The organism is Mesorhizobium sp. WSM3866 (assembly GCF_002294795.1).
Classification (GTDB): Bacteria; Pseudomonadota; Alphaproteobacteria; order Rhizobiales; family Rhizobiaceae; genus Mesorhizobium.
In genome coordinates this window covers 110,361-330,815 of sequence record NZ_NSGC01000002.1, presented here as the reverse complement: position 1 = coordinate 330,815, position 220,455 = coordinate 110,361, and the positions used below count along the sequence as shown (strand labels likewise).

The 220,455-nt window shown below is 64.7% G+C and carries 231 protein-coding genes, 2 tRNA genes and 5 pseudogenes (2 of these 238 running past the window's edge); 103 read left to right on the top strand and 135 right to left on the bottom strand.

Going from position 1 to position 220,455, the window contains the following annotated elements; translation table 11 throughout:
- Positions 1–1,812 carry the 5' portion of an NAD-glutamate dehydrogenase gene (locus CK222_RS05815; RefSeq protein ID WP_095799703.1) on the bottom strand. 2,985 nt of this gene lie to the left of the window's left edge, so 1,812 of the gene's 4,797 nt are visible here — the first part of the coding sequence; its start codon is at positions 1,810–1,812; its stop codon lies off the left edge, out of view.
- A 125-nt stretch (positions 1,813–1,937) separates the two neighbouring features.
- Here CK222_RS05815 and CK222_RS05810 point away from each other — a divergent pair, with 125 nt between their 5' ends.
- From CK222_RS05810 to CK222_RS05800, 3 genes are all read left to right on the top strand, one after another.
- The gene (locus CK222_RS05810; RefSeq protein ID WP_067001468.1) at positions 1,938–2,501 is read left to right on the top strand and encodes a peroxidase-related enzyme; all 564 of its coding nucleotides are present in this window, start codon (positions 1,938–1,940) and stop codon (positions 2,499–2,501) included.
- A gap of 219 nt (positions 2,502–2,720) precedes the next feature.
- A complete protein-coding gene (locus tag CK222_RS05805; protein ID WP_095799958.1) occupies positions 2,721–3,044 on the top strand; it encodes a YciI family protein in 324 nt (107 codons plus the stop codon).
- A gap of 359 nt (positions 3,045–3,403) precedes the next feature.
- Entirely contained in the window at positions 3,404–4,030 is a 627-nt protein-coding gene (locus CK222_RS05800) for a DUF1062 domain-containing protein (RefSeq protein ID WP_095799702.1), read from the top strand.
- A gap of 55 nt (positions 4,031–4,085) precedes the next feature.
- Here the strand turns inward: CK222_RS05800 and typA are convergent, their stop codons facing one another.
- Positions 4,086–5,915, bottom strand: a complete 1,830-nt coding sequence (gene typA, locus CK222_RS05795; protein ID WP_067001463.1) for a translational GTPase TypA — start codon at positions 5,913–5,915, stop codon at positions 4,086–4,088.
- Positions 5,916–6,109: 194 nt separating this feature from the next.
- Here typA and CK222_RS05790 point away from each other — a divergent pair, with 194 nt between their 5' ends.
- Positions 6,110–6,394 carry a hypothetical protein gene (locus tag CK222_RS05790; RefSeq protein WP_245430752.1) on the top strand — a complete coding sequence of 95 codons (285 nt, stop codon included), beginning with the start codon at positions 6,110–6,112 and terminating at the stop codon, positions 6,392–6,394.
- A gap of 98 nt (positions 6,395–6,492) precedes the next feature.
- Here the strand turns inward: CK222_RS05790 and CK222_RS05785 are convergent, their stop codons facing one another.
- The gene (locus tag CK222_RS05785; protein ID WP_095799701.1) at positions 6,493–8,067 is read right to left on the bottom strand and encodes an alkaline phosphatase; all 1,575 of its coding nucleotides are present in this window, start codon (positions 8,065–8,067) and stop codon (positions 6,493–6,495) included.
- 136 nt (positions 8,068–8,203) lie between these two features.
- Positions 8,204–9,487 carry an MFS transporter gene (locus CK222_RS05780; protein ID WP_095799700.1) on the bottom strand — a complete coding sequence of 428 codons (1,284 nt, stop codon included), beginning with the start codon at positions 9,485–9,487 and terminating at the stop codon, positions 8,204–8,206.
- Positions 9,488–9,565: 78 nt separating this feature from the next.
- On the opposite strand from CK222_RS05780, the gene CK222_RS05775 reads away from it, so the two are divergent.
- Together CK222_RS05775 and CK222_RS05770 are read left to right on the top strand one after the other, a co-directional pair.
- On the top strand, positions 9,566–10,183 hold the full coding sequence (locus tag CK222_RS05775; RefSeq protein ID WP_095799699.1) for a TetR/AcrR family transcriptional regulator: 618 nt from the start codon (positions 9,566–9,568) through the stop codon (positions 10,181–10,183).
- A 212-nt stretch (positions 10,184–10,395) separates the two neighbouring features.
- Positions 10,396–10,986 (top strand): hypothetical protein, encoded by a 591-nt coding sequence (locus CK222_RS05770; RefSeq protein ID WP_067324919.1) that lies wholly within the window; start codon positions 10,396–10,398, stop codon positions 10,984–10,986.
- A gap of 281 nt (positions 10,987–11,267) precedes the next feature.
- Here CK222_RS05770 and ppa read toward each other — a convergent pair whose 3' ends face one another.
- From ppa to CK222_RS05740, 5 genes are all read right to left on the bottom strand, one after another.
- A complete protein-coding gene (gene ppa / locus CK222_RS05765; RefSeq protein ID WP_095799698.1) occupies positions 11,268–11,801 on the bottom strand; it encodes an inorganic diphosphatase in 534 nt (177 codons plus the stop codon).
- Between the two features lie 215 nt (positions 11,802–12,016).
- Positions 12,017–12,523 carry a GNAT family N-acetyltransferase gene (locus CK222_RS05760; RefSeq protein WP_067324917.1) on the bottom strand — a complete coding sequence of 169 codons (507 nt, stop codon included), beginning with the start codon at positions 12,521–12,523 and terminating at the stop codon, positions 12,017–12,019.
- Between the two features lie 149 nt (positions 12,524–12,672).
- Positions 12,673–13,311, bottom strand: a complete 639-nt coding sequence (locus tag CK222_RS05755; RefSeq protein ID WP_095782645.1) for a TPM domain-containing protein — start codon at positions 13,309–13,311, stop codon at positions 12,673–12,675.
- A gap of 6 nt (positions 13,312–13,317) precedes the next feature.
- Complete coding sequence (locus CK222_RS05750) at positions 13,318–14,142, bottom strand: YgcG family protein (RefSeq protein ID WP_176477575.1); 825 nt, start codon at positions 14,140–14,142, stop codon at positions 13,318–13,320.
- 203 nt (positions 14,143–14,345) lie between these two features.
- The gene (locus CK222_RS05740) at positions 14,346–14,990 is read right to left on the bottom strand and encodes a LemA family protein (protein ID WP_095779831.1); all 645 of its coding nucleotides are present in this window, start codon (positions 14,988–14,990) and stop codon (positions 14,346–14,348) included.
- Between the two features lie 155 nt (positions 14,991–15,145).
- On the opposite strand from CK222_RS05740, the gene CK222_RS05735 reads away from it, so the two are divergent.
- The 6 genes from CK222_RS05735 to CK222_RS05710 all read left to right on the top strand — a co-directional run bounded on the left by CK222_RS05735 (position 15,146) and on the right by CK222_RS05710 (position 20,391).
- Positions 15,146–15,397 (top strand): hypothetical protein, encoded by a 252-nt coding sequence (locus CK222_RS05735; RefSeq protein ID WP_067001435.1) that lies wholly within the window; start codon positions 15,146–15,148, stop codon positions 15,395–15,397.
- A 12-nt stretch (positions 15,398–15,409) separates the two neighbouring features.
- Positions 15,410–16,294 carry a pyridoxal kinase PdxY gene (gene pdxY, locus CK222_RS05730; RefSeq protein WP_095799696.1) on the top strand — a complete coding sequence of 295 codons (885 nt, stop codon included), beginning with the start codon at positions 15,410–15,412 and terminating at the stop codon, positions 16,292–16,294.
- Complete coding sequence (locus CK222_RS05725) at positions 16,291–17,058, top strand: DUF429 domain-containing protein (protein ID WP_095799695.1); 768 nt, start codon at positions 16,291–16,293, stop codon at positions 17,056–17,058. The genes pdxY and CK222_RS05725 overlap by 4 nt, the downstream gene beginning before the upstream one ends.
- Positions 17,059–17,187: 129 nt before the next feature.
- Positions 17,188–17,829, top strand: a complete 642-nt coding sequence (locus CK222_RS05720) for a carbonic anhydrase (protein ID WP_067001427.1) — start codon at positions 17,188–17,190, stop codon at positions 17,827–17,829.
- Between the two features lie 10 nt (positions 17,830–17,839).
- A complete protein-coding gene (locus CK222_RS05715; RefSeq protein WP_095799694.1) occupies positions 17,840–18,256 on the top strand; it encodes a hypothetical protein in 417 nt (138 codons plus the stop codon).
- Between the two features lie 80 nt (positions 18,257–18,336).
- Complete coding sequence (locus CK222_RS05710) at positions 18,337–20,391, top strand: M3 family metallopeptidase (protein ID WP_095799957.1); 2,055 nt, start codon at positions 18,337–18,339, stop codon at positions 20,389–20,391.
- A gap of 109 nt (positions 20,392–20,500) precedes the next feature.
- Here the strand turns inward: CK222_RS05710 and CK222_RS05705 are convergent, their stop codons facing one another.
- From CK222_RS05705 to CK222_RS05690, 4 genes are all read right to left on the bottom strand, one after another.
- Positions 20,501–22,027: a M81 family metallopeptidase gene (locus CK222_RS05705; protein WP_095799693.1), complete on the bottom strand. Its 1,527-nt coding sequence runs from the start codon at positions 22,025–22,027 to the stop codon at positions 20,501–20,503.
- Between the two features lie 79 nt (positions 22,028–22,106).
- The gene (locus CK222_RS05700; RefSeq protein ID WP_095799692.1) at positions 22,107–22,934 is read right to left on the bottom strand and encodes a carbohydrate ABC transporter permease; all 828 of its coding nucleotides are present in this window, start codon (positions 22,932–22,934) and stop codon (positions 22,107–22,109) included.
- Complete coding sequence (locus tag CK222_RS05695) at positions 22,931–23,800, bottom strand: sugar ABC transporter permease (RefSeq protein ID WP_067002161.1); 870 nt, start codon at positions 23,798–23,800, stop codon at positions 22,931–22,933. Before CK222_RS05695 ends, CK222_RS05700 begins: the two co-directional genes overlap by 4 nt.
- Before the next feature lie 304 nt (positions 23,801–24,104).
- Positions 24,105–25,334, bottom strand: coding sequence for a sugar ABC transporter substrate-binding protein (locus CK222_RS05690; RefSeq protein WP_095799956.1), 1,230 nt, complete (start codon positions 25,332–25,334; stop codon positions 24,105–24,107).
- Positions 25,335–25,504: 170 nt separating this feature from the next.
- Here CK222_RS05690 and CK222_RS05685 point away from each other — a divergent pair, with 170 nt between their 5' ends.
- Genes CK222_RS05685 through CK222_RS05675 form a run of 3 tightly spaced genes read left to right on the top strand, consistent with a single transcriptional unit; the run spans position 25,505 to position 28,236 of the window.
- Positions 25,505–26,275: an SDR family oxidoreductase gene (locus CK222_RS05685; RefSeq protein ID WP_095799691.1), complete on the top strand. Its 771-nt coding sequence runs from the start codon at positions 25,505–25,507 to the stop codon at positions 26,273–26,275.
- Between the two features lie 2 nt (positions 26,276–26,277).
- The gene (gene ugpC / locus CK222_RS05680; protein WP_095799690.1) at positions 26,278–27,345 is read left to right on the top strand and encodes a sn-glycerol-3-phosphate ABC transporter ATP-binding protein UgpC; all 1,068 of its coding nucleotides are present in this window, start codon (positions 26,278–26,280) and stop codon (positions 27,343–27,345) included.
- A 9-nt stretch (positions 27,346–27,354) separates the two neighbouring features.
- The gene (locus tag CK222_RS05675; protein ID WP_067001412.1) at positions 27,355–28,236 is read left to right on the top strand and encodes a MurR/RpiR family transcriptional regulator; all 882 of its coding nucleotides are present in this window, start codon (positions 27,355–27,357) and stop codon (positions 28,234–28,236) included.
- Between the two features lie 106 nt (positions 28,237–28,342).
- Here CK222_RS05675 and CK222_RS05670 read toward each other — a convergent pair whose 3' ends face one another.
- On the bottom strand, positions 28,343–28,654 hold the full coding sequence (locus CK222_RS05670; RefSeq protein WP_095799689.1) for a DUF167 family protein: 312 nt from the start codon (positions 28,652–28,654) through the stop codon (positions 28,343–28,345).
- A gap of 9 nt (positions 28,655–28,663) precedes the next feature.
- Positions 28,664–28,954, bottom strand: coding sequence for a YggT family protein (locus CK222_RS05665; RefSeq protein WP_067002157.1), 291 nt, complete (start codon positions 28,952–28,954; stop codon positions 28,664–28,666).
- A 140-nt stretch (positions 28,955–29,094) separates the two neighbouring features.
- Between CK222_RS05665 and CK222_RS05660 the strand changes: the two genes are divergently transcribed.
- Positions 29,095–29,170: transfer RNA gene (locus CK222_RS05660), tRNA-Ala, on the top strand.
- 36 nt (positions 29,171–29,206) lie between these two features.
- Here CK222_RS05660 and CK222_RS05655 read toward each other — a convergent pair.
- Positions 29,207–29,542: a hypothetical protein gene (locus CK222_RS05655; RefSeq protein WP_127239488.1), complete on the bottom strand. Its 336-nt coding sequence runs from the start codon at positions 29,540–29,542 to the stop codon at positions 29,207–29,209.
- A gap of 276 nt (positions 29,543–29,818) precedes the next feature.
- Between CK222_RS05655 and CK222_RS05650 the strand changes: the two genes are divergently transcribed.
- Entirely contained in the window at positions 29,819–29,998 is a 180-nt protein-coding gene (locus CK222_RS05650; protein WP_095799687.1) for a hypothetical protein, read from the top strand.
- Positions 29,999–30,052: 54 nt separating this feature from the next.
- On the opposite strand, the gene CK222_RS05645 is transcribed toward CK222_RS05650, so the two are convergent.
- The 12 genes and pseudogenes from CK222_RS05645 to exbB form a co-directional block, all read right to left on the bottom strand.
- Positions 30,053–30,547: a hypothetical protein gene (locus CK222_RS05645; protein ID WP_095799686.1), complete on the bottom strand. Its 495-nt coding sequence runs from the start codon at positions 30,545–30,547 to the stop codon at positions 30,053–30,055.
- 125 nt (positions 30,548–30,672) lie between these two features.
- Positions 30,673–32,066, bottom strand: a pseudogene (locus tag CK222_RS05640) (multicopper oxidase family protein).
- Between the two features lie 129 nt (positions 32,067–32,195).
- Complete coding sequence (locus tag CK222_RS05635; protein ID WP_095799685.1) at positions 32,196–34,004, bottom strand: ABC transporter ATP-binding protein; 1,809 nt, start codon at positions 34,002–34,004, stop codon at positions 32,196–32,198.
- A 151-nt stretch (positions 34,005–34,155) separates the two neighbouring features.
- The gene (locus CK222_RS05630; RefSeq protein WP_095799684.1) at positions 34,156–35,100 is read right to left on the bottom strand and encodes an acetamidase/formamidase family protein; all 945 of its coding nucleotides are present in this window, start codon (positions 35,098–35,100) and stop codon (positions 34,156–34,158) included.
- Positions 35,090–36,733 carry an ABC transporter substrate-binding protein gene (locus CK222_RS05625; RefSeq protein WP_095799683.1) on the bottom strand — a complete coding sequence of 548 codons (1,644 nt, stop codon included), beginning with the start codon at positions 36,731–36,733 and terminating at the stop codon, positions 35,090–35,092. The genes CK222_RS05630 and CK222_RS05625 overlap by 11 nt, the downstream gene beginning before the upstream one ends.
- A gap of 33 nt (positions 36,734–36,766) precedes the next feature.
- On the bottom strand, positions 36,767–37,687 hold the full coding sequence (locus tag CK222_RS05620; protein WP_067323079.1) for an ABC transporter permease: 921 nt from the start codon (positions 37,685–37,687) through the stop codon (positions 36,767–36,769).
- A complete protein-coding gene (locus tag CK222_RS05615) occupies positions 37,684–38,550 on the bottom strand; it encodes an ABC transporter permease (RefSeq protein ID WP_176478976.1) in 867 nt (288 codons plus the stop codon). The genes CK222_RS05620 and CK222_RS05615 overlap by 4 nt, the downstream gene beginning before the upstream one ends.
- 19 nt (positions 38,551–38,569) lie before the next feature.
- Positions 38,570–39,172 carry an ANTAR domain-containing protein gene (locus tag CK222_RS05610; protein ID WP_066998217.1) on the bottom strand — a complete coding sequence of 201 codons (603 nt, stop codon included), beginning with the start codon at positions 39,170–39,172 and terminating at the stop codon, positions 38,570–38,572.
- Complete coding sequence (locus tag CK222_RS05605; RefSeq protein WP_095799682.1) at positions 39,169–40,263, bottom strand: transporter substrate-binding protein; 1,095 nt, start codon at positions 40,261–40,263, stop codon at positions 39,169–39,171. The genes CK222_RS05610 and CK222_RS05605 overlap by 4 nt, the downstream gene beginning before the upstream one ends.
- A gap of 159 nt (positions 40,264–40,422) precedes the next feature.
- A complete protein-coding gene (locus tag CK222_RS05600; protein WP_095799681.1) occupies positions 40,423–41,400 on the bottom strand; it encodes an energy transducer TonB in 978 nt (325 codons plus the stop codon).
- Positions 41,397–41,876: a TonB system transport protein ExbD gene (exbD, locus tag CK222_RS05595; RefSeq protein WP_095799680.1), complete on the bottom strand. Its 480-nt coding sequence runs from the start codon at positions 41,874–41,876 to the stop codon at positions 41,397–41,399. The genes CK222_RS05600 and exbD overlap by 4 nt, the downstream gene beginning before the upstream one ends.
- A gap of 7 nt (positions 41,877–41,883) precedes the next feature.
- Entirely contained in the window at positions 41,884–42,882 is a 999-nt protein-coding gene (exbB, locus tag CK222_RS05590; RefSeq protein WP_245432963.1) for a tonB-system energizer ExbB, read from the bottom strand.
- Positions 42,883–43,072: 190 nt separating this feature from the next.
- Between exbB and CK222_RS05585 the strand changes: the two genes are divergently transcribed.
- On the top strand, positions 43,073–43,747 hold the full coding sequence (locus CK222_RS05585) for an isochorismatase family cysteine hydrolase (protein WP_095799679.1): 675 nt from the start codon (positions 43,073–43,075) through the stop codon (positions 43,745–43,747).
- A gap of 307 nt (positions 43,748–44,054) precedes the next feature.
- Here the strand turns inward: CK222_RS05585 and CK222_RS05580 are convergent, their stop codons facing one another.
- Positions 44,055–44,258, bottom strand: a complete 204-nt coding sequence (locus CK222_RS05580) for a hypothetical protein (protein WP_095799678.1) — start codon at positions 44,256–44,258, stop codon at positions 44,055–44,057.
- A 42-nt stretch (positions 44,259–44,300) separates the two neighbouring features.
- Positions 44,301–44,450, bottom strand: coding sequence for a hypothetical protein (locus CK222_RS05575; RefSeq protein WP_082953811.1), 150 nt, complete (start codon positions 44,448–44,450; stop codon positions 44,301–44,303).
- Between the two features lie 281 nt (positions 44,451–44,731).
- On the opposite strand from CK222_RS05575, the gene CK222_RS05570 reads away from it, so the two are divergent.
- On the top strand, positions 44,732–45,499 hold the full coding sequence (locus tag CK222_RS05570) for an SDR family oxidoreductase (RefSeq protein ID WP_095799677.1): 768 nt from the start codon (positions 44,732–44,734) through the stop codon (positions 45,497–45,499).
- A 161-nt stretch (positions 45,500–45,660) separates the two neighbouring features.
- Here the strand turns inward: CK222_RS05570 and CK222_RS05565 are convergent, their stop codons facing one another.
- The 10 genes from CK222_RS05565 to CK222_RS05520 form a co-directional block, all read right to left on the bottom strand.
- Complete coding sequence (locus CK222_RS05565) at positions 45,661–46,605, bottom strand: ABC transporter permease (RefSeq protein WP_095799676.1); 945 nt, start codon at positions 46,603–46,605, stop codon at positions 45,661–45,663.
- Complete coding sequence (locus CK222_RS05560; protein WP_095799675.1) at positions 46,602–47,657, bottom strand: ABC transporter permease; 1,056 nt, start codon at positions 47,655–47,657, stop codon at positions 46,602–46,604. The genes CK222_RS05565 and CK222_RS05560 overlap by 4 nt, the downstream gene beginning before the upstream one ends.
- 30 nt (positions 47,658–47,687) lie before the next feature.
- Positions 47,688–49,199: an ABC transporter ATP-binding protein gene (locus tag CK222_RS05555; RefSeq protein WP_095799674.1), complete on the bottom strand. Its 1,512-nt coding sequence runs from the start codon at positions 49,197–49,199 to the stop codon at positions 47,688–47,690.
- A 164-nt stretch (positions 49,200–49,363) separates the two neighbouring features.
- A complete protein-coding gene (locus CK222_RS05550) occupies positions 49,364–50,389 on the bottom strand; it encodes a BMP family protein (RefSeq protein ID WP_095799673.1) in 1,026 nt (341 codons plus the stop codon).
- Positions 50,390–50,535: 146 nt separating this feature from the next.
- Positions 50,536–51,483: an ABC transporter permease gene (locus tag CK222_RS05545; RefSeq protein WP_095799672.1), complete on the bottom strand. Its 948-nt coding sequence runs from the start codon at positions 51,481–51,483 to the stop codon at positions 50,536–50,538.
- A 3-nt stretch (positions 51,484–51,486) separates the two neighbouring features.
- Positions 51,487–52,461 carry an ABC transporter permease gene (locus CK222_RS05540; RefSeq protein ID WP_095799671.1) on the bottom strand — a complete coding sequence of 325 codons (975 nt, stop codon included), beginning with the start codon at positions 52,459–52,461 and terminating at the stop codon, positions 51,487–51,489.
- A gap of 1 nt (position 52,462) precedes the next feature.
- The gene (locus CK222_RS05535) at positions 52,463–53,926 is read right to left on the bottom strand and encodes a sugar ABC transporter ATP-binding protein (RefSeq protein WP_095799670.1); all 1,464 of its coding nucleotides are present in this window, start codon (positions 53,924–53,926) and stop codon (positions 52,463–52,465) included.
- A gap of 45 nt (positions 53,927–53,971) precedes the next feature.
- The gene (locus CK222_RS05530; protein ID WP_066998252.1) at positions 53,972–54,988 is read right to left on the bottom strand and encodes an ABC transporter substrate-binding protein; all 1,017 of its coding nucleotides are present in this window, start codon (positions 54,986–54,988) and stop codon (positions 53,972–53,974) included.
- Positions 54,989–55,083: 95 nt separating this feature from the next.
- On the bottom strand, positions 55,084–55,974 hold the full coding sequence (locus CK222_RS05525; protein WP_095799669.1) for an SMP-30/gluconolactonase/LRE family protein: 891 nt from the start codon (positions 55,972–55,974) through the stop codon (positions 55,084–55,086).
- Positions 55,974–56,168, bottom strand: coding sequence for a 4-oxalocrotonate tautomerase family protein (locus CK222_RS05520; RefSeq protein ID WP_095799954.1), 195 nt, complete (start codon positions 56,166–56,168; stop codon positions 55,974–55,976). Before CK222_RS05520 ends, CK222_RS05525 begins: the two co-directional genes overlap by 1 nt.
- A 142-nt stretch (positions 56,169–56,310) precedes the next feature.
- On the opposite strand from CK222_RS05520, the gene CK222_RS05515 reads away from it, so the two are divergent.
- The gene (locus CK222_RS05515; protein WP_095799668.1) at positions 56,311–56,649 is read left to right on the top strand and encodes a putative quinol monooxygenase; all 339 of its coding nucleotides are present in this window, start codon (positions 56,311–56,313) and stop codon (positions 56,647–56,649) included.
- Positions 56,650–56,671: 22 nt separating this feature from the next.
- Here the strand turns inward: CK222_RS05515 and CK222_RS05510 are convergent, their stop codons facing one another.
- Positions 56,672–57,412 carry a response regulator transcription factor gene (locus CK222_RS05510; protein ID WP_095799667.1) on the bottom strand — a complete coding sequence of 247 codons (741 nt, stop codon included), beginning with the start codon at positions 57,410–57,412 and terminating at the stop codon, positions 56,672–56,674.
- The gene (locus CK222_RS05505) at positions 57,412–58,689 is read right to left on the bottom strand and encodes a GAF domain-containing protein (RefSeq protein WP_095799666.1); all 1,278 of its coding nucleotides are present in this window, start codon (positions 58,687–58,689) and stop codon (positions 57,412–57,414) included. The genes CK222_RS05510 and CK222_RS05505 overlap by 1 nt, the downstream gene beginning before the upstream one ends.
- Before the next feature lie 223 nt (positions 58,690–58,912).
- On the opposite strand from CK222_RS05505, the gene CK222_RS05500 reads away from it, so the two are divergent.
- From CK222_RS05500 to CK222_RS05470, 7 genes are all read left to right on the top strand, one after another.
- Positions 58,913–61,330 (top strand): glucan 1,4-alpha-glucosidase, encoded by a 2,418-nt coding sequence (locus CK222_RS05500; RefSeq protein ID WP_095799665.1) that lies wholly within the window; start codon positions 58,913–58,915, stop codon positions 61,328–61,330.
- Positions 61,331–61,361: 31 nt separating this feature from the next.
- Complete coding sequence (gene gnd / locus CK222_RS05495) at positions 61,362–62,369, top strand: phosphogluconate dehydrogenase (NAD(+)-dependent, decarboxylating) (protein ID WP_095779804.1); 1,008 nt, start codon at positions 61,362–61,364, stop codon at positions 62,367–62,369.
- A gap of 16 nt (positions 62,370–62,385) precedes the next feature.
- Positions 62,386–63,762: a glucose-6-phosphate dehydrogenase gene (gene zwf / locus CK222_RS05490; protein WP_095799664.1), complete on the top strand. Its 1,377-nt coding sequence runs from the start codon at positions 62,386–62,388 to the stop codon at positions 63,760–63,762.
- A 16-nt stretch (positions 63,763–63,778) separates the two neighbouring features.
- Complete coding sequence (locus CK222_RS05485; protein ID WP_095799663.1) at positions 63,779–64,483, top strand: ROK family protein; 705 nt, start codon at positions 63,779–63,781, stop codon at positions 64,481–64,483.
- Between the two features lie 190 nt (positions 64,484–64,673).
- Complete coding sequence (locus CK222_RS05480; protein ID WP_095782679.1) at positions 64,674–65,138, top strand: MucR family transcriptional regulator; 465 nt, start codon at positions 64,674–64,676, stop codon at positions 65,136–65,138.
- A gap of 110 nt (positions 65,139–65,248) precedes the next feature.
- Positions 65,249–66,349, top strand: a complete 1,101-nt coding sequence (locus CK222_RS05475) for a pyridoxal phosphate-dependent aminotransferase (protein ID WP_095799662.1) — start codon at positions 65,249–65,251, stop codon at positions 66,347–66,349.
- A 156-nt stretch (positions 66,350–66,505) separates the two neighbouring features.
- Positions 66,506–67,744 carry an MFS transporter gene (locus CK222_RS05470; RefSeq protein ID WP_066998282.1) on the top strand — a complete coding sequence of 413 codons (1,239 nt, stop codon included), beginning with the start codon at positions 66,506–66,508 and terminating at the stop codon, positions 67,742–67,744.
- A 70-nt stretch (positions 67,745–67,814) separates the two neighbouring features.
- Here CK222_RS05470 and CK222_RS05465 read toward each other — a convergent pair whose 3' ends face one another.
- The 6 genes from CK222_RS05465 to hemC form a co-directional block, all read right to left on the bottom strand.
- Positions 67,815–68,531 carry a glutamine amidotransferase gene (locus CK222_RS05465; RefSeq protein WP_095799661.1) on the bottom strand — a complete coding sequence of 239 codons (717 nt, stop codon included), beginning with the start codon at positions 68,529–68,531 and terminating at the stop codon, positions 67,815–67,817.
- An 18-nt stretch (positions 68,532–68,549) separates the two neighbouring features.
- Positions 68,550–69,029 (bottom strand): TerB family tellurite resistance protein, encoded by a 480-nt coding sequence (locus CK222_RS05460; RefSeq protein ID WP_066998287.1) that lies wholly within the window; start codon positions 69,027–69,029, stop codon positions 68,550–68,552.
- Positions 69,030–69,061: 32 nt separating this feature from the next.
- Complete coding sequence (locus CK222_RS05455) at positions 69,062–70,633, bottom strand: heme biosynthesis protein HemY (protein WP_095799660.1); 1,572 nt, start codon at positions 70,631–70,633, stop codon at positions 69,062–69,064.
- Positions 70,634–70,643: 10 nt separating this feature from the next.
- The gene (locus tag CK222_RS05450; protein ID WP_095799659.1) at positions 70,644–72,116 is read right to left on the bottom strand and encodes a mitofilin family membrane protein; all 1,473 of its coding nucleotides are present in this window, start codon (positions 72,114–72,116) and stop codon (positions 70,644–70,646) included.
- 105 nt (positions 72,117–72,221) lie between these two features.
- Entirely contained in the window at positions 72,222–72,935 is a 714-nt protein-coding gene (locus CK222_RS05445) for a uroporphyrinogen-III synthase (RefSeq protein WP_095799658.1), read from the bottom strand.
- Between the two features lies 1 nt (position 72,936).
- Complete coding sequence (gene hemC, locus CK222_RS05440; protein WP_095799657.1) at positions 72,937–73,863, bottom strand: hydroxymethylbilane synthase; 927 nt, start codon at positions 73,861–73,863, stop codon at positions 72,937–72,939.
- 229 nt (positions 73,864–74,092) lie between these two features.
- Between hemC and tsaD the strand changes: the two genes are divergently transcribed.
- The 6 genes from tsaD to CK222_RS05410 all read left to right on the top strand — a co-directional run bounded on the left by tsaD (position 74,093) and on the right by CK222_RS05410 (position 78,187).
- Positions 74,093–75,178: a tRNA (adenosine(37)-N6)-threonylcarbamoyltransferase complex transferase subunit TsaD gene (tsaD, locus tag CK222_RS05435; RefSeq protein WP_176477586.1), complete on the top strand. Its 1,086-nt coding sequence runs from the start codon at positions 74,093–74,095 to the stop codon at positions 75,176–75,178.
- A complete protein-coding gene (locus CK222_RS05430; protein WP_095799655.1) occupies positions 75,175–76,200 on the top strand; it encodes an NAD(P)H-dependent glycerol-3-phosphate dehydrogenase in 1,026 nt (341 codons plus the stop codon). The genes tsaD and CK222_RS05430 overlap by 4 nt, the downstream gene beginning before the upstream one ends.
- Before the next feature lie 17 nt (positions 76,201–76,217).
- Entirely contained in the window at positions 76,218–76,514 is a 297-nt protein-coding gene (locus tag CK222_RS05425) for a YciI-like protein (protein ID WP_066998315.1), read from the top strand.
- Positions 76,515–76,617: 103 nt separating this feature from the next.
- Complete coding sequence (locus CK222_RS05420; protein WP_095799654.1) at positions 76,618–77,043, top strand: EVE domain-containing protein; 426 nt, start codon at positions 76,618–76,620, stop codon at positions 77,041–77,043.
- Entirely contained in the window at positions 77,040–77,711 is a 672-nt protein-coding gene (locus CK222_RS05415; RefSeq protein WP_095799653.1) for a methyltransferase, read from the top strand. Before CK222_RS05420 ends, CK222_RS05415 begins: the two co-directional genes overlap by 4 nt.
- Positions 77,712–77,761: 50 nt before the next feature.
- Positions 77,762–78,187: a DUF1761 domain-containing protein gene (locus CK222_RS05410; protein ID WP_095779794.1), complete on the top strand. Its 426-nt coding sequence runs from the start codon at positions 77,762–77,764 to the stop codon at positions 78,185–78,187.
- A gap of 76 nt (positions 78,188–78,263) precedes the next feature.
- Here CK222_RS05410 and gcvA read toward each other — a convergent pair whose 3' ends face one another.
- Positions 78,264–79,190 (bottom strand): transcriptional regulator GcvA, encoded by a 927-nt coding sequence (gene gcvA, locus CK222_RS05405; protein ID WP_095799652.1) that lies wholly within the window; start codon positions 79,188–79,190, stop codon positions 78,264–78,266.
- A gap of 131 nt (positions 79,191–79,321) precedes the next feature.
- Here gcvA and CK222_RS05400 point away from each other — a divergent pair, with 131 nt between their 5' ends.
- Complete coding sequence (locus tag CK222_RS05400) at positions 79,322–79,576, top strand: DUF1127 domain-containing protein (RefSeq protein WP_095799651.1); 255 nt, start codon at positions 79,322–79,324, stop codon at positions 79,574–79,576.
- Positions 79,577–79,661: 85 nt separating this feature from the next.
- On the opposite strand, the gene CK222_RS05395 is transcribed toward CK222_RS05400, so the two are convergent.
- Positions 79,662–80,258 (bottom strand): L,D-transpeptidase, encoded by a 597-nt coding sequence (locus CK222_RS05395; RefSeq protein ID WP_067322973.1) that lies wholly within the window; start codon positions 80,256–80,258, stop codon positions 79,662–79,664.
- Between the two features lie 83 nt (positions 80,259–80,341).
- On the opposite strand from CK222_RS05395, the gene CK222_RS05390 reads away from it, so the two are divergent.
- Both CK222_RS05390 and CK222_RS05385 read left to right on the top strand, forming a co-directional pair.
- Positions 80,342–81,025 (top strand): response regulator transcription factor, encoded by a 684-nt coding sequence (locus CK222_RS05390; RefSeq protein WP_066998380.1) that lies wholly within the window; start codon positions 80,342–80,344, stop codon positions 81,023–81,025.
- A gap of 246 nt (positions 81,026–81,271) precedes the next feature.
- Complete coding sequence (locus CK222_RS05385; RefSeq protein ID WP_067322970.1) at positions 81,272–81,730, top strand: cyclic nucleotide-binding domain-containing protein; 459 nt, start codon at positions 81,272–81,274, stop codon at positions 81,728–81,730.
- 33 nt (positions 81,731–81,763) lie between these two features.
- Here CK222_RS05385 and CK222_RS05380 read toward each other — a convergent pair whose 3' ends face one another.
- The 7 genes from CK222_RS05380 to tesB all read right to left on the bottom strand — a co-directional run bounded on the left by CK222_RS05380 (position 81,764) and on the right by tesB (position 89,751).
- The gene (locus CK222_RS05380; RefSeq protein ID WP_095799650.1) at positions 81,764–82,564 is read right to left on the bottom strand and encodes an exodeoxyribonuclease III; all 801 of its coding nucleotides are present in this window, start codon (positions 82,562–82,564) and stop codon (positions 81,764–81,766) included.
- Positions 82,565–82,667: 103 nt separating this feature from the next.
- Positions 82,668–83,336 (bottom strand): outer membrane lipoprotein carrier protein LolA, encoded by a 669-nt coding sequence (locus tag CK222_RS05375; RefSeq protein WP_066998340.1) that lies wholly within the window; start codon positions 83,334–83,336, stop codon positions 82,668–82,670.
- Between the two features lie 143 nt (positions 83,337–83,479).
- A complete protein-coding gene (locus CK222_RS05370; protein WP_095799649.1) occupies positions 83,480–86,140 on the bottom strand; it encodes a DNA translocase FtsK in 2,661 nt (886 codons plus the stop codon).
- Between the two features lie 212 nt (positions 86,141–86,352).
- Entirely contained in the window at positions 86,353–86,628 is a 276-nt protein-coding gene (locus tag CK222_RS05365; RefSeq protein WP_095799648.1) for a hypothetical protein, read from the bottom strand.
- Between the two features lie 294 nt (positions 86,629–86,922).
- Positions 86,923–88,104, bottom strand: coding sequence for an ammonium transporter (locus tag CK222_RS05360; RefSeq protein WP_245322420.1), 1,182 nt, complete (start codon positions 88,102–88,104; stop codon positions 86,923–86,925).
- 196 nt (positions 88,105–88,300) lie between these two features.
- Positions 88,301–88,639, bottom strand: coding sequence for a P-II family nitrogen regulator (locus CK222_RS05355; protein WP_066998360.1), 339 nt, complete (start codon positions 88,637–88,639; stop codon positions 88,301–88,303).
- Between the two features lie 248 nt (positions 88,640–88,887).
- Entirely contained in the window at positions 88,888–89,751 is an 864-nt protein-coding gene (tesB, locus tag CK222_RS05350; RefSeq protein WP_066998363.1) for an acyl-CoA thioesterase II, read from the bottom strand.
- Between the two features lie 106 nt (positions 89,752–89,857).
- Here tesB and CK222_RS05345 point away from each other — a divergent pair, with 106 nt between their 5' ends.
- A complete protein-coding gene (locus CK222_RS05345; RefSeq protein ID WP_095799647.1) occupies positions 89,858–91,120 on the top strand; it encodes a ubiquinone biosynthesis hydroxylase in 1,263 nt (420 codons plus the stop codon).
- Positions 91,121–91,391: 271 nt separating this feature from the next.
- Here the strand turns inward: CK222_RS05345 and CK222_RS05340 are convergent, their stop codons facing one another.
- From CK222_RS05340 to CK222_RS05330, 3 genes are all read right to left on the bottom strand, one after another.
- Entirely contained in the window at positions 91,392–91,922 is a 531-nt protein-coding gene (locus CK222_RS05340; protein WP_095799646.1) for a hypothetical protein, read from the bottom strand.
- Between the two features lie 98 nt (positions 91,923–92,020).
- Positions 92,021–92,377: a YciI family protein gene (locus CK222_RS05335; protein WP_095799645.1), complete on the bottom strand. Its 357-nt coding sequence runs from the start codon at positions 92,375–92,377 to the stop codon at positions 92,021–92,023.
- Between the two features lie 2 nt (positions 92,378–92,379).
- Positions 92,380–92,598: a hypothetical protein gene (locus tag CK222_RS05330; RefSeq protein ID WP_095799644.1), complete on the bottom strand. Its 219-nt coding sequence runs from the start codon at positions 92,596–92,598 to the stop codon at positions 92,380–92,382.
- A gap of 205 nt (positions 92,599–92,803) precedes the next feature.
- On the opposite strand from CK222_RS05330, the gene CK222_RS05325 reads away from it, so the two are divergent.
- Positions 92,804–93,229 (top strand): OsmC family protein, encoded by a 426-nt coding sequence (locus tag CK222_RS05325; RefSeq protein WP_095799953.1) that lies wholly within the window; start codon positions 92,804–92,806, stop codon positions 93,227–93,229.
- A 203-nt stretch (positions 93,230–93,432) separates the two neighbouring features.
- On the opposite strand, the gene CK222_RS05315 is transcribed toward CK222_RS05325, so the two are convergent.
- The 7 genes from CK222_RS05315 to CK222_RS33510 form a co-directional block, all read right to left on the bottom strand.
- Positions 93,433–94,062 carry a DUF480 domain-containing protein gene (locus CK222_RS05315; RefSeq protein ID WP_095782700.1) on the bottom strand — a complete coding sequence of 210 codons (630 nt, stop codon included), beginning with the start codon at positions 94,060–94,062 and terminating at the stop codon, positions 93,433–93,435.
- A gap of 294 nt (positions 94,063–94,356) precedes the next feature.
- A complete protein-coding gene (locus CK222_RS05310) occupies positions 94,357–95,136 on the bottom strand; it encodes a succinate dehydrogenase iron-sulfur subunit (protein WP_066991866.1) in 780 nt (259 codons plus the stop codon).
- Positions 95,136–95,570, bottom strand: a complete 435-nt coding sequence (locus CK222_RS05305) for a DUF3052 family protein (RefSeq protein WP_095799643.1) — start codon at positions 95,568–95,570, stop codon at positions 95,136–95,138. Before CK222_RS05305 ends, CK222_RS05310 begins: the two co-directional genes overlap by 1 nt.
- A gap of 1 nt (position 95,571) precedes the next feature.
- Positions 95,572–97,407: a succinate dehydrogenase flavoprotein subunit gene (gene sdhA / locus CK222_RS05300; protein WP_095799642.1), complete on the bottom strand. Its 1,836-nt coding sequence runs from the start codon at positions 97,405–97,407 to the stop codon at positions 95,572–95,574.
- Between the two features lie 4 nt (positions 97,408–97,411).
- Positions 97,412–97,807, bottom strand: coding sequence for a succinate dehydrogenase, hydrophobic membrane anchor protein (gene sdhD / locus CK222_RS05295; RefSeq protein WP_095799641.1), 396 nt, complete (start codon positions 97,805–97,807; stop codon positions 97,412–97,414).
- Entirely contained in the window at positions 97,807–98,229 is a 423-nt protein-coding gene (gene sdhC / locus CK222_RS05290; RefSeq protein ID WP_067322933.1) for a succinate dehydrogenase, cytochrome b556 subunit, read from the bottom strand. Before sdhC ends, sdhD begins: the two co-directional genes overlap by 1 nt.
- Before the next feature lie 223 nt (positions 98,230–98,452).
- Positions 98,453–98,647, bottom strand: a complete 195-nt coding sequence (locus CK222_RS33510) for a hypothetical protein (protein WP_336619659.1) — start codon at positions 98,645–98,647, stop codon at positions 98,453–98,455.
- A 516-nt stretch (positions 98,648–99,163) separates the two neighbouring features.
- Between CK222_RS33510 and CK222_RS05280 the strand changes: the two genes are divergently transcribed.
- Positions 99,164–99,517, top strand: a complete 354-nt coding sequence (locus tag CK222_RS05280; protein WP_095799639.1) for a hypothetical protein — start codon at positions 99,164–99,166, stop codon at positions 99,515–99,517.
- Here the strand turns inward: CK222_RS05280 and CK222_RS05275 are convergent.
- A complete protein-coding gene (locus CK222_RS05275) occupies positions 99,501–100,700 on the bottom strand; it encodes a GGDEF domain-containing protein (protein ID WP_095799638.1) in 1,200 nt (399 codons plus the stop codon). The two genes, CK222_RS05280 and CK222_RS05275, sit on opposite strands and share 17 nt — an antisense overlap.
- Before the next feature lie 115 nt (positions 100,701–100,815).
- The gene (locus tag CK222_RS05270; protein WP_067322920.1) at positions 100,816–102,009 is read right to left on the bottom strand and encodes a GGDEF domain-containing protein; all 1,194 of its coding nucleotides are present in this window, start codon (positions 102,007–102,009) and stop codon (positions 100,816–100,818) included.
- A gap of 126 nt (positions 102,010–102,135) precedes the next feature.
- Between CK222_RS05270 and CK222_RS05265 the strand changes: the two genes are divergently transcribed.
- Positions 102,136–102,450 (top strand): hypothetical protein, encoded by a 315-nt coding sequence (locus CK222_RS05265; RefSeq protein ID WP_066991843.1) that lies wholly within the window; start codon positions 102,136–102,138, stop codon positions 102,448–102,450.
- A gap of 60 nt (positions 102,451–102,510) precedes the next feature.
- Here the strand turns inward: CK222_RS05265 and leuC are convergent, their stop codons facing one another.
- From leuC to rplS, 6 genes are all read right to left on the bottom strand, one after another.
- Positions 102,511–103,920, bottom strand: coding sequence for a 3-isopropylmalate dehydratase large subunit (leuC, locus tag CK222_RS05260; protein ID WP_066991840.1), 1,410 nt, complete (start codon positions 103,918–103,920; stop codon positions 102,511–102,513).
- Between the two features lie 280 nt (positions 103,921–104,200).
- Entirely contained in the window at positions 104,201–104,836 is a 636-nt protein-coding gene (locus CK222_RS05250; protein WP_095799637.1) for a class I SAM-dependent methyltransferase, read from the bottom strand.
- A 57-nt stretch (positions 104,837–104,893) separates the two neighbouring features.
- Positions 104,894–105,706, bottom strand: a complete 813-nt coding sequence (locus tag CK222_RS05245) for an amino acid ABC transporter permease (protein ID WP_095799636.1) — start codon at positions 105,704–105,706, stop codon at positions 104,894–104,896.
- Between the two features lie 266 nt (positions 105,707–105,972).
- Positions 105,973–106,770 (bottom strand): transporter substrate-binding domain-containing protein, encoded by a 798-nt coding sequence (locus CK222_RS05235; RefSeq protein ID WP_095782807.1) that lies wholly within the window; start codon positions 106,768–106,770, stop codon positions 105,973–105,975.
- A gap of 63 nt (positions 106,771–106,833) precedes the next feature.
- A complete protein-coding gene (locus CK222_RS32180; protein ID WP_176477574.1) occupies positions 106,834–107,100 on the bottom strand; it encodes a hypothetical protein in 267 nt (88 codons plus the stop codon).
- Between the two features lie 14 nt (positions 107,101–107,114).
- Positions 107,115–107,633: a 50S ribosomal protein L19 gene (gene rplS, locus CK222_RS05225; protein WP_095799634.1), complete on the bottom strand. Its 519-nt coding sequence runs from the start codon at positions 107,631–107,633 to the stop codon at positions 107,115–107,117.
- Between the two features lie 322 nt (positions 107,634–107,955).
- On the opposite strand from rplS, the gene CK222_RS05220 reads away from it, so the two are divergent.
- Complete coding sequence (locus CK222_RS05220) at positions 107,956–108,708, top strand: sulfite exporter TauE/SafE family protein (RefSeq protein ID WP_095799633.1); 753 nt, start codon at positions 107,956–107,958, stop codon at positions 108,706–108,708.
- On the opposite strand, the gene trmD is transcribed toward CK222_RS05220, so the two are convergent.
- Both trmD and rimM read right to left on the bottom strand, forming a co-directional pair.
- On the bottom strand, positions 108,690–109,391 hold the full coding sequence (gene trmD, locus CK222_RS05215) for a tRNA (guanosine(37)-N1)-methyltransferase TrmD (RefSeq protein WP_095799632.1): 702 nt from the start codon (positions 109,389–109,391) through the stop codon (positions 108,690–108,692). The two genes, CK222_RS05220 and trmD, sit on opposite strands and share 19 nt — an antisense overlap.
- Positions 109,388–109,984: a ribosome maturation factor RimM gene (rimM, locus tag CK222_RS05210; protein WP_066991935.1), complete on the bottom strand. Its 597-nt coding sequence runs from the start codon at positions 109,982–109,984 to the stop codon at positions 109,388–109,390. The genes trmD and rimM overlap by 4 nt, the downstream gene beginning before the upstream one ends.
- A 98-nt stretch (positions 109,985–110,082) precedes the next feature.
- Between rimM and CK222_RS05205 the strand changes: the two genes are divergently transcribed.
- Positions 110,083–111,021, top strand: a complete 939-nt coding sequence (locus tag CK222_RS05205; RefSeq protein ID WP_095799631.1) for a tyrosine recombinase XerC — start codon at positions 110,083–110,085, stop codon at positions 111,019–111,021.
- 181 nt (positions 111,022–111,202) lie between these two features.
- On the opposite strand, the gene CK222_RS05200 is transcribed toward CK222_RS05205, so the two are convergent.
- From CK222_RS05200 to CK222_RS32175, 3 genes are all read right to left on the bottom strand, one after another.
- Positions 111,203–111,808, bottom strand: coding sequence for a DUF1236 domain-containing protein (locus tag CK222_RS05200; RefSeq protein WP_066991818.1), 606 nt, complete (start codon positions 111,806–111,808; stop codon positions 111,203–111,205).
- Between the two features lie 64 nt (positions 111,809–111,872).
- A complete protein-coding gene (locus tag CK222_RS05195; protein ID WP_095799630.1) occupies positions 111,873–112,967 on the bottom strand; it encodes a putative zinc-binding metallopeptidase in 1,095 nt (364 codons plus the stop codon).
- A gap of 3 nt (positions 112,968–112,970) precedes the next feature.
- Positions 112,971–113,333 (bottom strand): hypothetical protein, encoded by a 363-nt coding sequence (locus tag CK222_RS32175; protein ID WP_176477573.1) that lies wholly within the window; start codon positions 113,331–113,333, stop codon positions 112,971–112,973.
- Positions 113,334–113,436: 103 nt separating this feature from the next.
- On the opposite strand from CK222_RS32175, the gene CK222_RS05185 reads away from it, so the two are divergent.
- On the top strand, positions 113,437–114,234 hold the full coding sequence (locus CK222_RS05185; RefSeq protein WP_066991813.1) for a lytic transglycosylase domain-containing protein: 798 nt from the start codon (positions 113,437–113,439) through the stop codon (positions 114,232–114,234).
- A 113-nt stretch (positions 114,235–114,347) separates the two neighbouring features.
- Here CK222_RS05185 and CK222_RS05180 read toward each other — a convergent pair whose 3' ends face one another.
- Both CK222_RS05180 and CK222_RS05175 read right to left on the bottom strand, forming a co-directional pair.
- The gene (locus CK222_RS05180; RefSeq protein WP_176477572.1) at positions 114,348–114,935 is read right to left on the bottom strand and encodes a hypothetical protein; all 588 of its coding nucleotides are present in this window, start codon (positions 114,933–114,935) and stop codon (positions 114,348–114,350) included.
- A 166-nt stretch (positions 114,936–115,101) separates the two neighbouring features.
- Positions 115,102–116,325: an argininosuccinate synthase gene (locus CK222_RS05175; protein WP_095799629.1), complete on the bottom strand. Its 1,224-nt coding sequence runs from the start codon at positions 116,323–116,325 to the stop codon at positions 115,102–115,104.
- Between the two features lie 180 nt (positions 116,326–116,505).
- Between CK222_RS05175 and CK222_RS05170 the strand changes: the two genes are divergently transcribed.
- Positions 116,506–117,147: a LysE family translocator gene (locus CK222_RS05170; RefSeq protein WP_095799628.1), complete on the top strand. Its 642-nt coding sequence runs from the start codon at positions 116,506–116,508 to the stop codon at positions 117,145–117,147.
- 14 nt (positions 117,148–117,161) lie between these two features.
- On the opposite strand, the gene CK222_RS05165 is transcribed toward CK222_RS05170, so the two are convergent.
- Together CK222_RS05165 and rlmN are read right to left on the bottom strand one after the other, a co-directional pair.
- Positions 117,162–117,629 (bottom strand): hypothetical protein, encoded by a 468-nt coding sequence (locus tag CK222_RS05165; RefSeq protein WP_095799627.1) that lies wholly within the window; start codon positions 117,627–117,629, stop codon positions 117,162–117,164.
- Positions 117,626–118,861, bottom strand: coding sequence for a 23S rRNA (adenine(2503)-C(2))-methyltransferase RlmN (rlmN, locus tag CK222_RS05160; RefSeq protein WP_095799626.1), 1,236 nt, complete (start codon positions 118,859–118,861; stop codon positions 117,626–117,628). The genes CK222_RS05165 and rlmN overlap by 4 nt, the downstream gene beginning before the upstream one ends.
- Before the next feature lie 225 nt (positions 118,862–119,086).
- Between rlmN and CK222_RS05155 the strand changes: the two genes are divergently transcribed.
- Positions 119,087–119,386 carry a hypothetical protein gene (locus tag CK222_RS05155; protein WP_067323700.1) on the top strand — a complete coding sequence of 100 codons (300 nt, stop codon included), beginning with the start codon at positions 119,087–119,089 and terminating at the stop codon, positions 119,384–119,386.
- A 181-nt stretch (positions 119,387–119,567) separates the two neighbouring features.
- Positions 119,568–120,914, top strand: a complete 1,347-nt coding sequence (locus tag CK222_RS05150) for a chloride channel protein (protein WP_067323698.1) — start codon at positions 119,568–119,570, stop codon at positions 120,912–120,914.
- A gap of 98 nt (positions 120,915–121,012) precedes the next feature.
- On the opposite strand, the gene CK222_RS05145 is transcribed toward CK222_RS05150, so the two are convergent.
- The 3 genes from CK222_RS05145 to CK222_RS05135 form a co-directional block, all read right to left on the bottom strand.
- The gene (locus CK222_RS05145; RefSeq protein ID WP_066991787.1) at positions 121,013–121,519 is read right to left on the bottom strand and encodes an invasion associated locus B family protein; all 507 of its coding nucleotides are present in this window, start codon (positions 121,517–121,519) and stop codon (positions 121,013–121,015) included.
- A 266-nt stretch (positions 121,520–121,785) separates the two neighbouring features.
- Positions 121,786–122,148: a YkvA family protein gene (locus CK222_RS05140; RefSeq protein WP_066991933.1), complete on the bottom strand. Its 363-nt coding sequence runs from the start codon at positions 122,146–122,148 to the stop codon at positions 121,786–121,788.
- Between the two features lie 129 nt (positions 122,149–122,277).
- A complete protein-coding gene (locus tag CK222_RS05135; protein WP_066991930.1) occupies positions 122,278–122,571 on the bottom strand; it encodes a 4a-hydroxytetrahydrobiopterin dehydratase in 294 nt (97 codons plus the stop codon).
- A 49-nt stretch (positions 122,572–122,620) separates the two neighbouring features.
- On the opposite strand from CK222_RS05135, the gene CK222_RS05130 reads away from it, so the two are divergent.
- A complete protein-coding gene (locus CK222_RS05130; protein WP_095799625.1) occupies positions 122,621–123,139 on the top strand; it encodes a low molecular weight protein-tyrosine-phosphatase in 519 nt (172 codons plus the stop codon).
- Here CK222_RS05130 and thpR read toward each other — a convergent pair.
- Positions 123,043–123,639: an RNA 2',3'-cyclic phosphodiesterase gene (gene thpR / locus CK222_RS05125; RefSeq protein ID WP_066991784.1), complete on the bottom strand. Its 597-nt coding sequence runs from the start codon at positions 123,637–123,639 to the stop codon at positions 123,043–123,045. The genes CK222_RS05130 and thpR overlap by 97 nt on opposite strands.
- Positions 123,640–123,760: 121 nt before the next feature.
- Positions 123,761–124,402: an arylesterase gene (locus tag CK222_RS05120; RefSeq protein WP_095799624.1), complete on the bottom strand. Its 642-nt coding sequence runs from the start codon at positions 124,400–124,402 to the stop codon at positions 123,761–123,763.
- Between the two features lie 84 nt (positions 124,403–124,486).
- Here CK222_RS05120 and CK222_RS05115 point away from each other — a divergent pair, with 84 nt between their 5' ends.
- The 4 genes from CK222_RS05115 (at position 124,487) to CK222_RS05100 (ending at position 129,433) form a co-directional block, all read left to right on the top strand.
- Entirely contained in the window at positions 124,487–125,185 is a 699-nt protein-coding gene (locus CK222_RS05115; RefSeq protein ID WP_095799623.1) for an ABC transporter ATP-binding protein, read from the top strand.
- Complete coding sequence (locus tag CK222_RS05110) at positions 125,185–127,728, top strand: ABC transporter permease (protein ID WP_095799622.1); 2,544 nt, start codon at positions 125,185–125,187, stop codon at positions 127,726–127,728. Before CK222_RS05115 ends, CK222_RS05110 begins: the two co-directional genes overlap by 1 nt.
- Before the next feature lie 275 nt (positions 127,729–128,003).
- Entirely contained in the window at positions 128,004–128,744 is a 741-nt protein-coding gene (locus tag CK222_RS05105) for a Bax inhibitor-1/YccA family protein (RefSeq protein ID WP_095799621.1), read from the top strand.
- Between the two features lie 113 nt (positions 128,745–128,857).
- Positions 128,858–129,433 (top strand): GNAT family N-acetyltransferase, encoded by a 576-nt coding sequence (locus CK222_RS05100; protein ID WP_095799620.1) that lies wholly within the window; start codon positions 128,858–128,860, stop codon positions 129,431–129,433.
- Here CK222_RS05100 and CK222_RS05095 read toward each other — a convergent pair.
- The 4 genes from CK222_RS05095 to acnA all read right to left on the bottom strand — a co-directional run bounded on the left by CK222_RS05095 (position 129,430) and on the right by acnA (position 134,734).
- Positions 129,430–129,816 carry a DUF2794 domain-containing protein gene (locus tag CK222_RS05095; RefSeq protein ID WP_095779977.1) on the bottom strand — a complete coding sequence of 129 codons (387 nt, stop codon included), beginning with the start codon at positions 129,814–129,816 and terminating at the stop codon, positions 129,430–129,432. The genes CK222_RS05100 and CK222_RS05095 overlap by 4 nt on opposite strands.
- A 440-nt stretch (positions 129,817–130,256) precedes the next feature.
- Entirely contained in the window at positions 130,257–130,838 is a 582-nt protein-coding gene (locus tag CK222_RS05090; protein WP_095799619.1) for a GNAT family protein, read from the bottom strand.
- A 64-nt stretch (positions 130,839–130,902) separates the two neighbouring features.
- Positions 130,903–131,691: a thioredoxin family protein gene (locus CK222_RS05085; protein WP_067323682.1), complete on the bottom strand. Its 789-nt coding sequence runs from the start codon at positions 131,689–131,691 to the stop codon at positions 130,903–130,905.
- Between the two features lie 352 nt (positions 131,692–132,043).
- Complete coding sequence (gene acnA, locus CK222_RS05080; RefSeq protein WP_067323680.1) at positions 132,044–134,734, bottom strand: aconitate hydratase AcnA; 2,691 nt, start codon at positions 134,732–134,734, stop codon at positions 132,044–132,046.
- Positions 134,735–135,017: 283 nt separating this feature from the next.
- Here acnA and ccmA point away from each other — a divergent pair, with 283 nt between their 5' ends.
- The 4 genes from ccmA (at position 135,018) to CK222_RS05060 (ending at position 137,206) form a co-directional block, all read left to right on the top strand.
- Entirely contained in the window at positions 135,018–135,620 is a 603-nt protein-coding gene (gene ccmA, locus CK222_RS05075) for a heme ABC exporter ATP-binding protein CcmA (RefSeq protein ID WP_095799952.1), read from the top strand.
- 40 nt (positions 135,621–135,660) lie between these two features.
- Complete coding sequence (gene ccmB, locus CK222_RS05070; protein WP_095799618.1) at positions 135,661–136,326, top strand: heme exporter protein CcmB; 666 nt, start codon at positions 135,661–135,663, stop codon at positions 136,324–136,326.
- Positions 136,327–136,454: 128 nt separating this feature from the next.
- Positions 136,455–136,628 carry a heme exporter protein CcmD gene (ccmD, locus tag CK222_RS05065; RefSeq protein ID WP_095799617.1) on the top strand — a complete coding sequence of 58 codons (174 nt, stop codon included), beginning with the start codon at positions 136,455–136,457 and terminating at the stop codon, positions 136,626–136,628.
- Positions 136,625–137,206, top strand: a complete 582-nt coding sequence (locus tag CK222_RS05060; protein WP_095799616.1) for a DsbE family thiol:disulfide interchange protein — start codon at positions 136,625–136,627, stop codon at positions 137,204–137,206. Before ccmD ends, CK222_RS05060 begins: the two co-directional genes overlap by 4 nt.
- 80 nt (positions 137,207–137,286) lie before the next feature.
- On the opposite strand, the gene CK222_RS05055 is transcribed toward CK222_RS05060, so the two are convergent.
- A complete protein-coding gene (locus CK222_RS05055) occupies positions 137,287–137,454 on the bottom strand; it encodes a hypothetical protein (protein WP_082953829.1) in 168 nt (55 codons plus the stop codon).
- A gap of 229 nt (positions 137,455–137,683) precedes the next feature.
- On the opposite strand from CK222_RS05055, the gene CK222_RS05045 reads away from it, so the two are divergent.
- Positions 137,684–138,601, top strand: coding sequence for an SMP-30/gluconolactonase/LRE family protein (locus CK222_RS05045; protein WP_095799614.1), 918 nt, complete (start codon positions 137,684–137,686; stop codon positions 138,599–138,601).
- Between the two features lie 12 nt (positions 138,602–138,613).
- On the opposite strand, the gene CK222_RS05040 is transcribed toward CK222_RS05045, so the two are convergent.
- From CK222_RS05040 to CK222_RS05005, 8 genes are all read right to left on the bottom strand, one after another.
- Positions 138,614–139,147 (bottom strand): NADPH-dependent FMN reductase, encoded by a 534-nt coding sequence (locus CK222_RS05040; RefSeq protein WP_095799613.1) that lies wholly within the window; start codon positions 139,145–139,147, stop codon positions 138,614–138,616.
- Between the two features lie 39 nt (positions 139,148–139,186).
- Positions 139,187–139,807, bottom strand: a complete 621-nt coding sequence (locus CK222_RS05035) for a pyridoxamine 5'-phosphate oxidase family protein (protein WP_066991742.1) — start codon at positions 139,805–139,807, stop codon at positions 139,187–139,189.
- A 24-nt stretch (positions 139,808–139,831) separates the two neighbouring features.
- Positions 139,832–140,497, bottom strand: coding sequence for a septation protein A (locus tag CK222_RS05030; protein ID WP_095779961.1), 666 nt, complete (start codon positions 140,495–140,497; stop codon positions 139,832–139,834).
- 42 nt (positions 140,498–140,539) lie between these two features.
- On the bottom strand, positions 140,540–142,450 hold the full coding sequence (ftsY, locus tag CK222_RS05025; protein WP_095799612.1) for a signal recognition particle-docking protein FtsY: 1,911 nt from the start codon (positions 142,448–142,450) through the stop codon (positions 140,540–140,542).
- A 13-nt stretch (positions 142,451–142,463) separates the two neighbouring features.
- Positions 142,464–143,792, bottom strand: coding sequence for a tRNA (N(6)-L-threonylcarbamoyladenosine(37)-C(2))-methylthiotransferase MtaB (mtaB, locus tag CK222_RS05020; RefSeq protein ID WP_095799951.1), 1,329 nt, complete (start codon positions 143,790–143,792; stop codon positions 142,464–142,466).
- Positions 143,792–144,676, bottom strand: coding sequence for a diaminopimelate epimerase (gene dapF, locus CK222_RS05015; RefSeq protein ID WP_095799611.1), 885 nt, complete (start codon positions 144,674–144,676; stop codon positions 143,792–143,794). The genes mtaB and dapF overlap by 1 nt, the downstream gene beginning before the upstream one ends.
- A gap of 116 nt (positions 144,677–144,792) precedes the next feature.
- On the bottom strand, positions 144,793–144,954 hold the full coding sequence (locus CK222_RS05010; RefSeq protein ID WP_066991727.1) for a DUF1328 family protein: 162 nt from the start codon (positions 144,952–144,954) through the stop codon (positions 144,793–144,795).
- Positions 144,955–145,013: 59 nt separating this feature from the next.
- Positions 145,014–146,027, bottom strand: coding sequence for an MBL fold metallo-hydrolase (locus CK222_RS05005; protein WP_095799610.1), 1,014 nt, complete (start codon positions 146,025–146,027; stop codon positions 145,014–145,016).
- Between the two features lie 134 nt (positions 146,028–146,161).
- Between CK222_RS05005 and CK222_RS05000 the strand changes: the two genes are divergently transcribed.
- The 13 genes from CK222_RS05000 to lpdA all read left to right on the top strand — a co-directional run bounded on the left by CK222_RS05000 (position 146,162) and on the right by lpdA (position 160,167).
- Complete coding sequence (locus CK222_RS05000) at positions 146,162–146,605, top strand: VOC family protein (protein WP_245307486.1); 444 nt, start codon at positions 146,162–146,164, stop codon at positions 146,603–146,605.
- Positions 146,606–146,796: 191 nt separating this feature from the next.
- Entirely contained in the window at positions 146,797–147,336 is a 540-nt protein-coding gene (locus tag CK222_RS04995; protein WP_067323653.1) for a protease inhibitor Inh/omp19 family protein, read from the top strand.
- A gap of 78 nt (positions 147,337–147,414) precedes the next feature.
- Positions 147,415–148,611 carry a cell division protein ZapE gene (gene zapE / locus CK222_RS04990; RefSeq protein WP_067323651.1) on the top strand — a complete coding sequence of 399 codons (1,197 nt, stop codon included), beginning with the start codon at positions 147,415–147,417 and terminating at the stop codon, positions 148,609–148,611.
- Positions 148,612–148,998: 387 nt separating this feature from the next.
- The gene (gene mdh, locus CK222_RS04985) at positions 148,999–149,967 is read left to right on the top strand and encodes a malate dehydrogenase (RefSeq protein ID WP_067323649.1); all 969 of its coding nucleotides are present in this window, start codon (positions 148,999–149,001) and stop codon (positions 149,965–149,967) included.
- A gap of 25 nt (positions 149,968–149,992) precedes the next feature.
- Complete coding sequence (gene sucC, locus CK222_RS04980; protein ID WP_095799609.1) at positions 149,993–151,186, top strand: ADP-forming succinate--CoA ligase subunit beta; 1,194 nt, start codon at positions 149,993–149,995, stop codon at positions 151,184–151,186.
- Positions 151,187–151,191: 5 nt separating this feature from the next.
- Positions 151,192–151,563: a cupin domain-containing protein gene (locus CK222_RS04975; protein WP_095799608.1), complete on the top strand. Its 372-nt coding sequence runs from the start codon at positions 151,192–151,194 to the stop codon at positions 151,561–151,563.
- Between the two features lie 3 nt (positions 151,564–151,566).
- Positions 151,567–152,064 (top strand): DUF1579 family protein, encoded by a 498-nt coding sequence (locus CK222_RS04970; RefSeq protein WP_067323643.1) that lies wholly within the window; start codon positions 151,567–151,569, stop codon positions 152,062–152,064.
- Positions 152,065–152,076: 12 nt separating this feature from the next.
- Entirely contained in the window at positions 152,077–152,979 is a 903-nt protein-coding gene (gene sucD / locus CK222_RS04965; RefSeq protein ID WP_067323640.1) for a succinate--CoA ligase subunit alpha, read from the top strand.
- Positions 152,980–153,105: 126 nt separating this feature from the next.
- Positions 153,106–156,093, top strand: a complete 2,988-nt coding sequence (locus CK222_RS04960; RefSeq protein ID WP_095799607.1) for a 2-oxoglutarate dehydrogenase E1 component — start codon at positions 153,106–153,108, stop codon at positions 156,091–156,093.
- 51 nt (positions 156,094–156,144) lie between these two features.
- Positions 156,145–157,437, top strand: a complete 1,293-nt coding sequence (gene odhB, locus CK222_RS04955) for a 2-oxoglutarate dehydrogenase complex dihydrolipoyllysine-residue succinyltransferase (RefSeq protein ID WP_095799606.1) — start codon at positions 156,145–156,147, stop codon at positions 157,435–157,437.
- 34 nt (positions 157,438–157,471) lie between these two features.
- Positions 157,472–157,984, top strand: a complete 513-nt coding sequence (locus tag CK222_RS04950; RefSeq protein WP_095799950.1) for a hypothetical protein — start codon at positions 157,472–157,474, stop codon at positions 157,982–157,984.
- On the top strand, positions 157,981–158,736 hold the full coding sequence (locus CK222_RS04945) for a glucose 1-dehydrogenase (RefSeq protein ID WP_095799605.1): 756 nt from the start codon (positions 157,981–157,983) through the stop codon (positions 158,734–158,736). Before CK222_RS04950 ends, CK222_RS04945 begins: the two co-directional genes overlap by 4 nt.
- Positions 158,737–158,760: 24 nt before the next feature.
- Positions 158,761–160,167, top strand: a complete 1,407-nt coding sequence (gene lpdA / locus CK222_RS04940) for a dihydrolipoyl dehydrogenase (protein WP_095799604.1) — start codon at positions 158,761–158,763, stop codon at positions 160,165–160,167.
- A gap of 545 nt (positions 160,168–160,712) precedes the next feature.
- On the opposite strand, the gene CK222_RS04930 is transcribed toward lpdA, so the two are convergent.
- Entirely contained in the window at positions 160,713–161,777 is a 1,065-nt protein-coding gene (locus CK222_RS04930) for a TraB/GumN family protein (protein ID WP_095799602.1), read from the bottom strand.
- A gap of 260 nt (positions 161,778–162,037) precedes the next feature.
- On the opposite strand from CK222_RS04930, the gene CK222_RS04925 reads away from it, so the two are divergent.
- The 5 genes from CK222_RS04925 (at position 162,038) to rpsP (ending at position 166,798) form a co-directional block, all read left to right on the top strand.
- Positions 162,038–162,979 (top strand): CPBP family intramembrane glutamic endopeptidase, encoded by a 942-nt coding sequence (locus CK222_RS04925; protein WP_095799601.1) that lies wholly within the window; start codon positions 162,038–162,040, stop codon positions 162,977–162,979.
- Between the two features lie 67 nt (positions 162,980–163,046).
- Positions 163,047–163,988, top strand: a complete 942-nt coding sequence (locus CK222_RS04920) for a glycosyltransferase (RefSeq protein WP_095799600.1) — start codon at positions 163,047–163,049, stop codon at positions 163,986–163,988.
- A gap of 385 nt (positions 163,989–164,373) precedes the next feature.
- Entirely contained in the window at positions 164,374–165,957 is a 1,584-nt protein-coding gene (gene ffh / locus CK222_RS04910; RefSeq protein WP_095799599.1) for a signal recognition particle protein, read from the top strand.
- A gap of 6 nt (positions 165,958–165,963) precedes the next feature.
- On the top strand, positions 165,964–166,290 hold the full coding sequence (locus CK222_RS04905; RefSeq protein ID WP_066991680.1) for a chorismate mutase: 327 nt from the start codon (positions 165,964–165,966) through the stop codon (positions 166,288–166,290).
- A gap of 106 nt (positions 166,291–166,396) precedes the next feature.
- Positions 166,397–166,798: a 30S ribosomal protein S16 gene (gene rpsP, locus CK222_RS04900; protein WP_066991677.1), complete on the top strand. Its 402-nt coding sequence runs from the start codon at positions 166,397–166,399 to the stop codon at positions 166,796–166,798.
- Between the two features lie 77 nt (positions 166,799–166,875).
- Here rpsP and CK222_RS04895 read toward each other — a convergent pair whose 3' ends face one another.
- Both CK222_RS04895 and CK222_RS04890 read right to left on the bottom strand, forming a co-directional pair.
- A complete protein-coding gene (locus CK222_RS04895) occupies positions 166,876–167,139 on the bottom strand; it encodes a YMGG-like glycine zipper-containing protein (RefSeq protein ID WP_066991674.1) in 264 nt (87 codons plus the stop codon).
- A gap of 235 nt (positions 167,140–167,374) precedes the next feature.
- Positions 167,375–167,785: a DoxX family protein gene (locus CK222_RS04890; RefSeq protein WP_095799598.1), complete on the bottom strand. Its 411-nt coding sequence runs from the start codon at positions 167,783–167,785 to the stop codon at positions 167,375–167,377.
- 141 nt (positions 167,786–167,926) lie between these two features.
- Here CK222_RS04890 and CK222_RS04885 point away from each other — a divergent pair, with 141 nt between their 5' ends.
- A complete protein-coding gene (locus CK222_RS04885; RefSeq protein ID WP_095799597.1) occupies positions 167,927–168,334 on the top strand; it encodes an ACT domain-containing protein in 408 nt (135 codons plus the stop codon).
- A 246-nt stretch (positions 168,335–168,580) separates the two neighbouring features.
- Here the strand turns inward: CK222_RS04885 and CK222_RS04880 are convergent, their stop codons facing one another.
- Both CK222_RS04880 and CK222_RS04875 read right to left on the bottom strand, forming a co-directional pair.
- Positions 168,581–169,615, bottom strand: coding sequence for an aspartate-semialdehyde dehydrogenase (locus tag CK222_RS04880; protein ID WP_067323616.1), 1,035 nt, complete (start codon positions 169,613–169,615; stop codon positions 168,581–168,583).
- Between the two features lie 285 nt (positions 169,616–169,900).
- The gene (locus CK222_RS04875) at positions 169,901–171,232 is read right to left on the bottom strand and encodes a glycosyltransferase (protein WP_245432962.1); all 1,332 of its coding nucleotides are present in this window, start codon (positions 171,230–171,232) and stop codon (positions 169,901–169,903) included.
- Between the two features lie 225 nt (positions 171,233–171,457).
- Here CK222_RS04875 and CK222_RS04870 point away from each other — a divergent pair, with 225 nt between their 5' ends.
- Positions 171,458–172,165 carry a DUF805 domain-containing protein gene (locus CK222_RS04870; RefSeq protein WP_095799595.1) on the top strand — a complete coding sequence of 236 codons (708 nt, stop codon included), beginning with the start codon at positions 171,458–171,460 and terminating at the stop codon, positions 172,163–172,165.
- Here the strand turns inward: CK222_RS04870 and CK222_RS04865 are convergent.
- From CK222_RS04865 to leuD, 6 genes are all read right to left on the bottom strand, one after another.
- Positions 172,155–172,652, bottom strand: a complete 498-nt coding sequence (locus CK222_RS04865; protein ID WP_095799594.1) for a GNAT family N-acetyltransferase — start codon at positions 172,650–172,652, stop codon at positions 172,155–172,157. The two genes, CK222_RS04870 and CK222_RS04865, sit on opposite strands and share 11 nt — an antisense overlap.
- A 5-nt stretch (positions 172,653–172,657) precedes the next feature.
- Entirely contained in the window at positions 172,658–173,761 is a 1,104-nt protein-coding gene (gene leuB, locus CK222_RS04860; RefSeq protein ID WP_095799593.1) for a 3-isopropylmalate dehydrogenase, read from the bottom strand.
- A gap of 139 nt (positions 173,762–173,900) precedes the next feature.
- A complete protein-coding gene (locus CK222_RS04855; RefSeq protein WP_066991913.1) occupies positions 173,901–174,254 on the bottom strand; it encodes a VOC family protein in 354 nt (117 codons plus the stop codon).
- Between the two features lie 62 nt (positions 174,255–174,316).
- Positions 174,317–174,700: a RidA family protein gene (locus tag CK222_RS04850; RefSeq protein ID WP_067323608.1), complete on the bottom strand. Its 384-nt coding sequence runs from the start codon at positions 174,698–174,700 to the stop codon at positions 174,317–174,319.
- A gap of 127 nt (positions 174,701–174,827) precedes the next feature.
- Complete coding sequence (locus CK222_RS04845) at positions 174,828–175,772, bottom strand: hypothetical protein (RefSeq protein WP_095799592.1); 945 nt, start codon at positions 175,770–175,772, stop codon at positions 174,828–174,830.
- A 73-nt stretch (positions 175,773–175,845) separates the two neighbouring features.
- Complete coding sequence (leuD, locus tag CK222_RS04840) at positions 175,846–176,451, bottom strand: 3-isopropylmalate dehydratase small subunit (RefSeq protein ID WP_066991643.1); 606 nt, start codon at positions 176,449–176,451, stop codon at positions 175,846–175,848.
- Positions 176,452–176,632: 181 nt separating this feature from the next.
- Here leuD and CK222_RS04835 point away from each other — a divergent pair, with 181 nt between their 5' ends.
- Complete coding sequence (locus CK222_RS04835) at positions 176,633–177,058, top strand: GNAT family N-acetyltransferase (protein WP_095799591.1); 426 nt, start codon at positions 176,633–176,635, stop codon at positions 177,056–177,058.
- A 142-nt stretch (positions 177,059–177,200) separates the two neighbouring features.
- Here CK222_RS04835 and CK222_RS04830 read toward each other — a convergent pair whose 3' ends face one another.
- Entirely contained in the window at positions 177,201–177,689 is a 489-nt protein-coding gene (locus tag CK222_RS04830) for a hypothetical protein (RefSeq protein ID WP_095799590.1), read from the bottom strand.
- 168 nt (positions 177,690–177,857) lie between these two features.
- Between CK222_RS04830 and CK222_RS04825 the strand changes: the two genes are divergently transcribed.
- The 4 genes from CK222_RS04825 to CK222_RS04810 all read left to right on the top strand — a co-directional run bounded on the left by CK222_RS04825 (position 177,858) and on the right by CK222_RS04810 (position 180,000).
- Complete coding sequence (locus tag CK222_RS04825; RefSeq protein ID WP_095799589.1) at positions 177,858–178,178, top strand: metalloregulator ArsR/SmtB family transcription factor; 321 nt, start codon at positions 177,858–177,860, stop codon at positions 178,176–178,178.
- Positions 178,175–178,624 (top strand): SRPBCC family protein, encoded by a 450-nt coding sequence (locus CK222_RS04820; protein ID WP_095776712.1) that lies wholly within the window; start codon positions 178,175–178,177, stop codon positions 178,622–178,624. Before CK222_RS04825 ends, CK222_RS04820 begins: the two co-directional genes overlap by 4 nt.
- Positions 178,625–178,932: 308 nt before the next feature.
- Entirely contained in the window at positions 178,933–179,148 is a 216-nt protein-coding gene (locus CK222_RS32840) for an SRPBCC domain-containing protein (RefSeq protein ID WP_245432961.1), read from the top strand.
- Positions 179,149–179,190: 42 nt separating this feature from the next.
- Complete coding sequence (locus CK222_RS04810; RefSeq protein ID WP_095799588.1) at positions 179,191–180,000, top strand: DUF72 domain-containing protein; 810 nt, start codon at positions 179,191–179,193, stop codon at positions 179,998–180,000.
- Here the strand turns inward: CK222_RS04810 and CK222_RS04805 are convergent.
- The 3 genes and pseudogenes from CK222_RS04805 to CK222_RS04795 all read right to left on the bottom strand — a co-directional run.
- Complete coding sequence (locus CK222_RS04805; protein ID WP_095799949.1) at positions 179,919–181,085, bottom strand: FAD-binding oxidoreductase; 1,167 nt, start codon at positions 181,083–181,085, stop codon at positions 179,919–179,921. The genes CK222_RS04810 and CK222_RS04805 overlap by 82 nt on opposite strands.
- A 24-nt stretch (positions 181,086–181,109) precedes the next feature.
- Positions 181,110–182,136 (bottom strand): annotated as a pseudogene (locus CK222_RS04800) (HAMP domain-containing sensor histidine kinase).
- Positions 182,124–182,336: pseudogene (locus CK222_RS04795) on the bottom strand (winged helix-turn-helix domain-containing protein); the annotation flags it as partial. The pseudogenes CK222_RS04795 and CK222_RS04800, both read right to left, overlap by 13 nt.
- Between CK222_RS04795 and CK222_RS04790 the strand changes: the two are divergent.
- Complete coding sequence (locus CK222_RS04790; RefSeq protein WP_348628806.1) at positions 182,272–182,847, top strand: hypothetical protein; 576 nt, start codon at positions 182,272–182,274, stop codon at positions 182,845–182,847. The pseudogene CK222_RS04795 and the gene CK222_RS04790 overlap by 65 nt on opposite strands.
- Here CK222_RS04790 and CK222_RS04785 read toward each other — a convergent pair.
- Positions 182,822–183,310: pseudogene (locus CK222_RS04785) on the bottom strand (response regulator); the annotation flags it as partial. The gene CK222_RS04790 and the pseudogene CK222_RS04785 sit on opposite strands and share 26 nt — an antisense overlap.
- A 634-nt stretch (positions 183,311–183,944) precedes the next feature.
- Here CK222_RS04785 and CK222_RS04775 point away from each other — a divergent pair.
- Positions 183,945–184,826, top strand: coding sequence for a CoA ester lyase (locus CK222_RS04775; RefSeq protein WP_176477570.1), 882 nt, complete (start codon positions 183,945–183,947; stop codon positions 184,824–184,826).
- Positions 184,827–184,882: 56 nt separating this feature from the next.
- A complete protein-coding gene (locus CK222_RS04770) occupies positions 184,883–185,089 on the top strand; it encodes a DUF1737 domain-containing protein (RefSeq protein WP_095799586.1) in 207 nt (68 codons plus the stop codon).
- A gap of 25 nt (positions 185,090–185,114) precedes the next feature.
- Here the strand turns inward: CK222_RS04770 and CK222_RS04765 are convergent, their stop codons facing one another.
- Positions 185,115–185,552 carry a metallopeptidase family protein gene (locus CK222_RS04765; protein ID WP_066991616.1) on the bottom strand — a complete coding sequence of 146 codons (438 nt, stop codon included), beginning with the start codon at positions 185,550–185,552 and terminating at the stop codon, positions 185,115–185,117.
- A gap of 182 nt (positions 185,553–185,734) precedes the next feature.
- Between CK222_RS04765 and CK222_RS32835 the strand changes: the two genes are divergently transcribed.
- From CK222_RS32835 to CK222_RS04750, 3 genes are read left to right on the top strand one after another with little or no spacing between them, the layout of a single operon-like run.
- Positions 185,735–186,832: a hypothetical protein gene (locus CK222_RS32835; RefSeq protein ID WP_095799947.1), complete on the top strand. Its 1,098-nt coding sequence runs from the start codon at positions 185,735–185,737 to the stop codon at positions 186,830–186,832.
- Positions 186,774–188,249, top strand: a complete 1,476-nt coding sequence (locus tag CK222_RS04755) for a DUF6504 family protein (RefSeq protein ID WP_095799585.1) — start codon at positions 186,774–186,776, stop codon at positions 188,247–188,249. Before CK222_RS32835 ends, CK222_RS04755 begins: the two co-directional genes overlap by 59 nt.
- Complete coding sequence (locus tag CK222_RS04750; protein ID WP_095799584.1) at positions 188,246–191,581, top strand: error-prone DNA polymerase; 3,336 nt, start codon at positions 188,246–188,248, stop codon at positions 191,579–191,581. The genes CK222_RS04755 and CK222_RS04750 overlap by 4 nt, the downstream gene beginning before the upstream one ends.
- A 24-nt stretch (positions 191,582–191,605) precedes the next feature.
- Here the strand turns inward: CK222_RS04750 and CK222_RS04745 are convergent, their stop codons facing one another.
- From CK222_RS04745 to CK222_RS04730, 4 genes are all read right to left on the bottom strand, one after another.
- A complete protein-coding gene (locus CK222_RS04745; RefSeq protein WP_066991609.1) occupies positions 191,606–191,851 on the bottom strand; it encodes a Trm112 family protein in 246 nt (81 codons plus the stop codon).
- A gap of 78 nt (positions 191,852–191,929) precedes the next feature.
- A complete protein-coding gene (locus tag CK222_RS04740) occupies positions 191,930–192,601 on the bottom strand; it encodes an LON peptidase substrate-binding domain-containing protein (protein ID WP_067323587.1) in 672 nt (223 codons plus the stop codon).
- Between the two features lie 195 nt (positions 192,602–192,796).
- Entirely contained in the window at positions 192,797–193,792 is a 996-nt protein-coding gene (gene trxA / locus CK222_RS04735; protein ID WP_095799583.1) for a thioredoxin, read from the bottom strand.
- Between the two features lie 85 nt (positions 193,793–193,877).
- Positions 193,878–194,375 carry a prolyl-tRNA synthetase associated domain-containing protein gene (locus CK222_RS04730; protein ID WP_095799582.1) on the bottom strand — a complete coding sequence of 166 codons (498 nt, stop codon included), beginning with the start codon at positions 194,373–194,375 and terminating at the stop codon, positions 193,878–193,880.
- A gap of 208 nt (positions 194,376–194,583) precedes the next feature.
- Here CK222_RS04730 and CK222_RS04725 point away from each other — a divergent pair.
- Positions 194,584–194,658, top strand: a tRNA-Gly gene (locus CK222_RS04725).
- A 67-nt stretch (positions 194,659–194,725) separates the two neighbouring features.
- Here CK222_RS04725 and CK222_RS04720 read toward each other — a convergent pair.
- Both CK222_RS04720 and CK222_RS04715 read right to left on the bottom strand, forming a co-directional pair.
- Positions 194,726–195,019 carry a hypothetical protein gene (locus CK222_RS04720; protein ID WP_095799581.1) on the bottom strand — a complete coding sequence of 98 codons (294 nt, stop codon included), beginning with the start codon at positions 195,017–195,019 and terminating at the stop codon, positions 194,726–194,728.
- Between the two features lie 228 nt (positions 195,020–195,247).
- Positions 195,248–195,688 carry an Lrp/AsnC family transcriptional regulator gene (locus tag CK222_RS04715; protein WP_095799946.1) on the bottom strand — a complete coding sequence of 147 codons (441 nt, stop codon included), beginning with the start codon at positions 195,686–195,688 and terminating at the stop codon, positions 195,248–195,250.
- Positions 195,689–195,820: 132 nt separating this feature from the next.
- Here CK222_RS04715 and rocF point away from each other — a divergent pair, with 132 nt between their 5' ends.
- Together rocF and CK222_RS04705 are read left to right on the top strand one after the other, a co-directional pair.
- The gene (gene rocF / locus CK222_RS04710; RefSeq protein ID WP_095799580.1) at positions 195,821–196,753 is read left to right on the top strand and encodes an arginase; all 933 of its coding nucleotides are present in this window, start codon (positions 195,821–195,823) and stop codon (positions 196,751–196,753) included.
- A gap of 2 nt (positions 196,754–196,755) precedes the next feature.
- Positions 196,756–197,814 (top strand): ornithine cyclodeaminase, encoded by a 1,059-nt coding sequence (locus CK222_RS04705; protein ID WP_095799579.1) that lies wholly within the window; start codon positions 196,756–196,758, stop codon positions 197,812–197,814.
- A gap of 167 nt (positions 197,815–197,981) precedes the next feature.
- Here the strand turns inward: CK222_RS04705 and CK222_RS04700 are convergent, their stop codons facing one another.
- From CK222_RS04700 to CK222_RS04680, 5 genes are all read right to left on the bottom strand, one after another.
- Positions 197,982–198,983, bottom strand: a complete 1,002-nt coding sequence (locus CK222_RS04700; RefSeq protein ID WP_095799578.1) for a substrate-binding domain-containing protein — start codon at positions 198,981–198,983, stop codon at positions 197,982–197,984.
- Between the two features lie 16 nt (positions 198,984–198,999).
- On the bottom strand, positions 199,000–200,016 hold the full coding sequence (locus CK222_RS04695; RefSeq protein WP_095799577.1) for an ABC transporter permease: 1,017 nt from the start codon (positions 200,014–200,016) through the stop codon (positions 199,000–199,002).
- Positions 200,013–201,515: a sugar ABC transporter ATP-binding protein gene (locus tag CK222_RS04690; RefSeq protein ID WP_095799576.1), complete on the bottom strand. Its 1,503-nt coding sequence runs from the start codon at positions 201,513–201,515 to the stop codon at positions 200,013–200,015. Before CK222_RS04690 ends, CK222_RS04695 begins: the two co-directional genes overlap by 4 nt.
- 105 nt (positions 201,516–201,620) lie before the next feature.
- Positions 201,621–202,592, bottom strand: a complete 972-nt coding sequence (locus tag CK222_RS04685; protein ID WP_095799575.1) for a sugar ABC transporter substrate-binding protein — start codon at positions 202,590–202,592, stop codon at positions 201,621–201,623.
- A gap of 144 nt (positions 202,593–202,736) precedes the next feature.
- Positions 202,737–203,828 (bottom strand): helix-turn-helix domain-containing protein, encoded by a 1,092-nt coding sequence (locus CK222_RS04680; RefSeq protein WP_066991583.1) that lies wholly within the window; start codon positions 203,826–203,828, stop codon positions 202,737–202,739.
- Between the two features lie 192 nt (positions 203,829–204,020).
- Here CK222_RS04680 and CK222_RS04675 point away from each other — a divergent pair.
- From CK222_RS04675 to CK222_RS04665, 3 genes and pseudogenes are all read left to right on the top strand, one after another.
- Positions 204,021–205,096 (top strand): annotated as a pseudogene (locus CK222_RS04675) (class I SAM-dependent methyltransferase).
- Positions 205,097–205,208: 112 nt separating this feature from the next.
- On the top strand, positions 205,209–205,652 hold the full coding sequence (locus CK222_RS04670; protein WP_095776734.1) for a carboxymuconolactone decarboxylase family protein: 444 nt from the start codon (positions 205,209–205,211) through the stop codon (positions 205,650–205,652).
- A gap of 70 nt (positions 205,653–205,722) precedes the next feature.
- The gene (locus CK222_RS04665) at positions 205,723–205,956 is read left to right on the top strand and encodes a hypothetical protein (RefSeq protein ID WP_127403647.1); all 234 of its coding nucleotides are present in this window, start codon (positions 205,723–205,725) and stop codon (positions 205,954–205,956) included.
- Between the two features lie 100 nt (positions 205,957–206,056).
- Here the strand turns inward: CK222_RS04665 and CK222_RS04660 are convergent, their stop codons facing one another.
- Both CK222_RS04660 and CK222_RS04655 read right to left on the bottom strand, forming a co-directional pair.
- On the bottom strand, positions 206,057–207,076 hold the full coding sequence (locus tag CK222_RS04660) for an LLM class flavin-dependent oxidoreductase (protein WP_095799573.1): 1,020 nt from the start codon (positions 207,074–207,076) through the stop codon (positions 206,057–206,059).
- A gap of 164 nt (positions 207,077–207,240) precedes the next feature.
- Entirely contained in the window at positions 207,241–208,734 is a 1,494-nt protein-coding gene (locus tag CK222_RS04655; protein WP_095799572.1) for an aldehyde dehydrogenase family protein, read from the bottom strand.
- Between the two features lie 204 nt (positions 208,735–208,938).
- On the opposite strand from CK222_RS04655, the gene CK222_RS04650 reads away from it, so the two are divergent.
- Positions 208,939–209,700, top strand: a complete 762-nt coding sequence (locus CK222_RS04650) for a COG4280 domain-containing protein (protein WP_095799571.1) — start codon at positions 208,939–208,941, stop codon at positions 209,698–209,700.
- 90 nt (positions 209,701–209,790) lie between these two features.
- On the top strand, positions 209,791–210,009 hold the full coding sequence (locus CK222_RS04645; RefSeq protein ID WP_066991559.1) for a hypothetical protein: 219 nt from the start codon (positions 209,791–209,793) through the stop codon (positions 210,007–210,009).
- Between the two features lie 43 nt (positions 210,010–210,052).
- Here the strand turns inward: CK222_RS04645 and CK222_RS04640 are convergent, their stop codons facing one another.
- Both CK222_RS04640 and CK222_RS04635 read right to left on the bottom strand, forming a co-directional pair.
- Complete coding sequence (locus tag CK222_RS04640; protein ID WP_095799570.1) at positions 210,053–210,238, bottom strand: hypothetical protein; 186 nt, start codon at positions 210,236–210,238, stop codon at positions 210,053–210,055.
- Positions 210,239–210,369: 131 nt separating this feature from the next.
- Positions 210,370–211,002, bottom strand: coding sequence for an isoprenylcysteine carboxylmethyltransferase family protein (locus CK222_RS04635; protein ID WP_095799569.1), 633 nt, complete (start codon positions 211,000–211,002; stop codon positions 210,370–210,372).
- A 196-nt stretch (positions 211,003–211,198) separates the two neighbouring features.
- On the opposite strand from CK222_RS04635, the gene CK222_RS04630 reads away from it, so the two are divergent.
- The 3 genes from CK222_RS04630 to CK222_RS04620 are packed head-to-tail and all read left to right on the top strand — an operon-like array spanning position 211,199 to position 213,697.
- Entirely contained in the window at positions 211,199–211,876 is a 678-nt protein-coding gene (locus CK222_RS04630) for a winged helix-turn-helix domain-containing protein (RefSeq protein WP_066991553.1), read from the top strand.
- 56 nt (positions 211,877–211,932) lie between these two features.
- Positions 211,933–212,313, top strand: coding sequence for a YkvA family protein (locus tag CK222_RS04625; RefSeq protein WP_095799568.1), 381 nt, complete (start codon positions 211,933–211,935; stop codon positions 212,311–212,313).
- A gap of 4 nt (positions 212,314–212,317) precedes the next feature.
- A complete protein-coding gene (locus CK222_RS04620; RefSeq protein ID WP_095799567.1) occupies positions 212,318–213,697 on the top strand; it encodes an ATP-binding protein in 1,380 nt (459 codons plus the stop codon).
- Positions 213,698–213,706: 9 nt separating this feature from the next.
- Here CK222_RS04620 and CK222_RS04615 read toward each other — a convergent pair whose 3' ends face one another.
- Positions 213,707–214,573 (bottom strand): helix-turn-helix domain-containing protein, encoded by an 867-nt coding sequence (locus CK222_RS04615; protein WP_095799566.1) that lies wholly within the window; start codon positions 214,571–214,573, stop codon positions 213,707–213,709.
- 106 nt (positions 214,574–214,679) lie between these two features.
- Here CK222_RS04615 and CK222_RS04610 point away from each other — a divergent pair, with 106 nt between their 5' ends.
- The 5 genes from CK222_RS04610 to CK222_RS04590 all read left to right on the top strand — a co-directional run.
- Positions 214,680–215,948, top strand: coding sequence for an extracellular solute-binding protein (locus CK222_RS04610; protein ID WP_095799565.1), 1,269 nt, complete (start codon positions 214,680–214,682; stop codon positions 215,946–215,948).
- Between the two features lie 267 nt (positions 215,949–216,215).
- Positions 216,216–217,076: a sugar ABC transporter permease gene (locus CK222_RS04605; protein WP_067323545.1), complete on the top strand. Its 861-nt coding sequence runs from the start codon at positions 216,216–216,218 to the stop codon at positions 217,074–217,076.
- Positions 217,073–217,909: a carbohydrate ABC transporter permease gene (locus CK222_RS04600; protein ID WP_095776742.1), complete on the top strand. Its 837-nt coding sequence runs from the start codon at positions 217,073–217,075 to the stop codon at positions 217,907–217,909. Before CK222_RS04605 ends, CK222_RS04600 begins: the two co-directional genes overlap by 4 nt.
- Positions 217,910–217,921: 12 nt before the next feature.
- Positions 217,922–219,007: a sn-glycerol-3-phosphate ABC transporter ATP-binding protein UgpC gene (gene ugpC, locus CK222_RS04595; RefSeq protein WP_095799564.1), complete on the top strand. Its 1,086-nt coding sequence runs from the start codon at positions 217,922–217,924 to the stop codon at positions 219,005–219,007.
- A gap of 55 nt (positions 219,008–219,062) precedes the next feature.
- On the top strand, positions 219,063–220,455 hold the 5' portion of the coding sequence (locus CK222_RS04590; protein ID WP_095799563.1) for an aldo/keto reductase. Its footprint extends 635 nt past the window's final position; the window shows 1,393 of its 2,028 coding nt (coding positions 1–1,393); the start codon lies at positions 219,063–219,065; its stop codon lies off the right edge, out of view.

The window sequence follows — 220,455 nt, the reverse complement described above, 5'->3', positions numbered from 1 at the left end:
CACCATGCCGGAGGCTTCGTCGCCAACCTCGAAGGTGCGCTCGCTGATGACGCGGAAGCCGATATTCTCCAGCACCGGCACGCGCCGCGACAGCGCCACCGGACTGCCGTGGTGATAGATCTTCAGCGCCGCCTGGTGCGGCTTCTGGTCGGCATGGCGGTAATAGTCGATGGCGATTGGATTGGCCGCATCGATCCTGGCGATGCGTCCTGCATCGGCCAGCGCCACGGCCGGCGAGAACGAATCGCGATAGCTTTCCGAAAAGCGCGAGGCAATTGCCGTAAGCGTTGCATCGGCGCCCGATTCCGACACTGCTTCGCGCAGCGCATCGTCCCAGGTGCGCACGATGTCGCGGATCGCTGCCTCTATCGTTGCCGGCTCGACCTTCGGCGTCTTGCCGCCGGAGCGGCCGATGATGAAATGCACACGCGCCAGCCCGCCTTCTGGGAAGGCCGGATAATATGCCGACAGCCGGCCCTGAAATACTGTCTTCAGGTAGGTGCCGATCTTCTCGCGCACGACGCTGTCGTAGCGGTCGCGCGGCACGAAGACGAGAATCGAGACGAACCGGTCGAACTGATCGACCCGCACCAGCGCCCTGACGCGCGGCCGTTCGATCAGTCCGAGGATGGCTTCGGCGTGCTTCCTGAGGATCGGCACCGGAACCTGAAACAGCTCGTCGCGCGGATAGCTCTCCAGCACGTTGATCAGCGCCTTGCCGGAATGGTCATGTGGATTGAAGCCGGACTTGGCGATGACCGTCTCGGCCTTCGAGCGCAGATAGGGGATCTTCATCACCGAACGCGTGTAGGCGGTCGAGGTGAACAGGCCTACGATGCGCAGCTCGCCTGAAAGCACGCCCTTGGCGGTGTAGGTTTTGACGCCGATATAGTCGAGATAGATGCGCCGGTGCACCAGGGACTTGGCATTGGCCTTGGTGACGATCAGCGGTTCCGGCCCATGCAGGAAGGCGCGGATCTCCGGCGTTGTCGACACCGCCTCGGTGCCGCGCCTGAGAACCAGGACGTCGGGATCCGCGAGGATGCCGAGGCCGGGTTTGTCGGCGCGCTCCAGCATGCCGCTCTTCTCGCCGCCGGTGTAGTTGAACTCGCGCATGCCGAGGAAGGTGAAATTGTCGTCTCGCAGCCATTCGAGGAAGGCGATCGCCTCGGTGACATGCGCCTTGTCGAGCGGCACCGGCGCGTAGCGGAATTCCGAGATGGCCTGATCGAGCCGGGCAAGCATCGGCTTCCAATCGGCGACGGCGGCGCGCACCTGGTCCAGCAGCTTCTTCAGGCGGCCGGCCAGGGCTTCGGCCTGATCCGCCGAAAGGCGGCCGATATGGACGTGGACGACGCTCAGCCGGTCATGGCTGGTTTCGCCCTTGACGGAGCCGCCGTCTCCGAGGATCTCCTCGATGCCGCTCTTGCCGTGCCGGACGACGATGACGGGATGGGTGACCAAAAGCGGCTCGCCGGCGCTCTCGGTGATCTCGCCGAGGATGGAATCGAACAGGAACGGCATGTTGTCGTTGACGACGGTGATGACCGTCATCGGCCGGCCCTGGCGCGTCACGCCGGAATCCACGTCTATGGCAATGATGCAATCGCCCTTTCTGTGCCTGGCGACCGCCCGGCCGGCGAGATCGGCGGCGCGTTCGAGGTCGGCGACGTCATAGGCGGCGATGTCTTCGGCCGGCGTGCGGGCGAGGAGATAGTCGGCGAGCCTGCCGGGCTTTTCGCCTGCCCTTGCCGCGCCTCCTTTTGCCGGACTGGTTTTTTTCGGCTGGCTTGCGGTTTTCAGGCTGGCCATGATGTGAAGTCCCTCCCGTCACATGCTTTTGGGTCTATGGTAGCAGATGAGCGCTATTTGGCGACAAAGGTTTGACGACGCTTTAAGAAAATCGAACCGACGCTCACCCTGCGAGGAGAACGGATATGACCGACAGGATTACGGCGCTCGACCTGGCCCGGGCGGAGCTGAGCGAAGCGACGAAGGCTTATTTCGCCAAATGCGAGGAAAAGCTCGGCCTCGTGCCCAACGTGCTTCTGGCCTACGCCTTCGACGAGAAGAAGCTGCGCGCCTTCACCGACATGTACAACGAGCTGATGCTGGGCGAGTCCGGCCTGTCGAAGCTGGAGCGCGAGATGATCGCGGTCGCCGTTTCCTCGATCAACCAGTGCTACTACTGCCTGACCGCGCATGGCGCGGCGGTGCGCCAGCTTTCCGGTGAGCCCGCTCTTGGCGAGATGATGGTGATGAATTTCCGCGCCGCCGGCTTGCCCGAAAGGGAGACGGCGATGCTGGAATTCGCGGTCAAGCTGACGGAGGAGCCAGCCAAGATCGTCGAGGGCGACCGCGCCGCGTTGCGACAGGTGGGCTTCAGCGATCGCGACATCTGGGACATCGCCTCGACTGCCGCCTTCTTCAACATGTCGAACCGGGTGGCCGCCGCGGTCGACATGCGACCGAACCCCGAATACCACGCCATGGCAAGGTGAGGCTCACCGGCCTCACATTAGCAACGTCGAATTTCTCGTTGCCCGCCCCGCCGTTTGGGTCGATGATCAACGATTGCGGTTAGCCCGCATATCGATGATTGCGGCTAGCTCGCATATCAACGATTGCGGCGTAGCCGCATATCGGATTGCGGCATAGCCGCATACCGCCAGGCGGCGCTGCCGCATCCCGGCTCGACGCTGCCGAAAAGGGAGGAGAACATGGCGAAATTTCTCTATGTCTATCACGGCTCCGGCAAGATGCCGACCGACGAGGCCGAGCGCAAAGCCGCGATGGATGCCTGGACCGGCTGGTACGACAAGCTGGGTTCGGCCGTGATCGACGGCGGCAATCCTGTCGGCATGTCGAGAACGGTGCTGCCCGGCGGCGCGGTCGAGAACAATGGCGGCAGCAATCCAACCGCCGGCTACACGATCGTCGAAGCGAAGGATATCGACGATGCCGTCGCCAAGGCCAGGGATTGTCCGATCCTGATGAACCCGGCCTTCAGCGTCGAGGTCGCGCCGATCATCGAGATGATGTAGCGCCAAAGCGCCCGAAGGTCGTCAGAGTGAAACACGGCGGGCGGCATACTCTTGCCCGCCCGCCGTCGCACGGCTAGAAGAGCCGATCCTTCCCGATTTCGAGTTTCACTTTGCCTCAGTAAACGCCGGTCTCGTCTACTCCCCGAAAGCACGCGCAGGCGCGCTTTGGCGGCGCCTGCATCATTTCATGTGTTCTTCAGGCGGCGGCTCGAGACCGGTTTGGCATTGCTGAGCCGCCGTCGCGCAATTGCGCGGGCGCCTGATTTTCAACCACTACAGCCTTTCGCCACACCGTGCCCGCATGGGCATCTCGGACATTGCCGCGCTGACGGACTTCCCGACGGGAAGGGCCTATCGGCATGTCTCGAACTTTGCGCATTCGCTGGGTGGTCGCGCCCGCAGTCGCGCCTCGACCTCTCATCAACTGCAATCGCTGCGGCGGCGTCAAACCTTACCAATGCAGCGGAAAGTTCCGCGTCAACGCCAACGGCAAGCGCATCGATGCCTGGCTGATCTATCGCTGCACCGACTGCGACAATTCCTGGAACCGCGCCATTTTTGAGCGATGCAACCGTCGCGACATCGCACCGGCGCTGCTGGCTGCACTGGAGCGCAACGATCCGACGCTGGTCCGACACTATGGCTTCGATGCCGTGGCGCTCAGAAATCGGGTCGGGCGGATCGAAGAATCTCCGGAAGTCACGGTGCGAAAGGAGGCGCTGGATGGCAGGCCGGAAGGCGCGACGGCGCTTTGGCTTGAGCTTCGGCTCGATGCCGCAACGCCCTTGCGGCTTGACCGCTTGCTCGCCGGCGAGCTCGGCATCTCCCGGTCGAGGCTGCAGGCCTGGGAAGCGCGGCGGTTGCTCGCCATCGAACCGTGCGGCGCCAAAGCCCTGCGCAGGCCGGTGCGCGACGGCATGGTGGTACGCGTCGACCTCTCCGGCGAGACCGGCCGTGACGCTGTCGTTTCGGCCGCATGTGCATGAAGTGACAAGGGAGGGAGCGCTGCTCCTCCCTTGAGTAACTGCCTGGGCTAAAACCCTACGCCGCGCCCATTACCTTGGCCGACTTCTCGAAGCGCTTGCGCTCGTTCGGATCGAGATAGAGCTTCCTGAGCCGGATGGTCTTCGGCGTCACCTCGACCAGCTCGTCGTCCTGGATCCAGGCCAGCGCGCGTTCCAGCGTCATGCGGACCGGCGGCGTCAGCTTCACCGCCTCGTCCTTGCCGGCGGCGCGGATGTTGGTGAGCTTCTTGCCCTTCAGCACGTTCACTTCCAGGTCGTTGTCGCGGGAATGGATGCCGATGATCATGCCCTGGTAAACCTTGACGCCCGGATCGATGATCATCGGGCCGCGATCCTCCAGGTTCCACATCGCATAGGCGACCGACTCACCCTGTTCGTTGGAGATCAGCACGCCATTGGTGCGGCCGGGCAGCTCGCCCTTGTAGGGCTCGTAGGCATGAAACAGCCGGTTCATCACGGCGGTGCCGCGCGTGTCGGTCAACAGTTCCGACTGATAGCCGATCAGGCCGCGGGTCGGCGCATGGAAGACAAGGCGCTGGCGGTTGCCGCCGGAGGGGCGCAGCTCGACCATCTCGGCCTTGCGTTCCGACATCTTCTGCACGACCACGCCGGCGTGCTCCTCGTCGACGTCGATGACGACTTCCTCGACCGGCTCCAGCAACTGGCCGTCATCGCCCTTCTGCATGACGACCCGCGGGCGCGACACGGCGATCTCGAAGCCTTCGCGGCGCATCGTCTCGATCAGCACGGCAAGCTGCAACTCGCCGCGACCGGAGACGAAGAAGGAATCCTTCTCCGGCGATTCCTCGATCTTGAGCGCCACATTGCCTTCGGCCTCGCGCAGCAACCGGTCGCGGATGACGCGGCTGGTCACCTTGTCGCCCTCGGTGCCGGCAAGCGGACTGTCGTTGACGAGGAAGGACATGGTCACCGTCGGCGGGTCGATAGGCTGCGCATGCAGCGGCTCGCTCACGCTCGGATCGCAGAAGGTGTCGGCGACGGTGCCCTTCGACAGGCCGGCGATGGCGACGATGTCGCCCGCCTGGGCTTCCTCGATCGGCTGGCGCTCGAGCCCGCGGAAGGCGAGGATTTTCGAGATTCGTCCGGTCTCGATCTGCGTGCCGTCATGGTGCAGCACCTTGACCGCCTGGTTGGGCTTCAGCGAACCGGACTCGATGCGGCCGGTGATGATGCGGCCGAGGAACGGATTGGCTTCGAGGATCGTACCGATCATGCGGAACGGACCGGGATGCACCGTCGGCGCGGGCACATGCTTGACGACGAGATCGAACAGCGGCGCAAGGCCCTGGTCTTTCGGGCCTTCAGGATTTTCCGAGACCCAGCCGTCGCGGCCCGAGCCGTAGAGGATCGGGAAGTCGAGCTGTTCGTCGGTCGCATCGAGCGCCGCGAACAGGTCGAACACCTCGTTGACCACCTCGATGTGACGGGCGTCCGGCCGGTCGATCTTGTTGATGACGACGATCGGCCGCAGACCTACCTTCAGCGCCTTGCCGACGACGAACTTGGTCTGCGGCATCGGCCCTTCGGCGGCGTCGACGAGCACGATCGCCGAATCCACCATCGACAGGATGCGCTCGACCTCGCCGCCGAAGTCGGCGTGTCCGGGCGTGTCGACGATATTGATGCGGGTGCCCTTCCAATCGACCGAGGTCGCCTTGGCCAGGATGGTGATGCCGCGTTCTTTTTCGAGGTCGTTGGAGTCCATGGCGCGCTCGGCGACGCGCTGGTTTTCGCGGAAGGCGCCGGACTGTTTCAGGAGTTGGTCGACGAGCGTGGTTTTTCCATGGTCGACATGCGCGATGATCGCGATATTGCGGAGGTTCATTGTCTGGTCTCGGGAGCGTTGCAGGCAGCAGGCCCGAAAGCGCCGCCTTTTTCGGTTGGGCGGCTCATACAAGGTTTTTCGCAATTGCGAAAGGGGAGGCCCCGCCCCAAATAAATGGTCACTGATTCTTAAACGTCTTGGTGTGAAATGATTCTGTTAACCAAGGCGGAACCTTTGAGGGGCCGGGCAATTTCATGTTCATGACCGATCAGATGTCCAGATTGCGTCCGGTTTTCGCGGGGGCAGCGCTTGGCGTGCTTGTTGCGGCTGGCGCCGCACAGTCGGCGGCTGCCCTGAGAGAAGCTGACCCCTCGCCCCCTGATGCCAAAACCGCGCAGCAGATGTTTGCCGACGCCCCGGACGGGGTCGACCCGATCGTCACCGGCCCGGTCAGCGCCGCATTCAAGCAGCGCCAGAAGGCAGCCAACTGCGACACCGCCGTCTGGCCGAACATTCCCGCGACCTGCTATCCGGATTAATATTGCGACGGCTACCTGACAAAGGTAGCACTCCGGCACACCCTCCTCTGCCGTGACGGACAGTCCGGCAGGACAGAGAGGGTTGCCTGGCGCCGACCCTAAGCCGACCGCACCGGATCGAGCGTGACCTTGTAGAGCTCGTTGTCGTCGCGATCCATCAGCCGCACCGTTAGTTGCTCGGTGGCGCCGGAAATGTCGACCAGGCCGAAGAACTGCAGGCCCGCTGATGGCGGCAGGTTCTGGCCCTGCTCGGCGCTCGGCGCCTTGATGAACTTCAGCTCGGGCCCGAAGGTCATGTCGAGATCGTTGGGACCGAAGGTGCCGGCGTGGATCGGGCCGGAGACGAATTCCCAGAACGGGTTGAAATCCTGGAACTGCGCCTTGTCCGGATTGTAGTAATGCGCCGCCGTATAGTGGACGTCGGCGGTCAGCCACACCGTGTTGGTGATGCCGGCGTTCTTGATGTAGCGCAGCAGGTCGGCGAACTCGAGCTCGCGGCCTTTTGGCGTGCCATTGTCGCCGTTGCTGACCGCCTCGGCTCCGGCCTTTTTGGCCGCGTCGTTCCAGACGACGAGGCCGAGCGGCATGTCGGCGGCGATGATCTTCCAGGTCGCCTTGGAATTCGCCAGCTCGCGCTTCAGCCACTGCGTCTGCTGCTCGCCGAGCATGCGCGACTTCGGCGTCAGCGTGTCCTCCATGTCGGGGCCGTTCGGGCCGCGATAGGAGCGCATGTCGAGGAAGAACACGTCGAGCAGCGGCCCGTGGGCGATCTTGCGATAGACGCGTCCCGGTTCCGAAGGTTCGTAGCGGATGGTCGTCATCTCATGGAAGGCGCGCGCCGCGCGGGCCGCCAGCACAGGGATGGATTTTTCCGTGTAGCGGTTGTCGGTCGTCAGGTCCTTCGAATCCGACCAGTTGTTCACCACCTCGTGGTCGTCCCACTGGTAGAAGGTCGGGCAGATGGCGCTGAGCGCGAGCACGTGCTTGTCCATCATGTTGTACTTCCACTGGTCGCGATACTCGTCCAGCGTTTCGGCAACCTTGCGCTTGCCGTCGATCATGACGACGTTCTTCCACTTGCCGCCGCCGGGCAGGTCGACCTCGTCCTTCATGGCGCCGTCGGCATAGATCGTGTCGCCGGAATGGAGGAAGAAGTCAGGCGTGTGCTTGGCGATGGTGGAGTACGTCTTCATGCCGGTCTCGTCGATGCCCCAGCCCTGGCCGGCGGTGTCGCCCGACCACGCGAAGCGCACGTCGCGCTTCGACGCCGGCGCGGTGCGGAAACGGCCGACGATCGGCTCGGAGACGGCGTTGATGTCGGAAAGATCGGCGGCCGTCATCCGGTAGAAAATGTCCTGGTCGGCGGCGAGGTCGGTGAGCAGCCGCTTCACCGTATAGTCGCTGGCGGGCGAGGTATCGAGCGGCGCCAGCCTGACGGCGTCGGCGAAGCTTTCGGTGGTCGACACTTCGTACATCACGCGCGCCGGCCGGTCGGTGCGGGTCCAGACCATGCCGGAGGTGGCGTCGACATCGCCGGACTGGACGCCGTGGGTGAAGGCCGGGCGCTGATTGGCGCGCGAATAGTAAGGCAACGCGAGTCCGGAGGCGCCGACTAGGCCAAAGGCGCTGGCCGAGGTGACGAAAGCGCGGCGGGTTAACGAGAGCTTGTTCATGGCTGTCTCCGGATGGCGTTGAACGGGACCGCCAACCTCCGGCCTCAATGTTTCAGGCGCATATCGGAACCATGAAATTTTGATAACAGGTCACAGCTCTCCCCTTCTCCCCTTGCGGGAGAAGGGGAAGTCGCGCTTACGCCGCCTGCGGTTCCGGCTCAAAAGCCGGCTTGCTCGTGTTGATCAAGAGCGAAATACAGGCCGCGGCTATGCCGGTCATGCCGGCGATCAGGAAGGCAAGCTCGTAATTGCCCTGCAATTCGCGCATCGTGCCGCCGAAGGCCGCCGCCGCCGCGGCGCCCACTTGGTGGCCGGCGACGATCCAGCCGAACACGATCGGGCCGCTGCGGTCGCCGAAAGCTTCGTTGGCGAGCCTGAGCGTCGGCGGCACGGTGGCGATCCAGTCGAGCCCATATAGCACGGCGAAGATGATCAGGCTGACGGCCGAGAAGCCGGAATAGGGCAGATAGATCAGCGACAGGCCGCGCACGGCATAATAGACGCCAAGCAGCTTGCGCGGATCGAAACGGTCGGTGAGCCAGCCGGACAGCGTCGTGCCGATCAGGTCGAAGATGCCCATCATCGACAACAGCCCGGCTGCCTGCACCTCGCCGATGCCCATGTCGCCGCAAAAGGCGATGAGGTGCGTGCCGACGAGGCCGTTTGTGGTGAAACCGCAGACGAAGAATGTGGCGAACAGGTACCAGAACACCCTGGTTCCCGCGGCACGGCGCAACGTGTTCAGCGTATGCGCCAGGAAATTGCCTTGCGCGGCCGGCGACACCGGCGGCACGTCGTCGGCATCGGCGCCATAACGCACCTGGCCGATGGAAGCCGGGCGCTCCGGCACCAGCAGAAAGACCAGCGGCACGAGAGCCGCCGTGGCAATGGCGATGGCAACGGCGACCGGCTTCCAACCTCCCGACTGAGCCAACGAGGCGAGCAGCGGCAGGAACACCAGCAGGCCGGTCGCGCTCGAGGCGGACATCAGCCCCATCACCAGGCCGCGATTGGTCTTGAACCAGCGATTGACGATGGTGGCGCCGAGCACGGTGGCGACCGCGCCCGAGCCGATGCCCGAAAATACCCCCCATGTGAGCAGCAGATGCCACGGCTTGGTCATCAGCAGGCTGAGCGCTGTGGAACCCGACATGATCAGCAGCGCGGCAAGCAGCGTGCGGCGTAGCCCGATCCGCTCCATCAACGCCGCGGCAAACGGCCCGGTGAGGCCATAGAGGAAGATGCCGACAGCGGCGGCAAGCGAGACGACATCGCGCCGCCAGCCGAAGCTCTCTTCCAGCGGCAGCATCATGACCGCCGGCGCGGAACGAAGCCCGGCGGCGATCAGCAGGCAGAAGAAGATGACTGCGACGACGACGAAGGCGTAGCGCTGGCCAAAGGGACGGGAATGAGCTATCATGTTACTGACCGGTACGTTGCAATGGAGCGGCGCCATTCATACGTACCGGTCAGTAACATTGTCAAGCGAGTTTGTTGAATGCCATCGGACAATAAAATTGAAGCGTCGATCAGCGGAGCCGGCACGGCACCGGCGCCGAAGGCTGCCGACAAGATCCTCGACGTGGCGCGCGATCTGTTCTATCGCGAAGGCATCCGGGCGATCGGCGTCGACGAGATCGTCAGGCGCGCCGGCGTCACCAAGCCCAGCCTGTACCGGACCTTCCCGTCCAAGGACGAACTCGCCGCTTCCTATCTGCGCAAGTACGACCTCGAATTCTGGCAGCGGTTCGACGACGCCGTGGACGCGCATCCTGGCAGCCCGCGCGCGCAGATCATCGCTTTCCTCACTCGCGTCGGCAAACGCACGCAGAGGCCGGACTATCGCGGCTGCGGCATGACCAATGCGGCGGTCGAATATCCCGAGCACGGCCATCCCGCGCGGGTGGTGAGCGAGAACAACAAGCAGGAATTGCGCCGGCGCCTGCGCGCCATGGCGGCAGCGATGGGTGCGAGTGATTCCGACACGCTGGGCGATGGGCTGCTGCTGCTGATCGAGGGCGCCTATATCAGCGGCCAATTGTTCGGCCTCGGCGGACCGGCGGCATCAGTCGCCCGTAACGCCGATCTGCTGATTGAAGCCAGCTTGAAGAACTAGTGTCCGCTGCTTCGGCGCTTTTCCTGCAACGTCGGCTGTTGGCGAAACCATCGAGGAGAGCGCCCCTCTCCCCGTCGCTATACAGGGAGAGGATGCCGGCAGGCAGGTGAGGAGCAGCACCGGCCTAGACAATTGACCCTTCGCGCCAACCCAGCTTCCTAGGCTCACGCGGGTTTTAACGCTACGCTGCTGCACCAAACGGAGGTCTTCGGATGCGCGCCTGGCTTGCTCTTACTGCCTTTGTCATCCTTGGTGGCTCGGCCCATGCCGGCGACATTTCCAGCGACTATACCGACCTCGACTGGAAGAAGGACTGCGTGACCTACGCGCAATCGGAAGAAGGCGACGGCGACTGGGCGAACCTCGCCTGCGCGGGCTATCGCGGCTATCCGGTGCTGATCGGCTATGACGACGCGCGCGAGTCCGTCTACTACGGTTTTCCCTCCGACGACATGACCGCCATCTGGGAGAGTTTCTCCGGGTTCAACACCGCTGGGGCGAAGGTCGAGTGGCGCATCGAAACCAATGGCGACAAGGCGGTGCCCTTCGCCGTCATTCATCGTCGCGAGATCAGCAATCCCGAAAACGAAAACAAGCCGACCGAGGTGCTGGTCGTCGCCAAGGTCGCGCAGCCGGAGGAGCATGAGGGCTGCACAATCGGCCTCGTGCTCGCTACCGGCAACCCTCAGGCCAACGATCAGGCCCGCAAGCTCGCCGACCAAAAGGCGAAGGGTTTTGCTTGCGGCAAGGACAAGCGCGAGGTGATCGGCAACGTGCCGGACTTCGGGCGAGTAGATAACTAGAAATCAGAGGGTGTTCGACGAATGCGAGACGGCGAAGGTTGCGCATCCGTCATCCTTGGGCGGAGCCAGGAGCGAAGCGACGCGGCGCAGACCCAAGGATCCATGCCGTTACATCAAGGCGTTGCCACGGTGCAGTAATTCTGTTCCGTAACGATCTTCGCGCGACCTCACGGCATGGATCCCAGGGTCTCCGCGACGGAGCTGCGCTCCTGCTTCGCCCTGGGATGACGACGTTGAGGGCTCGCCCAAGCCCCATCGCCCAGCCGTTGGCTGCCGCTTACCTACTTGACCGCCTTCGCCCGTTCGATCGCCTCGACGATTATCTTCTTGGCATAGTTGGAATCGTGCCAGCCCTCGATCTTGACCCATTTGCCGGGCTCGAGATCCTTGTAGTGCTCGAAGAAGTGCTGCACCTGCTGGCGGGTGATTTCCGGCAGGTGCGTGTATTCGGTGACATTCTCGTAGCGCAGCGTCAGCTTCGGCGAGGGAACCGCGATCACCTTCTCGTCCTGGCCGGCATTGTCTTCCATGATCAAGACGCCGATCGGCCGCACATTGATGACGCAGCCCGGCACCAGCGCGCGCGTGTTGCAGACGAGCACGTCGATTGGGTCGCCGTCCCCCGACAAAGTGTGCGGCACGAAGCCGTAATTGCCGGGATAGCGCATCGAGGTGTGCAGGAAGCGGTCGACGAACAGCGTGCCGGCCTCCTTGTCCATCTCGTACTTGATCGGCTCGCCGCCGATCGGCACCTCGATGATGACGTTGATGTCCTCGGGCGGATTCTTCCCCGTTGGTACGGCTTCGATGCGCATGCTCAAATCCCTCTCTCGATTTGTGAGATCGATAGCGGGCGGCGCTTCATGGTGCAATGCGGCGAATAGCACTGGACGCTAATGGAAGCGCACAGTTTGTGATGGATTGTAACCCAATGCATGTCGCCCAAGACTGCGCAGCGGTTTTGGGCGAACGATATGCATCAAACGAAGACTTGAAGCACGTCACCGCTACGCGCTTTAAGTGGCGGCCATCATTCCCAGACGAAGGCAACCTTCTTCAGCGCCTTCTGCTCGAAGACCTCGACGCCTTCGGCGACGTCGCGGCCGCCATTGCCGGCATAGAAGGCCAGCGCGTTGTAATTGTCCTCCAGCGCCCACACCACCAGGCCTCTGAGGCCGTGGTCGGCAAGGCGCGTCCGCGCCGCCTTGAACAGCCTGCTGCCGAGGCCGATGCCCTGATATTCCGGACGCAGGTAAAGCTCGTAGATCTCGCCTTGCTGCCTGAGCTCGCGGGCGCGGTTCCTGCCGATCGTGGCATAGCCGGCGATCGTGCCCCCGATCTCGACCACCAGCACGGTCGCTGCCTTGCGAATTGCGTTCGCCCACCAATCGGGGCCGCGGCGATTGATCATGGCCGTCAGCGTGCGATGCGGGATGATGCCGGAATAGGCGCCGCGCCATGCCTCCTGGTGCACGTCCGCGATAGCCATTGCATCGCGAGGGTCGGCTTTCCGGATGTCGATCGTCAGCGTGTTCATGATTTGTTAATCATAAACCCGCTTGGCCCGACTGCAAAGAGTCCGCGCTGTCGCGCCCGCGCTTTCTCACAAACGAGCTTGGCGGCGTCGGAGGCGCCGAAAACCAGCCCTCACCCGGCCCCGGCAGAGCAGATTTTCAGTCAGTTCCGTCAGATCTCGACGAGATGGTCATCCAATTCATTGGTGTCGCCGGCGGTAACCGGGAAATGCTCGGCCAGCACCGCGCCGACCGATTCGATCGCCTTGGCGAAGCCGTCGGCGAGTCGGTCGTCGCCCGCGTGCTGTGTCAGGTCCCGCACCACGCCATCCCAGACATGCTGGCCGACCTTAGCATCGATGCCGCTGTCGGCAACGACCTCGGCATAGCGCTCGGCGATGGAGACGAAGATCAGCACGCCCGTCCTCGCCTGGGTGCGGTGGACGTTGCGGGCGAGAAATTGCTTCATCGCATTGGCATGCGCCGCCTGGTAGCGCAGCCGTTTCGGCACGAGGTGAATGCGCAAGCCGGGCAGCGCCCAGAGGAGCGCGAGCATGCAGCCAAACGCCAGAAGCTGAGCAAGTACGAAATGCGGCAAACGGATGGTCAGCCACAAGGCTTCCAGCCCGTAGGCCACTGCGAGGCTGACGACAATCGTGGCGAGCGCCGCCGCGAACGCGGCCGGGAAGAAATAGCCGTCGCTGGACCCCGCCACAACGCAGTATATCTCGCCGTCGGTCCTTGCTTCCGCGGCACGGATGGCACCGGCGATGCGGTCATGGTCCTCGGGGCTGATCGGTCGCGTTGCCATGGTTTCTCACCAGCTTCCAGAGGAGCCGCCGCCGCCCGACGAACCGCCGCCGCCGGAAAACCCGCCACCGCCGCCACCGGAGGACCAACCTCCACCGCCCGACGACCAGCCGCCGCCACCGGACGACCATCCGCCGGAGGATCGCCGGCTGGGCTCGAAGGTCATGCCGAGCCAGCGGTAGCGGCCGGGCCCGATCTTCTGGCCGAAGATCGGCGGCAGCACCGTCAGCGCGATGCCGCCGAAGAAGATCAGCGCCCATATGGTGATGAAGATGGCGAAGAACAGGTCGTCGGAGTTGAACGGCGCCTGCTCGTTGCGCTTGCCGCGCGCCTCCAGCTCCTCCGGATTGCCCTCCAGCACCATGATGATGTCGTCGACGGCCTTGCTGATGCCGCCGGAGAAGTCCCCGGCGCGGAAGGCCGGCACCATGTCGTTTTCGATGATCAGCTTGGTGTGCAGGTCGGTCAGCGTGCCTTCCAGCCCGTAGCCGACCTCGATGCGCATCTTGCGATCGTTCGGCGCAACCAGGAGAAGAACACCATTGTTCTCTTTGGCCTGGCCGAGCTTCCAGAAGCGGAACAGCCGGTTGGCGTAGGGCTCGATCTCCTCGCCGCCGAGGGTGGGGATGGTCGCGACGACGATCTGGTCGGAGCCTTCCTTCTCGAAATCGGCGAGTTTCTGGGTCAGCGCCGCGCGCGTGCCGGCATCGATAATGCCGGCATTGTCGACGACACGGCCGCTAAGCGGGGGCAGGTCGGCGGCAAGGGCGGCGATGGGGAGGAGGAGGCAGAAGATGCTCAGCAAAACGCCGATGAAGGCATTCCGTCCCACCCCCCTCTGGCCTGCCGGCCATCTCCCCCGCAAGGGGGGAGATTGGCAGCTTCGCCGCCAGCCATCTCCTCCACACGCCGAAAACTGGCGAAGAGACAGATGACGGCTAATCTCCCCCCAAGAGGGGGAGATGTCCGGCAGGACAGAGGGGGGCGCGAAGGAACGCAAGGCCTGCAAGCTCGATTAAATTTCAGTCGCGCCGCTCACCCGCCCTGCTTGGTGCTCGTGCCGAAATCCACTTTCGGCACCTGCATCTTGTCTTCCTCGACGGTGAAGTTCGCAAACGGCTCATTGCCGCGGAACCAGAATGTCGCCCACAGCACCGACGGGAAGGTCCTCAGCGTCAGATTGTACTCCCTGACCGCCTGGATGTAGTCGCGACGCGCCACCGCGATGCGGTTCTCGGTGCCCTCGAGCTGCGCCTGCAGCGCGAGGAAATTCTGGTTGGCCTTGAGGTCGGGATAGTTTTCCGAGACCGCGATCAACCGCGACAGCGCGCCCGTCAGCCCGGCCTGGGCATCCTGGAATCTTTTGAGGGCTTCCGGATCCTTCAGCGTCTCCGGCGTCACCGTGATCTGCGTCGCCTTGGCGCGCGCCTGGACGACCGCGTCGAGCGTGTCCTTCTCGTGCGAGGCGTAGCCCTTCACCGTCTCGACCAGGTTGGGGATCAGGTCGGCGCGACGCTGATACTGGTTGAGCACCTCGCTCCAGGCCGCCCTGGCATTCTCCTCCGCCGTCGGGATGGTGTTGTAGCCGCAGCCGGCAAGCAGCGGCAGCACGAAGGCCATCATCAGCAAGGCCGGCAAATTGCGGAAAGCGGAGGGTAGAAGGAGGCGCTCGGCGAACATGATTGGTCCCCTCGACAGAAGTTGTGATGCGAAGCATTACCACAATCCGTGCGCAAGAAAATGACCCGGTCGTGGCAGCGCTCTGATCTTGGTCGCTCGCCCCTGTGAATACGCGACCGAACAGGCTAAGCTCCGGGCCGGAAAGGACATTTGCCATGGCCGAGCGCCGGGACGACGAGAATGAATCGCGCCGCATCCTTGAGCGCGTGGCGCGCGAAACGACGCCGGGCGGCGCTTCCTTCGTCGCCCGCACCGCGAAGGACGCACGCGACCACGTGACCGCGGCCGATGCCGACCGCTCCGATCCGATCGAAGTTTGGGGCACCCGCATTGGCCGAACGCTCGGCCTCATCATCGCCATTGGGCTGTTGGTCTGGCTGGTGTATGCCGCCACGCAGGGTGGCTAGGAACCGAATTTCATGAATGCTGATAAAACCGACGCGCCGCGCGCGGTCATCGTCATCTCCAGTCATGTCGCCCGCGGCTCGGTCGGCAACCGCGCCGCGGTGTTCGCGCTGGAGACGCTGGGGTTTCCGGTCTGGGCGGTGCCGACCGTGATCCTGCCCTGGCATCCAGGCCACAGCCGCGCCACCCGCATCGTGCCGCCGCTCGAGCAGTTCAAGGCGCTGATGGCCGATCTCGAGCGTGCGCCGTGGTTGGGCGAGGTGAGCGCGGTGCTCTCGGGCTATCTCGGTGAGGCCGGCCAGGCGGAGGCCGTCGCTTCGCTGGTTGCGGCCGTCAAGGCGAGGACACCGGATGCCCTTTATGTCTGCGACCCGGTGATGGGCGATTCAGGCGGCCTTTATGTGCCGGAGCCGACGGCCGTCGCGCTGCGCGACAGGCTGATGCCGATCGCCGACATCGCCACGCCCAACCGCTACGAGCTCGAATGGATGGCCGGAGCGCCGCTGCCCGACATCAAGTCGGTGACGGCGGCCGCCCTGCACGCCGGTCCCTCCACCATGCTGGTCACCTCGGCACCCTCGATGATGGCGGGCGGCACCGGTAACTTCCTCCTCGACGACCGACACGCGCTGCTTGCCGAGCACCGCCTGATCGAGAAGCCGCCGAACGGGTTGGGCGACCTGACGGCCGCCGTCTATCTCGCCCGCATCCTTTCCGGCCAGCCGGCAGCGAAGGCGCTGCAGTCGACCACGGCCGCCGTCTACGAGATTCTTGCCCGCACCGCCAAACGCGGCGGCGACGAGCTGCAATTGGAGACCGACGCGCAGAGCCTGTCGCATCCGATGGCCATGGTGCAGCTTCGCCATCTCCTCCACCCCGGGCGGGACAAGCGGGCGTGAGGCCAGGCGGCGGCGTGCTGGCCGGCGTCGACGGCTGCAAGGCCGGCTGGATCGCCGTCCATCGCCAGCCTGGCGCGCCGCCATCGGCATCGGTCTTCGCGACTTTCGAGGCTCTGCTACACGCCCTACCCGATGCCACGATCGCCGTCGACATGCCGATCGGCCTGCCTGATTTTTCCAGCCGCGGCGGTCGCGGGCCCGAAGCGCTGGTGCGTCCGCTGCTCGGAGCACGGCAGTCGAGCGTCTTTGCCATACCATCGCGCGCGGCGCTCTACGCCGATACCGGCAACTTCACCACGGTCGAAGCCTGGTATGCCGCGCACCGGCGGGCGAGCGAGGTGGCGATGACGACTTCCAATCCGCCGCGCGGCGTTTCCATCCAGGCCTTCGGTATTTTTTCGAAGATTCGCGAGATCGACCAGCTGTTGATCGCGCGACCGGATTTGCGCGGCCGCATCTTCGAATCGCACCCAGAAGTCGCCTTCTGCCGGATGAACGGCGGCACCGCGATGATCCTGCCCAAGAAGATCAAGGGCACTATCAACCCGGCCGGCATAGAGGAGCGCAAGGCGCTGCTTTGCCGGCAAGGCTATGACAAGACCTTCCTCGACCAGGCGCCGCCGAAGGGTGCCGCCAGCGACGACTTCCTCGACGCGGCCGCCATGATGTTGATCGCCGGCCGCATCGCCAGCGGCGAGGCGCGGCCCTCGCCCGATCCGCCGCTGACCGACCGCTTCGGCATTCAGGTCGCCATCTGGGCATGACCGAACGGGGCGGCCGGCATGCGTTTGCGACGCCGCCATCCGCAATTCGGCATTGCCCGCGACCGGCTTTTGCCGCTAGAGGCTTTTTCGATCGCAACGAGCTGCCGCCCCAAACCCGGAAAGGCGCCCATGCCCCATCTCCCCGAACATCTGCTGACCGGCTATCGCAACTTCATGAGCGGCCGCTATCCCGCCGAAAGCGACCGCTACCGCTCGCTGGCGCGCGAGGGCCAGGCGCCCGAGACCATGATCGTCGCCTGCTGCGATTCCCGCTCGGCCCCCGAAGCGATCTTCGATGCCGGGCCGGGCGAGCTCTTCGTGCTGCGCAATGTCGGCAATCTCGTGCCGCCCTATGAGCCGGACGGCGAGTTCCACTCGACCTCTGCCGCGCTCGAGTTCGCCGTGCAGAGCCTGAAGGTTAAGAACATCGTGGTGATGGGCCATGGCCGCTGCGGCGGCATCCGCGCCGCGCTCGATACCAATTTTGCGCCGCTGTCGCCCGGCGATTTCATCGGCAAATGGATGAGCCTGATCGCGCCGGCTGCCGAGACCGTCTCGTCCAGCACCTTCATGACAGCGACCGAGCGCCAGACGGCGCTGGAGCGCATCTCGATCCGCTATTCGATCGCCAATCTCAGGACATTCCCTTGCGTTTCGATCCTCGAGGGCAAGGGCAAGCTTACCCTGCACGGCGCCTGGTTCGACATCTCGACCGGCGAGCTCTGGGTGATGAACAAGGAGACCGGCGATTTCGAGCGGCCGGAGCTTTGATGGAGGGTTGATGGAGCGGATCTGGTGTAGGTTTTTCCTTGCGGCAGCGCTGCTGCTGTCCGCGACGATCAGCGCCAGCGCGGATGACAGCGCCGTCATCGATCGTTGGTATTCGGCACTCCTGGTCGCCGACCGCACCGAACTGTCCGAATTGCTTTCTGAAGAGGTGCACATGAAGCTCGACGATGTCGGCGTCGTCCAGGACAAGCAGGAATTCCTCGCGTCGATCGACGAATGGCAAGGCGCGGTTGCCGGCGCCGCCATCCGCCATCGCATCGAGAAGAGCGAAAAGGGCGAGACCACGGTGCTCGCCTGCTACGATTTCCCCGAGAACGACACGCTGATGCGCGAGACCTTCACCGTCGTCGGCGGCCGCATAACCGCCAGCACCCAGACGGCGGTCGCGCAGGACTGCAGCGCCTACTGATCCTGTTGTTGCGCGGTGCCGAGCACCGCCCTACATCGGGATAACCCCTGCATTCAGCCCCACCAAAAGCGCCTATGGATTTGCCCATGTCAAAGACCGTCGACCTCGCCGCCCATCCGCTGACGCTTTGGCAAGGCCCGCTCGGCCTGCCCGATTTCACCCGCATCGGCGACAATGATTTCGGGCCGGTATTCGACGCGGCGCTGGCAGCGCACAAGGCTGAGATCGACGCGATCGCCGGCAACAGCGAGGCGGCAACGATCGAAAACACGCTGGCTGCACTTGAGCTCGCCGGCGAGCCGCTCGACCATGTCTCGTCGATCTTCTGGTGTCGTGCCGGCGCCCACACCAACGACACCATCCAGCAGCTGGAGCGCGAGATTTCGCCCAAGATGTCGCGGCACTTCTCCGCGATCTCGATGAACGAGAAGCTGTTTGCCCGCATCGACGACCTCTACCAGCGCCGCGACAGGCTGAGCCTCGATGCCGAGACGTTGCGTGTGCTGGAAAAGACCTGGAAAGGCTTCGTCCGCTCCGGTGCGAAGCTCGATGCGGAAGGCAAGAAGCGGCTGGCGGCAATCAACGAGGAACTCTCCTCGCTCGGCACCAAATTCGGCCAGAATGTGCTGGCCGACGAACGCGACTGGGCGCTGTTCCTCGACGAGGCTGATCTCGTCGGCCTGCCGGATTTCTTGAAGAGCTCGATGGCCGAGGCGGCCGAGATGCGTGGCCAGAAAGGTCGCTATGGGGTGACGCTGTCGCGCTCGATCTACGAGCCGTTCTCGACCTTCTCGGAGCGCCGCGACCTGCGCGAGATCGCCTTCCGCGCCTTCATCATGCGCGGCCAGAATGGTGGCGCCAGCGACAATACCGATGTGGTGCGCGACATGCTGAAGCTGCGCGCCGAGAAGGCGAGGCTGCTCGGCTATGAGTCTTTCGCGGCGCTTAAGCTCGACGACACGATGGCGAAGACGCCGAAGGCGGTGCACAACCTGCTCGATCCGGTTTGGGAAAAGGCGCTGGAAAAGGCGGCCGCCGATCAGAAGCAGCTGGAGCGGCTGGCCACCGAAGCCGGCAGCAACGAAAAATTCGCGGCATGGGACTGGCGCTTCTACCAGGAGAAGCTGCGCGCCGAGAAATTCGCCTTCGACGAGGCCGAGCTGAAGCCCTACCTGCAGCTCGAGCGCGTGATCGACGCCTGCTTCGACGTCGCGACCAAGCTGTTCGGCATCAGCTTCGAAGAGAAGAAGGGCATTGCCGCCTGGCATCCCGACGCGCGCGTCTTCGTGGTCAAGAACGCGGACGGCAGCGAGCGCGGCCTGTTTCTGGCGGATTACTTCGCGCGACCCTCGAAACGCTCCGGCGCCTGGATGAGCGCGCTGAAATCCGGCTACAAACTTGGGAAAGGCGCGAAGCCCGTCATCTACAACATCATGAACTTCGCCAAGCCGCCGGCCGGCGAGCAGGCCCTTCTCTCCGTCGACGAAGCAAAGACCCTGTTTCACGAATTCGGCCATGCGCTACATGGCATGCTGACCGACGTCACGTGGCCGTCGGTCTCCGGCACCTCGGTCAGCCGCGACTTCGTCGAACTGCCCTCGCAGCTCTATGAGCATTGGCTGACGGTGCCGGCGGTGCTGGAAAAGCATGCGCTGCACGTCAAGACCGGCAAGCCGATGCCGAAGGACCTGCTGGACAAGATGCTCGCCGCCCGCACCTTCGGCGCCGGCTTCGCCACGGTCGAGTTCACCGCCTCGGCGCTGATCGACATGGCTTATCACGCAAGGCCGGACGCGCCGGCCGAGCCGCTTCCGTTCGAGGCCGAAACGCTGGAAAAGCTGCATATGCCCAACACCATCGCCATGCGTCATCGCACCCCGCATTTCGGTCATATCTTCGCCGGCGAAGGTTATTCAGCCGGCTACTATTCCTACATGTGGTCGGAGGTGCTGGACGCCGACGCCTTTTCCGCCTTCGAGGAAACAGGCGATCCTTTCAACCCGGAACTGGCCGAGCGGCTGAGGAAGAACATCTACGCCGCCGGCGGAGCGAAGGATCCGGAAGAGCTTTACACGGCCTTCCGCGGCAAGATGCCTTCGCCCGAGGCGATGATGGTGAAAAGAGGGTTGGTGTAGCGCGCCCCTCCCTTCTCCCCATGTGGGAGAAGGTGGATCGGCGCGGAGCGCCGAGACGGATGAGGGGTGTTCCAGCGGAGTGAGACGTCAGCATTCCTTGGAGCACCCCTCATCCGTCGCCTGCGGCGATACCTTCTCCCACAGGGGGAGAAGGAGGAGCCTCATCCTTCCACGGATCCTTCACCCTCGGCCATATCGGCCTCGTCAGCTTCCTGTAATCCGTCGCCGCCGGATTGCTGGGATAAGAACTCGGCGCCGCGACATAGATGATCTCGGCGGCGATCGGCGCGAAGCCGGCGTAGAAATGGTTGGTCGACTTGATCAGCAGGATGTCCTTCGACATCGGATCGACGCCGATATTGGAAAAGATGTCCGGCTCGAAGGTCTGCGTGCGGTTGGTGTTGAGGATGACGTCGACCTCGGTGCCGTCGATGCGAATCACCGCAGCCGGCCCGAGCGTCACCCGGCTCGGCCCGAAGCTTTGCCAGCCCTCGCTGACGGCCTTGAGCACCGTGACGCGCGCGTCGATCGGCTCGCCGGCCTGCGGTCCGGCCTTGCCGCCGAAGCGCAGGTCGATGACGGCGCCCTCGCCAGCCGCCTGGCAGAAGGTCACCGCGATCGGATCCCAGATCGTGGCGACGCCGACTCTGTCGATCCCGCGCGCCAGCAACTCGGAGAGCACGATGGTGCCATCGCCCGGCACGCCGCCGCCCGGATTGTCCCAGATATCGGCGATCACCACAGGCTTGTCCTTCTGTGCCGCACGCACGGCAAGCGCCCGCTCGATGCCGGCGGAGGCGGAGAGCATCGTCATCGCCGTCTTTTCGCGCAACGCATAGAGCTCGCGTCCCAGCGTCTCGGCGAGTTGGTCGCCTTTTTCCTTGTCGTTGTCGGTGACGACCAGGATGCGCGTGCCCATCTCCGGCACGTCGGCGGCCATGAAACCGTGGATGACCGAGACCGACAGCACACCGTCCTTGCCGTGCAGCGCTTTGATCTTATCGACGAACGAGCGCATCGGCTCGCGGCTGGTCGGCAGCACCTGGATCATGCGGCAGTCGAAGGTCGAGATCACCGGCTTGATTTCGCCCCGCGCCGCGGCAAGGCCGAGCTCGACCACATGCTCGCCGCGCTCGTAGAAATCGGTGTGCGGGAATTCGAGGAAATAGGCCATGATGTCGGAGGCCGCGACGCGCTTGGGCGTCAGATGGCTGTGCGGATCGAATTCCGAGGCGATCACCACCTTCGGCCCGACGATTGCGCGCACACGCTCCAGCAGGTCGCCCTCGCAGTCGTCATAACCCTGCGCCACCATAGCGCCATGCAGGCCGAGGATCACTGCATCGACCGGCAGGGCAGCCTTGAGCTGGTCGAGGATCTCGTCGCGCAGCGCCTCAAAAGTCTGCCGCTGCACCAGGCCGCCGGGCTCCGCCCAGGTGGCGGTGCCTTCGGTGACGGTCAGGTCTTCGCTCGTCGCGCGCCGGCGCAGCGCCACTATCGGCGAGGAGCACAGCGTCGGCGTCTCCGGATGTTTTCCCGGGCCGGCATAGAAGGCCATCTCGAACGAGGCCCTGTCGGTCGGCACCGGCGAGAAGGTGTTGGTTTCCGTCGCCAGGGAGGCGGTGAAGATGCGCATCAAAACTCCGTGGACTATTTGTTTTTCGCAATTCCGGAGGGAAAACCGCTGCACAGTTTTCCTGGAATTGCCGGGATTGCTATTTCACCGCTCCTAATGCCAGCCCGCGGACCAGGTAGCGCTGCAGCCAGATGAAGAGGATCGCCACCGGCAGCGTCGCCAGCAGCGTGGCCGCCATGACATGGTGCCATTCGATCGTGTAGCGGCCGGCGACCAGCGAGAAAACCTGGATCGGGAGCGTGTAGCTTTCCTGGCTGCGCAGCATGGTGAGCGCCACGACGAACTCGTTCCAGGCGTTGATGAAGGTGAAGATCGCCGTCACAGCGATTGCCGGCAGGCAAAGCGGCAGGAACACTTTGCGCAGCGTCAGCCAGCGGCCGGCGCCTTCCATCCAGGCGGCCTCCTCGAGGTCGCGCGGAATGGTGTCGAAATAGCTCTGCAGCATCCAGACGGTGAAGGCGACGTTGAAGGCCATGTAGATGAAGCCGAGTGCCGTCGTGCTCTCGACCAGCCCCCAGGCGGCCATCAGCCTGAACAGGCCAAGCACCAGCACGATCGGCGAGATCATCTGCGAGATCAGCAGGAACTGGCGGAAGGCGCCATAACCGGCAAAGCGGAAGCGCGACATGGTATAGGCCGCCGGCACCGAGATCAGGATGGCGCCGATCGTCGCCAGCGCCGAGACATAGAGCGAGTTGAGAAGCGCCTGGCCGAAGCCGGTCGCCACCCACATGTCGGCGAAATTCGACCAGCGGAATTCGCTCGGCCACCATGTTGGCGTCAGCACTTCGGTCCGCGGCTTGACCGCGGTGAGGAACATCACCGCGAAGGGGAAGATCGTCACCACGATCAATGGCGCAAGCAGCAGCCAGGCGATGATCGAGCGTTTCAGCTTGCCGTTTCTCATGCGCGTTGCTCCCGCATGGCGAGCCGCACATAGATCATGGTGAAGATGAGCAGGATGACGAACATCACCAGCGACACCGCCGAAGCCTCGCCCAGCTTGCCGATGCGGAAGGCGAGCTTGTAGAGATGGGTGACCAATATGTCGGTGGAGTTCGCCGGTCCCCCTTGAGTCATCACCCAGATGATCGGGAAGGAGTTGAAGACGTAGATCGTGTTGAGCACGATCGCGATGTTGATGAACGGTTTTAGGAGCGGAAAGGTGATCTCGCGGAACTGCTGTAAGGGGGTCGCGCCCTCCAGCGCCGCGGCTTCGTAGAGATCGTCGGGGATCGACGACAGGCCGCCGAGGAAGATCGTGGTGGTGAACGGCACCGTCACCAGTATGCCGATCAGCACCTGCATCGGGAAGGCGGTCTCGGCGCTCGCCAGCCACTGGATGTTCTGGCTGATCAGGCCGAGCTTCATCAGCCCCGAGTTTAGCATGCCGCTTTCGCCGTTGAGCGCCCAGCGCCATACCACCGCCGTCATGGTGAGCGACACCGCCCAGGGCAGCATGATGATGACGCGGGCCAGCCCACGGCCGTAGAAGTCGGTATTGAGGATGATCGCCACCGGGATCGACAAGAGCAGCGCCCCGCCGACCACCAGCACGGTCCATAGGCCGGTGCGCCACAGGGCGGCGACAAAATCGGGATCGGCAGCAAGCGCCCGGAAATTGGCCAGGCCGCTGAAGTCGCGCAGCTGGCCAAAGCGATTCACGTCATGCGTCGAGATCTGCACGAGATCCCAGACGGGCCAGAAGATCACCACCGCCGCCAGCAAAAGGCTGGGAAGCGTCAGCAGATAGGGCACGATACGGCTTTGCATCGGCTGGCTTGCACCGCGTTGCGGGTAGATGGCAGTGGCATTGGTGCTCAAGGCACGTCCCCGCATTGGAATTTCGCTGGCCTGCCGGCTTGGCTGTCGTTCTTCCTGGGCAATTGCTTCAGGATTTGCATTCCTCGCCGGCGTTTGAGCCGACATCGATGATTGTCCTTGTCTGAACCGATTGCCCGGTCGTTCTTCCGCAATCCGACAGAAAACCGCGCCCGTTTTCCTGCGATTGCCAAGCCGGAGAGATGTGGCGCGCCCCGACGGGGTGGGGCGCGCCACGGGCGCAGGGAGATACGCCCTATTTCTTCAGTACGCCGTTGGCCTTGTCTGCCGCCTCCTTCAAAGCGACCTCCGGCTCGGCGCTGCCGAGATAGATCTTCTGCATGGCGTCGGAAGTGATCTGGGCGATTTCTTCCCAGCCCGGGATGACCGGCGCGAAGCGAGCGTCGGGCAACAGCGCGGTGAAGGCGGCGAGGTCGGCATTGTTGACGTAATAGTCCATCTTCGCCTCTTCCTTGTTCACGGGCAGGAAGCCTTCGCCTTGCGTGAACTTGGCGCGCTGCTCCTTGGTGAACAGGAAGTCGAGCAGCTTCCAGGCCTCGTCCTTGTTCTTGGAGTTCTTGAACATGATTATGGAATCGGTGACGCCATAGGTGCCGCGCGCGCCGGTCGGCCCGGCCGGAATGGCGGCGACGCCGTATTTCAGGCTCGGTGCCTCTTCCTTGATCTGGTTGGAGAGGAATGGCGCGGTGATCATCATGCCGACCTTGCCCTGCTTGAACAGGTTCTGCACGTCCTCGCGGTTGTTGGAGGTCACGCCAGGCTCGGTCAGGCCCTCGTCGATCATCGACTTGTAAAGCTTGGCCGCTTCAAGCGCCCCCGGCGTGCTCAGGCCCGACGTGCCGTCCTTGTTGAGGATCTCGGTGCCGAATGACCACATCGCGTAGTAGTAATAGACGTCCGTCTCGATCTCCTTGCCTTGCAGGCCGTAGCCGAAGGCGCCGACCGCCTTGATCTTGCGCGCGTCCTCCTGCAACTCGGTCCAGGTTGCCGGCGGCTTGGCTATGCCGGCCTTCTCGAACAGCTCCTTGTTGTAATACATGGCACGCGCCGAGGCGGCGATCGGCAGGCCATAGGTATGGCCGTTCATGATCGAGGGCTGCAGGAAGGTATCTATGAAGCGGTCCTTGAACTCGGGCTTGATGTAGCTGTCGAGCGGCTCGGCGACGTCTTGCTGCACGAAGTCGATCAGCCAGCGCGTGCCGATGATCGACAGATCGGCATTGGTGCCGGCAGTGATGTCGGTGGTCAGCTTCTGCAAGAGCACGTCCCACGGCACCACTTCATATTTGATGGTAATGCCGGGATTGGCCGCCTCGAACTCCTTCTTCACCTCTTCGAAATAGGGGCCGGTCTTGGCGCTGTATTCGGCGACGGTGACGCGCACCTCGCCCGCATCGGCCGGCGCGGCAAGCGCCAGCATGCTCATTCCGGCCAACAGGCCGACAGTCCATTTCGCAAGGCTCATCTGATCTCCTCCCATGATGCGCATTCGCGCCTGGCCCGGCGGGCACAGGATTATGTTACTTTCCTACATTATCGATGGTTTTCGGGGAAGCAAGCAGTTTATCATGTTGCTTAATTACATTTCGTTGAGTAGCGTTCTCTTCCTGTCGGAAGTGGCGAGGAGCACTGATCGTGGTGTCGCAGGGCGATTTCGAGGGCAAGACAATTGTCGTCACCGGCGCCGGCGGCGGTCTTGGCTCGGCGATCGTGGCGCTGATGGCCGAGCGCGGCGGCCGCATCGTCGGCTGCGACCAGTCGGCCGAGGCGCTGACCAGCCCGCACATCGCCTCGTGTCACGTTTTCAACCTGCTCGACCGCACCTCGATCGAAGCGGCGATCTCAAGCCTGCTCGACAAGGACGGCGTGCCGGATATCCTTGTCAACAATGCCGGCTGGACGCGCGCCGAGACGCTGAAAGCGTTGACGCCGGAGAGAATAGAACAGGAGCTCGATCTCAACCTCGCCGGTGTGATGAGTTTCGCCGATCCGCTGGTCAAGGCGATGGCCGCGCGCGGCTCGGGCAGCGTCGTCTTCATCTCCTCGGTCAACGCCATCGCGCATTTCGGCAATCCGGCCTATGCCGCCGCCAAGGCCGGCATCAACGCCTACGCCAAGTCGATCGCCGTCGAGCTTGGCCGCAGCGGCGTGCGCGCCAACGTCGTCTGCCCTGGCTCGATCCGCACTGCCGCCTGGGATCATCGCCTGGCTAAGGATCCCGAGATCCTCGGCCGGCTGAAGCGGCTCTATCCGCTCGGCCGCATCGTGAATGCGTCGGAAGTGGCCGAGGCCGTGGCTTTCCTTGCCTCCGACCGCGCATCCGGCATAACGGGCGCCGTGGTGCCGGTGGACGCCGGACTGACAGCCGGCTACCTGCCTTTCATCGACGACATTTTGGGAGCGTGACCATGACCGATGTCCAGTTTCGCAACCTGTCGAAATCCTTCGGCCAGCATAAAATCCTCGAGGACATCAACCTCGATATCAAAAGCGGCGAGTTCGTCGTGCTGGTTGGTCCGTCCGGCTGCGGTAAGTCCACGCTCCTGCGCATGCTGGCCGGGCTGGAGACGATCTCCTCCGGTGATCTCGTGATCGGCGGCACCCGTGCCAACGACCTGCCGCCGCAGAAGCGCAACATCGCCATGGTCTTCCAGTCCTATGCCCTGTTCCCGCATCTGAGGGCCGCCGACAATATCGGCTTCGGCCCGAAGATCCGCGGCGAGACGCGTGCCGCGATCGACGACAAGGTGAAGAAAGCGTCCGGCGTGCTCAACCTCTTCTCCTATCTCGACCGCTATCCCAGACAGTTGTCCGGCGGCCAGCGTCAGCGCGTCGCCATGGGCCGCGCCATCGTGCGTGAGCCCTCCGTCTTTCTGTTCGATGAGCCGCTCTCCAATCTCGACGCGCAGTTGCGCGTGCAGATGCGCACCGAGATCAAGGCGCTGCACCAGCGGCTGAAATCGACCATCGTCTACGTCACCCACGACCAGATCGAGGCCATGACCATGGCCGACCGCATCGTCGTGATGGATCGTGGCCGCATCCAACAGGTCGGACAGCCGCTCGAACTCTACGACCGGCCGGCCAACAAGTTCGTCGCCGGCTTCATCGGCTCGCCGTCGATGAGTTTTGTTTCCGGCGCGCTGAAGACCGCCGACGCCAAGTCCTGGTTCGAGACCAAAGGCGGCGGCCGGCTGGCGCTTGCCGGCAAGACAGCGTCCGGCGGCGACACGGTCGAGGCGGGCATCCGCCCCGAGCATTTCATCATCGGCGCGCGTGACGATGCCATCGCCATCGACGTCGACGTGGTCGAGCCGACCGGCTCAGAGACCCATGTCTATGGCTCGATCGGCGACGACACGGTACGCGCCGTGTTCCGCGACCGGCTGCAGGTGAAGCCGGGTGACCGGCTGCCAGTGAGCGTCGACCCGCGCAACATCCATCTCTTCGACAAGGCGACGGGCCTGCCGCTGTGAGATGAAAGGATGAAGACCCCGGCCGACATCATCACCCGCCTGCAACTGATGTCGCAGGACGGCACCAAATCGGACCGCCGGCTGGCCGGCTTGGTGCTTTCCGATCTCGATTTCGCCTCCAAGGCGGCGATTTCGGAGATTGCCGCGCGTGTCGGCGTCAGCGAGCCGACCGTCACCCGCTTCTGCCGCAATCTCGGCTGCGAGGGCCTGCGCGATTTCAAATTCTATTTGGCGCAGGCGATCGCCATCGGCGGTCAGTACCTGTCGCCGGAACCGCTCAGCCGCGACGCGCGGGAGCAGCGCATCGCTTCCGCCATTACCGAGGCAGCGGTCGCCGCCATCCAGCGGGCCAGCGAAAATCTCGACATGACGACGCTGATGGCTGTCGGCGCCCGCATCGCCGGTTCCGGCAATGTGCTGTGCATCGGCTCCGGCGGCATCTCCTCGATGATGGCGACGGAGATGCAAAATCGGCTGTTCCGGCTGGGCCTCTCGGCGCTCGCCCAGGTCGACGGCCAGTTACAGCGCATGTATGCGGCGGTCGCGACACCGGAGACGACGCTGGTCGCCTTCTCGGTCTCGGGCTATGCCCGCTCGGTCATCGAGGCGGTCGAGGTCGCGCAGCAATATGGGGCAGCCACCGTCGCCATCACCGCGCCCGATTCGGCTTTGGCCAAGGTCGCCGACACGGTCATCCAGCTGCAGTCTTTCGAGGACGGCAATATCTACAAGCCGACCTCGTCGCGCTACGCGCTGCTTGCCATTCTCGACATGATCGCCACCACGGTGGCGGAATCGCGCGGGCCGAAGGTGCTGGAGAACCTGCGCCGCATCAAGCAGAGCGTGAACACGCTGAAGGTCGACGATCCGAAGCTGCCGCTGGGAGATTGAAGCGCCGGCGCTGAACTGCCGATCTCCCCCGAGTAGGAACCCAAGCGGGGGGAATGTCCGGCAGGACAGAGGCGGGCGCCGGCCCGCCCTGCCTCTCAAGTTTGGATTACCCGGAACGCGCCTCGACGCGCTTCGCCAGCTCAGCCGCATCACCCCAGATCCGCAGCGTCTTAAGCCGGAACGTGCCTCCGGCCACCACCGAAACCGCCGATCCCGGCACGCCAAGCGCCTTCGCCACCATCCGCTCCAGCGCCGTATTGGCGGCGCCGTTCTCCGGCACCGCGCGCACACGCGGCTTGAGATGGCTGCGCCCGTCGGCGGCCATCTCAATGCCTTCGATCCGATCCACTGCCGCCTTCGGCGTCAGCCGCACGAAAAGGTCGATGCCGTCGTCGCGCGGACGGAACGGCGAGGCCATGGATCGGCCTTAAGCGACCCAGGAGAAGACGGTGGTGATCAAAAACTGGCGGATGAAGAAGATGATCAAAAGAAGAATGATCGGCGAGATGTCGATGCCGCCAAGATCGGGCATGTAGCGGCGGATCGGCCGCAGCGCCGGCTCGGTCAGACGGTAAAGCATATTGCCGACGGTGCCGACAAACTGGTTGCGCGAGTTGACGACGTTGAAGGCATAGAGCCAGGAAAAGATCGCCGAGGCGATGATGATCCACCAGTAGATATCAAGCGCCATGACGATGGTTTGAATAAGGGCGATCATGCCGGTCTCCAAATTGTCGCCGACATGTAGCCATTGCGCGCGGAACCGGCAAGGCCCGGCCGTTTCGGCGCTCGATGCCGGGCAGCCGTTTCGCCTTGACATCAAACCGCCGCGACCGATACAAGCCGATCCGCTGGAACGGGGCTGTAGCTCAGCTGGGAGAGCGCATCGTTCGCAATGATGAGGTCAGGGGTTCGATCCCCCTCAGCTCCACCAGCCGAAAGCAGGGCGGGCTCTGGGCCCGCCAGTCGCTCAATCATCCCAATCGTCCCAATTGTCTTCATCCTGCCGCGGATAGCTGGGGATGACGCGGACAATCGGCCGCTGGCGCTCGTAGCGCCAGTAATACTCGTCCGACGGCTGCGGCTCGTAGGTGCGATAGATCGGCCGGTAGTGCCGCTCGCGCTTCCAATGCTTGTGCTTCTTGTGCGGGCGCACGCAATAGCCGTCTTCGGTCAGGTACGCGCATGTCACATGCGCCTGCTGCACGAGGCCGTCTCCAGCCGGGATACCGATCATCGGCGCCGCCTGAACCGCGGGCGCCAGCGCCAGCATGGTGCCGGCAAGAGTAAGGACGGACAATTTCATCGACCTCTCCATCGTCTCGAATTGGGCGGCCGAAAGACCTTCGGATTCAGGACGATTTGCGGCGACCAGCATCACTTTTCTTTCCCGCCGCACATATGAGCGTCAGATCATGTTTCCACTAGCATCCTGCGTCCTGCACGCCGGCCTGCTCTGTTTCCAGGTCACGAATTGGCAACGAGAAGCCATCTTCCGCGTCATTCCCACGAAACAGACGGGGCGCATTGGGTTGGGCGTCCCGCCGCCGACGTATCCGCCATCCCAACGGAGGAAGTATCAATGTCAGTGGTGGGAATCCTGCTCCATCTCGGCCGTGCCATCATCCATGCGCACAACAACGCCAAGGTCAGGAACCTGATGGACGCCTCGCCGCCCGAAACCCGCAGAGACATGGGCCGGCAAATTTCACCCGGCGCCTCCGAAAAAGAGCCCGGCGCCATTCATCCCGGCGGACGCTAAGACAGCTCCAGGATAAGTGCGAATTGGACGCTCCGCGTGGCCGGTATTGCCCGATCATCTGGAGACCGCCGTCGCTTTGCGATTGCGCTGTCGCGCATAGGCCACGCAGGCGTCCACCGTGCTGACGCAGAGCGCATCGATGCTGTTGGGCAAATTGTTATCGCCGGCATAGGTCACTTCCGCGACACGGCCGCCGAGCATGCGAATCTGCGTGTTGCAATAGCCGCCGGGCGCGACGTTGACGGACCCTCCAACCGCGGGGATAGCGCCCAGGGCCATGGTCGGCACCGCGATGTTGAGATTGCCGCGCTGCACGCTGCGCTGATAGGTCCAGATCTGGCCGGAAGGTCCCACATCGGCGGTCGCGGTCGGAAAGCCGGCGCACATGCGGACATCGGCCTCGCTGAGGCCGACCATTTCCCTGCGGGCGGCGGCCGTGGTGGCATCCTCTTTCGCGACCCGCGACGTATCGTCGGGGATGACGCAGGACGACAGGATGGAGATGCCTGCCGCAACAAGGGCAAGTTTTCGAATGCGCAAAGTTGTCATGCCGTCGGTCGGAGTTGCGTGCCGCCCCAGCGCCTCTTGCCTACCTAGGCAAGCGGGCAAGGGCGTCAACCCGTCGAGGTCCGCGAATTCCCGTCAAAGGCGAGGGCGCCTATCGCTCTACGTGTTCACGTCACCCGCAAATAGCTCGTCATGCCCGTCTTCTGGTGCTCGATGATGTGGCAGTGGAGCAGCCAGTCGCCGGGGTTGTCGGCGACGAAGCTCAGCTGCACCTTCTCGTCGGGCTGGATGAGATAGGTGTCGGAGATAAGCGGCTGGACCGCGCGCGTCGAGGACGACAGCACCTTGAAGCTCATGCCGTGCAGGTGGATCGGGTGCACGTGCGGCGTCAGGTTTTCCATGTCGATGATGTAGCTTTGGCCGAGTTTCAGCTCGGCCAGCGGCGCGGTCGGGTCCGGCGTGTCGCCCGGCCACGGCACTTTGTTGATCGCCCAGAAACTATAGCCGAGCGACCCACAGATGCTGTCGGCCGCGACATTTTCGGCCGTGGCGCTCAGCGCCAGCGGAATGCGCCTCGCGGCGGCGACGTCCACCTCCGCCACCGGATTGGGCTCGAGCGGGCCGAGATCGCGAAGATCGCGCCTGAGCGATTGGCCGACCGCACGCAGCGTCGCCAGAACTTTTGGCTTCGTGCCCCTGACATCCCGCAGGCTGACGATCGCGCCTTCGTCGTCGGGCATGCGGATGGCAAGCTCCAGCCGCTGTCCGGCCCGAGCTGCAGGGCGTCGGGCGCAAAGCGCTGCGGCACCGGATTGCCGTCGAGCGCGATGACGGCGGCCTCGGCGCCGTCGACGCGGAAGCCATAGATGCGCGTGACGTCGGTGATGGCGGCCCGCAGCCGCACCAGCCCGCCGGCCGGCGCGTCATATTGCGGCTGGTCGAGCCAGTTGGCCGTGCGCACCGTGCCATAGGTGCCGCTGCGCGCCGCATCGCGCGGCCGGAACTGCGCGATGAACTGGCCGTCATCGCCGAGGCGCCAGTCGCGCAGATTGAGCGCCACTTCGGCATCGAAGGCAGGATCGTTCGGGTTTTCCACCACGATGACGCCGGTCAGCCCATGGCCCATCTGTTCCAGCGTATTGCAATGCGGGTGATACCAGAAGGTGCCGGCGTCTGGCGGCGCGAAGGCGTAGTCGAAATGATCGCCCTGATACACATAGGGCTGGATCATGAACGGCACGCCGTCCATCTTGTTGGGAACGCGGATGCCATGCCAATGGATGGTCGTCGGGTCGTCGATGCCGTTGACGAGCCGCGCAGCGAATGGCTTGCCTTTCTTCATCCTGATGACCGGCGGCGGGCCGGCCTCGCCATAGGTCAGGACATTCTTCGTTGGCGCGCCGGCCATCAACTGCGCTGCTATGCCTGCCGTCTTCAAGATCAGCGGTTCGGGTTTCGCCGCCGCCCAGCCGGCGAACTTGCCGGCGGTCGAGAGGCCGATGCCGGCCGCGCCGGCCGCCGCGGCGCCCTGCAGGAGTCTGCGGCGTGTGAAGACCGACATTGAGAATCCGGAATGGGTGAGTGGCGGCTTCAGGCTCTACCATCATTCGCGTACATCCCGAAACGGACAGATCGCCGCTCCCGAAAGCCAATCGAATGCCAGGCTGAATGCGGCAGGCCGTGATCCTGATCAATCTCCGACGGCGGCGAAATGTCCGCCGCCGAAATCCTTGAGCACCAGTTTCGGCACGCTCTCGCCGATCCGCCGCGTCGCGCTTGGAATTTCGCGGTCGAGACGGGCAAAGCGTGTCCGGCGCAATGACGGATCGGGAACAGGCACGGCCTCGATCAGCCGCCGCGTATAGGGATGGCGCGGATTGGAGAACACCTGGTCGCGACTGCCGATCTCGACGATCTGGCCGAGATACATGACGGCGACACGATCCGAGACGTTTTCGACCACCGCCATGTCGTGCGAGATGAACAGATAGGCGACGCCGAATTCGCGCTGCAGCTCCTTCAAGAGATCGAGCACGCGCGCTTGCACCGAAACGTCGAGCGCCGAAACGCTCTCGTCGGCGATGATCAGCTTCGGCCTCAGCGCCAGCGCCCGCGCGATGCAGATGCGTTGGCGTTGGCCGCCCGAGAATTCATGCGGATAAAGCTCCATCTGCTCAGACGAGAGACCGACCCGCTCGAACAGCGCTGCCACGCGCTCCCGCCGTTCTTCCTTCGAGCCGATGCCATGGATCAGCAGCGGCTCCGCCACCAGCTCGCCGACGCGCATGCGCGGGTCGAGCGAGGCATAAGGGTCCTGGAAGACCATCTGCACGTCTCGTCGCACCGCCTTGCGCTCGTCGCGCCCGAGGCGGGACAATTCGCGTCCGCCGATCGTCACGCCGCCGCTATAAGGAACGAGGCCGGCCAGCGCCTTGGCGGTGGTCGACTTGCCGCAGCCGGATTCGCCGACCAGCGCCAGCGTCTCGTTCGGCGCGATCGAGAAGCTAATGCCTTCGACGGCATGCACCCTTCGGTTGACGCGGCCGAAGAAGCCACCGCGCAGGTCGAAGCGGACATGCAGGTCTTTCACGACCGCCACCTTGTCTTGCATTGCCGCCACGTCGGACTCGCCGGAAGCCCGGGGGCGCGCGCCGGAGCCGATGCGCGGAACGGCGGCAAGGAGCTCGCGCGTATACGCGGCTTGCGGCCTGACAAAAATAGCCGATGTCGTCCCCTCTTCGACCATGCGGCCGTTGCGCATGACGATCACCCGATCGGCCATTTCGGCCACGACGCCCATGTCGTGGGTGATCAGGATCACGCTGGTGCCGTGCTGGCGCTGCAGGTCGCGCAGCAGTTCCAGCACCTCGCCCTGCACGGTCACGTCGAGCGCCGTCGTCGGCTCGTCGGCGATCAGCACGGCGGGTTCGAGCGCCAGCGCCATCGCGATCATCACCCGCTGGCGCATGCCGCCGGACAGCTCGTGCGGAAATTGTTTCAGCCGGCTTTCGGCCTCGGAGATGCGCACCGCCTTTAGCGCCGCGACCGCGCGCAGCTTGGCCTCCGTGTGGGATACACCGGTATGCGCCTCGATCGACTCGGTGAGCTGCCGGCCGATCGACAGCACCGGATTGAGCGAGGTCATCGGCTCCTGGAAGATCATGGCGATGCGGTCGCCACGGATGTCGCGCATGCGCCGTTCGTCGAGCACCGTCAGCTCGACGGCACTGCCATCCTTATCGCGAAGCCGGATCGTGCCGGCGGCGATGCGGCCGGCCGGCTGCGGCAGCAATTGCATGATTGCCAGCGCGGTCATCGACTTGCCGGAGCCGGACTCGCCGGCGATGCACAGCGTCTCGCCGCGTTTGAGAGACAGCGACAGGCCGGATACCACCTCGCGCTCGCCATCCTCGCCGCGCACGCTGACGCTGAGGCCGGCGATTTCCAGCACCGCCTCGCCGGCCAGCGCTGATGGAACTTCGCGAACGCTTTGCGTCATTGCTCTCCCCGAGCAAGTCGGAGCGCCGGTCCCCACCCGGACCTTTGGTCCGACCTCCCGACGAGGGGGAGGTAGGGCGCTGGCGTTTTACCCTCCCTCTTGTGGGAAGGGTCGCTGCGAAGCAGCGGGGCGGGGGTGGGGCGCCGACCTCTCATTCAAACACGCAGCGCGGGAAGTAGAACGACACCACCCAGTTCGGCATGTCGACGATCTCGCTGATCCTGAGATCGCCGCAGACCGAGACCAGCATATAGGCGTCGACCGGGTCGAGCTTGTATCGGCCGGCCAGCAGGTCGACCATCTGACTGACCGCCTGCTTGGCGCCGGTCATCAGGTCGGGCCCGATCCCGGTCGTCACCTCATAACCTTTGGCGTCGAGATGCCGCGTCACCGGGCCCGGCGTGGTGAAGCGCGGCGTCTTCAGCCGCGCGTCCTTCACCAGGTCGAGCTTGAGCACGACGTCCATCGGACTCTCGATCGCAGTGCCGCACACTTCGCCGTCGCCCTGCGCGGCATGCGTGTCGCCGACCGAAAACAGCGCGCCTGCCACTTCCACCGGCAGATAGAGAATGGTGCCGGCGGCAAGGTCCCTTATGTCGAGATTGCCGCCGACGCGCCGCGGCGGCACCACCGAATGGTGGCCCATCTCGCCCGGCGCGTTGCCGATCGTGCCGGCAAACGGCTTCAGCGGCACGCGGCCTTGTCTGCCGAACAGCGCCGGCTCGAGCGAGCCGGGGTCATATTTCCAGATGTTGAGTGCCGGCTCCTTGAAGTCGTCGGCAAGCAGACCGAAGCCCGGAATGTTCGCCGTCCAGCCGAAGCCGGACGGCTTGAACATTTCGATCGTCACCTTCAGCGCGTCGCCGGGCTCGGCGCCCTCGACGAAGATCGGCCCGGTCACCGGGTTGATCATGCCGAAATCGAGATTGGCGATATCGCCGACGGTGCTGTCGGCCTTGAGCTGCCCGCCGGAAGAATCCAGGCACTGGAACTCGATCGTCGAGCCAGGTGCCACGCGCTCGGCCGGGGCAAAGGAATTGTCCCAGCCGAAGTGGTGATGGCGCCCGTGGATGGTGTAGTCGCAGTTACTGCACATCTTTCACATACACATTGTCGTAGTTGATCGGGATATGGACCGGGTCGACATAGAGATTGTCGGCGCCGCCCATGCGGGCCGACTTCAGCGTGAAGCGCTGCTCGTTGAAGACCGGCGCCCAGGGCGCGTCCTCCATGATCTTGTCGTAGATCGCGCTCCACATCTTCTCGCGATCCGCGGACTTTGCCGGATCGACGACCGAATCGGCTTCGGCCGCCTTGGCGTCGAGATCCTTGTTGCAGTACCACGCCCAATTCCAGCCGCCCGGCACCGCGCCGGCGCAGCCGAGGATCGGTCCGTAGAAGTTGGACGGATCCGGGAAATCGGCGATCCAGGCCATGCCGCCCGACCAGATCATCGGCGCGCCGGACTTGTCGCCGCCGGCGGCAATCACGTTGGCCTGGGCGAGCGATTGGATGCTGGCCTTGATGCCGATGGCCGCCAGATCCTGCTGGATCGCCTGCGCGATACGCGGATTGGGGTCGGTGTTCATGGCGAACAACTGCGTTTCGAAGCCATCGGGGTGGCCGGCCTCGGCAAGCAGGGCCTTGGCCTTGGCGACGTCATAGGGGTAGCCCTTGAAAGCTTTGTCGTAACCGGGCATCGACGGCGGCAGCGGCTGATTGGCCGGCACCGCGCGGTTGTTGATCATCTGAACGATGCGGTCCTTGTTGATCGCCGTGTTCACCGCCTGGCGCACCTTCACATTGTCGAAGGGCGGCATGGTGGTGTTCATGGTGATGTAGCCGGTGTGCAATTGCCCGCCCACCACGACGCGGGCCTTCTGCTCCGGATCGTTCATCACCTCCTGGAACTTGGCCGGCGGAATGCCGTCGCCGGGCACGTCGATCTCGCCCTTCTGCAGGCGCAGCAGCGCCACGATCGGCTCCTGGCCGATCTCGAAGGTGATCTTGTCGAGATGCGGCAGGCCCTTGTGCCAGTAGTCGGGGTTGCGCTCGAAGACGATGCGCTGGCCGAGCGTCCATTCGGCAAGCTTGAAGGCGCCGGTGCCGACCGGATGCTTGCCGAAGTCGGCGCCGTATTTCTCGACCTCCTCCTTCGGCACCACATGCGAGAAATTGATCGCCATGACATGCAGGAAGGTGGCGTCCGGGCGGGTCAGCTCGAATTTGATCGTATAGGGATCGACCGCGGTGACGCCGGAGAGGCTGTTCGCTTTGCCGGCGGCGACCTCGTCATAGCCTTTGATCGAGCCGAAGAAGCCGGCGCCCGGGCTCTGCGTCTTCGGATTGGTGACGCGGTCGAGCGAGTATTTAACGTCGTCGGCCGTCATCTCCCGGCCATTGTGGAACTTCACGCCGTGGCGCAGCTTGAAGGTGAAGGTCTTGCCGTCCGGCGAGATCTCGTAGCTTTCGGCAAGGTCGGGCTTCAGCTTGGTGGTGCCGGGCTCATAGTCCATGAGGCCATCGAACAAGCTCTTGATCATCGACCAGTTCTGCCAGTCGTAGCCGATCGCCGGATCGAGCGTCGCGACATCGTCCTTGTAGGTGATGGTGATGGCGCCGCCCTGCTTGGCGTTAGGGTCGATCGCGTCGTCGGCGCGCGCGCTTGCCATGCCGAGCATCAGCGCAAGCGCCGAGGCCGCCACGGTGGATGCCAGAAATCGTCTCATGTCACTGTTCCCTTTCTCTGGTTGTTGCCTTGTTCATCTGAGTTTAATTCGGGGGTCGATGAAGGGCGCGATGACGTCGGCCAGCAGGTTGCCGAGCACGATGGCGAAGGCCGAGACCAGGGTGACGCCCATGATGATCGGGATGTCGACGCGCTGGATGGCCTGCCAGGCGAGCTGGCCGATGCCGGGCCAGCCGAAGACGCTTTCGACCACCACGATGCCGCCCATGAAGACGCCGATGTCGATGCCGATCATGGCGACCACCGGCAGGATGGCGTTGGGCAGCGCATGGCGGAACAGGATGGCGCCGCGCGCCAGGCCCTTGGCGCGGGCGGTGCGCATATAGTCCTGGCGCAGAACGTCGATCATCGACGAGCGCATCATGCGCGCATACCAGCCGGCGCCGAGTATGCCCATGGTCAGCGAGGGCAGCACAAGATGCCGCCAACTGCCGTAGCCGCCGATCGGGAACCAGCCGAGCCGGACGGCGAAGACATAGAGCAGGAGCAGGCCGACGACGAATTGCGGCGCCGAGACGCCGACGAAGGAGGCGACCATCAAGGTCTGATCGGTGGAGGTGCCGCGCTTGACGGCGGCGATCAGGCCCATGGTAAGGCCGATCGCGAGCTCGCACAGGATGGCGCCGACCATCAGAAGCAGGCTCGCCGGCAGCCGCGAGACGATGAGCTCGGTGACTTCCGAGCGCTGGATGTAGGAGCGGCCGAGATCGCCGCTGAGCAGCCTTGTGAGATAGTGCCAGTACTGGACGATGAAGGGCTGGTCGAGGCCGAGCTGCCTGCGGATGTTTTCAACCGTGTCGGGCGTCGCGCTGCGGCCGGCGATCTGGCGCACTGGATCAGCCGGCAGCAGATAGAGCAGCGCGAAGGTGATCAGCGAGACGCCGAGCAGGATGAGCAGCGACTGGATGAGACGTCGGCCGAGATAGGCGATCATGCCCGCCCCCTCTGCGTCGGGTCGAGGATGTCGCGCAGCGCGTCGCCGATCAGGTTGAAGGCAAGCGCAAGCGCCAGGATCGCGGCGCCGGGGAAGAACACCAGCCAGGGCGCCGCCTGGAAATAGGTCTGGTTCTCGAAGATGATGTTGCCCCAGGAGGCCGTCGGCGGCTGCACGCCGATGCCGAGATAGCTGAGCGTGGCTTCGAGCAGCACCGTGGTCGAGATGCCGAGCGTGCCCCAGACGATGATGGTCGGCAGCAGATGCGGCAGGATATGGCGCAACAGGATGCGCGGCGCGCTCGCCCCTATCGTGCGCTCGGCATCGATGAACTCGCGCTCCGACAGCGACGAGGTTTCGGTGTAGATGACGCGCGCGGTCTGCACCCAGTTGACCAGCGCGATCACCATGGCAACGATCCAAAGGCTCGGCTCGAACACCGCCGCCAGGCAGATGGCGAGAAGCAGTGCCGGGAAGGCCATCATCAGGTCGGTGAAGCGCATCAGCGCGCTGCCGATCCAGCCGCGGAAATAACCGGCCGTGACGCCGACCAGCGTACCGATCAGAAGCGCCACGCCGTTGGCGACGATGCCGATGATCAGCGAGGTGCGGGCGCCGAACAGGATGCGGGTCAACAGGTCGCGGCCGAGCAGGTCGGTGCCCAGCCAGAACTTGGCGTTCGGCGGCAAGGGCGAACCTTCCAGCGTCAGTCCGTCGAACATCTGCTCGTTGGGATCGTAGCCGGTCAGCCACGGCGCCAGGATGGCGCCAGCAAGCACGATGGCGACGATGAAGAGTCCGAGCAGCGCCAGCGGCCGCTTGAGCAGCCGGCGCCAGACGCCGGCGCGCGGCTTGACCGGCATTTGGCCCGGCGCCGGGAGATCAGGCGCGATGGGATTGGTCACCGCCATCCTCGTTTTCCGTCATCGCCACGATCCGCCGGGCCGCTTCCTCGACGCTGATCTGCCAGCTCATCGCCAGCGACCGCAACTGCGCATAGGCGCGATCGTCGTCGCTGCCTTTCGACAGCGCCGCGACCGCGCGCACGATGGTCTGGCGCTCGCCGACGCGCTGGCGCAGCGACGCGATCTCGTCGGCCAGCCGTTTCCCCGCCTCGAAGCTTTGCCGGGCGATCAGCAGCGCGCTGTACACGCCCGCATTGCCGACCGGTTTCAACAATTGCGCGTCGGCTTTTTGCGACAGCGCCCATTCGATGCGGCCCGGCGCTTCCGAACCGATCAGCGCCACCAGGGGCATCGGCGCCTCGCCCGGCTGCCACGGGAACTGCTCGTCGAAGCCGAGATCGGCGTCGAAGAAGACGAAATCCGCGGCAAGCGCCTCTGCCGGCAATTGCGGCCAGCATTCGACCGCCTCAAGGCCGATCGCCGACAGCTGCCTGGTGATCGCCTGCACCGTCGCGTGCGGGCGATGCAGCACGAAGGCCCGCGCGCCGCCGAGATTGGGGATGCGTGCGGACCGGCTCACGACACCACCCTGAGCCGCGGACGGCCGAAGGTCTTCGCCGGGTCGTAACGCGACAGATAGGGATCGGGCGCCACCTCTTCCTCGCGGCTGACGACCTCGAAAAATCCATCGGCGATGCGCCCGATGATCACCGGCAGGGTTGCATGCTGCGTGTGCGGATCGATTGCGATAGGCCCCAGGCGGGTCGTGAAGCGGCGCCCGGCGAAGGCTTTTGAGAACGCCGCCGGGCCGGCGTCGGGATCGCCGGAGAGCACGTCCGCCATCACTTGCACCGATGCATAGGCGGACGCCTCGAAGGACGAGGCGAAGGCAGCCGGGCGCGGCGCGAAATAGGGTCCGGCCGACAAATGGCCCCTGCCCGTTTCGCCGATCGCCGGCAACTCGCCCTCGGTGAGATTGCAGGATATAACCGGGCAGGCATCGGCCTTGAAGGCCGCATTCTCGCGTCCCAAGTCGCGATATGCCGCCAGGAAGGCATAGGACGAGGTGCCGATGAGGTTGTTGAGGATGAAATTCGGCCGCGTGGCGCGGATTTCATCGATCAGGCGCGAAACGTCGGTTTCGCCGATGCGCAGGTAGCGCTCGCCGAGCACCTTGCCCGCAGCGTCGGCGATCAGGTCGCGCGCGACGCGGTTCATCTCCCAGCCCCAGATATAGTTCGAGCCGAGCAGGAAGCCGTTGGCGCCGAAACGCGGCGCTACATGAGCCATCAGCGGAACCAGATGCTGGTTCGGACAGGCATGCATGTAGACGACATGCTCGTTGGCCTCGAACCCCTCATAGGGGCAGGCATACCAGAGCATGCCGCCCGCCTTCTCCAGCACAGGGATCGTCTCCTTGCGGCTCCAGGAGGTAATGCAGCCGATCACGTGGCGGGCGCTGCTGGTCCGGAAGATATCCTCGCAAAATGAGGCGTAGCGGTCGGCATTGCTTTGCGGATCGCGTTCGACCGGCACCAGCTCGATCCCGCAGCTTCGGTCGGCATTGATGTCGGCGATCGCCCGCATCGCGCCCGTACGGCACGCGTCCGAGACGAGCTGGTAGCTGCCGGATCGCGAATAGAGGACGCCGATCTCGATACGCCGTTTCAAGCAATGCCCCAAAAATGAAAAAGCCCCGCAGCCGCCGCCGACAGGCGAGGCATACGAGGCATTCTTGCCGTCCGGCGACCGAGGCCGATATGTTCGCAGCTACCCTATTCCCTACCGCCCGCCAGTCAAGCCTCAAAGTTGCATGGCGCGGCGGGGCATCTAATCGCGCAGGCTGAAGACGAAAGGCGCGGTGCGGGTGACGTGGGCGCCGAGTTCGGCCGGCGGCGCCGGCACCGACGCGCCCTGCAACACGCCGAGCGCGGCGCGATCGAGATCCGGATCGCCCGAGGATTGCGCCAGCCGGGCAGAGACCACCCTGCCGGAGACGTCTACCGTGAAGGTTACGGTAGGCGTGCCCTCGACGCGCCTGGAGCGCGCCGCGCTCGGATAGCGGGTATGCCGCCTGATCCATGCCGCCAAGTTGGAATTCCAGCGCGACGGGCTGACGCTCGATCGCGACACCGAGTCGGAGGATTGCGGCGCGGCGGCCTTCGCGCCTGCGTTGGCATCGATGCCGGCCATCGTCACGGCCTTTGGCGGCGCGGCCTTTGCCCTTTTCCTCTGGTTCGGCTTTTCGACCGGCTTCTTTTCCACTTTTTTCCTCGCCTCGACGGGCTGGCTTGCCTTCGGCTGCGCCTCGAAAGGCTTTGGCTGCGGCAGCGGAACGACGACGTCGGGAGTAGCTGTCTCGACAGGGTCGGGCACGACCTCGTCCAGCGGCGGCCGCTCGCTGAGCGCAGCTGCTGTCTCCGCCGGTTCGGCCTCCGCCGCCTTGTCGGAAACGACCGGCGGCTCGGCGACCGGCTCGACCCTTTTCACGACCGGCGCCGGATCGGTCACCGGTTTCACTTCGGCGGGCTTTTCCGTCTCCTCCGCCGCATCTGGCTGGTCCGGCGCGACCGTGTCCAGCATGGCCGCCTCTTCCGGCACGGCAGGCGTCGTCGGCAGCGGCGCCATTTCGACAGCCAGCGCCGGCGGCGGGCCGCCGTCCGGCACCTCGGTAAAGCTCAGATTCTGCACCGCATAAGCGACCGCGACATGTGCGGCGAAAATAACCGTGGCCGCGCTTGCCCACAGACCGGCTTCGCGGAAGCCGAAGCGTGGCTGGGTGGACAAGGCGGCGATCGCTTGCGTCATTGCGCCGCGCTTCCGCTTGTCGCCGGCGCGGAGATGGCGGCCGCAGCCCCGGTGCCGGACGCCGTCTCCAGCCCGACCAGCGCGATCTTGAGGTAGCCCGCAGCGCGCAGCAGGTTCATTACCTCCATCAGCTCGCCATAGCCCACCGTCTCGTCGGCGCGCAGGAAGATGCGGGTCTGCTTGTCGCCCTTGGTGCGGCTGTGGAGCACGGTGGCGAAGCTCGGTCGCGGCACAGCCTCATTGCCGATCGCCAGAGAAAGATCGCTTTTCAGCGTCAGGAACAGCGGTGTCTCCGGCCGTGGCGCCGGCGTCGCCGTCGACCCGGGCAGGTCGACATTGACGTCGACGGTCGCAAGCGGAGCCGCGATCATGAAGATGATCAAAAGCACCAGGATGACGTCGATGAACGGGGTGACGTTGATCTCGTGGCTTTCCTCGAGATCGTCGCCGGCCGTCTCGCGAATCCGCGCCGCCATTGGCCGCTCACTCCGCTGCCAACGCGGTTGCCGGCGGCACCGTGCGAAAATCGAGGTCGCGGCTGACCAGCCGCTCGACGCCTGCCGAGGCGTCGGCGAGGATCTGCCTGTAGCCGGCTATCGATCGCGCGAAGACGTTGTAGATCACCACCGCCGGGATCGCAGCCACCAGACCCATTGCCGTGGCGAGCAGGGCTTCGGCGATGCCCGGCGCCACCACCGCAAGATTGGTGGTCTGCGCCTGCGAGATGCCGATGAAGGCATTCATGATGCCCCAGACGGTGCCGAACAGGCCGACGAAGGGCGCCGTGGAGCCGATGGTGGCGAGCAGGCCGGTGCCGCGCGACATGCGCCGGGACGCTGCCGCCTCGATGCGCGACAGCCGCGAGGTGACGCGCTCCTTCAGGCCGTCGCCCGAGATGTGATCCAACGCGCCGGCCGAGAGCGCGCGCTCTTCCTCCGCCGCCCGCACCAGCAGCGCGCCCGGGCCGCCGCTGTGGCCGAGCGCGCGGCCGGCCTGCATCAGCGTCGCGGCATTGCCGATCGCGTTCGCCGCGCGCCGCGCCTTGAGCTTGCCGCCGAGGATCTCCAGCGACTTGGCGAGCCAGATCGTCCAGGTGACCAGAGAAGCGAGAGCAAGTCCGACCATCACCGCCTTCACCACGATGTCGGCATTCATGAACATGCCCCAGGGCGACAGGTCATGCGGCAGCGTCAGCGCAATGGCGGAAGTCTCTTCGCCCCCGGCAGTGCCCGGCGCCGGCTGAACGCGCGGTTCGGTCGGTGCGGCAGCGGTTGGTGCCTCCGTCGCCGGGGGCTGTGCCGCGGCCGGGGCCTGAGCTGCCTGCACGGCTGCCGGAGCTGTTATGGGCTGCTGAGCGGGCGCTTGTGCGGCCGGTGCCGCGGGTGCCGGCTGCTCCTGCGCCAGCGCGACGTCGGGAAGAAAGGAGCCGGCCGCAAGAATGGCGAACGCGGCCAGCACCACAAAAAGACTGTTCCGGGACAAGGCTAGTCCTCGCTTCATCATTGCACGCCAATGCCGTCTGACTAGAAAACATGAGTTAGCGAGTCAACTATTAAGATGTCCATCACCATCAAATATCCGGGTCGCGCGCCGGTAGCCGGGGACGCCGTGAGGTCTGGACTGCGACGCCGTCGCTGGGCCACCATGTCAGCCACAACCGAGGCAGCAGGCGATGATCAAGGCGACCCCGTTCGACTTCCCCTATGACGGAAGGCTGGTGCCGCAAGACACCGCCCTGCTCGTGATCGACCTGCAGGCGGATTTCCTGTCGCCGACAGGCTATTTCGCCAGGAAAGGCTATGACCCTTCGCCGCTGCGGGCCATTCTGCCGACGGTGAATCGGCTCATTGCGGCCGCGCGCGCCGCCGGCCTCGCAATCGTCCATACGAGGCAAGGCTACCGCGCCGACATGGCCGATATGACGGCTTACGAAAAATGGCGCCGCAAGCGGGCGGGACTGGACGGCACCGATATCCTGCTGCGCTCCAGCCCAGGCTTCCAGATCGTCGCCGACATAGAAGTCAGGCCCGAGGACATCATTGTCGACAAGACCTGTAACGGCGCCTTCACCTATACGGATCTGGAACTGGTGCTGAGGGCGCGCGGCATCACCCATCTGATGTTCACCGGCTGCACGACCGATGTCTGCGTTCACACGACGCTGCGCGAGGCCTGCGACCGCAATTTCCAATGCCTGACGATTGCGGACGCCTGCGCCAGCGGCGACGGCCGGGCGCACGAAGCCGCGCTGCATATGGTGACGGTCGAGGACGGCGTCTTCGGCGCGCTGGCGAGCTCGGAGGCGGTCATCGCCGCGCTGTCGCGGATCGCAGAAGAACGGGATTGATATCGGGATTTCGGGATCGCAGAATCCGCCGGTCACAAATCTTTTTGCGTGCACCGTTCCGTTCCCGGCATCGCTTTCGTCTTCACGGTTAGCCGCCGCCGCCAAGACAGACGGAGCCAAGCCATGTCGACCGCAGTGACCTTGATCAATGTCTTCACTATGTCCCGTCTTGATGAAACCGGCAGCCGCAGCGGCCGATCTCACCTCGCTCCGCGATTTCACCGAAGGTGTGCCCCGGTGAACGAGCGCGACGCGAACGTTCCTGGCGCCAGGGTGTCGGCGTCGCACCGAGCCAGCGAATTCGCGATCAGCGTGACCGTCTCGCGATCCGCGCGATCTCGCTGGGACGGTCGATACCGCCGATCATGAATTCCTCGATGCCTAGCGCGGCATAGGGCAACAGCGAGAGCGCAAGCCGCGCCGGCGGCCCCGCGACCTCGACCGCCTTGTGGTCGGAGGCGCCGGACCAGCCTTCGGGGCGAATGCGGACGGGAAGCGCGAAGCGCTCCACCTCAGATTTTTGGACGGCGGGGCCGTAGGGCCCCCGGCTCTGTCAGGGGATGATCCCAAGCACCACCGCGCCGGTGAACACGAATGCCAGCGCGAAAACGAGATAGGCGAAGGTTCCGCCATAGGCGGGCCTCCAGCTCTGGTCGGCGGTCAGCCTCTGGCCCTTGCGCTGAGCATTCTGCATGTAGGTCATGGTCGAACCTCCGTCTCGGGCCATTAATCTATAAAGATAGTAGACTTTGTCGAGTGCTATTTTTCGCCGGTTTTTGGAAGGACGTCCTCGGAAACGGCAACTTGAGGGGCGTTTATTCTCAGCCGAGATCGAAAAACGTGCGGGGATGCGCCACCGGAGGATCCGACAAAATGCCTGTAGCTCCGGCTTTTCGGCGGCAAACGGCCTCGTTCAAGCGCTTGGCTATTCGGTACGCGAGGGGATAGCATCAAAATAGTCTCACAGGACTCAGGGAGAAAAACATGGGTGGAAGGCTGGCGGGCAAGGTCGCCATAATCTCGGGCGGCGCGACGGGCATGGGTGGAGCGGCTTCCGAGCTGTTTGCCGCCGAAGGCGCCAAGGTTGCGATCATCGACCGCAATGGCGGGGCCGCCGGCAAGACCGCCGTGGCGATCCGCGCGCGCGGCCATGTCGCGGAACATTTCGTAGCCGACGTTTCCGACGAGGCGCAGGTCGAGGCGGCGGCGAAGGCGGCCGCGGAAAAATTCGGGCCGGTGACCGTGCTGTTCAACCACGCCGGCACCATCGTGATTAAACCCTTCTTGGAGACGACCCTGCAGGAATGGGACTGGCTGCACGCCGTCAATGTGCGCTCGATGTTCCTGATGACGCGCGCGGTGCTGCCGGGCATGATCGCCGCCGGCGGCGGCTCGATCGTCTGCACCTCGTCGATCTCGGCGGTGGCAGCGACGCCGAACGAAGTGCTCTATGACACCACTAAAGGCGCCTGCCACATGTTCGCGCGTGCCATCGCGGTGGAGTTCCGCGATCGCAACATCCGCTGCAATGCCATCTGTCCCGGCTTCATCCGCACGCCGCACGGAATGCGCGAGGTCGCCGACCTCGGGAAGCTCGGCGTCGATGTTTCCGATGCCGCCATGGCCGCGCAACAGGGCCGCATCGGCGAGCCGGAGGAAGTGGCCAAGGCGGCGCTGTTCCTGGCGAGCGACGAATCGAGCTTCGTCAACGGCGCGCATCTGTTCGTCGACAACGCCTTCACGGCGATCTGAGGCGTCCCAAGCTGGGCGCCCTTCCTCTACCCCGTCGATCGGGGGAGAGGTGTCGAGCGCAGCTCGACGGAGTGGGGGGTCGACCCTTGGCGGTGCAGGAAGGTTCTTGCACCTTGATCCGTTGGGGGAACCACCTTGCAACCGTCGAGGAAAGAATCTACCTACCGTTCCTCGCGTCGAAACGGCTTCAGCAGCGCCGAAGGCGCGACCGCGTTGCGCGAAATGAAGGCCATGGCGACGATGGTGAAGATGAAGGGCAGCATCAGGAAGGCTTCGTAAGGGATGTGCCCGAGGCCGCTGGCCTGCATCCTGAGCTGCAGCGCGTCGACGAAGGCAAAGAGCAATGCCGCGCCCGCCGAACGCCACGGGTCCCAGCGGCCGAACACCACCAGCGCGATCGCCACCCAGCCGCGCCCCGACACCACGCCGAAGGTGAAGGCGTTGAACTGCGCCATGGTGAGAAAGGCGCCGGCAAGACCCATCAGCGCGCCGCCGAGGATCACGGCCTGGAAGCGCGTGGCGATCACGCTGACGCCGGCGGAATCCGCCGCGCGCGGGTTCTCGCCGACCATGCGCACCGACAGCCCCCAGGGCGTGCGGTAGAGCACGAAGGCGGCAAACGGAACGGCGATGATCGCGAGATAAACCAGCGTGAACTGGTTGAACACCGCCGGCCCCAGGATCGGAATGTCCGACAGCAGGGGGATCGGCGCCGGCTGAAAGCCCTTGATGCTGGGCGGCACCGATTGCTGGCCGAAGATCAGCCGGTAGAGGAAATAGGCGAGCCCAGAGCAGAACAGCGTCACTCCGATGCCGCAGACATGCTGGCTGAGGCCCAAGACCACCGTGAACAGCCCATGCACCGCGCCCACCGCCGCCCCGACAAGCACGGCCACCAGCATGCCCAGCCACAGGCTGCCGCTCAGGCTCGCGGCGGTGAAGCCGGCCATGGCCGCCAACAGCATGATGCCTTCAATGCCGAGATTGAGCACGCCCGCCCGCTCGGAAAACATCTCGCCTAGCGTGGCGAAGGCGAGCGGTGTGGCGATACGGATGATGGCGGCGAGAAAGCCGACCTGAAAAATCTGCTCTAACACCGCGCTCATGCGGACGCCCCCACGCGGCGGATGCGATAGGCGGTGAAGAGCAGCGCCACCAGCATCGCAAGCAGCGCTGTACCTTGGATGACCTCACTGAGGAAGGCCGGCACGCCGGTCGCGCGCGACATCGCCTCGGCGCCGGTCATGACCGCGGCAAGGAAGATCGCGGCCGGCACGACGCCGAGCGGATTGAGCCGGGCGAGCATGGCGACGACGATGCCGGAATAGCCGTAGCCCGGCGAGATGTCGCTCATCACCTGGAAGTGGACGCCACCAACCTCGCCGACGCCGGCCAGTCCGGCCAGCGCGCCGGAAAGCAGCGCGGTGGAGAGCAGCACGCGCTGGGTATTGATGCCGCCATAGCGGGCCGCCTCCGCATTCTCGCCGGTGACGCGGATGCGGAAGCCGAGCGTGGTGCGCGCGATCAGGAACCAGCAGACGGGCGCTGCGATCAGCGCCACGACGACGCCGATATGCAGCCTTGTGCCTTCGATCAGCACCGGGAAATTGGCGGAATCCTCGATTGGCGGCGAGATCGGATAGCCGGAAAAGGTGTCCTTCCACGGCCCCTCGATCAGCGCCATCAGCGCGTAATAGATGACCGAGTTGAGCAGCAGCGAGCTGACCACGTCGTCGACCTTGAATTTGACGCGCAACGTCGCCGGCACCAGCGCGACGAGGGCGCCGGCCGCCGCGCCGGCCAGCGCCATCAGCAGGATGGCGAGCGGTCCCGGCATCGGGATGGCGCCTACGGCACAACTCGCAACCGCGCCGGCGAGCAGCTGGCCCTCGGCGCCGATGTTCCAGAATTTGGCGCGGAAGGCGATCGCCACCGCAAGGCCGGTGAAGATCATCGGCGCGGCGCGCACCAGCGTCTCGGTGATGGCGTAGCTGTCGCCGAGCGAGGCCGAGAGCATCACGCCATAGGCCTCGATGACACCGGCGCCGGCGACGGCGATGAGACCGCTGCACAAAACCAGCGCGACGGCGATGGCGAGTAGCGGCAGTGCGAGATTGAACCAGGCCGGCGTCGAGCTGCGGACTTCGAGACGGAACATCAGGCGTGCTCCCGAGGCAATTCCATAGCTCTACGCCCTCCCCTCCGCGCCGGTCATCAGCAGCCCAAGCCTCGCGACGGTGGCCTCCGGGCCGGAAAGCGTGCCGGCGATGCGACCCTCATACATCACCGTGATGCGGTCGCAGAGCATCAGCAATTCCTCGAGATCCTCGCCAATCACGATGATCCCGCAACCCTTCGCCCGCATGGCCAGGAATTTTTCGTGAATGAACCGTGCAGCGCCGATGTCGAGGCCGCGCGTCGGCTGCGAAACGATCAGCACCTTCGGGTCGAAGGCGAGCTCGCGCGCCAAAAGCGCCTTCTGCAGATTGCCGCCGGAAAGCGCGCCGGCGCGCGTCATGGGGCCGGGACAGCGTATGTCATAGGCCTTGATCTGCGCCTCCGCGAAGGCGCGGATCGCCGCCGGATCGAGCAGCCCCTTGCGGCTGAAAGCCTCGGTGCCGATGCGCGGCAGCACCATGGAGTCGGCTAAAGGCAGGTTGGTGACCAGTCCGGTCGTCATCCGGTCCTCCGGAATGCGGCCGAGGCCGAGCGCCTGCAGCTCGCGCGGCGAAAATTGCGCAACTGCTTTGCCGGCTATCGTCATCGAACCGGCACTCGGCGACAGCATGCCGGAGATCACATCAGCCAGCGCCCGCTGGCCATTGCCGGAGACGCCGGCAACGCCGAGGATCTCACCGGCGCGGACGAAGAGCGAGACCTCGCGTAGCGGCGTGCCGCCATGGCTTGAGGTGGAGATGCCGTCGAGCGTCAGCACGGGCGCGCCCGGCGTCGAAACCTCCTTGATCGGCGGCATGATTTCGTGGCCGCACATCAGCTTGGCCATCTCGGCCGAGGTGGTTCCTGCCGGATGATCGACGCGGCCGGCGACCTTGCCATGCCGAAGCACGACGCAACGATGCGTGAGCGCCCTGACTTCGTTGAGCTTGTGCGAGATGAAGATGATGCCGAGCCCTTGCGCCGCCATCGAGCGCAGCGCGGCGAAGAGGCCATCGACCTCGCTGGGCGCCAGCACCGCCGTCGGCTCGTCGAGGATCAGGAGCCTGGCGCCGCGAAACAGCGCCTTGATGATTTCCAGCCGCTGCTGCTCGCCGATCGAGAGCGCCGAGACCGGCAGGCCGGGATCGAGATGTAAGCCATGTTGGCGGCCGATCTCCTTCAGCCGCGCCAGCCCGCCCGTGCGGTCGATGCGGCCGGACTTGCCGGCAATGCCGATCAAGAGGTTTTCCAGCACCGTCAGCCGCGGCGCCAGATGAAAATGCTGATGCACCATGCCGATGCCGGCCGCGAGTGCATCGGCCGAATTGTGGATGGCGACCGGCCTGCCCTCGACCAGGATCTCGCCCGCATCCGGCGCATAAGCGCCGAACAGCACGTTCATGAGCGTCGTCTTGCCGGCGCCGTTCTCGCCGAGCAGGCCAAGGATCTCGCCGGGGGCGACGCTGAGATCTACGCCCTCGTTCGCCTTGACGGCGCCGAAGCTCTTGGTGATGCCGCGCATTTCGATCAGTGGGACGGGCAAGGATGCTCCTAATATCCCTCCCCCTCGAGGGGAGGGTGGCCTGCAGGGCCGGGTGGGGTCGCCCGCGACGCGCTCCATCTTCAGTCGTCAAGGTCGAGCGGTTGAGACGACCCCTCCCGCCTCGCTTCGCTCGGCACCCCTCCCCGCAAGGGGGAGGGTACTGGTCAATCCGACACCGGCGTGTTCTCGTCGACGTCGACGCGGAAATTGCCTTCCAGGATCTCGGCTCTCTTCTTGGCGACCAGGTCCTTGACCTCGGCCGGCAGCGTCTTCTCGAACTTGTGATAGGGGGCGAGATCGGAGCCGCCCTTGGCCATGCGCGAGAAGTCGCCATAGTCCTGCGCGGTGAAGACGCCCGCCTTGACCAGCTTGATCGCCTGCTCGACCGTCGGATACATATTCCATACCGGGCCGGTGATCACCGTGTCGGGTCCGAGGCTCGACTGATCGGACATGTTGGAGATGGCGTAGATCTTCTTTTCGACCGCCGCTTCGATGACGCCGAAACGCTCGGCATAGATGACGTCGACGCCGGCATCGATCTGCGCGATCGCGGCCTCCTTGGCCTTCGGCGGATCGAAGAAGGAGCCGATGAAGGCGACCTTCCGCTTGATGTTTGGATTGACCTCCTTGGCGCCGGCGAAGAAGGCGTTGACCAGCCGGTTCACTTCCGGAATGCCCATTGCCGCGACAGCGCCGATCGTGCCCGACTTCGACATCTTGCCGGCGATCAGCCCGGAGAGATAGGCCGGCTCGTGGATCCAGTTGTCGAAGACGCCGAAATTGGGTTCCGCAGGCCCGGCGCCGGAGCCGAACAGCCAGGCCGTCTTCGGGAACTGTTTTGCCGTGCGCCGCGATTCGCGCTCGGCGGCGAAGGCGTCGCCCAGCACCAACTGGTAGCCGCCTTGCGCATATTCGCGCATCACACGGCTGAAGTCGGCGGTCTGCACCTTCTCCGACCATTTGTATTCGATGCCCAGCTCCTTCTCGGCCTTCTGCAGGGCGACATGGATCTGGTTGTCCCAGGGCTCCTCGATCGGCGTCGCGAAGATCGCCGCCACCTTCAGCTTCTTGTCCTTGGCGAAGGCCACGCCGGGCAGCGCCGCCGCGGTCAGCCCGAGGGCGCCGAGTTCCAGCACATTGCGCCGCGACAGGCCGGCGCGTTGCCTTTTGCGATGATCGTTTTCCATTGAAATCCCCTCTGCTCGACGACCGTGTCGAGCCGGCCGTTCAAAACATGTCAGACGGGAGGACTATGGAACGACGCCCGACCTTTGTCCACATGGTCAAATTTGGCTGGAGAGACCCCGCAGAGCGACCCCCTCCTCGCGACTTGTCACCGCACAGCCTTCTCGCCACCCGCCGCCGTGATCACCCCGACGATGATCAGCCCGGTCAGCACCAGCCGCACGCCGGCGCTGACGCCGAAGGTGTTGAGCATGGTGAGCAAAAGCACCAGGAACAGGCCGGCGCCCCAGACGCCGGGCACGTTGGCCTTGCCGCCGGCGACCGAGGTGCCGCCGATGACGACGACCGCGATGGAGGCGAGCAGATATTCATTGCCGATATCGACATTGGCGCCGCGGAAATAGCCGGCAAGCAGCGCGCCGTCGATGCCGCCCAGCGCGCCGCACAGCGTGTAGGTGAGGAAGCGGATGCGGCCGACATTGACGCCGGCGAGCCAGGCGGCACGGATGTTCTGCCCGATCGCCAGCACCGAGCGGCCATAGATCATGCGCTGCAGCGCCAGCGCCGCGGCGACGGTGAAGACCACCGTCAGCATCGCCAGCACCGGGATCCCCAGCACCTGCCAGTTGGTAAAATCGGCAAAGCCCGGCGGCGGCTTGATCTGCAGGCCGCGCCCGTAGCTGATGTCGACCGACTGGATGATGAAGCTCGCCGACAGCGTCGCGATGATCGGCGGAATCCTGAGCGCCCAGATCAGCAGATAGTTGATGGCGCCGATCGCCGCGCCGCAGGCGAGCGCCGCCAACAGCCCGACGACGATTATCGAATCGCTGCCGCCCATAACCTTCATCGCCACCGCGCTCGCCAGTCCGATATTGGCGGGCAGCGACAGGTCGACATTGCCGGGGCCGAGCGTGATGACGAACATCTGGCCGACGCCGACGATGACGGTGAAGACGGCAAGCGAAAGTGCCGCCGTGACCATGCCGCCGGCGCCATAGCCGCCGGTGAAGGCGACGGTTGCCACCCACACGAGAACGGCGCCGACGAAGGACCAGAGCCAGGGTTTTTCAAGCAGCATCCGGACCGAGGTCATCGTTCACCTCTCCCTGCGGCTGATCAGCACCCGGGCCGCCAGCACGATGATTAGGATCGCGCCATTGGCGGCCACTTGCCAATCGGGCGGGATGTGCATGAAGGTCAAGAGCGGCGAGGCGGCCAAAGCCAGCGTCAGCGCGCCGATGACCGCGCCGATCGGCGACACCCGGCCGCCGACGAACTCGCCGCCGCCAAGGATGACGCCGGCAATCGAAAGCAGCGTGTAACCGTTGCCGATATTGGCGTCGGCCGAAGTGGTGATGCCGATCAGCGCCATGCCGGAAAGCACGCCGAACAGGCCGGTCAACGCGAAGAGCACGATCTTTGTCTTGAGCAGCGACCAGCCGGCGCGCCTGAGCGCCGCGGCATTGCCGCCGGAACCGCGCAGGATGACGCCATATGAAGTGCGCATCAGGCCAAAATGCACGATCGCCGCGATGAGCAATGCCGCCAGTATAGGGAACGGGATATAGGGCGGCTTGAAAGACATGATCGCCAGCAGCCAGTCCGGAGCCTTGCCGCCCGGCTTCGGCAGGATGAGGATGGCCAGCCCCTGCCAGACGAAGCTCATGCCGAGCGTCACCACGATCGAGGGCAGGTTGCGCAGATGGATCAGCGCGCCGAGCAGCGCGTAGACGCCGATTGAACCGAGCAGCACAGCGACACCGATGAGCGGCGCATCCCTGAGCCAGGTGGCGGTGACGCAGCCGACAAAGCCGACGAAAGTGCCGATCGACAGATCGAGCTCATTGCCGGCGATGACGAACATCTGCGCGATCGTCGCCAGCGCGATCGGGATCGCCAGGTTCAGCATCAGGTTGAAGCCGAAATAGCTGATGGCGCGCGGGTTGAGCCAGGCGATGGCCATCAACACCAGCGCCAGCGACAGCGCCGGCAGCAGGCTGCGCAGCATGCGTGCGCGGGCCGCGCTGCCGCGGGAGGATTTGGGGAGCGTGCCGGGAGCGATCGCCGTCATCTCAGGCCGTGTCGCCGAACGAGGACTGGATGATCTTCTCCTCCGTCAGTTCGTCGCGCCCAAGATTGGCGACGATGCGGCCGTTCTTGAAGACATAGACATGGTCGCAATTGTCGAGCTCTTCGGTTTCGGTCGTGTACCAGAGGAAGGTGCGGCCCTTTCCGGCCTCCTCGCGCACGAGGTCGTAGACTTCGAGCTTGGTGCCGATGTCGACGCCGCGCATCGGATCGTCCATCAGCACGATCTCGGCATCGGAGCCGAGCGCGCGCGCAAACAGCGCCTTCTGCTGATTGCCGCCCGACAGCGAATAGATGTTGTTGTTCATGTCCGGCGTGCGGATGCCGATCTTCTTCTTCCAGAATTCGGCCAGCTCCGCCTCGCGCTGCGGCGAGATCAGCAGGCCGTCGCGCAGGCGCTGAAGCGAGCGGATGCCGACGTTCTGGGCGATCGACCATTGGGCGAAGATGCCGTCCGCCTGGCGGTCGCCGGCGACCAGCGCCACCGGCGCCGTCACTTCGATGCCGGCCCTGGCGCGCGAGGCGGCCGAGAAGATCGCGAGCAGCAGGTCCGTCTGGCCATGCCCCGCGAGTCCGGCAAGGCCGATGATCTCGCCCGCCCGGGCGACAAGCTCCTTGCCATCCTGCTGCCGCGCCGGGCGCGCCCGCACCCTGAGAGCCCCAACCGCGACCTTGCGGGTCTCGGCGGCGGCCTTCTGATGTTCCCCGGCGCCGCCCATCGCGGCGACCAGCTTGTCCCGGTCGAACGCGCTTGCGGCGTCGGCGGCGACCACCTTGCCGTCGCGCATCACCACGATGCGGTCGGCATTCTGCAGCACCTCGCCCAGCACATGGGAGATCAGGATGCAGCTGCCGCCCGCGGCGACGAAGCGGCGCACGAATGAAAGCAGCTGGCCGGCCGTGTGCGCATCGAGCGACGAGGTCGGCTCGTCGAGGATGACCAGATGCAGCGGCTCGCGGGTCAGCGTGAAGGCGCGCGCCACCTCGACCATCTGGCGGCGTCCGATCGACAGATCGCCGGCAATGTCGTCCGCCGCGATGCCGTGGTCGGGAAAGATCTCGTCGAGTTTGGCCTGGATGAGATCGGCGGCCTTGCGCCGCCAGCCGAGCCCGCTGAGCGAGGGATGGTTGATGCGCGTGTTCTCGGCGACGCTGAGGTTTGGGCAGAGCGACAGCTCCTGGAACACGCAGCGTATGCCGAGCTCGAGCGCGCGCGCCACGGAATAGCTCGCTTCCTGATTGCCGCGCACCGCGATCTGCCCGCCATCGGGCCGCAGCGTGCCCGCAACCATATGCATCAGCGTCGACTTGCCGGCGCCGTTGTGCCCGACCAGCCCGACGCATTCGCCGGCGCCGACATGGAAGTCGACGCCGTTGAGCGCGCGGACGGCGCCGAAGTGCTTTTCGGCGCCGTCCAGCCTGACGATGTCTGCAATAGCCTGGAGCATCCTCAACGATATCCGGTCGGCGATGCGGCTGGCAACGTCGCGCCGCTATTGCTTGATGTTGGCCTTGATGGCCGCGATCGCGTCTTCCTGGGTGTATTCGTGGGTAGCGACGCCGCCTTCCTTGATCTTCGGCAGCGCGGCCTCGAAATTGTCCTGGGTGAAGGCGAGATACGGCACCAGCAGATCGTGCGGCACGTCCTTGCGGCCGTCGAGCACCTGCTGCGCCACCCAGAAGGCGAGCGTCGACACGCCGGGCGCGATCGAGGCCGACCAGGTCTGGTAGCCGTCCTTGTCCTTCTGCTCCTTCCACCACTTCAGCTCGTCCTGACGGTTGCCCATGATGATGGTCGGACGCGGCTTGCCGGCGGCGGCGAACGCTTGCGCGGCGCCGTAGCCGTCGCCGCCCTGGTCGACGACGCCGACGATCTCCGGCAGCGACGGCAGGATGGTCGCCACCGCCTTCTGCGCCGTGGTCTGGTCCCAGTCGCCGGTCACGGAGCCGACGATCTTGAACTCGGGATGGGCGGCGACGCCTTCGAGGATACCGGCATGGATGGCATCGTCGATCGAGGTGCCTGCCAGCCCGCGGATTTCCAGCAAATTGCCGCCCTTCGGCTGGAACTTGGCCATCTGCTCGACTTCCTGCCTACCCATGTCCTTGAAGTCGACGACGACGCGGTAGGCGCAAGGCTCGGTCACGATGCCGTCGAAGGAAACGACGACGATGCCGGCGTCGCAGGCCTGCTTGATGGCGCCGTTCAGCGCATCCGGCGAGGCGGCGTTGATGACGATGGCGTCATAGCCCTGCAGGATCAGGTTCTGCACCTGCGCGGCTTGCGTCGGCACTTCCTTGTCGGCGGTGGTGAAGACATCCGCCGCCGCCACCACCTTGTCCTCGACCGCTTTCTTGGTGACGATGGCGTAGCTGTCGAGCATCGCCTGGCGCCACGAATTGCCGGCATAATTGTTGGAGAAGGCGATCTTCTTGCCGCTCGTGTCGGCAAGCGCGGTGCCCGAGGCGAGCATGGCTGCAAAGGCGCTCAAGACCAGTAGTTTCTTCATGTCATTATCCTCCCAGATGTGTTGACTGCTGCACTTCCCACCGGCCCCTGCGGGCCGGCTTCACTCCCATCCGATCTGAGCGCGAACGGTCCCGCTCAAAACAGCCTCAATCCCGGCACCCGTACCCTCAGCCGGTAGAGCGACGTCGACGCGGCGATGTAGAGGCTCCGCAGGTCCTCGTCGCCGAAGGTGAAATTGGCACAATCTTCCGGCGTCGCGATGACGCCGAGGAGATCGCCCGACGCGTCAAAGACATGGATGCCGCCCGGGCCGGTGCAATAGAGGTTGCCGCGGCTGTCGATCTTCATCCCATCCGGCGCGCCTGGCGCATCGCCCTCGGTCACAGCCCATACGGCGCCGCCATTGAGGTCACCATTGGATTCGACGCCGAACACACGGATGTGGCCACGCGTGGTATCGTTGACGAAGAGCCGCGATTCATCGAGCGAGAAGCAGAGCCCGTTGGGCTGCGCGAAATCGTCGGCAAGCAACGTCAGCCCGGCGCCGTCGCCGTCGATCCGGTAGACACCCTGGTAGGACAGTTCCTGCGGCCTCGGCACGCCGTAAAATTCCGCTCGGCCGTAGGTCGGATCGGTGAAATAGATCGAGCCTCCAGTAGCAACGACAATGTCGTTCGGGCTGTTGAGCTGCTTGCCCTGGTAATGGCTGGCGAGAACGGTCGTGGTGCCGCCCGGCTCGGCGCGGGTAACGCGGCTGCTGGCGTGCTCGCAGGTCACCAGCCGCCCCTGCCGGTCGAGCGTGTTGCCGTTGGCCATGTGGCTCGGGTCGCGGAACGCCGCGATTTCGCCGGAAGCGCTGCGCCGGTACATGCGGCTTTGCGGAATATCGGAAAAGACCAGCCATTTCTCATAGGGATGCCACACCGGACCTTCGATGAAGCCGTAGCCGGTGGCGAGCCGCTCCATCGCCGCATTGCCGACGACGTCATCAAAGCCGGACTGACGGGCGCGCGCCGGGATCGACATCACGGGCTCTTGGGTTCCCGCACCGGCTTGCCGGCGACGAACCAGTCGCTGCCCGGCACGTCCTCGATCACCACCCAGATCGCGTCCATGGGCAATCCGGCGACCTCGCTGATCGCCTCGGTGACCCGGCGAGAGATCTCGTTCTTGCCCTTTTGCGAATGACCCTCGAGTATCCGTATGCTGACGAACGGCATGAGCGCTTCCCCGTGATTTTTGTTTTTGTAGGACAAAAGCTAGTCGGGACGCGGACCGGGCGATAGCGGTCTAAGCGCAGCACCGACTGTGGTTTTGCACAGTCGGCGCCGGCATCCGCGGCTGCAGACAGGAGAACCATTGATGGCGGAGAGATGCGGCAGGCCGATCGTACGGATTGCGGAGCTGGAGATCGATGCCTTCCAGCTCGACAGCTTCAGGGCCTTGCTCGCCGAAGAGATCGAGGCCTCGGTGCAGAACGAGCCCGGCGTGTTGTTCCTGCACGCGGTCTCGATAAAAGGTTCGCCCGAAACGGTGCGCGTCATCGAATGCTACGTCGATCATTCCGCCTACCACGCCCACCTGACCGCGCCGCACTTTCTCAAATACAAGCCGCGGACGGCTGATATGGTCAGGTCGCTTCGATTGATCGAGACCGAGCCGATCGTTCTGAGGGCCAAGAGCAATCAGCATTCAAGCTGAGCCTGTTGACCCATCGCGGGGCTTACTGCTCCTGCAACGGCGTTGCCTGCGCGAGCCAGGCGTCGAGCTGCTCCTGCTCGCGCCGCAGCGCATCGATGTTGATCAGGCCGCGCGCCATGGCCAGATAGATCGCGCGGGTGCGCGAATTGAACACCGACGCCTCGCCAACGCCTTCCTCCGGCGGCACTATTCCGAGCTTCTCATAGACATGCTTGATGCGGCTCTGCGCGCCGCGGATCGACAGGCCGCGCCGCGCCGCGATCGCTCGGTCGGTGAGGCCGAGCGCGATGTCGATCAGGCTTTCATATTCGCCGTCGGTGATGCCCTCGAACCGGTCCTGGACGCGGTGCTGGATGCCGCGGATCTCGCGGTCGATGATGCAATGCCCCTCGCGGAACACGCCCCGCAGCGCCGAGCGCATGCCTTCTTCCGTCGCCGATTTCAGCACATAGCCATAGACCGACCCCGGCGGCACGATGCGCGCCACGCCGCGCACATAGGCCTCGTCGGCGAAGTTGGACCAGAACAGGATATGCGTGCCGGCGCGCTGGCTCCAGATGGCGCGCGCCACCTCGATTCCGGTCGCCTTGGGCAGTTGCAGGTCGAGCACGACATGCGGCGGCTGCCGTTCCGCCGCAAGATTGATGGCGTCCTCGCCGTCGCCGGCTTCGATCACCTCGACATCGCCGGGCCACAATTGCTCGACGGTCCGCCGCGCGAAGGTGCGGTGCAGCCCGTCATTTTCGGCGATCATGACCAGCATCAGACTGCCTCCGCCACCGGCTGAGCTTGGGTTATCGCGGTGCCGCACGCCGCCGCCTCGGCCTCGGCGGACTCGCGATCGATCTCGATCACGACCCTGGTGCCGCCCTTGCGGTCGGCCGGCTCGAAACGCAGCCGCGCCCCGACAAGGGCCGCTCGCGTGTGCATGTGGCCGATGCCGCCTTGAGCGGCGGGATCGATCGCGCCGCAGCCATGCCCGTCGTCGGTGACGGTCACGTTGAATGTGGTTGCCGTCGACGCCAGCTGCACCTCGATGCGGCTTGGCGCGGCATGACGGACCGCATTGTTGATGGCTTCCTGCACGATGCGATAGAGCGCGGTGCGAAGCGTTTCCGACAGGCCGTCGGCGCTGCCGTCGCTGGTGTCGGCGATGCGCACCGCGATCGGCGGCTTGGCCCTGGCAACGCTGCGGTTGAGATGTGCCTCGACCGCGTCGCGCAGCCCGAACAGTTCCAGGACGCTCGGCCGCATGTCGTCGACGATGTGGCGCAGCTCCGCGAGGCAGCCCGCCACCTCCTGCTCGAGATCGGCAAGCTGGGCCGTCCGCGCCACGCCCCGGCTGCGGAAAGCTGAAACCTGTCGTGCTATGCGGGCCAGGTCGGCGAGCGTCTGGTCGTGCAGGTCCATGGCCATGCGGCGCCGCTCGCGCTCCATGCCCTCGGTCAGTTGCGAGGCGCCGACTCTCAGCAGTTCCGCCCGGTTGCGCGCCTCGCTTTCGGCGAGCATGGCGCGGCGCGCTTCCTCTGTCTGGATCAGCGCGAACATATAGGGCCCGATGAGGTCGGCGCATTGCTGAGCGACCTCGACGTCCTCTTGCGAGTAGCAGCCGGCCTTGTGCCGGCTGATGTTGAGCGCGCCGATCACGCTGCCGCGTGCCCGCAGCGGCACGATGATGCGGCTGCGCAGCTTGGCGGCGAAGATCGGTCCGTCGAACGCTCCCTCGAAGTGGAATCGGTCGTCGAGAAGCGCGTTGTCGGTCAGAAGATAAGGCGTGTCGCCCCACAGCACGCGCCGGATCGGGCTGCCCTCGACCGGATGCTGCGCCAGATCGCTCCAGCTGGTATGGAAGCCGGCCTCGTAGCAGGCATGCATGCGCCCATCGAGCGACAACACCGCCAGATCGATATGGTCGTGCGGGATGAGCGTGCCGATTTCGATCGCTGTCGCCCGGAACGCTGAGCCCGGATCGATATGGCCGGCGAGCGCCCGCGAGATCGCGAGCAGCCGATCGATCAGCTGGGGAGATACCTCCGACATGTCTCCTCCCTGTCCCCCTGATGAATGCCGTGGAACGACAGCCAAGCCGCGCCGCGCGGCCTCGATCCTGTTTTCCGCAGTTCCTCCCTGCCCGAGAAATAGTGAGCGCTTGACGGCGCCGCTGTCAACGATGGGTCAAGCGACCCGAGCCCGATCAACTTCGGGTGCGGCGATTGAAAAGCCGCCGGCTCCTGGTCTAGGAACGGCCGCAGGAGGCCAATTGATGGCAGTGACGCCGACCGTTGCTCAGGGCGCCCCGGGAATTCCCGCGCGCTGGACGTCAAGCGCCAAGAGCGGCGTCGGCACCGGGCTTTCAGCGAACAGCCCGCTTTGGTTCACCATCAGTCACGGCATATTGAACGAGGTCTATTATCCCCGCCTCGACAGCGGCTGCACGCGCGACCTGGGGCTGATCATAACCGGTCCCGATGGCTATTTCTCGGAAGAGAAACGCGATGCCGCCCACCTTGTCGAGCCATTCGAAGCCGGCGTCCCCGGCTATCGCCTGGTCAACACGGCGGTCAATGGCTCCTATCGGATTGAAAAGCGCATTGTTACGGATTCGAAACGGCCCGTTCTGCTGCAGGAAATCACATTCGCGGCGCTCAAAGGCTCAGCCTCGGACTACCAGGTTTACGCGCTGCTCGCGCCGCATCTCGTCAATTGCGGCATGGGCAACACCGCCTGGCTCGGCGAGCACAAGGGGCAGCGTATCCTCTTTGCGTCAGGCCGCGGCGTCTCGCTCGCGCTTGCCGCCTCGCTGCCCTGGGGCGCCTGCTCGGCCGGCTATGTCGGTTTCTCGGACGGCTGGCAGCAGCTGCGGAATGGCGGCGCGCTCGATCCTGCCGCTGAGCGCGCGGAGGATGGCAATGTGGCGCTGACCGGCGAGATCGGCTTCTCGACAGGCAAGGGCACCGCATTGCTGGCGCTCGGCTTCGGCGCCTCGCCGGAAGAGGCGGCGGAGGCCGCGCTGGCCAGCCTGAAGGACGGTTTCGATGCGGCCGCCGAAACCTATGCCGCCAGCTGGCGGAATTTCCAGTCCGGCCTGGAGAAGCTCGACAGGCAAGCCGCCTCCGGCCTGAACACCTACCGCGTCAGTACCGCGCTGCTTGCCTCGCATCTGTCGATCGCCAGACCTGGAGCCGCAGTCGCCAGTCTTTCGATCCCCTGGGGCTTCAGCAAGGGCGACGACGATCTCGGCGGCTACCATCTGGTCTGGCCGCGCGACCTGGTCGAAACGGCGGGCGGCTTCCTTGCAGCCGGCGACGCCAGGCAGGCGCTCGATATCCTCACCTATCTCCGCTCGATCCAACAGCCGGACGGTCACTGGCCGCAGAACTGCTGGGCGAGCGGCACGCCCTACTGGCTTGGCATCCAGATGGACGAATGCGCCTTTCCGCTGCTGCTTGCCGACGCGCTCCGCCGCGCCGGTCATCTGCCGCGCGGGAAGCTCGACGATTTCCTAGCCATGATCGAAAGCGCGGCTTCCTATGTGGTGCGCAACGGCCCGGTCACCGGCGAGGACCGCTGGGAAGAGGACGCCGGCTACAGCCCGTTCACGCTGGCCGTCGAGATCGCGGCGCTGCTTGCGGCGGCTGACATGCTGGATGCTTGCGGCGAAAATGAACCGGCAAACTATCTGCGCGAGACGGCCGATTGCTGGAACGACCAGATCGAGCGCTGGACCTATGTCACCGGCACCGAACTCTGCGCCAGGGAGGGCGTCGACGGCTACTATGTCCGCATCGCACCGCCCGACGGTGCTGGCGCCGCTTCGCCGAAGCACGGTTTCGTGCCGATCAAGAACCGCCCGCCCGGCGATAGCCATCGGCCGGCCGAGGCCATCATAAGTCCCGACGCGCTGGCGCTGGTCCGCTTCGGGCTGAGAGCCGCCGGCGATATGCGGATCGTCAACACCGTCAAAGCCATCGACGCGCTTCTGCGCTGCGAGTTGCCGCAAGGCCCGCTCTGGTACCGCTATTCCGGTGACGGCTATGGCGAGCATGAGGACGGCTCGCCCTTCGACGGCACCGGCCGGGGCCGGCCCTGGCCGCTGCTCGCCGGCGAGCGCGCGCATTACGAGCTGGCCGCGGGGCGACCCGGCAAAGCGGCCGAGCTGCTCGAAACCTTCGAGCGCTCTGCCGGTGCAGGCGGCCTGCTGCCGGAGCAGGTGTGGGACAGACCCGACCTGCCGGAGCGCGAATTACGGCTCGGCGCGCCATCGGGCAGCGCCATGCCGCTGGTCTGGGCGCATGCCGAGCATATCAAGCTGCTGCGCTCGCTGCGCGACGGCAAGGTCTTCGACATGCCGCCGCAGGGCGTCGAGCGCTACATCGAGCGCAAAACCGTGTCGCCGTTCAGGACATGGCGCTTCACCAACAAGATCCGCTCGCTTCCCGCCGGCAAGCTCCTGCGCGTGGAACTTGCGGCGCGCGGCGTGGTTCACTGGAGTAGCGACAAGTGGCTGACGGTGCGCGACGACAACACGGTGGAGAACGCCTTCGGCGTCCACCTGGTTGACCTGGATGTCGCCGACCTGCAGCCGGGATCGACGGTCGTCTTCACATTTTTCTGGCCCGAAGCGAGCCGTTGGGAGAATGTCGACTTCACCGTCGGCATCGATCCTTCGGATAGCCAGTAAGGTTCTTTCCTCAAGCTATTGGGATAACACCATGCAGATCGGAATGATGGGACTGGGCAGGATGGGCGCCAACATGGTGCGCCGCCTGATGCGCGACGGCCACGAATGCGTCGTCTACGACATCAATTCGGCAAGTGTCGCCGGCATGGTCAAGGACGGCGCCATCGGCGCCGCCTCGCTGGAGGAGTTCGTCGCCAAGCTCGCCAAGCCGCGATGCGCCTGGCTGATGCTGCCGGCGGCGATCACCGGCAGGATCGTCGACCAGGTTGCGGCGCTGATGGAGCCGGGCGATATCATCATCGACGGCGGCAATTCCTATTATCACGATGCCGTCGACCAGGCGGCGAAGCTGGCGACCAAGGGCATAAATTTCGTCGATGTCGGCACCAGCGGCGGCGTCTGGGGGCTGGAGCGCGGCTACTGCCTGATGATCGGCGGCCCCGACGACGCCGTGAAACACCTGGATTCGGTCTTCGCCACGCTGGCGCCGGGCGCCGACCCGGGCTCCAATCCGCCGAAGGACGCCGGAACCGCGCCTTACGGTTATCTGCATTGCGGGCCGAGCGGCGCCGGCCATTTCGTCAAGATGGTTCATAACGGCATCGAATACGGCGTCATGGCCGCTTACGCCGAGGGCATCAACATCCTGAAATCGGCCAATGCCGGCAAGCGCGCCCGCACGGCGGACGCCGAAACCAGCCCGCTCGAAAGCCCGCAATACTATCAGTTCGACATCGACCTGCCCGCCGTGGCCGAGGTCTGGCGCCACGGCAGCGTCATCGGCTCCTGGCTGCTCGATCTCACCGCCGGCGCGCTGAAGAACGATCCGTCGCTCGCCCAGTTCGGCGGCCGCGTCTCCGATTCCGGCGAAGGCCGCTGGACCTTGAAGGCCGCGATCGACACCGGCGTTCCGGCGCCGGTGCTCTCCTCGGCGCTGTTCGACCGCTTCTCCTCGCAAGGCGAATCCGCCTTCGCCGACAAGCTCTTGTCCGCCATGCGCTACGCTTTCGGCGGCCATGTCGAAAAGCCGAAGGCGTGAGAGCGGGAGTGACGGGATGAGCCAGGAGAGGTCCGACACGCTGGTGCTTTTCGGGGCAACCGGCGATCTTGCGCACAAGAAGATATTTCCGGCGCTCTATCACATGGTCGCCAAAGGAACGCTGAGCGAGCCGGTGATCGGCGTCGCTTTCGATCCTTGGGATCTTGGCAAGCTGGTGGACCGTGCCCGCGACGGCATCGTCAATGCGCTGGGCGCCGTCGACGACACGGTGTTCGCCAAGCTCGCCTCGCTGCTGCGCTATGTCAGCGGCGACTATCGCGACCCGGCGACATTCGAGAGATTGAAGACGGCGCTCGGCTCGGCGCAGCGGCCGCTGCATTACATGGCAGTGCCGCCCACCATGTTCGAAACCGTCGTCCAGGGGCTCGAACAATCCGGCACCGCGCGGGGCGCCAGATTGATGGTCGAAAAGCCTTTCGGCCACGATTTGCAGTCGGCCCGCTGGCTGAACCGCGTGTTGCACCTGGTGTTCGACGAACAGTCCATCTTCCGCATCGACCACTATCTCGGCAAGGAAGCGATCCAGAACCTGCTCTATTTCCGTTTCGCCAACGCTTTCCTCGAGCCGATCTGGAACCGCAACTTCGTCGAGAGCGTGCAGATAACCATGGCCGAGGATTTCGGCATCGAAGGCCGCGGCAAATTCTATGACGACGTCGGCTGCATCCGCGACGTCATCGAGAACCATCTGCTCAACATCCTGCTGTTGCTCGCCATGGAGCCGCCGGTCGGCCGCTCTGCCGACGATTTGATCGACGAGAAGGTGCAGGTGCTGCGCGCCATCCGCACCTTGACCAAGGACGATGTCGTGCGCGGCCAGTTCGACGGCTATCTGGCCGAACCGGGCGTGCGGCCGAACTCGCCGGTCGAGACCTTCGCCGCCGTACGCTTCTTCGTCGACACCTGGCGCTGGCAGGACGTGCCCTTCTTCATCCGCGCCGGCAAGAACATGCCAGTGCATGCGACCGAAGTGATCGTGCGGCTGAAGCGCCCGCCGCTCGACGTCTTCGATCCGATCAAGCCGGGCGACGCCAACTATGTCCGTTTCCGTATCGATCCGCAGGTGGCGATCTCGATCGGCGCCCAGCGCAAGGTAGCCGGCGACGACATGATCGGCGAGCAGGTGGAACTGACCGCGCTCGACGACACCAAGGGCGATATGCCGCCCTATGAGCGGCTGATCGGCGACGCGATGAACGGCAACGGCCAGCTCTTCACGCGCCAGGACGCGGCCGAGCTTGCGTGGCGGATCGTCGGACCGGTGCTTGGCGACACCACGCCGCCTCCGATTTACGCGCCGAAGACCTGGGGGCCGGCCGACGCCATGAACGGCTTCGGCCCGCCCAATGGCTGGATCAATCCGACGAAATAGCTTCTCGGGGGACCGGATGGCGAAAGCAGCAAAACGGGCTTCGACGAAGGACGGGCAGGTCGTCCTCACCATCGACGTCGGCGGATCGCGTGTGAAAATTCTCACCAGCGCCGGCGGCGAGATGCGCCGCACCGATTCCGGGCCGGGCCTGACACCTGAGCAGATGGTGGCTTCGGTGAAGAAGCTGGCCGAGGGCCTGGATTACGACGTCATTTCGATGGGCTACCCTGGCCCGGTCAGGGACAACAAGCCTTCGCTCGACCCCTTCAATCTCGGCAAGGGCTGGAACGGCTATGATTTCGCCGCCGCCTTCGGCAAGCCGGTCAAAGTCGTCAACGACGCGCTCCTGCAGGCGATCGGCAGCTATGACGGCGGCCGTATGCTGTTCCTCGGCCTCGGCACCGGCCTGGGCGCCGCCATGATCCTCGACAATGTCGGGCAGCCGATGGAGCTTGCTCATCTTCCTTACAAGAAGGGCGGCAGCTTCGAGGACTATGTCGGCGAGCGCGGCCTGGAAAAGCACGGCAAGAAAAAATGGCGCAGATACGTTTTCGATGTCGTAAACAGGCTTCGCGCCGCCTTGCAGCCGGACTATGTGGTCATCGGCGGCGGCAATGTCGACAAGCTCGATGAATTGCCTGCAAAATCCAGGCGCGGCGACAACACACGTGCCTTCGAAGGCGGGTTTCGACTGTGGCGCGATAAGGCGCTGATCGTCTGATATTTTTACTTTTCAGTATAGTCGTTCAAAATAACGTGTAGTCGCACGACCTGTCGTTGCGCCGCGCAGATTTGCCGACTAGGAATCCGCCGGCCTGCCGCACATGCGCCCGCCTCGGCGCGCCAAGAGCGCGGCAGCGCGCTGATTTTTCATCCCGATTTGCGGCCGTGCGGCATAGAGGAGGACTGACGTGGACGAGGAAACCAATACAGCCAAGGAAGATGTCGACCTGCTCGAGCTCACCGCCCACATCGTGTCGGCCTATGTCGCCAAGAACCGGCTGCCTGCTTCGGGCCTGGGCGAACTCATCGCCAATGTCGCCTCCTCGATCGGCGCGCTGAACCAGCCGCCGACTCCGCCGGCACCGCCGCCCGTTCCTGCCGTCAATCCCCGGCGCTCGGTGACGCCGGACTACATCATCTGCCTCGAGGACGGCAAGAAGTTCAAATCGCTGAAGCGTCATATCGGCGTGCATTTCGGGCTGAGCCCGGAAGCCTACCGGACCAAATGGGGCCTGCCGGCAGACTACCCGATGGTCGCGCCTAACTACGCGGCATCGCGCTCCGAGCTCGCCAAGTCGATCGGCCTCGGCCGCAAGGCCGAAGCCGAGCCGGAGAAGCCGGCAAAGGCCAGGAAGGTAAAGGCCCCCGCCTAGTCGATCTTGGCCCTGTGCCAACGGTTTGAAGAAGCCTGTCAAGAAATCCGCCTTGGCAGGCTTCCTGCTTTTGGCTTGGATAAGACAAGCGAAGGCTGTTCGGGTGAGCCATGAACTATGCGAGGATGGTGATCGAGAAAGAAGCGCCGGAGGAATACGGCTACGACCGGATCCGCTTCAATCTCTCCGAAAGCTCGATCGCCGACCAGAAGCTTGCCGATATCGGCCTCTCGCTGCCCGACCTCACCTTGTTCTACGGCGAGCATCGCGGCGACAAGGAATTGCGCGCGCTGATCGCCGGGCAGGACAAAGGGCTCTCCCCGGACGACGTGCTGGTTACCGCCGGCGCTGCCGGCGCGCTGTTCATCATTGCCACCTCGCTGCTTTCGGCCGATGACCATCTCGTCGTCGTGCGGCCGAACTATGCCACCAATATCGAGACGCCCAAGGCGATCGGCTGCGCGATCAGCTATGTCGATCTCGACTTCGACGAGGGCTTCGCCGTGGATGTCGCGCGGGTCGCGGCGGCGGTGCGGCCGAACACCAGGCTGATCAGCGTCACCTGCCCGCACAACCCGACCGGCACGATGATGACCGGCGCCGATCTCGACGCGTTGGTCGCGCTTGCCGAAAGCCGCCGCTGCCGGCTTCTGGTCGACGAAACCTATCGCGATCTGTCCTATGGCGAGCGCCTGCCCTCCGCGGCATCGCTCAGTCCAAGCGCGATCAGCGTCTGTTCCCTTTCGAAAGCATTCGGCATTCCGGGCATCCGCATCGGCTGGCTGGTCAGCAAGGACCACGCTCTGCAAGAGACGTTCCTCGCCGCCAAGGAGCAGATCGGCATCTGCGGCAGTGTCATCGACGAGGCGATTGCACGCTTCATGATCGAGCGGCGCGATGCCTTCCTTGCATCGTTGTTGCCGGAGATGGCCAAGCGCCGCGATATCGTCCAGGCTTGGATCGACGGCGAGCCGCTGGTCGACTGGGTGCGTCCGCAAGGCGGTGTGGTCGGCTTCCCGCGGCTGAATGTCGATGCAGGTTTCGACCTCGACCGGTTCTACTTGCGGCTCCTGGAAGAACACGGCACTTATGTCGGCCCCGGCCACTGGTTCGAGATGCCGAAGCGCTTCTTCCGCGTCGGCTTCGGCTGGCCGAAGGAGGCGGAATTGCGCGGCGGGTTGCAAGCGATTTCCGCCGCGCTGAGAGACTGAGCCTCTTTCCACCGTGAACGACAATCCGAAGATCCTTCATGCCGCGCCGATTTTTTGCGCGCGCGTCGAGGCGAACTGGGCTAAAGGTCTCCGGCCGGAACAGCGCCCACCGTGGAAGTGCCCCGCCGGTCGATGTCACAACGGGGCCCTCGAATCATGACCGCCGAAGCAACTTCACCTGAACAGCGCTACGCCGCCTTCCGGCACCGGCCGTATCTCAGCTACTGGACGGCGCGCTTCCTCACCACTTTCGCCACCCAGATCGTCTCCGTCGCCGTCGGCTGGCAGATCTACGACCTGACGCGCAATCCCTTCGACCTCGGCATCGTCGGCATCGTCCAGTTCCTGCCGTCGCTGCTCTTGGTGCTTGTCACCGGCGTCGTCGCCGACCGCTTCGGCCGCCGCCTGATCATGACATTGGCGTCGTTCGTCGAGGCCGGCTGTGCGCTCACTCTGTTGTTGCTGACGCTGCGCGGCCTTGGCGGCCCGCTGCCGATCTTCGTCGTGCTCGCCATGTTCGGCATCGCCCGCGCCTTCTACGGGCCGGCCTCGTCCTCGCTGGTCGCCAATCTGGTGCCGCCACAGGATTTCGCCAACGCCATTGCCTGGAATTCGTCCGCCTGGCAGACGGCAACCATCGTCGGCCCGGTCGCCGGCGGCCTGCTCTACGGCCTTTCGGCGGAGATCGCCTACGCTACTGCGGCGATCCTGATGCTTGTCGCCGCGCTGCTCGTCTTCACCATCCCCAAGCCCGCGCAGCAGACGGCTACCGACAAGCCGACGATGCAGACCCTGTTTGCCGGCTTTCGTTACATCTGGGGCGAGAAGATCGTGCTCGGCGCGATCTCGCTCGACCTGTTCGCGGTGCTGCTCTCCGGCGCCTCGGCGCTGCTGCCGGTCTATGCCCGCGACATTCTGGAGCTTGGGCCCTGGGGCCTCGGCCTGCTGCGCTCGGCGCCTGGCATCGGCGCCATCGCCGTGGCCGTCTGGCTCGCCGGCCATCCGATCCGCGACCATGCCGGCAAGATCATGCTCGGTTTCGTCGCCTTGTTCGGCGCCTTCACCGTCCTGTTCGGCGTCTCGACCATCACCTGGCTGTCGATCGTGGCGCTCGCCATGCTCGGAGCCACCGACATGTTCAGCGTCTATATCCGCGAGACGCTGATCCAGCTCTGGACGCCCGACGAGGTGCGCGGCCGCGTCAACGCCGTCAACCAGGTCTTCGTCGGCGCTTCCAATGAGGTTGGCGAGTTCCGCGCCGGCACCATGGCGGCGCTGATCGGCACCGTGCCGGCGGTGGTGATCGGCGGCATCGGCGCCATCGCGGTTGCCGGGATCTGGGCTTGGTTGTTCCCTGCGCTGCGGCAGGTGCGGCATTTGAATAGCAGGAACTAATTGCCGGCGCAGCAACTTGACGGCCGGACTAGAAGAGAGCAGCGGCTTCCCTCTGCAATTGCGGCAAAATCTATCCGACGGCCGGCTTGCCGAAGAGCAGGCTCAAAAATTCGCCGAGCCAGCGCTTGAGGTGCATGTCCCAGATCAGCCGGCCGCCGAGATGATCGCGGCCGGGCTGCGCGCCCGGCAGCTCGAAGCGATGCGCGCCGCGCACCACCCAGCGCTGCATCATCACCCTGGTTAGCTCGCCATGGAACTGGATGCCCCAGGCATTCTCGCCATACCGGAAAGCCTGGTTGGGATAGGTTTCGGCCGTGGCGAGCAGCGTCGCGTCCTTCGGCAGGGAAAAGCCCTCGCGGTGGAATTGGTAGACCATCTCCGGCCAGTGCAGCAGTTTCTTGCCGGCGTCGGTCGCCTTCAGCGGATACCAGCCGATCTCGACCAGTCCTTCGCCATGACCCTCGACCCTGCCGCCAAGATGCCTGGCGAGCATTTGCGCGCCGAGGCAGATCCCAAGAAAAGGCCGGTTTTCCTTGAGCGGGATTTCGAGCCACTCGGTCTCACGCCGGACGAACTCGTCCTGGTCGTTGGCGCTCATCGGCCCGCCGAAGATCACCGCCCCGGCGTGGCCGTCCAAAGTGCAGGGAAGCTCTTCGCCAAGCGGCGGCCGGCGAATGTCGAGATCGAAACCTTCTTCCAGAAGCATATGGCCGACGCGGCCGGGGCTCGAAGTCTCCTGATGCAGCACGATCAGGATTTTTGGTCTCGGCCTGGGTCTGGGTGGCATGGAAGAAGAAAGGTCCAGCTATTCGTCGCTCGATGTGCCCCGAGCGCCCGGGGCTTCGGCCGCCGCCTTGCGGCGCGCCTCGATGCGGTCGTGGCGCTCGACACCGATCAGTTCGGCGACGCGCCAGACGGTGTTGTCCTCGAGCTCGTGCAGCTCGCCGTCGGCGTAGACGATCTCCCACATCAGGCCGATGAAGGCCTTGCGCGCCTCGGCATCCAGATGGCGCTTGAGCACGCTCGTGAAGGCATAGAGGTCGATCGCCTCGTTATCGGCACGCTCGCCGGCGGCGGCCAGCGCGTCGAGCTCGTCGCCGCTGATCGAATAGGTCTCGGCCAGGATCTCCTTGAAGCGCTCCCACTCGATATCCTGGCGCACGCCGTCGGCGTTCATCACGTGATAGAGCAGCGCCGAGGCCGCGACGCGCGGATCGTCCGCGCTTGGCTTGCTCGCGCCCGCAGCAGGCAAATCCCTCAGGAAGGACAATACGCGTTCGAACATCGATGCTTTTTCCCTGTCCGCCAAGCCGAGCCTCAAAACAAACGAAACCGGCGCGGCGATTTTTCCGCCTCGTCTTCCGGCGTCACGCCGGGATCATCCGGCAAGCGCGGCAACTCCGGCGCCTGCTCGACCACCGTGTCATCGGCGGCGGCGACCGCGGTTTCCCTCTCGATGCCGTTCGGCGCCTCGGCGGCCGCCTTCTCGGCCGAACTATCGGGCTCAAGGTCGATCGCTCTCTCGTCAGCCGGCAAAGCGGGCGCCGATGCAGCGATCGCGGGAACCGCCTCCTCAACCTCGCTGTCGATTAGTTGCCCGAGCCGCTCCATCGGCGCGCGCCAAGTGAACGCGTCGAGCTTGCCGGTGATCGGCGATACCGGCGCCCAGCGCTCCGAGACGACACCGTCCGCCACCCAGGCCGGATCGCGCGGCGCGCGCACAGCCTTGGACAGCAGCTGCCGCACCTTGCCCTGGTCGCCGCTTTCGGCCTCCTCGATGTCGGCCAGCAACAGATAGGCGCCTTCGCGGCGATCAATGCGGATGGCGGATTCCGCCTCGCGCCTGGCGGTGGCGAAATCCTGCGCGTCGAGCGCGGCGCGCGCCACCGCCATCGACGATTCGGCATGGTTCTTCTTCAATTGCTGCAGCTTTTTCGCCCGGTTGAGGCGATCGAGCACGGCATCGCCCGGCCTCGCATGGATGTAGAGCTCGGCGATGTCCGGATGCGGTTCGGCCCGCCAAGCGGTCTCCAGGATCTTGGAACCCTTGCGCACATCGTTGTGCTTAATCAGCAGGTTGGCCGCGATCACCGCGGCCGGCGCGAAATTGGGCGCCAGCTTGTTGGCTTCGAGCGCCGCGGTCCGGGCAGCGTTCGGATCGCTGTCGACCAGCGCCTGCGCCTTGGCGGTGAGCAGCACGGCGCGGCGGCGGTTGGCGGCATCGCGTTCGATTTGCCTTGTCGATTTCTGCGCCTCGACCAGCTTCAACGCGCCGTCCCAGTCGCCGCGCTCGGTCAGCTCTTCAAGCGTCGATTCCGCCGCCCAGGCAAGCTGCGGTGCCACAGCTGCGGCACGACCGGCATAGTGGCGCGCGGCGTTGCGGTCGCCCAGTCGCTCAGCTTCGAGATAGAGCCCGCGCAGGCCGAGCAGTCGCATCTCCGGATCATCGAGCATGCGCTCGAACTTTTCCCGCGCGCCGTCATGGTCGCCTTCGAGCAGCGAGGCCTGCGCATCGAGCAGGTTGATCAGCGGCTCCTGGTCGGAACTGATCAACTTGGCCGCCTCCTTGGTCTTCTTACGCGCCAGCGCGCCGTCGCCGGCGCCGGCCGCGATCATCCCCGTCGACAGCGCCTGGTAGCCGCGATCGCGGCGGCGGACCCGGAAATAGCGCGAGATCGCATAGGGGCTGTTCCACAGCGACTTGATCAGCCACCAGACGATCATCACCGCTGCGACCACGGCGACGATCGCCACCGCCGCCACCATCAGCGTGACCTGGTACTGGTAACCGTTGAAGGTGATGATCATCTCGCCCGGACGGTCGGCCAGCCAGGCAAAGCCGAGCCCCAGCGCGAACACGACGGCGAGGAAGGCGAGGATGCGGATCATCTGACGGTCCTCATGCCTTGGTCGCGCCGGCAATCAGCGCTTCGATCTGCTTTTCGACTTCGAGCCGCGCCTTCAGTTTGCTGGCGAAGTCGGCGCCGGCCGCCTTCGACGCATCGGGCAGGGTATCGTATTCGGCGAGCGCCTTGGCATAGTCGCCCTGGTTGACTGCCACTTCAATGCGCGCGACCGTTTCCGGCACTCCCTTGCCTTCGACGGCGCCGACCGGCCGCACCTGCACCAGCGATTTCGCGCTCGACACCAGGCTTTGGAAGAAGCCGGCATTCTGGTCGACCGGCGTTGCCGCTTCGATCATGGCGTTGGCGGCGGCTTCGGCCCCGGAAGCGATGGTGGCTCGCGTGGGCACGCCTTTTTCCGCATAGCCGCGCAGAACGCCAAGCTCCGGCGAGTCAGGCGCAATGGCGGCGAACGTGTCGAGCTCGGTCGCGAACGGCGCACCGCGATCGAGCGCCGCCTTCAGCGCCGAAGCGGCAATCGCCAACGCGATCTTCGGCTGCGAGGCCTGCGCGTCGACCTTGCCGGAGAGCTGCTGCACCGACTGTTCCAGCGCCGCGATCCGGCTGTCCGCCGCCTTCGCCGCGTCGCCCGCCGATTTCACAAGCGCGTCGAGCCCGGCGAGCTTCTCGTTGAGCGGGGCGACATCGACCGGTGCAGCATTTCCGGCCTTCTGCAGGTCGGCGACCGACGTCTCGACCTGGCCGACCTTGTCGGTGAGCGCCTTGAGCGCGGCGCCGTCGTCGCCCTGGCCGGGCGAGGATTTCAGCGCCGCGAGGTCCGACTTCACCTGGTCGAGCGCCGAGGACAGGCCGTCGACCTTGGCCGAAGCGCCGGTATCGGCCGCCTCCTTAAGTGCCGCGATTTGGCTTCTCAGCGAAGCGATCTCGCCGGTGACGCCGTCGGGCGAGGGCCCGCCGACCGAAGTCGGAGAACCGAGCAGCCCTACCGCTTGCAGAAGACCGGCGCCGGCAAGCGCGACAACGCCGCCGATCACGCCGGCAGCAATCATGTTGACGCCTGAGCGCCTGGCGGCCGGGAAGTCGCGATCGTCGCTTCGGGTTTCGCTCGGCTTCGACGCCGAGGCGGCAGAATTGGTCTTGGCTGCCGACGCATCCTCGAAACTGTAGCCGAAGCTTTTTGGTTCGCTCTTCGGAGCCTCATCCGTGCCCGGATAGGATGCTTGCGCCCCATCCTTGTTGGTTCCAGCCTGGTCAGCTCCGCCCCGCGCCGCGTCGGTGTGTTCCCACGGCTCGATGTCGGCCTGTTCGGCATGGATCGGCTCTTCGGGAGCTTCCGGCTGCGAAGCAGCAGCCCCTTCCTCTGCCTTCGCCTCGTCGGTTCGTTCCGTGTTGGTATCGGTATTGGCGGCATCCTCGTCGGTGATTCGCGAGACGGCGCCGGGTTCGAGTTCGATGGTCACCGGCTCGCGGCGGCTCTTCGAATGTCGCACCTTAGGCGTCTTGACCATGCTTGGGCTCCGCAAATTGGCTTGAGGATGGTTCGAAGGGTCTAGAGCTCAAGGATGCTCTACCACATCACCAAGCGGTGAAAAGGGGCGGTGTGATGACGCGGCTCAGCCCGGTAGCGACAAAAGCTGGAACAGCGCGTCCTCGTCGGATTTAGAGGCAATGCGAACCTTTTGCCCGCCAACCCCGTCCAATTCTTTGGCGATTCTTACGGACAGGGCCAAAAACTCCGCCCGTTCAAAGAGATGCCGCAGTGCTGGGCGCATGGCCAGGCCAATCATCACGGGTGCCGCCTTGGCCGAATAGAGCAGCACTGCCTCGACCGGCGTGCCCGACAATCGGGCAACGACGGCATCGTCGCCATAATCGAATTCGATGGTGTCGTAGGTCTCGACAGGCCGGACACGCACCCGGGCTGCCGCCAGCCGTTCTTCGAACACCGGAAAGCGCACCCGGCCACAAAGATAAACCATCTCCTTGCCCGTAAGTTCGGCGGTTATCTGGCCGGCCAGTGCTTCGGCATCGCCTGGGCCTTCAAAGACGGACGTAAATCCAGCCGCACGGCAGGCTTCCGCCGTCCTTGTCCCGACCGCATGGCAAGGCAGCGCGGCAAGCGCGGCGACCAGTTCCTTGGGCGCATAGCGCACCGCACTGGCGCTGGTGACGGCAACCGCGGCAGCAGCGGGAAAGACGCTTGCCTCGACCGGCAACGCCACTGTTTCCGTCAGTGGCAGCAGGACGGGCTGGAACCCCTGGGCCAGAAGCCGCCGGGCCGTGCGGGAGGCGCCCGGTTCCGGCCTCGTCACCAGGACGCGGACCATGTCAGGCCCAGCCGTCGAAGAATTTTGCGCCGGCCTTGGCGCGAACGGCCCGCGCGGCTTCCGCGCCGATATTCGCCGCGTCCCGGGCCGGGCCATCCAAATTGATCTCATGCGACTCGGTGCCGTCGGGCGAGATGATAAGCCCAGCGAAAGACAGGTATTCGTCCGAGACGATCGCATGGCCGGCGATCGGCGTGCGGCAGGAGCCGTCGAGCGCAGCAAGAAAGGCGCGCTCACAAGCCAGCGCCTGGCCGGTCGGCATGTCGTGAATAGCCGCCAGCATATTTTCGACCACGCCGTCGCCGATGCGGCTTTCGATGCCGATCGCCCCCTGCCCCGGCGCCGCCGGAAAGACATCCAGCGGCATCAGATCGGTGATCACGCTCTCGAGCCCGAGCCGCTTCAGCCCCGCATAGGCGAGGATGGTGCCTTCGGCCACGCCCTCATCCAGCTTGCGCAGCCTGGTCTGCACATTGCCGCGGAACATCACCACATTGAGGTCCGGCCGCATCCGGCGGAGCAGCGCCTGGCGCCGGAGCGACGACGAGCCGATCGTGGCGCCATGCGGCAGATCGGCGATCCGCTTCGCGGTCTTGCCGATGAAGGCGTCGCGCGCGTCCTCGCGCGGCAGGAAGACGGAAAGCTCCAGCCCGTTGGGCAGCACCGTCGGCATGTCCTTCGAGGAATGCACGGCGATATCGATGCGGCGATCGAGCAGCGCTTCCTCGATCTCCTTGGTGAACAGGCCTTTGCCGCCCGCTTCCGACAACGGCCGGTCCTGAATGCGGTCGCCGCTGGTCGAGATCGGCACAATTTCGAAGGCCTGCTCGGGCAGGCCATGCGCCTGCATGAGCCGCGCCCGCGTTTCATGCGCCTGGGCGAGCGCCAGCGGGCTGCCGCGTGTTCCGATTTTCAAGGTTGTTTGCATGGCGCGCGGTCCGTGATAACCCCCGAGGCGATTCCGAGGTCTGCCGAGATTCAGGTCAGGCCGAGCCGAAAATGGCGGATTTCGAGAACCGGAGCGGAGCGTACTTTTGGGTACGTGAGCGCCGGAAGCGCAGAAAACCGCCATTCGCAGGCCGGCACCACCTGACTATCGACAGACCTCCTATATAGGAAAGGTCGGAGACACAATCTTCGAGGACAGCGACGAATTGATCCGCGTTCTGGGCATTGAGACAAGCTGCGATGAGACGGCCGCCAGCGTGGTGGCGCTGGACGGCGACTCCGCGCCCGAAATCCTCTCCAATGTCGTCTTGAGCCAGATCGAGGAGCATGCCGCCTTCGGCGGCGTCGTGCCCGAGATTGCCGCGCGCGCCCATGTCGAGGCGCTGGATGGGATCGTCGAGGCAGCGCTGACCGATTCGGCCGTATCGCTCGATGAGGTCGACGCCGTCGCCGCGACTGCCGGGCCGGGGCTGGTCGGCGGGCTGATCGTTGGTCTGATGACTGCCAAGGCGATTGCCGCCGCTGCGAATAAGCCGCTGATCGCCATCAACCACCTCGAAGGTCACGCGCTGACTGCCCGGCTGACCGAGGGGCTCGACTTTCCCTATCTGCTCCTGCTGGTCTCCGGCGGCCACACCCAGATCGTCGCTGTACGCGGCGTCGGCGACTACCAGCGCTGGGCAACGACCATCGACGATGCGCTGGGCGAAGCCTTCGACAAGACGGCCAAGATGCTTGGCCTGCCCTATCCGGGCGGGCCCAACGTAGAAAAGACAGCGGCCAGCGGCGATGCGAGCCGCTTTGCCTTCCCGCGTCCGATGAAAGGGTCGGCGCAGCCGGATTTCTCCTTCTCCGGCCTGAAGACGGCTGTGCGCCAGGCGGCAACGGCAATCGCGCCGCTCAGCGACCAGGACGTCGCCGACATCTGCGCCTCCTTCCAGGCTGCGGTGGCCGATGCGCTGGGCGACCGTGTCGCGCGGGCGCTCGCCCGTTTCCGCAAGGAATTTCCCGAGACGGCAAAGCCGGCGCTGGTCGTCGCCGGCGGCGTCGCCGCCAACCGCACGATCAAGGCGACGTTGGAGGCGCGCTGTTCCAAGGCCGGCTTCGCATTCGTCGCGCCGCCGCAAAAGCTTTGCACCGACAATGCCGCGATGATCGCCTGGGCGGGCATCGAGCGGCTGCGCGCCGGGATGGTCGACGCGAGCGCCGCCGACTTCGTGCCGCGCTCGCGCTGGCCGCTGGACAGTGTTTCCGCTCCCTTGGTCGGCTCGGGCCGTCGCGGGGCAAAGGCATGACTGACGCGGTCACGAACGGCGCACAGGCCAAGGCGCCCAGCGGCTGGCGCGTAGCGGTGCTTGGCGGCGGCGCCTGGGGCACGGCGCTGGCGCTCGCCATGCTGCGCGCCGGCCATTTTGTCCGCCTCTATGCCCGCGATCCCGACACCGTCGCAGCGATCGACCGTGGCGAAAACCCGCACTATCTGCCCGGCATCGCGATCGAGCCCGGCATCGTCGCCACCAGCGATATCGCTGCTGCGCTCGACGGTGCGAATTGCGTGCTGGCGGTAACGCCGGCGCAATCGCTGCGCGCGGTTCTGGCCGCTGCCGCCGGCCATGTGCCATCCGGCGTGCCGCTGGTCCTCTGCGCCAAGGGGATCGAGCGAGACACCGGGGCGCTGCTGTCCTCGATCGTCGAGGAAAACCTGCCCGACAACCCGGTCGCGGCACTTTCCGGCCCGAGCTTCGCCAACGATGTCGCGCGCGGCCTGCCGACGGCCGTGGTGGTGGCCGGCCGCGACGGAGAACTGGCGGCCGATCTCGCCGCCCGCTTCTCGGCCGAGAACCTGCGCTGCTATTCCAGCGACGATCTCATCGGCGTCGAGATCGGCGGCGCGCTGAAGAACGTCTTCGCCATTGCTGCCGGCGCCGTCACCGGAGCCAAGCTTGGCGCCAGCGCCCAGGCCGCCATGGTGACGCGCGGCTTCGTCGAGCTGCGCCGCATCGGCGCCGCCTTCGGCGCCAGGCCGGAGACGCTGATGGGGCTCTCCGGCCTCGGCGACCTGCTGCTCACCTGTTCCTCGGCGCAGTCGCGCAACTTCGCCTATGGCCTGACGCTCGGTCAAGGCAAGGAGCTCACCGGCCTGCCGCTCGCCGAAGGTGTGCCGACGGCCGCCATTGCCGCCCGCATAGCCGCCGAGCACGGCATCGAGGCGCCGATCATTGCCGCGGTCGCCGCTATCCTCGATGGCAAGGTGACCATCGGCCAGGCGGTGACGGCGCTGATGACGCGGCCGCTCAAAACCGAAACCGACATCTGAAGCCTCGGAGTTGAAACATGCTGTTTGCATTGATTTGCAAGGACAAGCCCGGCAGCTTGCAGCTGCGCGCCGACACAAGGCCGGCGCATGCGGCGTTCCTGGAAGGCCTGATCAGCGAAGGAAGACTTGCCTTTGCAGGTCCCTTCCTCGACGCTGCCGGCAAGCCTGACGGAAGCCTGGTGATGATCGAGGCGCCCGACATGGCCGGCGCGCAAGCCCTGGCGGCCGCCGACCCTTATGCCAAGGCCGGCCTGTTCGAAAGCGTCGAAATCCGTCCATGGAACTGGGTCTTCCAGAAGCCTGCCGCCGCGTGACCGGTCGCTGGCGCTCCCGCTCCCCGCGAGTACGGGGAAAGGATAAGGAAGAGCGCCAAGGCTTCAATCGTAGCGAACCGACAATGGCAAGGGAACAACTGAGATGAACTACTGGCTGTTCAAGTCCGAACCTTCGGTCTTCTCCTTCGAGGCGCTGAAGGCGAAGGGCAAGGCCGGCACGCAGTGGGACGGCGTGCGCAACTACGCCGCGCGCAACAACATGAAAGCCATGCAGATCGGCGATCTCGGTTTTTTCTACCATTCCAATGAAGGCCTCGACATCGTCGGCATCGCCGAGGTCTGCGCGCTTGCCCACCCCGACTCCACCACCGACGATCCACGCTGGGAATGCGTCGACATCCGCGCCTGCGAGGACGTGCCGAAGCCGGTGACGCTGGAACAGGTCAAGGCCAATCCGAAGCTGGCCGACATGGCGCTGGTGCGGCTTGGCCGGCTTTCCGTGCAGCCGGTGACGCCGGCAGAGTGGAAAGAAGTCTGCCGCATGGCCGGCCTCGACCCGGCGCCGTGACCAGACTCACCCCCAAAAACGCAAGGACATTCATCCTCGACAATACGGCGCTGATGGCGCCGCCGCATGTGCCGGAAGTGCTGCTGCACCTGGCTGACGAGGCGCACGACCTCTGGCTGCGCACCGAGGAGGAGCTGGCCGAGATCGGCCTGCCGCCGCCCTTCTGGGCTTTCGCCTGGGCCGGCGGCCAGGGCCTTGCCCGCTATGTGCTCGACCATCCGGCGACGGTGCAGGACAAACGCGTGCTCGACTTCGCTTCCGGCTCCGGCGTGGTCGCCATCGCTGCCTTGAAGGCCGGCGCGGCTGAAGTGACCGCGGCCGATATCGATCCCTTTTGCGCGACGGTTATCGCCCTCAACCTGGAAGCCAATGGCGTGAAGGCCGATTTCCTGGATGCGGACTCCATCGGCACGGATGACGGCTGGGACGTCGTCTTGGCCGGCGATGTCTTCTACGACAAGCCTTTGGCGGAGAGGCTGACGCCGTGGTTCACGAGCCTCAAGGCGCGCGGCGCCGACATCCTCGTCGGCGATCCCGGGCGCGCCTATCTGCCGAAGACCGGACTGCAATCGCTCGCCGTCTACCAGGTGCCGGTGACGCGCGTGCTGGAGGATGCCGAGGTCAAGCGCACGACCGTGTGGCGATGGGTTTCCGCCGCTTCGGCTTGACGCAGCCGGCGAACAGGGATTCCATCGCTCATCTTTCGGGAGGGGATTCTATGGATTTCTCAACGGTGAACTGGCTGGCAGTGATCGCCGCAGCCGTCGTGGCGTGGCTGTTCGGTGCCGCCTGGTACATGGGCCTGAGCAGGCCCTGGCTGAAGGCGGCAAAGCTCGATCCGGCGACGATGAAGCGCTCGGCCGTTCCGTTCATCGTCAGCTTCGTCGCCGAGCTCGTCATGGCGCTGGTCATGACGCTGGTGGTCGGCGCGATGACCGGCGGCGAGCCCAACCCGCTCGCCGGCGTGATCTTCGGCTTTGTGCTCTGGTTTGGCTTCGTCGCCACCACGCTGTCGGTCAACCACCGCTATCAGGGCTTTGGCTGGGACCTCACGCTGATCGATGCCGGCCATTGGCTCGGCGTGCTGCTCATCATCGGCGCCGTGATCGGTTGGTTCGGCGCGCCGGCCGCGCCGGCAGGCTAGGGCACTTCCAGGAAAAGTGTGAAACGGTTCCGTCGGAATTGCGCCCAATAAACAGAGAGAGCGGTCCGGAGTGTCGCTAACCCGCGTCTGCGTCTTTCGTGACTTCGTCGAGAAGCCATTCGCGGAAGGCGACGATGCGCGCGTCGTCCTTCATCGCTTCCGGATAAACCAGGAAATAGGCGAACTCCGGCGCGACCTTGATGCCGAGTTCGAAGGGCCGGATCAGCCGCCCTTGCGAAAGGTCGTTGGCCACCATGGCGAAGTCGGCAAGCGCCACCGCATTGCCGTCGAGCGCCGCCTGCGCGGCGTCGGCCGAGGACCCGAAGACAAGGGTGCGGCTGTCGTCGAAATCTTCGACCCCTGCCGCGTGCATCCACATGCTCCAGTTCGGCCAAGTGACGCCCTGCCGTGACCATTCGATATGCGCCAGCGTATGGTGGAAGAGATCGCGCGGCTCCTTCAGCGGCGGGCCTGAGGCGAGCAGCGCCGGGCTGCAGACGGGGATGATGATGTTCTCGAACAGCCGGTGCGCGCAGAGCCCGGGATATTTACCGGTACCGAAACGAATGCCGATATCGACATCGTCCCGCTCGAAATCCCTGACTTCATAGGTAATGTCGAAGCGCAACTCGACGCCCGGCTTTTGCCGGCGGAAACCGTCGACGCGCCGCATCAGCCACTTGGTTGCGAACTGCGCGTCGAGCGTCGCTTTCAGCAGCGCCGTGCCTCTCGCCATCTTGCGCGCGCGGGTAACGGCGCGGCCAAGCAGGTCGAGCGCATCGACCGAGGCTTCGAACAGAACGTTTCCCGCTTCGGTCAGCCGCATGGTGCGGCTGGTGCGCGTGAACAGCACGAGGTCGAGCTGATCCTCTATTTCCTTGATCTGGTGGCTGACCGCCGCCGGCGTCAGGCCAAGCTCGTCCGCGGCACGGGTAAAATTGAGGTGCCTCGCCGCTGCCTCGAACGTCCTCAACGCACGCGTTCCGGGCAGCAAGCGGGCCATCCCTATCTCCAAAAAAAACTTGATAATCGGACAAGAACTACTCGTTCCCCGTTTGTTTTTCAATCCGGCAAGATGGCTGCATCGATAAACCATCAAACCGGATTTGATATCCGGAGAACACGGATAGCGCCATGACCGAGATCGTCCTGAAGTCCCACGCCGCTCCGAAATCCAACTCCGGCATCACGCTTTGGCTGCGTTCGGCATTCGAGTGGCTGCGCCAGGCCGGGGTCGCCGCTCGGCTTCCCGACGAATCCGTCGAGGATCTCTCCGACCGTCAGCTGCGCGACATCGGCGTCGAGCGCAGGGACGTCGCAAAGGCGATGAACCGGGAGCTTGGCCGGATCGGATTGCTGGATACCGGCTGGCAGCCTAAGCGGCACTGAGGGAATAGGGGAGTAGGCAGACAATCTCGCTTCGGTGGACGTGCGTCCTCCGTGACATATCCTACTCCCCTACTCCCCTACTCCCCTACCTCACCACCTTCACCACGGTCCGGTCCGACAGCAGCGGCAGCAGCCTCGCCATGGTGCGCGCCGTCACCGCGACGCAGCCTTGCGTCGGCGTGAAGCCGGGACGCGCCAGATGGAAGAAGATCGCGCTGCCGCACCCGCGCCGGCGCGGCACGATGTTCCAGTCCAGCACCAGGCACACATCGTAGAGCCGGTCGGCGCGCCGCATCCGTTCATGGCTGGCGCCGTAAGGGATCTTCACCGGCCGATTGTAGTTGCGGTCGTCCGGCACCTCGCACCAGCCGAGATCCGGGCCGATCGGCGCCATCGCCAGCCCCGTCCGGCGGCCGCCGGGAAACTGGTCGTTGCGGAAATAGCCTGACAATATCCGCATCGCAGCCAGTGGCGTCGCGCCGTCGCCCTCACGCTTGCTGGCGGAAATGCCGCCGCGCCCGAGGGCGCAGGGAAACACCGTTTGGCCGGCTTGCAGCAATCCCTGCGCAGGGTTGCCGGGCCTCGCACGCACAACCAGGACATGCAGCCCCTTCGGCAAAAATTCGCCTGCCGCATTGCGCGCGCGTTTTTTCTTGTATGATTGTCTCACGGAACAAATCACTGTGAACGACTGTTGCGCCGGTGAGCTTCCGCATAAATGGGGGGAGGTCAACTGAATATTCTTTTTAAAACAACGGATTGATCATGACATCACGCACCATTCTGATCGTTGACGACGACGACGACCTGCGAGCCACCCTCGTCGAGCAACTGGCGCTTTACGAGGAATTCGACGTCCAGCAGGAAGCCACTGCCGCAAAAGGCGTCGCCACGGCGCGCGGCGGCCTTGTCGATCTGCTCATCATGGACGTCGGCCTGCCAGACATGGACGGTCGCGAGGCGGTGAAGATCCTGCGCAAGGGCGGCTATAAGGCCCCGATCATCATGCTGACCGGCCACGACACCGATTCCGACACCATTCTGGGGCTCGAGGCCGGCGCCAACGATTACGTCACCAAGCCTTTCCGCTTCGCGGTGCTCTTGGCGCGCATCCGTGCGCAGTTGCGCCAGCACGAGCAGAGCGAGGACGCCACCTTCTCGGTCGGCCCCTACACCTTCAAGCCCAGCCAGAAGCTTTTGATCGATCCGCGCGGCGCCAAGGTGCGGCTGACCGAAAAGGAAGCCTCGATCATCAAATATCTCTATCGCGCCGACCAGAAGGTGGTAACGCGCGACGTGCTCTTGGAAGAAGTGTGGGGTTACAATTCCGGCGTCACCACCCACACGCTGGAAACCCATGTCTACCGGCTGCGCCAGAAGATTGAGCGCGATCCTTCCAATGCCGAAATTCTTGTGACAGAAAGCGGCGGCTACAAGCTGGTTCCTTAAACATTTCATGATCTAGAGCGATTCCAGGAAAAGTGTGAAAGCGGTTTTCCGATCGGAATTGCGTCGAACCAAACAGATAGGCGGTCGGGCGGGATTGCCTCGGGTACGATCCTGATGCTGGAGGGTGATGGATCGGCTCGCTGCACGCATCGCACGATGCGTGATTGAAAGTTGGAGTGCGCGCTCCCGCAAGGAGACGGCGCTCCAAAGGAGGGACTGGACTGACCGCTCGGGGACACAGCTAGCATGGCGCTGGATGACGACATCCGCATCCTGTCCGCCGTGAAGCTTTTTCAGGGCTTCACGCAGGAACAGTTGCGCCTGCTGGCCTTCGGCGCCGAGACCACTTTTCTGCAGGCCGACCACAAGCTCTACCGCGAGGATGACGTGGCCGACTCGGCCTATATCGTCGTCAGCGGGCGCATAGTCCTCTATCGCGAGCAAGGCACCGGCGAACGCGTCCCGATCGGCACGGCAGGCCCCGGCGCCATGCTCAGCGAACTGGCCCTTATCGCCGACACCAACCGGCTGACCAGCGCCTCGGCCGCGATCGATTCGGAAGTTATCCGCTTGAGCCGAAAGATGTTTCGCCGCATCCTCGAGGAATATCCGGAGCTCGCGGTGCAGCTGCATGAGCGCATCCTGGAGGAATTCCAAGAGATGATCGCCCGCATCGAGGAGCTCGCGCCACGGTTTACGGAATAGACGCGCCGCAGCGTCTCTGCCGATTGATAGCGCTCAATCCAATTCAAACTTCGCGATGACCGGCACATGGTCCGACGGCTTCTCCCAGCCGCGCGCCGCCTTGACAATCTCGTAACCGGCAAAGCTCGGCACCAGATTGGCGGACGACCAGATATGGTCGAGCCGCCGGCCGCGGTCCGATGCTTGCCAGTCCTTCGCGCGGTAGCTCCACCAGGTGTAGAGCTTTTGCTCGGCCGGCACGTTGAGCCGCATCAGGTCAACCCAGCCGCCGGCCCGCCGCATCGCCTCGAAGTTTTCGGTCTCGACCGGCGTGTGGCTGACGACGTTGAGCAATTGCTTGTGCGACCACACGTCATGCTCCTGCGGCGCGATGTTGAGGTCGCCCACCAGGATCGAGGCATCGTGCTCGCTCGCCGGCACGCTGTTCATCTCATAGACGAAATCGAGCTTGTGGCGGAATTTCCGGTTGATGTCCGGGTCGGGCTCATCGCCGCCGGCCGGAACGTAGAAATTGTGCAGCAGAATCGACCTGCCGCCGGCCTGGACCCTGACCGAGAGATGCCGGCTGTCGTCGATCTCGCAGAAACGCCGCTTCTCGACCAGCGCGATCGGCCGGCGCGCCACCGTCGCCACGCCGTGATAGCCTTTCTGGCCGTGGAACAGGATGTGCTGGTATCCGGCCTTGCGGAAAGCCTTTTCCGGAAACAGCTCGTCCGGGACCTTGGTTTCCTGCAGGCAGAGCACGTCCGGCGCGTGCTCCTTGAGCAGCCGCTCGACGATCGGCATGCGCAGACGCACCGAGTTGATGTTCCAGGTGGCTATGGTGAAGGGCATTCAGGCAGGTCCGGCAAAAGATCGCCGATCTACTGCCAGCCACGCGCCATAAAGACAAGCCGGCCCGCGCTGCAAGCCGGCCCTGCCCTGAATATGGGCGGACCTACCGCGTCTTGGTATTGAGCTCGCGGTTCGCCGTATAATCGATCGCGAAGGTGCCGTCCGGAATGGAGACGCCTTCCTTGACGTTGAAGATCATCACCGTTGTGTCCTTGCCCTGCGCGTCGGTGATCGTCCACTGGCGCAGTTCATAGGTCTTCGGATCAAACATCATGGTGATCTTGGCGTTGCCGAACACCGACTTGTCGGAGAGTTGGATGGTGGTGAGGTCGTCTTCTTCCTTGACGGCCTTCACGCGCCCGCCCGAGAGATCGATCCGGTCGTCGAGCAAAAGCTTCAAGGGCGTCTTCGACAGCGGATAGAGGTCGGAGGTGTTCAGCTTCTTGTTGAGGATGACGACCGACTTGCCGTCCGAGATCACCCGGAAATTCGACGATCCGTCATAGTTGAAACGGATTTTGCCGGGACGTTCGAGGAAGAACTTGCCGCCGGTCTGCTCGCCCTTCGGGCCGAACTGCACGAATTCGCCGCTCATCGATTTGACCGAGGAAAAATGGTCGGCGATCTTTTGCGCCGCCGGCGGAACGGCGGCCTGAGCCAAGGCCAGAAGTTGGAAGCCCGGCACGACATTGATGGCGGCGGCGCCAGCGAGCACCAGGCCAAGGCCGAGCAGCTGTCGGCGGGTCGGAGCGAAATCTGTCTGGGTCTTCATGCCGGTCACTTCCTGTGATTTGCCTTGGTCGCAGTCTCTGGACCGCCAGTTGGGCCTAAGTTTGGCGGGTCGCACGGCGCTTGGTCGCATCAACGCGCCAGAGGGTTCAAAGTTGCCGGCCGCCTCCCGTGGACGTCGCCGGGCTAGAACTTATCGTCCTCGGTGGGAACGAGAATCTCGCGTTTGCCGGCGTGGTTGGCCGGGCCGACGATGCCTTCCTTCTCCATCTTTTCGATGATTGACGCCGCGCGGTTGTAGCCGATGCCCAGCCGGCGCTGGATGTAGCTGGTCGAGGCCTTGCCGTCGCGCAGCACCACGGCCACCGCCTGATCGTAGGGATCATCGGAATCCTCGAAATTGCCGCCCCCGCCGCCGCCGCCGGAACCGCCCCGGCCCGAGGCGCCGTCCTCGTCGTCTTCCTCGTCATCCTCGGTGATGGCGTCGAGATACTCCGGCACGCCCTGCAGTTTGAGATGGCCGACGATCCGTTCGACCTCGTCGTCCGAGACGAAGGGACCGTGGACACGCTGGATGCGGCCGCCGCCCGCCATGTAGAGCATGTCGCCCATGCCAAGCAGCTGCTCGGCGCCCTGCTCGCCCAGGATGGTGCGGCTGTCGATCTTCGACGTTACCTGGAATGAGATGCGGGTGGGGAAATTGGCCTTGATGGTGCCGGTGATGACGTCGACCGACGGGCGCTGCGTCGCCATGATGACATGGATGCCGGCGGCGCGCGCCATCTGCGCCAGGCGCTGCACCGCGCCTTCGATGTCCTTGCCGGCCACCATCATCAGGTCGGCCATTTCGTCGATGATGACGACGATATAGGGCATCGGCTCGAGGTCGAGATCCTCGGTCTCGTAGATCGCCTCGCCCGTCTGGCGGTCGAAGCCGGTCTGCACGGTGCGCGAGATTTTCTCACCCTTCTTCTCGGCCTGGCTGACGCGTGCGTTGAAGCCGTCGATATTGCGCACGCCGACCTTGGACATCTTGCGGTAGCGGTCCTCCATCTCGCGCACAGTCCATTTCAGCGCCACCACGGCCTTCTTCGGATCCGTGACGACGGGCGTGAGCAGATGCGGGATGCCGTCATAGACCGAGAGCTCGAGCATCTTCGGATCGATCATGATCAGCCGACATTCCTGCGGGGTGAGCCGGTAGAGCAGCGACAGGATCATGGTGTTGATGGCGACCGACTTGCCCGAGCCGGTGGTGCCGGCGACCAGCACATGCGGCATCTTGGCGATGTCGACGATGACCGCCTCGCCGTTGATGGTCTTGCCGAGCGCCAAGGCGAGCTTCGCCTTGGTGGTTTCGAAGTCGCGGCTCGCCATGATCTCGCGCAGATAGACTGTCTCGCGCTTGGCATTCGGCAGTTCGATGCCGATGGCGTTGCGGCCGGGCACGACGGCGACGCGGCAGGCGATCGCGCTCATCGAGCGGGCGATGTCGTCGGAGAGGCCGATGACGCGCGAGGATTTGATACCGGGCGCAGGTTCCAGCTCATAGAGCGTGACGACCGGACCCGGGCGGACATGGATGATCTCGCCCTTGACGCCGAAATCCTCGAGCACGCCTTCGAGCAGCCTTGCGTTCTGCTCCAGCGCGTCCTTCGACAGGCTCGGGTCTTTCGCGACGTTCTTCGGTTCGGACAGGAAATGCAGCGACGGCATCTCGAACGTGCCGGAGCCGATGAGCGAGGTCTGCGCCTCGCGCTGAACGCGTGCGCCTTGCACCGGGCGCGGCGCAGGCGCCTCCACGCGCGTCGCCGCGTCCGAGCGGAAGTTGCGCACATTGGCGCGGCGCTGGACCGGCTCCTCGTCGTCGAAGTCGTCGAGATCGGCCTCTTCGTCGTCGAAGACATTGTCGTCCACGGGATCGACCGAAGCGCTGCGGTCGTTGACCATTGCGGCGAAGAATTCCGGCTCGACACGGGCGCGGCCGCCGGGGCTCATCCTGGATTCGGCGTACTCGGCCGATTCGACCCGTTCGGCGGCGCGGCGCCAGGCGCTGGCCCGCGGCTCAATCTGAGGCTCGAACTCGTCACGCTCCTGCCTGCGGCGCGCGGCACGCCGATGCATCCATGCACGGAAGGACAGCCACCAATGGGTGATGGCGCCGAGCGCAAGAATGCCTTCGTCGCCCTCGTCTTCATCCTCATCGAAGAGCAGATCGTCCTGCTCGCGCGGTTCCGGCTCGGCGGCGCGCTCCATGACGGCAAAGCCGTTCTTGCGCGCGATCAGCGCCGAGCCATAGGCGAACAGCCAGAGCGCCGGCGTCGCGAGCACAACGGCGATGATGGTGGCGAAAAGGCCCTTCGGATAGCCGCCGACGGCGATGCCCGGGATCTTCAGCACCATATCGCCGAACACGCCGCCGAGACCGGTCGGCAGCGGCCAGGTGTTGGGCGGCGTCACGCAGCCGACGATCGCCGCGGCAAGCAGCGCGAAGCCGGACCAGGCAAGCCCGCGCTTGCCCAGCCTGTCGATGCCGCGGGCGGAGAAGAGCAGAAAACCCCAGATCACCGCCGGCACCAGCCCAGCGACGGCGGCAAGGCCGAAGAACTGCATGGCAAGGTCGGAAAACACCGCGCCCGCATAGCCCATGGCGTTGGTGACGAGATTGTTGGTGGCGTGCGAGAAGCTCGGATCGGCGACGTTCCAGGTAGCGAGGCTGGCGACGCCGAAAGCGGTGAACACGAACATCCCGGCGCCGACCAGGCGCCCAACCTGCCGCCGCGCGAACGCCTGGATGCCGTGCCCCGTATCGGTCAGCGCGAGCGGTGCTGAAGCGCCTGAACGCATGCCTCTTCCCCGTGTGTCGATGCCTGGCCGGATGCGTGGCGCATGCCGGGAGATTCGTCTCCCAGACTATCGGCGGGAAGGTTAAGGGCGCATTAACCATGGCCTTTTACCGAGATGCTCCCCGGAAAGGAAATGGCGGGCCCATGAAGCCCGCCATCTCTCATTGGCAAAGACGAAACGGTCAGGCCCGTAAGGACCCGACCTGCCGCAAATCACTTATGGCCGGCGTACTGCATCAGGTTGGCGCAGAATTCGGCATGCGGCTTGCTCATCGCCGCGTCCTGGCACTCCTTCATCATCGCGTCCTGCTTGTCTTTTGCCGTCGTCGCCCAGGCGGCCTTGAAATCGGCCTCGGACTTCATGGTCTTCATGCTGGAATCGGTGAAGAACGGGGCCATATTGTCAGGCGAGTCGAGCGCGCCAGCAAGTGCAACACCGCTGACCATCGACAGAGCCATTGCTCCCTGGAAGATATTCTTGCAGTTCATTGGTCGGTTCCTTCCCTGATGTTTGGCGACACCACGATGGCGGTCGCAATCCCAGTACGGAACCGGAAGGGCGGACGTTTCACACATTCGCGATCAAGTGAATGTGATCGAAACGCTCAATGCTCATATCCGAGAAAAAAGGAGGCCCGGAAGATCTTCCGGGCCTCAAGGCGTGAGCCCCTTTCGAGAGCATCACGACGGGATCTTGGGAGTAAATCGGGAAAGCCGCGCCGCGGCTTTCCTTGATGTCAGGACCGGCGGGAGAAGGATCCGCCGGCCCTGGCAGGGTCGGCCTTACGGCACGACTTCGCCGTGCTGGGTGACGTCGAGACCCTCGACCTCTTCCTGGGTGCTCGGACGCAGGCCGACCAGCGCCTTGACGATGTAGAGGATCACCAAGGTGGCGACCGCCGTCCATACGATGGTGACAGCGACGCCGTATGCCTGCTTGGCGAGCGAGGCGCCCGACGACAGGCTGTTGATCGCCGGATCGGCGAGCACACCGGTCAGCAGTGCGCCGACGATGCCGCCGACGCCGTGGACGCCGAAGGCGTCGAGTGAATCGTCATAGCCCATGGCGTGCTTGAGCTTGACCGCCGACAGGTAGCAGACGACGCCGGCGATGATGCCGACGAAGAAGGCGCCGGTCGGGTTGACGAAGCCGGAAGCAGGCGTCACCGCGACAAGGCCCGCGACGGCGCCCGAGATGATGCCGAGCACCGAAGGCTTCTTGGCGACGATCCATTCGGCGAACATCCAGGCCAGCGCCGCCGCTGCGGTGGCGACCTGCGTGTTCAACATCGCAGCGCCGGCGAGGCCGTCGGCGGCCAGTTCCGAACCGGCGTTGAAGCCGAACCAGCCGACCCACAGCAGCGAGGCGCCGATCACCGAATAGACCAGGTTGTGCGGCGCCATGTTGGTGGTGCCGTAGCCCTCGCGCTTGCCGAGAACGAGCGCGCAGACCAGGCCCGCGACACCGGCATTGATATGGACGACCGTGCCGCCGGCGAAATCGAGCACCCCGGCGGTGGCGAGGAAGCCGCCGCCCCATACCCAGTGCGCGACCGGCGCGTAGACGACCAGCAGCCACAGCGCCATGAAGATGAGCAGCGCCGAGAACTTCAAGCGTTCGGCGAAGGCGCCGGCGATCAGCGCCGGGGTGATGATGGCGAAGGTCATCTGGAACATCGAGAAGACGAATTCAGGGATGTTCGCCACACCGGGCGCCCACAGCGAGGAAGTGGTGATGCCGTGGTGGAAGAATTTCGAGGCACCGCCGATAAACTTGTTCATGCCGCCGCCGTCGGAGAAGGCCAGCGAGTAGCCGAACATGAACCACAGCACCGTCACCAGGCAGGTGATGGCGAAGCTCTGCATGATGGTGGCGAGCACGTTCTTCTTGCGCACCATGCCGCCGTAAAACAGCGCCAGGCCCGGGATGGTCATCATCAGCACCAGCGCCGTCGAGGTCAGCATCCAGGCGGTGTTGCCGGTGTCGAGCGCGGGCGCCGGGGCGGCCGGCGCTGCGGCGGTGGCTGCCGGAGCGGCCTCCTGCGCGAAGGCGGCGGCGGTGCTGAACGCTACGAGAGCGAGCGCAGCGGCCGCGCGTCCCGTCGTCTTCAAGGGGGAAGGAATATTCATTGAACTCTCCGTTGGAATAGCTGGTCGCCGCTCAGAGCGCGTCGGTGTCTGTTTCGCCGGTGCGGATGCGCACCGCCTGGTCGATGCCGAAGACGAAGATCTTGCCGTCGCCGATCTGGCCGGTCTTGGCGGCGGAGCTGATGGCTTCGACGGCCTTGTCGACCATGTCGGCGCCGACGGCGACCTCGATCTTGATTTTGGGCAGGAAGCTGACCGCGTATTCGGCGCCGCGATAGATTTCCGTATGTCCCTTCTGACGCCCGTAGCCTTTGACTTCGGTGACGGTCAGGCCCTGGATGCCGACGGCGGTGAGCGCTTCGCGCACCTCGTCGAGCTTGAACGGCTTGATGATTGCCATCACGATTTTCATAAGGTTTCACCCTTTGCTGTTGCGGTCCCCCGCGTTTGCACACCTTCACCGATCCCGAGGAGAGCCGGAGAGTGCAGGACAGGATTCAAGCTCCGTGCCAATTGCCGAAGCAGGACATTAACCTGTTGTAAACAAACGGGATCCGCAGCCCTTGCTCAACAAACGGGCGCAGTGCCGCAATGGCTCATGATTAAAAAATAGGCAAAATTTGGAAAATGCCTGCTTTCTAGGCTTGCCTCGAAGCCGGCTCAGCGTTTCAGCCGGATGAGGCCTTCCTGCGCGACCGAGGCGATCAGCGTTCCGTCGCGCGCGAACAGCGATCCGCGGGTGAAACCGCGCGAGCCTTGCGTGGAGGGGCTGTCCTGCGTGTAGAGGATCCAGTCGTCCAGCGAATGACTGCGGTGGAACCACATGGCATGGTCGAGGCTGGCCGCCTGGATGTCGCGATCGAAGATGGCGCGGCCATGCGCGAAGGTCGAGGTGTCGAGCAGCGTCATGTCGGAGAGATAGGCAAGCACCGCCGCCTGCGTGGCGCGGTCTTCCGGCACCGGGCCCGTGGTGCGGATCCAGATATTCTGCTCCGGCTCCAGCTTTTCGCGGCTGGTATAGTGCTTGAGCATTACCGGCTTCATCTCGATCGGCCGGTCGCGCTCCCAGTAGCGCTTGATGCCTTCCGGCACCGCCTCGCCGAACTTGCCGAGCAGCTCGCGCTGCGACAGAAGCGTGTCGGGCGCCGGCACGTTGCGCGGCATCGGCAGCTGATGCTCCAGCCCGACCTCGTCCTGCTGGAACGAGGCTTCCAGCGAGAAGATCGCCTGCCCATGCTGGATCGCCACCACCCGGCGCGTGGTGAAAGAGCCGCCGTCGCGGATGCGGTCGACCTCATAGACGATCGGAACCTTGGTGTCGCCGGGCCGCATGAAATAGCCGTGCAGCGAATGCACATGGCGCCCGGGCTCGACAGTGCGCTGGGCGGCGACCAGCGCCTGAGCGATCGTCTGGCCGCCGAACACGCGCTGCCAGTCGAGCTTGGGGCTGCGACCACGATACAGGTTGTGTTCGAGCTGCTCGAGGTCGAGAATGTCGAGAAGCTCGTCCATGGCCGCCGTCATGTTCCACCTCCCTTGAAGATGTGTCATGGCGGTTTCGGACAGGAGAGCCGGGCAGTCAAGCTGCAACGGCCGCCGCGGTGGCCGTAGGTCGCGAAAGGAAAGTGCCATGGTCGACCGCAAGGCGGATGCAGCGGACAAAAGCTCGGTGGACGTGCTGGTGGCGGGCGCCGGCTATGTCGGCCTTGCCGCGGCCGTGTCGCTGAAGCAGGCGCGACCGAGCCTTGCCGTCGCCATTGTCGATGCCGCGCCTGCCGGCGTCTGGCAGAAGGACGGCCGCGCCTCGGCGATCGCCGCAGCAGCCTGCCGCATGCTGGAGCAGCTCGGCGTCTGGGACGAGATCGCGCCCGAGGCGCAGGCGATCACCGAGATGATCATCACCGATTCGCGTGCCGCCGATCCGGTGCGGCCGGTGTTTTTGACCTTCGACGGCGAGGTGGCGCCCGGCGAACCCTTCGCCCATATGGTGGCCAACCGGGTCCTAAACGGCGCGCTGCGCCGCCGCGCCGAAAAACTCGGCATCGACGTCATCGAAGGCATGGCCGTCAGCGCCTTCGACACGAACGGCGCCGGCATCACCGTGCATCTGGCCGACGGCGCCGCGCTTAAGGCCTGCCTGCTCGTCGCCGCTGACGGCGTCAATTCGAAGCTGCGCGACATGGCCGGCATCAAGACGGTGAAATGGGAATACGGCCAGTCCGGTATCGTCTGCACGGTCGCGCATGAGCGCCCGCACAATGGCCGCGCCGAGGAACATTTTTTGCCCGCCGGCCCCTTCGCCACCTTGCCGCTGAAGCCTGAGGAGGACGGCACCAATCGCTCCTCGATCGTCTGGGTCGAGCGCACGGAAGACGCGCAGAAGCTGGTCGAGGGCGACGAATTCGTCTTCGAGCATGAGCTGGAGCAGCGCTTTGGGCTGAAGCTCGGCGAGATCCGCGTCGCCGACAAGCCGCGCGCCTGGCCGCTCGGCCTGATCCTTGCGCGCGCCTTCGTCGCACCGCGCATCGCGCTCGCCGGCGATGCGGCGCACGGCATCCATCCGATCGCCGGTCAGGGCCTCAATCTCGGCTTCAAGGATGTCGCAGCACTTGCCGAAGTGGTGGTCGAGGCCGACCGGCTCGGCCAGGATATCGGCGCGCTCGACGTGCTCGAGCGCTACCAGCAATGGCGCCGCTTCGACACGCTGCAGATGGGCGTCACCACCGACGTGCTGAACCGCCTGTTTTCCAACGACATCGGCCCGCTGCGCGCCGTGCGCGACCTCGGCCTCGGCCTCGTCGAGCGCATGCCGAAGCTCAAGGACTTCTTCATCCGTCAGGCGTCTGGCCTGTCAGGCGACACGCCGCGGCTATTGAAGGGCGAAGCGATCTAGCGCCTAGCAATTGGCCGGTGCCTACGCGACGTCGTCATCCACGGGCGGAGCGGGAGCGAAGCGGACGCCAAGACCCGAGGATCCATGCGGTGACCTTGGTCGAAGAATGCCGCCGAGCAGAATTCTGCACCGCTGCAACGCTTATAGGTAACGGAATGGATTCTATGGTCTGCGCCGCGTCGCTTCGCTCCTTGCTCCGCCATAGAATGACGATGCGAGAAGCGTTTCGGCCAATCACGAAGGTAGGCGATCCGGCCGCCACTGCTTCAGCTTAATTGACCTCAAAACCCAGCTTCTGCCGCAGCCTCACCATCCGCTGATCGGCGATGCGCAGGCGGTGCTCGCCGCCCTGTGCCACCCGGTTCAGCATGCTGAGCAGATCGTCCCGTTCGTGCGGCTCGAGGCGCTCGCGCAGGAACGGCGCCAGCTTGTCGATGACGATCGTGGTGTCGTCGACCTGCGCGGCCGCCCATTTGGCGTAGACGACGGCCTCGTCGGTTTTCTTAGGGTTGTCGGCAATCTGCGCGATCACCTCACGGATGACGGCTTCGCGCTGCGGCAGGATCGGGCCATGTTCCGAAACGATCGCGGTGATCAGCGTCGCGGCGGCCACGACCGGATCGTCGATCGCCGTCAGCGGCGAAAGTGCCGCCTGTTTGCGCAGCTTCTTGCGGCGGATATTGCCCTGCACGCGGCCGATAACGTCGGCGACCTCGCTGGCCGCCTCGTTCATCGCCTTCAGCCGGTACCACCAGATGGCCGCCACGCCGAGCAGGCCAAGCATAGCGAGCAGAAAAGGCATGCCGAATTCCCCCGAAACCGCGGCAACGATAGAAGAAGTACAGCATCGCTTCAACTCGCGACAATTGCGGCGATGAACAAACCGCTAATAGCTCCGGGTCATGACCCCGGTATGTCGTAGACAGCCCTGACCTCGACGGTGCCGAGCTCGGCCAGCGGAATGCCGTCTGCGATCGCCATCGCCTCGTCAAGATCCGCGGCCTCGACCAGGACGAAGCCGAGCAGCTGTTCTTTCGTCTCGGCGAACGGCCCGTCGGTAACCAGCCGCTTGCCCTTGCGACGCCTGAGCGACTTCGACATCTTCACCGGCTGCAGCGCCTGCGCGATGATCAGCTTGCCTTGTCGATCGAGTTCCCTGTCATAGGCGAGCGAATCGGCGTCGAGCTTGGCGGATCGTTCCGGCGTGAGCGCGAAGAGGTCCTTTTCCTCGCCGTAGACCAGCAGGACATATTTCATTGTCAGTTCCCTTCCTGCGATGAACCATAGGAGGCGACCGCGATGCTGTCAGCCTTGCTTCTGGCCGCCGCATGATCGAGCAGGCATGCCGCAATCCCGATTATGGCCACGGCCGCCGCCAGCCGGCCGAGGCCGAAGGCCGGGGGATCCAGCCAGAACTCTTCCGGTCGCTGCACCCTTCCGCCGGGGCGCCTCCAAAGTCCGAAAAACAGATTGTCCATCTTCAACCTCCTTCGGCCCCGAACTTCGTGGCCGCCCCCAGGACGGTCCGGCCGCCGGGAAGTCGACATTCTGCACGCGCTTTTTTTGAGAATTTTTTCGCGGGCGTCGACCCAATCGCGCCATGGTCTTCCGGCGCGCTCGCGCTATAGTTCAGCGGAACGCCGGCGCCCGCCGGCGCGAACCCCGACAAGCCAGGAGGACTTCATGGACCGCACCGCAAACGCCGTCTGGAAAGGCAATCTTAAAGAGGGCAAGGGCACGCTGGAGACGCAGAGCGGGACTCTGAAGGGCATACCCTATTCCTTCAAGGCGCGCTTCGAGGATGAGAGCGGCAAATCCGGCACCAATCCGGAAGAGCTGATCGCCGCCGCCCATGCCGGATGCTACGCCATGCAGCTGTCGCATTTCCTCGCCGAGAACGGCACCCCGGCCACCGCGCTCGACTCCAAGGCTGTTGTGACACTGGTGCCCGGCACCGGCATAACCGGCAGCGCCATCACCTTGGTCGGCACGGTCCCGGGCATCGATGCGGCAAAGTTCCAGGAACTGGCCGAGAAGGCCAAGGCCGAGTGCCCGGTCTCAAAGGCGCTCGGCGCCATCAAAGTCTCGCTGGACGCCAGGCTGGGCTGACGTAGGCTGCGCGGGGCAGGGATCCGTCGCGCCCCCCTCTGTCCTGCCGGACATCTCCCCCACGAGGGGGGAGATCGGATATTCGCGCCGGCTTTCGCCAGTCACCGACGCCGCGAGCGAGGCGCTGGAACTGCCAATCTCCCCCCTTGTGGGGGAGATGTCCGGCAGGACAGAGGGGGGCGCTGTCCCGCCATCATCTCACGCTAGCCGCCCAGCGCCTCGATCTTCGCCCGCAACGAAGCAACCTCTTCCTCCAGAGCCCGCACCCGCGCTTCGAGATCGGAAGCGTCGGAGGACGCCGGCGGTTCCCATGGCGCTGCGGCCGCTGATACTTCCACCGGACCGCTGAGCAGATGCACATACCGCTCCTCGCGCTGTCCGGGCGCACGTTCGAGCAGCAGAATGAGCGGTGGCCGGCGGCCGATGAGGAGGTCGAGATTGTCGCGAAGCTCTTCGATCGACCCGAAGCGCGCCATGCGCTCAGAACGGGCGAGCAGCTCATGCGCCGTCTGTGCGCCGCGCAGGAGCAGCAGACCGACGATCGCGATCTGCGGCGTGGTCAGCGAAAAGCGCTGCGCCATCAGATGTTCGTAGCGCTCGACCCGCGAAGCAAAAGCCTGGCGCACCAGACCCTTCTGTTCGAGCGAGCTGAGCGCGCGCCTAACGTCGGTCAGCTCCAGCGCCATCACCGGCTCGCGCGCCGTCTTCTGGTTGGCCGCGGCATGCGCACCGTTCAGCGTCAGCGGATAGACGTCCGGCGTCAGCTCCTTCTTCTCGATCAGCGAGCCCAGCACGCGGGCTTCGACGGAAGAGAGGACGGGGAGATCGGTCATTGGGTTTGGCTTTTCGATAAGGTCGGTTCTCCGGGTACCGATTTTGACAGAAATCGGATCGCCGCGACAAGGCAGAACCTTCGGAACGTCGGCGGGACAGCGCCCCCTCTGTCCTGCCGGACATCTCCCCCACTTGGGGGGAGATCAGCAGCTTCGCCGACGGCGCTCATCCTTCAACGTTGGCGATTGGCGAAAGCCGCGATGACAGCCAATCTCCCCACCCGTGGGGGAGATGGCCGGCAGGCCAGAGGGGGACGCGAAGAATCGCTGCGTACGAACTTGAGCCGCTAAACTCTAGACGCGCCGCTCCACCATCATCTTCTTGATCTCCGCGATCGCCTTCGCCGGATTGAGCCCCTTCGGGCAAGTTTGCGCGCAGTTCATGATGGTGTGACAGCGATAGAGCCGGAACGGATCCTCGAGGTTATCGAGCCGCTCGCCGGTCGCCTCATCGCGGGAATCGATCAGCCAGCGATAGGCCTGCAGCAGCGTTGCCGGGCCGAGATAGCGCTCGCCGTTCCACCAGTAGCTCGGGCACGAGGTCGAGCAGCAGGCGCACAGGATGCACTCATAGAGCCCATCGAGCTTCTCGCGGTCTTCATGGCTTTGCAGCCATTCCTTGGCGGGCGTCGGCGAGACCGTCTTCAGCCAGGGCTCGATCGAGGCATGCTGGGCATAGAAGTTGGTGAGGTCGGGCACGAGGTCTTTGATCACCGGCATATGCGGCAGCGGATAGATCTTCACCGCGCCGGAAATGTCTTCGGCGCCCTTGGTGCAGGCGAGCGTGTTCGAGCCGTCGATGTTCATGGCGCAGGACCCGCAAATGCCTTCGCGGCAGGAGCGGCGCAGCGTCAGCGTCGGGTCGATCTTGTTCTTGATCCACAGCAGCGCGTCGAGCACCATCGGGCCGCAATCGTCCATGTCGACGAAATAAGTGTCCATGCGCGGATTCTCGTCGTCGTCCGGCGACCAGCGGTAGATGCGGTATTCGCGCAGATTGGTGGCGCCCTCCGGCTTCGGCCAGGTCTTGCCCTGCTGGACTTTCGAATTCTTGGGTAGCGTGAGTTCGACCATTACCTGCGGTCCTTTCGGATGACGAGCTTCAGCCCGGACCAGATATCGTTGACGGCCGCGACCTTGACGTCGACAAGGTCGCGCTTGAGCGCCTCGGCGCGGATGACGTCCTCGGTGACGTCGGTCGGCACGTTCGAAGCCTTCTTCGGCCAGGAGACCCAGACCATGCCGTCGCGCTTGATCGCCGTCTCGATGCCGGCCAGGCCGTCCTCGATCTCGGCGCGCTGCCGGGTGAAAGCGTGCACGGCATCGTATTTCCGGTTGCCCGAGATCGCCGACCAGTAGGGCAGCCGATCGACCTCGGCAAACCCGACGGCTCCAGCCAACTCGTCGAGCTCGGGCGGCAGCGCGATGAAGGCGGCGACCATGCCGTCCTTCAGGCCGAGCTTGGCCGCAAGGGGCGTGCCGGAATATCCCGCGGCCGCCAATGCCATGTCAGTAGACCCTGGCCTTTGGCGCGATCTTGGCCAGGCTGATGCCGCCGTCCTTTTCCGCCAGCAGCGGGTCGGTGTGCACCGGGCGGTAGGAAAGCGTCACCTTGCCGTCCTCGCCGACGTGGGCCAGCGTGTGCTTGCGCCAGTTGGCGTCGTCGCGCGCCGAGAAATCCTCTCGCGCATGCGCGCCGCGGCTCTCCTTGCGCGCCTCGGCGCCGTAGACCGTGGCGATGGCATTGACCATCAGGTTTTCGAGCTCCAGCGTCTCGACCAGGTCCGAGTTCCAGATCATCGAGCGGTCGAAGACCTTGACGTCCTTGAGCTCGCTCCAGATCTGCGAAACGCGCTTGCAGCCATTTTCCAGCGATTCCTGCGTGCGGAACACCGCCGCGTCTTCCTGCATCGCCCGCTGCATCTTTTCGCGCAGCGCCGCGGTCGGGGTCGAGCCGCTGGCGTGGCGCAGCTTGTCGAAGCGATCCATGATCTTGTCGACCGATTCCTGATTGGGCGACGCAATCGCCGACTTGCGATCGATCACCTGGCCGGCGCGGATTGCGGCCGCGCGGCCGAACACGACCAGATCGATCAGCGAGTTGGAGCCGAGCCGGTTGGCGCCATGCACGGAGGCGCAGCCGGCTTCGCCCACCGCCATCAGGCCGGGCGACACGCGGTCGGGGTTGTCGAAGCTCGGGTTGAGCGCCTCGCCCCAATAATTGGTCGGCACGCCGCCCATATTGTAGTGGACCGTCGGCAGCACCGGGATCGGCTCCTTGGTCAGGTCGACGCCGGCGAAGATCTTGGCCGATTCCGAGATGCCCGGCAGCCGCTCGTGCAGCACCGCCGGATCGAGATGGTCGAGATGCAGGAAGATGTGGTCCTTGTTCTTGCCGACGCCGCGGCCCTCGCGGATCTCCAGCGTCATGCAGCGCGAGACCACGTCGCGCGAGGCGAGGTCCTTGGCCGACGGCGCGTAGCGCTCCATGAAGCGCTCACCCTCGGAATTGACGAGATAGCCGCCCTCGCCGCGCGCGCCTTCGGTGATCAGGCAGCCGGCGCCGTAGATGCCGGTCGGATGGAACTGCACGAACTCCATGTCCTGCAGCGGCAGCCCGGCCCGCGCGGCCATGCCGCCGCCGTCGCCGGTGCAGGTATGCGCCGAGGTGGCGGAGAAATAGGCGCGGCCATAGCCGCCGGTCGCCAGCACCACCATCTTTGCCGAGAAGCGGTGGATGGTGCCGTCGTCGAGGTTCCACGCCACCACGCCGGTGCATGTGCCGCCCGGCTCCATGATCAGGTCGAGCGCGAAATACTCGATGAAGAACTGCGCGTTGTTCTTCAGCGACTGGCCGTAGAGCGTATGCAGGATGGCGTGCCCGGTGCGGTCGGCGGCGGCGCAGGTGCGCTGAACCGGCGGGCCGTCGCCATAATTCATCATGTGGCCGCCGAACGGCCGCTGATAGATCTTGCCCTCTTCGGTGCGCGAGAATGGCACGCCGTAATGCTCGAGCTCATAGACGGCGGCCGGCGCCTCGCGCACCATGTATTCCATGGCGTCGACGTCGCCCAGCCAGTCTGAGCCCTTGACGGTGTCGTACATGTGCCATTGCCAGGAATCGGGGCCCATGTTGGAGAGCGAGGCGGCGATGCCGCCTTGCGCCGCGACCGTGTGCGAGCGCGTCGGGAACACCTTGGTGATGCAGGCGGTGCGTAGCCCCTGCTCGGCCATGCCGAGCGTGGCGCGCAACCCGGCACCGCCGGCGCCGACGATCACCACATCGAATTTGTGATCGACAAAGGTGTAGGCCGAAGCCGTGCTGGCTGTGTTTGCGTTGGCCAAGACGTCAGCCTCCGAATGCGAGTTTGAGCAGAGCGAAGAGTGAGGCGACGCCGACTGCTATTGAGAAGAATGTGTTGAGGGCGATCAGCGCCAGCTTCATGCCCTCGCCATGCACATAGTCCTCGATGATGACCTGCATGCCGATCCGCATGTGGTAGAGCGCGGAAATCAGCACCAACGACAGCACCAGCGCCACGAAGGGGTTCGCGAGCGACGCCCGCACTTCAGCATAGCCGTGGCCGTTGAGGGCGATCAGGAAGCCGACGAAGAACAGGATGAGCGGGATATTGGCCACCGCCGTCAGCCGCTGGCGCCAGAAATGGCCGGTACCCTCACGGGCCGAACCAAGGCCGCGAACCCTCCCGAGCGGCGTGCGCATGTCCGAATTCTTTGCGGTCATCAGAGTGCCCCCCGCGCCATGTAGCCCGCGATCCAGATCAGCAGCGTCAGCACGATCGAGCCGGCGAGCGTTGCCCATGCGATCCTCGAGGCGGTGTGTTTTTCGAGCCCGGCGCCGGTGTCCCAGACGAGATGGCGCAACCCGCCCAGCATGTGGTGCATCAGCGCCCAGGTGTAGCCGAACAGGACCAGTCGGCCGAGCCAGGAGCCGAAGGCCCAGTTGACCCAGTCGAACGCAGCCTGCGAACTCGACGCAGCGATCAACCAGGCCGCCACCAGGAGCGTACCGAAATAGAGCGCGCCGCCGGTGATGCGATGGATGATCGACATCGTCATCGTGATCGGGGGCCTGTAAATCGTCAGGTGCGGCGAAAGCGGCCGTTCACGTCTGGCAATTGCGCGGGTGGCTGGTGATTTGCTCATGGCTCCCCCAGATCGGCGTTCCTGAGCCGCGAAGGATGCGGCTTTTGCCGCCACGACATAGGGCCTCGGATAGCGGGTTTCTAATGCGCTTTTTGCACCGCGTCAAAGCCGGAAAATCGTTTTGGAAACGTCATTTAGTCTGACAAAACGGGGAAATTCAGCTTCAATCGATTAGCGGCCGATCTGCAGCCGGCGCAACGTCGCTGCAGTGCAATAAGATCCGTTATCTTTTGCAGCTCTGCGGCGTGGACCCCTTTTTCATCACCAGCGCCTCGCGACCGTCGATCACGATTGCGTCATGTGTCGCCGCTTCCTGGTAGCGGCTGGTCTGGTTGGCGGGCGACGCTGGAAACACTTCGGCCGAGCCATCCGGCCCGAGCACGCGCAGCGAAGAGCCGAGATTTTGGATGGTGATCATGCCGCCATCGCCGCATCTGTAGGTGGCCGTTCCGACGCCGGCTCGCGGCATGGTCAAGTCGGTGGTGATTTTGGTTGCGGGTGGCGAAGCTGTTGCCGATGTCTTGGGCGCTGCGGCAGCTCCGGCCCCGGGAGCGACGGGTTGGCTGGTTGGAACGGGCGAGACTGTTGGCGATAAAGTATTCGCCGCCTTCGGCACGCCGTCCTGCGGCACGCAGGCCGCAGCCGCAAGAAGCAGCGGAACAACGAGCGACACCCAAATCGCGCGGCCAAACATCATGTGCTGCCCCTTTCGCGCGCGGCACGCTAGCCACGCAATGCGCCAAGATCAAGCTCGCCTGGGCCGGGGCGGGGCGATGGACGGAGTGGTGCCAAGGCGCCGAAATTAACCATGTTCATTAAGTTCCCCTCCTGAAGCCTGTCTGCCCCTTAACAAAGGTTAAGAAAGGGTTAATTTCCGATTCGCACGACGTTTGCAGGGCGATCCCGAGGGTCGCACCGTCCAAGGGAGAGCGACATGCGTTCGAATTCAGTGCGGGCAGGCCTGGCGGTCGCGACGCTGGCTGCACTTGCCACCGCCGTTGCTGTGCCGGCCGAAGCCGGCCTGCGCCATCATGACCGCGTCTATGCCGATTCCTTCGGCAATCTCGTCATCGACAGCGCCGCCGGCTACAAGCGCATCATCGTCGGCGAGGGCCGGCACGCCAAGCAGCTCTCGAACTTCACCGGCGCCGGCCAGCCAGATGTCATCTACGATTCCGACGCTGCCGGCGCCCCGGGCTGCTACCAGCCGCCGGTCTTCATCAAGGGCCGTTCCTATATGTACGGCCTCTCCGACGGCGAGATGCCCAACCTCAGCCCCTGCCGCTGACCGCCGGGAACTGCCGGCGCGCGGTCCCGAGCGAGACGCGCACGCAGTCGCGGCCGGCATTCTTGGCCGCGTAAAGCGCTTCGTCGGCGCGCCGCAGCAGATCTGGAAAATCCTCATCCGTGGCAAGCTCGGCGACGCCGAAGCTCGCGCTGCAGCGATGATCGGCGGGCAGGCCTTCGATCGGCAGCCCGCCAAACGCGCTGCGCGCGCCTTCCGCGAACAATCGCGCGGCAGCAAGGTTGGTACCGGGCAGGATGATGGCGAATTCCTCGCCGCCGATGCGGCCGGCGACGTGATGCTCGGCCGCCGCCTCGCGCAGCAGGCCTGCGAAGGTCTCGATGACACGATCGCCGCAGGCATGCCCGTAGCTGTCGTTGATCCTCTTGAAGTGATCGAGGTCGGCGATGACCAGCGCCACCGGTACGCCCCGGCGCACCGCATCGCGCAACGCCAACTCGGCATGGCGTTCGAAACCGCCGCGGTTGAGGAGCCGCGACAGCGTGTCCGTCTCCGATTTCGACATCGCCTCGGCCAGCACGTCGCGCACCAGGATGGCGAGCGCGAGCAGCGCCAGCGCCAGACCGAACACGGTGCCAAGCGACTGCGACACCAGTGCATAACCCGTCTGCACATAGGATTGCGGATTGGCGCCCCAGCCGCCCAGCGCGCCGGCGATGAAAGGCTTTGATGCGAACTGCAGGGCGCTTGCCGCGAGCACGAGCATCAGGAGGTGATCGAGCCGCTCGAGCCGCTGCCTGGAGGACAGCACGATGCCAAGCGCGGTGCACTGCATGGCCGCATAAGGAAGCTGATAGGCCAACATGCGGGTGAGCGAGTATCGCGGCAGGTCCTGCACCAGATAGACGGCGGCCGAGGCCACGGCCAGGAAGACCAGCATCGGCGCCCAGGGCGGCGTCACGCCATATTTGTGGGCAAGCCCGCCGTTGAAAGCGATGGTTGCGCCGAGGAAGACAGCGAAGGCCATGACAACCGGCAGCTGGGCATCGGCAAAAGCGGGGATACTGAACTCGATGGCAAAATAGGCCATGCCGAGCAAATAGCCGAAAGCCAGCCAGCGCGCCGACACACGCCCGACGTCGTGGACGGCGATCGCCGCGAAGGCCGCGGCCAACAGCCCGGCGACGAGCAGATTGATCACCAGGATGAAATCAGCGCTGCCCATGTTCCCTTCGAAGCCCCCCGGGCAGAAAACCATCGACGGGCGAAAAACACGTTAACGTCCGTCGCCTTCGGGCAGTGATGTTGGCTGTTGTCAGGTGCTCTGGAGCCTGCGATTTTCAGCCGACGCTCACCGCTTCGGGCACGAAGGCGGTTTCGGGGCGCTCGTAGGAAAGGCGGACGCTGTCGCGGCCATTCCTCTTGGCCTTGTAGAGCGCCTCGTCGGCGCGCCGCATCAGCGGCGCCAGCCCTTCCGCGCCGCTGCGGGCCGCAACGCCGAAGCTCGCTGTCACCCTGGTGCCGGGCGGCAGGCCGTCGACGGCCCCGGCCGAATAGAAAGTGCGGATCGCTTCGGCGAAAAGGCGCGCCGCGGCGAGATCGCTGAGCGGCAGGAGCACGGCGAACTCTTCGCCGCCGATGCGGCCCGCAGCCCCGCGCGCGCCCGTGGCAAAGCGCAGCTTGGCAGCGAAGTCGGCAATCACTCGGTCGCCCGCCTCATGTCCGTGCTGGTCATTGAGCGCCTTGAAGTGATCGAGGTCGGCAAGCACCAGCGCGACGGGAAACCCGGCCTTGGCGCATTGATCGAGCAGCAGTGCTGCCCGGTCTTCGAAGCCGCGGCGGTTGAGAAGACCGGACAACGGGTCGGTGTGCGTCTCGGCCTTCAGTGCCTTCAGCACGTCGAGGGCGGCCGCCGTGAACAGGCAGAGCGCGATCAGAAGCGACAAAAGCGCGTGCGAGAGCAGCGCCGTCGTCCAGTAGGACGAGCCGTAGAAGCCGTCATAGCTTGGGAACGGTCCATGCGCGATGACGACGATCAGGGTACGGGCGGTGAAATTCAGCGCGGAAAGCAGGGCCAGCGCGACCAGGATTTTCTCAGGGCCATTGTTGCGCACTGTCCTGAGCTCGGCGGCGACGAGCAGGCTCAGGCCGCCGAAGCCGAAATTCATGCTGAGCACGCGCCAGGTAAGATCCGGCTCGACGAACATGAACCATGCGAAGGCGGCGAGCCCGCCGCCGGCCATGAGCCCGATGCCGAAATAAGGCACGCGCCGGCCGTAGCGGGCGATGATCGCGCCGGAAAGGCAGCAGGCGGCTATCGTGAAACATATGTTGGAGATCAGCTTGGTCGCCACGATGCCGAGCGGCAGCGTGAAATATTGCAGCAGGAAACCCGACGCCGACAGGCAGTAGCTCGCCGCCAGCACCGCCAGATACGGACGATGGCGCTGGTAGAACCACAGCACGAGGAACGCAGCGCCGAGCGCCAGCGCTATCGTCGGATTGAGCAGCGCTATGAGCAGACCGGTGTCCAACGGACCGTGACTTCCCCAAGTTACCCAAGGTGAGATGCTAGTCGGGAAGCACAAACAAGCGGTTAAGCGACGGCTTGGAACAGCTCCGGGAGACCGGCGTTCTCAACACAAAACAGGAGAACGCCGATGGCCGGTACAATCACCCTGACCGAGCACGATGCGATCCGTTCCTGGGCGGCGGCGCGCGCCGGATTTCCGGCCATTGTCGACATTTCGCCCGAGGCCGGCACGCAACCCATGCTGCGCCTGGTTTTTGGCCAGAACGCCTATGAGGACGACGACCGCCCGGAGCGGCCTCCCAACGCCGGCGGCTACGAGCTGGTCGAATGGGACGAGTGGTTCAAGATTTTCGACGAGCAGCAACTGGCGCTGATCGTCGCTGCCGACGAGCCTGGCCGACGTGAGGAGTTCCACGAGATTATCCGGCTCGGCGACCGCTGAGCGACAAAAGGCCCGGAACGCGGTGCGCTCCGGGCCTTTGATCGCGTCCGCGGCAGGCCGTTACTTCCAGTCGCGGATATCGACGAAATGGCCGGCGATTGCCGCCGCCGCCGCCATGGCCGGCGAGACAAGATGGGTGCGGCCCTTAAAACCCTGCCGGCCCTCGAAATTGCGGTTCGAAGTCGAGGCGCAGCGCTCATGCGGCTTCAGCCGGTCGTCGTTCATCGCCAGGCACATCGAGCAGCCGGGCTCGCGCCAGTCGAAGCCCGCGGCGACGAAGATCTTGTCGAGCCCTTCGGCTTCGGCCTGCTCCTTCACCAGGCCGGAGCCCGGCACGATCATGGCGTTCACGCGCGGATTGACCTTCTTGCCCTCGACAACCTTGGCGGCGGCGCGCAGGTCCTCGATGCGGCCATTGGTGCAGGACCCGATGAAGACGCGGTCGAGCGTGATGTCGGTGATCTTGGTTCCGGGCGTCAGCCCCATATAGTCGAGCGCGCGCAGCTTCGAGGAACGCTTGTTCTCGTCGGCGATGTCGGCCGGATTCGGCACGAAACCCTGCACCGAGACGACATCCTCGGGCGAGGAGCCCCAGGAGACGATCGGCGGCAGTTTTTGCGCATCGAGCACGACCACCTTGTCGAAATGCGCACCTTCGTCGGAATGCAGCGTCTTCCAGTAGGCAAGCGCGGCGTCCCAGGCGGCGCCCTTCGGCGCGCGCGGCTTGTCCTTCACATAGGCGAAGGTGGTCTCGTCCGGCGCGATCAAGCCGGCGCGCGCACCGCCTTCGATCGACATGTTGCAGATCGTCATGCGACCTTCCATCGACAGCGAGCGGATCGCCTCGCCCGCATATTCGATGACGTAGCCGGTGCCGCCGGCAGTGCCGATCTCGCCGATGATGGCGAGGATGATGTCCTTGGCGGTGACGCCTTCCGGAAGCTGGCCGTCAACGCGCACCAGCATGTTCTTGGCCTTGCGCTGGATCAAAGTTTGCGTCGCCAGCACATGCTCGACTTCCGAAGTGCCGATGCCGTGCGCCAGCGCGCCGAACGCACCGTGCGTGGAGGTGTGGCTGTCGCCGCAGACAATGGTCATGCCGGGCAGCGTGAAGCCTTGCTCCGGCCCGATGATGTGGACGATGCCCTGGCGGACGTCGTTCTCCGAATAATATTCGATGCCGAAATCCTTGGCATTCTTGGCCAGCGCCTCGACCTGGATGCGGCTTTCCTCGTTCTTGATGCCGAACTTGCGCTCGGGCGAGGTCGGCACGTTGTGGTCGACCACGGCGAGCGTCTTCTCAGGATGGCGAACGTCTCGGCCGCTCATGCGCAGGCCTTCGAAGGCCTGCGGGCTGGTGACCTCGTGGACGAGGTGGCGGTCGATATAGAGCAGGCAGGTGCCGTCGTCCTGGCGGTCGACGACATGGTCGTCGAATATCTTGTCGTAGAGGGTGCGCGGTGCGCTCATGTGCGTAAATCCGTCGATATGAGAATGGCAAAAGCTGGCGCCGGGGCTTCCGACCGGCGAAGCGACCGGATCGGTCGCCTCAGCTAAGTCGGCTGGTGAGCGCGCCGCAGACGCGCGCGGCAAATCGCGACGGCAGGCGCTTCCTGTCCTGCAGCACGAAACCCTTATAGGCCGGATCGCTGAAAAGCTCTTCCATGGCGCTGCTCATATCAACGTTTTGGCTTTTCGGCAATTGCGGTAGCTTTGCCTTCTCCCCTTGTGGGAGAAGGGGAAGCCGCGCTCACAGCACCTCGAATACGAAAGTCTTCACCAGCGCGTCCGGGTCGCCGATCGCATAGCAGCGAAACCACGGACTTTCCTCGGCCAGCCGCCATTTCCTTGCCTGCCTGAGATCGTCGAACACCGCCTGGAAGCCACCGCTCTCAAAAACCTGGTCGCGCACTGTGAAGATGGCGTGGCCGCCGCTCTTCGTGATGCGCACGAGTTCGTGCAGGCCCTCGGCCGGCGCGTGGCCGATGGTGAAGACGCCGGTCGAGAAGAAGGCGCGGAAATGACTGTCGGGCCAGGGCAGCGGACCGCCGAGCATCGCCTTCTTCAGCTCGCCATAGGCATTGCGGCTGCCTGCGATCTTCAGCATTTCGTCTGAAAGGTCGAGACCGCAGATGTCGCCATAGCCCAGCGCTTTCAATGACGGCCCGGACAGGCCGGTGCCGCAGCCGGCGTCGAGCAGCGGGCCTTCGCCCGCCGGCACATGCCGCGCCACCCAGGCGGTGATAAGGAAGGGCAGCAGATAGCCGAGCGAGGCGGTCTCGCCGTCATAGGTCGCCGCCCATTCGGCATAGGCCTTGGCGAGCGCCTCCGGCGTCTCGGCCGAATAGACGGAATCCAGCGCCGCATTGGGCTTGTCGAAATTCATGGGTCAGCTCCTGGACGTTACTAACCCAGGAAGCGTAGCGCGCTCTTGGCCCGGGGGCTATTGCTCATGCTGCCGTCGCAGCCGTTTCTCGAGCGCCCGCAGCGCCAGCGACAGGCCGACCGTCAAGATCAGATAGATATAGGCGACGATCGAATAGGTCTCGAAGAAGCGGAACGAGCCGGCGGCATAGACCTTGCCGATCTGCGTGATGTCGGCAACGCCCAGCACCGAGACCAGCGAGGAGTCCTTGACCATGGCGACGAAATCGTTGCCGAGCGGCGGCAGGATGGTGCGGATCGCCTGCGGAAAGACAATCAGCCGGAAGCGCTGCACGCGCGTCAGCCCGAGCGCCTTTGCCGCCTCGATCTGACCCTTCTCGACCGACAGGATGCCGGCCCGGAACACTTCCGAGATGAAGGCCGAATAGCCGATGGTCAGAGCCATGATGGCGCGCCACAGAAGCGAGATGTCGCGCACCAGGAGCTCGCCGATCCAGCCGGCGCTCTGCAGCGGCGCCGTCAGCGCGTTCCACGCCGCGACGAATGCCGGCGCCCCGGCAAAAGCGATCCAGAACAGCAGCACCAGGATCGGCACGCCGCGGATGATCTCGACATAGAAGCGCGCGATCTGGCGCAGCCATTGCGACCCCGACAAGGCCATCAGCGCGATGCCGAGTCCAAGCGCCGAGGCCAGCGCGAAGCCGACCACGGTGACGAAGACGGTGATGCCGATGCCCTTGGCGACGGTGGCGAAGACCTCAGCGTAAAGGTCGCTGGCGGCGATGGCCAGCGCCGCGGCGAGCGCCAGGACGGCCGCTGCGGCCAGCCACCAGGGGAATTCGGATTTGGCGGTGGACGTCGTGGCGGTCATCAGGATGTGCCGCCAGCATCGTTGCGAAGGCCGCGTTCCGGCACAGCCCCCTCTGCGCTGCCGGGCATCTCCCCCGCAGGACGGAAGATCAGCAGCTTTGTCGCCGGCGCTCTTCTTGCAACGTCGGCGATTTGCGAAAGCGAAGGCGACAGCCAATCTCCCCCCTTGCGGGGGAGATGTCCGGTAGGACAGAGGGGGGTGGGAAGGAATGAGACTTTCGCGGTTTTCCGCCCGCCGCCGTCGCCGATCAATCGCAGCAAAGGAGCCTACTGCCCCATCTTGTAGTCGAGGAACCACTTCTTGTTCAGCGCATCGAGCGTGCCATCGGCCTTGAGCGCGGCGATCGCGGCGTTGACCGGCTTCACCAGGTCGGAGCCCTTGGGGAAGATGAAGCCGAAATCCTCACTGCCGAGCGGCCCGCCGATCAGCTTCAGCTTGCCCTCGGAGGCGTCGACATAGCCCTTGCCGGCGGTGCCGTCCGTCAGCACCACGTCGACATCGCCGGACTTCAGCGCCTGCACGCTGGCGCCGAAGGTCTCGAACAATTTTATGCGCGGGTTCTGCTCATTGCCGTCGAGCACGCTGTAGACGGCGGTGTAGAAGGGCGTCGTGCCGGCTTGCGCGCCGATCAGCCCGTCCTTGAAGGCGGCAAAGCTCTTGGCGTCGGTGAAGCGGCTCTCGTCGCCGCGCACCAGCATGAACTGTTCCGATCGCATGTAAGGGTCCGAGAAGTCGACCTTCGCCTTGCGCTCGTCCTTGATGGTGATGCCGGTCATGCCGATATTGTACTGGTTGTCGGAAACGGCCTGGATCATCGCGTCCCAGGAGGTGTTCTGGTACTCAACCTTGAAATTCAGCCGCTTGGCGATCTCATCCATCGCGTCATATTCCCAGCCGATCTGCTTGCCGGTCTTCTTGTCGATGAACTGCAGCGGCGGGTAAGCGTTTTCGGTCACCACCACGACCTTTCTGCCGCCGAGATCGGGCAGCGTGTCGGCGAGCGCCGCAGCGGGCGCGAGAAGGCAGGCCAATAGGCCGGCCAGCAGCAGTTTCGACTTGATCATGACGAACTCCCGAACGTGACTGGCGGCGCTACGCTCGCCCCAAGAGAAAAACCGGCGCCGACTTTAGCTTTCCGCAAGCGCCTTGCAAGCCGATCCGCTGCACCGATGAGCGCCAAAGCGGATTCCCATGCTCTGATCGGCACGCTTCCCGAACCCAGCCTGCGACGGACCATCCGCGCAATCCGCAACCGCTTCGCGCAACCCGGCGACCAGCCGGGTCAGCGTGCCATGCAGGGCTTTCAGCTCGGCGCGTTCCGGCGGCATGCTGCAGGCAAGCGCCGCTTGCACATCCAAACGAAAAAGGCGGCCGAAGCCGCCTTTCCAAAACAATCTGCGGAAGCGCCTTATTCGGCCGACGCAGACTCCGCAGCCTTCTTGTCGGCGGCGTCCTGCGCGGCTTTCTCAGCAGCCAGCGCCTCGGCGGCGGCGACCTTCTCGGCCTCGATGCGGGCGCGTTCGGCGTTCAGCGCATCACGCTCTTCATCGTTCAGCTTGCGGGCGCGCACGCCGGTGTTTTCCGAAATGCGGGCCGACTTGCCGCGACGGCCGCGCAGGTAATAGAGCTTGGCGCGGCGCACCTTGCCACGGCGCACGATCTCGACGCCTTCGACCATCGGCGAGTAGACCGGGAACACGCGCTCGACGCCTTCGCCGTAGGAAATCTTGCGGACGGTGAAATTCTCCTGGAAGCCGGAGCCGGAACGGGCGATGACGACGCCCTCATAGGCCTGGACGCGGGTGCGGCTGCCTTCGGTGACGCGCACCTGGACGCGCACGGTGTCGCCAGGCTGGAATTCGGGCAGCTTGCGCTTGGCTTCGATCTTGGCGGCCTGCTCGGCCTCGAGCTGACGGATGAGATCCATCTCAAATATCCACTTCTTGTTCTTCCGACAGCCAGAGCGTCCTCGACTTGCCTTGCAGTTCCAATGACCGCTCGGCTATGTCCTTTGCCCAGACATTCAAATCGGGGGCATCGGACAGGGACGGCTACACCGCCATTTGTTGACGGGTCCGGAAGATCGTTCTTCCGGTTCGGGCGGCGACATACAGCTATTTCGGCGCTTTGTCACGCCTTTGACGCCTAATTTTTGAAAACTATGGCCCCATCATATTGCCTCCGTGCCGGGTTGCGCGCGCCATGCAAGCTTTCTAAGTCGGAGAAAGCTATTTCCCAGGCCTCCCTCGATGACATTCTTCGATGCCGTCCTGCTCTTCTTAGCAGGCTTTGTCTCGGGCGCGGTGAACGCCGTCGCCGGCGGCGGCACTTTCGTCACCTTCGGTGCCATGACGCTGGTCGGCCTGCCGCCGATCGTCGCCAACGCAACGTCCTCGGTGACACAGTTTCCGGGCTACATCACCTCGACGCTCGCCTATATCAACGACATCAGGCATTTCTGGCGCCAAGCGCTTGTGCTCTGCGTGATATCCGGCTTTGGCGCGCTGGCCGGTTCGCTCATTCTGCTGGCGCTCTCCAACACGTCCTTCCGCGCGCTTGTGCCCTGGCTGCTGATCGCCGCGACCGCCCTGTTCGCGGCCGGTCCGTGGCTGAAGCCGGCGGCCGGACCGGAGCACCAGGCCTCGCTCGGCTCGCTCGCCGGATCGCTGGCGCAATTGCTGACCTCGGTCTATGGCGGTTTCTTCGGCGCCGGAATGGGCGTGATGATGCTTGCCACCCTCGGCCTGACGCAGGCCGGCGACTACCACAAGCTCAATGCGTTGAAGAACATGCTGGCGGTGGTCATCGCGGCGATCGCCATCCTGGTTTTCGTTTCGGGCGGCGTCGTCGCCTGGCCGCAGGCGATCGTCATGATCCCCGGCGGGGCGCTGGGCGGCTATGCCGGGGTGTGGATCGCCAGGCGCGTGCCGCAAGGTGTCGTGCGCGGCTTCGTCGTCGCCGTCGGCCTGTTTCTGGCCTTTTATTACTTTACCAGGGGCTGAGCACCGGCCAGCAGATCGGGCCGGCGCTCCCGCGTCAGCTTCTCAGCCTCGGCGCGACGCCACGCGGCGATCTTCTTGTGATTGCCGGAGGTCAGCACTTCGGGGATTTGCCTGCCCTCGAACTCCTGCGGCCGCGTGTAATGCGGATGCTCGAGCACGCCGTTCTCAAAGCTTTCTTCCTCGCCCGAGACGGCGTTGCCCATCACCCCGGGTAGCAGCCGCACCACCGCATCGAGCAGCACAAGTGCGGCCGGCTCTCCGCCCGAAAGGATGAAATCGCCGATCGAGACTTCTTCCAGGCCGCGCGCCTCGATCAGCCGCTGGTCGACGCCCTCGAAGCGGCCGCACAGGATGACGGCACCCGGCCCGGCGGCGAGCTCGCGCACCCTGGCCTGCGTCAGCGGCTTTCCACGCGGGCTCATCAGCAACCTTGGACGTTCATCGCCCTGCGGCGAAACGTGATCGATGGCCCTGGCCAGCACGTCGGCGCGCATCACCATGCCGGCGCCGCCGCCGGCCGGCGTATCGTCGACGGTGCGATGCCGGTCAGTGGCGAAATCGCGGATCTGGATCGCTTCCAGCGACCAGGTGCCGGCTTCCAGCGCCCGGCCGGCGAGCGAAAGCCCAAGCGCACCCGGAAACATCTCCGGATAGAGAGTCAGCACCGAGGCGGCAAAGCTCACCGGTTGCCCCCGGCGTCCTTCGGTCCGCGCGGCCGGCCCTTCGGGTCGAAACCGGGCCGCCCGGCGGCTTCGCTATCCTCGTCCTCGACCAGCCCCGCCGCCAGGGGATCGACCTGAACGAAGCCGTCGGCGATCGACACATGCGGCACCGCGGCTTGCGTGAACGGGATCAGCACACCCTTGCGGCCCGCGAGCGTGACGTCGAGTATGTCGCCGCCGCCGAAATTATGCACGGCGACGACCCTGCCGATGACGCCGGTATCGTCCCTCACCTCAAGGCCGATGAGGTCGGCATGGTAGAACTCGTCCTCCTCGCCGTCGTCCGGCAGCACCGAACGGTCGACGAACAGCTCCGTGCCGGCAAGCGCCTCGGCCGTGTTGCGGTCGCTGACGCCCTTGAAGCGCACCACCACGACCGTGCCGGCCGGCCGGATGTCGAGGATCTGGAAGGCTCGGCCATCCTTGGCATGCAGCGGCCCGTAGTCGGCCAGCGCCAGCGGATCGCCGGTGAAGGTTTTCACCCGCAACTCGCCCTTGATGCCGTGCGCGGCGCCGATCACGGCCATCTGTACAGGGTTCTCGAGCTTCGACATCGGCATCACTTCCTTTGCCCTGCTCTAACCCTCTGAAGCCGCCATTTCAATGATCGGCTCTTCACCGCTTCCTAACCTGACTGCCCGAAAATGCCGGCATGCAGGAATTCCTCATCCCGGCAAAACCCGACCTCCAGGCGGCGCGCGAGAGCTGGCTCAAGATGCTGGCGCGCGAGCGCCGGCTGTCGCCCGAAACGGTCGAAGCCTATGAGCGCGACACGCGCCAGTTCCTGCATTTCCTGACCGGGCATTGCGGCGGCCCGCCAGGCATCTCCGATATCGCCGACCTGCGGCCGGCCGACCTGCGCGGCTTCCTCGCCGCGCGCCGCAACGGCGGCGCCGGCGCCCGCACGCTCGGCCGCGGCCTGGCCGGCGTCCGTTCGCTGCTGCGCTTTCTCGAAAAGCGCGGCCTCGTCAACGCGGCGGGTGCGGCCGCTCTGCGCGCGCCGCGTCAGCCGAAATCGCTGCCGAAACCGCTGACGGCGAGCGATGCCAAGCAGGTCGTGACTGTCGAGGGCCAACTGGCGGAAGAACCCTGGATCGCCGCCCGCAACGCCGCCGTGCTGACGCTGCTCTACGGCTCCGGGCTGCGCATCTCGGAAGCGCTGGGCCTGACCGGGGCCGATCTCGCCACCGAGGCCGACACGGTCCTGCGCATCACCGGCAAGGGCGGCAAGACAAGGCTGGTGCCGGTGCTGCCGGTGGCGCTCAGGGCGGTCGCCGAATACCAGCGGCTGTGTCCCTTCCACATCGATCCGAAAGAGCTGCTGTTCCGCGGCGCTCGCGGCGGCCCGCTCAATCCGGCCATCGTCCAGCGCGAGATGGCGAAGCTGCGCTCGGCCCTCAACCTGCCGGAAACCGCGACGCCGCATGCCTTGCGCCATTCCTTCGCCACGCATCTGCTCGGCCGTGGCGGCGACCTGCGCACCATCCAGGAACTGCTCGGTCATGCCAGCCTGTCGACCACCCAGGTCTATACCGGCGTCGATACGGCAAGGCTGCTCGACATCTACGACCGGGCGCATCCAAGGGCGTGAAGCGTTTGACGGAGCCACCCTGCCCTCCTCGTCCAAGGCGAAGCAACGAGCGGAGCGAACCCCTGAAATCGTAGGTCGAAACCGGCGGCTGTCGAGCAGCTGCAGGTAGCCTGACCCAACCTTGACATTCTTCGAAAGTCGGCCGCCCGTTTCCCGACGGCCGCCTCTCGAATACCCTAGGTCAGCGCATCACATAGACGATGCGCCGTGTGCCCGGATCGACCAGCGCCGGCTGGTTGTTCACATAGACATAGCGGTAGTTGTAATCCGGGATCTCGCGCAGCTCGACCGTGTCGGGCAGCACCGCGCCGGTCACCACTTCGCCCTCGAGATAGACCGGTTCGACCCGGTGCGTGGTGACATAGGTGCCGACCTCGGCCGGCGGCCTGGCGATCGGCTCGATGGCGTCATCGCCGGAAACGATGGCGCCGGTGTAGGTGTCAGTGGTGTAGATATCATCGGTCGGCGGAGCCACGACGGCAATGCCGGCATCGGCCGGCCGGCGCGTCACCACAACACGGCTGCCGCCGAATTCGGCAGTCACATAGTCGGAATAAACCCAACCTTTGCCGCCGGCTTCGGCGATGGTGCACCATTTACTGCCTTCGATGCAGCCTCTGAGCGTCGCCGACTGGCCGGCAGCCAGCACGCCGATAACGGGATATTGCGGGCCAGGGCCGGCGCGGACATTCAGATCCGTCACTGCCGACACGGGCGTGTCGGCAAGCGCCGCGCCCGACATGGCAAGCAGCGCACCGGCAAGTGCCGGAAACAATAGACTTTTCATGATTTCTCTCCGTTCTCAACGCTCCCTCGGGCTCGAAAACGAACCAGAACCTTATGCGTTCCGGCTAAAGTGCCGTCGCCTGCTCACGAATTGTTCCATTTGTTTTGGGCAGGTCGGTCAAAAGCTGGTGAACGAAGGCCAGTTTTTGCGCCGTCACCTCCGAAATGACGAAGGGATAAAGGTCGGGCAGACCCATGCAGCGGTTGATCGAATTGGAGGCCTCCGACAGCACCAGCCAGCGGCCGAGGATCCTTTCGAACGGTTCCGGCGCCGGATCGGGTTCGGCGGGCTCCCGCAGCGGATCTCCCCCTGTATCGCCAGGCGGCAGGTTGTTGGCTTCCACCGTCTCCAGCCGGCCGAGCGGAAAATTCAGCGCATGCACCATCTCCAGCGTGTCCGTGATGTGCAGGTGGTGCGCCCAGGTCTCGGCCCAGTCTTCCCAGGGGTGGGACGCCGCATAGGCCGAGATGTGGCGCTGCTCCCAGTCCGGCGGCGCGCCCTTGGCGTAGTGGGCCTTCAGCGCTTGCTCGTAGTCAACCCGCTCGTCGCCGAACAGAGCGCGAAAGCTCGAAAGTCGCTCGGGATCGTCGCGGATCAGCCGGTCCCAGTAATAATGGCCGAGCTCGTGGCGGAAGTGACCGAGCAAGGTGCGGTAGTTCTCGCCCATCTCGACGCGCCGCCGCTCGCGCTCGGCGGAATCGGCCTCGGCGACGTTGAGGGTGATCCTGCCGTTGTCGTGGCCGGTCAGGATGCGCTCGCCGCCTGGTCCGCCGCCGATCGGATCGGCGAGGAAGTCGAAAGCGAGCCCGGCCTCGTCCTGCGGTCCGACCTTGGGCGCGACCGGCAAGCCGAAGGCAAGCAGCGAATAGACGGCGCGTTTCTTGGCCGCCTCGACGCGGATCCAGCGCCGGCGGTTGCCCTCCACCGAAAGGTCGGGGATCAATTGGTTGAGCGCGCAAGCGCGGCAGAAGATCCTGCCCGGCTCGGCCCGCCAGTTGCAGGCGCACTCGTCGGCATTTCCGCATGGAACGGCGTCGCCGCCGCAAAGCACGAAACACGCCCGCTCCGGATCGTAAAGCACCAGGCTTGAACAGTTCAGGCATTGCGCGTTCTCGAAATAGAGACGGTGGCCGCAATGAGGGCAGTCGAACAGCTTCATCGGTCATCGAACCGCGGGAAAAAGGTCAACGAAGTTGGGCAACGCCCAAACGCCCGTCGCCGGCCGTCGTTCCGTTTCTATTTCGTCGCGAGCAGGGCGACGCCCCGCCTGGCCACGCTTTCGCCTGACAATGTCGCGCCGTAACAAAGCCTGGGTGAGCGGTCCGGCGACATGCGCGCCGGCGAAGAAGATCTTCTCCGCTACCGCCTGCATCAGTGTGGCGCGCGCTTCGGAACAGCCGGGATGGGCAGCCGCATAGGCGAGCCTGCGCCAATGATCACAAATATCGACGTCTTCCCTCAAGACACGCCACAATAAATCCTTGCGCCATAATTTATGCTTGATCGTGGGCAAATTCCCCGGCATTCGCCAGCTTCAAGCGCCGCGCAGCCCGCGCGGGCGGTGACAACCGGGCGCTTCACTGGCAGATTTGCAGCCGGGACGTGATTCAGGCAACCAGGAGAACGATATGGCATTTTTTGCCAAGGGAAGGATTTTCATGGCCGCCGTTGTGGCGGCTTTCGGGCTGGCGACAGGCGCGCAGGCCGCGGCCAGCTGCGGCAAGAACGGCGCCGGCTTCGACGCATGGAAACAGCAATTTGCCGCGGAAGCACAAGCCGAGGGCGTGGGCCAGAGGGGTCTGTCCGCGTTGGCCGGCGCGACTTACGCGACAAGGACGATCGCTGCCGACCGCGCGATCCACAAGGCTTTCAGCGGCTCGGTGGAAGCGTTCATGCAGCGTCGTGGCGGGGCCGCGATTATTTCCAAGGGCCGTGCGTTGAAGAAGCAGAACGCGGCGATGTTCGACAGGATCGAACAGACTTACGGCGTGCCGCCGGGCGTCCTGCTTGCGATCTGGGGCATGGAGACTGGCTTCGGCGCGTCGATGGGCAACCAGAACACGGTCTCCGCCATTCTGACGCTGGCCTATGATTGCCGCCGCCCGGACTATTTCACCCCCCATGCCATCGCCGCCCTGAAGCTGGTCGATCGCGGCGCGCTGACCGCCTCCTCGGTCGGCGCCATGCATGGCGAGATCGGCCATACGCAGTTCCTGCCCGGAAATGTTCTGAAGTATGGCGTCGGCAACGGAAATCTGCGCGACAGGAACACCGCGCTGGCTTCCACCGCCAACTTCCTCAAAGCCCATGGCTGGCAGGCCGGCGCGGGATATGAGGCGAATATGGGCGCCATCGCCGGCTGGAATTCGGCAAGCGTCTACCAGCAGGCCATCGCCCGCATCGCCGAGGCGATCGACGCCAACTGATGCAATATCTCCATTCCAACGAGAAGCCCGGCCTGCGCCGGGCTTTTTGTTACGGAGCAAGGATCAAAACCCAACCACCCGGAACGACCAGGTTCGATCTCATCACCTAACTCTCAATCGTTCGCGTAGCCGCTCAATGGACATTTCCGGGAAACGGGAATCTGGAAGGTACCGGTAGTGCCGTTGCAGGTACGGAATTTGGGGTTCCGCGGCGCTGAAGGAGCCGCCTTTGGCCTGTCCTCGATCACCGTCGGGACTCCGGCAGCTTGCGAGTAGCTGCCGCCTAAGGGGCATTTCTCGGAAGCGGCAACCTCGAAGGAGCCGGTGATAACATTTGAGCAGGTACGGAATTTAGAGTTCCGCGGCGCCGTTGTGGCCGCAGCAGCCGCCTTGGACTTGCCCTTGATGACCAACCAGATTTCGGTCGGTTGGTCGAGCTGCAGCCTGTTTATGTCGGAGTAGCTGATGCGGCCGCTGCGTATCCCCTCGGCTATGCGCTGGCAGAACAAGGCCGGCATGCGCTCCTGCGAGACGCCCATGAAGGAGGCGATTTCGTGCTTGAACGTGATGCTCCATAGATGGACAGCGGAGATGCACCCGTCCAAATTAGCCGCAGACGCCTGCTTCGTGGCTGCTTGCGAGGACCCGCACGTCATCAAGGTCAACGCCGTCGCGACCAGAAAAGAAATACTACTTTTCACTGTCAAAACCCCCGCATCCCGCTGGCGAACTTAATTGGAGCGGCGGAAAGGTCAAACGATAATTTCTCTGAAGTAGTCTGAACTTTTCTTAGATCAGATACGCGAAATAAAACCCGGCATCCCCGCCGGGTTTTTCCCGCTCATCTCAACTTTCGACGTTCGGAAATCATGTTTCGCGGTTCCTTGCCGCCAGCGTCCGCAACCGCAGCGCATTGAGACGGATGAAGCCGGCGGCGTCCTTCTGGTCGTAGGCGCCGCGATCATCCTCGAAGGTGACCAGCGCATCGGAATAGAGCGTCTTCTTCGACTTGCGGCCGGTGACGATGACATTGCCCTTGTAGAGCTTCAGCCGCACCGCGCCTTCGACGTCTTCCTGGCTCTTGTCGATCATTGCCTGCAGCATCACGCGCTCGGGCGAGAACCAGAAGCCGTTGTAGATCAGCTCGGCATAGCGCGGCATGAACTCGTCCTTGAGGTGCCCGGCACCGCGGTCGAGCGTGATCGATTCGATCGCCCGGTGGGCGGCGATCAGGATGGTGCCGCCGGGGGTTTCGTAGACGCCGCGCGACTTCATGCCGACGAAACGGTTTTCGACAAGGTCTAGGCGACCGATGCCGTTGTCGCGGCCGAGGTCGTTGAGCGCCGCCAGCATGGTAGCCGGCGACAGCTTCTTGCCGTTGAGCGCGATCGGATCGCCCTTCAGGAACTCGATCTCGATCTCGGTGACGACGTCCGGCGCGTCCATCGGCGAGACGGTGCGCTGGTGGACGAATTCCGGCGGTTCGCTCCACGGATCCTCGAGCACCTTGCCTTCCGAGGAGGAATGCAAAAGGTTGGCGTCGACCGAGAACGGCGCATCGCCGCGCTTGTCCTTCGGCACCGGGATCTGGTGCTGCTCGGCGAAGTTGATGAGATCGGTGCGCGACTTGAACGACCAGTCCCGCCACGGCGCGATGACTTTGATGTCGGGGTTCAGCGCGTAAGCCGAAAGTTCGAAGCGGACCTGGTCGTTGCCCTTGCCGGTGGCGCCATGCGCGATGGCGTCGGCACCGGTTTCTTTGGCGATCTCGACCAGGTGCTTGGAGATCAGCGGCCGGGCGATCGAAGTGCCGAGCAGATATGTACCTTCATAGACGGCGTTGGCGCGGAACATCGGGAAGACGAAGTCCGAAACGAATTCCTCGCGCACGTCGACGATGCGGATGTCCTTGATGCCCATCATCTCGGCCTTGCGGCGCGCCGGCTCCAGCTCGCCGCCCTGGCCGAGATCGGCGGTGAAGGTGACGACTTCGGCGCCGAGCTCGGTCTGCAGCCATTTCAAGATGATGGAGGTGTCGAGGCCGCCGGAATAGGCGAGCACGACTTTCTTGACGTCTTTGGTCTTGGACATTTTGGCGGTTCCGCGGGAAGATGGCTTCGCGGGCGAGGTATCACGGCCGTTCCGGGCGGCGCAAGAGACGAACAGATGCCCGCCGATGGCACAGGCTGGGCCAGATGTTTGCCTGGGCAGACGCTGGCGACGCAAAAATCGCCGCGTTATAGAGCTGCGCGATCCACTCCGAGGCGACCCATGTCCTTCATTCCCGACACTTCGACGCTCATCCAGTTCGCCATCGCCACGGTCATCCTGGCGATCACGCCGGGACCCGACATGACGCTGTTCGTGTCGCGCACGCTGAGCCAGGGCCGCGCCACCGGCTTCGCCTCGATGGCAGGCGCGCTATGCGGCACGTTGGTCCACACCACGCTGGTGGTGGTCGGCGTCTCGGCGCTGATCGTGGCCTCTCCCATGGCTTTCTTTGCGCTGAAGATTTTCGGCGCCGGCTATCTGGTGTTTTTAGCCTGGCAGGCGGTGGCCAAAGGCTCGGCCTTTTCGCCGGAGAAGAAGACGGGACCGCAAATCTCGCTGTTCCGCAGCTGGGCGGCCGGGCTCGGGGTCAATCTCCTCAACCCGAAGATCATCCTGTTCTTCATGACGTTCCTGCCGCAATTCGTCTCCGCGCATGACCCGAACGCACCCGGCAAGCTGTTCTTCCTCGGCATCACATTCATCGTGCTGTCGATCCCGGTGACGGCGCCGATGGTGCTCGCGGCGGAGAAATTCGCGGCGGCGATGAAGGCGAGCCCGCGCGTCACGCGCGTGGTCGATTATCTGTTCGGCGGCGTGTTCTCGGCCTTCGCGCTCAAGATCCTGACGGCACAGGCGAAGTAAAGCCCGCGCCGAGCTCAGGGCTCCAGATCGGGCAGCGCCTCGCGGCGCCAGCTTCCGGCCCAGCGGCCGGCAGAGAGCCAATAGAAGATGCCGCCGACCATGCCGCTGCCGATCAGCGCGAGCCTGACATTGTTGTCGGCGACATCGAAATCGCCGTCGCCGATGTTATGCGCGAAGCCGAGGAAGACGACGGCGATGACGGCGCCGCCCAGCGCATAGAACAGCCAGTCGCGGCGGCCGAGCACTTCCGCGATCAGGATGACGATCGCTGCCGGCATGAAGCCGAAATAGGCGACGAACAGTGCCAGGAAAGGCACCGAAAAATAGAGCGCGGGCGCGATCGTCGGATTTCCGGGCTCCGGCGCATCGCCGAAATAGCCGAGGAACAGCACGTTGAGGAAAGCGCTCGCCGCCAGCGAGGCGATCACATAGCCGATCAGGATGGCGGCGAAGCGGACGAGATAGGCGATGATACGCCTCACGCCTCGCCGTGTCCCGCGATCATCATCGCTTCAAGCGCCAGCCGGTCCACCTTGCGCATGCGTTCCGATTCCGACTTGAGCTGGCCGCATGCGGCGAGAATGTCGCGGCCACGCGGCGTGCGGATCGGTGAGGCATAGCCGGCACTGTTGATGTAGTCGGCGAACTTCTCGATCGTCTCCCAGTCCGAGCACTGGTAGTTGGTGCCGGGCCACGGGTTGAACGGGATCAGGTTGATCTTGGCCGGAATGCCCTTGAGCAGCTTGACCAGCGCCTTGGCGTCCTCGAGGGAATCGTTGACGTCCTTCAGCATCACATATTCGAAGGTGATGCGGCGGGCGTTGGAGAGACCCGGATAGGCGCGGCAGGCAGCGATCAGCTCCTTCAGCGGATACTTCTTGTTGATCGGCACCAGCAGGTCGCGCAGGTCGTCATTGGTGGCATGCAGCGAGATCGCCAGCATAACGCCGATCTCCTCGCCGGTGCGGGCAATCTCCGGCACGACCCCCGAGGTCGACAGCGTGATGCGTCTTTTCGATAGGGAAAGTCCGTCGCCGTCGGAAGCGATCAGCAGCGCCTTCTTCACCGCCTCGAAATTGTAGAGCGGCTCGCCCATGCCCATCATGACGATGTTGGATACCTTGCGGCCCTCGGCCGGCACGATGGCGCCGTCCGGCGTGTCGCGGTCGGGGAAGTCACCGAGGCGGTCGCGCGCGGTAAGCAGCTGCGCCAGGATCTCTTCCGTCGTCAGGTTGCGCACCAGCTTCTGCGTGCCGGTGTGGCAGAAGGAGCAGGTCAGCGTGCAGCCGACCTGCGAGGAGATGCAGAGCGTGCCGCGGCCTTCCTCCGGAATATAAACGGTCTCGATCTCGACCGGACGGCCGGCGCCGCGCGGCGGAAAGCGAAACAGCCATTTGCGCGTGCCGTCGGAAGAGATCTGCTCCTCGACGATCTCGGGCCGCGCGACGGTGAAATGCTTGTCGAGCTCGGCGCGCAGATCCTTGGAGATGTTGAACATATGGGCGAAGTCGGAGACCCCGCGCACATACATCCAGTGCCAGAGCTGCTGGGCGCGCATCTTCGCCTGGCGCTCCGGCACGATGCCGGCCTCAACCAGAGCGGCGCCAAGCTCGCCACGCGTCAGGCCGATCAGCGACGGCTTTTCGGCCGGCGTGGCGCGGGCGCGCAAGGCGTCGCGGGCGTCTTCGGCGGTCAGATCGAATGAAAGGGTCATGGTTGCGCCAATATAAGCGGTTTGCGGCCGATTTCAGCATCGTGCCTGAAATGAAACGCGCGCATAGCACAGCTTGCGACCGGAGTCATGTCGGCGGCACAGGCGGCCGGTGTCGCTATTCCCGCCCCGGCTGAGATCACATATTCGTGTTGACGTAACAGCTCGAAGCGCACCCGCGAACCTGAAAGGGGCGACCATGCCCTTGCAGAAATGGGAGTACGCGGAATGCATTCGATCAAGCTTGTTGCCATCGCCGGTCTCGCAAGCCTTTTTGCCTCGCAGGCGTTTGCCGAGGATACGATGGGCACGATGACCATGATGAAGGGTGGGCAAATGACGGCGATCATGCCCGACGGCCATATGGGCACCATGATGCCTGACGCCAAGATGAGCGCCGAAATGATGAAGATGGCGAAGCCGATCAAGCATTGCATGATGATAATCACCGACGCCAAAGGCAAAGCCTACATGATCGATACGTCGACCAAGAAGGCCCAGGCCGAATGTGAAAAGATGGCGATGTGAGAATGGTGGGACTCGCCAGCCCTGCTGCCCGCCGGCGCAGGCCGGCGGGATATCCAAACCGCGGTCCTGCCCTGGCTCCTCGATCTCCGATTTTCGTCGCTCGCCTCGACCTGACCTGACCTCGCAGGCTTGATCCTCCCTCTCAGTGTGCTAGGGGCGGGTCATCACCCAGAGGACAGGCATGGCCGGCATATCGCGTAGATACCCGATGCTGCGGCGCTCGCAGGCTATGTGGGCGTCGCGCCGCGTCTGGCAGCCGCGCCTTGTGTTCTGGGCGGGCGCCATCTCGATCGGCTTGATCAGCGTGCTGTTCGCCCTGCTGGCCGACCGGGCGCAGGCGCTGTTCCACGTCGTCACCGGCGGCGATAGCGGCAGCTGGCGCTTTTATCTGCCGCTGGTCATGACGCCCGCGGGCTTCGTGATTTGCGCGTGGCTTGCCCATTCCTTCTTTCCGGGATCGCAAGGCAGCGGCATTCCGCAGGCGATCGCCGCCCGTCACCTGCGCGATGACGAGGATCGCGGCCATCTTCTTTCGCTGCGCCTGGCAGCGGGCAAGGTTGCGCTTACCGTCATCGGTCTCGCCTGCGGCGGATCGATCGGCCGCGAGGGCCCGACGGTGCAGGTCGGCGCCTCACTCATGCTTCAGGCGGCGCGCTGGGGCGGCATGGCGCAGGCGCGCGGCCTGATCCTGGCCGGCTCGGCTGCCGGCGTCGCCGCCGCCTTCAACACGCCGCTCGCCGGCATCGTCTTCGCCATCGAGGAGATGGGTCGCGCCTATGAGTCGCGCACCAACGGGCTGGTGCTGACGGCGGTGATCCTCGCCGGCCTCGCCTCGCTCGGCCTGCTCGGCAACTACACCTATTTCGGCGTCGCCAGGGACACGGTGGCCTTCGCCACCGACTGGCCGCTGGTGATTGCCTGCGGCGTCATCGGCGGCGGCTTCGGCGCGCTGTTTTCGCTGTTGGCGCTGAGGATCACGCGGCGCGTCCGACGCTGGAATGGCCTGCAGCCATTGTGGCGCGCGCTGCTCGTGGCAGGCATCTGCGGCCTGGCGGTTGCCGCGATCGGTCTCGTCTCGGGCGGCCTTACCTTCGGAACCGGCTACGCTCAGGCCCGCGGCGCCGTCGAAGGCGCGCCGCTACCGGCGTTCTTCTTCCTGGAAAAATTCGCCGCCGGCGTGCTGTCGATGGTGTCGGGCATTCCGGGCGGCATCTTCGCGCCGTCGCTGGCGGTGGGCGCCGGCCTCGGCAGCACGCTTGGCCTGGCGTTCGGCGCAGGCACAGGCCTCGCCGCGCTGCTCGGCATGGCCGGCTATTTCGCCGGCGTCGTGCAGGCGCCGATGACGGCCTTCGTCATCATCCTCGAAATGACCGGCAACCACGACAACGTCATCGCGCTGATGTGCGCGGCGATGCTGGGCTACGGCACGGCGCGGCTGATTTCCAACGAGCCGCTCTATCACGCGCTGTCACGCGTGTTCATCGCCGAGGCGATCAGGCGGCGCAGGGCCGTCGAGCAGCAAGGCTGAATGGCGAGCTTGGCGCTGTCGCCTTAGTCGCTTGTCCCTGGCCGCATTTGCGGAACACGGACTTCGATATTGCTATCCTCCGCCAAGGGAGCCTCAGCCTATTTGCACTTGGCGATCGAGGCCAGCGCGGCCGAGATGCCCTTCAGCGAAAAGACGTAGGAAGTCGGGTTGCCGCGGCCGGACTTCGCCTGCACCTTCATGTCGGTGCCCGTCTTCATGGCGGCGATCAGCACCGGCTCTTCAGCGGCGTTCTCGACCCAGGCCGACTTGCCGCGGGTGAACATCGAGAAGGACTTCTTGTCGATGGTGACGGTGGCCTTGGAGCCTTCCTGGAAGTTGTAGCCGGCGATGAACTGCGGCTCATAGGACACCTGCTGCCCGGGCCGCTGGCTGACGAAGAAGAACATGTCGCCATGGTCGAGCTTCGGCGGCTGCTTGTCGGTCGGCACCGTGAGCACATAACAGACCTTGCCGCCTGCCGACTGATAGCTGTAGGTGCCCCAGGCGTTGTGCTGGCCGATCTTGGTCGCCTGCTGCGCCAGCGCCGGCGCCGCGAAGGCGGCCGCCAGGACCAGGCTGGAAACTGTAGCAATCAATCCGCGCATCGTTCTTCCCGTATTCCGAAATGGTGCGGAGGCGGGCCGCATGGCGTCCTGCCGTCGCTTCATTTTGATTTAATCAGGGTTACCAAACGGTGAATTTTTCCCAACAAAAGGAACTCACCCCAGGAAACCGCCGCCATTCGCGCCGCCGCTTCCACGCGGCGGTCGCGATGTCCCGGCGCGAACTTGGAGGGCACGAAAGCGGCAAGAGTTTGTCTTTTCGCGCGGGCGGTTTCGCGGTTTCGTTGTGGCGAAAAAGTCAGCCAGGATCAACCTTTGTCGGCGAGGGCGTCCCTGGCGGCCTGCCGGTGCGCCGGGGTGATATGGGCGCTGACGGCGGTGATTGCCGCGGTGAGCACGGCAAGGTCATCGGTGAACCCGAGACCGAGCACGAAGTCGGGGATGAAATCCACCGGCAGCACGAAATAGCCGAGCGCGGCAAGCAGGGTACCCTTGGTGCGTAGCGGCGTGTCCTTGTCCATGGCACAATAGTAGGCGGCGACCACCTCTTCCATGAACGGGATCTGCCGGGCAGCCTTCTTGGCGGTGCGCCAGAACTTCTCGCGCACCTCGCCTTCGCCGGCGAGCCTGTCGCCGAAGCCAAAGAAATCGAAACGGGATTCCTGCGCCATCAATCTCTCCTCGGCCACGCGCCAGCTTGCGTTGCGGCCACCGCGGAAGATGTGGTGAAAGCGGCACCGCCCTGCAAGGTCTCCACCGTTGCCAGCCCGGCAAATCGGAATCGGACTTATCGGCAGTCGTCAGCCGAAATAGCGGTTCATCCGCTTCGCCAGTTCGATGTCGAGCGCCGTGACGCCGCCGGCGTCATGCGTGTTCAGCGTGACGTCGACGGTCTTGTAGACGTTCGACCAATCGGGGTGGTGGTCCATCTTCTCGGCGGCCAGCGCCACGCGGGTCATGAAGGCGAAGGCCTCGGAGAAGTTCTTGAAGCCGAAGCTGCGCTTGATGGAGGCGCCGTCGGCCGCCAGCGACCAGCCTTCGAGTTCCGCCAGCGCTGCGGTAATCGCTTCCTTGTTGAGTTTTTCCCTGGTCATGTCGGGTTCCCGTGCTATTCGGAGGTAATCCAACCATAGCGCCGGATCGATGAGCGCAAAGCCCATAAAATCCATTCTGTTCGTCTGCCTCGGTAACATCTGCCGCTCGCCCTTGGCCGAAGGCATCTTCCGCGCCGTGTGGACCGAGCGCGGGAAAGGCCGGGCCATCCTTCTCGATTCGGCCGCGACCAGCGGCTGGGAGGTCGGCTCCGCGCCCGATCCGCGTTCGATCGCGGTAGCCACAAGGCACGGCATCGACATTTCCGCGCAAAAGGCGCGCAAAATAGCGCTGGACGATTTCTCGCGCTTCGACGTGATTCTCGGCATGGACCGGACGAATGTGCGCGATCTGAAGGCGTTAGCGCCGCAGGCCGCGCGCGACCGCATCCATCTCTTTCTGGAGTTTGCAAGCGGTATCGCGCGCGATGTGCCGGACCCCTATTACGAAGACCAGCAGGCCTTCGTTTCGGTCTACCGCATGATCCGCGAGGCGTCGGAGGCGCTGGCGAAGCGGCTGGAAGCGAGCGGATCGGCGCCAACCAGCGGCCAGGCTTCCTCGACGATGTAGGGGCCGCCGCCGACCGAATCGCGCGACGACATCAAGACGAAGCGGCCGACCCGGAAGGGCAGCGTGGAAAAGTTGCCGCGCGCCGACAGATATTGCGCGACGTCCGCCGGGCTCGAATTGCGCAGGCGCGCGAGCGTCACATGCGGCGAGAATTTGCGCGGATCGGCCGGCAGGCCGAGCCGCTGGCAGATGCGGTCGATCTCGCCCTGCAGCGCCACCAGGTCCGGCGAGGCGGACACGCCGGCCCATACGGCGTGCGGCTTCTTGCCGCCGAAAGCGCCCACGCCGGAGAGCGCCAGGGGGAAGGAGGGACGGTTGACGCGATCGAGCGCATTGGCGATGTCGTCGGCGATATGGCCCTCCACATCGCCGATGAAGCGCAGCGTCAGATGATAGTTTTCGACGTCGATCCAGCGGGCTCCGGGCAGGCCGCCCCGGAGCAGCGAGAGTGAAAGCGCGGCATCACGCGGAATTTCGAGGGCGGTGAAAAGACGTGGCATGGGAAGCCTCCTGTCCTCGAATCGAAACTCTCGCCCCTAGCGAATCATCGATAGCCATGCGGGGCAAGCGGTTTGTTGTCCACAAGCTTTCCCCTGGGGAAACGGTGGCGTTTTGGTCCCATCACGCGCCGCCCTTGGCGGCGATGGCTTTTTCCACGACCGGTAGAATGCCTTTGACCATGACGTCTATTCCCTTCGGGTTGGGATGAAGACCGTCCTCCAGCTGCATGGCCGGGTGGCCGGCGACCCCGTCAAGAAAAAACGGATAGAGCGGAACGGCGTATTTCGCGGCAAGCTTCGGGTAGATGGCGTCGAAGGCCTTCTGGTACTCGGCGCCCAGATTGGGCGCTGCAAGCATGCCTGCCAGGAGCACCGGGATGTTCCGCTGCTTCAACTTGGCCAACATAGCGTCGAGATTTTTCTCGGCGATCTCGGGCGACACGCCGCGCAGCATGTCGTTGGCGCCGAGCTCGAGGATGACGAGCCCGGTGCCGTCGGGCACCGACCAGTCGAGCCGCGCGAGGCCGCCGCTTGTGGTGTCGCCGGAAACCCCGGCATTGCCGACGGCGACGTCGAGGCCTTTTGCCTTCAAGGCCGCCTGCAATTTATCGGTGAAGCCCTCATCGGGACCAAGGCTGAACCCCGCCATCAGGCTGTCGCCGAAGCCGACGATCTTGAACGTATCGGCGCGCGCCGGCGAAATAGCGCCGCAAACCGCCAGGAGAAGAGTGAGGGCTGCGGCAGCTGAGTGTTTGAAAGCCATGCGGCGAGCCCCATATGACCGACACGATTCATGCAAAGGAGACATTTTTTGCCTCCTTCTTCCACCATATAGGGCGCATTCATTGTGACAGAAGCCGTCATCGCATTGAGGGATGTCTCGCTGACGCTCGGCGAGGGCGCCTCCTCCGTCCATGTGCTGAAGGGCGTCAGCCTCGATGTGGCCGCCGGCGAAGCCACCGGCATCGTCGGCCCGTCGGGATCCGGCAAGTCCACCTTGCTGATGGTTCTGGCCGGGCTGGAAAGGGTCGATTCGGGCATGGTGCGGATCGCCGGCGAATTGCTCAACGGCAAAAGCGAGGACCAGATTGCTTCGTTTCGAGGGCGAAACATCGGCATTGTCTTCCAGTCCTTCCACCTCATCCCCAACATGACGGCGCTCGAGAATGTCGCGGTGCCGCTGGAGCTCGCTGGGCACAACGACCCGTTCGGCGTGGCCGCGCAGGAACTCGCGGCGGTCGGCTTGAGCGACCGCGTGACGCACTATCCGGGAGAGCTTTCGGGCGGCGAGCAGCAGCGCGTGGCGATCGCCAGGGCGCTGGCGCCCTCGCCGCGCATCCTCATTGCCGACGAGCCGACCGGCAACCTCGACCAGGCGACGGGAAAGCAGATCGCCGACCTCCTCTTCGCCAAGGCGGCCGAGCGCGGCATGACGCTGGTGCTGGTCACGCATGATCCGGCGCTTGCGGGCCGCTGCTCGCGTCAGGTGTCGATGCGCTCGGGACGCATCGAGGACGCGCCAAGACAGGCTAGGGTGCCGGCCTGATGCGGACTTTGAGGCTGGCCCTCCGCTTCTCGCTGCGCGAGATGCGCGGCGGCCTGTCCGGCTTCATGATCTTCCTCGCCTGCATCGCGCTTGGCGTCGCGGCGATCGGCGGCGTCAATTCGGTGGCGCAGGCGATTACCGCCGGCGTCGCCAACCAGGGCCAGACGCTGCTCGGCGGCGACCTGCGCTTCCAGATCAACCAGCGCAGCGCTTCGGACGCCGAGCTCGGCTTCATCAAGAGCCTCGGCACGGTCTCGCTGAATTCCGGCATGCGCTCGATGGCGCGGCTCGAGGACGGCTCCGACCAGGCGCTGGTCGAAGCCAAGGCGGTCGACGACGCCTATCCGCTTTACGGCACGCTGGAGACCGATCCGCCGCTGCCCAGCAATGAATTGTTCGGCGAAAGATCCGGCATCTTCGGCGCCGCCGCGCCCGCTCTCTTGTTCGATCGCCTCAATCTGCATATCGGCGACCGATTGAAGCTTGGCGGCGCAACGTTCGAGCTGAGGGCCCGATTGGTCAGCGAACCCGACGCGATTTCCGACGGTTTCGGCTTCGCGCCGCGGCGGCTGATGATTTCGCACGACGGGCTGGTCGCGTCAGGGCTGGTTCAGCCCGGCAGCCTGGTCGAGAACGCCTATAAGATCCGACTGCCCGATGGCGCGAGCGAGGCGCGGATCAAAGGCATACAAGCCGAAGCGGCGAAGGATTTTCCGCAGGCCGGCTGGTCGATTCGCACGCGCAGCAACGCAGCACCGGCGCTTTCCGCCAACATCCAGCGCTTCTCGCAGTTCCTGACGCTGGTCGGGCTGACGGCGCTTGTGGTCGGCGGCGTCGGCGTGGCGAATGCGGTCCGCGCCTATCTCGACGGCAAGCGCGGCGTCATCGCCACCTTCAAGAGCCTCGGCGCCTCCGGGGGCTTCGTCTTCGCCATCTATCTCGTGCAGATCCTTTTGATTGCCGGCCTCGGCATCGTGCTCGGCCTGATCCTGGGTGCGGCAATGCCGTTCGTGGCGAGCGCGCTCCTGCAGTCGGTCATTCCGGTGCCGGCGCAAGGCGGCTTTTATCCCGGCGCGCTTGCGATCGCGGCCCTGTTCGGCCTTTTGGTGACGCTGGCCTTCGCGCTGCTGCCGCTCGGCCGCGCCCGCGACGTGCCGGCAACGGCGCTGTTTCGCGAAATGGGGTTCGAAAGCCGCGGCCTGCCGCGCCTGCCCTATGTCGGCGCCGCGCTGACGATCGTGCTTGCGCTGGCGGCGCTCGCCATCCTTTCCGCCGACGATCGGCGCATCGCCTCGATCTTCGTCGGCGCCACCGTCTTTGCCTTCCTGGTGCTGCGGCTGGTGGCGGCGCTGGTCCAATGGCTGGCCCGGCGAAGCCCGCGGCTGCGGTCGGTCTCTCTCAGGCTGGCGCTCGGCAATATCCATCGGCCCGGCGCGCTCACGCCATCGGTGGTGCTGTCGCTCGGGCTCGGCCTGACGCTGCTGGTGACGCTGGCGCTGATCGACGGGAATCTCAGACGCCAGATCTCCGGCAGCCTGCCGGAGCGGGCGCCGAACTTCTTCTTCGTCGACATCCAGAGCAGCGATGTCGATGCCTTTGCCGGCCTGGTCGAAAAGGAAGCGCCGCAAGGGATGCTGGTCAAGGTGCCGATGCTGCGCGGCCGCATCATGGCGCTCAACGGCATCGCCGTCGACAAGGTGAAGGTCCCGGCCGACGGCGCCTGGGTGCTGCGCGGCGACCGCGGGCTGACCTATGACGCAAAGCAGCCGGAAAACGCTACCCTGACCGAAGGCAAATGGTGGCCGCAGGACTATTCCGGCGAGCCGCTGGTGTCGTTCTCGGCCGAGGAAGGCAAAGCGATCGGGCTGAAGCTCGGCGACACGGTCACGGTCAACGTGCTCGGCCGCAACGTGACGGCAAGAATAGCCAGCTTCCGCCAGGTCGAGTGGGAAACCATGGGTATCAATTTCGTCATGATCTTCTCGCCCAATACGTTCGCCGGCGCGCCGCATGGCTGGCTGGCGACGCTGACCGACAGAAAGGCCACCACGGCCGACGACGCGCGGCTGCTCAACGCTGTCACCCGCGCCTTTCCGGCAGTGACGACGGTGAGGGTCAAGGACGCGCTCGACATCGTCAACCGGCTGGTCGCACAGCTGGGCACTGCGATCCGCGCCGCAGCCGGCGTGGCGCTGATCGCCTCCGTGCTGGTGCTCTCCGGGGCTTTGGCCGCCGGCAACCGGGCGCGCATCCACGACGCGGTGGTGCTGAAGACGCTCGGCGCGACAAGGAGGACGCTGATTGCGGCCTTCTCGCTGGAATATGTGCTGATCGGTCTTGCGACCGCGCTGTTCGCGCTTGCCGCGGGCGGCGTCGCGGCATGGTTCGTGGTGGCCCGCATCATGACGCTGCCGTCGCACTTCATGCCGGAAGTTGCGGTGGCGACGATCCTCGTCTCGCTCGCCGTCACCGTCGGCATCGGCCTTGCCGGCACCTGGCGGGTGCTTGGCCACAAGGCGGCGCCGGTGCTGCGCGAGCTTTGATCCGGCAGCGCGGTAGTGCATCAGATGCACTACCGGCAGCGCCCTTCGATGGCCTGTCTGCGTTAAATCTTGGTAAGAATGCCGGCGGGAAAAGGCTGAAAATCGGGCTTTTGCCTTCTCACGAAGCGTTACCGCTCGTTACCGTCTTGTTCTTGAGGTCGAGAGCGCTCATATTTCGCGCTAGGCATGCTGGAGTCCCGCCAGCGGCGCCTGGTCCAAGGAGGTCGCTCCAAGGACCTGTCACCGGACGGGGCAGAAGCAATAGAGGATTTCCAATGGCTGATCCCATTCGCAACTACCAGACGTCCGCCGCCTCCGGCGCGCGCGTCGATATCGATCAGGGCCTGCGGGCCTATATGATCAAAGTCTATAACCTGATGGGGCTTGGCCTGCTCATCACAGGCATTGCCGCCTGGGGCGCATTCCAGCTGGCCGTCACCGGCGACGGCCAGCTCACCGCCTTCGGCCAGCTCATCTATGCTAGCGCGTTCCGCTGGGTCGTTATCCTGGCGCCTCTCGCTGCCGTGATGTTCCTGTCCTTCAGGATCCAAGCGATGAGCGTGGCTGCGGCGCAGACCACATTCTGGGTTTATGCCGGCCTTGTCGGCCTGTCGCTGTCGACGATCTTCCTCGTCTACACCGGCACCAGCATCACCCAGACCTTCTTCGCCACGGCCGCGGCCTTCGGCGGCCTGTCGCTCTACGGCTACACGACCAGGCGCGACCTGAGCGCGTTCGGCTCGTTCCTGATCATGGGCGTGATCGGGCTGCTGATCGCGATGGTCATCAACATCTTCCTGGCGTCGTCGGCGCTGGCCTTCGCCATTTCGGCGATCGGCGTGCTGGTGTTCGCGGGTCTGACCGCCTACGACACGCAGCGCATCAAGGAGATGTATTTCGAGGGTGACGTCGCGGATGTCGCCGGCCGCAAGGCGATCATGGGCGCGCTGCAACTCTATCTCGACTTCATCAACCTGTTCATGTTCCTGCTGCAGTTCATGGGCGACCGCCGCTAAACGGTAGCCGTCCGGCTGGACCATAGACTTCGGAAAGGGCGGCCCAACGGCCGCCCTTTCCTTTTGTGCGCTCCTCTGCTGTTATTGAAGCAACAGGACGAACTGCACAATTTATGAGCAATCTCGCGATCAGAGCCGCTACTGCGGCCGACCTCGACCGAATAACCGAAATCTATGCGGACGCGGTCACGCACGGCACCGCAAGCTACGAACTGGAGCCGCCCAGCCGCGCCGAAATGGGCGATCGATTCGACAGTTTGGCACGAGGCGGCTTTCCCTATCTTGTGGCTGAAAGGGACGGCGTCGTGCTCGGCTACGCCTATGCCGGACCGTTCCGGCCCCGGCCCGCCTATCGCTTCACCGTCGAGGACTCGGTCTATGTGGCGCCCGAGGCCAAGGGCCAGGGCATCGGTCGCCTGCTGATGCTGGCGCTCATCGAGGCGGCGCGCCTGGCCGGCTTTCGCCAGATCGTCGCGGTGATCGGCGACGGCCATGCCGACAGCGCCTCGGTGCGCCTGCACGAGAAGCTCGGCTTTCGTCACTCCGGGCGCCTGGAAGGCTCGGGCTACAAGCATGGGCGCTGGCTGGACACCGTGTTCATGCAGCTGCCGCTCAACGGCGGCGCGGAAGTGCCGCCGGATCCGGAGTCACTGCCGGAGCGGAGATTTCGCGGCAAATTGGACAGTTAAGCTTCGACTAGCTTCAGCTTGGGATCGAAGACGCCGAGCACGCGGCCGAGTTCCTGGCCGCGCTTGAGGATGCGCCCGCCGGCGGCGATGACGGCGAAGGCGCCCTGTCGGCGCGCCAGTTTCGGGTCCTTGACGATCTGGAACAGCGGCACTTCGCTGGCGCGGCGGAAGACCGAAAAGACAGCGCGATCGGAAAGATGGTCGATCGCATAGTCGCGCCATTCATTGGCCGCCACCATGCGTCCGTAAAGCCTTAGGATCTGGTCGAGCTCGCGCCGGTCGAAGCGCACCGGCTGGTCGAGGCGTGCGCTGCGCGCCTCATGCAGCGGGATCAGTATTCCGGATGCTTCCCCATCCTCCGTCCCGCTGCTGTGATCGGTCATGCCGCGATCCTTCGATTGAATCTTGCGCCGGCCAAGGTTCGCGCTTTCCCGGCGGAATTGCAAGGGCCGGCGAAGCAGGCTTGCGGTCCGCCGTTTCCGAAAGGTCCAGTCACGTTTGCAAAACGCGTGTTGGAATTGGTGATGCTCTGCCACATTGTCGCCACAAATTATCCGCGCTCATGCCCCAATGTCCGACGAGTTTACCCGCGTTGCCTGAGACGGTTCGGTCCGGCACCGGCTCGTAAACCCCAAGCCCCCCGCCCACGGGTCAGCGTCGGATCGAACCAACCTCGGTTTTTCCTTGGAAAAATCAGGTGCGACGATCCCAAAACCTGAATAACCGGCGTCAGAAGCAAGCTGACGCCGGTTTTTTCATGCCTGTCCGCTCTGGCCCGCCGGCCCCTGTCTCGCGGCCAGGCGGGCGTCATCACAATGCACGATCAGGGAATGAGAGCTGGAACCGCTGCGCTGGATGAGCGACCAGTCCTAAGGAGCGCATACAGGATCTCATCGCGCCAGATGCCGCCGACACGCAGATGGTCACGCAGTAGGCCTTCGCGCCCGAATCCGAGTTTCTCGACCAATTTGCGCGACGGGGTGTTGTTGGGATCGATGAACGCCTGGAGACGGTGCAGGCCGAGATGGTCGAAACAGAAGTCGAGCATCGCCGAGACAGCCTCGGTGGCCATGCCCCGGCTCTGATATGCGGGGTTGATGAAATAGCCGATGGCCGCACGCTTGTTGCGGATGTGGCCATCGTGATAGCTGACGAGGCCGAGGCAGCGGTCAGTCTCAATGTCGGCGACCGCCCAGTGCCGATGGTAGGACGGGGTGCAGGCGACATATCTGAGCACGGTGCGCTCGGTCTCGGTCCGCTTGGTGTGGACTGGTGCGTTCCAAAACCGCATCGCCTCCGGGTCGGCAAAGCATTCGTGCATCGCATCCGTGTCCTCAGCCCTGAACTGACGCAGGCGTAGCCGCGTCGTCAGGAGAATCGGGTGCGGCTCGGGTCGCTTTGCCATGGATGCTCTGCTTCGTGGGCCCCGGCCGGCTTTCGTCGGCGATCAGGTTTTGTCAGCGGAGCCGTCAGAGCCGGTCAGGCTTGCGGATGAGCGCGGCGCCGAGAATCGGTCCCGGGACGCCGTCCTTGCCGACGGACTGCAGCAGCACGGCACAGCCGCCCTTCTTCGCAATCTCCGTCATCGGCAGCTCGTAACGCTGCGCCTTGCCGTTCCACATGCCGGCGATCTGGATGTCGGAAACGGCGTTCCAATAGGTCATGTTGCGGCCGCTGTTTTCGCCCTGGCCGATCTTCACCATCTGCGGCGGATCGAAATAGACGATCACCACATGGGCGTCGGTCGGCCCATTGCCGGCATCGCCGGCGTCAATCATGACCCGATCGCTGGTGCGGCTCACCTTGATGCCGACCCGCATGCCCTCGCCGGCCCTGTCCATGCGGGCCAGCGCGCCGTCTATCTCCTTGCGGTTGGCGCCGTTGACATGGCTGCGGCCGTTGATGACGGCTTGCGGGGTGTAGACCGAACGGCTGCCGAAGGCGCGCATATAGTCATACTGCCGCTCGGTGTTCTCTTTGTTGCTCAGCGTGTCCTGCCAGCCCAGGTAGTCCCAGTAATTGACGTGATAAGCGAGCGCGACGACATTTTCCTTCGCCGCCAGCTCGGCAAAGAATTCATCGGCCGGCGGACAGGAGCTGCAGCCCTGGCTGGTGAACAACTCGACGACGCCCAAAGGCTTTTCAGTCTGCGGCTTGCCGGTCGCGACTTTCTCAAGCTCGGCTGCTGAGGCCACGCGGCTCAACGCCGTGAGGACCAGCGCAACTGCCGTAAGCCGCAATGGTCCTCGCAATGCCATGACCGTTCCAATTCCCGCCGGTCACGCCGGCCTTGTTCTGGTTGCTAAAATATGTGGCAGAACGGACAGTCAACGGGAAGTCACGTTGCGGTGAAATTTTGTCGCCGCGACCGCAGGTAAGGCGGCGACAGGAGGGGCCGCTGCATTTTTCGACCCGGTTCGATTTCGGGACCGCATCGCCGCGTTGGGGTAAGTTTGCTGCTGCCGGAGGATTTCTATTGCGCGCCAATCGGACTTGGACTTTGAGCCGGGCGGAGAATGCTTGGCCTGCCGCAGTTTAACTAGGACGTCAGTAGGCACCAGGCAGTGGGAAAATCTCCCCCTGCCTATGCCTACCGCCTATTCCCTGTCGCTACGCAGCCAAATCGCGCAGCACGTATTGCAGGATGCCGCCGTTCTTGAAGTAGTCGAGTTCGTCCAGCGTATCGATGCGACAGATGATCGGCACGTTCTTCAGCGTACCGTCGCCATAGGTGACCTTGGCCGTCATCTTCTGGCGCGGCTTGATGGCATCCAGGCCGTCGATCTCGACCAGCTCGTCGCCCTTGAGGTTGAGGGAAGCCCATGAGGTGCCGTCCTCGAAGACGAAGGGGATGACCCCCATGCCGACCAGGTTCGAGCGGTGGATGCGCTCGAAGGACTGGGCGATGACGGCGCGGACACCAAGGAGGTTGGTTCCCTTGGCTGCCCAATCGCGCGAGGAGCCGTTGCCATATTCGACGCCGGCGAAGATGACTAGCGGCACGCCTTCCTTCTTGTATTCCATGGCCGCGTCGTAGATCGACATCTCCTCCTTCGAAGGATAGTGGATCGTGTAGCCGCCTTCGCGGCCGTTCTCGCCCAGCATGTGGTTGCGGATGCGGATGTTGGCGAAGGTGCCGCGCATCATCACCTCATGGTTGCCGCGCCGCGTGCCGTACTGGTTGAAGTCGGCGACGCCGACGCCGTGCTCGGTGAGGTACTTGCCTGCCGGCGAAGCCGCCTTGATCGAGCCGGCCGGCGAGATGTGGTCGGTGGTGATCTTGTCGCCGAAGAGACCAAGCACGCGCGCGCCCTTGATGTCGCCGACCTTGCCGAAGGCGCGGCCCATGCCGGCGAAATAAGGCGGGTTCTGCACATAGGTCGAATGATCGTCCCAGGCATAGGTCTGGCCTTCCGGCGCCTTCACCTTCTGCCAATATTCGTCGCCCTTGAAGACGTCGGCATATTTGCGGGCGAAAAGCTCGCGCGTGACGTTCTTCTCGATGAACTCCTGGATCTCGGCCGAGGTCGGCCAGATGTCCTTGAGATAGACCGGCTTGCCGTCGCTGCCCTCGCCGAGCGGCTCGGTGGTGAGGTCCTTGGTGACGGTGCCGGCCAGCGCATGCGCCACCACCAGCGGCGGCGAGGCGAGATAGTTCGCCTGGACGTCCGGAGAAACCCGGCCTTCGAAGTTGCGGTTGCCGGACAACACCGCGGCAGCAATCAGGCCTTTGTCGTTGATGGTCTTGGAGATCGGCGCCGGCAGTGGGCCGGAATTGCCGATGCAGGTGGTGCAGCCGAAGCCGACCAGGTTGAAGCCGATCTGGTCGAGTTCCTTCTGCAGGCCGGATTTCTCGAGATATTCGGCGACCACCTGGCTTCCGGGCGCCAGCGAGGTCTTCACCCACGGCTTCTGCTTCAGGCCGCGCCGGTTGGCATTGCGAGCCAACAGGCCGGCGCCGATCAAGACGCTTGGGTTGGAGGTGTTGGTGCACGAAGTGATGGCGGCGATCACGACGTCGCCATGGCCGAGATCGTGAGCGGTGCCTTCGACGGCGTAACGCTTCGAGATCTCGACGGCCTTTTTGTACTCGGTCTCCATCGCCTTGGCGAAGCCGGCGGGAATATCCTGCAGCGCGACGCGGCCTTCCGGGCGCTTCGGGCCGGCCATCGACGGCACGACGTCGCCGAGATCGAGCTCGAGCAGATCGGTAAAGACCGGATCGGCCGAGCCGGCGTCGCGCCACATGCCCTGCGCCTTGGAATAGGCCTCGACCAGCGCGATGCGGCTTTCCTCGCGGCCGGACATTGTCAGATAGCGGATGGTCTCGCTATCGACCGGGAAAAAGCCGCAGGTGGCGCCATATTCCGGCGCCATGTTGCCGATGGTGGCGCGGTCGGCCAGCGTCATGTTGGACAGGCCTGGGCCGAAGAACTCGACGAACTTGCCGACGACGCCCTTCTTGCGCAGCATCTGGGTGACGGTGAGCACGAGGTCGGTGGCGGTGACGCCTTCCTTGAGCCTGCCGGTGAGGCGGAAGCCGATCACCTCCGGCAGAAGCATGGAGACCGGCTGGCCAAGCATCGCGGCCTCGGCCTCGATGCCGCCGACGCCCCAGCCGAGCACGCCCAGGCCGTTGATCATGGTGGTGTGCGAATCGGTACCGACACAGGTGTCGGGATAGGCTGTGGTCTCGCCCTCTTCCGCGTTGGTCCACACCACCTGTCCCAGATATTCGAGATTGACCTGGTGGCAGATGCCGGTGCCCGGCGGCACGACGCGGAAGTTGCGGAAGGCCTGCTGGCCCCACTTCAGGAACTTGTAGCGCTCCTCGTTGCGCTCATATTCGAGCTCGACATTGCGGGCGAAGGCCATCGGCGTGCCGAATTCGTCGACGATGACGGAGTGGTCGATGACGAGATCCACAGGCACCAGCGGGTTGATCTTCTCCGGATCGCCGCCGAGCGCCCTGATGCCGTCGCGCATGGCCGCGAGATCGACAACGGCCGGAACGCCGGTGAAATCCTGCATCAGCACGCGCGCCGGGCGGTAGGCGATCTCGACGCCGGCAGTGCCCTTGTCGGTGAGCCATGCCGCGACCGCCTGGATGCTTTCCTTGGTGACCGAGCGGCCGTCTTCGTTGCGCAGCAGGTTCTCCAGCAGCACCTTCATCGAATAGGGCAGCTGGGCAATGCCGCCAAGGCCGTTTTTCTCCGCCTCTGCGAGGTCGAAATAGACATAGTCCGCGCCACCCACGGTCAGGGTGCGGCGGCAGTTGAAACTATCGAGGGATTTCGTCACGGCGATCCGTCCTTGTCTGTTCAGCCTGAAAGGGAACGGACGCCGTTGGCATGCAATCACGCGCAAAGGTGCGGGTACGGCCATTTCCGCTGTCCGCTCCCGAGCAACCCGAGCCGTTGAAGGCGGCGCGTGCGCTGGTTCGGCGCTAATTCTGTTCCCGCGCCGACCGCTGGCACGGATGAACCGCATATAGAGAATTTTCTGGAATAGTTCTAGACAGTCGAAAAGCAAATTTGTGCGATGCGGCGGCGGCCGCGAAACGGTGCTTTCGGGACGGGCAAGGATGCGGCTGATCGCCGAAAATCTGGGCGGCGAGCGCGGCGGCGAGACGGTTTTTTCCGGCATCGAATTCGCCCTCGACAGGGGCGAGGCACTCGTCGTCACCGGGCCGAACGGCGCCGGCAAATCGACCCTTTTGCGGGTCGTCGCCGGCTTGCTGCCGCCGGCCGAAGGCAAGGTGAAGGTCGAGGGCGGCGGCGACGAGTTTCCATCGGTCGATTCGGCCTCGCACTATCTCGGCCATCTCAATGCGATGAAGACCGCCCTCAGCGTCGAAGAAAACCTGGGCTTCTGGCGCGCCTTCCAGGGCGAGGCTGGTTTGAGCGTGGGGCAGGCGCTGGAGACGGTCGGCTTGGATGGGCTCGGGCACCTGCCGTTCGGCTACCTTTCGACCGGGCAAAGGCGGCGCGCGTCGATCGCGAAGCTCCTGGTCAGCCGCCGGCCGGTCTGGCTGCTCGACGAACCGACCGCAGGGCTGGACAAGGCTTCGGAGGAACGATTCGCGGGATTGATGAGAGGGCATTGCCGAGAGGGAGGCATCATCGTGGCGGCCACGCATTTGCCGCTCGGGCTCGAGGGAGCAAAGACGTTGAGGATGGGTGACTGATGTCGGCGCGAGGCACCCCTGGGCGAAGGCATATCAAGTCATGCTAGCCCTCTTCCTCCGCGATATCCGCCTCTCCATCCGCGCCGGCGGCGGCGCGCTGATCGGCGTCATCTTCTTCCTGGCGGTGATTGCCACGATCCCGTTCGGCGTCGGGCCCGACCTCAACCTGTTGTCGCGCATCGGTCCGGCGATCCTGTGGATCGCCGCCCTGCTCGCCTGCCTGCTTGGGCTCGATCGCCTCTTCCAGGCCGATCGGGAGGACGGCTCGCTCGATCTTCTGGTGCTCAACAGCGACCGTCAAATGCTGGCGTTGACGGTGCTGACCAAGTGCCTGGCGCATTGGGCGGGCAGCGTGCTGCCGCTGGTGATCGCGGCACCTCTGCTCGGCCTGTTCATGAACATGGAGCCGCTCGGTATCGGCGCGACGGCATTTACGCTTCTTGTCGGCACGCCGGCCATAACCTTCATCGGCGCCGCCGGCGCGGCCGTGGCAGTGGCGCTGCCGCGCGGCGGGCTCTTGATCTCCGTGCTGGTGCTGCCGCTCACCATTCCGGTGCTGATCTTCGGCGTCTCGGCGAGCTATGGCGCGGTGGCCGATCCCGCGCCGTTCCTGCAGCCCTTCCTCATTCTTGCCGCGCTGACGCTGTTTCTTGCCGTGGTCGGGCCGCTGGCGGCAGCGCTGGCGTTGCGACACGGGACGGATTGAGGCTCTGGGGCGTTTCTCAACTTTAGCGCCGCGCCTGATTGCGCGGCCTGTGACGCAGAGTTAAGGGAAGGCATGGTCGAACGGATTGGCATGGCAAGCGCGGAAGGTGCGCAGATGGAGCGGCTGGTATGAGCGCGCATGCTCTCTATGTCGCCGCCGCCTATGCCATCAGCGCGATCGTGCTCGTCGGGCTGATCGGCTGGATCCTGATTGACCGGCGGGCGCGCAAGCGTGAGCTCGCGGCGCTCGACGCGGCCGGCGTGCGGCGGCGCTCCGACAAAGTCGGGACGGCGAAGCCGTGAGCGCGGAAACCGGAGCTCCGGCGTCGCCCCGTCGCCGCCTGTTCGTGCTGCTTCCGCTGCTGGTTTTCCTGGGCTTGGCGGGGTTGTTCCTGTCGCAGCTTTTGTCCGGCCGCGACGAGTCTGAAATTCCCTCGGCCCTGATCGGCCTGCCGGCGCCGCAGACGAACCTGCCGCCGCTCGAAGGCTCGAACCTGCCGGGGCTGGACTCCAAATACTTCGCCGGCAAGGTGACGCTGGTCAACGTCTTCGCATCATGGTGCGCGCCGTGCCGGGAAGAGCATCCGGTGCTTTTGGCGCTGTCGCAGGACAAGCGGTTCACGCTTGCCGCGCTGAACTACAAGGACGAGCCGGCAAACGCCCGTCGCTTCCTTGGCGATCTCGGCAATCCCTACCAGGCGATCGGCGTCGATCCGGCCGGGCGCGCGGCGATCGACTGGGGCGTCTACGGCGTGCCGGAGACCTTCGTCATCGGCAAGGACGGCAAGATTGCCTACAAGCATGTCGGGCCGCTGACGCCGGAATCGGCGAAGGATTTGCTGTTGCCGCAGATCGAGAAGGCCCTGGCGGTTTCGGGTTAGGCGCCCCTTGCGTCGTCATTCCAGTGCGAGGCAAGGAGCGAAGCGACGCGGCGCAAAGGCCGGCTCGACAGGCCTCGGACTCAACCGTAAATCTGCTTGTGGATCTGGTAGAGCATCTCGGAGCGGTCGGCACGCAGATCGGCGAGATCGCGGCTCGACAGGTTCTCGATTTCTGCGACGAGACGATTGTAGTGGCGGCGCTTGGCGAGGTTGGTGCGAGCGCGGGTGACGAGGTTATCGAAGATCATGACGAGGTTCCTTCTGAGTTATTCCTCCCTGATCGATTGCGAGAATGACATAGGAATGGTGCATTGCAAAAGAAAGATGTTGCAATGCACCATTGCAAGCAGCGCATAGCCGGTTAATGGCGTCTTAGCCCCTCCACGCGTCAACATGCCGTGAGAGGCATCCGCGATCTTGCCTTCTCCGCTCTGTGCTGGCTTGATCGCGCGTCTTTTGATTGCCGGGAGGGAAAGCATGACGGCCGCTGACTATGAACTTCTCGATCCGCGTTTCTCGCGGCTGTTCAACGCCAATGAGCGGGTTGAGAAGCTGTTCACCGGGTGCCGGTGGGCGGAAGGCCCGGCCTGGTTCGCCGCCGGCCGCTACCTCGTCTGGTCCGACATCCCCAACAACCGCATGCTGCGCTACGACGAGACCGATGGCAGCGTCAGCGTCTTCCGCCAGCCGTCCGGCAATTCCAACGGCAATACCGTCGACCGGCAGGGCCGGCTGATCACCTGCGAGCATTCGGGCCGCCGCGTCAGCCGCACCGAGCATGACGGTTCGGTCACCACCATCGCCGACAAATGGCGCGGCAAGCGGCTCAACTCGCCCAACGACGTCGTCGTCCGTTCCGACGGCTCGATCTGGTTCACCGATCCCGCCTACGGCATCGACAGCGATTATGAAGGCGACCACGCCGAGAGCGAGATCGGCGCCTGCAATGTCTACCGCGTCGACCCCGGCACGGGCGACATCGATGCCGTCATCACCGACATGGTCAGGCCCAATGGGCTCGCCTTCTCGCTCGATGAAAGCCTGCTTTATGTCGCCGACACGGGCCGCACCCATGGCGCCAAGAACCCCGCGCATATCCGCGTCTTCAATGTCGGCAAGGCCGGCAAGAAGGTCTCGGGCGGCAAGGTCTTCGCCGACTGCACGGCCGGCCTGTTCGACGGCTTCCGGCTCGACGAAAGCGGGCGCATCTGGACGAGCGCCGCCGACGGCATCCATTGCTACGAGCCGGACGGCACGCTGATCGGCAAGATCAAAGTGCCGGAAGTCGTCGCCAACTGCGTCTTCGGCGGCGCCAAGCGCAACCGCCTCTACATCTGCGGCACCACCTCGCTCTATGTGGTCTGGCTGATGGTGAATGGGGCGAAGACCTATTGACCGGCATCGGCGTCAGCGGCCGCGGATAAAGCCGGCGAAAGCCCGAACCGCGTCGCGCATCGCCTGCCGACTGGTCGGCTCAGCCAGGATTTCTTCCACCTCCGACGGCTTCTTGCCGAGCAGCGCGAACTCCAGCGCGGTCTCTTCGTAAAGCGCGAAGGACATCGTGCGCATGATCTCGGCAAGGGCGGCGCGGGCAAAGAGCGAGCGCGGCGAGGCGTGCACCAGCAACGCCGGCTTGCCGACGGCGGCGTCGCGCGACACCAGCCAGTCGAGCCCGTTCTTCATGCCGCCCGGCACGCCATGGGCGTATTCGGGACAGGAGACGATGACGCCATCGGCGCGGGTGACGGCCTCGATCAGGTATCTTGCCTCACACGGCGTGCGCTCGCCCTCTTCATCCGGGTTGAAGATCGGCAAGCGGCCGAGCCCGTCATAGACGGTGACGCGGCAATCTGCAGGCACGTTGGCGGCAAGCGCCGCGACAAGGGCCGAATTCGTCGAGGCGGCGCGCAGGCTGCCGGATATGGCGAGGAGGTTCAGCAAGGGTGACGGGGGCGGTTCGGACGAATCGTGCCCGGGAGCCTACCACATGGTCTGCCGGTAATCGTCGTCCAGTTCGCGGTCGATCTCGCCGGCGCTCTCTGTAAGCGCCAGCTGGTCGCGGATGATCTGGCCGAGCGTCGGCAGGCTCGCGCGGTCATACCAGGTCTCCGGCTCCCACAGCTCGGAGCGCATAAAGGCCTTGGCGCAGTGCATGTAAGCGGCCTTGACCGTCACCACGATGACGCTCAGCGGCTCCTTGCCGTCGACGGCCAGGCGGGCGCGCAGTCCGGCGTCGATGGTTATGTGGGCTTCGCCGTTGACGCGCAGCGTCTCGTTCATGCCGGGAATGAGGAAGAGCAGCCCTACCGACGGGTAACGAACGATGTTTTCCAGCGTGTCCAGCCGGTTGTTGCCTGGACGGTCAGGGATGGCGATGGTGGAACTGTCGAGGATGGCGGTGAAGCCGGGCTTGTCGCCCTTCGGGGTCACGTCGGCATTGCCGGCGCCGTCGGAGGAGCCGATCAGCACGAATGGGCTCTTGCCGATGAAGGAACGGCAGTGGCCATCGAGCGCCTTGAGTTCCTTGCGGATCGACCCGTCGGTCGGCCGCGGCGTCTTGTAGATCGTCCTCAGCTCATCGCGCGTGGTGAGGAATTCCATGCCGCCCCCTCCCCGGAACCTGCTCTATTTACTCGCCTGCTCTTCCTTGGCTTTTTCCTCCAGCGAGTGGCGCATGATCAGCGGCATCTGGCTGAAGGTGAAGAGAAGCGTGATCGGCATGATGCCCCAGACCTTAAAGGTAACCCAGGCATCGGTTGAAAAATTCCGCCACACGACTTCATTGACGAGGGCCAGGAAGAGGAAGAACAGGCCCCAGCGGAAGGTGAGCTTGCGCCAGCCTTCGGCATCGAGGCTGAAAGCCGAGTCGAAGACATAGCCAAGCAGCGACTTGCCGAAGAAAAGACCGCCGAGCAGCACGCCGCCGAACAGCGTGTTGACGATGGTCGGCTTCATCTTGATGAAGACGTCGTCCTGCAAATAGAGCGTCAGCGCGCCGAAGATAAGGACGACGACGCCCGACACCAGCGGCATGATCGGCAAGGTGCGGGTGAGCAGCCACGAGGCGATCAGCGCCAACGCGGTGGCGGCCATGAACAGGCCGGTGGCGACGAAGATCGGGCCGCCGAGCTCGGCCAAGGCCGGAAATTTCTGCGCCAGCCATTCGCCGCGCGCATTGGCGAAGAAGAAGACCAGCAGCGGCCCGAGCTCGAGCACCAGCTTGAGCGGGGGGTTGATGCCCTCCTTCTTCTGTTTCTGCGGGTCGGACGGGTCGCGTTCGAGGATGTTCATGAAAGTCCTTGTTGTCCCGAAAGTCGGCGCTTTTGGGATCGTTCAAGCAACGCCGGCGATCGCTCTGGCGAATTCGCTGGCCGAGAAGGGTTCGAGGTCGTCGACCTGCTCGCCGACGCCGATAAAATAGACCGGCAATCCATGCTTGGCGGCGATCGCCACCAGAATACCGCCGCGCGCCGTGCCGTCCAGCTTGGTCATCACCAGGCCGTTGACGCCGGCGACGTTGCGGAAGATCTCGACCTGGCTGAGCGCATTCTGACCGGTGGTGGCGTCGACGGTCTGCAGCACGGTGTGCGGCGCCTCCGGATCGAGCTTGCCCAGCACGCGCACGATCTTTTCCAGCTCCGCCATCAGCTCGGTCTTGTTCTGCAGGCGGCCGGCCGTGTCGATGATCAGCACGTCGGAGCCTGCCTCCTTCGCCTTCTCGAAGGCATCGTAGGCGAGGCCGGCAGCGTCGGCGCCAAGCTTGGTGGCGATGACCGGCGACTTCGTGCGTTCGCCCCAGATCTTCAGCTGCTCGATGGCGGCCGCGCGGAACGTGTCGCCGGCCGCCAGCATGACCGAAAGCCCGCCTTCGGTCAGCTTGGCCGCCAGCTTGCCGATGGTCGTGGTCTTGCCGGTGCCGTTGACGCCGACGACCAGGATGACATGCGGCTTGTGGCTGAGATCGAGCTCGAGCGGCTTGGCGACCGGGGTCAGGACTTTTTCGACTTCCGCCGCCATCACGGCGCGGACCTCCGAGTCGGAAACGTCCTTGCCGTATCGGCTTGAGGCGAGAGAATCGGTGACGCGCAGCGCCGTCTCGACGCCAAGATCGGCGCGGATCAGCACGTCCTCCAGATCCTGCAGCGTGTCTTCGTCCAGCTTGCGCTTGGTGAAGACGCCGGCGATGTTGCCGGTGAGCTCGCGCGAGGAACGGGCAAGCCCGTCGCGCATGCGCTGGAACCAGGAGCGTCGCGGCGCCGGCTCCGGTGCCTTCTGCGGCTCGGCCTTCTGCTCGACCTTTTTGGCGACCGTCACCTTGCCGGCAGGGGGGGTCGGCGGCGGCGCGGGGACGGCTTCCGGCTCGGGCGCGATCTCGGCAAGGATCCGCCCCGGCTCGACCGGCGCAGCCTGGCGAATGGGAGGCAGGGCTTCCGCCGGCGGAGCCGGCTCCGGTGGCGGCAAATCCTCCGCAGGCTGACGCTGCGCCTCACCCTCATCCTCTCCCCGTGAAGAACGCGGAGAAGGGGGCGTCGGCGTTGGCGCTTCTTCCTTCTGCCCGTCACTATACGGGGAGAAGGTGCCGGCAGGCGGATGAGACGCGGCGCCGACCTCTAAAGATGGCTCGATAGAAGGTGCCTCGCCCGGTGGAACTTCGATCGGCGCTGGCGCCTCGGCCGGGACTTCGCTGGGCGTCGTCGGCACTTCGACAGGCCCCGGCACCGGCTGCGGCTCCGGACGCGAAGGCTCGATCTCCGGCTCGGCCGGCGCGGGTGCAGGCACCTCCTGCGGTGCCGGCGCGGGCACCGGCTCAGGTGCAGGTTCGGGCGGAGCAGGCACTTCCTCGGGTGCAGGCGGCTGCGGCTGCTCCGGGGCGGGCCGCGGCTCTTCTTCCGGCTGGGGCTGCGGCAGCGGCTCCGGCTCGGATGGAACAACCGGCTCCGGTGCCGGCGGGATGACGGGCTCCGGCGCCGGCGGAATGTCCGGTGGGGGTTCGGTCTTCGGCTCCTCGGGAACCGGTTGTGGCGCAGGTCCTGCGTCCCCCTCGATGGGGGAGGTGCCGAGCGCGGCTCGAGGGTGATTGGCGACGGCGTCGGCGCTGCGGGACGCAGGCTCCTGCTCGGTTTCCGGTTTCAGCGCCTCGAGCGCGTCCCATTTGATCGGCGGCAGGGGCGCGGTCTCGTCGACGCGCTCCTCGACGACTTCCTTCTTGCCGAACGAAAATATCTTCTTGAAGAAACCAGCCATACGTCTTGCAGTCTCAGGCGGCTTGCGCGGCGAGCGGCGCCGCGATCAGCCGGGCGCCGTCATGGCCGGTGACAACCGCCTCGACGATCTCACCCGGCTGTCCAACGCCAATCGCGGCAAGCGTGAAACCTTCGGTGCGGCCGAGCCCGTCGCGCTCGATCAGGATCGACTGCCGCGTGCCTGCAAGGGCGGCCAGATGGCGGCGATAGGCGGCCTCGCCGGCGGCGCGCAGCCGTGCGGCGCGCTCTTTCACCACCTCGCGGCGCGGCTGCGGCATGCGCGCGGCGGGCGTGCCCTCGCGCGGGCTGAACGGGAAGACGTGAAGATGCGTCAGGCCGCATTCCTCGACGATTTTCTCCGAGTTTTTGAACATCGCCTCGGTCTCGGTCGGGAAGCCGGCGATGATGTCGGCTCCGAAGACGATGCCGGGACGGAGCTTCCGCACGTCCTCGCAGAAGCGGATCGACTGATCGCGCAAATGCCGCCGCTTCATGCGCTTCAGGATCATGTCGTCGCCCGATTGCAGCGACAGGTGCAAATGCGGCATCAGCCGAGGCTCGGTGGCAATCGCGTCGAGCAGCTCGTGGTCGGCTTCTATGGAATCGATCGACGACAGCCTCAGCCGCTTCACCTCGGGCACCTGGCGCAGGATCGTCTTCACCAGCTTCCCAAGTTTCGGGCTGCCCGGCAGGTCGGCGCCGAAGCTGGTCATGTCGACGCCGGTGAGCACGATCTCGGCATAGCCATTGGCTGCGAGACGCTTGACCTGCTCGACCACGGCGCCCATCGGCACCGAGCGCGAATTGCCGCGGCCGTAAGGAATGATGCAGAAGGTGCAGCGATGGTCGCAGCCATTCTGCACCTGCACGAAAGCGCGCGCCCGGCCCTCGATGGCGTCGACCATGTGGCTCGCCGTCTCGCGCACCGAGAAGATATCGTTGACGCGCGCCTTCTCGGTATCGTTGACGCCGAAGTCCGGCAGCGCGCGGTAGGAGTTCGCCTTGAGCTTCTCCTCATTGCCGAGCACCAGGTCTACCTCGTCCATGGCGACGAAATTCTGCGGCTCGGTCTGCGCGGCGCAGCCGGTGACGATGATGCGCGCTTCAGGGTTCTCGCGACGGGCCTTGCGGATCGCCTGCTTGGCCTGGCGCACGGCTTCGGCGGTGACGGCGCAGGTGTTGAAGATGACGGCGCCGCCTTCCAGCGCGCCGAGGCCGGCGCTCTCGGCCTCGCGGCGCATCACCTCCGATTCATAGGTGTTGAGGCGGCAGCCGAACGTGACGACGTCGATACCGTTGCCGATAGGCCCTTCGGGCGCCGGGCCCTTTTGAAGAGCGGACATCAGGCGGCGCTTTCGGTGTCGCGGGCCCAGGCGCCGGTCGACGGGTCGAAGCTGCCGGAAAACTCCCATTCGGCCGCGCCGGTCAAAATGACGTGATCGTCGTCGCGCCACTCGACATTGAGCTCGCCGCCGCCGGGCGTGATCAGCGACACGCTGCGGCCGGTGCGCTTGGTGCGGGCGGCAGCCACCACGGCGGCGCAGGCCGCGGAGCCGCAGGCCTTGGTGAGACCCGCGCCGCGCTCCCAGGTGCGGATGATCATCATCTCGGGCGAGGTGACCTGGGCGATGGTGATGTTGGCGCGCTCGGGAAAGATCGGATGGTTCTCGAGCAGCGGACCGAATCGGTCGAGCTCGTAGGACCAGACGTCGCGATCAACCCAGAAGATCGCGTGCGGATTGCCCATCGAGACGACCGAAGGCGAATGCAGCACCGGCGCATCGATCGGGCCGATCTGCAGTTCGATCATGCGAGTGTCGCGGAACTCCTCGGCAAGCGGGATCTCCTGCCAGCCGAAACGCGGCTTGCCCATGTCGACCGAGATCGAGCCGTCGGCATGTTCCTGAGCATTGAGAATGCCGGCGCGGGTTTCGAAGGTGAAGGTCTTTTGGCCGGTCTCGGCCGCAAGCGCCTGCACGACGCAGCGCATGCCATTGCCGCAGGCCTGCGCACCGGTGCCGTCCGAATTCAAGATGTCGACGTAATAAGCAGTGCCGGTCGTGCGCGGATCATGGATCGCCATGATCTGATCGAACTTGGTCGCCGCGTCGGCATTGAGGGCAATCGCCGCGGCTGCCGTCACCTTGTCGGCACGGCCGCGCATATCGGCGACGATGATCTCGTTGCCGATGCCGTTCATCTTGGCGAATGGGGCAGTGCCTGCCATCTAACCGGTCGTTCCAATTCCGTTTGGCGCTATATGGCGGAAACGGGCGGGAATTACCAGTGCAACGCGACTCCCGGCCAGGACGCGGCTCTGGCCTGCCGCGGCGAATATGCGGGCTAAGTCACGGCGAAGACGCCGAGCACGATCAGCAGGAAGATGATCAGCACAATACCGATCAGGATGCGGGCACCTGTGGCGGCGGCGCCGGCCAGCGCGGGCATGCCAAGCAGGCTTGCCGCGGCGGCAACGATAAGAAGGATGATGATCCATTTGATCATGGAAGGCTCCGAGGCGGATTTGCGTTGTGCAACCAACGCGTTTGCCCGGGCTGGGTTCCTTAGCCAGGCGGCGGCACATCCCATGCTTCGCCCGGGCGCATGGCGCGAAAACGCTCCGGCGAAATGCCTTCGGCCGCCAATGCCTCGGCGAGCTTTTGCGCAGGCTCCTCGATCGGTTCGTCGGTGAGCTGAAAGGTGCCCCAGTGGCAGCCGGCAGCATGGACGGCGCCGCACAGCCTCATGCCCTGGACGGCTTCCGCCGGATTCTGGTGCTGCGGGGCCATGAACCAGCGCGGCTCATAGGCGCCGATCGGCAGGATGGCCAGCCGAAACCAGCCATGCTTTTCCGCCATTCGGCGGTAGTTGGTGCCGCCGTGGAAGCCCGTGTCGCCGGCGAAATAGACCTTGCCGCCCGCCGTATCGATGACGAATCCCGCCCAAAGCGCCATGCGGCGGTCGCGCCCGCCACGCGCCGACCAGTGATGCACCGGCTCGATGTGGATGATGCCGTCGCTGGCGACTTCGACGCTGTCGCCCCAATCATGTACCGACACTCGCATGCCGGGCACGGCAGTGCCGATGATCGCATCGTTGCCGAGCGGCGTGATCACCATCGGGTCGTGGCTTTGCTTTAGCCGCTTGAGGGTCGCGAGGTCGAGATGGTCGTAGTGGTTGTGACTGAGCAGCACCAGGTCGATCGGCGGCAAGTCGCAAAAGGCGATGCCCGGCGCGTTGACCCGCTTCGGTCCGGCGAAGCCGAAAGGCGAGGCACGCTCGGACCAAACCGGGTCGGTCAGGATATTCAGGCCGGCTGTCTGGATGAGCAGCGAGGCGTGACCCACCATGGTGAGCCGAAGCGCGGCGCCTTCGATCCGTTGTTCGGGCTTCGCCTGGGGATATGGGCTCGGCCAGGCCGCCGGCCATTTCGAGCGCCCACCGCTCAATTGCCATTTCAGCAAATCGGTGAAGCGCGCCGGCGGCCTGCCCTCGGGATTGAAAAAGAGGCTACCGTCGAAATGATCGCTGAGTGGGCCGCTATAGTAGCGGTTGGCTGCTCTTGTTCTTGCGGCCATCGTTTCTCCGCCCACTCCCTGTCGCTTGTCCTGAAATAAGGACGCCGCCGCCTGGCGCAAGCATTTTGCTGGGGAATGCCAAGGGCCAACGGTCGGCTTCGACTAGGATCGACGATGTGTGGAGGGACAGCACCGTGGCGAAGAAGCGGACCGGGACACCGTGGATGAAGGCCGAGGATTTCGGCCGCTCGCTGTCGCATGGGCTGGGCGTCAACTTGCTTGTCACCGACATGGCGGCGATGGAGGCTTTCTGCCGCGATGTGCTAGGCGCGCGCATCATCTATGCCGACGAGGATTTCGCGGCCATCGAGCTGCTCGGCTCGATCTTCATGCTGCATGCCGACCATTCCTATCTCGACAATCCGATAACCGGCGTCTTCGCCGGAGCCGAAACGCGTGGCGCCGGCATCGAGCTGCGCCTCTATGGCGCCGATCCGGATGCGGTCGAAAAAAAGGCCGCAGCACTCGGCCACATCGTGCTGGCCGGCTCGATCGACAAGCCGCATGGCTTGCGCGAATGCTATATCGTTGGTCCGGACGGGTATGTCTTCGTGCCCAGCGCGCGGCTGCGAGCCTGAAACTTCAATACGTTAGGGTCCAACTTCTCGATTGGGGCCGCGGTGAGCAAGGCCGTCGCGACAAATTTGCAACACCAGCTCCGAAAACCCTATTTTAACCATATCGGGTTGAAATTCTGCCACCTTCGCCATCTTGGTGAAGCGAGTGTTTACGCGGACGGCGCCCCCCACCGGATCCGACGGAGGTTGGAATGATTTTTTCGAAGACTGGCCTTTTGGCCGTATCGCTGGCCGCGCTCGTTGCGAGCGGCTGCTCGACCTCGCGCTTCTCATCGATGGACGATCAGCAGCCGGCGCCGCTCACGCCGGCGCCCTCCGGCACGGTGACGCAGAACCAGCTGCCGCCGCCGGCTGCTCCGGGCACCACCGACCCGTCGCAATTCCCCACCGCGCCGAAGAACAGTCAGATGGCTTCGCTGCCGCCGGACGGTTCGGCGCCCACGGGCGCCGCGGACCTGACCGCGGCCAGCGTCGCCGGCGTCTGGAATGTCAGTGTCTCCGGCCAGAGCTGCAAAGTGGCGACGCCGCAGACCAAGTTCGGCGCCGGCTACCGCGCCGGTCCGCTGCATTGCCCGGCTCCGATCGACGGCATCAAGTCGTGGAATGTCGCCGGCAAGCAGCTGACGCTCTACGACGAAAACGGCGGCACGCTGGCCAGGCTCTATTCCTCCGGCGGCGAAAAGTTCGACGGCCAGACTTCCAACGGCCAGCCGATCTCGCTTACAAGGTAGGGCGGACCCTCCCCTATTGTTTCACGCAGTTTCGGATGGCAAGCCGCTTTCCGAAATTGCCCGAGAACGACGTGACCTATGCACCTGCGTGACGGCCTTCAGACGCATGCGACCGTCAGGCAGCGCTACGACCATCTGGTCGAAACCGGCGTGGTCGAACGCGATCCGGCGCAGGAGCGCGTCGTCGCCGCGCTCGACCGGCTGACCGACGAGATCTCCGCAAAAAGGCTGGCGCAGAAATCGAGCGCGCTGGGCTGGCTGTTCGCGCGCAGCAACAAGCCGCGCGAGGCCGTCAAGGGCCTTTACATCCATGGCGGCGTCGGGCGCGGCAAGACGATGCTGATGGACATGTTCTTCGATCTCCTGCCGGTCAGGCGAAAGCGCCGCGTCCATTTCAACGATTTCATGGCCGACGTGCAGGACCGCATCCAAAAACACCGGGCGGCGCGCAAGAACGGCGATGTCAAGGAAGACGATCCGGTCCCGCCGGTGGCGCGGGCGCTGGCCGAGGAGGCCTGGGTGCTGTGCTTCGACGAGTTTTCGGTCACCGACATTGCCGATGCCATGATCCTGTCGCGCCTGTTCTCGGCGCTGTTTTCCAAAGGCGTCGTGCTGGTCGCCACCTCCAACGTCGCGCCTCATGACCTTTATCGAGACGGCCTCAACCGGCAGCTTTTCCTGCCCTTCATCGGCCTGCTCGAACGTCATGCGCATGTGCTGACGCTGGATGCCGAAAAGGACTACCGGCAGGAAAAGCTCAACCGCTTGCCGATCTATGTCACGCCCGCCGACGCCGCGGCCGACCGCGCGCTCGACGACGCTTGGAAGACGATGACACATGGCAGGCCGACCGAGGCGATGACGCTGACGCTCAAAGGGCGTCAGCTCGTGGTCCCGCGCGCTGCCGGCGATGCCGCCCGTTTCTCCTTCGCCGATCTCTGCGAAAAGCCGCTCGGCGCGCGCGACTATCTGGCCATCGCCGACCGCTTCTCGACCGTCTTCATCGACCATGTGCCGGTGCTCGGGGAAGGCAAGCGCAACGAAGCCAAGCGTTTTATTCTGCTCATCGACACGCTCTACGACCACCACATGCGGCTGGTGATGAGCGCCGCGGCTCCCCCCGAAGGGCTCTACACCGCCAGGCGCGGCACGGAAGTCTTCGAATTCGAGCGCACCGCCTCGCGGCTGATCGAAATGCAGAGCCGCGACTGGCTGGAAGGCTGGGCGGAGAGGCGGCAAGTCGGGGCAGAGCCCGCGGAGGCGCGGCAGGCGTGAACGTAGCCGCCTGGAGTCGTCATCCTTAGACAGAGCGGCGCGAAGCGATAAGCGCTTCGTCGCTTGAATGCGCACCTCCCAAACCGCTCGGCCGCCCCACTTGCCTGTCCGCCCGTCCTAAAATCACAACGGCGTCATCGCCGGGATGAAGGCCTTCTGATTTCATCGTTTATTGTATAAATTCTGTTCAGTTACCTTCGAAAATTTTGACGTTTACGTAATTCCCAATGCATCTAACCGATTGAAAACACTGGGTGCAAAATAACCGTTTGAATTTTCTCCATGCCGGAGCTATTGGGTTCGGCGAAATCCCGCGGTTTCCCGCATTCCTTCCGGCCCCCGGCCCCCGTCACGGCACCGTCACAGACAAAGGGAAAACATCCTGACATGGCACGCAACAAGATAGCGCTCATCGGCTCGGGCATGATCGGCGGCACGCTCGCCCATATGATCGGCCTGAAGGATCTCGGCGACGTGGTGCTATTCGACATCGCCGAGGGCATTCCGCAGGGCAAGGGTCTCGACATCGCCCAGTCCTCGCCGGTCGACGGATTCGACTCCAGACTGACAGGCGTCAACGACTATGCCGGCATCGAGGGCGCGGATGTCTGCATCGTCACCGCCGGCGTGCCGCGCAAGCCCGGCATGAGCCGCGACGATCTTCTCGGCATCAATCTCAAGGTCATGGAACAGGTCGGCGCGGGTCTCAAGAAATACGCGCCGAAGGCGTTCGTCATCTGCATCACCAACCCGCTCGATGCCATGGTCTGGGCGCTGCAGAAGTTTTCGGGCCTGCCGACCAGCCATGTCATCGGCATGGCCGGCGTGCTGGACAGCGCCCGCTTCCGCTACTTCCTGGCGGAAGAGTTCAAGGTCTCGGTCGAGGACGTCACCGCCTTCGTGCTCGGCGGCCATGGCGATTCGATGGTACCGATGATCCGCTATTCGACCGTGTCGGGCATCCCGCTGCCCGACCTCGTCAAGATGGGCTGGACCTCCAAGGAGAAGCTCGACCAGATCGTGCAGCGCACTCGCGACGGCGGCGCCGAGATCGTCGGACTCTTGAAGACCGGCTCAGCCTATTACGCGCCGGCGGCCTCGGCCATCGCCATGGCCGAATCGTACCTGAAAGACAAGAAGCGCGTGCTGCCCTGCGCGGCGCACCTGTCCGGCCAGTACGGCGTCAAGGGGACCTATGTCGGCGTCCCCGTGGTGATCGGCGCCGGCGGTGTCGAGCGCGTCATCGAGATCGACCTCTCCAAGGCCGAGCAGAAGATGTTCGACAATTCGGTGGCGGCCGTGCAGGGCCTCACCGAGGCCTGCACCAAGATCGCCCCGCATCTCGCCGGCAAGTAATCGTCCTTCTCCGGAGACCAAGCGCATGAACATCCATGAATATCAGGCCAAGGCGCTGCTGAAGTCGTTCGGCGCGCCCGTCGCAAGCGGCGTTCCGGTGTTCAAGGCAAGCGAGGCGGAAGCCGCCGCCAAGACGCTGCCCGGCCCGCTCTATGTGGTGAAGAGCCAGATCCATGCCGGCGGCCGCGGCAAGGGCAAGTTCAAGGAACTGCCAGCCGACGCCAAGGGCGGCGTTCGGCTGGCGAAGTCGGCGGCGGAAGTGATCGCCAACGCCAATGAGATGCTCGGTCATACGCTGGTCACCAAGCAGACCGGACCCGCCGGCAAGCAGGTCAATCGCCTCTATATCGAGGACGGCGCCGATATCGACCGTGAGCTCTATCTGTCGATCCTGGTCGACCGTTCGGTCGGGCGCATCGCCTTCGTCGTCTCGACCGAGGGCGGCATGGATATCGAGGCGGTGGCGCATGACACGCCGGAGAAGATCCTCACCGTCGCCATCGATCCGGAAAAGGGCGTGACGGCCGATGATGTGAAGAAGCTCAACGCCGCGCTGAAGCTGGACGGCGATGCGGCGCAAGACGGCGACACGCTGTTCCCGCTGCTCTACAGGGCCTTCGTCGAGAAGGACATGAGCCTGCTCGAGGTCAATCCGCTGATCGTCATGAAGAACGGCCGGCTGCGCGTGCTGGACGCCAAGGTGTCGTTCGACAACAACGCTCTCTTCCGCCATCCCGACGTGATGGAGCTGCGCGACACCACCGAAGAGGACGAGAAGGAGATCGAGGCGTCGAAATACGACCTCGCCTATGTCGCGCTCGAGGGCAATATCGGTTGCATGGTCAACGGCGCCGGCCTCGCCATGGCGACGATGGACATCATCAAGCTCTACGGCGCCGAGCCGGCCAACTTCCTCGATGTCGGCGGCGGAGCCTCGAAGGAGAAAGTGACGGCGGCCTTCAAGATCATCACCAAGGATCCGGCGGTCGAAGGCATCCTGATCAACATCTTCGGCGGCATCATGAAGTGCGATGTCATCGCCGAGGGCGTGATCGCCGCGGTCAAGGAAGTCGGGCTGAAGGTGCCGCTGGTCGTGCGGCTGGAAGGCACCAATGCCGAGCTCGGCAAGAAGATCATCAATGACAGCGGCTTGAACGTCGTCTCGGCAGACGACCTCGACGACGCGGCCAAGAAGATCGTCAAGGCGGTGAAGGGCTAAAGCGGATGCCTCCGCGCAAGATAAACCTGGTCGAGGCGGCGGATGCGAAGATCGCCAAGGTCTTCGATCCGCACATCGCCGGCGACGTCAATGACAGCCAGGCCAAGGTCGCCAAGTTCGGCGAGGTTTTCGACTGGCACGCGCATGATGACGAGGACGAGGCCTTCCTCGTGCTGCGCGGCAAGATCGCCATCGATTTCCGCGATGGACCGGTCGAGCTCGGCGAGGGCGATTTCATTGTCGTGCCGCGCGGCGTCGAGCATCGGCCGCGTTCGCTGACTATCGAGCCCGTGGTGCTTATGTTCGAGCCGGCGACCACCCTCAACACCGGCAATGCCCAAAGCGACCTCACCGTCACCGATCTGAAGCGGCTCTGAGCCATGAACGCGACGCCTTTCTCATCCCTCTCGGCCGATCACCAGCGCCTGCAGGCGCTGGTCGGCGCGTGGCGTGGCGAGGAAGATGTCGCGGCGACGCAATGGACCGATGCCGGCGCCGCGACTTCGGAAGTGCTTGCGGACGCGCAGTTCGGCGGCCAGTTCGTGGTCCAGCGCTACCGCCAGCGCCGCGACGGCACGATCTCGTTCGGCGCGCATAATGTGTTCGGCTTCGATCAGCCGAACGACGTCGTCACCATGCATCAGTTCGACTCGATGGGTTTCGTGCCGGTCACACCGGCTACGGGCACATGGAACGGCAACGAGCTTGTGCTGGAACGGTCGTCGCCGCGCGGCTCGGCTCGCGTGACTTACAGCTTTGACGGCACTGATACTTACCGCATGCGATTGCACTTCAAGCCCGCCGGCAGCGACGCCTGGCAAGACATGGTGAGCGGCCTCTACCGGCGCGTTTCGCCTTCCTCGATCAACGGTTTTTAGAAAAGGGGCGCGATGTCCATTCTCGTCGACAAGAATACCAAGGTGCTGGTGCAGGGCCTGACCGGCAAGACCGGCACCTTCCATACCGAGCAGGCGCTGGCCTATCACGCCACCAAGATGGTTGGCGGCGTCCATCCGAAGAAGGGCGGCGAGACCTGGACCGGCGCGAAGGGAGAGACCCTGCCGATCTTCGCCACCGTCGCCGAGGGCAAGGAGAAGACCGGCGCCACCGCCTCCGTCATCTATGTGCCGCCGGCAGGCGCGGGCGAAGCGATCATCGAGGCGATCGAGGCCGAGATCCCGCTGATCGTCTGCATCACCGAGGGCATCCCGGTTATGGACATGGTCAAGGTCAAGGCGCGGCTCGACCGCTCCTCCTCGCGGCTGATCGGCCCGAACTGCCCGGGAGTTTTGACCCCCGACGAATGCAAGATCGGCATCATGCCCGGCAACATCTTCCGCAAGGGCTCGGTCGGCGTTGTTTCCCGCTCGGGAACGCTTACCTATGAAGCGGTCTTCCAGACCAGCAATGTCGGCCTCGGCCAGACCACTGCTGTCGGCATCGGCGGCGACCCGGTCAAGGGCACCGAGTTCATCGACGTGCTCGAGATGTTCCTCGCCGACGACGAGACCAAGTCGATCATCATGATCGGCGAGATCGGCGGCTCGGCCGAGGAAGACGCCGCGCAGTTCTTGAAGGACGAGGCAAAGCGCGGCCGCAAGAAACCGATGGCGGGCTTCATTGCCGGGCGCACGGCGCCCGCCGGCCGCACCATGGGCCATGCGGGCGCGGTGATCTCCGGCGGCAAGGGCGGCGCGGAAGACAAGATCGCGGCGATGGAATCGGCCGGCATCAAGGTTTCGCCGTCACCGGCGCGGCTCGGCACGACGCTGGTCGAGGCGATCAAAGGTTAAGGGCGTAGGGAGTAAGCGAATAGGGCAGCAGGGAAAGATCAGCGGCAAAAATGCCCTACTCCCCTACTGCCTTACTCCCCTACTCCCTTCCATAAAAGGAGACGGAGCCAGGCTCCGCAGACGAAAATGGCAAGACAAGATCAGGCCAACGACCAATTCTCGCTCACCTCGTTCCTTTATGGCGGCAATGCCGACTATATCGACGCGCTCTATGCCGCCTATGAGGACAACCCCGGCTCCGTCGATCCGGAATGGCAGGACTTCTTCGCCGCGCTGAAGGACGACGCGGGCGACGTGCGCAAGAACGCCAAGGGCGCTTCCTGGGCGAAGCCGTCCTGGCCGATGCAGGCCAATGGTGAGCTGGTTTCGGCGCTCGACGGCAATTGGGGCCTGGTCGAAAAGCACATCGAAAAGAAGGTGAAGGAAAAGGCGGTCGTCAACGGCGCGGCCCTTTCCGATGCGGACGTTCACCAGGCGACGCGCGATTCCGTGCGTGCCATCATGATGATCCGCGCCTTTCGCATGCGCGGCCACCTGCACGCCAATCTCGACCCGCTGGGCATCGCCAAGCCGCTTGAGGACTATAACGAGCTGTCGCCGGAGAATTACGGCTTCACCGAAGCCGACTACGACCGGCCGATCTTCCTCGACAATGTGCTGGGGCTCGAGTTCGGCACCATCCGGCAGATGCTGGATATCCTCACCCGCACCTATTGCTCGACGCTTGGCGTCGAGTTCATGCACATCTCCGACCCCGAGGAGAAGGCCTGGATCCAGGCGCGCATCGAGGGCGCCGACAAGGAGATCACCTTCACCGCCACCGGCAAGAAGGCGATCCTGTCGAAGCTGGTCGAGGCCGAAGGCTTCGAGCAATTTATCGACGTCAAGTACAAGGGCACCAAGCGCTTCGGCCTCGACGGCGGCGAGTCGCTGATCCCGGCGCTGGAGCAGATCATCAAGCGCGGCGGCCAGCTCGGCCTGAAGGAGGCCGTGCTCGGCATGGCCCATCGCGGCCGCCTCAACGTGCTTTCGCAGGTCATGGCCAAGCCGCACCGCGCCATCTTCCATGAGTTCAAGGGCGGCTCGGCCGCTCCCGACGATGTCGAGGGCTCGGGCGACGTGAAGTACCATCTCGGCGCCTCCTCGGACCGCGAGTTCGACGGCAACAAGGTGCACCTGTCGCTGACCGCCAACCCCTCGCATCTGGAAATCGTCGACCCGGTCGTGATGGGCAAAGCGCGCGCCAAGCAGGACCAGCTCGCTGGCCGCGAGCGCGGCGAGATCGTGCCGCTGTCCGAGCGCGCCAAGGTGATGCCGCTGCTGCTGCATGGCGACGCGGCGTTCGCCGGCCAGGGCGTGATCGCGGAGATGTTCGGGCTCTCCGGCCTGCGCGGCCACCGCGTCGCCGGCACGCTGCATTTCATCATCAACAACCAGATCGGCTTCACCACCAATCCGCGCTTCTCGCGTTCGTCGCCCTATCCGTCGGATGTGGCGAAGATGATTGAGGCGCCGATCTTCCACGTCAACGGCGACGATCCGGAAGCGGTGGTGCATGCCGCGAAGGTGGCGACGGAATTCCGCATGAAGTTCCACAAGCCGGTGGTGGTGGACATGTTCTGCTACCGCCGCTTCGGCCACAATGAAGGCGACGAGCCGTCCTTCACGCAGCCGATCATGTACCGCAACATCCGCAGCCATAAGACGGTTGTGCAGGTCTATGCCGACCGGCTGATCGCCGAGGGTCACATCACCCAGGCCGAGGTCGACAAGATGCGGGCCGACTGGCGCGCGCATCTGGAACAGGAGTGGGAAGTCGGCCAGTCCTACAAGCCGAACAAGGCCGACTGGCTTGACGGCGCCTGGTCCGGCCTGCGCACGGCCGACAACCAGGACGAACAGCGGCGCGGCAAGACCGCGGTGCCGGTCCGCACGCTGAAGGAAATCGGCAAGAAGCTGACCGAGGTGCCGAAGGATTTCGAGGCGCACAAGACGATCCTGCGCTTCCTCGAGAACCGCCGCCAGGCGATCGAGTCCGGCGACGGCATCGACTGGTCGACCGCCGAGGCGCTGGCCTTCGGCGCCATCCTGCTCGACGGCAATCCGATCCGGCTCTCCGGCCAGGATTCGGAGCGCGGCACCTTCTCGCAGCGCCATTCCGTGCTCTACGACCAGCGTGACGAGACGCGCTACATTCCACTCAACAATCTATCTGCGGCCCAGGCCGGCTACGAAGTCATCAACTCGATGCTCTCGGAAGAGGCGGTGCTCGGCTTCGAATATGGCTACAGCCTCGCCGAGCCCAAGGCGCTGACGCTTTGGGAAGCGCAGTTCGGCGATTTCGCCAACGGCGCCCAGGTGGTGTTCGACCAGTTCATCTCGTCCGGCGAGCGCAAGTGGCTGAGAATGTCGGGCCTCGTCTGCCTCCTGCCGCACGGCTATGAAGGCCAGGGGCCGGAGCATTCCTCGGCCCGCCTCGAACGCTTCCTGCAGCTCTGCGCCGAGGACAACATGCAGGTGGCGAACGTCACGACGCCGGCTAACTATTTCCACATCCTGCGCCGGCAACTGAAGCGCGACTTCCGCAAGCCGCTGATCCTGATGACGCCGAAGTCGCTGCTGCGCCACAAGCGGGCGGTGTCGACGCTGTCGGAGATGGCGGGCGAAAGCTCGTTCCACCGCCTGTTGTGGGACGATGCGCAGCTCTTGGCCGACCAGCCGATCAAGCTAGTGAAGGATTCCAAGATCCGCCGTGTCGTGCTCTGCTCCGGCAAGGTCTATTACGACCTCTATGAGGAGCGCGAGAAGCGCGGCATCAACGACATCTATCTGCTGCGCGTCGAGCAGCTCTACCCGTTCCCGGCCAAGGCGCTGATCACCGAGCTGTCGCGTTTCCGCAACGCCGAGATGGTGTGGTGCCAGGAGGAGCCCAAGAACATGGGCGCCTGGTCGTTCATCGATCCTTATCTCGAATGGGTGCTGGCGCATATCGACGCCAAGCATCAGCGGGTGCGCTATACCGGCCGGCCGGCCTCGGCCTCGCCGGCCACCGGGCTGATGTCGAAGCATCTCAGCCAGCTTTCCGCCCTGCTCGACGACGCGCTGGGCGAATAAGCAGACCGGGACCAAACAGACCTCAAGAAGACAAGAGAACGGACAGGCACAATGGCTACCGAAATCCGCGTCCCCACTCTCGGCGAATCCGTCACCGAGGCGACCGTCGGCAAGTGGTTCAAGAAGGTTGGCGACGCGATCGCCGCCGACGAACCGCTGGTCGAGCTCGAAACCGACAAGGTGACGGTGGAGGTGCCCGCCGCGGGCGCCGGGACGCTCTCCGAGATCACAGTCAAGGAAGGCGAGACGGTCAATGTCGGGGCACTGCTCGGCTCGATTTCGGCCGGCGGCGCGGCCGCCGCTCCCGCCACCAAGCCGCAGGCGGTGGCGCAGGCGTCCAGTCCGGACGCCGCATCCACGACCAAGCAGGCCGCCGCCGAAACCGCCAAGATGGCCGGCGACGCCGGCCCGGTCGAGCCGCGCACCATGCCGCCGGCGCCGGCCGCGGCCAAACTGATCGCCGAGCACAATCTCTCGGTCGAGCAACTGACGGGCTCCGGCAAGCGCGGCCAGGTGCTGAAGGGCGACGTCCTCGATGCCATCGCCAAGGGCGCGCCATCGCAGCCGGCCGAGACGCCGAAAGCGGCTCCTGCTCCTGCTCCCGCACCGGTCGCGGCCCGCGCGCCGTCGACGGCCGACGATGCTTCGCGCGAGGAGCGCGTGCGCATGACCAAGCTGCGCCAGACGATCGCGCGCCGGCTCAAGGAGGCGCAGTCGACGGCCGCCATGCTCACCACCTTCAACGAGGTCGACATGAGCGCGGTGATGGCGCTGAGGGCTAAGTATAAGGACGTGTTCGAGAAGAAGCATGGCGTGAAGCTCGGCTTCATGGGCTTCTTCACCAAGGCCGTCACCCATGCGCTGAAGGAGATCCCGGCGGTCAACGCAGAGATCGACGGCGCCGACATCATCTACAAGAACTTTGCCCATGTCGGCGTCGCCGTCGGCACCGACAAGGGCCTGGTGGTTCCGGTCGTGCGTGACGCCGACCAGATGTCGATCGCCGAGATCGAGAGGGAGATCGGCCGGCTGGGCCTCGCAGCGCGCGACGGCAAGCTTTCGGTCGCCGACATGCAGGGCGGCACGTTTACGATCTCCAACGGCGGCGTCTATGGATCGCTGATGTCGACGCCGATCCTCAATGCGCCGCAGTCCGGCATCCTCGGCATGCACAAGATCCAGGAGCGGCCGGTGGTGGTCGGCGGCCAGATCGTCATCCGGCCGATGATGTATCTGGCGCTGAGCTACGACCACCGCATCGTCGACGGCAAGGAAGCGGTGACCTTCCTGGTCCGCGTCAAGGAAAGCCTGGAGGATCCCGAGCGGCTGGTGCTCGATCTCTGAGGTGGAGCATGAAGGCTCGCGGGCGGGGCGGCGAGTGAAGGCCCGTTGGCTCAGCACCGCGAGGCCGGTCGCGCTTGCCGCCGGTGCGGCTCTCGTAGCAGCCGATGCCCAGGCCGCTTGCCCGATCCAGCTTGCCGCCTATGGCGAGGCGAAAAGCGGCGCCGAGATCGATTTCAGCGCGACGGGTACCTCGGCGACGATCGCCAACACATTCCGCATGATGCTCGACAACAATACCGTGCTCGATGGCATCGCCATGTGGACCGAGGGCTCGGCCGCGCGGCCGCACGGCTCGCTGATGTACAAATGCCCGACCGGCGACGTCACCGGCGAGGAGCTCGCCGCCTGCGCGGTCTGGGAAGGCGTGATCTATAGCGCCGATGAGAAGGGCGTCGTGGGTCTGCTACCGGCCGAGGGCTCGGATGCGCCGAAGAGCCTGATCTTTCCCGATCTCGGACCGTCGCTGGAAATGTCGGCCGCTTACGGTCCGGCGGGCTTCTCAAAAGTACCGTGGGACGTCTTTGCCCTGAAAGGCTGCCCGGAATGAATGCCGACAAGAAGACGCTGCTGGTCACCGGCGGCGGCCGTGGCATCGGCGCCGCCATATGCCGGCAGGCCAGCCGGGCCGGCTATGGGGTGGCGATCAACTATGTCTCCAACCGGGCCGCCGCCGATGCGCTCGTCGCCGAGCTCGAAACCGCGGGCGGCGAGGCCTTCGCGGTCCAGGGCGATGTCGGCAACGAGGCCGATGTGATGGCGATGTTCGAGGCGGTGGACCGGGCCTTCGGCCGGCTCGACGCCTTCGTCAACAATGCCGGCATCGTCGACGTCAAGTCGCGCGTCGATGAGATGAGCGCCGAGCGGGTCGAGCGCATGATGCGCATCAACGTCGTCGGCTCCTTCCTCTGCGCCCGCGAGGCTGTTAAGCGCATGTCGACCCGTCACGGCGGCAAGGGCGGCGCCATCGTCAATCTGTCCTCGGCGGCGGCAAGACTGGGCTCGCCCGGCGAATATGTCGACTACGCCGCTTCCAAGGGCGCGATCGACACGCTGACCGTTGGTCTGGCGCGCGAGGTGGCGCTGGAAGGCATCCGCGTCAATGCCGTCAGCCCAGGCATCACCGAAACCGACATCCATGCCTCCGGCGGCCAGCCGGAGCGCGTGGCGCGGATGCAGGATCTGCTGCCGCTGAAGCGCGCGGGCACGGCCGACGAGGTCGCGAGCGCGGTTCTCTACCTTTTGTCGGACGCGGCCTCCTATATAACGGGCGCGATCCTGAATGTGAGCGGCGGCCGCTGAAGGCCAGACCAGAAGGACACCATCATGGCTTATGACGTCGTAATCATCGGATCGGGACCGGGCGGCTATGTCTGCGCCATCAAGGCGGCACAGCTCGGCCTGAAGACAGCGGTGGTCGAGAAGAACGCCACCTTCGGCGGCACCTGCCTCAATATCGGCTGCATCCCGTCGAAAGCCCTGCTCCACGCCTCCGAGATGTTCGCCGAAGCCGGTCATGCCTTCGATATGCTCGGCATCGAGGTCGGCGCGCCAAAACTCAATCTGAAGAAGATGCTGGCGCACAAGGATGCGACCGTGGCCTCCAACGTCAACGGCGTCGCTTTTCTCTTCAAGAAGAACAAGATCGACTCGTTCCGCGGCACCGGCAAGGTGATCGGCGCCGGCAAGGTGTCGGTCACCGGCGAGGGCGGCAAGGTCGAGGAGATCGAGACCAAGAACATCGTCATCGCCACCGGTTCCGACGTCGCCGGCATTCCGGGTGTCAAGGTCGACTTCGACGAGAAGGTGATCGTGTCCTCGACCGGCGCGCTGTCGCTGGCCAAGGTGCCGGGCAGTCTTGTGGTGGTCGGCGGCGGCGTCATCGGGCTCGAGCTCGGCTCGGTCTGGGCCAGGCTCGGCGCCAAGGTCACGGTTGTCGAGTTCCTCGACACCATCCTCGGCGGCATGGATGGCGAGGTCTCGAAGCAATTCCAGCGGCTGCTGTCCAAGCAGGGCTTCGAGTTCAAGCTCGGCGCCAAGGTCACCGGCGTCGCCAAATCCAAGAAGGGCGCCAGCGTGACGTTCGAGCCGGTCAAGGGCGGCGCGGCGGAAACGATCGAGGCCGATGTCGTGCTGGTCGCGACCGGACGCCGCCCCTATGCCGACAGCCTTGGATTGAAAGAAGCCGGCGTCGAGATGGACGAGCGCGGCCGGGTCAAGTCCGACGGGCATCTGAGGACCAACGTGCCCGGCATCTATGCCATCGGCGACGTCATTGCCGGGCCGATGCTGGCGCACAAGGCCGAGGACGAGGGCGTGGCGGTAGCCGAGACGATCGCCGGCCAGGCCGGTCATGTGAACTACGACGTTATCCCGAGCGTCGTCTACACCAGTCCCGAAATCGCCTCGGTCGGCAAGACCGAAGAGGAGCTGAAAAAGGCCGGCATCGACTACAAGGTCGGCAAGTTCCCTTTCAGCGCCAATGGCCGCGCGCGGGCCATGCTGCACACCGACGGCTTCGTGAAGATCCTCGCCGACAAGGCGAGCGACCGCGTGCTCGGCGTTCATATCGTCGGCTTCGGCGCCGGCGAGATGATCCACGAGGCGGCGGTGCTGATGGAGTTCGGCGGCTCCTCGGAAGACCTCGCCCGCACCTGCCATGCCCACCCGACCATGTCGGAGGCGGTCAAGGAAGCGGCGCTGGCCACGTTCTTCAAGCCGATCCATATTTAGGTGCTCGTCACGGCCGGCGCCGAACGCCCGAGGATGGCAAAGGTGTAGTTAAACAAAAACGGCCCGCCTTTCGGCGGGCCGTTCGTCGTGGAGCTATAGCCTGATCACGGAGACGGCGCAGGTGCCGGAGCCGGGGCGGGCGTCGGAGTGGGCGCGGGTGCCGGGGCCGGCGTCGGAGCAGGAGCAGGCGTTGCGGGCGCAGGTTCAGGCGTTGCAGGCGCCGGGGCCGGCGTCGTCGCGGCCGGCGGCTCGGAAGTCGCGGGGACGTGCTCGCCACCGGTTCTGCCAAAAACATAATACGCAACAATGGCCAGGATAATGACAACTAGGGCGATCAGCCACCCGCTGCCGCCACCACCGCCCCTCGAGGGCGGCGTGCTCGACGGGGTGTAGGGGTCGTTAGGGTTCGCCATGAAACGTGTCCTCCTTGGAATGAAAGGCATCAAATAGCAGCCATCAACGCGCGGATCCCCTAATGGGTTTCACGCAGGCGGACGGAAAGCGCTGAAAAACCGGCATTTTCCGCTCCCCAGCCGCCAGACGACTCAGTTGACGGCGGTAACACTATACCCCGCTTTGCGGAAATCTTCGACCAGTCCGTCAGGGCCGGGCAGATGCAGCGCGCCGACCGCCATGAAGGCATTGCCCCTGGCCAGGATAGGCATGGCATGCGCGACCATGACCTTGTTGCGGCTGGTGATCATGGTCTGCTCAAAGGCGGCATAGCCGGCCTGGTCGTCCGCCGTGTCGGGCAGCACGGTGCGAAACAGCGGCCAGAACATGCCGACCTCGCCGCGTTGGTAGAGCACGATCATGGTTTCGTTGACGTCGTTCACCTTGTCGCCGAGCTTCAGCGTCTCGACCAACCCCTTCATGTGGTAGGCGAGCGGCAGCGAAGCCATGGCGCGCAACTGGTCGACGGCGGTTTCCAACCCCTCGACGTCCTTGCCGGACGCTTTGGCGTCGGCGGCCAGCTTGACGTCCAGCACCGGCGCGCCGGCGCTCTGGCGCGCCACCTCGCAGGCCGGGAGCGCCACCATGGCCGACAGGATCCACGGCTTCATCTTGGCCACCGTCAGAGGCGGAATGCCGCGTGCATCGAGCCCCTTGTTCAGTACTGCCGCATCCTCGGGCGACAGCAGCGAGGACAGCGTCGTGTTGTCCGTGAACATCATCAGGCCAGGCTCGGCGGCCATGGCGGCCATCATCTTGGCCTTGTCGAGGGCGTCGGTGGTTTCGATGATGATGGTGTCGGCGCCTTCATAGGCTTTTTGGGCCGCGGCAGGCAGCGTGGTGACGCGCGCGTCCGTCATGTGCATGGTGCCGAAGAGATAGGACGGCTCCTCGCCCGGTTTCTCGAGCTTCCACAACAGCCCCCGGCCGTTTGGAACGGCGGCGGCTTCGGTCTCGACCTTCTTGAAGGCGGCGGGATCGCTCTTTGCAAGACCCGCCAGCAGGTCGCTGCCGCTGCAGGCGGGCGCTTCGGCATGCGCGCGGCCGGCCAGCAGCAGCACGAGCAGGAACGAAAGGAAAAACAGCAGGTTGAGCGCTGCGAGCAGCTTCAACGAGACGAGGGCCGCGCGGTCGGCGATGGCGATAACGCGTTTCATTGGCAAGCTTCTTAAGCGCAAAAAGCGGCAAAACGGTTAATCGAGAGCCGAAATTGTTGTCGACCGGCTCGGATTCCCGGCGGCAGCGTTTAGACGGGTGGCCCTGCGCCGATGGAAGGCCGTGGCTGATCTGCCGCCAATTTCGATGATCCCCGCGGTCGAGCGGCCCAACTGGTTGCTGGATCTGACGGGAGAGATTGCGCCGAAAACGCCGATCCCCTAGATCATGCGACCGTAAAGCGCCCGGCAGGGGACCCCGTGTGATCATCGACAACGCCGCCTTCGAGCGCTACCGGCGCTCGCCGAACGAGAAAACCACCCTGCTCCGGCTCCTGCTCGGAACGGCGATCGTCGTTCTCTTCTGGCTCGCCGTGACGCTGGTCGTGCTCGTCGCCGGCACCGCCGCCTTCATCGTCTTGCGCCTCCCGGGCCCGGCGACCGGACAGCCGATCCAGGATTTCCTTGCCTCTCCCGCCGGCATCCTCACCGCGCTGGCGTCCTTTGCCGGCATCTGGATCGGTCTTTGGGCCGCGATGCGCTTCGTTCATGGCGAGCCGCTCTCGGCGCTGATCGGCCCAGACCGCCGCATCTCGCGCGGCGGGTTTCTCAAAGGCCTGGTCGCGGTTCTGACAACCTCCTTGTTCTCCGAGGTGCTGCTCTATTGGCTACAGCCGGAGATCGTCCGCGGATCGATCGCGTTCTCGTCCTGGCTGCTCTTGCTTCTCGCGATCGTGCCGCTCGCCTTTCTGCAGACCTCATCGGAGGAGGCTCTGTTCCGTGGCTATCTGCTGCGTGGCCTCGCCAGCCGCTTTGGCAGCCCGCTGATCTGGGCCGCGCTGCCGGGGCTTCTGTTCACCGCGTTGCATTGGAGCCCGGCCTCGACGCTTGCCATCAATGCCAGCGTGCTGGTCTCGATCGCCGCCTTCGCGCTGCTGCTGACGCTGCTGGTCTATGTGACCGGCAATCTCGGCGCTGCATTCGGCGCCCATCTCGGCAACAATCTGATCGGCTTCCTGCTGATCTCGCACCAGCAGAGCTACAATTCCTTCGCCCTGTTCAACGCCAAGCCGCTGGAAGGCCCCGGCTGGACCAATTGGGACGCCGTTCTCATCGCCGCGATCGGCATCGTAAGCACGCTGCTGACGATGCTCCTGCTTCTGCATCGCCGCTCACCCCTGAAGGTCGGGCCGGACGAGCCATGATCCAAAAAAGCGGAAACCGGTTTCTTGATCGGATCGTGGTCAGGCGGAAAACCGACGGGCTCGCCTGATGCGCATCACGCTGGTGGCGGAACGCACCATTCCCTGCAAAGGCTATGGCGGCACTGAGCGGCAGGTCGACTGGCTGGCAAAAGAGCTTTCGCGTCTCGGCCACAAGGTGGTCCTGATCGCCGGTCGCGGCTCGAGCCATCCGCTGTGCGAAGTGCGGCAGGCCTCTTCGGCCGCCGAATGCCGCGCTGCGATCCCGGCCGACACCGACATCGTGCATTTCAATGGCTGGTACATCGAGATTTCGCGACCGGCGCTCTATACGATGCACGGCTTCGACCCGGAATTCACGCAAAACAGGCCAAACTGGAACTTCGTCAGCGCCAGCCATGCGCGCAACCACGGGCGGGAAACCTTCGTCCACAACGGCTTTCCGGTCGACGCCTATCGGCTGTCCGCCCGCAAGACGGACAGGCTTCTGTTTCTGGCCGGCATCGCCCGCGCCGGCAAGAACCTCAACCGGGCTGTCGATCTCGCCCGTGCGTTCGATTTCCACCTCGATATCGCCGGCGGCTCGCGCTGGCAGCTCCTGCAGCGCACCAAGGTTCGCCGCCAGCGTGTCTTCTTCAAGAGCCTCGGCCGCCGCTTCCGCTACCACGGCGTCGTCGACGGCGACGAGAAGCTGCGCCTGCTGGGAGAAGCCAGAGCTTTTCTCAACCCGATCGCCTGGGAAGAGCCGTTCGGCATGGCGCCGGTCGAAGCGATGCTCTGCGGCACGCCCGTGTTGACGACACGGCGCGGCGCGCTGCCCGAAATCGTCGACGGCGCCACCGGACGCCTCTTCGACACCGATGCCGAGTTCGCGCAGGCCTTGGCCGACATCGCCGGCTTGTCCCCTGAGCAGTGCCGTGCATCCGCCGCCGCGCGATTTCCCATCGCCAAGACGGCAAACGGCTATCTCGATCTCTATACGCGCATCCTGGACGGCGAAAAGCTGCTCTGAACCGCCTTTGGGCGCGGTGTCTTGCTCTTCAAAACGACCCCAGCCTTGACTCCGCCGCCGATTTCCTGTCTAGACGCACACGAATTCCGCGACGAGACCCTCTCCGCGAAAGCCGACCAGGACGCCGAAGCCTCTTTGAGGCGAGAGCTGTAAACCGATCCTGGAGGCCAACACCCGGCAGCGCGATGCGCCCCCGGGTGCTTTTTGGCTTTGCGCTTTTGCTTGGCGACCCGGCGCGAACGCACTACCTCTCGGGTCGAATGAACCGAGATCGAAGGAAGCAAGATGTTTGAATCACTGCAGGAGCGCACAAGAGGCGTGGAGGGCCGCAGGCCCGACAGCGATCGGCATGAATCCAAGGCGCTCTCGCACGGCGGTCTGATCAATGTTTGAGTCCCTGCAAGAGCGCCTTGGCTCCATCCTGAACGGCCTGACCGGCCGCGGTGCGCTGTCGGAGGCGGACGTCTCTGCGGCGTTGCGCGAGGTGCGCCGGGCACTGCTTGAGGCCGATGTGGCGCTCGAGGTGGTTCGCTCTTTCACCGACAAGGTGCGCGAGAAGGCGGTCGGCGCCGCGGTGCTGAAGTCGATCAAGCCCGGACAGATGGTCGTCAAGATCGTCCATGACGAGCTGGTCGATATGCTCGGTGCCGAGGGCGTCGCTATCGACCTCAACGCGCCCGCGCCCGTCGTCGTCATGATGGTCGGCCTGCAGGGTTCCGGCAAGACGACGACCTCGGCCAAAATTGCCAAGCGGCTGACCGAGCGTCAGAACAAGAAAATCCTGATGGCCTCGCTCGACACGCGGCGTCCGGCCGCGCAGGAGCAGCTGCTCCAGCTCGGCGAGCAGACCAAGGTCGCCACGCTGCCGATCATCGCCGGCCAAAGCCCGGTCGATATCGCCAAGCGCGCCGTGCAGGCGGCAAAGCTCGGCGGCCACGACGTCGTCATCCTCGACACGGCCGGCCGCACCCATATCGACGAGCCGCTGATGGTCGAGATGGCCGACATCAAGAAGGTGTCGTCGCCGCACGAAATCCTGCTGGTCGCCGACTCGCTGACCGGCCAGGACGCCGTCAACCTAGCGAAAAGCTTCGACGAGCGCGTCGGCATCACCGGCCTGGTGCTGACCCGCATGGACGGCGACGGCCGTGGCGGCGCCGCGCTTTCGATGCGCGCCGTCACCGGCAAGCCGATCAAGCTGATCGGCACCGGCGAAAAGATGGACGGGCTGGAGGAATTCCACCCCAAGCGCATCGCCGACCGCATCCTCGGCATGGGCGACATCGTCTCGCTGGTCGAGAAGGCCGCCGAGACCATCGACGCCGAGCAGGCGGCGGCGATGGCCAAGAAGATGCAGTCAGGCAAGTTCGACCTGAACGACCTTGCCGCGCAGCTTCAGCAGATGTCGAAAATGGGCGGCATGGGCGGCATCATGGGCATGATGCCCGGCATGGGCAAGATGAAGGACCAGCTCGCCGCGGCCGGCTTCGACGACAAGATGTTCCGCCGGCAGCTCGCCATCATCTCCTCGATGACCAAGGCCGAGCGCGCCAACCCCGATATCTTGAAGCACTCGCGCAAGAAGCGCATCGCCGCCGGCTCCGGCACCGACGCGGCCGAGATCAACAAGCTCTTGAAGATGCATCGCGGCATGGCCGACATGATGAAGGCGATGGGCGGCAAGGGCAAAGGCGGCGGCATGATGCGCGGCATGATGGGCGGCCTTGCCTCGAAGATGGGCCTTGGCGGCATGATGCCCGGCGGCGGCATGCCCGACCTTTCCAAGATGGACCCGAAGCAGCTGGAGGCCTTGCAGAAGCAGGCCCAGGCTGCCGGTCTCGGCAAAGGCCTGCCGGGCGGGCTGCCCGGCGGACTTCCCGGCGGCGGGTTGCCGGGCCTGCCCGGCGGCATGAAACTGCCGGGCCTTCCCGGTCTCGGCGGGCTGCCTGGCCTTGGCAAGAAGAAGTGAGGGGCGATGAACGAGGAGAAGGACATGGCCGAGGCACGCGCCGTTCTGGCGGGCTACCGCGCTTCGATCGACAACATCGACGCCGCCCTCATTCATATGCTGGCTGAGCGCTTCCGCTGCACCAAGGCGGTCGGCGTGCTGAAGGCGGAGCATGGCCTGCCGCCGGCCGACCCGGCGCGCGAGCAGCAGCAGATCGCCCGCCTGCGCCAACTGGCGAAGGATGCGCATCTCGATCCGGATTTCGCGGAGAAATTTCTGAACTTCGTCATCCGCGAAGTTATCCGGCATCACGAACAGATCGCCGCTAACAACGGCGTGACGAAAACCGGCTGAAGCTGGTGCATGTCGCCCAACTGCGCAGCGGTCTTGGGATTACGACTTGCACAACGCCAAAGCCGCAACCCAATCAACGAACTCAGAGCTTGTTAGGAGATAAAGAATGGCACTGAAGATCAGACTGGCCCGTGCGGGCTCGAAGAAGCGTCCCTATTACCACGTCGTCGTCGCCGACGCCCGTTCGCCGCGCGACGGCCGTTTCATCGAGGCGCTCGGCTCGTGGAACCCGCTGCTGCCGAAGGACGGCGAACGCGTGAAGGTCGACGCCGACCGCGTCAAGCACTGGCTCTCGCACGGCGCCCAGCCGACCGACCGCGTGCTGCGCTTCCTCGACGAGGCCGGCATCGCCAAGCGTCCGGCCCGCTCGAACCCGAACAAGGCCCTGCCGGGCAAGAAGGCGCAGGAGCGCGCAGCCCTGCTGAAGAAGGCCCAGGAAGACGCCGCCGCTGCCGTTGCGGCCGCGTCCGCAGCACCCGCCGAGGCGGAAGCCGCGACCGCCGAGTAGTCTCGGCCCCCGGTCAAAACAGGTCAAAAGAACGGCGGGCCAACCCCGCCGTTCTTTTGGTCAGGCCTGTTGATACCTCAATATCCCGACGGGCAACGAGCAATATAAACGCGCCCGTAGCGGTCCCGATAACGGCACTTGCCGCTTTCGCTGGCACGGCCGATCAACGCGCCTGCCACGGCGCCGACAGCGCCACCGACCACTGCGCCCTCGACCGGGTCATTGGCGACGGCCGCTCCGACCGCAGCACCGCCCAAGCCGCCGATCGCCGCTCCTTTTTCCGTCTGCGAACAGGCGCCCAGCGCCACCGTCAGCACCAGAATGGTAATCGCTTTCTTCATTTCAGTTCCTCTCTCACGGGATCGCCGTCCTCGCCGCCAAGCTTTAACTCGCAAACGGCTAATTTGATCCCGAAGGGAACGAATATTGCTGTTTCGAAGGCAGGCGCGGGTTGCGCCAACCGGCCTCGACAGCATTGAGAGTGCTCACGAATTAGCGTTCGGTAACGCAGCTTGGCAACCCGGCTTCGAAGCCTTGCGGTCGCCGCAGCCGGTGGAATCACCAGAACGAACCGCCTCAGCGGCTGAACGGGATCAGCGCGCGCACTCTGGGGTCGCGCAGATAGAGCCCGCCCCACAGGACAACAGCGAGATAGACGCCGAAAAGCGTGTGCGAAAGCAGCGGGTTGCCGATGCGCACATGCGTGGAAATCGCGCCGCCCATATAGGCGGTGAGCAGGATGGCGCCGAGCACGGACGTGCGCGGCAGCGCATAAAGCACAGTCGAGATCAGGCCGACGATGCCGAGCAGCCGCGCGGTGTTTGGGTCATCCGGCCAGCCGAGCTGCGCCATCGTCTCGGTGACGATCTGCAGCGGCGGCAGCTTGATGACGCCGTCGAAGATCATGAAAAGGATGACAATGGCGCTAAGCGCGCGCCCGGTCCACAAGGCGCCGTTCGAGACGGGAGCGGTTTCTGAAATGCTCATTGGTGTTCCCTCCTTGGTTGGAGCCTGGCTGTTTTGCCAGTTTCGAGCCAAGGACGGCGGGCAGGGCGGCGATCCGACAAGGGCCGGTGCGCTTTTTTCGAACGCATGATTGAGTGAGAATGCATGACCGAAGGAGAGAGAATGACCGGCGAGACCAATCTCCAAAGACTACTGGCGTCGATGACGCCGAAACTGCTCCCCGATGTCCATGTTTTCGCGACGCTGGCGCCGGGTGTGGCCGTGCCGCACGGTCTTGATCCGGTCATGCAGTTTCGCGAGCGGGAAGGTCTGACGCTGATCGTGTCGGAGGACCAAGCGAAGCTAGCCGGCCTCGCCGGCACGTTCCCCTGCCGGATGATCACGCTCGACATCCATTCGTCGCTCGACGCCGTCGGCTTTCTGGCCGCGATCACGACGCGGCTCGCCGCTGCCGGCATGGGCGTCAATCCGGTCTCGGCCTTTTATCATGACCATCTCTTTGTCCCGGCGGAGCGGGCGGAAGAGGCGCTCGGCATCCTGCGGCAGCTGGCTGCGGAGAACAGTGGCTAGCGCCTCAGCACATGGAAGCAGCGGGCATCGCTCGTCACACCCATTGCGGCGCCACCCTCATCCTCCTGCCGCGACCTTTCCCGTGAACGGGGAAAAGAGAGCTATCGGCGGAAGGGCGCCCGCGACGCGCGGCCCGTGAGCGAGAACAAAACGGCCGAAGGCCGAGCCCGCGACCGCGGGCCGCCGGTCGTCCGGCGCCCTCGCGGAGGGCCAGCCGCGAAGCGGCGGTGCCGCCCGTGAGCGAAATTAAGCCGCCTTCTTCTTCGGCTGGATCAGGCCCCGCTCGACCAACAGCTCGGCGATCTGGACGGCGTTGAGCGCCGCGCCCTTGCGCAGATTGTCGGAGACGACCCACATCGACAGGCCGTTATCGACGGTCGAATCCTCGCGGATGCGCGAGATGAAGGTGGCGTCCTCGCCGGCCGACTCGAGCGGCGTGATGTAGCCGCCATTCTCGCGCTTGTCCAAGACCTGGCAGCCGGGAGCCTCGCGCAGGATCTCGCGCGCCTCGTCGGCGGTGATCGGCTTCTCGAACTCGATGTTGACGGCTTCCGAGTGGCCGATGAACACCGGCACGCGCACGCAGGTCGCCGTCAGCTTGATCTTGGGATCGAGCATCTTCTTGGTCTCGGCGACCATCTTCCACTCCTCCTTGGTGAAGCCGTCGTCGAGGAAGACGTCGATATGCGGGATGACGTTGAAGGCGATGCGCTTGGTGAACTTCTTGACGTCGACCTGGTCGGCGACGAAGACCGCGCGGGTCTGCGTGAACAGCTCGTCCATGCCTTCCTTGCCGGCGCCGGAGACCGACTGGTAGGTGGCGACGACGACGCGCTTGATGGTGGCGACATCGTGCAGCGGCTTCAGCGCCACGACGAGCTGCGCCGTCGAGCAGTTCGGATTGGCGATGATGTTCTTGCGCGAGAAGAGTTCGACCGCGTCCGGATTCACTTCCGGCACGATCAGCGGCACGTCAGGGTCGTAACGGAAGGCCGACGAATTATCGATGACGACGCAGCCCTGCTTGCCGATCTTGGGCGACCACTCCTTGGAGACATTGCCGCCGGCCGACATGACGCAGATGTCGGTGTCGGAAAAATCGTAGGTGTCGAGCGCCTTGACCTTCAGCGTGCGGTCGCCGAAGGACACTTCGGTGCCCTGGCTGCGGCGCGAGGCCAACGCCACCACTTCGCTCGCCGGGAAGCCGCGCTCGTCCAGAATGTTGAGCATTTCGCGGCCCACATTGCCCGTGGCGCCGACTACCGCAACCTTGAAACTCATCGAAATCTCCTGTCCCTCTCCGCTTGGTTGTTGGAGAAAACCCGCCGGCCTCATGCGGGTTCTGTCCCCCGGGCCGAACCCGGGAGAGGGTGGTTAGGCCAAGGGAATCACACCGTTTTGGTGGTGGTTTTGGCCGTAGTTTTGCGAGAACGGACGGACGCGTCAAAACGCCCGGCCCGATACTGTGCATCGTGGCTGGGGGCATCGAATGCCAGAAGAGCCAAATGGCCGCGCATTGAAGACGATCCCGTTCGCTGCCGGCTTTTACGCGCTTTGCGTAAAGAGTCAATTGGCGCAGGCTGCTGCCGCCTTGAGCCCGGCCTTTATCGCCGCCCAGCTTTCGGCAGGCGATGTCGGCCTGTGCTCTTCGGCGATACGGCCGGCCAGCAAATCGCGCCAGGCACCGTCGTCTGTCATCCGTCGGATTGCGCCATACCAGCCGATCTGATCGGTCGAATCGACCGCGGGCATCAGGCCGCCGGTCGCTTCGATCAGCGACGGCGTGGTCGAGACGATGACCGGGACCCCGAAATCCAGACACTCCGAAGCGGCATAGCCCCAGCCCTCGATATGCGAGGGGAAAACGCCGAAGGTGGTACTTCGATAATAGCCGATAAGCTCCTCGTCGCTGACAGGACCCGCGAAGACGATCTTTTCTTTCAGCCCCGGATGAGCCTTGAGATAGGCGCTGAGCTCCTCGACCATCCAGCCCCAGCGGCCGACGCAGACGAGCTTCGGCAACCGAACGCCTTCGTCGAGCGCCTGCTGCCAGATGCGGGCGAGCATGATGTGGTTCTTCCGGATCTCTATGGTCGAGCAATAGAGGACGAAGGGCTCGCCGGCCTCGAGCCGGGACGTCATCCTCAGCCGCGCGGCCTTATCATGCAGCAGGGACGGCATCGGGAAGCGATGGACGACCGGCAGATCTATTCCGGCCTTGCGCATGTGATCGCCTAGCATCGTCGCCGCGGTGTCGGAGGTGCAGAAGGCCGCCGCGCCGGACCGCACCAGCCGTTCGAGATTGGGCCCGAAGGCGGCCTGCCATCTGTTCTTTGCGACAAGGTCGGGCCGCATGGTCGGGATCATGTCGTGGCAAAGAAAGGCTATGTTGTCGGGGCCGGCGCAAACCGCCGCTAACTTTTCGCCGACCAGCAGCTGATTGCTGATCAGTACGGTTCGAGGCCCGACATCTTTCGTCGGCTGCGCCGCATCGCCCCGAAGCAAACCCGCCCGGAGACCGGCTCGCCTAGAGAAGCGATAGGCCCGCAGCAACAGCTTCGACACCGTGAAGGTGAAGCCGGAACGGCCGTTCGTCACCATTCCCGCAAGCTGGCGATCGGCTTCACTCTTGGCCATTGGATGGCGCCGCGCCGATTGGAACCCCTGTCGCAGCGCGGCAGCGGCTTGCAGTCGTGGCCGCTGCCGGAACGGCGCGATCTCGCTGACGCCCAACTGATCCATCTCGAATTTTTCGAGCGGCCGGAAACGATGGCTGGAGAAATCGAGCGTCACCACTTCGACATCCGGGTCGGGATCGGCGAGCGCTGCCCTGACCATGAAGTCTTCCAGCCGCTGGATGCCGGCCAGCGCGCCGCGCCAGGCGAGTAGGCCGGTCACGTCGATGCAGATTTTCCGTCTTTGGCCGCCGGGAGCGTCGGCCGCTTCTGGCAGCAGTATCGAGTCCTTCCGGGCCATTGCTTCGCGGTCTGTGAGGCGACTTGCGGCTTCTATCCCGATTTGCCGCCTCTAAGATAGCCGGCTGAACGCCATCGCTCTTGCCCGCCGGCCGGCGCTCATGTCAAATCGAGCAAAGGGAAAGAATTCGACGCTCGGGGGGATCTGATGCGCGGCGAAGTTCTTCACTATGACGAGCACCAGGGCTTCGGCTTCATCAGCGGCGCCGACGGCAGGCGCTACAGTTTCGCGCGCGAGGACCTGCGTCGCGAGACGACGCTTGCCAGGGGAGCCCAGGTCGAGTTCCAGCCGAATGGCGAACGTGCCGGCAATGTCTTCTCGGCCCGCGCCCGGATCATCGATCCGGCGGACAACGACGTTCCAGTTCCTGCCCGTCCGCTGCCGGGCAGCTCGCCTGCGGGGCAGCCGCATTTCGGCCGCAACGCCGAGGCCGGAACGGTGGAATCGACCGGCCTCTGGAGCTATTTCTGGCGTGGCGTGACGACGAACTACGTCAACTTCTCCGGCCGCTCCCGGCGCAAGGAGTTCTGGGGCTTTTGCCTGTTCTGGACGATCGGTCTAGTCGTCGCCATCGGCGTCGGCTTGTCCGCGGACCTGTCGCGCGGCGACCTCGAGGGCGGCGGCGATGAGCCGGTCGTCATGTTCGGCCTTCTCGGTCTTTACGTCCTGCTCACGTTCCTGCCGTGGGTCGCGCTCGTCGTGCGCCGCTTGCATGATCTCGGCCTGACCGGCTGGCTCGCCATCCTCTGCTTCGTGCCTTATCTCGGCTGGCTCGCCACCCTGGTCTTCGGCCTGATCCCGACCCAGGCCGGCGACAACAAGTGGGGGCCGGTGCCGACCGGAGTTAGATTCTGACGGCCGCCGTCCTTAGTGCCTCGCCCGACAGCCTGAGGAAGATCTTCTGGCCGTGGCGTTCGGCGCCGAGCCGCTCGTAGAAGCGCAGCGCACCCTCGTTCCAGTCCTCGGCGGTGAGGTCGATGCGGCCAATGCGCTTGTCGAGGCAATAGCCGGCGAGAAAGCCGATCAGCGCCTCACCCACTCCCGCGTTTCGTGCCTCTTGGCGTACGAACAGGTCTTTCAAGAACATCAGCCGGTCGAGATCAGTGCCCGGATGCGCGATCGCGACCGAGGCCAGGCCGGCCACCTCGCCACCGGCGAAGGCCAGCGCGAAATGCGGATAGGCCGGGCTTTCCTCGCCGAGCCACTGCTTTGCCATGGCCGTCGCCCGGGCATGGTCGAGCGGTGACTGCCGATAATGCGCCGCCATTGCGCAAAGCACGGTGGCGAGCGCCTCGGCGTCTTCGGTCGTCGCCCAGCGGACGTCGACCGCCGCCTCTGCCATGGGGATCAGCCCAGGAACTTGGCGATGATGGCGTCGCCCATCTCGGTGGTGCCGACCTCGGTCATGCCCTCGGACATGATGTCCTTGGTGCGCAGGCCGTCGTCGAGCACGGCGGCGATCGCCGCTTCGAGCTTGTCGGCTTCCACCGTCATGCCGAAGGAATAGCGCAGGCACATGGCGAAGGAGGCGATCATGGCGATCGGATTGGCGACGCCCTTGCCGGCGATGTCGGGCGCCGAGCCGTGCACCGGCTCGTAGAGCGCCTTGCGCTTCTTGGTCTTGACGTCCGGCGCGCCGAGCGAGGCCGACGGCAGCATGCCGATCGAGCCGGTGAGCATGGCGGCGATGTCCGAGAGCATGTCGCCGAACAGATTGTCGGTGACGATGACGTCGAACTGTTTTGGCCAGCGCACCAGCTGCATGCCGCCGGCGTCGGCCAGCATGTGGTCGAGCTTGACGTCGGCATATTTCGCCTGATGCGTCTGGGTGACCACCTCGTTCCACAGCACACCCGACTTCATGACGTTGCGCTTTTCCATCGAGGTGACATGGTTCTTGCGCGTGCGTGCCAGCTCGAAAGCGACGCCGGAGATACGCTCGATCTCGAACGTGTCGTAGACCTGGGTGTCGATGCCGCGCTTCTGGCCGTTGCCGAGGTCGATGATCTGCTTCGGCTCGCCGAAATAGACGCCGCCGGTGAGCTCGCGCACGATCAAGATGTCGAGGCCCTCGACCACCTCCTGCTTGAGCGAGGAGGAGGCGGCCAAAGCCGGATAGCAGATCGCCGGACGCAGGTTGGCGAACAGCTCCATGTCCTTGCGCAGGCGCAGCAGGCCGGCCTCGGGGCGCACCTCGTAGGGCACCTTGTCCCATTTCGGCCCGCCGACGGCGCCGAACAGCACGGCATCCGCAGCAACAGCCTTTTCCATGTCGGCATCGGAGATCGCCGCGCCATGCGCGTCGTAAGCGCATCCGCCGACCAGCCCCTCGTCGGTGGCAAATCCGCTGCCGAGCTTCGCGTTCATGGCCGCGATCAACTTCTTCACTTCGGCCATGGCCTCGGGGCCGATGCCGTCGCCGGCGAGCAGGAAGAGATTTTTCGAAGCCATGGAGAACCGTCCTGGGGAGAGAATTGAACCGCGGCCTTGCTAAACGCCGGGCGGGCTGTGCGCAAGGGGACGAGCCTCGAGTTCCTTCACACCCCCCTCTGCCCTGCCAGCATCTCGCAAGAGGCCGGTAGGCGCGCCATCACCGATGCGACAGGATATTCACCAGCCGCCCGAACGGATCGCGCACATAGAAGCGCCGCACGCCCCAGGGCTCGTCGGCCGGGCCGTATTCGACGGCAAAGCCAGCCTTGCGCATGCGGTCCAGCGCATCATCGACATCGTCGACCTCGATCGAGAGGTCCGGCACCGGCGTGCCCGACCCGCCTTGCGACATGAAGCTGATCTGGACGGCCATGGTCTGCTGGGAGCCGTACGTGGCAATCCAGCCCATATCCATGAGCTGATCGAGGCCAAGCACGCCCTGATAGAAGCGCTTTGCCGCCGCAATGTCGGGCGTTTCGATATTCGCGACGATGCGTCTGACCTTGACCATGGGCCGCTCCTCGCTCCACGCCGTCGTTGTGCCCAGCCGCTTCGCAGCCTGGGCGACAGGCATCAGACAGTGCGCCTGAGCGCCGTCACCTCGATCTCGATCTTCATCTCCGGCTTGTTGAGCTGGCAGACGATCATCGTCGCCGCCGGGCGGATGTCCCCGAACGCCTCGCCGAGTATCGGGAAGACCACGTCAACATAGGCCTGGTCGGTAATATAGTAATGCGCCCGCACCACATCGGCCATGTCGAAGCCGCCGTCGGCAAGGGCCTTGGCGATGGTGGCAAGACAATTGCGCGTCTGCGCCTCGACCGTGTCGGGCATCGTCATCGTGGCATAGTCGTAGCCGGTCGTTCCGGAGACGAAACACCAGTCGCCCTGCACCACCGCGCGCGAATAGCCGGCGGTTTTCTCGAAGGGGGAACCGGTGGAGATCAGCTTGCGCATGGGGGCCTCGCAGGATTTGTCCGGTCATTCTGAAACGCATCCACAGCCCAGTCGTGAGCCAGACAACGGGATGCTGGCGGGACAGAGGGGAGGCGCGAAGGACGCAACCTGGCAATTGACGCTCGGGCTAATTCCCCTTCGCGTCGTCATAGGCCTTCTTGATATCCACCGGCCAGTCCTTTACCGGCGGCCAGGCATCCGGCTCGCCATTTTGGCCGCGGCGGGCGAAATAGACCTTGTGCTTGACCGGGTCGACCGCCATGAAGCCGTCATTGCCGCCGCAGTCATGCGGCACGCAGCCGGTGGCATAGAAGGCGCCGGAAGCGGTCTTTTCGGTGCCGCCGCCGACCAGCAGGCTGGTCGCCATGTCGGGCATATTGTCGCCCAGCAGCGCCTGCGCCGCCTTGTAAACCGCTTCGTTATGGAACGCGTCGATGATGTTGTCGTATTTCGACGAATCGACGTCCTTCCAGTCGGTGCCGGGTTCCGGCGTGTAGGTCAGGTTTCCGGAGGTCGTCAGCCCTTCGGTCGGCGACCATTGCAAGGCCGGCTTGGTTCCTCCGGGCAGCAGGAAAGGCACAAAATAGATGGCGTCGTCGGAAACCGCGGCCGGCGGCGCGCCGCATTCGTCCTGCTCGACCGTCCTGGTCCGGATTTCGCCGTCCTTCGGTTTCCAGACGATGACCTTGGCCGGGCCGCACTGGTTGCCGCCGTCGCCGACATCGACCAGCGCCACGTTGATGTCACCGATCTTGACGATCCTGTCGAAGGAGACGTCGTAGTTGCTGGCCAGCTGCTTGCCGTCATAGGCCAGCACCTTCTCGCCGTCCTGCTCCGGCTGCGTGATGGTGAGCTGGCCGCCTTCGAACGGGATCGGCGCCTGTTTGTCAGCGTCGGCGGGAGCGGCGTCGGAAGTGCTCGATGCGCCTTGATCGGCCGCCCCTTGATTGGCGGCGGGCTGGTCGGAAGGCGCGGGCGCCTGCGGCGCCGTCTGGCTCTGCGCGGTCGCCCCGGACACCGCCAGAAGGATCGCCGCCAAGGCGCAGGCGCCGGCCAGAAGCGGGCGTGTCATGACTGTCCCTCCGTTCAGCCGCCACGGACCCGGCCGCTTGCGGCCGGGCTATCTATCACCGTGCCTCAGCCGTTCAGGCCCAGGGGCGCAGCTCGGCGTTCTTCTTCTCGAAGGACGCGATGGCGCCGGCCTTCTCCATGGTCAGTCCGATGTCGTCGAGGCCGTTCAAGAGGCAATGGCGCTTGAAGTCGTCGAGATCGAACTTGACCACGCCGCCATCCGGGCCGCGGATCTCCTTGGCTTCGAGGTCGATCGACAGCGTGGCGTTGGAACCTCGCGAGGCGTCGTCCATCAGCTTGTCCAGGTCTTCCGGGCTGACCGTGATCGGCAGGATGCCGTTCTTGAAGCAGTTGTTGTAGAAAATATCGGCGAACGACGTCGAGATGACGCAGCGAATGCCGAAATCGAGCAGCGCCCAGGGCGCGTGCTCGCGGCTCGAGCCGCAGCCGAAATTGTCGCCGGCGACCAGGATCTGCGCCTTGCGATAGGCCGGCTTGTTGAGAACGAAATCCGGGTTCTCCGAGCCGTCGTCCTTGTAGCGCATCTCGGCGAACAGGCCGGTGCCAAGCCCGGTGCGCTTGATCGTCTTCAGATAATCCTTCGGGATGATCATGTCGGTATCGACGTTGACGATCGGCATGGGCGCCGCGACGCCGGTGAGCTTGGTGAATTTGTCCATGGTACCTGCCCGTCTTCTTGGCTTGCGGGGAATTTTGCGGGACGGTTTACACAAAGCCGGCGGCAAATGAAAGGCAACTGTTCGTGCACTGCCCTTGGGCCAAAGGCGGGCAGGGTGGACGGAACTGGAACACCTCAAAAAACGGCTTCGAAATTCTGTGCAGCCGGTGCAGTCTGCGACCATGGCCCGTCCTTCCAAAGTCCTCTACGCCAGCGAGCCCGCCCTCAATGTCGCCGAATTCCGCCGCGTGCTGGTCGAATCCGGCCTCGGCGAAACGCGCCCGATCGATGACGAGGCGCGCCTGAAGACGATGCTCAGTAATGCCAACCTGGTGCTGACGGCGCGTCTCGACAGCGAGGGCAAGCCGCTTGTCGGCGTCGCGCGCGGGGTGACTGACTTCTCCTGGGTCTGCTATATCTCCGAGCTGGCCGTGTCCGCCTCGGCGCAAGGGCTCGGCATCGGCAAAGGCCTGATGGACGAGGCACGCCGCCAGCTCGGCACGTCCGTCGCCATCAGCCTGATCTCGATGCCCGACGCCGTCGGCTTCTACGAGTGCATCGGCATGACACGCATGACCGACGCCTTCTGGTTCTCCCGCAAGCGCTGACGCGCTGATGTCAACCGCTATTGACGCCAGCGCCCGAAAATCGAACGCAACGATATTCTCGGCGCAGGAGCCGGCGTAGGTCTCGCTGTCTGTGTCGGCGGCGTCGGCCGCCCCCCAGCAGTGCGGCCTACTACGTCACTGATCATCGCATCCAAGGCCTGGCTGACGTCAAACGGTTCGGTGACCCGGGCCGCCCTGACTTGCTGCTCAACCCAGTTTGAGCACCGAATCTTGCCCCTTTCGTCCACCAATTCTCCCTTAGTCTCGATTTGCAGAACATGTGAAGCTTGAAGACGGCCATCTTGACCGTTCGGTCATCCCAATTGGCGCTGATGCTCTGTGCGGCATGTTCGAGCAGAGTCTTTTTGATGAACTCGGCTTTATCGCGGGTCGAATCGGATTCGCCTTCGAACAGCAGGATGCCGAAATCCGACTTCAAAACGGCCGCCTTGACAGTGTCCGGCGCCGCCCAAAGTGCGGCAACCGTAACCGGATCGCGAAACAGCGCGACGTAATTACCCTTAATGTTGTGAGCAATGCCGGCCCGCGCCAAGAGTCGCTGGCACGTGTCGTCCTTGTATACAGCTAAAGGGAAAATGGACTGAAAGTCATAGTCGTAAATGAGAGGCATCCGATCCAACCTTTCATTGCAAGAACCATACCGTCTATTATTCAGAAGATGAATTCCAGTAGCAGTCGCAATGCATCGTCGGCAAGCAGGCCGGGGTGCCTGCACCGTCTTTCTCGTCGAATAAACTTTGCAGCTTGATATGCAACCAAATGGTTGCCTATTAAGGCCATGACCATGGATGCCTTCTTTCGCGCTTTGGCTGACCCGACCCGCCGGCAATTGCTGGACAGCCTCTATGCCAGGAACGGACAGACGCTGAACGCGCTCTGCGAGCACATGGACATGACGCGCCAGGCGGTGACCAAGCACCTGGCAATTCTCGAGGAGGCGAACCTTGTCGCCACCGTTCGCCGCGGCCGCGAGAAGGAGCATTACCTCAACCCCGTGCCGATCAACGAGATCGCCGAGCGCTGGATCGGCAAATTCGAGCGCCATCGGCTGGATGCCTTGAGCGACCTGAAGAAACGACTTGAAAGGGAAGAGCCGTGAGCGACAACACTTTCGTCTACGTCACCTACATCCGCACCACGCCCGAAAAGCTTTGGACGGCGCTGACCGATCCGGAGTTCAACCGGCAGTTCTTCCTCTGCTCCTACCAGGAGAGCGACTGGAAGGTGGGTTCGAGCTGGAAGCTGATCTTCCCGGACGGCCGCGTGGCCGACTCGGGCGAGATCCTCGAGATCGATCCGCCCCGGCGTCTGGTCATCAAATGGCGCAACGAATGGCTGCCCGAGGTGAAGGAAGACGGCTACACGCGCTGTACCTTCACCATCGAAAAGGACGGCGAGCTGATGAAGCTTGCCGTCACCCACGAGGCCGACGGCCCGCACCGGCTGATTCCGAACGTGTCCAAGGGCTGGCCGCTGGTGCTGGCGAGCCTCAAGAGCCTGCTGGAGACCGGCAAGGGTTTCGAGCGCCCGCCATCGAAGGGCTGAACCAGGTATTGAACGGCCGCGGAGGAGGTTGGCAATGATACTGCCGCATGGCTGGCCGCGCGCCATGGCGAACACCGAGACGGTCATGGCTTCGGCGGAACTTCCCGCTTCGCCGCAACAAGTCGTCACCGCGCTTCTCACCAGCGACGTCGAGCGCTGGTGGGGGTCGGCCGAGACCTACCGGATGATCGGCTGGGCCGCCGATCTGCGCGTCGGCGGATCGTGGCGCGTCATCGTGAGGACGGCCGACGGCAGGACCCTGCCCGCCAGCGGCAGCTTCCTCGAGATCGAGACGGGGGCGCAGGGTCGTGCAGACGAGGCGCTACGATTGGGATCACCCGACGCTCGGCCGTCACGAAACGACGGTTGCCTATCTGCTGGAACCGACCTCTGCCGGCACGCGGCTCACCGTCTGCCATGGCGGCTTCGCCGGCTTCCCGGACGCCGCGGCGGAGCACGCCGAAGGCTGGGCGCGCGTGCTCGGCTGGCTACAGGCACATCTGGGCTGCCGCCTCGCCGCCTGAGCCCCACCTTGACCTGCAGGCGCGCCTGTCCAGATTGTCGACATGGCCGAAAACAAACCTTTTGTCGGAACAGCCGGATGGACCATACCGGCAGCGCACAGGTCCTCTGTTCCGGCGACGGGCTCGCAATTGGAGCGTTACGCTTCGCGTCTTCCTGTCGTGGAGATCAACTCCTCCTTCTACAAACCGCATCAGCGCGAAACCTATGAGCGCTGGGCGTGCTCGGTCCCGGATCGTTTTCGGTTCTCCGTTAAAGTGCCCAAAGCCGCGACTCATGAGCGCCGCCTCATAGATTGCCATGATCTTCTGGATGCTTTCATGGGCGAGGTCGGAGGTCTCGGTGAGAAGCTGTCCGCCCTCTTGGTCCAGCTGCCACCCAGTCTGCAATTCGACAGGCAGATAGCCAAAAAGTTCTTCGCTTTGTTGCACGACAAGACCGACTGCCGCTTGGTCTGCGAACCGCGTCACGCCAGTTGGTTCGAGCCGGGAGCAGACGCTTTGCTGAGCCGCCTCCGCGTCGGGCGCGTGGCGGCGGACTCTGCCTCAGTTCCCCCCGCTTCCGCGCCCGGCGGCTGGCATGAGCTCGCCTATTTCCGCTTTCACGGCGCGCCGCATGTCTATTTTTCGGACTACGACGCCGGCCGGCTGCTGGAAATCAGCGCCCAACTCGCCGACGCGGGCGCCTCAGCCACCGAGGTGTGGTGCATTTTCGACAATACGGCGCGCGGGCATGCGCTCGGCAACGCGCTGGCGGTCGATGCGATTATGCGTCAGATGACGTTCAATTCCCTGAACGCCCGCCCCGCCGCGACGCGCTCATATCCGAACGCCGTGCAATCGATCGTCCGATAGCCGCCATGCACGATGAGTTCCGAGAGCGCCTTGCCCACCGCCGGCGCCTGCTGCAGGCCATGGCCGGAGAAGCCGTTGGCGAAGAGGAAGTTTTCCACCTCCGGATGCGGCCCGATAACCGCGTTCTGGTCGAGCGTGTTGTAATCATAATGCCCGACCCAGGCGCGCGTCGGCTTGATCGCCTCGAAGGCTGGGACGCGGGTGGCTAAAGTCGGCCAGATCACGTCCTCGAACAGCGGCCACTCGACCTCGAAATCGTTGGGATCGGGTGCATGGTCGCCTTCCTCCGGCTCGGCGCCGCCGGTGAGGTAGACCGAGCCTTCCGGCCGCACATAGATGCCGGAGGGATCGACCAGCAGCGGCATGTCGGCATATTTTTCCCGTGCCTCGAAGACGAAGACGTTGCGCTTGCGCGGCTCGACCGGCAGCGCGAGCCCCGCAAGGGCGGCCACCTTGCCGGCGTTCGGGCCGGCGGCATTGACGATGATGCCGGCCTCCAGCGTCTCGCCATTGTCGAGGGCGACGCCGGTGACGCGACTGCCCTGGCGCGTGATACCGGTGGCCGACGCGGTGATGAAGTCGATCCTCCTCTCGCGCAGCGCCTTACGGAACAGCATCAGCAGCGCATGCGCGTCGAACCAGCCCTCGCCGCCGCGGCCATAGGCGCCCGCGGAAATGCCTTCGGTTGAAAGCCAGGAGAAGCGGCGGGCGAGCTGGCCTGCATCCTCCAGCACGATATCGGCGCCTTCGGCGATCTGCGCCTCGTGATTGGCCTTGAGGATCGGCAGCCCCGCCTCGCCGGCAAGGATCAGATAACCGCCCTCGCGAAAGCCGATATCGGCATCGGCGCCGAAAGTTTCTTTCAGCCGCCGGAACAGCTTCAGCGTGAATTGCGACAGGCGGATGTTTTCAGGAATGGAAAATTGCTGGCGGATCGAGGCCAGGGACAGCGTCGTCGCCGCTTGCGAGAATTGCGGATCGCGCTCGATCAGCGCGATGGAACCGGTAAAACCCTCTTCGCGCAGATAGTAGGCGACCGAGGACCCGACGATGGCGCCGCCGATGATGACGATGTCGTAACGCACTTTGTTCTCCGATTTCACCGGTCCTCACGCGACCGGCAAATTGATCTCGAAGCGCGCGCCGCGTTCGGAGTCAACCAGCGTTATCGTGCCATCATGCGCTTTCAGGAGGGCCAGCACGATGCCGAGGCCCATGCCGGTGCCGCCGGCCTCGCGCCTTGTGGTGAAGAACGGCTCGAAGATTTTTGCGCGATTGGCCGCCGAAATGCCGCCGCCGTCGTCGCCGACATGGAGAGCTACCCTTTCGCCCGCCTTTTCGGCGCCGACCGTCACCTGCTTCGCGCCGTGCCGTGCGGAATTGTCGACGAGGTTGGCGAGCACGATCGCGAGATTCTCGCCCGAGATGCCGAGGCCGATATCGCTGCCCGATTCGACGCGTACCTCCAGCCTGGCGTCGACCGGCAGCAGCGCCAGCGCCGCGCCGATTGTCGTGCTTTCGCCGCTCGGCGCCAGGGCCGTCAGCGGCGATTTCAGCTCATGCGAGACATGGGTGGCGAAGGTCTGGATGCTGTCGGAGCGCGCCTGGAGTTTTTGCGCCATGTCGAGGAAGGCGGCCGACAGCGCGTCCTCGTCCATCGTCCCGCCGGAATCCCTGAGCAGCTCGGCCGCGCCCTGGATCGCCGCCATCTCGCGCGTGCCGTGATGGGCGAGCGGCCGCATTGCCTCGCGGTCGCCGGCGGCGATGCGTTTGGTGCGCTCGATCAGCGCGTAGATCGGCCGGCTGACGGTGCGGATGAACACCAGCGCGATCAGCAGCGTGCCGCCGAGAATCGCGATCGCCGCGAGCGTGACCTTGCCGCGCTCGCCATAGAGATGTTTCACGATGTTGTTCGGCGATTGAGCCGCCCGGCATCGGTGACGATGTTGTTGGAAAAACGGCGGCAATCACCGCGCCCTGTGCGATGAGCTCGCCCTCGGTCTGGCGGATCAGCTGGTTTTCATAGAGCCGGAAGAAGAACAGGCCGACCAGCGGCAGCGCCATCACCACGATCAGGATGGCGACGACCACGGTGGCGAGCCTGGGCCGCCATTTCTCCTTGCTCAGCCACCGCATCGGCCGAGCCGGAAGCCGACGCCATGCACGGTCGCGATCGCATCCGAACAGCCGACCGCCGCCAGCTTGGCGCGGATGTTTCGGATATGGCTGTCGACCGTGCGTTCCGAGACATGGATGTTGGATTGGTAGGCATTGGCCATCACCGCATCGCGGCCAAGCACATGCTGCGGGCGGCCAAGAAAACCCTTCAGAATCGTCTATGCCGATGCGGTGCGCGCGGCCGGCATTGCACCGGAACGGTTGGGAACGCCGATCTCGGCGGATCCGGCAAGGGACAATAATTACCCCTATCAGCCGATCGAGCCGCAGCTCGACCTTGCCTCCGACAATGTCATGCCGTCGCGACCGGCGGCCGTTCCCGCCACCGCCGATCCGGACTTCGCGGCCATAGGCGCAAAGCTCGACGGCATTCTGGACGAGGCGCAGAAGACAACGCTTGCCGGCTTCCGGCTGCTCGATCCGCATGGCGTGGTGATTGCCGGCGGCGGTGAGGTCGGACAGTCTTTCGTTGCGGTCGAGGAGGTGCGGCAGGCGCTCGCAGGCGCCTATGCAAGCGAGCTTCGCCTGCGGATCCCCGACCAGCCGCCGCCGCCGCTCTATTCGGTGAGTCGCGGCACCAAGGTGCGCGTCTTCGTCGCCTTGCCGGTCGAGCTCGACGGCAGGGTCGCCGGCGTGGTCTATATGCGAACTCGATCGCTGTTAGGGTGAGCGGCTTGCCTTCAAAGCTCGCAGCATGACTTGCCGGAACCAGCACGAGCTTGCCATGCGCGAACTGACGGTCGTCGGCGTCTTCCTCCACCACCGCCGGGCGCGCCCGCCGCAGGATGACGTTGACGCGGGCAACCAGCTCGCGCGGGCTGAACGGTTTCGTCACATAGTCGTCGCCGCCCATTTCAAGGCCGAGGATACGGTCGATTTCTTCATCGCGGGCCGACAGGAACAGCACCGGCACGTCGGAGCGCTGCCGCAGCCTGCGGCAGACCTCCAGCCCGTCCATCTCCGGCATGCCGATGTCGAGCACGATGAGGTCGGGCGCGCGGCGCTCGACCGCTTGCAGCGCGGCGGCGCCGTCGGCGACGGCGGCCGTCTTCATGCCGGCCTTTTCCAGCGCGAAGCAAATGATCTCGCGGATATGCGGATCGTCGTCGGCGACGAGGATGTTGTGCGGCATGGAATCGGCAGCTCGCTGAATACGGTTTTGTCATGACAGGATTAGCAAGCGGGCCGTGCTTGTCGAGAGCGCGCAAAGGCCGCCAGTCGTGAAAGCTGGCGTCAAGACCGAACCGTCCCGAGCGCCGCCGCTCGCATGGCATGCCGCAGCCGTGATCTTGGGATGAAAGGAAGCATGACCGCCGTGATGCGCGGCCTCTGCGGCTCGACCAACCACCAGCCTTCGTTGCGGAGGCGCCGGGGCAGGGACCAGCGGGATCTGTGATGTGTTCGCATGCCGCCTGTTTCGCCGGCGGCTGCGGAAAGCGCGCGGCGGATTGGAGGAGGTTTTCCGCAAGGATTTGCAGATTTCGTGCAGGAGCAAAGTCGTTTCAGGCTGGCGCCGCCTCTCACCTGCCTGCCGGCATCCTCTCCCCGTATAGTGACGGGGAGAGGGGCGCTGCCATCGCCGGCTTCGCCAATCGCCAGCATTGCAGGAGCCGACATCGCGGCCAGGCCCTTTCTCCCCGTCACTATAGAGAAATGCCCGGCAGGGCAATGAGGGGCGGCGCCGGCTTCGACAATTAGCCAGAACGCAAATGAGTTCTATGGTGCGGCGCCTTGCCTCGCCCGCTGCAAGCCGGCATAGATCGGCCATGACCTCTGACACCTACCGCCCGCGCCGCTCGGTGCTCTACGTGCCCGCCTCAAACGACAAGGCGCTGGCCAAGATCGCCTCGCTCGCCTGCGATACCGTCATCATCGACCTCGAGGATGGCGTGGCACTGGCCGACAAGCTTTCCGCCCGCGACAAGCTGACCGGCATCCTCGCCGCGCGGCCGGCGCGCCGCTGCGAGATGGTGGTGCGCATCAATCCGCTCGGCAGTGAATGGGGCATCGACGACCTGTTGACCGTCGCCAAGGCAGAGCCCGACGGCATTCTTTTGCCCAAGATCGGAACGCCGCGCGACATCCTCGAGGCCGGCGACCTGCTCGACGACAATTTCGCGCCGGATATCGTGAAACTGTGGGCAATGATCGAGACGCCCAAGGCGCTGCTCAACGTCGGCGCCATCGCCGAGCTTGGCCGCGATCCCTCTTCCCGCCTCGCTTGTTTCGTCGCCGGAACGAACGATCTGGTGAAAGCAACCGGCATTCTGGCGACGCCCGACCGGCGCTATCTCACGCCCTGGCTGCTGCAGCTTGTGCTCGCCGCCCGCGCCAGCGGCCTCGACGTGATCGACGGCGTCGCCAACGACTTTCGCGACCTCGACGCCCTCGCGCGGGAATGCGCCGACGCGGCCGCCATGGGTTTCGACGGCAAATCGCTGATCCACCCCGCCCAGATCGAGCCCGCGAACCGCGCCTTTGCGCCGGCGCCGGAGGCCCTGGCCAGGGCGCGGGCGATCAGGGAGGCGTTCTCACGGCCCGAAAATGCCGGCAAAAGCGTCATTGCGCTGGACGGCCGCATGGTCGAGCGGCTGCATCTGGCGGAAGCCGAGAAACTTCTGGCGAAGGCCGCAATCATCGGCGCATGATGCGCTCGAGCGATTCCAGGAAAGATAGACAAGCATTGGTCACGACAGGGTCGAAAATGAAACTCTACCGCTTTCTGTCCGGTCCGGACGATTCCACTTTCTGCCATAAGGTGACTTCGGCCCTGAACAAGGGCTGGCACCTGTTCGGCTCGCCGACCTATGCCTATGACAAGACGACCAAGTCGATGCGCTGCGGCCAGGCTGTGGTGAAGGATATCGAGGGCCAGGAATACACCTCGGACACCAAGCTCAGCGATTGGTAGGAAAGGGCGGCAGCCCTCTCATTCGTCACCCCGCCGCTGCCTGCTCGGCCGCTTCCTCGATCCGCTCCATGTCGTCGTCCGACAGGCCGAAATGGTGGCCGATTTCGTGGATCAGAACGTGGGTGACGATGTCGCCCAGCGTCTCCTCGTTCTCGGCCCAATAGTCGAGGATGGCGCGGCGGTAGAGCGTGATGCGGTTCGGCCCCTCGCCGGTCTGCGGGTTCCAGCGCTCGGCGATGCCGCGCCCCTCGAACAGGCCAAGCAGGTCGAAGGGCGTCTCCAGCGACAGGTCGTCCATGATCTCGTCCGTCGGAAAATCGGCGATCTGGATGATGATCTCGCCGGTGAGCTTGCGGAACTCCTCCGGCAGATGGGCGTAGGCCTCCAGCGCCAGAAGTTCCATCTCATCCATCGATGGCGAGAGTTGGTCATGCCAGATGCGGGTCTTGTAGATGCGGGCCATGAGGTTTCCTTTGACCTCGGCATATAGGCTTTCGCGCCGGTCGAGGCAAATGGGCCCGGCTGGCTGGGTCTTGGAAGCTGAAAGCCGAAGGAATAAATTCCTTGCGACTCCGCTTGACTCTTCCAGGCCCCTCTGGAATCTATAGAACATAACAGGAACAACTGCTGCCGGAAGTGAACGTCATGGCGATAAGCGCCGTGGCGCGGGAAACTGTTTTTGCCCTGCGCCGACAAATCGCGAGGATCGAGGGAACGCTGCCCGAGCGCCTGGAAGCGCCGGCTTCCGGCGCGCCAAAAGCCATTCCAGGAACAGTGCGAAGCGGTTTTCCGTCCGGACTTGCAAAAAAACAAATAGCTGATGCCGCCGGATCGGGCGTCACCCCCGAAATCACTATCGTCCGGCGCGGCCTAGCTGTGGCCTCGCCGGATGCCTTCCTGCATACCGGCATAGAACGCCTCGACACCGCCCTCGGCGGCGGCGTGCCCAAGGCGGCGCTCAGTGAAATCCATGGGCTGGAGACCCGCGATGCCGGCGCCGTGGCCGGCTTTGCGCTGTCGCTCGCCAGCCTGATCCTCAAACAGAAGCAGGGCTTGCCGGTCCTCTGGATCGGCACGGCGGAGATTTTCCGCGAGGCCGGCTTTCCCTATGCCAGGGGCCTCCACGCCTTCTTCGGCATCGAGCCCGAACAATTGCTGTTTTCCGAAGCGCCGAAACTGGTCGACGCGCTGTGGATCGCCGAGGAGGCCGCCCGCATGACGGCCTTCGCCGCCGTCCTCCTCGAGATCCGCGGCAGCCCGCGGCTTCTCGACCTTACCGCGACGCGGCGGCTGCACGCCCGCGCCCAGAGCGCCGGCCGGCCGGTGTTTTTGCTGCGTCAGGCCGGCCAGGCCGAGCCCACCGCGGCGCCCGTGCGCCTCATTGTTTCGGCAGCGCCCGCGGCGAGCCGCGAAACGCTCGCCGGCGCGCTGGCCGGCTCGATCGGCCGCCCCGCCTTCACCGTCGATATCGGCAAGAGCCGCACGGCCCTGCCCGGACAATTCACACTGGAGTGGAACCCCGATGAGCACGCTTTTGCCGAAAGAAGGCCCGAGGAAGAGCGGGCAGCGAATTCTGTCGCTGTGGTTCCCCTATCTTTGCGCGGAGCGGATCCTGCGCCAGCGTCTGGGGCGGTCCTGGCGTTCCCGGCCCTCGCATCACCTGCCCCCATCTTGCCCACCGCTTGTGATCAGCCATCGCGACAGCAACGCCCAGCGCATCGCAGCCCTCGACGAGCGGGCTGAGGCGCTGAAGCTGAAGCGCGGCATGGGCATTGCCGACGCGCGCGCCATGCATCCGTCGATCGATGTGGTGGAGGCCGACCCGGAGGCCGACCGCCGCCTGCTCGAAGGCCTCGCCGACTGGTGCGACCGCTACACGCCGCTGGTGGCGATCGACGGCGAGGACGGGCTGTTTCTCGACGTCACCGGCTGCACGCACCTGTTTGGTGGCGAGCGGGCCATGCAGGACGAGATCCTCACCCGTTTCTTCCAGCAGGGTTTCGATGTTCGCGCCGGCCTCGCCTCGACGCCGGGCGCCGCCTGGGCGGCGGCGCGCTTCCACGGCGACCGCATCGTTGCCGGCGGCGAGGAGGCGGCGCTGCTTTCGCCCCTGCCGCTTTCGGCGCTGCGCATCGCGCCCGAAACCCGCGCCAGCCTGGAAAGCGTCGGCCTGCGCACGGCGGGGGCGGTGATGGCCGCACCCCGCGCGCCGCTCGCCCGCCGCTTCGGCGCCACCTTGCTTCTGCGCCTCGACCAGGCGCTCGGCCGGCTCGACGAGGCGGTGTCGCCGCGCCTTCCCGTGGCGCCGCTCTCGGTCGAGCGCCATCTTGCCGAGCCGATCGTGCTCACCGACGACATCGAGCGGCTGGTGAGCCGGCTTGCCGTGGCCTTGAAGGCCGACCTCGAGCGCCGCGGCGAAGGCGCGCGGGCGCTCGCCCTTCTCCTCTTTCGCGTCGACGGCCTCGTCAGCCGCATCGCGGTCGGCACCTCGCGCCCCATGCGCGAGCCGCAGCTGATCCGAAAGCTGTTTCACGAACGGCTGACCGCGCTGGAACAGACCATCGATGCCGGCTTCGGCTTCGACCTCGTGCGGCTGTCGGTGCTTTCGGTCGCCGCCTTCGACATGCTCCAGGGCGACCTTGCCGGCGAGACAAGCGACGATGACGCCGACATCGCTTTATTCGCCGACCGCGTGCGTGCCCGTCTCGGCGAAGCCGCCGTGCTGAAGCCGGTCATCGTCGATAGCCACCTGCCGGAGCGCGCCGTTACCACGGTTCCTTTCGCAGAGGCGCCGCAAAGGCGCATGCCGCCGAAGCCCGACCGGACAGCACCTCCGATGACCATCTTCCCGCCGGAGCGGCCGGTACGGCTGTTCCGCTCGCCCGAGCCGATCGAGGTGCCGGCGACCGAGATCCCCGAGGGCCCGCCGATGAATTTCCGCTGGCGGCGCGCGCTTTACCGCGTCGCCCGCGCCGAAGGGCCGGAGCGCATCGCCGCCGAATGGTGGCGGCAGCTGCCCGGCGAGGAAGAGGCGCCGACACGCGACTATTACCGCATCGAGGACAGCGAGGGGCGCCGCTACTGGCTCTACCGCCAGGGCCTCTACAGCAGCGCCTCGCAGGCCGCGCCGCGCTGGTTCATGCACGGCGTCTTCGCATGAACGCGCTGACCGCCATCCCCTATGCCGAGTTCGGCATCCAGTCGAACTTTTCCTTCCTGCGCGGCGCCTCGAAGCCCGAGGAGCTGGTGGTCACGGCGAAATTCTATGGCTTTTCCTCGATCGGCCTTGCCGACCGCAACACGGTCGCCGGCGTCGTGCGGGCCTGGCAGCAGGCCAGGGTCGAGAAGCTGCCCTATCATCCCGGTTGCCGCCTGGTTTTCTGCGACGGCACGCCGGACATTCTGGCTTACCCCCGCGACCGCAAGGGCTGGGGACATCTCTGCCGCATGCTGACGCATGCCAATCTGCGCGACGAGAACGAGAAGGGCGCGACGCTCCTCGAACTCAACGACCTTCTCGAATGGGGCGATCTGATGTCGCTGGCGATCCTGCCCAACCTGTCGAGAGGCGCGAAAGACAATCTGACGCTCATTAGCCGGCTTAAGGATCGTTTCGGCGCCGCGCTTCGGCTTGCTGTGGCGCCTGATTACGGCGGCAACGACCGCTTCCGCATCGAGCAGGCGGCGGCGATGGCCCAACATCTGCACATCCCGCTGATGGCGACCAACGACGTGCTCTATCATGCCGCCGACCGCCGCCCGCTGCAGGACGTGCTGACCGCGATCCGCCTCAACACGCCGGTTTCCGAGGTCGGGCTGGAGCTGACGGCAAATGCCGAGCGTCATCTGAAGACGCCGCTGGAGATGGCGCGGCTTTTCCGCCGACACCCTGAAGCGCTGGCGGAGACGCTGCGCTTCGCCGACGAGCTCACCTTCTCGCTCAGCGACCTCGAATACAATTATCCGGACGAGCCGACGGAATCCGGGCTCGGACCGCAGGCCGAGCTCGAACGCCTGGCGCGGGAAGGAGCGGCCGTGCGCTATCCGGCCGGGGTCCCGGAAGAAGTGCTGCGGCGCATCGGCAGCGAGCTCGCTTTGATCGAGCGGCTGAACTATGCGCGCTATTTCCTGACCGTCCACGACATCGTGAAATTCGCCCGCAGCAAGGGCATCCTTTGCCAGGGGCGCGGCTCGGCCGCCAATTCGGTCATTTGCTTCTGCATCGGCATCACCGAGGTCGGCCCTGACCGGATCGATGCCCTCTTCGAGCGCTTCATCTCCGAGAAACGTAACGAGCCTCCCGACATCGACGTCGACTTCGAGCATGAACGGCGCGACGAGGTCATCGCTTATATTTACGAGAAATACAGCGCCAAGCGCACGGCGCTGGCCGCCGCCGTCATCAGCTATCGCGGGCGCTCCGCCCTGCGCGAGGTGGCGAAGGCCATGGGCTTGTCCGAAGACGTCCGGAGCGCCCTGTCGAGCACCATCTGGGGCTGGTCGACCTCGGAGCTCGGCGAAAGGGAAGCCAATGCCGGCGGCCTCGACCGCGCCGATCCGCTGTCGCGGCAGGTGCTGGAACGCGCCAACGAGATCATCGGCTTCCCCCGCCATCTCTCTCAGCATGTCGGCGGCTTCGTCATCACCCGCGACCGGCTCGACGAGGTCGTGCCCATCGTCAAGACGGCGATGGAAGAGCGCAAGATGGTCGAGTGGGACAAGGACGATCTCGACGCGGTGAAGATCCTCAAGGTGGATGTGCTGGCGCTCGGCATGCTGACCTGCCTGAAGCGAGCCCTGACCTTGCTCACGCATCATTATCCGAAGGCGCGTGACAAATACGGCCGGCCGCATCAGTTGAGCTCGCTGCCACCGGAGAACCCTCGCGTCTACGACATGATCTGCCGGGCCGACACGCTGGGCGTCTTCCAGATCGAGTCACGCGCCCAGATGTCGATGCTGCCGCGGCTTCAACCGCGTGAATTCTACGATTTGGTCATCGAGGTGGCTATCGTGCGGCCCGGCCCGATCCAGGGCGACATGGTGCACCCCTATCTGCGTAGACGGCAGGGCAAGGAGAAAGCCGAATACCCGAAGCCGGAATTGAAGGAGATTCTCGGCAAGACGCTGGGCGTGCCGCTGTTCCAGGAGCAGGCGATGAAGATCGCCATCGTTGCCGGCGGCTTCCAGCCGGGCGAGGCCGATGAGCTGCGGCGCGCAATGGCCACCTTCAAGCGCACCGGCACAATCGGCAACTACCGCCAGCGCATGATCGACGGCATGGTCGACAAGGGCTACCAAAAGGAATTCGCCGAGCGTTGCTTCAAGCAGATCGAAGGCTTTGGCGAATATGGCTTTCCGGAAAGCCATGCCGCCTCCTTCGCGCTGCTGGTCTATGCCTCCTGCTGGTTCAAGACCTTCTATCCCGACGTGTTCTGCGCCGCGATTTTGAACTCGCAGCCGATGGGGTTCTATCAGCCGGCCCAGCTCGTTCGCGACGCGCGCGACCATGGCGTGGAGGTGCGTGAGGTCGATATCAACCATTCCGTCTGGGATTGCACGCTGGAGGGGGCCCGTTTCGATCCTTCGCGCATCCTCGAACGCCATGCCTCGATGCGCGGCGTCATCGAGACGGCTCATGCGGTGCGGCTTGGCTTCCGTCAGATCAAGGGGCTTTCGGAAGAACGGATGGCGGCCGCCGTCGCCCGGCGCGGCGACGGCTATCGATCGGTCAGGGATGTCTGGCTGCGTTCGGGCCTTGATGTCGGCGAGATCGAAAGGCTGGCCCAGGCAGACGCCTTCCGCTCGCTCGGCCTCGACCGACGCGCGGCGCTCTGGGAGGTGCGCGCGCTGGACGGCAGGAGCGCTGCCGAGAAACTGCCGCTGTTCGACCAGCCCACACTCCGCCTGCGCGAGCTGGAGCCCGAGACGAAGCTGCCGAAAATGCCGCTCGGCGAGCATGTCGTCCACGACTATCGCTCGCTCGGCCTGTCGCTGAAGGAACATCCCGTCGCCTTCCTGCGCGAGCGGCTTGACCGCGCCGGCATCACCCCCAATTCCCGCCTGCCGTCGGTGCGCGACGGCCGCCGCGTCAACGTCGCCGGGCTGGTGCTGGTGCGCCAGCGCCCCGGCAAAGGCAATGCGATCTTCCTAACGCTGGAGGACGAAAAGGCGATCGCCAATGTCATCATCTGGCCGCGCGTCTTCGACCGCTTCCGCTCTATCGTGATGGGCGCGCGCTTCATCCGCGTCACCGGCAAGCTGCAGCAGGAATCGGATGTCATCCACATCGTCGCCGACAGGATCGAGGATTTGACGCCCTGGCTGAGCATCCTCCTGCAGGAGCCGCCCACCATCGAGCATCAGCCCGCCGGATCATCGAATGGACCGGAGCGCTCCGCGAACCGCAGCCTGCCGGTGGAGCGGCAGGATGTCGACGCCCTGTCGGGCGCGGCGCAACAGGTCATGCCCAAGGGGCGCAATTTCCAGTAGCGGCAACCGGCCCGCCGGCGCGATTCACGACGGCCCTCCGAGCCGCGGCGGTGGCTTGAGCGCGTCTTCGGCCGAGATGGTGCGCGCTTCCGAAGGCAGCATGATCGGGATGCCGTCACGCACCGGATAGGCAAGCTTCGCCACGCGCGAGATCAGTTCGCTGCGCTCGGCGTCCCAGGTCAGCGGTCCTTTGGTCAGCGGGCAGGCGAGCAGTTCCAGCAATTTCGGGTCGACCGTGGCTTTGCGCCCGTCACGTCCGTCCGCCGCCATCGCGCTTTTCCATGTCCAACTGCCGCCGGCCTAAGTGTTGAGATTCAGGTCAGGCCGATTTCACCCGAATCATTACGTTTACTGCAGGCTCGAGCCAAAATCCTCATCTTCGCGCGCCAGCGTAATTTCGGTGATGGCAATCAGCGTCTCGGCGCGCGTCTTCAGGTCCGCCGCCTCGAGCAGGGCCTGCTTCTCGGCCGGCCCATAGGGCGCCATCATCGACAGTGCGTTGACCAGCATGGCGTTCTCGGCGCGGCTCACGCTTTCCCAGTCGGCCTCGAGGTCGTTGGCCTGCAGATAGGCGCGGAACGCCTTGAGCAGGGCAGGGCGGTCGACCTCGGCACCGGCCGGATCCTCCTCGAGATCGGCGAGGAAGGGCGCCATCCGGCATTGCCGGAACGGCGTCTTGACCGCCAGCTCATCCGTGACGCGGAAGCGGCAGACGCCTTGCAGCGAGATCAGGTAGCGCCCGTCGCCGGTCTCGGCAAGCGAGATGATGCGCCCGGCACAGCCGACGCTGCAAAGCTCGGGCTCGCCGTCGTGGCGCAACGCGCCGTCGAGGCTGGGCTGGATCATGCCGATCAACCGCGGCCCGGCCATCGCCTCATCGATCATCTCCAGGTAGCGCGGCTCGAAAATGTTGAGCGGCATGCGGCCGCCGGGCAGCAGCAGCGCCCCGGCGAGCGGAAACACCGGGATCCTCGACGGCAGATCCCTCGCGAGCCGGTAGCGGGCGTTTCCGACCTGCACCTCAACCCTCCGCCTGCGCTTCAACTCTCGAAAGCGTCGCCGGGCAGCGTATCAATCTGCGATCTCCTCTTACGCAACCCAGCCCGTTTAAACCCTCAACCGGCAGGGGCAAGCCGCTGCCGCCTATCTGGCGCAGTTGGCGCCTTGCGCAAGACCTCCTGGCAAAAGGGGCCAGCAGCAAAGCCGGCAAAACGCTCAGGAGAACAACAGCGACGACAGCTTGCGCCGCGCCGACAGCGTCGCCTCGTCGGTCATCCCCCATGCCTCGAAGAACTTCAAGAGCTGCGCACGCGCGCCATCGTCGTTCCACGTCCGGTCGGCCCTGACGATCGCCAGCAGGTTGTCGGCGGCCTGCATCCGCTCGCCGCGCGCATTCTGCACCATCGCCAGGTCGAACCGCGCCTGGTGATCGTTTGGATTGGCGGCGAGCCGGCGTTCGAACTCGGCCGGATTGCCGAGCGCGGCGGCTTCCGCCGCGAGCGTCATCTTGGCGCGCAGAGCGGCAAGCGCCGGCGCATCCTTCTTGTCCTCCGGCGCCTTGGCAAGCACCGCCTCGGCGCCTTGGCTGTCGCCGGCCTCGAAAAGGATCTCGCCGAGCCCGGCGATGGCCTCGATGGTTTCGGGCGACTGCTCGAGGATCGCATCATAGATGTCGCCCGCGGTCTGGGTGTCGCCCGCCTCGCGCGCCTCGGCGGCCGCGGCCAGCGCTTCGGTGATCTGCGGCGCGCCGCCGCCGCCCTTGCCGCCGACCTTCTGGATGAACTGCGTGATCTGGCTTTCCGGAATGGCGCCCATGAAGCCGTCGACCGGTTGGCCGTCCTTGAAGGCGATGACCGCGGGAATCGACTGGATGCCGAGCTGGCCGGCGACCGAAGGATGGTCGTCGATGTTCATCTTGACCAGCCTGACCTTGCCGCCGGCAGCCTTGACCGCCTTTTCGAGCTGCGGCGTCAGCTGCTTGCACGGGCCGCACCAGGGCGCCCAGAAGTCGACCAGCACCGGCTGGCGGCGCGATTCCTGGATGACGTCGGCCGCGAACGTCGCGGTCGTCGTGTCCTTGACGACATCCGTGGCCGCAGGCGCCTCGCCGAGCGAGACCTTGCCGCGGTCCGCCCCGCCATATTGCACGGATTGGGCGTACTGGCCGGCATTGCCGCCAAATGAGCCGCTGAACGGATTGTTGTCACTCATGTCGTCGCCCTTTCGGTCGCGTCGTCGCCGGCTTCGGGGTGCGGCGCGTTATTATCGGATTTCGGTTTCGCCATCCATGTGGCGATCAGCCCGAGACTTTCAAGATAACAGGATCGTGGCCCGTTGCCTCGACGAATTTGACGAGATCGGCAGCGGCGATGGCCGTCGTCGCCTCATTGGTCAGCGGATGGCCGTTGATGACGTCGTGGCTCATCAATTCCTGGTCCAGAACCACCTTGATCCGCCCGGCCGTGTCGTTGATCAGGCCGAAGATGGTAACCGCGCCGGGAATGACGCCGAGCAGCTCCATCAGCATTTCCGGCTTGCCGAAGGAGACGCGGCTGGCGGCGCCGATCAGATGGTGGATTTGCTTGAGGTCCACCACGGCCTCCTCGCCGACGGTGACGAGAAAGTAATTGTCCTTCTTGTCCTTGAGGAAGAGGTTCTTGGTGTGGCCGCCCGGGATCTCTCCGCGCAGCGCCTGCGAATCGGCGACCGTGAACAAGGGCGGGTGGCGCACCGTCGAGACGGAAATGCCGAGATCGGCAAGAAAGGCGTTAAGCTCGGCTTCGGTCTTCGGCATCGGTCCTCGCATCATCGGGAAAGCTTGTGCCGTTTACGGCCAACGATGCCCTTGGGGCAAGATCGCCCGGCTGGGCCAACGCAATCCGCCGGCTCGAAACCAACCTTCCCTATAGGAAGAGCTAGCTCCAAAAAGACCGTCATTTCCCTGTTGCAATCGCCGCGCTCTTCGGCCATATAGGCGCGGCTTGCGGCCCAAGGCCGCGCGAGCGGGTGTAGCTCAGGGGTAGAGCACAACCTTGCCAAGGTTGGGGTCGGGCGTTCGAATCGCCTCACCCGCTCCAGTTTCCTTCAGGGGATCAAGCAAACGAAAAGCCGCGGTTTTCCGCGGCTTTTTCGCGTTTGTAGCCTTCAGAACAAGATTCCGTTCCCCGCCATTCCCCATACCGCGGCGGCGCAGTGAACGATCCCGATCGGCAGCGCCAGCAACGGCTTGCAGCGGATCAGAAGGATATAGGTCGTGAATTGGGCGCATGCGGCGAGCAGCCCAGGCAAAGCGCCAGCGCCCGCCATCATCAGCAGCATCATCCAGGGGACCACGACGAAACCGGGAACGTTCGTTCCGTGCCCTGCGCCCATCGTGAAAAGCGCGATGAGGAACCCGACAAGGCCCAGGCCGACGCCGGCCGCGATTGTCTTCAGCATGACGCTGCTCTCCGCGATTTGTTGCTCGGCCCATGCTGGCCGGGCAAAATAGAGGAACGTCGCGACGGAAAGGAAGCGCCCTGCCGCCTGATCCTGACGGGTTGCCGCCTTTGCTGGAAAAAATTCAGGAAAGTCCCTAACGGCTCGTCCTCCTCGCCGAAGCCTTCAGTCCGGAATTGCGCAAAAAAGGAAGTCGAGCGGTTCGGCGTTTCCATAAAACGAACCGCTCTACCCAAGCCTCGCCCTCGTCGTCCTCGGCGTCGCCAACAGCAGGCTCGTCTCGCTGCCGGTGATCCCGGGGATCAGCCGGATGCGACGCAGCACGGCGTCGAAGTCCGTGAGTGAGGCGGTGCCGAGTTCGACCACCAGGTCCCAGCGGCCGTTGGTGGTGTGGATGGTCGACACCTCGGGAAAGCCGCCGAGCGCCCTGATCACGCGGTCCGCGGCATGGCCCTCGATCTCGATCATCATCACGCCGCGTATCCTCTGGTCAACCGTGTCGGCGCGCAGCACCACCGTGTAGCCGATGATCTCGCCGGACTTTTCCAGCCGCTCCATCCGCGCCCTGACCGTCGCGCGAGAGACGCCGAGATCGAGCGCAAGATCGGAGACGCTGCGCCGCGCATCGTGCCTCAGAAGCGTCACCAGTCTCTCGTCGAGCGCGTCCATTTTGACCATTTAGAGCAGCCGATATGCCCACTATGATAAATCGACCTTTTCGAAATGCCAATTTACCCTGTTCAAACCGCCAGGCAGCGGTGGTTCACTTCCGCAAATCAAACGCAAAAGCGGAAAGAAGTGATGCGCTGCAGGATCGTCGGCGCGCCGGTGCAGGACGGCGCGGGCAGGATGGGATGCGAGATGGGGCCGAGCGCGCTGCGCACCGCAGGGCTTGTCTCGGTGCTGTCGGAGCTTGGCCATGAGGTCGAGGACTGGGGGGCGGTTGAGAAGGCGGCGGCGCGCCCTGTCGCTCATGGCAATCTCGCCCTGAAGGCGCTGCCCGAAATCTCCGCCTGGACGGCGGCGATTTCCGAGACCGCCTACGCCGCGTCGAAGGATGCCATGCCGATCTTCCTCGGCGGCGACCACTCGATCTCCGCCGGCACGGTCTCCGGCGTGGCGCGCCGCGCCGCCGACCGCGGCCGGCCGCTCTTCGTGCTGTGGCTCGACGCCCACCCGGATTTCCACACGCTCGACACCACCACCAGCGGCAATCTGCACGGCGTGCCGCTCGCCTATGCCAGCGGCCGTCCCGGCTTCAACGGCTATTTCCCCGACCTGCCCGCCGCAGTCGACCCGGCCCGCGTCTGCACCATGGGCCTGCGCAGCGTCGATTCTGCCGAGCGCCGCGCGCTGAAGGAAGCGGGTGTGACCGTGCACGACATGCGCGCCATCGACGAGCACGGCATCGCCCCGCTGCTGCGCGCTTTCCTGGCCAGGATCGAAGAGGCAAACGGGCTGCTGCATGTCAGCCTTGACGTCGACTTCCTCGACCCCTCGATCGCGCCGGCCGTCGGCACCACCGTGCCGGGCGGCGCCACCTTCCGCGAGGCGCATCTGGTGATGGAGATGCTCTCCGACGGCGGCCTGGTCTCCAGCCTCGACCTGGTCGAACTGAACCCGTTCCTCGACGAACGCGGCCGTACCGCGACCCTGATGGTCGACCTTACCGCCAGCCTGATGGGCCGCCGCATCATGGACCGCCCGACCCGCAGCCATTCCGGAAGCCTCTGATCATGACCCAGCCGTCCCGCCTTGCCATCGTCCCCTTCGTCAGCGTCGACCGCATGATGAAGCTTGTGCTCGCCATCGGCCTCGAGCGCTTCCTCACCGAGCTTGCCGGCTATATCGAGGAGGATTTCCGCCGCTGGGAGCTGTTCGACAAGACGCCGCGCGTCGCCTCGCACAGCCATGACGGCGTCATCGAGCTGATGCCGACCAGCGACGGCCGCCTCTACGGCTTCAAATATGTCAACGGCCACCCGAAGAACATGCGCGAAGGCCGCCAGACCGTCACCGCCTTCGGCGTGCTCGCCGATGTCGGCTCCGGCTATCCGATGCTCTTGACCGAGATGACGATCCTGACGGCGCTGCGCACCGCCGCGACCTCGGCGGTTGCCGCCAAATATCTGGCACCGAAAGGGTCGCGCGCCATGGCCATCATCGGCAACGGCGCCCAGTCCGAGTTCCAGGCCGTCGCGTTCAAGGCGCTGCTCGGCATCGACCGGCTGCGGCTCTACGACATCGACCGCTCTGCTTCCGAAAAATGCGCCCGCAACCTCGCCGGCAAGGGCTTCGACATCACCATCTGTTCGACCGGGCAGGACGCGGTGGAAGGCGTCGACATCATCACCACGGTGACCGCCGACAAGCAGTACGCCACCATCCTCACCGACAACATGGTCGGCTCCGGCGTCCACATCAACGCCGTCGGCGGCGACTGTCCCGGCAAGACCGAGCTGCACCGCGATATCCTTTTGCGCTCCGACATCTTCGTCGAGTTTCCGCCGCAGACGCGCATCGAGGGCGAGATCCAGCAGCTCGACGCCGATCATCCGGTGACCGAGCTGTGGCAGGTCATGACCGGCCAGGCCAAGGGCCGCAAGACGAAGGAGCAGATCACGCTGTTCGATTCCGTCGGCTTCGCAACGGAGGATTTTTCCGCGCTGCGCTATGTCCGCGACCAGCTTCAGGCGACCGGCCTCTACGAGGAGCTCGACCTGCTTGCCGACCCCGACGAGCCGCGCGACCTGTTCGGCATGCTGCTCAGGGCCGCCATGCAGCCGGCGGCGTGAGGGAATGAGCGCGTGATCTCCCCCCTTGCGGGGGAGATGGCCGGCAGGCCAGAGGGGGGCGCCTCGCGTGGAGCGCCAACCTCCATCTGCCGCAGCAGGCCGACTCCAGTCGGACCGACCCCCTCTGTCGCCTTCGGTATCTCCCCCTCAAGGGGGGAGATTACACGCTACTTCTGCACCGGCGCGCAGCTTTCCCTCTCCACCAGCACTGGCGCCAGCACCTCGCGGCGCGACGGCGCCTCGGGCTCGCCGACGCGCTCGAGCAGCAGGCTGACCGCCCGCGTTCCGATCTTTTCGACCGGCTGCGCGATCGTCGTCAGCGGCGGCCATGTGGTGACCGCATAGGGGATGTCGTCGAAACCGATCAGCGACATGTCGTCGGGCACCCGCAAGCCGCGCGTGCGCAACGCGGTGATGGCGCCCATGGCCATCAAATCGTTGCAGGCGAACACCGCCGTGATCTCCGGCGCCTGCGTCATCAGCCGCTCCATCGCCAGGCGTCCGCCGGCGAAATGATAGTCGGAATCGACCACCGACGAAGCGGGCAGGTCGATACCTGCCTCCGCGAGTGCCCGGGTAAAACCGCGCAGGCGGGCCGGGCTGGAGCTCGAATCGCGCGGACCGCCGATGACGCCGATTTTGCTGTGGCCGAGCCCGACCAGATGGCGCCCGGCGAGATAGCCGCCGTGATCGTGGTCGACCAGCACGGAATCGACATGGACAGAATGGATCTCGCGGTCGAGCAGCACCGCCGGCAGGGCGGCGGACAGGTGCGAGAACACCCGCGCATGGTCTGACGAACCGGCGAAGATCAGCCCGTCGATCTGCTTTGCCATCAACACCGACAGATAGCGCTCTTCCTTCTCGGCGCTGCCATCCGAGTTGCACAGGATCACCGTATAGCCGGCCACGAAGCCGGCATCCTCGATCTGGCGCGCCACGCTGGCGAAGAACGGGTTGGAATTGTCCGGGAGCAGCAGGCCGATGGTCTTGGTCTCCCCGCGTCTCAGGCTCCGCGCCAGCGAGTTCGGGCTGTAGCGCAGGGCGGTTATCGCGGCGCGCACGCGCTCGGCCGTCTCCGGCTCGACATGGCGCGTGCGGTTCATCACATGCGAGACCGTTGCGACGGACACCCCCGCATAGCGCGCGACATCGGCAATTGTGGTCATGGTTCCCTCTGACCCCCTAGCGGATCCTCCGCAACAGCCTCTCCCGATAAGCGTCTAGGATGACGGCGAGCACGATGACAAGGCCAATCACGATCGGTTTGAAATTGTCGCCGACGCCGAGCAGCTGCAGCCCGGTGCTGAGCACCTGCAGGATGCAGGCGCCGACCAGCGTGCCGATGATCGAGCCCTTGCCGCCGCTGAGGCTGGTGCCGCCGATGATGACGGCGGCGATTGCATTGAGCTCGTAGCCGACGCCGGCGATCGGGCTGCCGATGTTCAAGCGCAGCAGATAGACCATGGCCGCGATGCCGGCCGTCAGCCCGCTGATGGTGAAGGCCGCGACCTTGTAGAAGTCCCGATTGTGCCCGGAGAGGCGCACCGCCTCGTCATTGGTGCCGACGGCGAAGATCATGCGGCCGAACACGGTGAAGCGCAGCACGAACCAGCCGGCCGCGATCACCAGCACCGCGACCAGGAAGATCGACGGCAGGAAGCCGCCGATGATCAGATTGCCGAAATCGACGAAACTCTGCGGCAGGCCGGTGATGGTCGAATTGTCGCTGACCACGCGAGCGGCGCCCGCCGCCATGTTGAGCATGCCGAGCGTGACGATGAAGGAAGGGATCTTCCAGCGCGTCGAGATCCAGCCGTTGAGGAAGCCGCAGGCAGCACCGGTCGCCATGCAGGCGAGCAGCGCCAAAGTGATCGCGACGGCCGGCGACAGGCTTTCGTCAATCATGACGGTGGCTCCGACCACGGTGCAGAGCGCCAGCACCGAGCCGACCGAAAGGTCGATGCCGCCGGTGAGAATGACGAAGGTCATGCCGGCGGCGAGCACGGTGTTTATGGCGATCTGCACGAAGATCTTCAGCGCGTTGCCGGGCGTGGCGAAGTAAGGCGCTGTGAGCGAGAAGAACAGCGTGATCAGCACCAGCGCCAGAAGCACGCCGGCGTCGCGGATCAGGACGCGCAGGAACTTCGCCTTGCCGGGAGAAACAGGCGCCGACACGAGGGTTTCGGACGTCTCGCTCATGGTCGCACATACTCCTGGTAGGCGAGCGACAGGATGCGCTCCTGGTCGAATTCGGCTCGCGGCACCTCGCCGACGATCTTGTTCTTGGAAAAGACGATGATGCGATGGCACATGCCCATCAGCTCGGGCAGGTCGGAAGACACCATGATGATGCCTTTTTGAGCCGCCGCCAGCATCCACAGAAGCTGGTAGATCTCGCGCCGCGCGCCGATGTCGACGCCGCGCGTCGGCTCGTCGAGGATCAGCGTCGAGGTGCCGCGGAACAGCCACTTGGCCAGTACCACCTTCTGCTGGTTGCCGCCCGAGAGGTCGCGCACCGCCTGCTCGATCGAGCTTGCCTTGACGCGCAGCTGGCCGATGAGATCGTTCGCTGCCGCGGCTTCGGCCCGGCGGTTGACCAGCCCGTGGCGCGACACCTTGCCGAGATCGGTGATGGTGATGTTCTTGTCCACGGCCAGATCGAGCAGCAGGCCCTGGCCTTTGCGATCCTCGGTAAGCAGGCTGAGCCCATGCCGCACGGCATCCTTGGGCGCCGTGATCGCCACCGGCTTGCCGTCGATCTCGACGACGCCGTCGAGCCTCGGATCGGCGCCGAACAGGGCCCGCATGGCTTCGGTCCGGCCGCTGCCGACCAGACCGGCCACGCCCAAGATCTCGCCGTGGCGCACGTTGAAGGAAATTTCGGGCGTCACGGCGCTGCGCTTCAGATTGGTGACGCTGAGCGCGACCTTGCCCGGCACGATCGAGGCGTCGAAGCCGAATTCGTCGGCGATGTCGCGGCCGATCATCATGCGCACGACATCCGGCACGCTGAGGCCGTGGAGGTCGCGGGTCGCGACCAGCCTGCCGTTGCGCAAGATTGTCACCCGGTCGCCGATCTCGAACACTTCGTGCAGCCGGTGCGAGATGTAGATGATGGTGACGCCCCTGGCCTTCAGCCGCTTGATGATAGCGAACAGCCGCCCGATCTCCGGCGGCGTCAGCGTCGCCGTCGGCTCGTCGAGCACCAGCAGCTTGCTGTCGTAGCTCAGCGCCTTGGCGATCTCGACCAGCTGCATCTGCGCGACGCCAAGCGCTTCGACCCGCGTCCTCGGATCGACATCGAGCCCGACTTCCTTGAGCAGCGCGACGGCGCGCCGGTTGAGCGCCTTGCGGTCGACGATGCCGAAGGCGCGGCGCGGCAGGTTTTCCAGCATCAGGTTCTCGGCGATCCTGAGATAGGGCAGTAGGTTCAGCTCCTGGTGCACGATGCGGATGCCGCTTAGCTGCGCGTCATGCGGCGTCTTCGGCTGATAGGGCTGGCCGTTGAAGGCGATCGTCCCGCTGTCCGGCTGGTAAATGCCGGCCAAGAGCTTGATCAGCGTCGATTTGCCGGCGCCGTTCTCGCCGAGGACGATATGCGTCTCGCCGCGCGCGATCGACAGCGAGACGTCGCTCAGCGCGACCACGCCGGGAAAGATTTTTCCTACCCCTTCAAGGGAAAGAACCCCATCGTCCATGCAGCAATCCTGAATGGCGCTCATCGCCGCCGGCTGCTTGCCGGCGGCGATGATGAGACAAGCGAATGGATGGCGCCAGAGGGAGTCCCGGCGCCTGTGCTCGCCTCAGGCGGTGATCAGCTTGACGTCGGTCTTGACCCAGCCCGAGAACTTCTCGCCGGCAAGCTCGCGCAGGCCGTAGTCGATGCCCATGGCCGCCATCTGCGCGCCATACTGCTCGACCGTGGCGAGCATCTTGCCTTCCTTGAGCAGCGGGCCGACGGCCGGAATGTTGTCGAAGCCGACCACCTTGATCTGACCCGACTTGCCGGCCGCGTCGATCGCCTTGACCACGCCGAGCGCCATCGAGTCGTTCGCCGCCATCACGCCCTGGATGTCCGGGTGCTGGGTGAGGAAGTTGGTCATCAGCGTGTTGGCTTCCTCGGTCTCCCAATGCGCGGTCTTCGAATCGAGCAGGTCGAGGCCGTGCTCCTTCACCGAATCGTCGAAGCCGAGCTTGCGCTGCTTGGCGTTGTCGGCTTCCGGATTGCCTTCGAGGATGACGACCTTGCCGCCCTTGCCCAGCGCCTTGCCGAGCGCGTCGCCGGCGAGCTTGGCGCCGGCGCGGTTGTCCGGCCCGAAGAAGGCAAGGTCGATGCCGGCCTTCTTCTTGGCCTCATCGTCGAGCGCGACGTCGATGTTGATGACCTTGATGCCGGCCTTCAGCGCCTTGGCGATCGGCGTGACCATCGCCTTCGAATCGGCCGGCGCCACGACGATGATGTTGTAGTTCTGGGTGATGAAGTTCTCGATCGCATCGACTTGCGCGGCGAAATCGCGCTCGTCCTTCATGCCGACGGCGGCGAAATCGAACTTGTCCTTGTTCTTGGCCGCATAGTCCTCCGCGCCGGCCTGCATCTGCTTGAAGAACTCGTTGGCCAAAGACTTCATGACCAGGCCTACCTTCGGCTTGTCGGCCGCAAACGCCGGACCGAACGGCAGCGCAAGCGCGCCGGCCGCCAGCGCGCTTGTCTTGAGGAACCGACGACGCGAGAACGATCCCAGGTCGAGCCTGCGGGTATTTGAAACCTTGCTCATACTTTCCTCCTCCTGAATGGGCGTAATCGGTTACGTAACCGATTACGCAAAAAACTACTGCTTGTCTTCGTCGGATGTCAACACGCTCGCGGAGGAAGCGTACCCGAGCGGCCTGCCGGGCGGATATCGCAGCGTCGGCCCGGCTTAGGTCTGCCGCTGGCTATTTCCCAGCCGGAGTTCGACGCTCTCGTCGGGCAAATGCCTTTGCGCATAGGCGGGGATCTTGAACCGCTTGCGGTATGCGCCGGGCGCCAGCCCCGTCACACGTTTGAACAAGCGACGGAAGAACGCAGGCTCTTCGTACCCGACCTGCCAGCTGACGTCGTCGATTGACGCGTCGGTGCGCTCCAGTCGGCGCTTGGCGTCCTCGATCCTCAAGCGCTGTACATAGGCGATCGGGCTCAGGCCGGTCGCACTCGTGAAACGGCGTTTGAAGGTGCGCTCCGTGAGCTGGGCGCAGCGGATCATCTCTTCTATGGGATTGGCGACCGAAAATCGGGTGGCGATCAAGTCCTGCGCCGCCTGAACGGCAAGATCGCCATGATCCTTGCGACCCTCAAAGATGATGTAGGGCGCAAGACCGTCCTGATGCCACTGCAGCGCGAATGAGCGCGCCACGGCCTGGGCTGCGGTCGCGCCGGCGTGTCGGGCGATCAGGTACAACACCAGATCATGCCAGGTCATGGAAGCACCCGAGGAGATGAGCTCCTCTCGCTTGCCCGACACCACCAGCACACGATCCGGGTGGATAGGCACTTGTGGAAACGTCCGGCCGAAGTCGCCGGCGTAGCCATAATGCACGGTCGCGTCCACGCCATCGAACAGACCGGTTTCGGCAAGCAGGAAGATGCCTGAGCACGCCGAGCACAAGAGCGCGCCGCGGCCATGCATGGCGCGGAACCACTCGATCAGTTCCGGATGCAGGTCCTTTCGCCAGCCGTTCGGCCCAAGCAGGATCGAAGGAACAATGACGATGTCGGTCATATCCACCTCCGCCACACTTCGCTGAACCATGACCGGCACGCGGCTGGCCAGTTCCAGAGCGCCCGTTTCTAGGCCGACGATCTCAATCTCGAAGGGCGGAGCCTGGCGCGGCTCGCTGCCCGGCAGCGGCATTATTTTGAAGGCATTCATCACGTCGAAGATGCCCGACAACGTGGACACCACGGCCTCTGGAATGGCCACCAGACTCACGTGAAGCGGCTCGGATGCGGCAGTGGTGAAGTGACGATGCATGTCGGCTAATCCATGTCGCAGGTGCCGCAACCATAGCGCCCGGCGCGCGCGGCCGCCAGTTTCTCTCCTGACGACGGGCCAGTGGCACAAATGGCCCGATTCTGGAGAGTCGCGCTCTCCCGTTTCTTCCCTGTTCCTGCGATTCAGCCGCTGCCTCGGGATTGCCCGAGCGCTTGGACAGGAGACTTGGACATGGAGCATACCCACAACCATAAGATCGATCCGGCAAAACTCGATGCGCTCGTCGCGCGAGCGATCGGTGATATTTCGGCCGGCTACGGCGGAGTCATGATCAGCCTCGGCCACCGTCTCGGTCTTTACAAGGCCATGGCGGGCCTCGGACCCCTCAGTGCCCGCGCGCTCGCGGGGCGGGCCGGCTGTGCCGAACGTTACGTACGCGAATGGCTCAATTCCCAAGTGGCGGGCGGCTATATCGTCTACCACCCGGTCAGCGACACCTACGAGTTGACACCCGAACAGGAAGTCGTGCTCGCCGACGAGGACAGCGCCGTCTTCATTCCCAACGCTTGGGCGGTGCCCGCTTCGATGTGGGCCGACGAAGAGAAGGCCGTAGAGGCTTTCCGCACCGGCAAGGGCATCGCCTGGGGAGATCATGACGGACGCCTGGCCTGCGGCGTGGCCGCCTTTTACCGGAACGGCTACAAGGCCAGTCTCGTGAGCGAATGGCTGCCATCCCTGGAGGGCGTCGTCGAGAAGCTCAGGACTGGTGCGCTTGTCGCCGACATCGGGTGCGGTCACGGCCATTCGACGGCGCTCATGGCAAAGGCCTTTCCGGCTTCCCGCTTCCATGGCTTCGACAATCACGAAGACTCGCTGGTGGAGGCCCGTCGCGGCGCCGCCAAGCAGAGCTTGGAAGGGCGCGTGGCGTTCGAAAAGGCGCGGGCCGACGACTACCCGGGCAGCGGCTACGATCTGATCTGCTTCTTTGATGCTCTGCATGACATGGGCGATCCTGTCGCCGCGGCAGTGCATGCATCAAAGGCGCTGGCGCCGGACGGACGGTGATGCTGGTCGAGCCTTTCGCCAATGACCGGGTCGAGGACAACATCTCGCCGGTGGCGAGAATGTATTACGCGGCCTCCACCACCATCTGCTGCGCCCACGCTATTTCGGACGGCGGCCGCCTCGTGCTGGGCGCCCAGGCCGGCGAGGCACGGCTGGCGGAAGTGTTCCGCAAGGCCGGGTTCACCCGTTTCCGTCGTGCCTTCGAGACGCCGTTCAACTTGGTCCTCGAGGCCCGGCTCTGACCTTCGAAAGCTAACACCGGTCGGTCGCAGCGGACGACTTCCGGCCTCGCGGCGCAAAGGGGGCGCGGGGCGGGCGGCAATCCCTTCGATCCCAACAAACAGGAGACTGATCATGAAAAACATTCTCACAGGCATAGGCTTCGCCATCGCTACCGTACTTGCCGCACCGCTCGCCGTTGCGCAGGAACTGCCGGCGGCCGAGCAGACCTACAAGGAAATCGAGGCGACGCTCGGCATCGTGCCGAGCCATATCAAGGCCTATCCAAAGTCGGCAGTCGCCGGCGCTTGGGCGATGTTCAAGGGTCTCGAGCTTCAACCCAAGAACAACGCTCTCGAACCGAAGGTAAAGTCGCTCATCAACGTCGCGGTGGCGGCGCAGATTCCGTGCCGTTACTGCATCTGGCTGGAAACCAAGATGGCCAAGGACCGCGGCGCCACCGACGAGGAGGTCGCCGAAGCCGTGGCCCATGCCGGCTACGTCCGGCACTGGAGCGCCGTGCTGAATGGCCTGCAGATCGACTTCGAAACCTTCAAGACCGAATTTGGCGGCGACTGACGGCAGGCGGTGCCCGGCGTTTCAACCGGGCACCGCCCCTTCCTGCATGCCCCACCACATGGGAACTCTCATGGAACTGCTCATCAACGCGGCGAACATTCTTTACGTGATTGCCTACTTCACGATGGACATGCTGCGCCTGCGAATGCTCACCCTGACGGCGGCAACCTGCCTGGCAGTATACTTCTACTGTCAGCCCGTCCCGATGTTGAACGTCGTGGCATGGAACGTCTTCTTCATCGGCCTGAACGTGGTCCACATCACCCGGATCGTGCGCGAGCGGTACACTGGCGCAGCGACCTGATTGCCGGTGGCAGTGCCTCAAAGCATCGCGTGCGCCGATTCGATCATGGCCCCGAAATCGAGTTTGGTCTCGCCTCGCGGCCGTCGAATCGCTCGATTGATCACCGCCAGCCGAGTGCCGGCGCGACGTGCTTCAGGATCGCCTCGATGACATGGGCGTTGTAGTCGACGCCGAGCTGGTTGGGCACGGTGAGCAGCAGCGTGTCGGCCTCGGCGATCGCTTCGTCTTGCCTGAGCTGCTCCACCAGCTTGTCCGGTTCCGCGGCGTAGGTGCGGCCGAATACGGCGCGCTTTTCCGGCTCGATATAGCCGAAATGATCCTCGCCCTCGCTGCCGCCGAAATAGGCGCGGTCCATGTCGTTGACCAAGGCGAAGATGCTGCGGCTCACCGACACCCGCGGCTCGCACGCATGGCCGGCTTCCTTCCAGGCGGCGCGGTAGGCTCTTATCTGCTCGGCCTGCTGGATGTGCAACGGCTGGCCGCCCTCGTCGAATTTCAGCGTCGAGCTCTGCAGGTTCATGCCGAGCTTGGCCGCCCATTCGGCGGTGGCGTTGGTGGCCGCGCCCCACCAGATCCGTTCGCGCAGGCCCGCCGAGAACGGCTCGAGCCTGAGCAATCCAGGCGGATTGGGAAACATCGGCCGCGGATTGGGCTGGGCAAAGCCTTCGCCGCGCAACAGATCGAGGAGGATCTCGGCGTGGCGGCGCGCCATGTCGGCATCGGTCTTGCCCTCTTCCGGCACGTAGCCGAAATAGCGCCAGCCATCGATCACCTGCTCGGGCGAGCCGCGGCTGATACCGAGCTGCAGCCGGCCGCCGGCGATGAGGTCGGCCGCACCCGCATCTTCGGCCATGTAGTGCGGGTTCTCGTAGCGCATGTCGATGACGGCGGTGCCGAGCTCGATACGCTTGGTCTTCGCGCCGGCCGCGGCAAGCAGCGGAAACGGCGAGGCGAGCTGGCGGGCGAAATGGTGGACGCGGAAATAGGCGCCGTCGGCGCCGAGCTCCTCGGCCGCGACTGCAAGGTCGATCGACTGCAGCAACGCGTCGGCGCCCGAGCGCGTGCCCGATTGCGGGGCGGGCGACCAGTGCCCGAACGACAGAAATCCGATCTTCTTCATGCGCTCTGTTCCGAGTCAGAGCGGCCCGCTCAACCGCTCTTGCTCTTGTGTTGCTCCAGCGCAATACCAGGAAAAACGTGCGACCGCTTTCCGCTTCGGAATTGCGCAACGCAAATAGTTGAAGCCATGCGGGTATTCAACGAAACGCGACCGGATACAGACCGTCAATCGATCCGGATCCAGACGCCCTTGGTGTTGAGATATTCGTCGAGATGCTCGGCGCCGCCCTCGCGGCCGTAACCGCTCATCTTGTAGCCGCCGAACGGCACGGCCGGGTCGATCGCGTGATAGGTGTTGACCCAGACCGAGCCGGCGCGCAGCCGGTTGGCGAGCTGGTGCGCCTTGCCGACATCCTTGGTGAACACGCCGGCGCCGAGACCGTAGGGCGTGTCGTTGCCGCGCCGCACCGCTTCGTCCAGCGTGTCGAAGGGCAGCGCCGAGATGATCGGCCCGAAGATTTCCTCGCGCGCGATGCGCATGCCGTCGGTGACGCCGGAAAACACGCCGGGCGTCATGAAATTGCCTGCGGCCAGCGCGCCCTTGGTGATGCGCTCACCACCTGTCACCAGCCGCGCGCCCTCGCGCGCGCCGTCCGCGATGAAGCCTGAGACGCGCTCGAGCTGTCTTGGCGAGATCAGCGGTCCGATCTCGGTCTCGGGGTCGGCGCCGTCGCCGATCCGCAGCTTTGCCGCGAAGGCCGCGACGCGTTCGACGAATTCGTCATAGATCGGCCGTTCGACGAAGAGCCGGGAGCCGGCGATGCAGACCTGGCCGGAATTCGCGAAGACCGACATGGCCGCCACCGGCACGGCGCGCTCGATGTCGGCATCGGCGAGCACGATCACCGGCGATTTGCCGCCTAGCTCCAGCGACACGCGCTTCATGTTGGCGGCCGAGGCGCGCAGAATCGCCTGGCCGGTGGCGGTCGAGCCGGTGAAGACCACCTTGTCGACATCCATATGCGCCGCGAGCGGCGCACCGGCTTCCGCGCCCGTGCCGGTCACGACGTTGACGACGCCCGGCGGCACGCCGGCCTCCTGCATCAGGTCGGCGATCAGAAGCGGCGTCAGCGGTGCCTCTTCCGACGGTTTCAGCACGATGGTGCAGCCGGTGGCCAGGGCTGGGCCGATCTTCCAGATCGAGGCGGCGGTGGGCGCATTCCACGGAATGATCGCGCCGACCACGCCGACCGGCTCCTTGCGCGTGTAGGAGACGATCTCGCCGGGCAGCGAATTGCCGATCGTCTGGCCGTGGATCGACGTCGCCATGCCGGCATAGAAGCGCAGCATGCCGAGCACGCGGTTGCGGTTGGCCAAAGTGCGGGTGATCGGCATGCCCATGTCGGTGGTGTCGGAAAGCGCCAACTCTTCCCAATGCCGCTCCATGAGATCGGCGATCTTCAACAGCAGCAGCTGGCGCTCATAGGGCTTGAGGCGGCTCCACGGTCCCTCGAAGGCGCGCCGCGCGGCGGCCACTGCCAGGTCGACGTCCTTGGAATCCGCAAGCGGCACGGTGCCCAGCACCGCGCCGGTGGCGGGGTTGCGCGTCTCGAAAGTCCGGCCGCTCACCGCATCGCGCCACTCACCGTCGATCATCATCTGCCGGTGCCGGCCGTCGATCGGCGTGCGCAGGGGAAGGTCTCTCAACGATAACGTCATCTGAAGCCGCTTCCTCTGATGAGCATGGCCTTATGCCACCGGCCTGCGCACGGGCGCAAGTTCGCCGCCGCGGTCGAGAATGTGCAGCCGGCGACGGCTGATTTGTCCATCCGCCATACTTTGTGCGTCATCGCCTGTTGAACAAGGCTGAACCGGCCCCGCCTTCCGAAAAGGGCGGCGAAACACGGACCTCGGTAGCCATTCATGCATGACCTGACGCCCGTTCTCTCCACCGTGGCCGCTTCGTTCCTGGCGTCCTTTGTCGAGGTGGTCGAAGCCTTCACCATCGTGCTGGCCGTCGGCGTGACGCGCGGCTGGCGGCCGGCGCTGACAGGCGCCGTCTCGGCGCTCGCCGTGCTGGCGGCGCTGGTGCTGGCTTTCGGACCGCTGCTGCAGCTGATCCCGATCACGCTCCTGCAATTCGTGGTCGGCGTGCTTCTTATCCTGTTCGGCATGCGCTGGCTGCGCAAGGCGATCCTGCGCAGCGCCGGGATCATCGCGCTCCGCGACGAAGAGGCAGCCTTTTCCAGGGAAACCGACGCGCTGACCCGCTACGCCAACGATCGTCGCGCCGGCTATCTGGCCGGCGTGGCGGCCTTCAAGGCGGTGCTGCTCGAAGGAGTCGAGGTGGTGTTCATCGTTATTGCGGTCGGGACCGCGCATGGCCAGACGCTCTATGCCGGTCTCGGAGCGCTGGCCGCATTCGTGCTTGTGATGCTGATCGGCCTCGCCATGCACCGGCCGCTGGCGCGGGTGCCGGAAAATGCGCTCAAATTCGTGGTCGGCCTGATGCTGACCAGTTTCGGCGTGTTCTGGACAGGCGAAGGCCTCGGCGCCGAATGGCCGGGCGACGATTTTGCGCTGCTTGCCATCTTCGTCGTCATCGCCGCGGCATCCTTCGCCATGGTGCGCTGGCTGCGCAACGCCCACGTGGCTGCTGCCAAAGCAATTCCAGGAAAAGTGTGAAACGGTTTTCCGTCCGGAATTGCGGTCAAAAAGAAACAGAGCGGCTTGCCGTTTCCGTGAAATGGTGAACCGCTCGAAGGGAATTGCCCGATGAAAATCGTCCGCCTCGTCCTGAAGGAGCTCGTCGGCATGTTCGTCGACGACGGCAGCCTTGCGCTTCTGGCACTGCTTCTGATCGCTTTGGTCGCCGGCGCCGTGAAGCTTCTGGCGCTGCCGCCGCTCCTCGGCGCTGTCCTGATCCTGATCGGCTGCCTGGCGATCCTTTTGGAAAGCACGAGGCGCGGCGCGCGCGGCGGAGGCAAAGGCTAAGCCGGCCTGATGGGTGGCGCGGGCCAATTCGACGCGACGCGCTTTAGGCTCGGAGGGCGCGACTTTCCTCGCCGATCGCGCGTTTGACGAAAAGCTCGGCGTGCTCGGCCCACTGGATTTCTGTGACGTTGTTCTCGCGAACCGATCGCTTGAAAGCTTCCCGCAACGCGTCGAGTTCAAACACCGACAACCGTCCGAGCGTATCGTGTTTCGACGTGCGAATTTCCATCACGCAGCCCAACAGCCCAAGTCATAAAGAGGTATATGCTTCGCCAGCTCGGACTCAAGGCATTGCCCCTGACTTCTTTTGGGTGCAATCGCTGGGCTTTTTAGCTCGGGCAGCGAAACGCCCAATCGCAATCAGTAGATTGTGAACAAGGTCGGCAGCATGCCGATCATACGAAAATGCTCGACCGCCTCGATAAGCGGAAAGAAGGCCAGAAAATATAGGCCGTCCCGGAACGTGCTTTTCAGCGCGCTGGTGGAAAAGACCCAGTGGGCCTCGTCGCGGTAGAGCATCGGATTCGGCCAGAAACGCGGCGTCCGCTCGGCATAGGCCGTGTAGGCGGCGCCGAACTTGCCGGACAGGAACTCGGCCTCCCGGCCGGCGGTGAACCGGAAGACGAGGAAGCTTGCAAGCCCAAGCATCGCCGCGGCCAGCACCGATCCGAACATCAGCCCGATACCCACCGCTCCGATGATCGAGAAGAAATAGAGCGGATTGCGGCTCATCGAGAACGGACCGGAGACGACCAGCTCGTCGTTCTTCCTGCCGCCGACATAAAGAATGCTCCACAGCCGGCCGAGAAAGCAGACGAGCACGAAGCCGAAGCCGGCCGTCTCCATCAGCTCGTGTCCGCTCGAGCCCTCGCTGAGGAACGGCTTGGCAAACAGCAGCAAGACGATGGCCGTCACTGCGGCGACCTGGACGACGATCAGGCGCTTGTGCTGGTCGAAGGCCTTTGGCGCTGACTTGAGCGATGTGTAAGCCATTCGATTTGAGTCACTCCGGCCGGGCCAGCGCTCCCCTAACCTTTCTCGCGCCCGGCGGCGAGGTCTTCCCATTATTTTCGATCATTCTTACGAATTTGTAAGGACCCGGACAGGCCTGCGTAAGTCCGGCTTGTGGGAATGGGGCCTCGCCGATGCTACCGTGCCGCTTGAACTCGACACCGGACGATAGGCCAAGATGCGACTGCTCCTGGTTGAGGATGACCCAAGGACTGCCGACTACATCGTCAGGGGACTGAGCGAGGCCGGGCACGCCTGCGATCTCCTGCGCAATGGCCACGAAGCGCTCGCCGCGGCAACCCGCAATGCCTATGACGTCATCGTTGCCGACCGTATGGTCCCCGGTCTCGACGGCCTGTCGATGATCAAGGCGGTGCGAGCGGCGGGCATCAAGACGCCGGCGATATTCCTGACCTCGATCGGCGGCGTCGACGACCGGGTGGAAGGGCTGGAGGCCGGCGGCGACGACTATCTGGTCAAGCCCTTCGCCTTTTCCGAACTGCTTGCCCGCATCAACGCGCTCGGCCGGAGGCCGGCGGCGCAGGAGCAGAAGACCAGCCTTCGTGTTGCCGACCTCGAAATGGACCTGATCATGCGGCGCGTGACCAGGCAGGGCAGGACCATCGACCTGCAGCCCCGGGAGTTCAGCCTGCTCGAAGTGCTGATGCGCGGCGAGGGCCGGGTGATTACCCGCACCATGCTTCTGGAGCGCGTCTGGGACTTCCATTTCGACCCCAAGACCAGCGTCGTCGAAACCCATATCAGCCGGCTCAGGGCCAAGGTCGACAGGCCGTTCGACGTGCCGCTCATCCATACCGTGCGCAACACCGGCTACAGCCTGCACGCGCAGGGTTGACGATCCATGCCTGATCGCATCTCGCGCCTCCGGCCGGCTGTCCGTATATAAGCGACATGGCGATGCTGGACTCCACAAGGCAATGGGCGCTTCGCATGAAGCGCGACGTCGTGGCGCTCTGGCTTGCCGCCCGCGATCCACGCGTCCCCTGGTACGCAAAGGTCGTGGCCGGCGCGGTCGCGGCCTATGCGCTGAGCCCTGTCGACCTCATTCCGGATTTCATTCCGATCATCGGCTATCTGGACGATCTTGTAATCGTTCCGCTCGGCATCCTGCTTGCGGTAAAGCTGGTTCCGGCCGGGCTCATGCGGGAATTCCGCGACACCGCCACGCGCAGCACCCGGCCGGTCAGCCTGACCGGTCTGATCTTCATGATTGCCGTCTGGATCGTGGCGGCCCTGGCCCTGCTATGGCTGTTCTGGCCGAGCCCCGCCTGAAACGATGAAGGAAGCACGCCCCAGCCTGCTGCGCAGCACGCCGTTCCGCCTGGCACTGACCTTTGCCTTCCTGTTCGTGCTCGCCTTCATCCTGTCCGGCGCGGTCGTCTATCAGCTGATGAGCGCCGATCTGGCGAGGCGGCTCGATAAGTCCATCAAGGAGACCTATTCGGTCGTTGCCCTGACCTATGCCGCCAACGACAAGGAGGATCTTGTCGCCTCGGTCAACAACAACGCCGACCTCAGCCCCGACAAGGACCAGCTTTTCTCGCTGACCGACCCCGCCGGCAACCGTCTGGCAGGCAATTTCACCGCCTCCGGCCTGCCCGACGGTTTCTCGATGTTCGCCGCCAGATTGCCGGGCGTGCCGCCCGACACGATGTACCGCGCCTATACCGGCGAGGTCGGCGGCAACAATCTGACGGTTGCCTTCTCGCTTGCCGAGACGGACGAGTTGAAGACCATCGTGCTGATGAGCTTCGGCTGGGGCACGCTGTTTATCACCGGGCTCGCCATTGCCGGCGGCGCCCTGCTCGCCTCGCGCGTCCAGCGGCGGCTCGACGGCATTGCCGCCACCATGGTCGACGTCTCGCACGGACGGCTCGACGCGCGCATCCCGTTGACCGGCAATGGCGACGACATCGACGCCGTGTCCACCCAGGTGAACGCAGCCCTCGACCGCTTGTCGGGCCTGGTCGACGGCATGCGGGAGGTGAGCGCCAACATCGCGCACGACCTGAAGACGCCGCTCAACCGCCTGCAGATGATCCTGGAGCAGGCTGCCGACAAGACCGCCTCCGGCGAGACCGTTTCAGCCGAGCTGGCCGATGCGCGCAGCGAAAGCCGGCAGATCAACGACACCTTCGATGCGCTGCTGCGCATCGCTCAGATCGAGGCCGGCGCGCGCAAGGCCCGCTTTGTCGATCTCGACGTCGGCAGTGTCGTCGACACCATCGGCGAGGTCTATGCCGACGTCGCCGAGGATGACGGAAAATCGTTGTCGACGACGCTCGTTCCGGACACCAAATGGTACGTCCACGGGGACCGCGACCTGCTGATGCAGATGCTCGCCAACCTGGTCGAGAACGCGCTCAGGCACTGTCCCCCCGGCACAGCGATCGAGCTGTCGGTGACAAGGCAGGGCGAGCGTGTCCTCGTCCATGTCCGCGACGATGGGCCCGGCATTCCGGCCGGCGAGCGCGAAAAGGTCTTTCAGCGGCTTTACCGGCTGGATTCCAGCCGCACGAGGCCGGGCAGCGGCCTCGGCCTAAGCCTCGTCAAGGCGGTCGCGGACCTGCATGGCGCGTCGATCACGCTGGAGGACAACCATCCAGGGCTTGCCGTCATCGTCGACTTCCCCGCGGTGACGGAGCCGGCCGCCTGACGGCGGGCTTCAGCGCACGCCCGCCCTGCGAAAATCGGAGGGCGACATGCCGGCAAGCTTGCGGAACGACTTGTTGAAGGCGCTGAGCGAGCCGAAGCCCGAGTCCATGGCGACCTTCAGCACATTGGCGCCCTCATGCATCAAAAGCGCCTGGGCATAGCTCAGCCGCAGCAGATTGACATATTCGTTGAGCGTCATGCCGGTCGATTTCTTGAACAGGCTCATGGCGTATTTCGGATGGATGTCGGCCGCCGCCGCGATGTTCACGCAGTCGATGTCGTAGAGGAAATTCTCGGCGATGAAATCGCACATGCGCCCGACATTTCGCGAGGACTGCTGGTCGAAGGCGCTGCCGGCGCCGTGTCCGGACGCGGTTGCCGGCACCAGCCGGTACGGCTCGAAGCGCACGCGCTCCAACCGCAAGAGCAGCTCGTTGACGGCGTGTTCGGCCTTGGCCGCATCGCCCGAGCGCGCATACTCGTTCCAGCGCTTGAAATTGTCGTTGTCGGACTGGTCGGTGGCATTCGTCACCAGCGTCGCGCCCGTCATCAGCCGATGCCGGACATCGGCCGGCAGATGCAGCCTGAAGAAATGCACCAGCGGCAGATGCGCGCCGGCATAGATGGCGTCATCGGTGAGATCATCCATCTGGTGCGGCAGCCCGCCCCAGAACAGGCACATCTCACCGGCAGAGAGCGCGATCTCATGCTCGGCCATGCGGTAGTGCACGCTGCCGCGCACGATGAAGTTGACCTCGACCTGGGCGTGCCAATGCGGCTTCAGCATCACCAACGGCTGGTTGTGGAACATCTGCAAGGCCAGCGGCAGGCCTTCGACGCTGCTCGCGCCTGGCTGGTAGAACGGACGCTGAGGCATCTTACTTTCCGCCAATTTCTTATTCCCTTTGTCGGGGACAAGCCTTCCGCGCCGCATAATCTAGCCAGGCTCACGGTGAGAGAGCAAACGAAATGGGAGGATTTCAATGCGCACCACACTGACCTGCGCCGCGCTTTTGCTTGCCCTGGGCTCCGGCCCCGCTTTGGCGCAATCCGGCGAACTCACGATCTGGAGCTGGAACATCGCCGCTTCGTCGCTGAAGGCCACCGTCGCGGGCTTCAACAAGAAGTACCCCGACATCAAGGTCACCGTTCAGGACCTCGGCAACCAGCCGACCTATGACAAGTCGATCGCCGGCTGCGCCGCCGGTGGTGTCGGCCTGCCCGACATCGTCTCGATCGAGAACGGCGAGGCCGAGAACTATTGGAGCCAGTTCCCGGACTGCTTCGTCGACCTGCACACGCTGGGCTACAGCGCGGAAGACCAGAAGAAATTCCCCGATTTCAAGCGCACCGAGCTCGAAGTCGGCGACAAGGCCTATGCGATGCCCTGGGATTCCGGCCCGGTCGCCGTCTTCTACCGCCGCGACTTCTACGAGAAGGCCGGTGTCGACCCCGCATCGATCAAGACCTGGGATGATTTCATCGCCGCCGCCAAGAAGATCCAGGCCGCCAACCCCGGCGTCACAATGACCAACGCCGACTTCAACGGCGATACCGAATTCTTCCGCATGATCTCCAACGAGCAGGGCTGCGCCTATTTCGCCGAGGACGGCCAGTCGATCACGGTCAACCAGCCGAAATGCGTCGACGCCATGACCAAGGTCAAGGAAATGAAAGACGCCGGCATCGTTTCGTCGGCCGACTGGTCGACCAAGATCACCAACAACACCGCCGGCACCGTCGCCACCCAGGTCTATGGCGGCTGGTATGAGGGCACCATCCGCACCGAATCGCCGAAGGAGAGCGGCAAATGGGGCGTCTACCTGATGCCGAGCCTGACCGCCGACGGCCCGCGCGCCGCCAATCTCGGCGGCTCCTCTTTGGCCATCACCTCGGCCAGCAAGAACAAGGAAGCGGCCTACGCCTATCTGAAATACACGCTGGAGACCAATGAAGGCCAGATCACCATGCTGAAGGATTTCGGCCTGGTGCCGTCGCTGATTTCCGCGCTCGACGATCCTTACGTCGCGCAGGGCCAGCCCTATTGGGGCGGCCAGGCGGTCTGGAAGGATATCCTCGCCACGCTGCCGAAGGTCGTGCCGAGCCGCGGCACGCAGTTCCAGAGCGATGCCGAGATCATCGTGCGGGCCGTGCAGACCAAGTATCTTGCCGGCGGCTATCCCGATGCCAAGGCCGCACTCGACGACGCCGCCAGCCAGATCGCCTCTGCGACGGGCCTGCCGGTCAAGTGAGCGTCGCTTTTCCTTCTCCCCTTGTGGGAGAAGGTGGATTGGCGCCTAGCGCCAAGACGGATGAGGGGTGTTGGACGGATTGCCGTCGTTGCCAAGCTGGAACACCCCTCATCCGGCCGCTTCGCGGCCACCTTCTCCCACAAGGGGAGAAGGCAAGACAGGGCAGCGCCTGCATCGACCATTGGCACTGCTCCAGCAATTCAACACATGATCAACACCGCGCCCGCTAGGAAGGCGCGACCCGAAACTGGAAGGAGGAGGAACACGATGCGCTACCGCAACGCCGCCGCGTATCGCTTCCTCACGCCTTATCTCCTGATCTTCGCCATCTTCTGGATCTGGCCGATCATCAGCTCCTTCCTGATCTCCTTCCAGGCGACCCGCACCGTGCCGTGGCGCTTCGCGCCGACCTTCAACTGGGGCCGCCTGATCGGCGACCCCGCCTTCTTCAACGCGCTGAAGAACACGCTGCTTATCCTCGTCATCCAGGTTCCGGTGATGATCTCGCTGGCGGTCGTGATGGCGGTGCTTTTGAATTCGCCGCTGCTCAAGGCGCGCGGCCTCTACCGCTTTGCGTTCTTCGCCCCGGTCGTGGTCGGCGAGGTCGCCTATTCGGCGGTGTTCCGGCTGATGTTCAGCCTCGATTTCGGCATCGTCAACAAGCTCTTGAACAGCGTCGGCCTGGAGAAGATCGACTGGTTCTCCAACGTCACGCCGGCCATGGCGCTGATCATGATCGCGGTGACCTGGCGCTGGGCCGGCTACAACGCCATCATCATTCTTGCCGGCCTGCAATCCATTCCCGATGACGTCTACGAGGCCGCCACGCTCGACCGCGTCAGCAAGGTGAAGCAGTTCTTTTACATCACCCTGCCGCTGTTGAAGCCGGTCATCGTCTTTTGCGCCGTGCTGTCGATCATCGGCACCATGCAGCTCTTCACCGAACCCTTCCTGATCACCGAACGCGGCGGGCCGGGCGGCGGCACTGAAACCCTTGGCCTCCTGCTTTACCGCCAGGGCTTCCGCTCGCTCAATTTCGGCTATGCCTCGGCGATCGCCTACACCATGGCGGGCCTCGCCATCGCCATCACTTTGGTGCAGCTCTGGCTGACGAGGGAGCCGAAATGACCTCGCGCTCGCAAAGGCGGCTCGGACGCAGCATCCTGCTGCATCTCGTCCTGACGCCGCTGGCGCTGATCTGGCTGTTCCCGCTGTGGATGATGGTGGTGTTCTCCACCATGCCCGACAACGGCATCTTCAGCCCCGGCATCGAGCTTCTGCCGCATGACAGCTTCCTCGACAATTTCAACAATCTGCAGCGCGACACCAATTTCGTCGGCGCGATCGGCATCTCGGTCTCGGTGGCGGTGACCTACACTTTTCTCTCGGTACTGCTGACCTCGATGGCCGGCTGGGCGCTGGCGCGCTACGACTTCCTCGGCAAGGGCGTGGTGGTGGCGATCATCTTCGGCACCATCACGCTTCCCTACGCCGTGGTGCTGATCCCGCAATTCATCATGGTGGCGCGCGACTTCCAGCTCGCCAACACCTGGATCGCGCTGATCGTGCCGCCGCTGTTCAATTCGCTCGGCGTGCTCTTCATGCGCCAGGCCTTTTCGATGATGCCGGCCGAGCTGTTCGACGCGGCGAGGGTCGAAGGCGTGAAGGAATGGCGCATCTTCCTGTTCGTGGCGCTGCCCTTGGCGCGGCCGATGCTGGCGGCCCTCGCCATCATCCTCTTCCTCGCCTCGTGGAACAACTATCTCTGGCCGCTTTTGATCAACAGCCAACCCGGCGCGATGACGGCGCCGGTGGCGCTCGGCACGCTGATCGGCCTGACCAAGGTGTCGTGGGGCGGCATCATGGCCGGCGCCGTCATGCTGACCGTGCCGATGCTGATCGTCTTCGTGCTGCTGCAGCGCCATTTCATCGCCGGCATCGCCGCCGGCGCGGTCAAATAGGATAGGAACGAGATGGCCGCCGTCACCCTCACCAATGTCGTCAAGCGTTTCGGCACCTTCGAGGTCGTCCATGGCGCCAATATCGACATTGCCGACGGCGAGTTCGTCGTCTTCGTCGGCCCGTCGGGATGCGGCAAGTCCACGCTTCTTCGCATGGTCGCCGGGCTGGAGGACATCAGCGGCGGCGAGATCGCCATCGGCGGCAAGGTGGTCAACGATGTCGAGCCGGCCGACCGCGGCATCGCCATGGTGTTCCAGTCTTACGCGCTCTATCCGCACATGACGGTGGAGCAGAATTTGAGCTTCGGCCTGCGCATGAACGGCAATCCGAAGGCCGACACCGAACGGCGGGTCAAGCGCGCCGCCGAAATCCTTTGCATAGACGAGCTGATGCAGCGTCGGCCGAAGCAATTGTCCGGCGGCCAGCGCCAGCGCGTCGCCATCGGCCGCGCCATCGTGCGCGAGCCGCAGGTCTTCCTGTTCGACGAGCCGCTTTCGAATCTCGACGCCGAACTGCGGGTGCAGATGCGTGTCGAGATCTCGCGCCTGCACAAGGAGCTCGGCGTCACCATGATCTATGTGACGCACGACCAGACCGAGGCGATGACGCTGGCCGACCGCATCGTCGTGCTCAAGGCCGGCAATGTCGAGCAGATCGGCGCCCCGCTCGACCTTTACGACGATCCGGCCAACCGTTTCGTCGCCGGTTTCATCGGTTCCCCGAAGATGAATTTCATCGCGGCGAAGGTCGTCGATTTGTCCAACAGCGCCGCGACCGTCGAGCTCGTCAATCATGGCGGCGCCAGGCTGCGCAAGCCGCTCTGCGGCCCCTTGCCGGCGCCCGGCGCGGAGGTCGTGCTCGGCGTCAGGCCGGAGCATTTCTTCGAGGCCGGCGAGGGCGACTGCGACATTCCGGCGAAGGCCGACGTCGCCGAGCATCTGGGCTCGGTCAGCTATGTCTACGCCGATGCCGGGCCGGAGGAGCTGATCATCGAGCGCGAGGCTAGGCGCCAGCGCGCCGGCAGCGACCACTTCACCGTCTCGATCAAGGCCGAGCGCTCGCTGCTCTTCGACAAGACAGGCGCCAGGATTCGCTGACTTTCCTTTCTGCCCGATCGCGAAGGCGTGGCGGCGACCGCATGGAGAATTCGACATGACATCCGGAAAAATTCGCTGGGGCATCCTCGGACCCGGCAGCATCGCCAAATCCTTTGCCGGCGGCCTGGCGCAGTCGCGCACCGGCGAACTGGTCGCGCTCGGCGCTCGCAATCCCGGCAAGCCGGGCCTTGCCGAGACGTTTCCGGGCGCGCGCATCCTCGACGGCTATGGCGCGCTGCTTGCCGACGAGGACGTCGATGCGGTCTATATTTCGATCCCGCATCCAGGCCATGCCGAATGGGCGATCAAGGCGGCAGAAGCCGGCAAGCATGTGCTGTGCGAAAAGCCGCTGGCGCTCACCGCCTTCGAGGCCGACGCCATGATGCATGCGGCGCGAATAGCGGGCACCTTCCTGGGCGAAGCGTTCATGTACCGGCTGCATCCGCAGACGCTGCAGCTGGTCGAGCTGATCAAATCGGGCGCCATCGGCGAGGTCCGCATGATCAAGTCGAGCTTCGGCTTCGCTATGCCGGGCTTCATGCCGGAGCACCGGCTCTACGCCAACGAGCTGGCCGGCGGCGGCATCCTCGACGTCGGCGGCTACCCGGTCTCGATGGCGCGGCTGATTGCCGGCGCCGCGGCGGGAAAGCCTTTCCTCGAGCCGGACAAGGTCGTCGGTGCGGCCCATCTCGGCCAGTCCGGCGTCGATGAATGGGCCTCGGCGCTGCTCCATTTCCCCGGCGGCATCGTCGCCGACGTCTCGTGCAGCATCTCGCTTAACCAGGACAATGTCCTGCGCATTTTCGGCACCAACGGCCAAATCGAGGTGCCGGACTTCTGGTTCGCCGGTGGCAACCGCGATGTCGGACCGGGCCGGATCGAGGTGATCCGGTCCGGCGGCACGCGCGAGGTGATCAGTGTCAACGAGACCCGCCACCTCTATTCCTTCGAGGTTGACGCCGCCGGCGAGGCGATCCTGGCCGGCCGCCAGGAATTCGCCTGGCCGGGCATGGGCTGGGCCGACAGCCTGGGCACGCTGCGCGTTCTCGACAAATGGCGCGCCGCCGTCGGGCTGGAGTACGAGATCGAAAAGCCGGCTAAGCGCGTCAACACCATCTCCGGCCGGCCGCTCGGCGCCAACGGCACCGCCATCGGCAAACGCGCGATTCCCGGCCTGCCGAAGCCCGTCTCGCGGCTGGCGCTCGGCTTCGAGGATTTCCGCACCTTCTCCTCGGGCTCGATCCTGCTCGACGCCTATTTCGAAGCCGGCGGCAACCTGTTCGACACCGGCTTCGTCTATGGCGCCGGCTACACCGAGACGCTGCTCGGGCAATGGCTGAGCAATCGCGGCGTGCGCCAGCAGTCGGTCATCATCGCCAAGGGCGCGCACACGCCGCTCTGCTATCCCGATGTGATCGGCAAGCAGCTTGCCCAGACGCTCGACCGGC

Excerpts from the sequence above, each read along its gene's own strand:
- CK222_RS05690 (WP_095799956.1), bottom strand. The coding sequence starts at position 25,334 with ATGAGCCTTGCGAAATGGACTGTCGGCCTGTTGGCCGGAATGAGCATG.
- CK222_RS05510 (WP_095799667.1), bottom strand. The coding sequence starts at position 57,412 with ATGCTGGTCATGATCGCCGAAAATGACGGGCTGCACCGCACCTTCGCG.
- CK222_RS05720 (WP_067001427.1), top strand. The coding sequence starts at position 17,188 with ATGCCCCATCTCCCCGAACATCTGCTGACCGGCTATCGCAACTTCATG.
- CK222_RS04905 (WP_066991680.1), top strand. The coding sequence starts at position 165,964 with ATGAACGAGGAGAAGGACATGGCCGAGGCACGCGCCGTTCTGGCGGGC.
- ftsY (WP_095799612.1), bottom strand. The coding sequence starts at position 142,450 with ATGGCTGGTTTCTTCAAGAAGATATTTTCGTTCGGCAAGAAGGAAGTC.
- CK222_RS05420 (WP_095799654.1), top strand. The coding sequence starts at position 76,618 with ATGAACTACTGGCTGTTCAAGTCCGAACCTTCGGTCTTCTCCTTCGAG.
- CK222_RS04970 (WP_067323643.1), top strand. The coding sequence starts at position 151,567 with ATGAACGCGACGCCTTTCTCATCCCTCTCGGCCGATCACCAGCGCCTG.
- hemC (WP_095799657.1), bottom strand. The coding sequence starts at position 73,863 with ATGCAAACAACCTTGAAAATCGGAACACGCGGCAGCCCGCTGGCGCTC.
- ugpC (WP_095799690.1), top strand. The coding sequence starts at position 26,278 with ATGACCGATGTCCAGTTTCGCAACCTGTCGAAATCCTTCGGCCAGCAT.
- CK222_RS05790 (WP_245430752.1), top strand. The coding sequence starts at position 6,110 with ATGTTCATGACCGATCAGATGTCCAGATTGCGTCCGGTTTTCGCGGGG.
- CK222_RS04930 (WP_095799602.1), bottom strand. The coding sequence starts at position 161,777 with ATGAAACGCGTTATCGCCATCGCCGACCGCGCGGCCCTCGTCTCGTTG.
- CK222_RS05140 (WP_066991933.1), bottom strand. The coding sequence starts at position 122,148 with ATGGCGCAGGAATCCCGTTTCGATTTCTTTGGCTTCGGCGACAGGCTC.
- CK222_RS05560 (WP_095799675.1), bottom strand. The coding sequence starts at position 47,657 with ATGTTCCGTCTCGAAGTCCGCAGCTCGACGCCGGCCTGGTTCAATCTC.
- CK222_RS05145 (WP_066991787.1), bottom strand. The coding sequence starts at position 121,519 with ATGCGCGGATTGATTGCTACAGTTTCCAGCCTGGTCCTGGCGGCCGCC.
- CK222_RS05520 (WP_095799954.1), bottom strand. The coding sequence starts at position 56,168 with ATGCCGTTCGTCAGCATACGGATACTCGAGGGTCATTCGCAAAAGGGC.
- CK222_RS05465 (WP_095799661.1), bottom strand. The coding sequence starts at position 68,531 with ATGCCACCCAGACCCAGGCCGAGACCAAAAATCCTGATCGTGCTGCAT.
- CK222_RS04645 (WP_066991559.1), top strand. The coding sequence starts at position 209,791 with ATGAAAATCGTCCGCCTCGTCCTGAAGGAGCTCGTCGGCATGTTCGTC.
- CK222_RS05515 (WP_095799668.1), top strand. The coding sequence starts at position 56,311 with ATGGCGGAGAGATGCGGCAGGCCGATCGTACGGATTGCGGAGCTGGAG.
- CK222_RS05530 (WP_066998252.1), bottom strand. The coding sequence starts at position 54,988 with ATGAAGAAACTACTGGTCTTGAGCGCCTTTGCAGCCATGCTCGCCTCG.
- CK222_RS05045 (WP_095799614.1), top strand. The coding sequence starts at position 137,684 with ATGACGGCCGCTGACTATGAACTTCTCGATCCGCGTTTCTCGCGGCTG.
- CK222_RS04620 (WP_095799567.1), top strand. The coding sequence starts at position 212,318 with ATGAAGGAAGCACGCCCCAGCCTGCTGCGCAGCACGCCGTTCCGCCTG.
- CK222_RS04650 (WP_095799571.1), top strand. The coding sequence starts at position 208,939 with ATGCATGACCTGACGCCCGTTCTCTCCACCGTGGCCGCTTCGTTCCTG.
- CK222_RS04685 (WP_095799575.1), bottom strand. The coding sequence starts at position 202,592 with ATGAGCAAGGTTTCAAATACCCGCAGGCTCGACCTGGGATCGTTCTCG.
- CK222_RS04775 (WP_176477570.1), top strand. The coding sequence starts at position 183,945 with ATGACCTCTGACACCTACCGCCCGCGCCGCTCGGTGCTCTACGTGCCC.
- CK222_RS04880 (WP_067323616.1), bottom strand. The coding sequence starts at position 169,615 with ATGAGTTTCAAGGTTGCGGTAGTCGGCGCCACGGGCAATGTGGGCCGC.
- CK222_RS05615 (WP_176478976.1), bottom strand. The coding sequence starts at position 38,550 with ATGCCGGTCAAGCCGCGCGCCGGCGTCTGGCGCCGGCTGCTCAAGCGG.
- ccmB (WP_095799618.1), top strand. The coding sequence starts at position 135,661 with ATGCTAGCCCTCTTCCTCCGCGATATCCGCCTCTCCATCCGCGCCGGC.
- CK222_RS05200 (WP_066991818.1), bottom strand. The coding sequence starts at position 111,808 with ATGAAAAGTCTATTGTTTCCGGCACTTGCCGGTGCGCTGCTTGCCATG.
- CK222_RS05425 (WP_066998315.1), top strand. The coding sequence starts at position 76,218 with ATGCTGTTTGCATTGATTTGCAAGGACAAGCCCGGCAGCTTGCAGCTG.
- CK222_RS05325 (WP_095799953.1), top strand. The coding sequence starts at position 92,804 with ATGGACCGCACCGCAAACGCCGTCTGGAAAGGCAATCTTAAAGAGGGC.
- CK222_RS05400 (WP_095799651.1), top strand. The coding sequence starts at position 79,322 with ATGACCGAGATCGTCCTGAAGTCCCACGCCGCTCCGAAATCCAACTCC.
- CK222_RS05335 (WP_095799645.1), bottom strand. The coding sequence starts at position 92,377 with ATGAAATATGTCCTGCTGGTCTACGGCGAGGAAAAGGACCTCTTCGCG.
- CK222_RS04835 (WP_095799591.1), top strand. The coding sequence starts at position 176,633 with ATGGCCCGTCCTTCCAAAGTCCTCTACGCCAGCGAGCCCGCCCTCAAT.
- CK222_RS05485 (WP_095799663.1), top strand. The coding sequence starts at position 63,779 with ATGGCGAAAGCAGCAAAACGGGCTTCGACGAAGGACGGGCAGGTCGTC.
- CK222_RS05055 (WP_082953829.1), bottom strand. The coding sequence starts at position 137,454 with ATGATCTTCGATAACCTCGTCACCCGCGCTCGCACCAACCTCGCCAAG.
- CK222_RS05265 (WP_066991843.1), top strand. The coding sequence starts at position 102,136 with ATGGCCGGTACAATCACCCTGACCGAGCACGATGCGATCCGTTCCTGG.
- ppa (WP_095799698.1), bottom strand. The coding sequence starts at position 11,801 with ATGCGCATCGAAGCCGTACCAACGGGGAAGAATCCGCCCGAGGACATC.
- CK222_RS04825 (WP_095799589.1), top strand. The coding sequence starts at position 177,858 with ATGACCATGGATGCCTTCTTTCGCGCTTTGGCTGACCCGACCCGCCGG.
- CK222_RS04765 (WP_066991616.1), bottom strand. The coding sequence starts at position 185,552 with ATGGCCCGCATCTACAAGACCCGCATCTGGCATGACCAACTCTCGCCA.
- CK222_RS05650 (WP_095799687.1), top strand. The coding sequence starts at position 29,819 with ATGTCAGTGGTGGGAATCCTGCTCCATCTCGGCCGTGCCATCATCCAT.
- CK222_RS05150 (WP_067323698.1), top strand. The coding sequence starts at position 119,568 with ATGGCCGGCATATCGCGTAGATACCCGATGCTGCGGCGCTCGCAGGCT.
- CK222_RS05570 (WP_095799677.1), top strand. The coding sequence starts at position 44,732 with ATGGGTGGAAGGCTGGCGGGCAAGGTCGCCATAATCTCGGGCGGCGCG.
- CK222_RS04660 (WP_095799573.1), bottom strand. The coding sequence starts at position 207,076 with ATGAAGAAGATCGGATTTCTGTCGTTCGGGCACTGGTCGCCCGCCCCG.
- CK222_RS05010 (WP_066991727.1), bottom strand. The coding sequence starts at position 144,954 with ATGATCAAATGGATCATCATCCTTCTTATCGTTGCCGCCGCGGCAAGC.
- CK222_RS05665 (WP_067002157.1), bottom strand. The coding sequence starts at position 28,954 with ATGATCGCCCTTATTCAAACCATCGTCATGGCGCTTGATATCTACTGG.
- CK222_RS05275 (WP_095799638.1), bottom strand. The coding sequence starts at position 100,700 with ATGGGCAGCGCTGATTTCATCCTGGTGATCAATCTGCTCGTCGCCGGG.
- CK222_RS05170 (WP_095799628.1), top strand. The coding sequence starts at position 116,506 with ATGTCCTTCATTCCCGACACTTCGACGCTCATCCAGTTCGCCATCGCC.
- CK222_RS05365 (WP_095799648.1), bottom strand. The coding sequence starts at position 86,628 with ATGAACTGCAAGAATATCTTCCAGGGAGCAATGGCTCTGTCGATGGTC.
- CK222_RS05565 (WP_095799676.1), bottom strand. The coding sequence starts at position 46,605 with ATGAGCGCGGTGTTAGAGCAGATTTTTCAGGTCGGCTTTCTCGCCGCC.
- rlmN (WP_095799626.1), bottom strand. The coding sequence starts at position 118,861 with ATGACCCTTTCATTCGATCTGACCGCCGAAGACGCCCGCGACGCCTTG.
- CK222_RS05575 (WP_082953811.1), bottom strand. The coding sequence starts at position 44,450 with ATGACCTACATGCAGAATGCTCAGCGCAAGGGCCAGAGGCTGACCGCC.
- CK222_RS05460 (WP_066998287.1), bottom strand. The coding sequence starts at position 69,029 with ATGTTCGAACGCGTATTGTCCTTCCTGAGGGATTTGCCTGCTGCGGGC.
- CK222_RS04750 (WP_095799584.1), top strand. The coding sequence starts at position 188,246 with ATGAACGCGCTGACCGCCATCCCCTATGCCGAGTTCGGCATCCAGTCG.
- CK222_RS05110 (WP_095799622.1), top strand. The coding sequence starts at position 125,185 with ATGCGGACTTTGAGGCTGGCCCTCCGCTTCTCGCTGCGCGAGATGCGC.
- CK222_RS05695 (WP_067002161.1), bottom strand. The coding sequence starts at position 23,800 with ATGCAAAGCCGTATCGTGCCCTATCTGCTGACGCTTCCCAGCCTTTTG.
- CK222_RS04680 (WP_066991583.1), bottom strand. The coding sequence starts at position 203,828 with ATGCATCGTCACTTCACCACTGCCGCATCCGAGCCGCTTCACGTGAGT.
- CK222_RS05770 (WP_067324919.1), top strand. The coding sequence starts at position 10,396 with ATGCGCGCCTGGCTTGCTCTTACTGCCTTTGTCATCCTTGGTGGCTCG.
- CK222_RS04810 (WP_095799588.1), top strand. The coding sequence starts at position 179,191 with ATGGCCGAAAACAAACCTTTTGTCGGAACAGCCGGATGGACCATACCG.
- rocF (WP_095799580.1), top strand. The coding sequence starts at position 195,821 with ATGCGCTGCAGGATCGTCGGCGCGCCGGTGCAGGACGGCGCGGGCAGG.
- CK222_RS05135 (WP_066991930.1), bottom strand. The coding sequence starts at position 122,571 with ATGACCAGGGAAAAACTCAACAAGGAAGCGATTACCGCAGCGCTGGCG.
- typA (WP_067001463.1), bottom strand. The coding sequence starts at position 5,915 with ATGAACCTCCGCAATATCGCGATCATCGCGCATGTCGACCATGGAAAA.
- CK222_RS04975 (WP_095799608.1), top strand. The coding sequence starts at position 151,192 with ATGCCTCCGCGCAAGATAAACCTGGTCGAGGCGGCGGATGCGAAGATC.
- CK222_RS04885 (WP_095799597.1), top strand. The coding sequence starts at position 167,927 with ATGACCGGCGAGACCAATCTCCAAAGACTACTGGCGTCGATGACGCCG.
- CK222_RS04850 (WP_067323608.1), bottom strand. The coding sequence starts at position 174,700 with ATGCGCAAGCTGATCTCCACCGGTTCCCCCTTCGAGAAAACCGCCGGC.
- CK222_RS05500 (WP_095799665.1), top strand. The coding sequence starts at position 58,913 with ATGGCAGTGACGCCGACCGTTGCTCAGGGCGCCCCGGGAATTCCCGCG.
- CK222_RS04995 (WP_067323653.1), top strand. The coding sequence starts at position 146,797 with ATGATTTTTTCGAAGACTGGCCTTTTGGCCGTATCGCTGGCCGCGCTC.
- sucD (WP_067323640.1), top strand. The coding sequence starts at position 152,077 with ATGTCCATTCTCGTCGACAAGAATACCAAGGTGCTGGTGCAGGGCCTG.
- leuB (WP_095799593.1), bottom strand. The coding sequence starts at position 173,761 with ATGGCTTCGAAAAATCTCTTCCTGCTCGCCGGCGACGGCATCGGCCCC.
- CK222_RS04830 (WP_095799590.1), bottom strand. The coding sequence starts at position 177,689 with ATGCCTCTCATTTACGACTATGACTTTCAGTCCATTTTCCCTTTAGCT.
- CK222_RS04690 (WP_095799576.1), bottom strand. The coding sequence starts at position 201,515 with ATGGACGATGGGGTTCTTTCCCTTGAAGGGGTAGGAAAAATCTTTCCC.
- CK222_RS05475 (WP_095799662.1), top strand. The coding sequence starts at position 65,249 with ATGAACTATGCGAGGATGGTGATCGAGAAAGAAGCGCCGGAGGAATAC.
- CK222_RS32175 (WP_176477573.1), bottom strand. The coding sequence starts at position 113,333 with ATGCCGGGGAATTTGCCCACGATCAAGCATAAATTATGGCGCAAGGAT.
- CK222_RS05740 (WP_095779831.1), bottom strand. The coding sequence starts at position 14,990 with ATGTTCGCCGAGCGCCTCCTTCTACCCTCCGCTTTCCGCAATTTGCCG.
- sdhD (WP_095799641.1), bottom strand. The coding sequence starts at position 97,807 with ATGACCGCAAAGAATTCGGACATGCGCACGCCGCTCGGGAGGGTTCGC.
- CK222_RS05235 (WP_095782807.1), bottom strand. The coding sequence starts at position 106,770 with ATGATCAAGTCGAAACTGCTGCTGGCCGGCCTATTGGCCTGCCTTCTC.
- odhB (WP_095799606.1), top strand. The coding sequence starts at position 156,145 with ATGGCTACCGAAATCCGCGTCCCCACTCTCGGCGAATCCGTCACCGAG.
- trxA (WP_095799583.1), bottom strand. The coding sequence starts at position 193,792 with ATGAGTGACAACAATCCGTTCAGCGGCTCATTTGGCGGCAATGCCGGC.
- CK222_RS05505 (WP_095799666.1), bottom strand. The coding sequence starts at position 58,689 with ATGTCGGAGGTATCTCCCCAGCTGATCGATCGGCTGCTCGCGATCTCG.
- CK222_RS04870 (WP_095799595.1), top strand. The coding sequence starts at position 171,458 with ATGCGCGGCGAAGTTCTTCACTATGACGAGCACCAGGGCTTCGGCTTC.
- CK222_RS05205 (WP_095799631.1), top strand. The coding sequence starts at position 110,083 with ATGCAGGAATTCCTCATCCCGGCAAAACCCGACCTCCAGGCGGCGCGC.
- CK222_RS05470 (WP_066998282.1), top strand. The coding sequence starts at position 66,506 with ATGACCGCCGAAGCAACTTCACCTGAACAGCGCTACGCCGCCTTCCGG.
- CK222_RS05195 (WP_095799630.1), bottom strand. The coding sequence starts at position 112,967 with ATGAAGCTGTTCGACTGCCCTCATTGCGGCCACCGTCTCTATTTCGAG.
- CK222_RS05630 (WP_095799684.1), bottom strand. The coding sequence starts at position 35,100 with ATGTGCAGTAACTGCGACTACACCATCCACGGGCGCCATCACCACTTC.
- CK222_RS05330 (WP_095799644.1), bottom strand. The coding sequence starts at position 92,598 with ATGGACAATCTGTTTTTCGGACTTTGGAGGCGCCCCGGCGGAAGGGTG.
- CK222_RS05375 (WP_066998340.1), bottom strand. The coding sequence starts at position 83,336 with ATGAAGACCCAGACAGATTTCGCTCCGACCCGCCGACAGCTGCTCGGC.
- CK222_RS05245 (WP_095799636.1), bottom strand. The coding sequence starts at position 105,706 with ATGACCGCCACGACGTCCACCGCCAAATCCGAATTCCCCTGGTGGCTG.
- dapF (WP_095799611.1), bottom strand. The coding sequence starts at position 144,676 with ATGGCAGGCACTGCCCCATTCGCCAAGATGAACGGCATCGGCAACGAG.
- gcvA (WP_095799652.1), bottom strand. The coding sequence starts at position 79,190 with ATGGCCCGCTTGCTGCCCGGAACGCGTGCGTTGAGGACGTTCGAGGCA.
- CK222_RS05030 (WP_095779961.1), bottom strand. The coding sequence starts at position 140,497 with ATGAACATCCTCGAACGCGACCCGTCCGACCCGCAGAAACAGAAGAAG.
- rplS (WP_095799634.1), bottom strand. The coding sequence starts at position 107,633 with ATGGATCTCATCCGTCAGCTCGAGGCCGAGCAGGCCGCCAAGATCGAA.
- CK222_RS05090 (WP_095799619.1), bottom strand. The coding sequence starts at position 130,838 with ATGGCAAAGCGACCCGAGCCGCACCCGATTCTCCTGACGACGCGGCTA.
- CK222_RS05345 (WP_095799647.1), top strand. The coding sequence starts at position 89,858 with ATGGTCGACCGCAAGGCGGATGCAGCGGACAAAAGCTCGGTGGACGTG.
- CK222_RS05600 (WP_095799681.1), bottom strand. The coding sequence starts at position 41,400 with ATGACGCAAGCGATCGCCGCCTTGTCCACCCAGCCACGCTTCGGCTTC.
- CK222_RS04605 (WP_067323545.1), top strand. The coding sequence starts at position 216,216 with ATGCGCTACCGCAACGCCGCCGCGTATCGCTTCCTCACGCCTTATCTC.
- CK222_RS05105 (WP_095799621.1), top strand. The coding sequence starts at position 128,004 with ATGGCTGATCCCATTCGCAACTACCAGACGTCCGCCGCCTCCGGCGCG.
- CK222_RS04625 (WP_095799568.1), top strand. The coding sequence starts at position 211,933 with ATGGCGATGCTGGACTCCACAAGGCAATGGGCGCTTCGCATGAAGCGC.
- CK222_RS05525 (WP_095799669.1), bottom strand. The coding sequence starts at position 55,974 with ATGTCGATCCCGGCGCGCGCCCGTCAGTCCGGCTTTGATGACGTCGTC.
- rpsP (WP_066991677.1), top strand. The coding sequence starts at position 166,397 with ATGGCACTGAAGATCAGACTGGCCCGTGCGGGCTCGAAGAAGCGTCCC.
- CK222_RS05185 (WP_066991813.1), top strand. The coding sequence starts at position 113,437 with ATGGCATTTTTTGCCAAGGGAAGGATTTTCATGGCCGCCGTTGTGGCG.
- CK222_RS04615 (WP_095799566.1), bottom strand. The coding sequence starts at position 214,573 with ATGCCTCAGCGTCCGTTCTACCAGCCAGGCGCGAGCAGCGTCGAAGGC.
- CK222_RS05380 (WP_095799650.1), bottom strand. The coding sequence starts at position 82,564 with ATGCCCTTCACCATAGCCACCTGGAACATCAACTCGGTGCGTCTGCGC.
- CK222_RS05810 (WP_067001468.1), top strand. The coding sequence starts at position 1,938 with ATGACCGACAGGATTACGGCGCTCGACCTGGCCCGGGCGGAGCTGAGC.
- gnd (WP_095779804.1), top strand. The coding sequence starts at position 61,362 with ATGCAGATCGGAATGATGGGACTGGGCAGGATGGGCGCCAACATGGTG.
- CK222_RS04890 (WP_095799598.1), bottom strand. The coding sequence starts at position 167,785 with ATGAGCATTTCAGAAACCGCTCCCGTCTCGAACGGCGCCTTGTGGACC.
- CK222_RS05175 (WP_095799629.1), bottom strand. The coding sequence starts at position 116,325 with ATGTCCAAGACCAAAGACGTCAAGAAAGTCGTGCTCGCCTATTCCGGC.
- CK222_RS04945 (WP_095799605.1), top strand. The coding sequence starts at position 157,981 with ATGAATGCCGACAAGAAGACGCTGCTGGTCACCGGCGGCGGCCGTGGC.
- CK222_RS05220 (WP_095799633.1), top strand. The coding sequence starts at position 107,956 with ATGACATTCTTCGATGCCGTCCTGCTCTTCTTAGCAGGCTTTGTCTCG.
- ugpC (WP_095799564.1), top strand. The coding sequence starts at position 217,922 with ATGGCCGCCGTCACCCTCACCAATGTCGTCAAGCGTTTCGGCACCTTC.
- tesB (WP_066998363.1), bottom strand. The coding sequence starts at position 89,751 with ATGACGGCGGCCATGGACGAGCTTCTCGACATTCTCGACCTCGAGCAG.
- CK222_RS05670 (WP_095799689.1), bottom strand. The coding sequence starts at position 28,654 with ATGGCCTCGCCGTTCCGTCCGCGCGACGACGGCATCGACCTTTTCGTG.
- mdh (WP_067323649.1), top strand. The coding sequence starts at position 148,999 with ATGGCACGCAACAAGATAGCGCTCATCGGCTCGGGCATGATCGGCGGC.
- CK222_RS05390 (WP_066998380.1), top strand. The coding sequence starts at position 80,342 with ATGACATCACGCACCATTCTGATCGTTGACGACGACGACGACCTGCGA.
- CK222_RS05340 (WP_095799646.1), bottom strand. The coding sequence starts at position 91,922 with ATGCCTTTTCTGCTCGCTATGCTTGGCCTGCTCGGCGTGGCGGCCATC.
- CK222_RS33510 (WP_336619659.1), bottom strand. The coding sequence starts at position 98,647 with ATGATCACCATCCAAAATCTCGGCTCTTCGCTGCGCGTGCTCGGGCCG.
- CK222_RS05305 (WP_095799643.1), bottom strand. The coding sequence starts at position 95,570 with ATGGCATTGGCGGCCGCGGGATATTCCGGCACGCCCCTTGCGGCCAAG.
- CK222_RS05250 (WP_095799637.1), bottom strand. The coding sequence starts at position 104,836 with ATGAATTTCGACAAGCCCAATGCGGCGCTGGATTCCGTCTATTCGGCC.
- ccmD (WP_095799617.1), top strand. The coding sequence starts at position 136,455 with ATGAGCGCGCATGCTCTCTATGTCGCCGCCGCCTATGCCATCAGCGCG.
- CK222_RS04630 (WP_066991553.1), top strand. The coding sequence starts at position 211,199 with ATGCGACTGCTCCTGGTTGAGGATGACCCAAGGACTGCCGACTACATC.
- CK222_RS05155 (WP_067323700.1), top strand. The coding sequence starts at position 119,087 with ATGCATTCGATCAAGCTTGTTGCCATCGCCGGTCTCGCAAGCCTTTTT.
- CK222_RS04920 (WP_095799600.1), top strand. The coding sequence starts at position 163,047 with ATGCGCATCACGCTGGTGGCGGAACGCACCATTCCCTGCAAAGGCTAT.
- CK222_RS05130 (WP_095799625.1), top strand. The coding sequence starts at position 122,621 with ATGAGCGCAAAGCCCATAAAATCCATTCTGTTCGTCTGCCTCGGTAAC.
- CK222_RS05700 (WP_095799692.1), bottom strand. The coding sequence starts at position 22,934 with ATGAGAAACGGCAAGCTGAAACGCTCGATCATCGCCTGGCTGCTGCTT.
- CK222_RS05355 (WP_066998360.1), bottom strand. The coding sequence starts at position 88,639 with ATGAAAATCGTGATGGCAATCATCAAGCCGTTCAAGCTCGACGAGGTG.
- CK222_RS05095 (WP_095779977.1), bottom strand. The coding sequence starts at position 129,816 with ATGACCGATCACAGCAGCGGGACGGAGGATGGGGAAGCATCCGGAATA.
- leuD (WP_066991643.1), bottom strand. The coding sequence starts at position 176,451 with ATGGACAAATTCACCAAGCTCACCGGCGTCGCGGCGCCCATGCCGATC.
- thpR (WP_066991784.1), bottom strand. The coding sequence starts at position 123,639 with ATGCCACGTCTTTTCACCGCCCTCGAAATTCCGCGTGATGCCGCGCTT.
- CK222_RS05715 (WP_095799694.1), top strand. The coding sequence starts at position 17,840 with ATGGAGCGGATCTGGTGTAGGTTTTTCCTTGCGGCAGCGCTGCTGCTG.
- CK222_RS04745 (WP_066991609.1), bottom strand. The coding sequence starts at position 191,851 with ATGGCGGCGGACGGACGTGACGGGCGCAAAGCCACGGTCGACCCGAAA.
- CK222_RS05545 (WP_095799672.1), bottom strand. The coding sequence starts at position 51,483 with ATGACCTCGGTCCGGATGCTGCTTGAAAAACCCTGGCTCTGGTCCTTC.
- CK222_RS04855 (WP_066991913.1), bottom strand. The coding sequence starts at position 174,254 with ATGGTCAAGGTCAGACGCATCGTCGCGAATATCGAAACGCCCGACATT.
- CK222_RS05385 (WP_067322970.1), top strand. The coding sequence starts at position 81,272 with ATGGCGCTGGATGACGACATCCGCATCCTGTCCGCCGTGAAGCTTTTT.
- CK222_RS04770 (WP_095799586.1), top strand. The coding sequence starts at position 184,883 with ATGAAACTCTACCGCTTTCTGTCCGGTCCGGACGATTCCACTTTCTGC.
- CK222_RS05550 (WP_095799673.1), bottom strand. The coding sequence starts at position 50,389 with ATGGAAAACGATCATCGCAAAAGGCAACGCGCCGGCCTGTCGCGGCGC.
- CK222_RS05445 (WP_095799658.1), bottom strand. The coding sequence starts at position 72,935 with ATGGTCCGCGTCCTGGTGACGAGGCCGGAACCGGGCGCCTCCCGCACG.
- CK222_RS05540 (WP_095799671.1), bottom strand. The coding sequence starts at position 52,461 with ATGACGGCGATCGCTCCCGGCACGCTCCCCAAATCCTCCCGCGGCAGC.
- ffh (WP_095799599.1), top strand. The coding sequence starts at position 164,374 with ATGTTTGAGTCCCTGCAAGAGCGCCTTGGCTCCATCCTGAACGGCCTG.
- CK222_RS05535 (WP_095799670.1), bottom strand. The coding sequence starts at position 53,926 with ATGCTCCAGGCTATTGCAGACATCGTCAGGCTGGACGGCGCCGAAAAG.
- CK222_RS05085 (WP_067323682.1), bottom strand. The coding sequence starts at position 131,691 with ATGGCATTGCGAGGACCATTGCGGCTTACGGCAGTTGCGCTGGTCCTC.
- CK222_RS05675 (WP_067001412.1), top strand. The coding sequence starts at position 27,355 with ATGAAGACCCCGGCCGACATCATCACCCGCCTGCAACTGATGTCGCAG.
- CK222_RS05755 (WP_095782645.1), bottom strand. The coding sequence starts at position 13,311 with ATGGCAACGCGACCGATCAGCCCCGAGGACCATGACCGCATCGCCGGT.
- CK222_RS04655 (WP_095799572.1), bottom strand. The coding sequence starts at position 208,734 with ATGACGTTATCGTTGAGAGACCTTCCCCTGCGCACGCCGATCGACGGC.
- CK222_RS05100 (WP_095799620.1), top strand. The coding sequence starts at position 128,858 with ATGAGCAATCTCGCGATCAGAGCCGCTACTGCGGCCGACCTCGACCGA.
- CK222_RS05280 (WP_095799639.1), top strand. The coding sequence starts at position 99,164 with ATGCGTTCGAATTCAGTGCGGGCAGGCCTGGCGGTCGCGACGCTGGCT.
- CK222_RS05315 (WP_095782700.1), bottom strand. The coding sequence starts at position 94,062 with ATGACCGATCTCCCCGTCCTCTCTTCCGTCGAAGCCCGCGTGCTGGGC.
- ccmA (WP_095799952.1), top strand. The coding sequence starts at position 135,018 with ATGCGGCTGATCGCCGAAAATCTGGGCGGCGAGCGCGGCGGCGAGACG.
- CK222_RS04720 (WP_095799581.1), bottom strand. The coding sequence starts at position 195,019 with ATGCTGAAGACAATCGCGGCCGGCGTCGGCCTGGGCCTTGTCGGGTTC.
- CK222_RS05620 (WP_067323079.1), bottom strand. The coding sequence starts at position 37,687 with ATGATCGCCTATCTCGGCCGACGTCTCATCCAGTCGCTGCTCATCCTG.
- exbD (WP_095799680.1), bottom strand. The coding sequence starts at position 41,876 with ATGGCGGCGCGGATTCGCGAGACGGCCGGCGACGATCTCGAGGAAAGC.
- CK222_RS04895 (WP_066991674.1), bottom strand. The coding sequence starts at position 167,139 with ATGAAGAAAGCGATTACCATTCTGGTGCTGACGGTGGCGCTGGGCGCC.
- mtaB (WP_095799951.1), bottom strand. The coding sequence starts at position 143,792 with ATGTCCGCTCTTCAAAAGGGCCCGGCGCCCGAAGGGCCTATCGGCAAC.
- CK222_RS05360 (WP_245322420.1), bottom strand. The coding sequence starts at position 88,104 with ATGCTGACCTCGACGGCGCTGGTGCTGATGATGACCATCCCGGGCCTG.
- CK222_RS04610 (WP_095799565.1), top strand. The coding sequence starts at position 214,680 with ATGCGCACCACACTGACCTGCGCCGCGCTTTTGCTTGCCCTGGGCTCC.
- zapE (WP_067323651.1), top strand. The coding sequence starts at position 147,415 with ATGCACCTGCGTGACGGCCTTCAGACGCATGCGACCGTCAGGCAGCGC.
- CK222_RS05645 (WP_095799686.1), bottom strand. The coding sequence starts at position 30,547 with ATGACAACTTTGCGCATTCGAAAACTTGCCCTTGTTGCGGCAGGCATC.
- CK222_RS05120 (WP_095799624.1), bottom strand. The coding sequence starts at position 124,402 with ATGGCTTTCAAACACTCAGCTGCCGCAGCCCTCACTCTTCTCCTGGCG.
- leuC (WP_066991840.1), bottom strand. The coding sequence starts at position 103,920 with ATGAGCGCACCGCGCACCCTCTACGACAAGATATTCGACGACCATGTC.
- CK222_RS04665 (WP_127403647.1), top strand. The coding sequence starts at position 205,723 with ATGGAACTGCTCATCAACGCGGCGAACATTCTTTACGTGATTGCCTAC.
- pdxY (WP_095799696.1), top strand. The coding sequence starts at position 15,410 with ATGAATGCTGATAAAACCGACGCGCCGCGCGCGGTCATCGTCATCTCC.
- CK222_RS05785 (WP_095799701.1), bottom strand. The coding sequence starts at position 8,067 with ATGAACAAGCTCTCGTTAACCCGCCGCGCTTTCGTCACCTCGGCCAGC.
- CK222_RS04635 (WP_095799569.1), bottom strand. The coding sequence starts at position 211,002 with ATGGCTTACACATCGCTCAAGTCAGCGCCAAAGGCCTTCGACCAGCAC.
- CK222_RS04600 (WP_095776742.1), top strand. The coding sequence starts at position 217,073 with ATGACCTCGCGCTCGCAAAGGCGGCTCGGACGCAGCATCCTGCTGCAT.
- CK222_RS04960 (WP_095799607.1), top strand. The coding sequence starts at position 153,106 with ATGGCAAGACAAGATCAGGCCAACGACCAATTCTCGCTCACCTCGTTC.
- CK222_RS05310 (WP_066991866.1), bottom strand. The coding sequence starts at position 95,136 with ATGGTCGAACTCACGCTACCCAAGAATTCGAAAGTCCAGCAGGGCAAG.
- rimM (WP_066991935.1), bottom strand. The coding sequence starts at position 109,984 with ATGTCGAAGCTCGAGAACCCTGTACAGATGGCCGTGATCGGCGCCGCG.
- CK222_RS04715 (WP_095799946.1), bottom strand. The coding sequence starts at position 195,688 with ATGGACGCGCTCGACGAGAGACTGGTGACGCTTCTGAGGCACGATGCG.
- zwf (WP_095799664.1), top strand. The coding sequence starts at position 62,386 with ATGAGCCAGGAGAGGTCCGACACGCTGGTGCTTTTCGGGGCAACCGGC.
- CK222_RS04695 (WP_095799577.1), bottom strand. The coding sequence starts at position 200,016 with ATGAGCGAGACGTCCGAAACCCTCGTGTCGGCGCCTGTTTCTCCCGGC.
- CK222_RS04700 (WP_095799578.1), bottom strand. The coding sequence starts at position 198,983 with ATGACCACAATTGCCGATGTCGCGCGCTATGCGGGGGTGTCCGTCGCA.
- CK222_RS05625 (WP_095799683.1), bottom strand. The coding sequence starts at position 36,733 with ATGAGACGATTTCTGGCATCCACCGTGGCGGCCTCGGCGCTTGCGCTG.
- CK222_RS05450 (WP_095799659.1), bottom strand. The coding sequence starts at position 72,116 with ATGGTCAAGACGCCTAAGGTGCGACATTCGAAGAGCCGCCGCGAGCCG.
- CK222_RS05775 (WP_095799699.1), top strand. The coding sequence starts at position 9,566 with ATGCCATCGGACAATAAAATTGAAGCGTCGATCAGCGGAGCCGGCACG.
- CK222_RS05735 (WP_067001435.1), top strand. The coding sequence starts at position 15,146 with ATGGCCGAGCGCCGGGACGACGAGAATGAATCGCGCCGCATCCTTGAG.
- CK222_RS05805 (WP_095799958.1), top strand. The coding sequence starts at position 2,721 with ATGGCGAAATTTCTCTATGTCTATCACGGCTCCGGCAAGATGCCGACC.
- CK222_RS05455 (WP_095799660.1), bottom strand. The coding sequence starts at position 70,633 with ATGATCCGCATCCTCGCCTTCCTCGCCGTCGTGTTCGCGCTGGGGCTC.
- sucC (WP_095799609.1), top strand. The coding sequence starts at position 149,993 with ATGAACATCCATGAATATCAGGCCAAGGCGCTGCTGAAGTCGTTCGGC.
- CK222_RS04845 (WP_095799592.1), bottom strand. The coding sequence starts at position 175,772 with ATGACACGCCCGCTTCTGGCCGGCGCCTGCGCCTTGGCGGCGATCCTT.
- CK222_RS05705 (WP_095799693.1), bottom strand. The coding sequence starts at position 22,027 with ATGCGCATCTTCACCGCCTCCCTGGCGACGGAAACCAACACCTTCTCG.
- sdhC (WP_067322933.1), bottom strand. The coding sequence starts at position 98,229 with ATGAGCAAATCACCAGCCACCCGCGCAATTGCCAGACGTGAACGGCCG.
- CK222_RS04670 (WP_095776734.1), top strand. The coding sequence starts at position 205,209 with ATGAAAAACATTCTCACAGGCATAGGCTTCGCCATCGCTACCGTACTT.
- CK222_RS05430 (WP_095799655.1), top strand. The coding sequence starts at position 75,175 with ATGACTGACGCGGTCACGAACGGCGCACAGGCCAAGGCGCCCAGCGGC.
- CK222_RS05005 (WP_095799610.1), bottom strand. The coding sequence starts at position 146,027 with ATGGCCGCAAGAACAAGAGCAGCCAACCGCTACTATAGCGGCCCACTC.
- CK222_RS05780 (WP_095799700.1), bottom strand. The coding sequence starts at position 9,487 with ATGATAGCTCATTCCCGTCCCTTTGGCCAGCGCTACGCCTTCGTCGTC.
- CK222_RS04705 (WP_095799579.1), top strand. The coding sequence starts at position 196,756 with ATGACCCAGCCGTCCCGCCTTGCCATCGTCCCCTTCGTCAGCGTCGAC.
- CK222_RS04865 (WP_095799594.1), bottom strand. The coding sequence starts at position 172,652 with ATGGCAGAGGCGGCGGTCGACGTCCGCTGGGCGACGACCGAAGACGCC.
- CK222_RS04640 (WP_095799570.1), bottom strand. The coding sequence starts at position 210,238 with ATGGAAATTCGCACGTCGAAACACGATACGCTCGGACGGTTGTCGGTG.
- CK222_RS05800 (WP_095799702.1), top strand. The coding sequence starts at position 3,404 with ATGTCTCGAACTTTGCGCATTCGCTGGGTGGTCGCGCCCGCAGTCGCG.
- CK222_RS05760 (WP_067324917.1), bottom strand. The coding sequence starts at position 12,523 with ATGAACACGCTGACGATCGACATCCGGAAAGCCGACCCTCGCGATGCA.
- CK222_RS32835 (WP_095799947.1), top strand. The coding sequence starts at position 185,735 with ATGGCGATAAGCGCCGTGGCGCGGGAAACTGTTTTTGCCCTGCGCCGA.
- CK222_RS05585 (WP_095799679.1), top strand. The coding sequence starts at position 43,073 with ATGATCAAGGCGACCCCGTTCGACTTCCCCTATGACGGAAGGCTGGTG.
- CK222_RS05035 (WP_066991742.1), bottom strand. The coding sequence starts at position 139,807 with ATGGAATTCCTCACCACGCGCGATGAGCTGAGGACGATCTACAAGACG.
- CK222_RS05370 (WP_095799649.1), bottom strand. The coding sequence starts at position 86,140 with ATGCGTTCAGGCGCTTCAGCACCGCTCGCGCTGACCGATACGGGGCAC.
- CK222_RS05655 (WP_127239488.1), bottom strand. The coding sequence starts at position 29,542 with ATGAAATTGTCCGTCCTTACTCTTGCCGGCACCATGCTGGCGCTGGCG.
- CK222_RS05635 (WP_095799685.1), bottom strand. The coding sequence starts at position 34,004 with ATGACGCAAAGCGTTCGCGAAGTTCCATCAGCGCTGGCCGGCGAGGCG.
- lpdA (WP_095799604.1), top strand. The coding sequence starts at position 158,761 with ATGGCTTATGACGTCGTAATCATCGGATCGGGACCGGGCGGCTATGTC.
- CK222_RS05410 (WP_095779794.1), top strand. The coding sequence starts at position 77,762 with ATGGATTTCTCAACGGTGAACTGGCTGGCAGTGATCGCCGCAGCCGTC.
- CK222_RS04730 (WP_095799582.1), bottom strand. The coding sequence starts at position 194,375 with ATGCCGAAGACCGAAGCCGAGCTTAACGCCTTTCTTGCCGATCTCGGC.